General features: G+C 52.1%; 148 protein-coding genes, 3 tRNA genes, 9 pseudogenes and 1 riboswitch. Of the genes and pseudogenes, 79 read left to right on the plus strand and 81 right to left on the minus strand.

Annotated elements, in window-relative coordinates:
* Positions 1–104 precede the first annotated feature (104 nt).
* Positions 105–572 (plus strand): shufflon system plasmid conjugative transfer pilus tip adhesin PilV, encoded by a 468-nt coding sequence (gene pilV, locus ACKQAD_RS06070; protein WP_409159321.1) that lies wholly within the window; start codon positions 105–107, stop codon positions 570–572.
* A gap of 141 nt (positions 573–713) precedes the next feature.
* On the opposite strand, the gene ACKQAD_RS06075 is transcribed toward pilV, so the two are convergent.
* Positions 714–1451: a DUF2157 domain-containing protein gene (locus ACKQAD_RS06075; protein WP_409159322.1), complete on the minus strand. Its 738-nt coding sequence runs from the start codon at positions 1449–1451 to the stop codon at positions 714–716.
* Between the two features lie 707 nt (positions 1452–2158).
* Between ACKQAD_RS06075 and ACKQAD_RS06080 the strand changes: the two genes are divergently transcribed.
* Complete coding sequence (locus ACKQAD_RS06080) at positions 2159–2707, plus strand: type 4 pilus major pilin (protein ID WP_409159323.1); 549 nt, start codon at positions 2159–2161, stop codon at positions 2705–2707.
* 31 nt (positions 2708–2738) lie between these two features.
* On the opposite strand, the gene ACKQAD_RS06085 is transcribed toward ACKQAD_RS06080, so the two are convergent.
* The 11 genes from ACKQAD_RS06085 to ACKQAD_RS06135 form a co-directional block, all read right to left on the minus strand.
* Positions 2739–3989 carry a tyrosine-type recombinase/integrase gene (locus ACKQAD_RS06085; RefSeq protein ID WP_409159324.1) on the minus strand — a complete coding sequence of 417 codons (1251 nt, stop codon included), beginning with the start codon at positions 3987–3989 and terminating at the stop codon, positions 2739–2741.
* Between the two features lie 179 nt (positions 3990–4168).
* Positions 4169–4244 (minus strand) — tRNA-Asn (locus ACKQAD_RS06090).
* 142 nt (positions 4245–4386) lie between these two features.
* Positions 4387–5649, minus strand: a complete 1263-nt coding sequence (locus ACKQAD_RS06095) for an MFS transporter (RefSeq protein WP_409159325.1) — start codon at positions 5647–5649, stop codon at positions 4387–4389.
* Positions 5650–5927: 278 nt separating this feature from the next.
* Positions 5928–9050 carry a beta-galactosidase gene (locus ACKQAD_RS06100; protein ID WP_409159326.1) on the minus strand — a complete coding sequence of 1041 codons (3123 nt, stop codon included), beginning with the start codon at positions 9048–9050 and terminating at the stop codon, positions 5928–5930.
* Positions 9051–9343: 293 nt separating this feature from the next.
* The gene (locus ACKQAD_RS06105; RefSeq protein WP_409159327.1) at positions 9344–10420 is read right to left on the minus strand and encodes a LacI family DNA-binding transcriptional regulator; all 1077 of its coding nucleotides are present in this window, start codon (positions 10418–10420) and stop codon (positions 9344–9346) included.
* A 207-nt stretch (positions 10421–10627) separates the two neighbouring features.
* A complete protein-coding gene (gene fbpC, locus ACKQAD_RS06110) occupies positions 10628–11686 on the minus strand; it encodes a ferric ABC transporter ATP-binding protein (protein WP_409159328.1) in 1059 nt (352 codons plus the stop codon).
* 5 nt (positions 11687–11691) lie between these two features.
* The gene (locus ACKQAD_RS06115) at positions 11692–13770 is read right to left on the minus strand and encodes an ABC transporter permease (protein WP_409159329.1); all 2079 of its coding nucleotides are present in this window, start codon (positions 13768–13770) and stop codon (positions 11692–11694) included.
* Positions 13771–13977: 207 nt separating this feature from the next.
* A complete protein-coding gene (locus tag ACKQAD_RS06120) occupies positions 13978–15012 on the minus strand; it encodes an ABC transporter substrate-binding protein (protein ID WP_409159330.1) in 1035 nt (344 codons plus the stop codon).
* A gap of 39 nt (positions 15013–15051) precedes the next feature.
* Complete coding sequence (uhpC, locus tag ACKQAD_RS06125) at positions 15052–16392, minus strand: MFS transporter family glucose-6-phosphate receptor UhpC (RefSeq protein WP_409159331.1); 1341 nt, start codon at positions 16390–16392, stop codon at positions 15052–15054.
* 89 nt (positions 16393–16481) lie between these two features.
* Positions 16482–18059, minus strand: coding sequence for an MASE1 domain-containing sensor histidine kinase (locus ACKQAD_RS06130; RefSeq protein ID WP_409159332.1), 1578 nt, complete (start codon positions 18057–18059; stop codon positions 16482–16484).
* A gap of 3 nt (positions 18060–18062) precedes the next feature.
* A complete protein-coding gene (locus tag ACKQAD_RS06135) occupies positions 18063–18692 on the minus strand; it encodes a response regulator (protein WP_409159459.1) in 630 nt (209 codons plus the stop codon).
* 243 nt (positions 18693–18935) lie between these two features.
* On the opposite strand from ACKQAD_RS06135, the gene ACKQAD_RS06140 reads away from it, so the two are divergent.
* Positions 18936–19751, plus strand: coding sequence for a MetQ/NlpA family lipoprotein (locus ACKQAD_RS06140; RefSeq protein ID WP_409159333.1), 816 nt, complete (start codon positions 18936–18938; stop codon positions 19749–19751).
* Between the two features lie 226 nt (positions 19752–19977).
* Positions 19978–20865, plus strand: coding sequence for a pectate lyase family protein (locus ACKQAD_RS06145; RefSeq protein WP_409159460.1), 888 nt, complete (start codon positions 19978–19980; stop codon positions 20863–20865).
* Between the two features lie 183 nt (positions 20866–21048).
* Here the strand turns inward: ACKQAD_RS06145 and cuyB (ACKQAD_RS06150) are convergent, their stop codons facing one another.
* A complete protein-coding gene (gene cuyB, locus ACKQAD_RS06150) occupies positions 21049–21765 on the minus strand; it encodes a cysteate racemase (protein WP_409159334.1) in 717 nt (238 codons plus the stop codon).
* A 239-nt stretch (positions 21766–22004) separates the two neighbouring features.
* Between cuyB (ACKQAD_RS06150) and hypT the strand changes: the two genes are divergently transcribed.
* Positions 22005–22904 carry a hypochlorite stress DNA-binding transcriptional regulator HypT gene (gene hypT, locus ACKQAD_RS06155; RefSeq protein ID WP_409159335.1) on the plus strand — a complete coding sequence of 300 codons (900 nt, stop codon included), beginning with the start codon at positions 22005–22007 and terminating at the stop codon, positions 22902–22904.
* A gap of 120 nt (positions 22905–23024) precedes the next feature.
* On the opposite strand, the gene ACKQAD_RS06160 is transcribed toward hypT, so the two are convergent.
* The 4 genes from ACKQAD_RS06160 to fdhF all read right to left on the minus strand — a co-directional run bounded on the left by ACKQAD_RS06160 (position 23025) and on the right by fdhF (position 30171).
* Positions 23025–24329 carry a dicarboxylate/amino acid:cation symporter gene (locus ACKQAD_RS06160; RefSeq protein ID WP_409159336.1) on the minus strand — a complete coding sequence of 435 codons (1305 nt, stop codon included), beginning with the start codon at positions 24327–24329 and terminating at the stop codon, positions 23025–23027.
* A 660-nt stretch (positions 24330–24989) separates the two neighbouring features.
* Entirely contained in the window at positions 24990–25883 is an 894-nt protein-coding gene (locus ACKQAD_RS06165) for a GntR family transcriptional regulator (protein ID WP_409159337.1), read from the minus strand.
* Between the two features lie 90 nt (positions 25884–25973).
* Entirely contained in the window at positions 25974–27287 is a 1314-nt protein-coding gene (locus ACKQAD_RS06170; protein ID WP_409159338.1) for a CitMHS family transporter, read from the minus strand.
* A gap of 733 nt (positions 27288–28020) precedes the next feature.
* Positions 28021–30171, minus strand: a complete 2151-nt coding sequence (gene fdhF, locus ACKQAD_RS06175; RefSeq protein WP_409159339.1) for a formate dehydrogenase subunit alpha — start codon at positions 30169–30171, stop codon at positions 28021–28023.
* Positions 30172–30706: 535 nt separating this feature from the next.
* Here fdhF and ACKQAD_RS06180 point away from each other — a divergent pair.
* The 8 genes from ACKQAD_RS06180 (at position 30707) to ACKQAD_RS06215 (ending at position 40803) form a co-directional block, all read left to right on the plus strand.
* The gene (locus ACKQAD_RS06180; protein WP_409159340.1) at positions 30707–32386 is read left to right on the plus strand and encodes a methyl-accepting chemotaxis protein; all 1680 of its coding nucleotides are present in this window, start codon (positions 30707–30709) and stop codon (positions 32384–32386) included.
* Between the two features lie 559 nt (positions 32387–32945).
* The gene (locus ACKQAD_RS06185) at positions 32946–34850 is read left to right on the plus strand and encodes an FTR1 family iron permease (protein WP_409159341.1); all 1905 of its coding nucleotides are present in this window, start codon (positions 32946–32948) and stop codon (positions 34848–34850) included.
* Between the two features lie 130 nt (positions 34851–34980).
* The gene (locus ACKQAD_RS06190) at positions 34981–35508 is read left to right on the plus strand and encodes an iron transporter (RefSeq protein WP_409159342.1); all 528 of its coding nucleotides are present in this window, start codon (positions 34981–34983) and stop codon (positions 35506–35508) included.
* 271 nt (positions 35509–35779) lie between these two features.
* Positions 35780–37177 carry a Fe-S-containing protein gene (locus ACKQAD_RS06195; protein WP_409159343.1) on the plus strand — a complete coding sequence of 466 codons (1398 nt, stop codon included), beginning with the start codon at positions 35780–35782 and terminating at the stop codon, positions 37175–37177.
* Between the two features lie 2 nt (positions 37178–37179).
* A complete protein-coding gene (locus ACKQAD_RS06200; protein WP_409159344.1) occupies positions 37180–38469 on the plus strand; it encodes an ABC transporter permease in 1290 nt (429 codons plus the stop codon).
* Positions 38459–39598: an ABC transporter permease gene (locus tag ACKQAD_RS06205; RefSeq protein WP_409159345.1), complete on the plus strand. Its 1140-nt coding sequence runs from the start codon at positions 38459–38461 to the stop codon at positions 39596–39598. The genes ACKQAD_RS06200 and ACKQAD_RS06205 overlap by 11 nt, the downstream gene beginning before the upstream one ends.
* 4 nt (positions 39599–39602) lie before the next feature.
* On the plus strand, positions 39603–40319 hold the full coding sequence (locus ACKQAD_RS06210) for an ABC transporter ATP-binding protein (protein ID WP_409159346.1): 717 nt from the start codon (positions 39603–39605) through the stop codon (positions 40317–40319).
* Positions 40306–40803, plus strand: coding sequence for a TlpA family protein disulfide reductase (locus tag ACKQAD_RS06215; protein WP_409159347.1), 498 nt, complete (start codon positions 40306–40308; stop codon positions 40801–40803). Before ACKQAD_RS06210 ends, ACKQAD_RS06215 begins: the two co-directional genes overlap by 14 nt.
* 36 nt (positions 40804–40839) lie before the next feature.
* Here the strand turns inward: ACKQAD_RS06215 and ACKQAD_RS06220 are convergent, their stop codons facing one another.
* A complete protein-coding gene (locus ACKQAD_RS06220) occupies positions 40840–41817 on the minus strand; it encodes a DMT family transporter (RefSeq protein ID WP_409159349.1) in 978 nt (325 codons plus the stop codon).
* Positions 41818–41938: 121 nt separating this feature from the next.
* Positions 41939–42772, minus strand: a complete 834-nt coding sequence (locus tag ACKQAD_RS06225; RefSeq protein ID WP_409159350.1) for an AraC family transcriptional regulator — start codon at positions 42770–42772, stop codon at positions 41939–41941.
* Positions 42773–43133: 361 nt separating this feature from the next.
* On the opposite strand from ACKQAD_RS06225, the gene cbl reads away from it, so the two are divergent.
* Together cbl and gltP are read left to right on the plus strand one after the other, a co-directional pair.
* Entirely contained in the window at positions 43134–44087 is a 954-nt protein-coding gene (cbl, locus tag ACKQAD_RS06230; RefSeq protein WP_039357035.1) for an HTH-type transcriptional regulator Cbl, read from the plus strand.
* Between the two features lie 425 nt (positions 44088–44512).
* The gene (gene gltP, locus ACKQAD_RS06235; protein ID WP_409159352.1) at positions 44513–45829 is read left to right on the plus strand and encodes a glutamate/aspartate:proton symporter GltP; all 1317 of its coding nucleotides are present in this window, start codon (positions 44513–44515) and stop codon (positions 45827–45829) included.
* Between the two features lie 77 nt (positions 45830–45906).
* Here the strand turns inward: gltP and ACKQAD_RS06240 are convergent, their stop codons facing one another.
* The 4 genes from ACKQAD_RS06240 to ACKQAD_RS06255 form a co-directional block, all read right to left on the minus strand.
* Positions 45907–47010, minus strand: coding sequence for an iron-containing alcohol dehydrogenase family protein (locus tag ACKQAD_RS06240; protein WP_409159353.1), 1104 nt, complete (start codon positions 47008–47010; stop codon positions 45907–45909).
* Between the two features lie 117 nt (positions 47011–47127).
* Entirely contained in the window at positions 47128–47994 is an 867-nt protein-coding gene (locus ACKQAD_RS06245) for an ABC transporter permease (RefSeq protein WP_409159354.1), read from the minus strand.
* Entirely contained in the window at positions 47954–48820 is an 867-nt protein-coding gene (locus ACKQAD_RS06250) for an ABC transporter ATP-binding protein (RefSeq protein WP_409159355.1), read from the minus strand. Before ACKQAD_RS06250 ends, ACKQAD_RS06245 begins: the two co-directional genes overlap by 41 nt.
* Before the next feature lie 56 nt (positions 48821–48876).
* Entirely contained in the window at positions 48877–49899 is a 1023-nt protein-coding gene (locus ACKQAD_RS06255; RefSeq protein WP_275072219.1) for an ABC transporter substrate-binding protein, read from the minus strand.
* A 319-nt stretch (positions 49900–50218) separates the two neighbouring features.
* Here ACKQAD_RS06255 and ACKQAD_RS06260 point away from each other — a divergent pair, with 319 nt between their 5' ends.
* The 6 genes from ACKQAD_RS06260 to cuyB (ACKQAD_RS06285) all read left to right on the plus strand — a co-directional run bounded on the left by ACKQAD_RS06260 (position 50219) and on the right by cuyB (ACKQAD_RS06285) (position 55649).
* Positions 50219–51241 (plus strand): malate/lactate/ureidoglycolate dehydrogenase, encoded by a 1023-nt coding sequence (locus ACKQAD_RS06260; protein WP_409159356.1) that lies wholly within the window; start codon positions 50219–50221, stop codon positions 51239–51241.
* A gap of 66 nt (positions 51242–51307) precedes the next feature.
* A complete protein-coding gene (locus tag ACKQAD_RS06265) occupies positions 51308–52321 on the plus strand; it encodes a taurine ABC transporter substrate-binding protein (protein ID WP_409159357.1) in 1014 nt (337 codons plus the stop codon).
* 6 nt (positions 52322–52327) lie between these two features.
* Positions 52328–53101, plus strand: a complete 774-nt coding sequence (locus ACKQAD_RS06270; RefSeq protein WP_409159358.1) for an ABC transporter permease — start codon at positions 52328–52330, stop codon at positions 53099–53101.
* Positions 53098–53901, plus strand: a complete 804-nt coding sequence (locus ACKQAD_RS06275; protein ID WP_409159359.1) for an ABC transporter ATP-binding protein — start codon at positions 53098–53100, stop codon at positions 53899–53901. Before ACKQAD_RS06270 ends, ACKQAD_RS06275 begins: the two co-directional genes overlap by 4 nt.
* A gap of 21 nt (positions 53902–53922) precedes the next feature.
* A complete protein-coding gene (gene cuyA, locus ACKQAD_RS06280; RefSeq protein ID WP_409159360.1) occupies positions 53923–54936 on the plus strand; it encodes a D-cysteate sulfo-lyase in 1014 nt (337 codons plus the stop codon).
* Positions 54933–55649 (plus strand): cysteate racemase, encoded by a 717-nt coding sequence (gene cuyB / locus ACKQAD_RS06285; protein ID WP_409159361.1) that lies wholly within the window; start codon positions 54933–54935, stop codon positions 55647–55649. Before cuyA ends, cuyB (ACKQAD_RS06285) begins: the two co-directional genes overlap by 4 nt.
* Before the next feature lie 217 nt (positions 55650–55866).
* Here the strand turns inward: cuyB (ACKQAD_RS06285) and ACKQAD_RS06290 are convergent, their stop codons facing one another.
* The 8 genes from ACKQAD_RS06290 to ACKQAD_RS06325 all read right to left on the minus strand — a co-directional run bounded on the left by ACKQAD_RS06290 (position 55867) and on the right by ACKQAD_RS06325 (position 67937).
* Positions 55867–57207 carry an anaerobic C4-dicarboxylate transporter gene (locus ACKQAD_RS06290; RefSeq protein WP_409159362.1) on the minus strand — a complete coding sequence of 447 codons (1341 nt, stop codon included), beginning with the start codon at positions 57205–57207 and terminating at the stop codon, positions 55867–55869.
* A gap of 599 nt (positions 57208–57806) precedes the next feature.
* Entirely contained in the window at positions 57807–59153 is a 1347-nt protein-coding gene (locus ACKQAD_RS06295; RefSeq protein ID WP_409159363.1) for a TolC family outer membrane protein, read from the minus strand.
* A gap of 2 nt (positions 59154–59155) precedes the next feature.
* Positions 59156–60514, minus strand: a complete 1359-nt coding sequence (locus ACKQAD_RS06300) for an HlyD family type I secretion periplasmic adaptor subunit (protein WP_409159364.1) — start codon at positions 60512–60514, stop codon at positions 59156–59158.
* A 65-nt stretch (positions 60515–60579) separates the two neighbouring features.
* A complete protein-coding gene (locus ACKQAD_RS06305) occupies positions 60580–62439 on the minus strand; it encodes a type I secretion system permease/ATPase (RefSeq protein WP_409159365.1) in 1860 nt (619 codons plus the stop codon).
* A gap of 252 nt (positions 62440–62691) precedes the next feature.
* Positions 62692–63279 carry a heme acquisition protein HasA gene (locus ACKQAD_RS06310; protein WP_409159366.1) on the minus strand — a complete coding sequence of 196 codons (588 nt, stop codon included), beginning with the start codon at positions 63277–63279 and terminating at the stop codon, positions 62692–62694.
* Between the two features lie 120 nt (positions 63280–63399).
* A complete protein-coding gene (locus ACKQAD_RS06315) occupies positions 63400–66096 on the minus strand; it encodes a TonB-dependent receptor (protein WP_409159367.1) in 2697 nt (898 codons plus the stop codon).
* A gap of 261 nt (positions 66097–66357) precedes the next feature.
* Positions 66358–67311: a FecR family protein gene (locus tag ACKQAD_RS06320; RefSeq protein WP_409159368.1), complete on the minus strand. Its 954-nt coding sequence runs from the start codon at positions 67309–67311 to the stop codon at positions 66358–66360.
* A gap of 116 nt (positions 67312–67427) precedes the next feature.
* Positions 67428–67937, minus strand: a complete 510-nt coding sequence (locus ACKQAD_RS06325; RefSeq protein ID WP_409159369.1) for an RNA polymerase sigma factor — start codon at positions 67935–67937, stop codon at positions 67428–67430.
* Positions 67938–68201: 264 nt separating this feature from the next.
* On the opposite strand from ACKQAD_RS06325, the gene ACKQAD_RS06330 reads away from it, so the two are divergent.
* The 3 genes from ACKQAD_RS06330 (at position 68202) to ygjG (ending at position 71642) form a co-directional block, all read left to right on the plus strand.
* A complete protein-coding gene (locus ACKQAD_RS06330) occupies positions 68202–68363 on the plus strand; it encodes a hypothetical protein (protein WP_225087537.1) in 162 nt (53 codons plus the stop codon).
* A 120-nt stretch (positions 68364–68483) separates the two neighbouring features.
* Complete coding sequence (patD, locus tag ACKQAD_RS06335) at positions 68484–69908, plus strand: aminobutyraldehyde dehydrogenase (RefSeq protein WP_409159370.1); 1425 nt, start codon at positions 68484–68486, stop codon at positions 69906–69908.
* Between the two features lie 327 nt (positions 69909–70235).
* The gene (gene ygjG, locus ACKQAD_RS06340) at positions 70236–71642 is read left to right on the plus strand and encodes a putrescine aminotransferase (protein WP_409159371.1); all 1407 of its coding nucleotides are present in this window, start codon (positions 70236–70238) and stop codon (positions 71640–71642) included.
* Between the two features lie 126 nt (positions 71643–71768).
* Here the strand turns inward: ygjG and ACKQAD_RS06345 are convergent, their stop codons facing one another.
* On the minus strand, positions 71769–72755 hold the full coding sequence (locus tag ACKQAD_RS06345; RefSeq protein WP_409159372.1) for a class I SAM-dependent methyltransferase: 987 nt from the start codon (positions 72753–72755) through the stop codon (positions 71769–71771).
* 122 nt (positions 72756–72877) lie between these two features.
* On the opposite strand from ACKQAD_RS06345, the gene ACKQAD_RS06350 reads away from it, so the two are divergent.
* The 3 genes from ACKQAD_RS06350 (at position 72878) to ACKQAD_RS06360 (ending at position 77051) form a co-directional block, all read left to right on the plus strand.
* Positions 72878–73810, plus strand: coding sequence for a helix-turn-helix domain-containing protein (locus ACKQAD_RS06350; RefSeq protein WP_409159373.1), 933 nt, complete (start codon positions 72878–72880; stop codon positions 73808–73810).
* A 283-nt stretch (positions 73811–74093) separates the two neighbouring features.
* On the plus strand, positions 74094–75596 hold the full coding sequence (gene proP, locus ACKQAD_RS06355) for a glycine betaine/L-proline transporter ProP (RefSeq protein WP_409159374.1): 1503 nt from the start codon (positions 74094–74096) through the stop codon (positions 75594–75596).
* A 135-nt stretch (positions 75597–75731) separates the two neighbouring features.
* Positions 75732–77051: an SMP-30/gluconolactonase/LRE family protein gene (locus ACKQAD_RS06360; protein WP_409159375.1), complete on the plus strand. Its 1320-nt coding sequence runs from the start codon at positions 75732–75734 to the stop codon at positions 77049–77051.
* A 70-nt stretch (positions 77052–77121) separates the two neighbouring features.
* Here ACKQAD_RS06360 and ACKQAD_RS06365 read toward each other — a convergent pair whose 3' ends face one another.
* Complete coding sequence (locus tag ACKQAD_RS06365; RefSeq protein WP_409159376.1) at positions 77122–77361, minus strand: hypothetical protein; 240 nt, start codon at positions 77359–77361, stop codon at positions 77122–77124.
* A gap of 71 nt (positions 77362–77432) precedes the next feature.
* Between ACKQAD_RS06365 and dksA the strand changes: the two genes are divergently transcribed.
* Positions 77433–77852 (plus strand): RNA polymerase-binding protein DksA, encoded by a 420-nt coding sequence (gene dksA, locus ACKQAD_RS06370; RefSeq protein ID WP_409159377.1) that lies wholly within the window; start codon positions 77433–77435, stop codon positions 77850–77852.
* A gap of 81 nt (positions 77853–77933) precedes the next feature.
* Here dksA and ACKQAD_RS06375 read toward each other — a convergent pair whose 3' ends face one another.
* From ACKQAD_RS06375 to ACKQAD_RS06410, 8 genes are all read right to left on the minus strand, one after another.
* A complete protein-coding gene (locus tag ACKQAD_RS06375; RefSeq protein ID WP_409159378.1) occupies positions 77934–79394 on the minus strand; it encodes an AMP nucleosidase in 1461 nt (486 codons plus the stop codon).
* Positions 79395–79706: 312 nt separating this feature from the next.
* A complete protein-coding gene (locus ACKQAD_RS06380) occupies positions 79707–81485 on the minus strand; it encodes an ABC transporter permease subunit (protein WP_409159379.1) in 1779 nt (592 codons plus the stop codon).
* Between the two features lie 39 nt (positions 81486–81524).
* Complete coding sequence (locus ACKQAD_RS06385; protein WP_409159380.1) at positions 81525–83036, minus strand: ABC transporter substrate-binding protein; 1512 nt, start codon at positions 83034–83036, stop codon at positions 81525–81527.
* A 10-nt stretch (positions 83037–83046) separates the two neighbouring features.
* Complete coding sequence (locus tag ACKQAD_RS06390) at positions 83047–84294, minus strand: MDR family MFS transporter (protein ID WP_409159381.1); 1248 nt, start codon at positions 84292–84294, stop codon at positions 83047–83049.
* Positions 84295–84382: 88 nt separating this feature from the next.
* Positions 84383–85219 (minus strand): ABC transporter ATP-binding protein, encoded by an 837-nt coding sequence (locus ACKQAD_RS06395; RefSeq protein WP_409159382.1) that lies wholly within the window; start codon positions 85217–85219, stop codon positions 84383–84385.
* Complete coding sequence (locus ACKQAD_RS06400) at positions 85216–86049, minus strand: ATP-binding cassette domain-containing protein (protein WP_409159383.1); 834 nt, start codon at positions 86047–86049, stop codon at positions 85216–85218. The genes ACKQAD_RS06395 and ACKQAD_RS06400 overlap by 4 nt, the downstream gene beginning before the upstream one ends.
* 307 nt (positions 86050–86356) lie before the next feature.
* Positions 86357–87283, minus strand: coding sequence for a LysR family transcriptional regulator (locus ACKQAD_RS06405; protein WP_409159384.1), 927 nt, complete (start codon positions 87281–87283; stop codon positions 86357–86359).
* 138 nt (positions 87284–87421) lie between these two features.
* Positions 87422–88174 (minus strand): CDP-diacylglycerol diphosphatase, encoded by a 753-nt coding sequence (locus tag ACKQAD_RS06410; RefSeq protein WP_409159385.1) that lies wholly within the window; start codon positions 88172–88174, stop codon positions 87422–87424.
* 244 nt (positions 88175–88418) lie between these two features.
* Here ACKQAD_RS06410 and ACKQAD_RS06415 point away from each other — a divergent pair.
* Positions 88419–89228, plus strand: a pseudogene (locus ACKQAD_RS06415) (ATP-binding cassette domain-containing protein); the annotation flags it as partial.
* Between the two features lie 118 nt (positions 89229–89346).
* Here ACKQAD_RS06415 and ACKQAD_RS06420 read toward each other — a convergent pair.
* Positions 89347–90084, minus strand: a complete 738-nt coding sequence (locus ACKQAD_RS06420; RefSeq protein ID WP_409159386.1) for a helix-turn-helix transcriptional regulator — start codon at positions 90082–90084, stop codon at positions 89347–89349.
* Positions 90085–90576: 492 nt separating this feature from the next.
* Here ACKQAD_RS06420 and ACKQAD_RS06425 point away from each other — a divergent pair.
* The 4 genes and pseudogenes from ACKQAD_RS06425 to ACKQAD_RS06440 form a co-directional block, all read left to right on the plus strand.
* Positions 90577–90741 (plus strand): annotated as a pseudogene (locus tag ACKQAD_RS06425) (TetR/AcrR family transcriptional regulator); the annotation flags it as partial.
* A 491-nt stretch (positions 90742–91232) separates the two neighbouring features.
* Positions 91233–92198, plus strand: a complete 966-nt coding sequence (locus ACKQAD_RS06430; RefSeq protein ID WP_409159387.1) for a chemotaxis protein — start codon at positions 91233–91235, stop codon at positions 92196–92198.
* A gap of 366 nt (positions 92199–92564) precedes the next feature.
* Positions 92565–93047 carry a cold-shock protein gene (locus ACKQAD_RS06435; protein ID WP_409159388.1) on the plus strand — a complete coding sequence of 161 codons (483 nt, stop codon included), beginning with the start codon at positions 92565–92567 and terminating at the stop codon, positions 93045–93047.
* Between the two features lie 174 nt (positions 93048–93221).
* Complete coding sequence (locus ACKQAD_RS06440) at positions 93222–93761, plus strand: DUF2058 domain-containing protein (RefSeq protein WP_409159389.1); 540 nt, start codon at positions 93222–93224, stop codon at positions 93759–93761.
* A gap of 152 nt (positions 93762–93913) precedes the next feature.
* Here the strand turns inward: ACKQAD_RS06440 and ACKQAD_RS06445 are convergent, their stop codons facing one another.
* Positions 93914–94945 carry a methionine synthase gene (locus tag ACKQAD_RS06445; RefSeq protein WP_336859513.1) on the minus strand — a complete coding sequence of 344 codons (1032 nt, stop codon included), beginning with the start codon at positions 94943–94945 and terminating at the stop codon, positions 93914–93916.
* 30 nt (positions 94946–94975) lie between these two features.
* Entirely contained in the window at positions 94976–95953 is a 978-nt protein-coding gene (locus ACKQAD_RS06450) for a DUF1852 domain-containing protein (protein ID WP_409159390.1), read from the minus strand.
* A 442-nt stretch (positions 95954–96395) separates the two neighbouring features.
* On the opposite strand from ACKQAD_RS06450, the gene ACKQAD_RS06455 reads away from it, so the two are divergent.
* Entirely contained in the window at positions 96396–96641 is a 246-nt protein-coding gene (locus ACKQAD_RS06455) for a YmjA family protein (protein WP_409159391.1), read from the plus strand.
* A 196-nt stretch (positions 96642–96837) separates the two neighbouring features.
* On the opposite strand, the gene ACKQAD_RS06460 is transcribed toward ACKQAD_RS06455, so the two are convergent.
* The 3 genes from ACKQAD_RS06460 to ACKQAD_RS06470 form a co-directional block, all read right to left on the minus strand.
* Positions 96838–97161: a gamma-glutamylcyclotransferase family protein gene (locus ACKQAD_RS06460; protein WP_409159392.1), complete on the minus strand. Its 324-nt coding sequence runs from the start codon at positions 97159–97161 to the stop codon at positions 96838–96840.
* A gap of 456 nt (positions 97162–97617) precedes the next feature.
* Positions 97618–98019 carry an H-NS family histone-like protein gene (locus ACKQAD_RS06465; protein ID WP_409159393.1) on the minus strand — a complete coding sequence of 134 codons (402 nt, stop codon included), beginning with the start codon at positions 98017–98019 and terminating at the stop codon, positions 97618–97620.
* A gap of 449 nt (positions 98020–98468) precedes the next feature.
* Entirely contained in the window at positions 98469–98981 is a 513-nt protein-coding gene (locus tag ACKQAD_RS06470) for a GNAT family N-acetyltransferase (RefSeq protein ID WP_409159394.1), read from the minus strand.
* Between the two features lie 176 nt (positions 98982–99157).
* Here ACKQAD_RS06470 and ACKQAD_RS06475 point away from each other — a divergent pair.
* Positions 99158–99341, plus strand: a pseudogene (locus ACKQAD_RS06475) (shufflon system plasmid conjugative transfer pilus tip adhesin PilV); the annotation flags it as partial.
* Here the strand turns inward: ACKQAD_RS06475 and ACKQAD_RS06480 are convergent.
* From ACKQAD_RS06480 to mtfA, 3 genes and pseudogenes are all read right to left on the minus strand, one after another.
* Positions 99339–99587: pseudogene (locus ACKQAD_RS06480) on the minus strand (Arm DNA-binding domain-containing protein); the annotation flags it as partial. The pseudogenes ACKQAD_RS06475 and ACKQAD_RS06480 sit on opposite strands and share 3 nt — an antisense overlap.
* Positions 99588–99748: 161 nt before the next feature.
* Positions 99749–99824 (minus strand) — tRNA-Asn (locus tag ACKQAD_RS06485).
* Positions 99825–99934: 110 nt separating this feature from the next.
* The gene (gene mtfA / locus ACKQAD_RS06490) at positions 99935–100732 is read right to left on the minus strand and encodes a DgsA anti-repressor MtfA (protein WP_409159395.1); all 798 of its coding nucleotides are present in this window, start codon (positions 100730–100732) and stop codon (positions 99935–99937) included.
* Positions 100733–100842: 110 nt separating this feature from the next.
* On the opposite strand from mtfA, the gene ACKQAD_RS06495 reads away from it, so the two are divergent.
* Positions 100843–100930: transfer RNA gene (locus ACKQAD_RS06495), tRNA-Ser, on the plus strand.
* A gap of 57 nt (positions 100931–100987) precedes the next feature.
* Here the strand turns inward: ACKQAD_RS06495 and ACKQAD_RS06500 are convergent.
* Positions 100988–101377, minus strand: a complete 390-nt coding sequence (locus ACKQAD_RS06500; RefSeq protein ID WP_409159396.1) for a lysozyme inhibitor LprI family protein — start codon at positions 101375–101377, stop codon at positions 100988–100990.
* A 176-nt stretch (positions 101378–101553) separates the two neighbouring features.
* On the opposite strand from ACKQAD_RS06500, the gene ACKQAD_RS06505 reads away from it, so the two are divergent.
* A complete protein-coding gene (locus ACKQAD_RS06505; protein WP_409159397.1) occupies positions 101554–101721 on the plus strand; it encodes a YqaE/Pmp3 family membrane protein in 168 nt (55 codons plus the stop codon).
* 88 nt (positions 101722–101809) lie between these two features.
* Here ACKQAD_RS06505 and ACKQAD_RS06510 read toward each other — a convergent pair whose 3' ends face one another.
* Positions 101810–103282, minus strand: coding sequence for a sensor domain-containing diguanylate cyclase (locus ACKQAD_RS06510; RefSeq protein WP_409159398.1), 1473 nt, complete (start codon positions 103280–103282; stop codon positions 101810–101812).
* A 273-nt stretch (positions 103283–103555) separates the two neighbouring features.
* Between ACKQAD_RS06510 and ACKQAD_RS06515 the strand changes: the two genes are divergently transcribed.
* On the plus strand, positions 103556–104470 hold the full coding sequence (locus ACKQAD_RS06515; RefSeq protein WP_409159399.1) for a lipid kinase: 915 nt from the start codon (positions 103556–103558) through the stop codon (positions 104468–104470).
* Positions 104471–104540: 70 nt separating this feature from the next.
* On the opposite strand, the gene ACKQAD_RS06520 is transcribed toward ACKQAD_RS06515, so the two are convergent.
* From ACKQAD_RS06520 to moeA, 3 genes are all read right to left on the minus strand, one after another.
* Positions 104541–105140, minus strand: coding sequence for a nitroreductase family protein (locus tag ACKQAD_RS06520; protein ID WP_409159400.1), 600 nt, complete (start codon positions 105138–105140; stop codon positions 104541–104543).
* Between the two features lie 70 nt (positions 105141–105210).
* Entirely contained in the window at positions 105211–105999 is a 789-nt protein-coding gene (moeB, locus tag ACKQAD_RS06525; RefSeq protein WP_409159401.1) for a molybdopterin-synthase adenylyltransferase MoeB, read from the minus strand.
* 2 nt (positions 106000–106001) lie between these two features.
* Positions 106002–107237, minus strand: a complete 1236-nt coding sequence (gene moeA, locus ACKQAD_RS06530; RefSeq protein ID WP_409159402.1) for a molybdopterin molybdotransferase MoeA — start codon at positions 107235–107237, stop codon at positions 106002–106004.
* A 495-nt stretch (positions 107238–107732) separates the two neighbouring features.
* Here moeA and ACKQAD_RS06535 point away from each other — a divergent pair, with 495 nt between their 5' ends.
* The 4 genes from ACKQAD_RS06535 to gsiD all read left to right on the plus strand — a co-directional run bounded on the left by ACKQAD_RS06535 (position 107733) and on the right by gsiD (position 113148).
* Positions 107733–109634 carry a dipeptide ABC transporter ATP-binding protein gene (locus tag ACKQAD_RS06535; protein WP_409159403.1) on the plus strand — a complete coding sequence of 634 codons (1902 nt, stop codon included), beginning with the start codon at positions 107733–107735 and terminating at the stop codon, positions 109632–109634.
* Between the two features lie 25 nt (positions 109635–109659).
* The gene (gene gsiB / locus ACKQAD_RS06540; protein ID WP_409159404.1) at positions 109660–111204 is read left to right on the plus strand and encodes a glutathione ABC transporter substrate-binding protein GsiB; all 1545 of its coding nucleotides are present in this window, start codon (positions 109660–109662) and stop codon (positions 111202–111204) included.
* A gap of 108 nt (positions 111205–111312) precedes the next feature.
* A complete protein-coding gene (gene gsiC / locus ACKQAD_RS06545) occupies positions 111313–112233 on the plus strand; it encodes a glutathione ABC transporter permease GsiC (RefSeq protein ID WP_409159405.1) in 921 nt (306 codons plus the stop codon).
* Between the two features lie 9 nt (positions 112234–112242).
* Entirely contained in the window at positions 112243–113148 is a 906-nt protein-coding gene (gsiD, locus tag ACKQAD_RS06550; RefSeq protein WP_409159406.1) for a glutathione ABC transporter permease GsiD, read from the plus strand.
* 125 nt (positions 113149–113273) lie between these two features.
* Here the strand turns inward: gsiD and ACKQAD_RS06555 are convergent, their stop codons facing one another.
* The 6 genes from ACKQAD_RS06555 to bioA form a co-directional block, all read right to left on the minus strand.
* Positions 113274–114971: an NAD-dependent malic enzyme gene (locus tag ACKQAD_RS06555; protein WP_409159407.1), complete on the minus strand. Its 1698-nt coding sequence runs from the start codon at positions 114969–114971 to the stop codon at positions 113274–113276.
* Positions 114972–115180: 209 nt separating this feature from the next.
* On the minus strand, positions 115181–116071 hold the full coding sequence (cdd, locus tag ACKQAD_RS06560; protein WP_409159409.1) for a cytidine deaminase: 891 nt from the start codon (positions 116069–116071) through the stop codon (positions 115181–115183).
* A gap of 162 nt (positions 116072–116233) precedes the next feature.
* Positions 116234–116929, minus strand: a complete 696-nt coding sequence (locus tag ACKQAD_RS06565; protein WP_409159410.1) for a CidB/LrgB family autolysis modulator — start codon at positions 116927–116929, stop codon at positions 116234–116236.
* Positions 116929–117336, minus strand: coding sequence for a CidA/LrgA family protein (locus tag ACKQAD_RS06570; RefSeq protein WP_409159411.1), 408 nt, complete (start codon positions 117334–117336; stop codon positions 116929–116931). The genes ACKQAD_RS06565 and ACKQAD_RS06570 overlap by 1 nt, the downstream gene beginning before the upstream one ends.
* A gap of 224 nt (positions 117337–117560) precedes the next feature.
* The gene (locus ACKQAD_RS06575) at positions 117561–118355 is read right to left on the minus strand and encodes a GH12 family glycosyl hydrolase domain-containing protein (RefSeq protein ID WP_409159412.1); all 795 of its coding nucleotides are present in this window, start codon (positions 118353–118355) and stop codon (positions 117561–117563) included.
* 274 nt (positions 118356–118629) lie between these two features.
* Positions 118630–119934 carry an adenosylmethionine--8-amino-7-oxononanoate transaminase gene (gene bioA / locus ACKQAD_RS06580; RefSeq protein WP_409159413.1) on the minus strand — a complete coding sequence of 435 codons (1305 nt, stop codon included), beginning with the start codon at positions 119932–119934 and terminating at the stop codon, positions 118630–118632.
* Positions 119935–120029: 95 nt separating this feature from the next.
* Between bioA and bioB the strand changes: the two genes are divergently transcribed.
* The 6 genes from bioB to ACKQAD_RS06610 all read left to right on the plus strand — a co-directional run bounded on the left by bioB (position 120030) and on the right by ACKQAD_RS06610 (position 126912).
* Positions 120030–121067, plus strand: a complete 1038-nt coding sequence (gene bioB, locus ACKQAD_RS06585; RefSeq protein ID WP_409159414.1) for a biotin synthase BioB — start codon at positions 120030–120032, stop codon at positions 121065–121067.
* Between the two features lie 39 nt (positions 121068–121106).
* The gene (gene bioF, locus ACKQAD_RS06590) at positions 121107–122264 is read left to right on the plus strand and encodes an 8-amino-7-oxononanoate synthase (protein ID WP_409159415.1); all 1158 of its coding nucleotides are present in this window, start codon (positions 121107–121109) and stop codon (positions 122262–122264) included.
* Positions 122245–123006, plus strand: a complete 762-nt coding sequence (gene bioC / locus ACKQAD_RS06595; protein ID WP_409159416.1) for a malonyl-ACP O-methyltransferase BioC — start codon at positions 122245–122247, stop codon at positions 123004–123006. Before bioF ends, bioC begins: the two co-directional genes overlap by 20 nt.
* The gene (gene bioD, locus ACKQAD_RS06600; RefSeq protein WP_409159417.1) at positions 122999–123679 is read left to right on the plus strand and encodes a dethiobiotin synthase; all 681 of its coding nucleotides are present in this window, start codon (positions 122999–123001) and stop codon (positions 123677–123679) included. Before bioC ends, bioD begins: the two co-directional genes overlap by 8 nt.
* A gap of 760 nt (positions 123680–124439) precedes the next feature.
* Positions 124440–126452 carry an excinuclease ABC subunit UvrB gene (gene uvrB / locus ACKQAD_RS06605; RefSeq protein ID WP_409159418.1) on the plus strand — a complete coding sequence of 671 codons (2013 nt, stop codon included), beginning with the start codon at positions 124440–124442 and terminating at the stop codon, positions 126450–126452.
* 28 nt (positions 126453–126480) lie between these two features.
* Positions 126481–126912, plus strand: coding sequence for a VOC family protein (locus ACKQAD_RS06610; protein WP_409159461.1), 432 nt, complete (start codon positions 126481–126483; stop codon positions 126910–126912).
* On the opposite strand, the gene yvcK is transcribed toward ACKQAD_RS06610, so the two are convergent.
* Entirely contained in the window at positions 126909–127820 is a 912-nt protein-coding gene (yvcK, locus tag ACKQAD_RS06615) for a uridine diphosphate-N-acetylglucosamine-binding protein YvcK (protein ID WP_409159419.1), read from the minus strand. The genes ACKQAD_RS06610 and yvcK overlap by 4 nt on opposite strands.
* Before the next feature lie 286 nt (positions 127821–128106).
* Positions 128107–128255, plus strand: a riboswitch (molybdenum cofactor riboswitch).
* Here yvcK and moaA point away from each other — a divergent pair.
* From moaA to ACKQAD_RS06645, 6 genes are all read left to right on the plus strand, one after another.
* Positions 128243–129232, plus strand: a complete 990-nt coding sequence (moaA, locus tag ACKQAD_RS06620; protein WP_409159420.1) for a GTP 3',8-cyclase MoaA — start codon at positions 128243–128245, stop codon at positions 129230–129232. (Overlaps the previous riboswitch by 13 nt.)
* A 34-nt stretch (positions 129233–129266) precedes the next feature.
* On the plus strand, positions 129267–129785 hold the full coding sequence (moaB, locus tag ACKQAD_RS06625; RefSeq protein ID WP_409159421.1) for a molybdenum cofactor biosynthesis protein B: 519 nt from the start codon (positions 129267–129269) through the stop codon (positions 129783–129785).
* Positions 129786–129803: 18 nt separating this feature from the next.
* A complete protein-coding gene (gene moaC / locus ACKQAD_RS06630; RefSeq protein WP_261386449.1) occupies positions 129804–130319 on the plus strand; it encodes a cyclic pyranopterin monophosphate synthase MoaC in 516 nt (171 codons plus the stop codon).
* A complete protein-coding gene (gene moaD, locus ACKQAD_RS06635) occupies positions 130316–130561 on the plus strand; it encodes a molybdopterin synthase sulfur carrier subunit (protein ID WP_400464874.1) in 246 nt (81 codons plus the stop codon). The genes moaC and moaD overlap by 4 nt, the downstream gene beginning before the upstream one ends.
* Before the next feature lie 2 nt (positions 130562–130563).
* Positions 130564–131016, plus strand: coding sequence for a molybdopterin synthase catalytic subunit MoaE (gene moaE, locus ACKQAD_RS06640; RefSeq protein ID WP_010297660.1), 453 nt, complete (start codon positions 130564–130566; stop codon positions 131014–131016).
* A gap of 113 nt (positions 131017–131129) precedes the next feature.
* On the plus strand, positions 131130–131837 hold the full coding sequence (locus ACKQAD_RS06645; RefSeq protein ID WP_409159422.1) for a Bax inhibitor-1/YccA family protein: 708 nt from the start codon (positions 131130–131132) through the stop codon (positions 131835–131837).
* 65 nt (positions 131838–131902) lie between these two features.
* Here ACKQAD_RS06645 and ACKQAD_RS06650 read toward each other — a convergent pair.
* A pseudogene (locus ACKQAD_RS06650) lies at positions 131903–132247 on the minus strand (ABC transporter permease); the annotation flags it as partial.
* 370 nt (positions 132248–132617) lie between these two features.
* Here ACKQAD_RS06650 and rhlE point away from each other — a divergent pair.
* Positions 132618–134054 carry an ATP-dependent RNA helicase RhlE gene (rhlE, locus tag ACKQAD_RS06655; protein WP_409159423.1) on the plus strand — a complete coding sequence of 479 codons (1437 nt, stop codon included), beginning with the start codon at positions 132618–132620 and terminating at the stop codon, positions 134052–134054.
* A 38-nt stretch (positions 134055–134092) separates the two neighbouring features.
* Here rhlE and ACKQAD_RS06660 read toward each other — a convergent pair whose 3' ends face one another.
* A complete protein-coding gene (locus ACKQAD_RS06660) occupies positions 134093–134992 on the minus strand; it encodes a DMT family transporter (protein WP_409159424.1) in 900 nt (299 codons plus the stop codon).
* Between the two features lie 114 nt (positions 134993–135106).
* On the opposite strand from ACKQAD_RS06660, the gene ACKQAD_RS06665 reads away from it, so the two are divergent.
* Together ACKQAD_RS06665 and ACKQAD_RS06670 are read left to right on the plus strand one after the other, a co-directional pair.
* Positions 135107–135979, plus strand: a complete 873-nt coding sequence (locus ACKQAD_RS06665) for a helix-turn-helix domain-containing protein (protein WP_409159425.1) — start codon at positions 135107–135109, stop codon at positions 135977–135979.
* Between the two features lie 54 nt (positions 135980–136033).
* Positions 136034–136399: pseudogene (locus ACKQAD_RS06670) on the plus strand (ABC transporter substrate-binding protein); the annotation flags it as partial.
* Positions 136400–136445: 46 nt separating this feature from the next.
* On the opposite strand, the gene ACKQAD_RS06675 reads toward ACKQAD_RS06670, so the two are convergent.
* A complete protein-coding gene (locus ACKQAD_RS06675) occupies positions 136446–137153 on the minus strand; it encodes an epoxyqueuosine reductase QueH (RefSeq protein ID WP_409159426.1) in 708 nt (235 codons plus the stop codon).
* A 215-nt stretch (positions 137154–137368) separates the two neighbouring features.
* On the opposite strand from ACKQAD_RS06675, the gene dusC reads away from it, so the two are divergent.
* The 7 genes and pseudogenes from dusC to pbpG all read left to right on the plus strand — a co-directional run bounded on the left by dusC (position 137369) and on the right by pbpG (position 142289).
* Positions 137369–138301 carry a tRNA dihydrouridine(16) synthase DusC gene (dusC, locus tag ACKQAD_RS06680; RefSeq protein ID WP_409159427.1) on the plus strand — a complete coding sequence of 311 codons (933 nt, stop codon included), beginning with the start codon at positions 137369–137371 and terminating at the stop codon, positions 138299–138301.
* A 183-nt stretch (positions 138302–138484) separates the two neighbouring features.
* A pseudogene (locus ACKQAD_RS06685) lies at positions 138485–138745 on the plus strand (homocysteine S-methyltransferase family protein); the annotation flags it as partial.
* Positions 138735–139283, plus strand: a complete 549-nt coding sequence (locus ACKQAD_RS06690; protein ID WP_409159462.1) for a hypothetical protein — start codon at positions 138735–138737, stop codon at positions 139281–139283. The pseudogene ACKQAD_RS06685 and the gene ACKQAD_RS06690, both read left to right, overlap by 11 nt.
* 401 nt (positions 139284–139684) lie before the next feature.
* On the plus strand, positions 139685–140227 hold the full coding sequence (cyaB, locus tag ACKQAD_RS06695; protein WP_409159428.1) for a class IV adenylate cyclase: 543 nt from the start codon (positions 139685–139687) through the stop codon (positions 140225–140227).
* Between the two features lie 61 nt (positions 140228–140288).
* On the plus strand, positions 140289–140645 hold the full coding sequence (locus ACKQAD_RS06700; RefSeq protein ID WP_409159429.1) for an FMN-binding protein: 357 nt from the start codon (positions 140289–140291) through the stop codon (positions 140643–140645).
* Between the two features lie 36 nt (positions 140646–140681).
* Positions 140682–141191 carry a DUF6622 family protein gene (locus tag ACKQAD_RS06705; protein ID WP_409159430.1) on the plus strand — a complete coding sequence of 170 codons (510 nt, stop codon included), beginning with the start codon at positions 140682–140684 and terminating at the stop codon, positions 141189–141191.
* A gap of 150 nt (positions 141192–141341) precedes the next feature.
* Entirely contained in the window at positions 141342–142289 is a 948-nt protein-coding gene (gene pbpG, locus ACKQAD_RS06710; RefSeq protein WP_409159431.1) for a D-alanyl-D-alanine endopeptidase, read from the plus strand.
* A 71-nt stretch (positions 142290–142360) separates the two neighbouring features.
* On the opposite strand, the gene ACKQAD_RS06715 is transcribed toward pbpG, so the two are convergent.
* From ACKQAD_RS06715 to ACKQAD_RS06735, 5 genes are all read right to left on the minus strand, one after another.
* Complete coding sequence (locus ACKQAD_RS06715) at positions 142361–143047, minus strand: glutathione S-transferase family protein (protein WP_409159432.1); 687 nt, start codon at positions 143045–143047, stop codon at positions 142361–142363.
* Positions 143048–143203: 156 nt separating this feature from the next.
* Positions 143204–143974 (minus strand): DeoR/GlpR family DNA-binding transcription regulator, encoded by a 771-nt coding sequence (locus tag ACKQAD_RS06720; protein WP_409159433.1) that lies wholly within the window; start codon positions 143972–143974, stop codon positions 143204–143206.
* Positions 143975–144005: 31 nt separating this feature from the next.
* Positions 144006–145658 (minus strand): ABC transporter permease subunit, encoded by a 1653-nt coding sequence (locus ACKQAD_RS06725; RefSeq protein WP_409159434.1) that lies wholly within the window; start codon positions 145656–145658, stop codon positions 144006–144008.
* Positions 145655–146665, minus strand: a complete 1011-nt coding sequence (locus tag ACKQAD_RS06730; protein WP_409159435.1) for an ABC transporter ATP-binding protein — start codon at positions 146663–146665, stop codon at positions 145655–145657. The genes ACKQAD_RS06725 and ACKQAD_RS06730 overlap by 4 nt, the downstream gene beginning before the upstream one ends.
* A 76-nt stretch (positions 146666–146741) precedes the next feature.
* Positions 146742–147761 (minus strand): ABC transporter substrate-binding protein, encoded by a 1020-nt coding sequence (locus ACKQAD_RS06735; RefSeq protein WP_409159436.1) that lies wholly within the window; start codon positions 147759–147761, stop codon positions 146742–146744.
* A gap of 413 nt (positions 147762–148174) precedes the next feature.
* On the opposite strand from ACKQAD_RS06735, the gene ACKQAD_RS06740 reads away from it, so the two are divergent.
* From ACKQAD_RS06740 to idi, 3 genes are all read left to right on the plus strand, one after another.
* Positions 148175–149521: an aspartate aminotransferase family protein gene (locus ACKQAD_RS06740; RefSeq protein WP_409159437.1), complete on the plus strand. Its 1347-nt coding sequence runs from the start codon at positions 148175–148177 to the stop codon at positions 149519–149521.
* Between the two features lie 345 nt (positions 149522–149866).
* Positions 149867–152173 (plus strand): beta-glucosidase BglX, encoded by a 2307-nt coding sequence (gene bglX, locus ACKQAD_RS06745; protein ID WP_409159438.1) that lies wholly within the window; start codon positions 149867–149869, stop codon positions 152171–152173.
* A gap of 109 nt (positions 152174–152282) precedes the next feature.
* The gene (idi, locus tag ACKQAD_RS06750) at positions 152283–152822 is read left to right on the plus strand and encodes an isopentenyl-diphosphate Delta-isomerase (RefSeq protein ID WP_409159439.1); all 540 of its coding nucleotides are present in this window, start codon (positions 152283–152285) and stop codon (positions 152820–152822) included.
* 109 nt (positions 152823–152931) lie between these two features.
* On the opposite strand, the gene ACKQAD_RS20370 is transcribed toward idi, so the two are convergent.
* From ACKQAD_RS20370 to ACKQAD_RS06760, 3 genes are all read right to left on the minus strand, one after another.
* Positions 152932–153039, minus strand: coding sequence for a YohO family small membrane protein (locus ACKQAD_RS20370; RefSeq protein ID WP_039493465.1), 108 nt, complete (start codon positions 153037–153039; stop codon positions 152932–152934).
* A gap of 80 nt (positions 153040–153119) precedes the next feature.
* The gene (locus ACKQAD_RS06755; protein ID WP_409159440.1) at positions 153120–153782 is read right to left on the minus strand and encodes a LysE family translocator; all 663 of its coding nucleotides are present in this window, start codon (positions 153780–153782) and stop codon (positions 153120–153122) included.
* Positions 153783–153834: 52 nt separating this feature from the next.
* Positions 153835–154680, minus strand: coding sequence for a helix-turn-helix domain-containing protein (locus ACKQAD_RS06760; protein ID WP_409159441.1), 846 nt, complete (start codon positions 154678–154680; stop codon positions 153835–153837).
* A 208-nt stretch (positions 154681–154888) separates the two neighbouring features.
* On the opposite strand from ACKQAD_RS06760, the gene dinG reads away from it, so the two are divergent.
* From dinG to ACKQAD_RS06805, 9 genes and pseudogenes are all read left to right on the plus strand, one after another.
* Positions 154889–156988, plus strand: coding sequence for an ATP-dependent DNA helicase DinG (dinG, locus tag ACKQAD_RS06765; protein ID WP_409159442.1), 2100 nt, complete (start codon positions 154889–154891; stop codon positions 156986–156988).
* A gap of 519 nt (positions 156989–157507) precedes the next feature.
* Positions 157508–158950 (plus strand): serralysin family metalloprotease, encoded by a 1443-nt coding sequence (locus ACKQAD_RS06770; protein ID WP_409159443.1) that lies wholly within the window; start codon positions 157508–157510, stop codon positions 158948–158950.
* A 112-nt stretch (positions 158951–159062) separates the two neighbouring features.
* Positions 159063–159374: a protease inhibitor Inh/omp19 family protein gene (locus ACKQAD_RS06775; protein WP_409159444.1), complete on the plus strand. Its 312-nt coding sequence runs from the start codon at positions 159063–159065 to the stop codon at positions 159372–159374.
* Positions 159375–159391: 17 nt separating this feature from the next.
* On the plus strand, positions 159392–161119 hold the full coding sequence (locus tag ACKQAD_RS06780) for a type I secretion system permease/ATPase (protein ID WP_409159445.1): 1728 nt from the start codon (positions 159392–159394) through the stop codon (positions 161117–161119).
* 27 nt (positions 161120–161146) lie between these two features.
* Positions 161147–162475 (plus strand): HlyD family type I secretion periplasmic adaptor subunit, encoded by a 1329-nt coding sequence (locus tag ACKQAD_RS06785; protein WP_409159446.1) that lies wholly within the window; start codon positions 161147–161149, stop codon positions 162473–162475.
* Between the two features lie 2 nt (positions 162476–162477).
* Positions 162478–163845, plus strand: a complete 1368-nt coding sequence (locus ACKQAD_RS06790) for a TolC family outer membrane protein (protein WP_409159447.1) — start codon at positions 162478–162480, stop codon at positions 163843–163845.
* A gap of 80 nt (positions 163846–163925) precedes the next feature.
* A pseudogene (locus ACKQAD_RS06795) lies at positions 163926–164261 on the plus strand (recombinase family protein); the annotation flags it as partial.
* 132 nt (positions 164262–164393) lie between these two features.
* Positions 164394–165362 carry a DNA-binding protein YbiB gene (gene ybiB, locus ACKQAD_RS06800; protein ID WP_409159448.1) on the plus strand — a complete coding sequence of 323 codons (969 nt, stop codon included), beginning with the start codon at positions 164394–164396 and terminating at the stop codon, positions 165360–165362.
* An 82-nt stretch (positions 165363–165444) separates the two neighbouring features.
* Positions 165445–167313: a M3 family metallopeptidase gene (locus ACKQAD_RS06805; protein ID WP_409159449.1), complete on the plus strand. Its 1869-nt coding sequence runs from the start codon at positions 165445–165447 to the stop codon at positions 167311–167313.
* Positions 167314–167364: 51 nt separating this feature from the next.
* Here the strand turns inward: ACKQAD_RS06805 and glnQ are convergent, their stop codons facing one another.
* From glnQ to dps, 4 genes are all read right to left on the minus strand, one after another.
* Entirely contained in the window at positions 167365–168087 is a 723-nt protein-coding gene (gene glnQ / locus ACKQAD_RS06810) for a glutamine ABC transporter ATP-binding protein GlnQ (RefSeq protein ID WP_039351001.1), read from the minus strand.
* Entirely contained in the window at positions 168084–168743 is a 660-nt protein-coding gene (glnP, locus tag ACKQAD_RS06815; protein ID WP_409159450.1) for a glutamine ABC transporter permease GlnP, read from the minus strand. Before glnP ends, glnQ begins: the two co-directional genes overlap by 4 nt.
* Before the next feature lie 26 nt (positions 168744–168769).
* Positions 168770–169516: a glutamine ABC transporter substrate-binding protein GlnH gene (gene glnH / locus ACKQAD_RS06820; protein WP_409159451.1), complete on the minus strand. Its 747-nt coding sequence runs from the start codon at positions 169514–169516 to the stop codon at positions 168770–168772.
* Between the two features lie 387 nt (positions 169517–169903).
* Complete coding sequence (gene dps, locus ACKQAD_RS06825) at positions 169904–170407, minus strand: DNA starvation/stationary phase protection protein Dps (RefSeq protein WP_409159452.1); 504 nt, start codon at positions 170405–170407, stop codon at positions 169904–169906.
* A gap of 347 nt (positions 170408–170754) precedes the next feature.
* Here dps and ACKQAD_RS06830 point away from each other — a divergent pair.
* A pseudogene (locus ACKQAD_RS06830) lies at positions 170755–171325 on the plus strand (P-loop NTPase family protein).
* On the opposite strand, the gene rhtA reads toward ACKQAD_RS06830, so the two are convergent.
* A complete protein-coding gene (rhtA, locus tag ACKQAD_RS06835; RefSeq protein WP_409159453.1) occupies positions 171313–172197 on the minus strand; it encodes a threonine/homoserine exporter RhtA in 885 nt (294 codons plus the stop codon). The pseudogene ACKQAD_RS06830 and the gene rhtA sit on opposite strands and share 13 nt — an antisense overlap.
* A 378-nt stretch (positions 172198–172575) precedes the next feature.
* Between rhtA and ompX the strand changes: the two genes are divergently transcribed.
* Positions 172576–173091, plus strand: a complete 516-nt coding sequence (gene ompX / locus ACKQAD_RS06840; protein WP_409159454.1) for an outer membrane protein OmpX — start codon at positions 172576–172578, stop codon at positions 173089–173091.
* 38 nt (positions 173092–173129) lie between these two features.
* Here ompX and ACKQAD_RS06845 read toward each other — a convergent pair whose 3' ends face one another.
* Positions 173130–174572 (minus strand): EmmdR/YeeO family multidrug/toxin efflux MATE transporter, encoded by a 1443-nt coding sequence (locus tag ACKQAD_RS06845; RefSeq protein WP_409159455.1) that lies wholly within the window; start codon positions 174570–174572, stop codon positions 173130–173132.
* Positions 174573–174791: 219 nt separating this feature from the next.
* Between ACKQAD_RS06845 and ACKQAD_RS06850 the strand changes: the two genes are divergently transcribed.
* Entirely contained in the window at positions 174792–175025 is a 234-nt protein-coding gene (locus tag ACKQAD_RS06850) for a rhodanese-like domain-containing protein (RefSeq protein ID WP_409159456.1), read from the plus strand.
* Positions 175026–175726: 701 nt separating this feature from the next.
* On the opposite strand, the gene ACKQAD_RS06855 is transcribed toward ACKQAD_RS06850, so the two are convergent.
* Both ACKQAD_RS06855 and relB read right to left on the minus strand, forming a co-directional pair.
* Complete coding sequence (locus ACKQAD_RS06855; protein WP_409159457.1) at positions 175727–176011, minus strand: type II toxin-antitoxin system RelE/ParE family toxin; 285 nt, start codon at positions 176009–176011, stop codon at positions 175727–175729.
* Positions 176001–176246, minus strand: coding sequence for a type II toxin-antitoxin system RelB family antitoxin (relB, locus tag ACKQAD_RS06860; protein ID WP_409159458.1), 246 nt, complete (start codon positions 176244–176246; stop codon positions 176001–176003). Before relB ends, ACKQAD_RS06855 begins: the two co-directional genes overlap by 11 nt.
* Positions 176247–176444 lie beyond the last annotated feature (198 nt).

Here is a 176444-nt window from a genome sequence, read left to right on the forward strand (position 1 = left end):
AATGCGTGATCTGATCCTGAGATTGAGCAAAAGTTCGATTTATTCAACAAAGCCATGGAACCGTTCAGGTCAGAGGGGAGTTTAATATCGCTGATGGCACAGGGATGACTACAAAAAGATTATCTTTACAAAAAGATGGACAGCTTTGGGCATCTGGAAATATTACGAGTGATAAGACTGTTTCTGGTCAATACTTGCAGCCAACATCGACGGCAGTAGCTGGCGCGACTTGTACATCAAATGGATTAATCAGCAAAGATACAACAGGAAAAACATTGTCCTGCGTTAGCGGAAAATGGGCTGCGGGTTCTGGAATGGATGAAATTGCAAAGTCTTTAAGTTATGTTGATCAGAATAATAGCCATAATTATTGCCCTGACGGAACGGCAATTTTTGCTTATTATGGTACGGTGGGATATAAAGGCAGTTACAGAAGTGGGCGAAATTATTATAATGGTTGGGTGACGCCTGCACAGTTATCCCTCATCGATTCTGAGTCATGGGGCGATAGTGGAGGAGGAGAATGGCAGGTATATACAATCAGCAATGTTTCTAAAATAAAATGTGGTTGATTTTACGGCTACTGTTGACAGAATAAAAATTAAATTATACAACATGATCACGAAGTAAAGTTTCTCTCGCTTTATTAAATAAAGAGAGTCCTTGTTTTGGGGAGGCTGTAATGGCCTCCTTTTTATTTGGCGAAGAGAGGGTTAACTAAAGTTTAAGTTAAAAATGTATCCTTGCAATGCGAGTAGGCTAAAAATAGCAAAGGCTATTATTATTGTTCCCGATATCCTGATTCTGAAAAAACCAGTAAGCTTAAACATTGAAAACCAGAAGCCCGTCATAGCCGAGTTCGATAAAGAATATAAAAACTGCCTGATTGATATGAAATAATTAATTATTACGGACAGCGCAATTAAAATACTTGATACCAGCATTGATATGGATACGTTTTTCCCATGTTCGTTTAGCCCGCCCCAAAAATCCCACACAGATTTAGCTCTATATGAAAGATCTATAATGTCTTGAGGAGCCTGAACATTAAAAAATTCATTTAGAAGAAATATCGCACTACCTAATATCAACGACGATCCAGTCCGGAGAATGTCGTTTACTTCCATTTCATTGCGAAATACCAGTATTACTATAGATAAAATTGCCAGTAATGGAGATGTGATAGCACCGATTTTGAGTACTGAATAGATTTTTTCTAAGTTTGTAAACATGGTCCAGATGGCAAATAGTAGACCAAAAGAACCCGCTATTGCTATGGCACCAAGTCCAGATGGGTCTTGACCATTAGACGTATTATTATAGTTGTTATTGGTTGTTTTATTTACTATGGTTGTGTTCTGTACATTATTACCACCACTGTTTTTTTGATTTACATTGTTATTATTAGAATTATCACTACCTTTAACGTTAATATCTCTAAATTTACTCATTGTTGTATTCATCACCATTGCATAGTTATAGATGGTGAAAACTATCGCTGGGAGTGATTAAAAGTTCAATAAAAAAATCATGCTTGAGTTTGTTTCGGATTAATCATCTATTAATTGATGATGATTTGGTTTTTGTTTTCACTTTTTTTACTTAGTTTGATATGCGTTTCTTTAATAATGTGAAATATTCATAACAAAATAATAGCCTAAATATTAACAGTAAAGGTCATAGAGCACACAAATGTGTTGCAAGCACATATGGATTGAGCAGAGTGCTAACTATACACCCAAAACTCATCGTCAAGAAGAGACAGAAAACAATCATTATGCGTAATATGTATTTGCTCTTCATATGTGAAAATGACATATTTTCATCTACAGATTTCGTTAATTGCTTTGCTTTATTAATGTCATATTCCTCTCCATAAAACACTCTTGCCTTGTAGCACATGAGTAGAGCTATAACACCTGAAACAATACTTAATATATGAAAAATCGTGGCTAATACTGAATAAATGTTTATCATGCTTTCTCCTTTTTTAATAAACACTTAATCATCAAACATTTTCATTTTCAAATTTATTTTATTATTGCACATTAGGTATGCCGGTCATCAGGAATATAGAAGATATTTTCTGTTGTTCGTTGACTTGCTTTTCATTTGTTCTATCTCTTATTTAATTATTGAAATAAAAAGGAGATAATAAATGAAAACAACATTTTTAAGAAATAAAAATAAAAAAGGATTCTCACTTTTAGAGCTACTATTGGTGTTAGGTATTATTGCGGCATTGGTTGTCGGCGCTTTTATCGTTTATCCAAAAGTGCAGGCATCACAACGAGCCGAAGCGGAATCAAAAAATATTGCCACGATACAGGCAGGTGTTAAGGCGCTTTATACTTCGGCATCCAGTTATTCCGGTTTAACCAATACCGTGGCAACGAATGCGAAAATCTTCCCTGATAACATGTTGAATGGCACTTCTGTTATCAATGTGTTTAAAGGGAACGTAACGTTAGCTACGTCAACAGAAAGTCCCAGTGGTGTAGCTAACTCTGCATTTACCATTACCTATGCCAATATTCCTGCGGCTGAATGTACAAAAATAATCGCAGCGGCGGCAGGCAATTTCTATGTGGCGAAAGTCGGTACAACCACTGTTAAGGCAGCGGGAGCAACTCTTGATGTCGCTGCCACAACAACGGCTTGTGCCAGTGGTGCAAACAGTAACTCTTTGGTGCTGACTTCTTTATAATGAATAAGGGGCTGACAGCCCCTTTTGAATCTTATCCCTTCTGCGCAAACTCAAACGGCCTGACCATGCCTTCCCGGTTAGCATCCAGAAAATCAGCCCACCATTGCAGCATAAGCCTGCGCTCGTCCAGATGCTCGGCCTGATGGATATAGGCAGCACGAACATTATTGCGTTCCTGATGCCCCATCTGGCGTTCAACGGCGTCTTTTGACCATAAGCCAGACTCTATCAGGGCGCTACACGCCATTGTACGGAAGCCATGACCGCAGACGTCCTTCCGGGTGTCGTAGCCCATTGTGCGTAACGCCTTGTTGACCGTGTTTTCACTCATAGGCTTATCGGCATAGTGATCGCCAATGAAAACGAAGTCATGGTCGCCACTGATTTGCTGTATCTCTTTGAGAATGGCAACGGCCTGTTGACTGAGTGGCACCAAATGCCGGGTTTTCATTTTGGCTCCACGGTGTGAGTTTTTCACTCCTTTAACCGCTTCGCGCTCTTCCGGTATCGTCCATAACGATTTTTTAAAATCGATTTCTGACCAGCGGGCAAACCGAAGTTCGCTGGAACGGATAAAAATCAGCAGGGTAAGTTTCACCGCCAGTCGGGTGAGCAACCGGCCTTTATAACTGTCAACGCGTCCTAAAAACTCATGGTAGCGTTCAAACGGCAAAGCAGGACGATGTTGACGTTTACCCGTGTTAACGGCCCCTGACATTTCCTGTGCGGGGTTGTAGTCGATAATGCCCTGCTGAACGGCGTAACGCATGATAGCGGTAGTGCGTTGTTTCAGACGCATTGCCACTTCGTTATAACTCTTGTCTTCAACGGCCTTGATCGGCACCAGTAAATCACGAGTTTTCAGTTCAGCAACATGGCGTTTGCCAATAACAGGGAAGATATAGGTTTCAAAAGTGCGGAGAATTTTGGCCCCATAATCTGCTGACCACTTTTTATTGGTGCTGTGCCACTGTCGTGCGATGGTCTCAAAAGAGAACGCGCCACTGTTTTCCAGCTTGTCTTCCTGCTTTTTAGCAGAAGGGTCAATGCCAGCCGCTAACAGCTTTTTCGCTTCATCCCGGCGTTGCCTTGCATCAGCCAGTGAAACAGCAGGGTAGACACCAATGGAAAACACTTTCTGTTTCCCTTCAAAGCGATAGCCTAACTGCCAGTATTTTGAACCGTTGGGATGAACCAGCAGGTAGAGGCCGAACCCGTCAGTAAGCTTTACCGCCTTTTCTGACGGCTTAGCATTTTTTACTTTAGTATCAGTAAGTGACATGACGGCTCCCTCTGATTGCTGGTAAAAACGAAATCGAACCAGCTTTACCAGTATTTTTACCAGCAAAAGGGTATGGCTTCGAGTGTTTTTTGGTGAACGAGGGCGAACCTAAAGAAGGGGATAACCAATTGATAAAAAGCAAAAAAGCAGACGTCAGTGAACGTCTGCTTTCTCTAAATTGGCTCCTCTGACTGGACTCGAACCAGTGACATACGGATTAACAGTCCGCCGTTCTACCGACTGAACTACAGAGGAATCGTGTGAACGGGGCGCATGATAACGGCGTGTGCCGCGCATGTCAAAGGCGTAAACCACAAAATTGCACTGTTCGGTGAGAGAATGTGCAATCTGCCGATATTTTTGGCAAATACCGGCATTTTATCGTGTCCTGGCAGCGTTAGAGTGTATTCACCGGTGCTTTTTGTTTGTCGGAAAAGGCATATAACGATCCTTTTCCCGACAGCGTGAATAGGGATACCGCCGTGAAGGAGAGGGCAATGCCGCCTAAAATCAGGTAAGTGCCATGAAAACCGATGCTGTCATACATATTGCCAGCAAAGATGGACATGAAAATGATTGATATCTGTTTAAAGAAGCAGAAACACACCAGATAAATCGTCGCGGAAAAGCGGACTTCAAAGACCGTGGTGATGTATTTGAAGCAGCCGACAATCAGGAACGGCACTTCAAACATGTGCAGCGTTTTCAGCACAATGACTTCCAGTACGGAACTGGCAAAGGCGGAGCCAATGATGCGTACTGACATAATCGTCCCAGCGATGAGCAGGGCGTTTTTACCGCCGATACGGTTCACTATCAGCGGCGCAAAAAACATGATGGTGGCATTAAGCAATTCACCCAGCGTAGTGACGTAGCCAAATACTATTGTGCCTTCCTGCCGGGTTTCGAAAAACGAGGTGAAGAAGTTGGCAAACTGCTGATCGAACACATCATAGGTGCATGACACGCCGACGACATAGAGGGTCAGGAACCAGATCTTACGTTCTTTTAACAGCTCGGCTGCCATTTTCAGGCTAAAGGGTTTCTGGTTAGAGCCAACTTGATCGGCAACGAACGCGCTGGAAGAGACCTCCGGTTTCGCCAACAGTAGCAGGATGGCGAGGATGACGGCACACGCGGAACCAAGCCAGAAAACAAACTGGTTATTGATGGTAAACATAATCCCGACGATAGATGCGCAGAGCGCCCAACCGAGGCAGCCGAACAGACGTGCACGGCCAAATTCAAACTGGCTGCGGCGGCTGACTTTCTCGATATAGGCTTCAATGGCCGGTGCACCGCCGTTGTTGATAAAGCCCAGATAAATTCCGCCGACGATAGAACCTAACACGATATTGTATTTCAGTAATGGGCCAAAAACATAAATAAAGAACGGAGCAAAAAACACGAGCATAATGGTAATAATCCATAGCAGGTGTTTTCTCAATCCTAATTTATCGGATAGCAAGCCAAATATAGGTTGAAATAGCAGGGCAAAAAAGGAAATACAGGCGAAGATAATTCCCGTATCACTTTTACTTATTTGGTTGATATCGTGAAGCCAAATAGGAAAGAATGGAAAATAAGCCCCCATGATGAAGAAGTAGAAAAAGAAAAACAGGCCGAATATCCAGAAGTTCTTATTATGTAGGTAGTACATGATGCTATCCTCCGATAGGAATTATACCCGTCATACTTCAAGCCGCAGGTGTGTTGGCTACGCTCAAATACTCGGCCCGTCGTGGGCCTCGCCCTAAAGGGCCGCTGCTAGCAGCGTTCAAATCTGCTCCCGGCAGATTTGTCAGTCACCCGAATCACTTATTGATGTAAGCGCCTGAGAATGCGTTCGATTGTAGCCCGCATGTAACCTGGATTATTTAGGGTATATATCCGCGCTCTTTCGTTGTTTTTGAATACTGCTTGTTCATCTCAATATGGTTAGCTTTGCTGAAGTGCGATGCGATAGTGATAATGTGTCGCCGTGAGTAAGTCATCGCAATGAACGCTAGGGCTCCAGGAATCATCGCCGCCAATTCCCATATGGAAGCCATCCAGATTGAGCCAAACGCCTTTTTCCTTTTCTAATAAATGATGGTGAGTACACGTCATTAACTGCGTTAACCCATAGCGGCTTAACCCAAAGTGGAAATGTCCAGTGATTGTCCATTTGCCGTACGTCAGCGAGCGAGTGTTGCAACGCAGCCCGTTTTCTGACGGGAAAATGTAGGGCGTATGAAGGTCATCCAGCGGCAGGCTCCAGTGTCCATGCTGTGCAGCCAGCTGTCGGTCTGGGTAATTTTCATGTGGCCCAAGTCCGACCCAACTGACCTGAGGCGCTACGTCGGCTAACTGGCAGCTCAACCCCACTCTGGCTAATGACGGCAATACGGTGGCGGCATCCACGTTGACATCAACGGTCACGATGCCGTGAGAATCAATCCGCCAACGTTTTTTACTCTGTAGCAGGATCTGTCCGGCATGGCGGAATACGTGCTCGGTGACAATGTGCACGGCATCGGCGAGTTGGTCAGCCTGAATGGCGACACACTGCGTCTGTAATTGATAAAGCCCGGCGGATTTCCAGCGTTCGGCCCAGGCACGCGGGTCGATGCGATCCACTTCGCTGATGCCGATGTCGTTATCCAGCGGTGCCCGGACAAACTGATCTTGCAACGGGGTTAACAGTGCTGGCGTGTCGGCTGTCCACCACTGTTCCAGCCAGCCGCTCTGGCGGTTAAAGCGCCAGTGTTGTTCGCCCTGAACGATATCGAAGTACGCATCGGACGATCGCAGAACGGGGGCGTTCTTCTGCCCGGAACAGGAGGCATCGGGAAGATGAAGTGGTGCAGGAAGCTGCCATTGATCCCATGCGCAGCGGTGGTTTGCCTCTGACCAAGCGGTGGCTTTGGGCTGTACGATTTCAACATTGAGCCAAAGCTCCCCTGAACGTTCGACGGCGGGAAGCGCCTCCAGTAGCGTGAGAGTCTGGGTGGTCTGCGGCGCGAATGTCAGCGGTAGCGAACCTTCTGCGAGCGTTTTATCGCCCAGCGTGATGCTCCAGTTCAACTGCTCATTGTCCGTATGGCGAAACAGGTATTCGCTAGTGACGTGCAGCTCACACGGGGACTCTGCCTGCCAGGCGAATTGAATGGGCTGCTGTGCCCGTTGGGCTTCATACAGGCTGGGATGTGGAGTGCGATCGGGAAAAAGCAGGCCATTCAGGCAGAACTGGCGATCGTTAGGCGCGTCGCCAAAATCTCCGCCGTACGCCCAGTAGGGATCGCCTTGTTCGTCGTAGCGGGTCAATGCCTGATCGACCCAGTCCCAGATAAATCCGCCCTGCAACCGAGGATATTGACGGAATGCCTGCCAGTAGCGGGCGAACCCTCCCAGGCTGTTGCCCATCGCGTGCGCATATTCGCAGAGGATAAGTGGGCGATGTTCGTCCGGCAGGCTGATCCATTTGGTGATCGACCATTTGGGCACGCTGGGGAAGGGCTGATCTTCATCCACGCGGGCGTACATGGGGCACACAATATCGGTTGCACGACTGTTCGCGCCGCCGCCTTCGTAATGTACGGGACGCGTCGGATCGTGGTGTTTGATCCACTGATAGAGCGCATCATGGTTTGCGCCATAGCCGGATTCGTTACCCAATGACCAGATAATGATGCAGGGATGGTTGCGGTCGCGCTGTACCATTCTCGATACGCGTTCGCTGTAGGCTGGCAACCAGACAGGATCGTCAGACAGACGATTCATTGGCTGCATACCGTGTGTCTCAATGTTCGCTTCATCCATAACATACAGGCCGTAGCGATCGCACAACCGATACCAGAGCGGATGGTTGGGATAATGTGAGCAACGCACCGCATTAAAATTATGCTGCTTCATCAGCATAATATCGCGCCGCATCGTGTCTTCATCCATGACCTGACCGTGCTGCGGGTGATGTTCATGGCGGTTAACACCGCGGATCAGCAGCGGTTGACCGTTCAGCAACAGCAGACCGCTGCGGATTTCTACTTTTCTGAAACCGACATCATAGGCTTCCGCTTCGACTAGCCCGCCTTCCGATGTTTCCAATGAGATGACAGCACGATAGAGGTGCGGCAGTTCGGCGCTCCACAGGTCGGGTTGTGATACATCAATGCGGAGCGAAGCTTTGTCGTGGTAGACACCGCGTTCATCGATAATGTCATTGCCAAACGTCTGTCGCGTTTCGCCGATAAGGTGGTTGCCGCGCCAGAGTTGTGCGTGGACGCGATGGTTTTTGGCTTCAGCTTCGGGGAGTGTTGCCTTTACCTGAATATCCAGCGTACCGTGGCGGAAATCGGCACTGAGCGGCGTAGTCAGTTGGATATCGCTGAGGTGAACGGTCGGTTTATGGAGAAGCGTGACGCCGCGGAAAATACCGCTCATACGCCACATATCCTGATCTTCCAGGTAGCTGCCGTCAGACCAACGTAACACCATGACGGCCAGCCGATTCTCTCCGGTCGTCAGATAGCGGCCAATATCAAACTCCGCAGGCAGGCGGCTATCCTGTGAATACCCCACCCAGTGACCGTTACACCAGAGGTAAAACGCGGAGTTAACACCATCAAAGATAATCCGGATTTGCCCGCTGCTGATCCAGTCATGATTGACCTTGAAAGTGAGCGAGTAACAACCAGTGGGATTGTCTTTTGGCACATAAGGGGGATTGACAGGGATCGGATATTTTACGTTGGTATAAATCGGAGCGTCATAGCCCTGTAACTGCCAGTTCGAAGGAACCGGAATGGTAGCGGAACCAGGTAGATCCTGCTGTAGCCAGCTTTCCGGCACGGCTTCCGGGCGAGTGAAATAGCTAAACGTCCATTCGCCATTCAGGCGGCGAAGCCGCTGAGAAGGTTCATCCTGCTGTGCGGCAGCTACGCTGCGCCAGCTGTTAAACGGCGGATGCGCAGGAAGCCTCTGATAGTGAGTACAGGCTGGGTTTTCCCAATCGCGTCGGGCAAGGATGTCTTGCAGCGTGGCGCTATGGCGCACTGGATACGGTAAAACGGTATCGCTCATGATGGCTTGGCTCCTGAACGTTTTGAGTCTTTCACTGTGATGGTTTTTTTAATTGTTATTCGCTCACAATTTGTATTGCTCATAACATATCGACTCATCAAGGCGAGTAAAGTGGAACGTGGCAATAAAGTGGAAGCGATCACAAAGATCGTTTGTAAAAAGAATGAGAGAACATTGAGTTTGGAAAGCGCTACGCAATAAATCAACGAAGGATGATAAATAACTTATTGTTTATCATCTTATTTTGTTAGGGTTTGGCATCGACAGTGAAAAAGGAACTGTTGTGTAAAGGATTACAGCCTCTGGAGCTGGCGTGTAATGTCCAACAGATTTTTGGTGAGCTCTTGCAAGGAGGCATGTGTTGATGAATGCACCGCGGTGCTATGGCGTACGATCAGCTCGGTAGGCAACAGCAGTGACGTACCCTGAGTAGGATCGCGCAGCGTAGCGAGTAAGCGAGTGACGCCTTCTTTACCTAATTGTCTGAAATCCTGACGAATGGTTGTCAGTGGCGGGGTGTAATACGCGCTGTCCTGAGTATCGTCAAAGCCGATAACTGACATCTGCTCCGGCACGCGAAGGCCATATTCGTGCAGTGCGCGCAGAACGCCAAGCGCCATTTGATCGTTCGCCACAACAATGGCGGATACGCGCAAAGATTGCCCCAGCAGGGCCAGAGTCTGGTGGTAACCGGAAGCGGCGCTCCAATCTCCGTGCAGCACCGAAGCAGGGGCGAGTTGCTGTTTTTCCAGCTCAGCCAGCCAGCCTTCATAGCGCAGGCGAGCGGAAATCGAGGTCATTGGCCCTGTCAACAGGGCGATGTGCTGGTGCCCCAGTTGCACGAGATGCGAGATAGCCAAACGTGCGCCGTGATCGGGATCGAACATGACGTTGAGTATGTCGGTATGCGGATCGGCATCCATAAACAGGACGGGCGTATCGGCACAGGTCTGGCTAATATGGGCGACGTCATCCGATGAGAGCGGGACATTGACGATAACACCACTGACCCGCTGAGAAAGCAGGTCGTTAACGGCGTTATTGCAGGCGTTGACATCCGGGCAGCTCGGCATGGACATCACGATGTTAATACCTAACTGGCTGGCGGTACTTTTGATCGCTGCGGCAATTTGGGAAGGCGCGTGCAGTGAAAGATCGGAGGTAACGAGCCCCAGCGTGGTGATGGTTTTCCCTGCCAGTTGCTGTGCGACGCGGTTAGGCGTGTAGTTAAGCGCTGCCATCGCCTCTTCTACTTTACTGCGAGTGCGGGATGAAACATGAGGCGCCTGATTCAGCACGCGGGAAACCGTCTGATAGGAAACCCCTGCGTACTCGGCGACATCATTTAGTGTTATGGGTTTCTGTTTCATCGTGGCTATTCCGAGCGTGATTCCATGCGTGAAAGAGCATCATCATAACAAATCGCGTGGGTAATCCGTAACAGGCGTATGTATTCCGGCACAATCAAAAGCAGGCCGAAGAGAAGCTGACGTTTGTAGGCGTTTTTAGGTGTTTGTAAAAAGTAAAACCGGGAACAAGCGCTCCCGGTTTGTGGTGGATAATGAGTTATCCGATGTTTACTGCTCCGACAACACAAACATACCGTAAGGGTGGATTTGCAGATAGTAGCTGTCGCCCGGATTCGGCTGAAGCTGGGTCGCGTTAACCTGCAACAGCATCGACTGTCCGTGCCAGTCGACCTGTACTTCGTACTGCGGCCCCATGTAGGCGACCTGCGTGATCGTGCAGCGCTGGCTCTCTTCACCCTGATGGCTGAGCGTAATGGCTTCCGGGCGAATACCGACGGTCGATTCGCTTAATCCAGCTGCAAAGCCCTGCGGACGCGGAATGAGATAACCGTAGATGTTCACGCTGTCTGCCGTGAAGGTGGCAGGGAAGATATTGGCATCCCCCATAAAGCTGGCCATGAAGCGGGAAGCTGGGTGGCGGTAGAGCTCCTGCGGTGCGCCCAACTGCATGATTTTGCCTTTGTTCATGACCAGAACCATATCGGATACCGCAAAGGCTTCGCTCTGATCGTGCGTCACATACAGCGAAGTGATATTGAACTGCTGCTGAAGTTCGCGGATTTTCTCACGCATACTGCGGCGCAGGTTGGCGTCGAGGTTACTCAGTGGCTCATCGAACAGCAGGACTTTAGGTTTAAGGATCAGCGCACGTGCCAGCGCGACACGCTGTTGCTGTCCGCCGGAAATCTGGTCGACGTAGCGATCTTCAAACCCTTCCAGATCGACCAGTGCCAGTGCTTCTTTTACGCGCTGATTGATTTCTGCCTTTGGGCGACCGAGCATTTTCAGCCCGTAACCGATATTTTCCCCCAGCGACATGTGTGGGAAGAGGGCGTAAGACTGGAACACCATGCAGATATCGCGCTGCTGAATGGAGCGCTCGGTGACGTCTTCGCCATCGATAAAAATTTGTCCTTCTGTTGGTTTTTCCAAACCAGCAACCGCTCGGAGTACCGTGGTTTTACCGCAGCCAGACGGCCCCAGCAGCGTGACCATTTTTCCCTGTGGGATCGCCAGATTCAAATCATCAATGACGGTGTTGTTGCCGAAACGTTTAGTGACGTGCTTCAGTTCAACAAAGTTTTTTTCAGTATTCAAGGTAATCACTCCGCTTAGTCACTATTCTTGGCTTTTGAGCGGGAAACCCGCGCTTCACCGACCAGATAATCGAACAGGAAAATAATGGCCAGCATGACCACAATCAGGATGGAGCCGTAGGCAATCGCCATACCGTATTCACCGTCTTCCACGCGGTTAAGGATGTAAGACGTGGCGACGCGGGTGTCTGGCGTAACCAGGAAGATAATCGCGCTAACGGTGGTAATAGCGCGCACGAAGCTGTAAATCAGCGCGGACAAAATGGCCGGACGCAGCAGTGGAAGCAGAATATAGAACACCGTGCGCATCGAACCCGCGCGCAGACTGAGCGATGCCTCATCGAGCGATTTATCCAACTGCCCCAGCCCAGCAATACCCGCACGAATACCGACCGGCACGTTACGCATCACCATCGACATGATGACGATCACCGCCGTTCCCGTTAAGTAAACCGGCGCGCTGTTAAAGGCCAGAATATAAGACACACCAGCAACGGTGCCCGGTACCGCAAAGCACAGCATAGTGGTGAACTCGATAGCTTTCTTGCCGTAGAACTGTTGGCGTACCACGATGTAGGCGATAAGCAGCCCGAACAGTGCCGTAATCGGGGCGGCGATACCCGCGAACAGCAGCGTATCCAGCAGGGAAGGCCAGGCGCCGTCGCTAAAGCCTTGACCGAACAGCTTGCTGAAGTTGTCCAGCGTCAAGGTGTAATCCACACCCCAGTTAACGGTGAAGCTGCCGTAGAAAATGCTGCCGTACAGCAGAACGTTAAAGGCAATCCAGACATAGAGCAGAATGCTGACGATCCACACCAGCGAAACGGGCAGCGGCTGCACATCACCCCGGTAGGATTTACCGGAAATCGTGACGTAGGAGCGTTTACCGATCCACAGATACTGTACGCAGAACACGGCCAGTGAGAACAGCAGCAGGATAACGCCGAGCGTACTGGCTGACTGATAATCCAGCTGTGCACCGGTGATGTAGAAGTAAATCTGGGTGGCGAGTACGTCGAAGTTACCGCCCAGTACCAGCGGGTTACTGAAGTCGGCCAGCGATTGGACGATCACAATCAGGAACGAGTTGGCGAGCGCCGGTTTCAGTAACGGCAGGAAAACCCGCTGAAAGGTTTGATAACGGTTGGCACGCAGGGTGTATGAGGCTTCTTCCAGCGACGGATGAATCGTCTTCATCGCGCCTTCCAGAATCATAAACGACATGGGCGTGAAGGCGAGCACCTGCGCCAGCCAGATGCCGGTAAAACCGTACAGCCAGTTGGTGTTCGTCAGCCCGAACCAATCCACCATCAGCTCGGTGACATAACCGGAGCGACCCATCATCAGCGTTACACCTAACCCGACGACAAACGGCGGCGTAACGATAGGCAGAATGGAGAAAATACGGCCGATAATCGCGGAGCGGCGGGCGATGCGCGAGGTGTAGATCGCTAGCACCATACCGAAGAAAGTACAGCCGATACCCACGGCAACAGACAGCAGGAATGAGTTCCAGATCACCCGTAAAATGTGTGCCTGACCCAGAATCTGCATAAACGCCAGCGGCGCGAATTCACCGCTGTCGTTGGTGAACATCGGGATAAAGATGGCGATGCTGGGGTAAAGAATAAACACGCCAATCAGCGCGATGATGCTGATGAGCGAGCCGATGACGAAGCGATCGCCACCCAGCCAGTCAAGCCGCGACAGCGCCAGTGTAATAATCGCACTCAGCGCGACAAACAGGGCGATAGTGCCATAGCCCATTCCGCGTCCTTCCACCGTGGCACTGATGACCACGAAAAGCGCACAGAACAACGCGTAGGTGGCATCAAAACGGTGGCGACCACGCTGTTCCCGGCCGGGCGTAAGCAGTGGACGTGCCAGCAACCCTAACGGGAGCAGGAACCACAGCAGGCTGATATTCAGGCTCGACCAGCTGTAAGCTGCCAGCAGTTCATCGCGTGAGGCATCCAGCAGGCCGTAATCCAGGCTCCACGCTGGCAGCAGCAAAAAGGTTGCCGCAATCAGCGCCAGCCACAGGAAAACGGGATCCCGCTTAGGCGTCGGTGAAAGAGTGAGTGTGTGTGACATATGGTTCCCTGGTGCGTGCAAGTTTTATGAAGTTGTTTTATGAGATTGAATCGTCACAGGTATTGGTGGTGAATAATATTGAGTCATGGTCAATCAGCGATGCTGAGAACACGGCATTAAGTGACACGCAAATTAGCGTTGCTGCCGTGTTCCCGTCATTTTCTCAATGGATCAAGAACAAGGAATCAAGGGCAATAAATCGAGAGATTATTGGCCCATTTTGACTTCGTTAACCCACTTAGAAATCAGATCCTTACGCACATCTGCTGCGCCGTATTTGTCCATGTCGTAGTTGATCAGTTTCAGATCCTGCAATTTCAGCGACAGCGGAGACGCTTCGGCGGTAGTGTTGGTCAGAATCTGGTAGGACTGACCTTTCTTCCAGGAGAGTTCCTGAGCTTCTTTTGATAGCGCCCAGTCAACGAACAGCTTGGCGTTATCCATATTGCGCGCGCCTTTCAGGATGCTGACGCCGCCAATTTCATAGCCAGTGCCTTCACAGGGGGAGATCAGCGTCAGCGGCGCGCCTTTCTCTTTTTCCAGCGAGTAGTCATGCAGGAAGCCGATGCCGATAGCAGTTTCGCCACGTGCGGCGTTACGTGCTGGGGCAATACCGGATTTGGTGTACTGCGACACATTGGCATTCAGTTTCTTCAGGTAATCAAAGGCTTGATCCTGACCCCAAAGCTGGGAGAAGGTCGCCAGTGCGGTATAGGCCGTACCAGAGCTTTGTGGGTCGGCAATCTGAATTTCGCCTTTGTAAACCGGGTTGGTCAGATCTTTCCAGCACTGTGGAACGGGCAGGTTTTTCTCTTTCAGGCGATCGGTGTTGACGCCAAAGCCAAGAATGCCGACGTAAACAGCGGACGAGTAGTTGCCTTTACGTTTCGCGGGATCGCGGAATTGCGGCATGATCTGATCGAGGTTTTTAGACTGATAGGGCTCCAGCAGATCCATTTCGCCCGCTTGGGACTGCGGATCAAGTGTGCCGCCGTACCAGACGTCAGCCTGCGGGTTTTTCTTCTCCGCATCGACTTTCGCCAGCGTACTGCCGGAACCGTTGCGGATAAAGGAGGTTTTCACGTTGTGTTTTTCACCGAAGGCCTTGGCTTCTTCCTCGCAGAAGGCGTTGGTGGCGCTACAGTAAATGACTAGGCGTCCTTCGGCACGTGCTGTGGTGGTGGTAATGGCAGCAACGGTCAGTCCAGCGGCGATGAGGGTAGTTAAGGTACGCAGTTTCATGATGTTTTCCTTCTCTTATCTATTTATTGATTGTTATCGCTATTTTGATGTCATCAAACGTTCCCGGCGGCTGACACCTGCCATCAGCAGCGGTATCAGTAACAGTCCGATGCAGGCTGAAGCCAACGCCAGCAGAGTAAAAAATCCCGACCATCCGTAGTGTTGCAGAACCTGTGCCAGTGGCCAGCCCGCCAGCGCTGCCCCCAGATAGGCAAACAACGCCAGAAAACCCGTCACCGTACCTGCGGCATCCTTATGGCTGTATTCCGTCGCAGCCAGGCCGATCAACATCTGTGGTCCAAAAACAAAAAAACCGATACTGAAGAAACAGGCCGCGAGCAGTGAGTAGTGGTGAATCGGTGCCAGCCACAGCGCGGTCATGGTTAAAAACAGCCCGAGTGCAAACAGCAAAATCATCGGTGCGCGTTGACCACGAAACAGCAGGTCCGAACCCCAACCGGCAAACAGCGCCCCCAGCAATCCACCGAGTTCAAACAGCGACAGCGTGGCGTTCGCGCTCAGCAGGTTGAAACCGTGGCTCTCCGACAGCCAGATGTTCCCCCAGTCATTCAGTGCGATACGAATCAGGTACACCAGAATGTAGGAGAACCCGAGCAGCCAGATGGTACGGTTACGCAGAATCGCATCGCGCAGAATCTGGCGCATCGGCATCGGCGGACTCTGCTGCTCCTGACGAAGCTCCAGCGCATCGCGTCGCCACTGACCGACGCTCGGCAATCCCTGTTGCTGCGGCTTGTCGCACAGTTGCCAACACAGCCACAGCCCAATCACAATACCAATGATGCCCGGCACCAGCAGCGCGGCCTGCCATCCCCATTCGGAGGCCAGATAGCCTGCGAGCAGGGGAACCGCAGCGCCGCCAATATTGATCGACGTATTCCAGCATCCCCACCAGAGGCCGCGCTCATTGCGCGAATACCAACTGCTCAGCAGTCTGGCGCAAGGGGGCCAACCCCAGCCCTGAAAGAACCCGTTCAGCGCCCAGACAATCAGTAACCCCGTAAGCGACTGGCAGTACATGAACAGAATGTTCAGCACCCCGGTAATCATCAGCCCGACACCCATAAACCAGCGCACCTGACTGCGATCGCACACGATGCCGGAAATAAATTTGGACGCGCCGTAACAGAGATAAAACAGCGTCTCCAGCAGACCGATATCGCCTTTGCTTAACCCTAATTCCAACTGCATCACCGGCATGACGAAGTTGATGCTTTTGCGCGTCAGGTAAAACGTGGCGTACCCGATGACCATGGAAATCAGCAACCGCGTTCGCCAGTAGCGATAGCGCTGGCTGATCTGTGTGGGTGAAAGCTGTCCCGTTGAAACCTGTCCCGTAGAAAACATGGGTGCCTGCATGGGGTTCTCCGTCGCGTTGAGAGAAGAGTAGGGGGATGCGAATTAAAAAGGATGAGACAAGGTTTTAGGTGACTAGGAATAATTCCTAGCTAATCGTCTTTTTGTTTAAATTTTGTGGGCAGGTTAACAATTATGTGTGTGCCATTCGGCGTGGTGGATTCACCGCTGGTCGCGGTTTTCACCAGCCAGTGACCGCCCAGCGCCTGAACGCGTTCCTCGATACCCCGCAGGCCGAAGCCGCCGCTTGTGGGATTTGACCTGTCTTTTTGTGCAATGCCTACGCCATTATCAATGACGTCAAGCGTAATCAGGTTATCTTGCTGAGAAAGCCGAACCGTAATCTGCGTGGCACTGGCGTGTTTATTGATGTTATTCAGCAGTTCCTGCACCAGTCGATAGAGGGTGAAAACCACCACGTCATCGTGCGGAGGTGTGGGAAGCTGATAATCCAACTGAAACTGGATGCCGCGCGCGGCGAAGGCGAATTCATCCGCCAGATGATGCAGCGCTTTATCCAGCACCATCTCATCCAGCACCGGCGGGCGCAGTTGGCGCAAAAGCTGGCGCGTGGTGTGGTGGATGCGACGCGACAGCTCGCTGATTTGTGCGGCAGCATGCTGGGCGGCGTCAGCAGGCGCGCTGTGTTTTACCAGCATGGCCTGAATCTGAATGGCGGTGATATTTTGGCCGATGTCATCGTGCAGCTCGCGCGCGATATCTTTGCGCACGGCCTCTTCGGTATGGATGATGCGCTCCATGAGCCGCCGCCGGGTTTTCAGCTCCTGCTCCAACTGCTGACGATAGCGCAGGAGCCGCTGTGCCAGCTGTTGCTGGCGGCTGATGGCGATCCCCAGCCCAATACCGAGCAATGCCTGCGTGGACAGAAAGAGTTCCAGCTCGCGCAGATCGTCGAAGGCTCCGCTCAACTGCCGCGTGACGGCAATCATCAGGCTGCCGAGTACGGCGGAGAGCACGCCGCCTTGCCAGCCGAATTTATACGCCATCACCACGTTGGGCAGAAAAACGAAGATCAACAGCAGCCGTTCCATCTCAGGTGTGAACGCCATTTGCAGGCAAACGCCGATAGAAAAAAACAGCGAGCACCAAATCAGCAGCGAGGTACGCAGCGGCGGATCGGGGATCTCCTGCGCCAGCAGCGTCTGCAAGTGCTGCTGCTTGATGTATTCGTACAGCAGATAGATGAACGGAATCAGCAGGACGCCGCCGGTAAACGTGGCTAGCAGCGTCTGCGTCAGCTGCGAATGCAACCAGGGGCCAATGGCGATGCCGTGCAGAATCGTGTTGAGCGTCAGCGCTGACAGCAACAGCAGCAGGCGTTGCCAATAAAGCGTATAGCGATGCCAGATTTTATGCGTGATGATGGCCGGAATCAGGCTGAGGAACGGGGAAAGCAGTATCAGCGAACGCGTCATGAGCTGCTCGCTGATAAGCCAGCTCTGAATAGCGATTTCTGAGAGTAGCAAGGTCGGCCAGTATTTGCGCGGCAGCAAAATCATCAGCGCCAGCCGTAACCCTTGTGGTAACAGCAGCAGTGCCTGTTGGCCGTTGTTGCTCAAATAGAAACTGATGGTCCACAGCGCCAGCCAGGTCAGACTATAGAAAAAGGCCAGAAACAGCGTCATACCGATGACGTGCAGGCGACGCATAGTTTATTTCCCGGCCAGAAGTTGGTGCTGTAGTGCAAAGTGCACCAGTTCTACCGTAGATTCACATTGCAATTTGCTGAGAATATTGGCGCGGTGTACGTGGACGGTTTTATGGCTGAGTTCAAGCTGTTCAGCGATGCTTTTCACACTAATCCCGTTGATCAGCAGGCTGAATATCTCCCGCTCGCGTGGAGTCAGTGCCAGCAGCTCTTTCGGTGGCTGCTGCTGGTGGCGGATGGCGTGCAGGGCATCGGCACACAGATAAATACCGCCGCTGCTGACCACGCGAACTGCCTGTACTAACTCTTCCGGGCCGCAGCGCTTTGTGAGATAGCCGCCTGCGCCCGCGTCCAGCGCGCTTTGTACAAATGCGGTGGTATCGTAAATGCTCAGAATAATGGCGCGAAACTGAGGGCACTGCTGACGCAGGCGGGTTAATAACGATAGGCCGCTTTCATCCGGCATGGCGATATCAATCACGGCAACGTCAATCGGCTGTTTGAGTAGATGCGGCCACGCCTGTGCCGCCGAGGCATATTGTCCAACGACCTGAATGTCATTCTCTAATGCCAGAAGCTGTGCAAAGCCAGACCGTACAACGATGTGATCGTCAACCAAAGCCACATTAATCATGGTTTCGCCGTGTAAATCCAAAGTCATCAAAGCGTCATAATGCGGGGGAATCAAGAGGCGAGCAATAGCAGATAATTAAAATGGAATCGGCTTAACACATTCACCACACTCACTGACCGAATGATGAAAGGCATATTGATAGAACGCGGAGTTATTTGACTCGCGTAATCGAGAGACATACTGTTTTTTTCTTTAAATCAATATATTGAGAAATCAATGTATTTACGATATCAGGGAATCAGAGTGATGAAGACATGGCGTATAGCTTTGGTGGCGGGAATGGTCACGGCTGCGATGGTACTGACCGCATGCGATAACGCAAGCCATTCTGCCAACCACATTAAAGTGGGTGTGATTAATGGCGCGGAACAGGATGTTGCCGACGTTGCGAAGAAAGTGGCAAAAGAAAAATATGGCCTGGATGTCGAACTGGTTGGGTTTAGCGGTTCGCTATTGCCGAACGAAGCGACGGATAAAAGCGATCTGGACGCGAATGTCTTTCAACACCGCCCTTTTTTGGAACAGCAAAATCGCGAACACGGTTATAAGCTGGTGGCGGTAGGAAATACCTTCGTTTTCCCGATGGCGGGTTATTCGAAGAAAATTAAAAATATCAACGATCTGAAAGACGGTGACACCATCGCGATTCCTTTCGATCCGACTAATCTGGGGCGTGCGTTGCTATTACTGGATAAAACCGGATTAATTACCTTGAAACCTGATACAGGCTTATTGCCGACGGTGCTGGATATTACGACCAACACGCACAACCTACGTATTATGGAAGTAGAAGGGGCACAACTGCCACGTTTATTAGATGACCCGCAAGTGACGGTAGCCATCATTAGTACGACCTACATTCAGCAAACGGGCTTAACGCCAACGAAAGACGGTATTTTTATTGAGGATAAAGCGTCACCTTATGTGAATATTATTGTGACGCGTGAAAATAATAAAGATGCGGAAAACGTCAAAAAATTTATTCAGGCCTATCAGTCTGACGAGGTGGAACAGGCTGCTAACCGTATTTTTAATGGTGGCGCAGTAAAAGGCTGGTAATGATAATAATATGATGATGGCAGCGTATTAATTGGTTGTTGAATTATTCGCAAGGTTGATTTTTTATTAAACTCGATTAATAAGCTTAACGAAATTCTCTATATGCAATTTTTAATTGTCGGAGGCGCATTGTTTATTTCGATTAAATAATGCGACGAAAGACATCACTATTCACTAATTGTAAAGAGGGAAATTTACGGCTTATCCAACAACGAATCTTACTGGGATTATTGGTTTTGCAAAAGCGGCGAATGTTACCGGAGGAACGGGCGGTAAAGTTGTTACGGTAAATTCTCTGGCCGATTTTAAATCAGCCGTGAGCGGATCCGCAAAAACGATTGTGGTGCTGGGCGCATCGCTGAAAACATCCGCACTGACCAAAGTGGTATTTGGCAGCAATAACACCATCGTCGGTTCTTTCGGTGGGGCGGATGTGTTGACCAATATTCACCTGCGCGCTGATGCCAACTCTGCCAACGTCATTTTCCAGAGTCTGTTTTTTAAACATGATGTTGCGATCAAGGGCAATGATGATATTCAGCTGTATTTGAACTACGGTAAGGGGTATTGGGTCGATCACTGCTCATGGCCTGGGCATACGTGGAGCGATAACGATGGTAGCCTCGATAAACTGATTTATATCGGTGAAAAAGCGGATTACGTCACTATCAGTAACTGCGTATTCTCAAATCATAAATATGGCTGCATTTTCGGTCACCCGGCAGATGACAATAATAGCACTTACAATGGCTATCCGCGTTTGACTATCTGCCATAACTATTACGAAAATATTCAGGTTTGTGCACCTGGCCTGATGCGTTACGGTTATTTCCACGTATTCAATAACTACGTCAATAAATTCCAGTTGGTTTTTACGGTCGCGAAAAATGCCAATGTGCTTTCTGAGCGAAACGTATTTGGCACTGGTGCAGAAAAGAAAGGGATGGTTGATGATAAAGGCAATGGTTCAACCTTTACCGATAATGGCAGTTCACCGGCTGCGGTGGCAAGTAAATCACCTGCCGCTAAATGGACTACGTCATCTAACTATTCATACAGTTTGATGAGCACTTCAGCGGCGAAATCCTGGGGGGGTTCGAATGCGGGCGCGTAAAATAGCTCCCTGAAATTTCCATCATAATCACGGAGCATTTATTTACGTGTCTGTATAGGTCGTATTGGTGTTGATACTCATTACATAGTGGCTATATAACACTATGCCACTCGGCATGAATGTATCCGCCGAGTGGCATAATTATCGAAGCCTGTATATTGTATTAAATAGCATAAAATTGAATCAGGCGGCGATATCGTTTCTCGAACTGTGGGTAAAATACCACTCGACCGTTTTCTTAATTAACTCTTCCGTCGCATCGACATAATGCTGTGGTGATGTTCTGACTTCCTGCTCCAGAATCAGAGGAAGCTCGGTACAACCCAGAATAATTTTCTCGACGCCAGCCTGCAACAGGCGATCTTTTACCGGTGACAGCATGTTATAGGCGCCGACGATATCACCGGATTTATATGCGTAGATGCTTTCCATTACCTGGTGTTGCTCTGCATCATCCGGCGTGTAGCATTCAATATTACCGCTAATCAGGTTGTCCTGATAAATTCTCGCTTTGACCGTCGCCGTCGTCGCCAATAGGCCGACGCGTGTGGTGTTGGCGTTTTTAATCGCCTGGCAGGTCACATCAATAATGCTGATCATTTCCGCACGGCACTGCTGTTTTAATTCATTAAACCAATAGTGCGCGGTATTACATGGGATGATGATGCACTCAGCGCCTGCATTTTCGAGAATTTTCATATATTGCAGCATTTTTTCCAGCGGTGAGGCGCTGTGCTGAAGAATGCATTGTGTTCTGTCAGGGATATCAGGAATAGAAACCGCAATCATGGGGATATGATCCTGATCCCGATACGCTGGCGTGTTTTTGATCAGTTTTTGCATCGCATCGACGGTAGCACCCGGCCCCATACCGCCAAGAATTCCCACGAGACTGTTCATGCTGTTAACCCTGTAGCATTATGAAATTAAAAGGATAATCGCACACTGCCGGGCAATGTGAATTGCTAAATTCCCATCTGCTATGTATGATTTGCATAACTATTGGCATCCCTATGCTTTTATTGGTTTTAACGGCGTTCGGTGGGAAGCCGCTTTATTGGCGATGTAGGACGCTGGCAGAGACAGGACGTTGGCATAGGGAACGAAAACATGGCGCTGCGCGTTTTGAGTGAGGGGTGATGCTGAACAATATCGAAACCAAGTGGCTCTATGATTTTATCGTGCTGGAAGAGCACCGGAGTTTTACGCTGGCGGCTGAGAAGCGAAATATCTCTCAATCCTCATTTAGCCGGCGTATTCAGGCGTTGGAAGCGGCGGTTGGGTTTGATATTTTTGACCGTAGCGCGCTGCCGCTGCAACTCACCGAACAGGGCCGCGTGTTTCACGCCTATATCCGCAATACGCTGGATGATTTGGAGTATCAGCTCAATAAGCTGCACGGCGGGGATAATTACAAAAACAAGATCACCATTGCGGCGGCGCATTCGCTGTCGGTATTCATCATGCCGGAGCTGTTAAAAGACGTACCGGATCCGCAGGAAAAAATCTTCTATGTAGAGTCGATCGATGTGGATGAAGCGGTGCTGAATCTCAAAGAAGGGCGCAGCGACTTCATTTTCTCATTCTACAATGAGGATCTGATGGGGGAGCCCTTTATGCACGAGAAGATACTGGAATCCCGGCTTTATCCGGTCTGCGCGTGTGATAGCGCAGGGAGGCCACTGTTTGATGTAAGCGCCTCATCGGTGCCGTTACTCAACTATACCGAGACGAGCTATATGGGGCGTCAGGTCAGCCGTTATTTATCCAGCGTTGATAGCGATAAGTTTACGGTCAACTTCGTCTCTTCTATGAGTGACTTGCTTAAACGCATGACGAAAAAAGGCTACGGTATTGCCTGGCTGCCGGATTATTCCATTCAGGAAGAGCTGAAAAACAAAGAGCTGACAATTCTGAGCATGGAAAACGCGGTAATCCGCATGGGGGTTTATCTGTATCGCCTTGATGCACGGCTGAATGTAGCCTCTGAGAAATTCTGGCGCTACATGAAAGGGCTGTCATCGACGTCTGGGCTCTAAGCGTCGCGAGGCCATCGAGGTGCCGAGTCATGCAACCAACACACGGGTCGCTTGACGTATGACGATATAAAAAAATAGCGGCCCGAAAGCCGCTATGATGAAGCATTCACTCACTCAGTATTAGCTATTTTGCGTGGCTTGCTGAGGTTCCTGATAGGCGACGACTTCGTCGGTAGCCTCTTCCTCATCATCATGGACGTCTTTTTCCATACTGGCCACAACGGCAGTAGAGATACTGTTACCGATGACGTTAGTTGCAGTACGGCCCATATCCAGGAACTGGTCGATACCGATAATCAGCAGGATACCGGCTTCCGGCAGGCTGAACATTGGCAGCGTGGCTGCAACCACCACGATGGAAGCACGCGCTACACCGGCCATCCCTTTACTGGTGATCATCAGCGTCAGCAGAATCAGGATTTGCTGGGTAATGCTCAGATCGATGTTGTAAGCCTGTGCGATAAACAGAATCGCAAAGGACTGGTACATCATTGAACCGTCAAGGTTGAACGAATAACCGAGCGGCAGTACAAAGCTGGTGACTTTTTTCGGCACGCCGAATTTGGTCAGCGCTTCCATGGTTTTCGGGTAAGCAGATTCACTGCTCGCCGTGGCGAAAGCCAACATGGTCGGTTCACGAATCAGCTTCGCCAGCGTAACAATGGCTTTGCCCAGGAACAGGTAGCCAACCAGGAACAGAACGCCCCACAGCACGGCCAGGCCGAGGTAGAACTCACCGATCAGTTTACCGAAGTCGTAAAGCAGCCCCAGGCCTTGCGTGGTAATCGCGGAAGCGATTGCGGCAAAGACAGCAATAGGAGCCAGCGCCATCACGTAGTCGGTCACGCGGAACATCACTTTGGTCAGCTCTTCGATCATGGAAATGATCGTGGTCGCGTGCTTGTTTTTGCCTTTGACATAAGCCAGAGCAGAACCGAAGAACAGTGAGAACACCAGAATTTGCAGAATTTCATTGTTCGCCATCGCTTCTACGATACTTTTCGGGAAGATATGGCTGATGAAGCTCTTAAGCGTAAATCCGTCAGTGTTCAGACCCGTAGCAACCTGTTGTACAGGAATCGGCAGATTCATTCCTGCCCCCGGTTGGAACAGGTTTGCGAACACCATACCGATGAGCAGAGAGATGAACGATGCGCTGACAAACCAGATCATCGCTTTCATACCGATACGACCAACGGCAGAAGAATTTCCTCCCATGCTTGCCAGACCGGAAACCAGCGTAGCGAAGACCAGTGGCGCGATGATCATTTTAATCAGACGCAGGAAGATATCGGTAACCATGTTGAAATAAGACGCCACTTCTTTTGCTCGACTGCCGTCAAGATATTGATGGCAAGCCCAGCCGATTAATATTCCCAGGACGATAGCCAAGACTATCTGTACAAGTAACTTCTGCCTTTGCATATAAACCTCATGTTGATGAATTGATTCAGACAACACAATATTATTACCGCGTGGTGGCTGATGTTTCCCTGAATACACCAAACCCTCACCCGAATCTGTTATTGGGGTGTGTTGTGTCTGCCCGCCGATATTACAACGATTCTTGCTTTTTACATTTTTTTTCTGCGGATTGTTATGCAATTGTGATCTTTGTCATGCGAAAAATGCATGTCCATGCCGTATGTAATGATAAATGGGGATGTGGCACGCCGACCGCGTCAAACCAAGATATTTAATTAATTTTTATTAAACAATGGATTATGTTGTTTTATCGCGGGTGAGGGCAGGTGACATAAGGTGTTGAATTAGTGTTGCTAATGATATGTGGCTATACATCAATAAAACATATGGTGAATTACTTAAAGATTAAGTAAAAATAAAACAACAATTAACGAAAACTTTATATACCTGCCATTTACCTAAAAAATAATTTTTTAATTATTTAAATCGTGACTTTGTTTTCATGTCTCAGTCTTTATTTTTTTGTTGTTGATTGAAAGTTTAATGACTGCCCTACGTGTTTCTATTTGTAACCATTTGGGCGTTTAGGGTGTTTAAAATGGTGTTTTTTATTTTTTAAACATATGTTATCGATGATTTGGGACCTCGCTGTTGGTTATTTCAGCGGAAAAGTTCAATGCTTACTTTATCGTGGCAGGCTTTTTCCAAATGCTTCTTCATCGTGTCCGCTGCCGTTTCGCGTTCTCCCCGTTGCAAACAATCAAGAATTTCCAGATGCTCTGTAATCTGTTCCAGCCGCTTGGGGTTGAAGATTGGGCTGCTTTGTCGATATTCCACCAGACGTCGTAATTGGTTGACTCGTTGCAGACTATGGTGAGCGAAACGGTTGCCGCTACAAGCGAGCAACGTTTCATGAAAATGCGTATTGGCATCGAACATTTCATGGGGGGTGAGCGTTAGGTAGCCGCCATTGAGAATGTCTTCCTGCTGCTTACGGCACGCGTCCAGCGTTTGCTGATCGATATGAAACTGTGGCGACAATAGGCTGGCGGGCTCGACCAGCATCCGGAAGGTAAAACTTTCCTCATAGGCTGCGACGGAATCGATAATCGGCGTGGTTCGCCAGCCTTGTCCGGTGCGAAACTCCAGCCAGCCTTCCTGTTGAATCCGCATCAGAACGCTACGCAGCATAGTACGGGACACCTGAAATTCTCGCATCAGATCCACTTCTGAAAATTGATCCGGCAACCGACGAGTGAGGCGCATATCGACAATCTTCTGGTAGAGCGGATCTTCGCTACTAGTGGCTAATTCGGCGACCAGATGACCCAGTTCATGAGCAGGACGGTCAAGATAAAACCCCCGATTACGGTAGTAATGCAGCATGCCTTTTTCTGTCAGATACATCAGCGCAACCTTGACCGGCGTACGTGAGGCGTTCAAAACCTGTGCCAGCGACGATTCGATCAGATGTGCACCGGGAGGCAGTTGCTCACGGCGAATATAGGCGACAATTTGCCTGACAATCCTTGTCTGTAGGGGAGTTAAAGCCATTGCTATCCTGCTATGTCGTTTAGGGGGGACGGCGTCTCTTGATGCGTCTGTCAGCAGAACATGCTCCGGCTGAACCGGAGCAAGCCTGACTTACTGGTGATAGAACGGAAACGCGCCGAAAACAATACCACCGAGCAGCAGCGACAGGCTGACAAAAATCGCCCATTTAATGGCAAAGCGCTGGTGATCGCCGATGTCCACTTTTGCCAGACTGACCAACAGGTAGAGTGACGGCACCAGTGGGCTGAGCAGGTGGAATGGTTGACCGACAATCGACGCACGAGCGATCTCCTCTGGGGTGATACCATAGTTGACCGCCGTCTGAGCGATAACCGGTAAGATTCCGAAATAGAACGCGTCGTTGGACATCAAAAAAGTAAAGGGAAGACTAATAAGTGCGGTAAACACTGCAAGATACGGGCCGAAGCTCTCTGGTATCACCTGCAACAGGCTTTTCGCCATAGCATCCACCATTCCCGTACCGGATAAAATTCCAGTGAAAATCCCGGCGGCGAAAATGAGTGAGGTCACCGCTAACACATTAGCCGCGTGTGAGCCGATCCGCGCTTTCTGTTCCTCCAGTTTGGGATAGTTGAGCATGACAGCGATGGCGAAGCCGAGCATGAACAATACCTGAATCGGCAGAATGCCGATCACCAGAAACACCAGAAGCAGGGTGGTCAGGATAAAGTTAGGCCAGAACATCTTAGGACGGCGATTGGCGTCGCTTTCTTCGTCGCTACCGTTACCGAGGTTGATTGAGGTATTCTGGAAGTCGCTGATATCAATAATCCCCAACCGTTTACGCTCCTGTAGACCCAGAAATACCGCCACGCCGACCAGTGTCAGGCTGGCTAGAATAATCGCAGGCAGCATGGGGAGGAAAACGTCCAGCGCATCAACGCGCAATGCGGCAGCGGCGCGTGCCGTGGGGCCGCCCCAGGGGGAAAGGTTCATCACGCCGCTGGCGATGTTCACCAGGCAGGTTAGCCCAAGCACGCTCATACCCAACCGCTGATAGAGCGGCAAGAATGCAGCAATCGCGATCATGTAGGTCGTGGTACTGTCGCCATCCAACGCCACCATCAAGGTTAATACGGCAGTGCCGACCAACACCTTCAGCGGATCGCCTTTGACCAGGCGAAGGATAAAACGCACCAGCGGATCGAACAGCCCGGCATCGATCATGATACCAAAGTAGAGAATAGAGAACGTCAGCATAACGCCCGTCGGTGCCAGCGTTTTGATGCCATCCAGCATCATCGCTCCCAGCCCCTGATAAAAACCTGCCGCCAGCGCGAACAGCGTAGGGACAAGAATCAGCGCGATAAGGGCAGACATTCTTTTGGTCATGATCAGGTACATAAAACAGATGACCATAGAGAAACCGAGAATAGTGAGCACAGTGAATCTCCTGTTTTTTATTATTTTCCGAATAGCGTACTGCCTTTCTTTTCTGCGAATTTAGGATGAAAAAAGCCGGCAGTTTTTTATAAACGCATATCGAAAGGGAAAGAATTGGGTTATTTCCCGACGTCAGCGAGGCTCAGGGAAATACGGGTAAAGAAGGGTGTTAGCTTCCGGGGTCGATCCGAATAATAAACGACAGGTAATGATGGCGAGACAAGGGGACGGTAATCGGTAACATAAACGACCTCGATGCGAGCAATAATAATATTCCTTTTATCCCCACCAACTGATATCTAACCGATTGTTTAGTCTGGCGTTAAAGGACCAAGCACCACGGCTGACAGGGGGCTCTTTTTGTTAAAAACAAATTAAATCATTGTAAAATGAAACGCAAATTGCGCTAAATAGGAATAAAAAACAATTGAACGGAGGGAAGGACGGCGATGACCAACATAATTTTAAAAGATAAACAGCGGTGTAAAAATTTAATGGCCGTGTAGAAAATTATTATCGATTAACGGAAATTTATCCGCTTTCATTAATAAATTTTTACAAGATGGGGTAGGGAGTAAAGGTATTATCGGGATGGCAAGTTAAACGCGACCTAAACTGGCGTGTATTTTATGGAGTATATGCATTTTCTCAATTGTCCAGGTTCTGCGTATTTCCTAAACCGCCTACATTTGTACTCGACGGTTTAGGTGCGTGGTGGCTTAGGTAAAGGAAACTAGCTGACGTTTTCTGCGGTGGAACGTAGCCGATCTTTCAACTGGCTGTACTCCTGCTGTACGTAATTCTCCGCCGCATGCTGATCGTCAATGGCTTCCAGCTTAACGGCGCAGTGTTTGTATTCCGGCGTCTTAGAGACTGGATCGAGATGATCCAACGTCAGCTCATTGCAGGCGCCGATCCACCACTGGTAGGTCATGTAGACAGCTCCTTTATTGATGCGTTCGCTGACGGCAACGCGAGAGATAACCTTGCCACGTCGCGACGAGATCCAGACCAACTGCTGATCGCGAATGCCTAAACGTTCGGCGTCGTATGGGCTAACCTGCACGTAGCCGGGTTCATCCGCCAGCGTTTGTAGCGCTGTGCAGTTGCCTGTCATCGAACGGCAGGAATAGTGGCCGACTTCGCGCACGGTGCACAAGACCAGCGGGTAATCCTCATCCACCAGCTCCATAGGGGGGTGCCATTCTGCCGTCAGCAGCAGACCTTTCCCGCCGGGACGATCGAAGTGATTGCCTGCATACAACCACGGCGTTCCGGGGCTATCTTCTGTCGGGCATGGCCAGGGCACATAGCCCAACCCCGCCATTTTTTCGTAGGTTGCGCCGAAATACAGCGGGCAGAGTGCTCGCAGTTCATCCCAGATCTCTTGCGTGTTGTTATAGTGCATCGAATAACCGAGCGCGGTTGCCATCAGGCTGATAATCTCCCAGTCGGGTTTCACATCGCCTTGTGGTTCCACCGCTTTATAAAAACGCTGGAATCCCCGGTCAGCGGCGGTATACACGCCTTCGTGCTCGCCCCAGGAGGTCGCAGGTAAAATCACATCGGCAATCGCCGCGGTCTTGGTCATGAAGATGTCCTGCACGATCAGCAACTCCAGCTCGTTGAAAGCATCGCGCAGCATCGACAGGTCCGGCTCGGTTTGCAGCGGATCTTCGCCCATCACATAGTTGGCCCTGATTTTCCCTTCCTGAATTTTGTGCGGGAGATCGGTCAGCGAGTAGCCAACTTTGTCAGAGAGTTCGTGCACGCCCCAGGCGTCGGCAAATTTCGCCAGCACTGCTTTATCCGTGACTTTTTGATAACCGGGGAACATATTAGGCAGGGCACCCATATCGCACGCACCCTGCACATTGTTCTGTCCACGCACTGGCCCAACGCCGACATTCGGACGCCCCAGATTCCCCGTCAACAGCGCCAGACCGGACAGCCCTTTGACGACATCCACGCCTTGCCCCCATTGGGTCACGCCCATTCCCCATAGAATGGTGGCGGACGGCGCGGCGGCATACATCCGCATCGCATCTCGAATCAATTTCGGCGACAGGCCGGTGATGTCGGCAACATATTCTGGCGTATATTTCGCGACGGTCTGGCTGAATTCCTCGAAACCTTCAGTGTGGTGTGCGACGTAAGCCTTATCGTAGTAGCCTTCGTTAATCAGTACGTTGGCGAACGCGTTGACCAGCGCCATATTGGAGCCATTTTTCAACGGTAGCCACAGATCGGCGATGCGGGCGGTTTCAATATGGCGTGGATCGCACACGATAATTTTTGCCCCACGCGCTTTGGCTTTCAGGATCCGACGCGCCACGATGGGATGCGAGTCGGCGGCGTTGTAGCCGAAAATCAGGATGCAGTCGGTTTTTTCAATTTCGCAGATGGAATTACTCATTGCGCCGTTCCCCAGCGTAACCTGTAGTCCGGCGACCGACGGGCCGTGGCAGAGTCGGGCACAGCAGTCGACGTTATTATTCCCGGTGACAGCCCGGGCGAATTTCTGCATCACGTAATTGGTTTCATTGCCGGGGCCGCGTGACGATCCGGTGTGCATAATTGACTCGGCACCGTACTTCTCTTTAATGGCTTTTAGCCGCGAGCTGGCGAAGCTGATCGCTTCATCCCAGGATACGGCCTCAAAAGGGGCACCTTTCTGACGTCGAATCAGCGGTTGTTTTAAACGTGGCGTCAGAAGTTTCGTATCGTTGAGAAAATCCCAGCCGTAATAGCCTTTCAGACACAACTCACCTTCGTTGGTGACGCCGTTTGCCCCTTCTGCACCAACCACTTTGCCGTTCTCTACCAGCAGGTTAATTTTGCAGCCTGACCCGCAATATGGGCAGACGGTAAGCACTTTCTGCATGATTATTCTCCAAAGCCGAGTCTTGGATCGTAGGAACTGCATGCTTATGGCAGGCTGTTGATGCAGTCATCTAACCTTCGATAATCACCGATAAAGAAAATTAATTTACTGATCGTGGTCATGCTCAGCGCGATGAAAAAGCGGCCTAACACGTTGAGCGCCGCGACCTTTTTCCAGCGGGCATTTGTCTGGCAAATAACGTGATAGCGTATTCCTCCTCTTTATCCGTTAATGCCTATACTGTTTTTGACGATATAACATTTATATGCCACCGACAGGGCTGCGGTAGTGGCGTTTGTTGGCTGTTTAAAACAGTGGAGACGGGCATCTCAAGGAAGATAACGCATTCTATTTGTTAGCATTTAGCGTGACTTCCCATCTGATGGGTAATGAATCAGGGAATTCCAGAACGTCTGTTGGATCGCGTGGGATAAAGGGCGCGATACAACGGGCGGTACCGTCATGAGTAAAAAGTAAATACTTTTCCGGCAGGGTGTGCGGGCGGGAAATATTTGTTAATGTCGCGGAGTGCATTATGGAATTTCTAAAAAATGTCAGCATAAAAATAATGGTGCTGGCCATCGTGGCTTTCCTGCTAGTGGCGTGGGGAGTGGCATCAGGTTTTAGTCTTTACTCGCTTTATAAAGTCACTAATCTGCTTGATAAAAGTGAGATTCAGCGAAAAACGTATTCCCATCTGGTTTATGGTGCCGATCAATATTTTCGGGCTGTAACGCGTATGGAAAGAACCATGGACTATTTGCAGCGCAGTGAGCCAGAAAACGCCAGACAGACGTTGGAAATGGCACAGGTTGCAATCAAAAACACCAAGGATTCGCTGGAAAAATTCCAATCGGCGGAACACATTGGTGTCGATCCGACAACGGTTGAAGCAGTAAAACAGACTTGGAATACCCTGATATCCTCTTCTATCGATCCGATGAATTCAGCGTTGCAACGTAACGATCCTGATGCATTCCGGCAGATTTTCCGATCCGTTTACCCTCCCATCAGTCTGACATTTGGGGACGATATCAAACGTTATTCGGACGGCATTACCGCGTCATCATTGATTCCCAGTGTGAATGAACACAATGATAAAAACCGTAATGTACTCATTGTGGTTATGTTGATTGGGGTTATTGTGTTGATTTTCACTGAGTATTATCTGAGAAACTATCTGGTGATACCGATTGCCGTACTGAAATCTCACCTGTCGCAGCTGACCGCAGGTCGTTTAGGCTGTGAACTGGCGGAGTTCGGCAGGAACTGTGCGGGACGGTTGATTCCCGATATTAAGAATTTGCAGAAAAGTTTGCGCGACACGGTGACCGTCATCCGGCAAAGCACGACAGAAATCAATAACGGGACGTCGAACATTAAGGACGGCAATGATGATCTTTCCAGCCGCACGGAGCAGCAGGCTGCGGCATTGCAGCAGACGGCTGCGAGTATGGAAGAGATTAGTTCGACGGTGCGTCAAACCACCGATCACGTACATCAGGCACGTAAGCTGGCGCAGGATGCTGCCGACATGGCGAAAAAAGGCGGAGATATCAGCACCAACGTGATGACGACGATGGAAGGGATCAGTGCCAGTTCCCGGCAAATTTCTGATATCACCTCGGTGATTAATAGCATCGCGTTCCAGACCAATATTTTGGCGCTGAACGCGGCGGTTGAAGCCGCGCGTGCGGGTGAACAAGGACGAGGGTTTGCGGTGGTGGCGGGCGAGGTTCGCACCCTGGCGCAGCGCAGCGCGCAGGCGGCGAAAGAGATTGAAGCGCTGATTGCGGAATCGGTTTCGCGGGTAGAAACGGGCGCGGGACAGGTGAAACAATCCGGCGAAGCAATGACAGCAATTATCTCCGCGATTGCCCATGTGAACGATCTGATTAGCGAAATCGCTGCGGCAACGGATGAGCAAACGCGTGGTATTACGCAGATTAGCCAGGCCGTGCATGAAATGGATAGCGTCACGCAGCAAAATGCGCTGTTGGTGACCCAATCGGCGGAAGCGGCTGCCCGTCTGGATGAACAATCCAGCGAGTTGTCCGCCGTGGTGGATGTGTTCGATCTGGATTCAGAATGCGATCCGGGCATGACGTTTTCTCGTCCGGCGGCCGCTGCTCCGGTTCATCGTGCTGTCAGGCAGGGCACCACACCGCTGCTATCAACACAAGGGCGCAGCAGTGAAGGATGGGAAAAGTTCTGATCCTTGCGGGTTAAACACGACAATCGTGAGTATGCGGGCAGAAGCTGAAGACGCGATAAGCCATGAGGCTGGCGATGAACCGGGTGGAAAGGAGTCCGTCGGGTTCTGTTGGTCTCTGGCTATTGCCAGAATGCCACTGTGACTGAATGTGATGGTCAGTCGCCCAAAAAATGGCGGTGAAAAGCATTGCCAGTGACGCAGGTAATACCTTGGATTACTGAGGGAAAATGGCCTTCTTCTCTGTAAATTTGGCTGCGATACTGTAAAGAAATGCCATTTTAAGACGGTTATATCAGGGTTTTTTATGATGGTTTTTAATATTGGCATTATTTTTGCTATTCATTTTTTGAGGGGGTTTTGTGGTTATTTTGATCAAAAAATCCGCATTTTTTCAGAATTATAAAAATAAAATAGAAATGATAGGATTTAATTGATATTTGAAATTTTTATTTACAAATAAAAGTCTTTATTGCGAATGTTTTCGTGACCTAAATCAAGACAGATGGCGGCTTCAAAGTGATAATAAGAATAAATATCATTTGTGCTTCATCACACGCTTATGTCTATCTGGCAAAAAACGCTTCTGTTGTTGTGTTGGTTGTTTAGTTGTTCAGTGGCCGTTGCTGCGACCGATTACGCCTCATTCATTCAGGATATCGAAAACCGGCTGGATAAAACGGCTCAGCTCTATGAGCAGCAAAAGCCAGATGATGCCCGTACAGAAGTTCAAATGGCCTATTTTGAGGTGTTTGAAAACCTCGAAGGCCCCATTCGTATCAACATTTCCGCGCAAAAAAGCTATCAGCTAGAAGCGACCTTCGGTGAAATTCGCCGCATGATTGGCGAAGGTAAGCCGCAGGCCGAGGTACAGGCAAAAATTTCATGGCTGAAGGGCGAATTGGATGCCGTTCTGCCTGTGCTATCAGAAGGTCACAAGCTGGTTGCGCAGGAGCAGCATGGTGCCTATGACAACACGGATATTGCGCCGTATTGGCAGCAGAGTTTCAAAATCATCGATGACCAGCTCGCGCAGGCTGTGACGGAATATCAGGCTGGTGATTACAAAAAGGCCAGCCAGAGCGTGCAGCAGGCTCACTATCAGGGGTTTAAAAACTCTGAAATGGAGATGTCGGTCAGGCAGAATCGCTCGGCACAGCAGGCCGCTTCCATTAATCAACAATTTTCTGGCCTGATTACGCTAGCAAGCCAGCCCGACCAACTGACAGATGTCGCCTATCGGGTGACCACGCTGTTACAAGACATCGAGGATGTCTTACCGGGATTACCAACAACGCGCGACAGCCAACAGGCGACGGCGGCATCGGCTGTCAACGCGGATACCGATGCAGTACCAGATGCCAACTGGGCGAAAGTTGCCGACGGTATTAATCAGGCCATTGCTGCTGCGATTGCACAGTATCGTCAAGGTCAGGTTAAGCCTGCCATCATGGCGGTGCAGGACACCTATTTCGATCTGTTTGAAGCCACGGGCATGGAGAACAAAATTGGTTCTCGCGATGCGGCGTTCAAATCTACGCTGGAAGGCTATTTCACTCGTCTGGTGAGCCTCATGAATGCCAAACAGCCTGCGGAGCAACTGCAAGGGCAGGCTGAGGCGTTACAGCAGGAACTAGCGAAAGTGGTCACCATGCTGGGCGACGGCGGAGAAACGCACTGGAGTCTGTTGATCTACAGTCTGCTGATTATTGTGCGCGAAGGTTTGGAAGCCTTGCTGATTGTGGCGGCTATCGTGGCCTATCTGGTGAAAAATAATCAGCAGGACAAGCTGCCGCTGATTCGCCAGTCGGTTTACGTCGCGCTGTTGTGTAGCGTGATTACCGCTGTCCTCTTCCAGCTTCTATTCACCAATTCCGGTGCCAGCCGTGAGCTGCTGGAGGGCATTACGATGCTGATCGCCGTGGTGATGCTGTTCTTCATGAGCTACTGGTTGTTGTCCAAAGTCGAGGCGCGACACTGGAAGGCCTATCTGGAAGGCAAGCTGTCCCACTCGTTGAGCAGCGGTTCCATGATTGGCCTGTGGCTGACCAGCTTTCTGGCCGTATACCGCGAAGGTGCGGAGACGGTGTTGTTCTATTACGCACTGGTCGGCGATGCTAGCAACATGGCGGGGCATCTCTCTATTCTGGCTGGGTTTGCCATCGGTTGTGTGATCCTGCTGATCGCCTATCTCGTGATGCGCTACACCATTGTCAAACTGCCGCTTAAGCCGTTCTTCATGCTTACCGGCTGCTTTATGTACCTGATGGCGTTTGTCTTTGCGGGTAAGGGCGTGCTGGAACTGATCGAAGGCAAGCTGTTCGAGCCGACGTTGCTAACCGGCGTGCCGGAAATCAGCGGGCTGGGTATTTATCCGTATGTGGAAACGCTGATTCCGCAGGGTGTGCTGGTTGTTGCGGCATTCATCGCCCTGTGGGTAATGCAGCGCAGAGCGTCTGCTGTCTGATCAAGAAGGCCTCCGACGTTCACTGATACTGAAAGCAATAAGAGCAGCAAATAACCATAACAACCCCAACCGCTTCGTGAAGTATGACGGGGAGAGGTGAGGGGGAATGACTGAGATGAGGATGGGGTTGATGAATATGCAAAAAAGTCTGATTGCAGGTGCCATTATTGCCGGTATTTTCACCGCGCCAGCCGCGCTGGCGTTTAAAGAATATCCAGCGGGTGAGCCGGTTTCCATGAACGAAATGGAAATTGCCGCCGTTTATCTGCAACCTATCGATATGGAACCGCGCGGGATGGGTTTGCCAGCCGCGAAAGCGGATATCCATCTGGAAGCCGATATTCACGCCGCCGAAGGTAACAAAAATGGCTTTGGTGCTGGTGAGTGGATGCCGTTCCTGACCATTGCTTACACCCTAACCAACACGGATACCGGTGCGAAGCAGGAAGGCACCTTCATGCCGATGGTTGCCAGCGATGGTCCACACTACGGTGCGAACATCAAAATGATGGGCGTGGGTAACTACAAAGTGACGTACCACATCGAACCCCCATCAAAAGCCGGTATGCACCGTCACACCGATGCCGAAACGGGGGTCGGCCGCTGGTGGAAACCGTTTGATGTCAGCTTTGACTTCAAATACGTCGGCTTAGAATAAGGTCTTCTGTCCGCGATGCTCTGTCGCGGCCATGTTCACGCCTCTGCGGGTACATTATTGATCCTGTAGAGGCGTAGATTTTTCGGTCAGGGCACTGATGCCAGCAACCATCACGCTCAGCTAATGCACTTCTGGTCAGTGATTCGGGCGACTGACAAATCTGCCAGAGGCAGATTTGAACGCTGCTTGCAGCGGCCCCAAGGGGCGAGGCACACGTGAGTGCGCCGAGTAGCGCAACCAACGCACATGCAACTTGAAGTATGACGAGAATATGAGTTATTTCTTGATCACGACCCTTCAATCCTTCCTGCCGATAGCGCTATTGCTGGGGTTGAACTGGAGCCATCGTTCCACGCCGGAGATCAGACCACTGGTCTGGATCACGTTGCTGGCGTTCTTCATCGGTACGTTTATTGGCGTGCATTTTCCTAACGGACAGGCATTTCTGCTGGGGTTTACGGCGTTTCAGACGCTTGTCTTGATCCTGTTTCTGGTCTGTCAGTGTTTTTCCCACTCACGATTTGGCTATCTGTGGCAAGCGCTGCTGGTGGCAGGGGCGGCGGTGCATTGGAGCGGCGATCCCAATCTGACCGCGCTGACGACGACCCATGTGGTGAATACCGATCTACTGCTGAATTTCAGCGCCGTGGTGCTGGCGTTTGGCTGGCTGGTGTTTAGTGCTGTGCTGTGCGGCATGATTGTGCGCCGTATTCGTCTGTTTCGCTGGCCGTTACTGGCGCTGATGGTGGCACTTCTGCTATTGCCGATAAGCGGCAATTTTCTGCTGTTGTTGATGAAATTACAGGTACTGGGGCTGACCAAGCCGCGCCTGAGCTACGTGGCACACGTCACCAACAGCGCATATTTATTAAATTACCTCAGCGCGTTGTTCATGGTGGTGTTGGCCGCCGGGCTGGTTTGGCCGTTGCTGCGTGCGCGCCGTGAGATACATGCTGAACATAAAGCGATTGAAAAACGTAAAGCGACGGCGGCCTATCACACGGTGCGTCGCACGCTGCTGTCAACCGTCACGGCGCTGGTGGTAGTGGTGGTGGCACAACTCTATTGGGACAAGGTTGCGTCACAGCCGCCTCGTTTGTCGGAGGCACAGCCTGTGACGCTGGCAGCCGATGGCAACGTGCATATTCCGATTGAACCGGTGCGTGATGGCAAGTTGCACCGCTTCGTGTGGATTGCCGATGACGGTAAGGCCGTGCGCTTTTTCGTTATTAACCGCTATCCCGATCGTTTGCGCTTGGGTGTGGTGTTTGATGCCTGCCTGCTGTGCGGCGATCAGGGCTATGTGATGGAAGGCAATCAGGTGATTTGTGTCGCCTGCGGCGTGCATATTTTCATTCCTTCTATCGGGAAGGCGGGCGGCTGTAATCCGGTACCGATTGAAGGATGGAGTAACGATGATAATGAGTTAGTGATTGGAAGAGCTTCACTGGCGGCAGGCACGAATTACTTCTCGACGGTGGTGTCGATGGACGTTATCGATCCGGTTGATGGTTCCAAACTGACCAATGTGAACGCGGAACATAAATATCGCTACGGTGGTAAAACGTACTTCTTCTCGTCGGAGGTCAACTATAACCGCTTCCGTGAAAGTCCCGCGAAATTCGCCACCGCCAAAGCGGTGGCTGACGAGTGGGCTGAGGGGGAATAATCATGCTGTGGCGACTGTTACGTCAGTCCTGGCGCAGAAATATCCGGCGTAAATCGCTGGCGGTGCTGACCGTGTTTTTGGCGGCGGGGCTGATCTCCGCGCTGCTGGCGGTATCCATTGATATCGGCGACAAAATGGCGCGCGAACTGAAGTCCTACGGCGCGAATATTTTGATTGAGCCAGCAGGGCAAGCGGCGCTACCCGCGCTGTTTGGCGAACGTAGTAATCCACTGGAAGGGCAGGATTTCCTCGATGAGGCCGAATTGCCGAACATCAAAGATATCTTCTGGCGCAATAACATTGTCGGTTTTGCGCCGCTGTTGAGCGGTGATGTTGAAATCAATGGTCAGCCCGTTGCCGTGTTGGGTACCTTCTTTTCTCAGCCTGTTGCGGTGCCGGATGAAGAAGACTATCGCACGGGACAAATGACCGTTAGCCCATACTGGCAGGTGGCCGGGCAGTGGCCGCAGGAACCCGTAACGACGGAAAATGTGGCGCAGACTCTGGTGGGAAAACAGCTGGCGGCGCAAACGGGCTGGAGAGTGGGCGATAAACTCACGCTGCACGGCGCAAAAGGGGTCGCAACGGTAGAGGTGAGCGGCATGTTGAGCAGCGGTGGTGATGAAGAAAGCCGTCTGGTCATGCCGCTGGCAACGGTGCAATCGCTGCTGGGGCTGACGGGTAAAATTCAGGCCATTCGCGTGTCGGCGCTAACGGTACCGGAAAATGAGTTGTCACGTCGGGCACGGGAAAATCTGGAGGCGCTGAATGCCGAAGAGTATGACCTCTGGTACTGTACCGCGTATGTCTCTTCGATTGCGCACCAGTTGGAAGAAGCTATCTCCGGCTCGGTAGTGCGCCCTATCTGGCAGGTGGCCGCCTCGGAAGGGGTGGTGATCGATAAAATCCAACTGTTATTGGCGGTGGTGACCTTCGCGGCGCTGGTGGCTTCCGCGATGGGGATTGCCTCTCTGATGACCAGTACCATCATGGAACGCGCCAAAGAGATCGGGCTGATGAAAGCGTTGGGTGCCCGCCAATGGCAGATCATGCTGCTGTTTTATCTTGAAGCGGCGCTGAGTGGGTTGGCTGGTGGTATTGCGGGCTGTGTCGCTGGCTGGGGGCTGGCGAAAGCCATTGGCCTGATGCTGTTCGGCGTACCGTTGAGCTTCGCGTGGATCGTGATTCCCTGCGTACTGATGATCTCGGTGTTGATTGCCATCATCGGAACGTGGTTCCCGGCGCGGCGGATTGCCAAACTGTATCCGGTGGAGGTGCTGTATGGGCGCTAATGGCTGGATGAATAGTATGTTCTGGCGGCTGGTGTTCCGCGCGCTACGACTCCGTATGCAGCGCGTCAGCGTGGTGTTTGCGGCGCTGATGGTCGGGGCGGCGATTGTGACGGCGATGTCCGCCGTCTATTTCGATATCAACGCCAAGATGAGTCAGGAATTGCGCACCTTCGGCGCGAATTTTTACATTGGCCCGGCGCGGGGCAATACGATTCCACTGAGTACGTTTCAGCCGATTATCGACAACGCGCCATCTGGGTTAATCAATGCATCCAGCCCTTATCTGTACGGCATGGCACGTACAGAGCTGGAGAAAGTGGTGCTGATGGGCGTGTGGTTTGAATCACTGCGCCAGTTAGCACCTTATTGGCAGGTCACCGGTAACTGGATTGGCGTGAGCTTCGACGATCGTAATGCCATGATCGGGGTGAAACTGGCGGAGCGGTTGAACGTTAAAGTTGGCGACAACATCACGCTGGTAGACGACCGCGGGAAACAGCGCTTGCAGATTAAAGGTATCGTGGAATCCGGCGATGCGACGGACAACATGCTGCTCGTGAATCTGGAGCTTGCGCAAAAGTGGCTGGATAAAGAAGGCGCGATCAGTAATGCCTTGCTGAGTGTCAGTAACGATCTGGGGCAGGTCGATCGCTTTGCCGCACAGCTCCAGCAGCAGTATCCGCAACTGGAGATCCGCCCGATCCTGAAAGTGTCGGCGTCGGAAGGTCAGGTGCTGAATAAAATCAAAGGGCTGATGGGGTTAGTATCGGCGGTGATTCTGGTGCTGTCTTCGCTGTGTGTAAACACCACGCTGATGGCGATAGTCGGGGAACGCGCGCGCGAGTTTGCGCTACAGAAAGCGCTGGGCGCGAGTGGACGAGACATCATTCGGCAGATGCTGGCCGAAACCGGCATCATCGCGCTGGCGGCCGTGATGTGCGGTTCGCTGCTGGGCTATCTGCTGGCGCAGGTGCTGGGGATGGCAGTATTCAACGCGACGATTTCGCTGCGTTTGCCGGTGTTCCCGCTCACGCTGGGGCTATCGTTGCTGGTTGCTGCGGTAGCGGCGGTGGTTCCCACCCGGCGGGCGATTTATGTTGAACCGGCCAACGTCTTGAAAGGAGAGTAGGTCGATGTCTGTAGAGGTGAACGCGCAGGAAAAAGCGCAGGCAGCGGAGGCGGTGATTGAAACTCGCCAACTCTATAAACGCTTTGGTCAGGTTACCGCGCTGGAAAACATCAATATCCGTATTGCGCGCGGTGAGTTTGTTGCCATCATGGGGGCGTCGGGTTCCGGCAAAACCACGTTGATGAATATTCTCACCTGTCTGGATACGGTGAGCGAAGGGCAGGTATTACTGGATGGCGTGGACGCTGCGGCGCTCGACGAGGAAGGGCGACGCCGGTTCCGTGCCGATAAGATTGGGCTGGTATTTCAGCAGTTTCACCTGATTCCGTTTTTGACCGCGCTGGAGAATGTCATGCTGGCGCAGCATTACCACAGCGTGGTGGATGAAGCGGCGGCACAGCGTGTACTTGAGCAGGTTGGGCTGGCACATCGCGTGGATCACTTACCAAGCCAGCTTTCCGGCGGTGAGCAGCAGCGCGTGTGTATCGCCCGTGCATTGGTCAATGAACCTCCCGTGATTTTCGCCGATGAACCGACGGGAAATCTGGATGAAGAGAACGAACGGCGGGTGCTGGATCTGCTGCAAGATCTGCATCGGCAGGGGCGCACTATCGTGATGGTGACGCACAATCCTGAGCTGGGTCGGTTTGCTGACCGCATTATCCGCCTGCAACACGGTAAGTATTTTGGTGAAGAGGTGAATCATCATGAGATGGCGTAACGGTATTACCGCACTTTGCCTGCTGTGGGCACTGGCGCTGAGCGGTTGTAAGGAAGAGCAGGTGAGCGTCGGGGCGCAGGCGCCTGCGCTGGCAGCCTACGATCTGGCGGGTCAGCGGGTGGATTTGTCGCGCTGGCAGGGAAAAAGCGTGTACCTGAATTTCTGGTCGTCTGGCTGTGGCGGCTGCATGGTTGAAATGGGCGCGTTGGAAAAATTGAGCCAACAGTACGGCGATAAGGTCGTAGTCGTAGCCGTTAACACCGATCCTGACGGCGTGGATATCACCTCAATGCTGGCGCACCATAACGTGACCTATCCGGTGGTGCGTGACCAGTTGGGCATCACCAAAGAACGCTATGAGGTCAGCGGCACGCCGACCTCATTTATTATTGATGCCAACGGCAAGGTGACCGAACAGCATCAGGGGGCGAGGGATGAAGCGCAACTCACCGCGCTGTTTCAGAAGTTGGCAGGCCGGACATAAAGGCTGGCTTATTTCCACAGCATGTCAGGCGTGCGTTTACTCTATCCGTGAAATCGGCACCTGAACTTCCACCACGACAGGTTCTGGTTTCACCCGCATGGCGTAGATCACACCGACAATCAGGCAGGTGATACCGCAGAGCGTCAGCAGCGGTGGCCAGGATTGGCGGATAATGAAGGCATAGGTCAGCCCCGCCAGCGTTTCAAACACGATCAGCGGACCCACGAGTACCGTTGGCAGGCGCTGGCTGGCTTCATTCCAGAACAGTGTGCCGATCCACGAACAGAACAGCCCAATCGCAATCATCAGCGGAATAAAGACCTCGGGCCGTGGGCCGAACGGTTGCCTAAACGACGCCTCTGTCAGCGCCAAATGGCCGCACACCAGCATATAACCCAACAGCGCCAGCGGTAGCGTGACCAGACCTTGTGCTGTGGCCCAGGTGGTTGGCGTATTGCCTTTGTGGTCGCGCAGCCAGCGGGCGTTACGTAGTGGATACCAGGTCCAGCAAATGACCGCGCAAAACGCCATCGCAATGCCGCTAGCGTAACGCCATAAATCGAATTCAACGATGGTTCCTTTCAGCTCGGCAATATTGACGCAGACCAGTCCGGCGGCAATCAGCAATAGCGAGGGCAGCAGCCGGCGCCAGGCTATGCGGCCATCATGTTTGCTGTACAACACATTTGCGGTGACAGAAATCACCACGGGCAGGGTGCCGATAATCATCGTCGAGATTGGTGCGCCCGTGCGCTGAATCGCGCTGGCGAGCAGAAAATAGTACAGCAGATTACCGGTGATCGTGAGCTTCGTGGCTTCCAGCCAGTCGCTGCGGGTTAACTGGCGCAGGCGGCGGCGATCGAGCCACGCCAGCGGTAAGGCAATCAATCCAAAAGCCAGGTAACGTCCAGTAGATTGCAAAGCGGCAGAGTAGTCCGGTACAAGCAGCGGCCCAACAAAAATCAGCCCCCACATCAGTCCGGCGGCAAGTGCAAATAAAACACCAATCAGCATGATAGACCCGTTTGTTCACAATAATGCATCGCGCCAGTCTAGGGAGAGTTGGCGAGGAATTATTGTAGGATATTGCTGTTTATCATGAGCGTGGAAGATGAAAGGACTCATGCGGAAACCATTAGCGCTTAACGGGATACACCTGCTTTTGATAGCGAATCGGTGTGACGCCATAGCGCTGGGCGAAGGTGCGAGTCAGATGTGCCTGATCGGTCAACCCGACGGCGACGGCGACATGGGCGGCCGCCATACCGAGCGTCAGCCTCTGTTTAGCTTCATATAGCCGAATTGCCATCAGCATCTGGTGTGGCGTGACGTGAAATTGGGCTTTGAACTGGCGCAAAAAGTGATAGGGACTGAGGGAAACCAGCGCCGCCAGCTCTTTTAGGGTAATCGTATGGGCAAAGTTCTCCCGCAGATAGGCTTTCACCACATCAAAGCGATGCATCGGTTCAACCATCTGACGCTGCGCAATACGTGCATGCGGGCGGAAAAGTGCAATCAGCGACAGCAGCAGGCTCTCACTCGCTAAGGGATCGGTCGTCTGCCACATCGCAGCCAGCGTTGCAGCTAACTGGCGGGCCGTCGCGGGATCGTGGCGCACCACATCGGTAAACCACCAGCCTTTCTCACCAGAAACACTCTCCAGCACATCGGACGGGATGTAGATCATGCGATAACGCCAGCCGTCTTCCGTCGCGGATTCCCCGGTGTGCAGCTCATCCGGGTTCATTAACACTAACGAATCGACAGGCGCAATATGTTTGGCACCACGATAGCGGAATCGCTCCGCCCCAGCGTCGATGGTGCCGATGCCAAACGCCTCATGCGTGTGTGGCTCAAAGGCATAACGGCAGATGTGCGCATGGTAAAGCTCAATGCCGGGCAGCGTCGGCAGATGCCGGAACTGGGCATAGTCTCTCTCATCAGTAAAGTGTTCCGGTACGCCTTGCATGCTGCCATCTCGTCTCTGATCCTAACCGCCATCATAGCAGCGATAGCACGTCAGCTTGAAGTGGTGCGTCTTATTTAGCGAGTACGGAAAACGTGAAAGCAGGGAATAAAAACGCAGGGATAAATAGATCAGAAAGGTATAAATCATAGCGAAATGGTTGATTGATGGCATACGCGTGACAAAAACGATTTCATCTAACTATTTGATTTTGAAATTTATGTCTATTCTTTGTTAGGTAATATAGCGCGGCAGACATACCGTTAGTATAAAAAAATATAATCAACTCCATTTGCTTATTTGTTCTGGCTCTCATTACTTGCATCAATATTACTATCTGTAATAAAGGACAAGGGAGTGAAAGGTGAACTTTCAGCAACTGAAGATTATTCGTGAATCAGCACGGTGCAATTACAACCTGACCGAGGTGGCGAATACGCTGTTTACCTCTCAATCCGGCGTGAGCCGCCACATTCGCGAGCTGGAAGAAGAGCTGGGGATCGAAATTTTCATCCGGCGTGGCAAACGTCTGCTAGGCATGACTGAACCGGGGAAAGAGCTGCTGGTGGTGGCGGAGCGCATTCTGAATGACGCCAGCAATATCCGGCGACTGGCGAATGTTTTCACCAATAACGATACCGGGCAGTTGGTAATTGCGACCACGCATACGCAGGCGCGCTACAGTCTGCCGCCGGTGATTAAAGCCTTTCGTTCGCTGTATCCGCAGGTGCGTCTGGTGCTGAATCAGGGCACGCCGGATGAGATCGTGGCAATGCTCCATTCCGGTGAAGCCGATATCGGTATTGCCAGTGAGCAGTTGATTAACGATCCTTCGCTGGCGGCGTTCTCCTACTATCGCTGGCACCATTCCGTCATTGTGCCGGAGCACCACCCACTGACGCAGGAGCCGGTGATTACGTTGGAGATGCTGAATGCGGAGCCGCTGATTACCTATCGTCACGGCATTACCGGGCGTTCTCGCTTGGATCGTGCATTTCAGGCGGTGGGGATGTCGCCGGATATTACGCTGAGTGCACAGGATTCGGATGTGATTAAAACCTATGTCGAACTGGGGCTCGGAGTGGGGATTGTGGCCGATATGTCATACGATCCCGTGCGCGATAAAGGACTGGTGCGCTTGAATGCCGAGCACCTGTTTGAAGCTAACACGGTCTGGCTGGGGTTAAAAAAGGGACAGTTACAGCGTAACTATGCCTGGAAATTTATTCAGCTGTGTAACACTGAACTGTCATTAGATGACATTAAGGATAAGGTGTTCTCGGATAACGATGAAGCGGTAATTGATTACCAAATCTGATTAATGACACGTTTTCCTAACCCGATGCCCAGCCAGCATTTTTTCTGACTGGGCAGGGCTTTTCCCTTCGATGTCGTTGCGATTTCTTGTACCGCATCGCCCGTCTTCTTCTGTGCTCAATTAAGCATAAATATGGTTTATCGTGTCAACAATCTGCTTGATCTGATCGTTCTGCAATAGTAGCATCCCTGCCATAACAACAACTTATGCCTGAGTTTTTATTCGGTGATACAAATACTTGTGCGTTTTTATTGAATAATTATGTTCACGATTTTTGTGTCGCAGTAGAAAAATAACGGTAGTCATCCATCAGACATCCTTCTCACTAGTCAGTCACCTCCACGTTGATTTTTCGGTTCGCATTGCGCCGGAGTCGCGCTAGCGCCATGTTTGTGATGGCGGGGAGTTTAAAACGGAAAATGACGATGAAAACACAAAAAATCAGCCTTGCCTGGCAAATCCTTATCGCATTGGTTCTGGGTATTGCACTTGGTGCTGTGCTGCATGAACAGCAAGAAAGCCGTCAGTGGCTCATCAGCAATATTCTTAGCCCCGCGGGCGACATCTTTATCCGCCTGATTAAAATGATCGTTGTCCCGATCGTGATCGCCACGTTGATTGTCGGGATCGCAGGCGTAGGGGATGCCAAAAAGCTCGGACGCATCGGCTTCAAAACCATCCTCTATTTTGAAATCATCACGACAGTGGCGATTATCCTTGGCATCACGCTGGCTAATGTCTTCGAGCCGGGTCACGGCATTGATATGTCGACGCTGACCGCCGTTGATATTTCGCAGTATCAAAAGACCACCGAGCAGGTGCAGAGCGGTTCGCACAGTCTGGTAGGGACGGTGCTGTCGCTGATCCCGCCGAATATTTTTGCGGCGATGGCACACGGCGAAATGCTGCCGATTATCTTCTTCTCTGTGCTGTTTGGTCTGGGGCTCTCTTCATTGCCGAAAGATCATCGCGAGCCACTGCTGAACGTCTTCCGCGGCGTGTCGGAAACCATGTTCAAAGTGACGCACATGATCATGCGTTACGCACCCGTTGGGGTGTTTGCGCTGATTTCCGTCACGGTTGCTAACTTCGGTTTTGCGTCGCTGTGGCCGTTAGCCAAGCTGGTTATGCTGGTTTATGCCGCGATTTTCTTCTTTGGGCTGGTGGTGCTCGGTATTGTCGCGCGCCTGTGTAAGCTGCGTATCACCATCTTGATCCGTATCCTCAAAGATGAACTGATCCTCGCGTACTCCACCGCCAGTTCCGAAACCGTGCTGCCGCGTATCATCGAAAAAATGGAAGCCTATGGCGCACCGAAGTCGATTACCAGCTTCGTGGTACCGACCGGTTACTCCTTTAACCTCGATGGCTCTACGCTGTACCAGAGTATTGCGGCGATCTTCATCGCACAGCTCTACGGCATCGAACTGTCGATTGGGCAGGAAATCGTGCTGGTGTTAACGCTGATGCTGACGTCTAAAGGCATTGCCGGCGTACCCGGCGTGTCGTTTGTCGTGCTGCTGGCGACGCTAGGCAGCGTCGGTATTCCGCTGGAAGGTCTGGCGTTCATTGCGGGCGTCGACCGTATCCTCGACATGGCGCGCACGGCGTTGAACGTGGTGGGGAATGCGCTGGCAGTGCTGGTCATTGCCAAGTGGGAAAACCAGTTCGATGAACAGAAAGCGTTGGCCTATGAACGTGAACTGAAAGGGATAAGTACGCAACCTGCCCAGCAGGGATAATTCCCGCCATAGTAAAGTTCATAAGCAACGGGCGCGTCGAGTGATCGAGGCGCCCGTTTTTTCTTGCTCTGCTTTGACTAGGCTGCGTGGCTATTTATCACCTTGGTTTCTAACGTTTGTGTGCGCCACAGCGCCTGTTCAATACGTTCGGCATCCGTTGCAAAAGGCAGGCGGGCGGCAATTTTCGGTGCGATTTTGACGTTCTGCGCGATACTTTCAACCAGCTGTGGGCGTTCGTTCAGGCCGAGGGCACTTAGCGTGATCGGGCTTCCGTAGCGGCGCAACTGAGCGAACAGCTCTTCGCGGTCGGCGTCGTTATCGTGTTCCAGAAATGCCTGTGTCGCTAGCCCAAATCCCACTTTCTCGCCGTGTAGCCAGTCATGCAGTTCTGGCAGGCGCGTCATGCTGTTGTGAATCGCATGAGCGACGCCAATGCGTGGCACCTCATCCTTCATGCTGTTCGCCAGACCGGCTAATGCGATAACGGCGTCAATCACGCTGCGCAGAGCCGGCGTGACTAAACGTTGTTCATTATCTGCGATGGCCTGTTCGCCATAGGTATTGAATGTCTCTACGGCCAGCCGTGCGGCCTGCGCTTTAAGCGCCAATGCCAATCCGCTATCGCCGTGACGCAGATAGGGTTGAAATTCGTACCATTTCGCCAGGGCATCCACGATACCGGCTTTGAGATAGCGTGAAGGGCTGTGGGCGATGATCTCACTGTCTACCAGCACCCACACGGGTAAGCGCGTTAGCGGAAAAGCGCCGTTGTGTGCACCGCTCTCGCTGTATATCACGCTGATCGGTGACCACGCAGCGCAGGTTGCGGCAATGGTGGGAACGGCGATGACGGGTAACTGCCCCAGAATATCACCGACGGCTTTAGCGACATCCAGCACGCGCCCGCCGCCAATGCCTAAAATCAGTTCTGCGCCGAATGCTCGTGCCTGTGCCGTCAGCGCTTCTATTGCCGGTTTGGTGCAATCACCCGGCAAAAATTCGACCTGATACCGCAAGCCGTATTCACTGAGGCTGCGTTCGACGGCATCCGACGTCGTTTTCCACGCCTGTGGGCTGGTAATAATCAATACAGTGCTGGCGTAGGGCGCTGCATATTCGCCGACAGAACGAATGACGCCATCACGATTCAGATAGGTTTGTGGCGCTTGTATTGCAATCATGTTCGCGATCTCTCATCTCTGTGGGAAAAGATAAATCAGTTGTAGCAGCGATGCCGAACGCCGCAAAAGAACAATTCTGGCTATGAATGGGCAGATTTTGCATAACCAGAATGATGGCTAGCGCTGCATTCCCCAGCGTTTCACCGTGACCTTTTCGATGGTGGAAAACACCAGCCCTTCAACCAGCAGCCCGATGATGATGACGGAAGCCAGCCCGGCGAAAACGCGGTCGGTGTAAAGCTCATTACGGTTCTGGAAGATATACCAGCCCAAACCGCCGTTGCCGCTGGATGCGCCAAACACCAGTTCAGCGGCGATCAGGGTGCGCCAGGCAAACGCCCAGCCGATCTTCAGGCCGGAGATAATCGACGGTAGCGCGGCAGGAATTAGGATGGCATTGATGTAGCGAAAGCCAGTCAGGCCGTAGTTGCGGCCTGCCATACGCAGCGTTTCCGAAACGCCGAGAAAGCCGGAGTAGGTGTTCAGCGCCATCGGCCACATCACGGAATGGACGAGCACGAAGACCAGACTTTTCTCTCCCAGCCCAAACCACAGCAGCGCCAATGGCAATAACGCAATCGCGGGCAGTGGGTTGAACATGGACGTTAATGTGCCTAAGAGATCGCGTCCGAAACGGGTGGAAACCGCCAACGCGCTAAGGGCGAGTGCCAGCAGGCTGCCAATGACATAGCCTTTCAACAGCGTACCGAGTGAAACCACCATTTTCTGCGGCAGTTCGCCGCTGGCGAGATCGTCGCGAAAGGCCTGAAAGGTTTGCAAGAAGCTCGGCAGCATCAGGTCATTGTTTTGCCAGCGCGCGGCGAATTCCCACAGGATAAGTAGCCCAGCCAGCAGCACCAGCTTACGCAGCCAGGTCTGGTTCCACAGGCGCATCGTCAGCGGCAGAGGCTGGGTGAGGGTAAAATCTTTCAGCGGCGTGAGTTCACGCTGATACTCGGGCCGCACGGGGGGCTGAATGCTCATAGGGTTTACCTTGCGTGGATGTGACGGGTGAAGGTACGTCGACATCGGTTGGAAAAAGAAGATGGTGAATACGCTGTGCGGTGGTTTGAAAGGCTTCGCTGCCCTGATCGCTCAACGCAAATTGATGGCAGTTGATTTCTGCTCGCACGCGACCCGGATGCGGTGAGAGCAGCAAAATCCGGCTGCCGACGATCAGCGCTTCCTCAATCGAGTGGGTGACAAACAGCAGCGTGAAGCGAACTTCTTCCCACAGCGCCAGCAATTCTTCCTGCATTTTGCGGCGGGTCAGCGCATCCAGTGCGGCAAAAGGCTCATCCATCAGCAGCACTTTCGGCTGCATGGTCAGCGCCCGAGCGATGGCGACGCGTTGCTTCATCCCGCCAGATAACGTATGCGGATAGGCATCGGCAAATTTCGCCAGACCGACCTTATTGAGAAAATAGCGGGCGCGTTCTTCTGCTTCGGCTCGCGTTGCCTGACGGCTGGCCACCAGCGGAAACAGCGTATTCTCCAGCACGGTTTTCCACGGCGGCAACTGGTCAAATTCCTGAAAGACCATGATGCGATCCGGCCCCGGTTTGGTGACGCGCTGGCCGTCGAGGCGGATTTCACCGTCTACCGGCGACAGAAAGCCGCCGATGGATTTAAGCAAGCTGGATTTGCCACAGCCGGACGGCCCCAATAGCACAAAGCGCTCGGCGGGAAAGACGTCAAAACTCACATCATGGGTGGCGCGTACCAGACTGCGGCGCGTTCGGTATTCCAGCCCGACGCCGTCAACCTGCAACAGCGGCTGGTCAATCGTGTCGTGAGTGTGGTGTGTCATGCTTGTTCTCCTGCGTAGCGACGAGATTTTCGTCGAATGAGCGCGACGCTGAGCATTTAGCTGCCCGGCTGTTCGTGAATTTCTGCAAAGAAATAGTCTTTCCAGGAGGCGGCTTTGTTTTTCAGTACGCCAAGCTGGTGCAGTTTTTCGGCATAAACGTAGGTGCGTTCAGGGGTGATCGTGAAGTCGATCTCGGGATCGGCGACGATGCGTTTCACCAGTTCAGGATCCAGCTTCGATTTCTCTACCCGGATATAAGTGTCGGCCGCTGCGGCTTTATCTGCTTTGATGATCTGCGAGGCTTCCTTCAGTGCGTCGTAGAAGGCTCGGTAGGTTTTTGGGTTCTCATCATGGAATTTCTGCGTGGTATAGAGCACATTGAACGTTGCCTGACCGCCCAGCACGTCATAAGAACTCAGAATTTTGTGCACATTGGCATGTTCTAACGCCTGATATTGGAAAGGTGGGCTGGAAAAGTGGGCATTGATCTCGGAACCGCCGGCGATAAGTGCCGCGCTGGCATCAGGATGCGGCAGGCTGACGGAAATTTTGTCGAAGCGTTTGAAATTTTCCGCGCCGTAGAGCTTCGCGGTTTCGATTTGCAGCGTGCGTGACTGGAAGCCAACGCCAGCCGCAGGCACGGCGATACGATCTTTATCGCTCAGGTCACGGACAGATTTCACCGCCGGGTTATTGCTGAGCAAATAGTTGGGCATGGAGCCAAGTGAGGCGATGGCTTTCACATTTTGGCGACCCTGTGTGCGGTCCCACACGGTCAACATTGGTGGAACACCGGCGGAGGCCACATCCAGCGCACCGGACAGCAGCGCTTCATTGATTGCCGTCGCACCAGAAAGCGTGCGCCAGTCTACCTTGATATCCAGACCTTGCTGCTTACCGTGCTTCTCTATCAGATTCTGGTCGCGCACCACATCCAGAATCAGGTAGCCAATGCCAAACTGCTGCGCGATGCTGATGGTGCCTTCCGCATTCGCGCTAAATGCCGTTAACGTCAGGCCAATCATGGCGGCAAGGCGTGTAAAACGCGTCGATTTTTTCGTGGGTAGTGAGGGATTCATTATCGTTGTCTCATAATTAATAGTAATAGGGTTCGCAATAAAATTAGAAAAGAACCACAAGGTATTATTTCAATAAATTATTCGTCGTAAATAATGTATTAAAGAAGGCATCCTATTTTCTTAGCGCGTTGCAGCTAAAGTGTTTTTTGGAATAAGTTAGAATAAATGAGATTTTAAATAGCCATGCGTGCGATAAAACAAGTAAATAACCGCTTTAGCTAAATATTCGCTATGGATAGTCTTATTTGTCAGTTATGGATAAAGATCTGCGCGTTATAGTGGGTATATATAAATGTCTATTGTGGTATACAGAGAAAATATGCCTGTTTTTACTCATGATTATTTACGCGATTATTTACGCGATCGGCTGACAGAGAATGACGTGGACGCATCAATTGCAGAGATTGTGGCGGATAACCTCGTCGAATCCAGCCTGAAAGGGCATGACTCGCACGGTGTGAGCATGCTGCCGCGCTATATCGATGCGATTCGGGAAGGTGGACTTTCGCCCCACGCGCAGGCGGAAAAAACGCTGGATTTTGGCCCGCTGATTTCGTTCGACGGCCAGCAGGGCTTTGGTCAGGTGGTGGCAAAACAGGCAGTCGCAGAAGGTATTGCGCGTGCGCAAACGCATGGTCTGGCGGTGGTGAGTTTAGCGAATGCTCACCATCTGGGACGTATCGGCGCGTGGGCAGAACAGGCGGCGGAGGTTGGGCTGGTGTCACTGCATTTTGCCAACGTGTATACCAAACCGGTGGTGCTACCGTGGCAGGGCCAGCAGGCGCGTTTCGGGACGAATCCATTCTGCGCCGGTATTCCGGTTGAGCATGACGAGCCGGTAATTCTGGATTTTGCTACCAGCGTAATTGCCGGTAACAAAGCCCGTATTGCATGGAATGAGGGTAAACCGGTCGCACCCGGCTGTATCGTCGATAATCAGGGTAACCCAACGGTGGATCCCCGCTGGCTGATGGAACAACCTCTGGGGGCGCTACTGCCGTTTGGCGAACATAAGGGATCGGGACTGTCGTTGGTTTGTTCGTTGCTTGGCGCGGCGCTGACCGGTGGGAAAACCGAGCGCACGGCGAAAGGCGAGGGTAAGCAGATTATTAACAGTATGCTGTCGATTTTAATCGATCCGCAGAAATTAGGCGGTGCGGCAACCTATCAGCAGGAAATTCCGGCCTTATTAGAATGGGTGCGCCAATCCCGTGATGACGACGCGTTATTACTGCCCGGCGATAAAGAAAAGCAAACTTATCGTCAACGGCTGGAGAACGGTATTTTTGTCGATGATGTCAGTTGGGGGCAGCTATCTTATTTAAATAACAAAGTGGCTTGAAGGATTAATTAATAATTTATTAACTTATTTAACTGGTTTTTTTATTTATCACCATAGGGTAAAACGATGAGAAATATATTGAGTGCAGTGGGTGTCGGTGGGTTGTTATTAATGACGACATCCGTGCTGGCGGCGGAAAAACATCCTGATGAAGTTCGTGTGGCCTACAGCGGCGGCTCACAGGTATTGGTATTAGCTAAAGCCGACGGTTCGCTACAAAAAGCACTGGGCGCGCCGGTAAAGTGGGTGCAGTTTGCTTCCGGTGCTGATGCGCTGAATTATTTCGCCAGTAATGCGATAGATATCGCCAACTTTGGTTCCAGCCCGGCGACAGCTGGTATTGTCAGAAAACTTCCGGTGGAGATTGTTGGCGTATCTGGCGTGATCGCTACTTATGAGCGGCTGATTGCCAAATCTGGCATCACCACGCTAAAAGATATCGAAGGTAAGCGCGTCGCTTATCCGCCAAATTCAACGGCGCAGTACGCGCTGGAAGCGGCCATCGCGGTGAATAAACTCGACCGCAGCAAAATTACCCTCATTCCGCTACGTCCGGCTGAGATGGTGGCCGCATGGAAGCGCGGTGATATCGATGCAGGCTACGTTTGGGCACCGTTCGCACAAGAGCTGGAAGCTTCCGCTGGACACGCTATTTTTGCGACCAAAGATCTGCAAAAAGATGGCTACCTGATTTACAACAACTATGTGGTCAGAAAGGCCTTTGCCCAACAGTATCCAGAAACGGTGGCGCGCTTCCTGCGGGTACACCAGCAGAAAGTTGATGAGTTCCGTCAGAACCCGGAAAAAGCAGCGGCGATTGTGGCAAAAGAGGTGGGAGCGCCGGTCACAACAGCGACCAATACGCTGTCAGGGCTGGAATACCCGACGCTGGAACAGCAGGCGACGGCGCAATGGCTGGGTGATGGTAATCACACGGATCAGAGCGGCATCGGTCAGGCCGTCGCTAAAACGGCGTATTTCCTGGAGAGTATCGGCGAAGTTCGCCAGCGTGATATTCCCGCTTCGTTCGCCGACTCCATTAATTCCTCCTATTTGAAGCAGGCGGCGAAAGGGAATTAACGGGTCGTGAAAAGAACGTCTTATGTGTTATTGAGCATCACGTCCGTGGCGGTGGTGCTCGCCTTGTGGCAGTGGGCGGGGGCGCAGCAGTGGGTGGATCCGCTGCTGCTACCGCCGCTGTCGGATATCATCTTGACCGCCGGAGAGCTGGCGCAGGACGGCTATCGGCAGGTGTCGCTGTGGGAACATATTGCCGTCAGTGTCGCTCGGGCGCTGAGCGCCTTCAGCGTCGCGATTATCCTTGGTGTCCCGCTTGGCCTGTTGATGGGGTTATCGCCTCCGATTGCTGCCGTTTTTAATCCTTTCGTTCAGTTTCTACGGCCGTTGCCTAAAATCGCACTCATCCCGCTGGCGGTAGTCTGGCTGGGAATTGGTGAGGCATCCAAATTCTTCCTGATCTTTATCGCGACTTTTCTCAGCGTCGTGGTTGGTGCCTGTGCCGCCGTTGAGCGCGTGGAACGTTCCCGTATCCGTGTCGCACAAACGCTCGGAGCCAGCCGTCGACAGATTTTTTTCCATGTCGTGTTGCCCGATACGCTGCCGGAGCTGTTTACCACGGTGCGACTGGCTATTGGTATCGGTTGGACATCCCTGATTGCGGCGGAAATGGTCGCTGCCACCTCGGGCATCGGCTGGATGGTGATGAATGCCAGCGCCTACCTGCGTACCGATATTGTGATGTTGGGCATCTTATTATTAGGCGGCATTGGCTATGTGCTCGATCTGCTGTTGGTCGGCGCACAGCGAGTCTTCGTGCCGTGGGCGGGAAAATCATCATGACCGAACATTCTCAGCCTGATGCGCCACACATTGTCGTTGAGCGCGTGAGCCTCACATTTCCGTCAAAAACCGGTTCTCTAACGGTGCTGGATGACGTTTCTCTCCAGATTGCTAAAGGCGAATTTGTGGTGTTGCTGGGCCCTTCCGGCTGCGGCAAATCGACCATTCTCAACATGATTGCTGGTTTTGAATCCGCCGATAAGGGGCGCGTGCTGTGCGGTGGGGAGCCTGTTCGTCGTCCGGGGCCCTCGCGCGGCATGGTATTTCAGCAGGCCAATTTATTCCCGTGGCTCACCGTGCTGGAAAACGTGACGTTTGGCCCACGAATGCAGGGCGCGAATAAAGCCCAGCTTCAGCGTGACGCGGAAAACTATCTTGCCTTGGTTGGGCTGGAAGGGTTCCAGCAGCACTATCCCTGGCAGCTCTCTGGTGGGATGAAACAGCGGGTGGCACTGGCGCGCGCCTGGCTGCCGAACCCCGAGGTGCTGCTGATGGACGAACCGTTTGGTGCGTTGGATGCCCAAACCCGTTTGATGATGCAGGAACTGCTGCTATCTGCCTGGCAGAAAACCGGCACCACGCTGTTATTTGTCACGCATGACGTGGACGAAGCGCTGTTTTTAGCCGACCGGGTACTGGTGATGTCCGCACGTCCCGGTCGTATTGCGGAGACGATCCCGCTGCCGTTTGGTCGCGAGAGAGAAATTGAAACCTTGGCACAGCATCCTGACTACGCCGCACTGAAGCAGCGTATTTTACATCGCGTTCGTGAAGAAGCGCGTCGTCACCTCAATCTGTAATTCGTATTTCAGGAGAATATTATGCACCTTGCCCGATTCCCCCGTTTATCACTGGGCCATTTTCCCACGCCGCTGGAGGCGTTACCGAACCTGTCCGCCTATCTGGGTGGGCCGACGATTTACATCAAACGTGACGACGCCACAGGGTTGGCGACCGGCGGCAATAAAACCCGCAAGCTGGAGTTCCTGCTTGCGGATGCGCAGCAGCAGGGCGCGGATGTCATCATCACGCAGGGCGCGACGCAGTCTAACCATGTGCGACAAACTATTGCGGCGGCGGCAAAGCTGGGGCTGAAAACCAAGGTACTGCTGGAAAAGCGCGTGGAGGACTACGGTGAAGATTATCAGCGTTCCGGTAACGTGCTGCTGGATAACCTGCTTGGCGGTGAAATTATCGATCATCTGCCTGCGGGTACGGATATGCAGCAGGCGATGGAAACGTTAGCAGAATCACTGCGCAAAGAAGGATTGAAGCCTTATGTCATCCCCGGCGGCGGCTCCAGCCCGGTAGGCGCGTTGGGCTATGCTGCCTGTGCGGAAGAGCTGTTATTTCAGTCCAGCCAGCAGCGTCTGCGTATCGATCATATTGTCCACGCGACGGGCAGCACCGGCACGCAGGCTGGATTGGTGACCGGGCTGGTGGCGACGAACAGCCAGATCCCACTATTAGGCATCAGCGTCAGAGCACCGAAAGCGAAGCAGGAAGAGAATGTTTACGCGTTAGTACAGCGTACCTGGCAACTGCTGGGGATTCCGGGCGAACTGCTGCGCAGCGCGGTGCAGGTGAACAGCGACTATGTCGGCAAAGGGTACGGTATTCCAACCGAAGGAACGCTGGAGGCGCTCAGGCTATTGGCACAGTTGGAAGGAATTTTGCTCGATCCGGTCTATTCCGGCAAAGGAATGGCGGGGCTGATCGATCTGATTCGCCAAGGGCATTTTCGCGCCGATGAAAACATTGTTTTCATCCATACCGGCGGTTCGGCGGGGTTGTTTGGCTATCGTCAACTGTTCGAACAAACGGCCGCGCAATGAGTACACCGCTGATTGGCGTGCTGGGCGGGATGGGGCCGCTGGCGACGGTCGATCTGTTGCATAAAATTGTTGAAGAAACGCCCGCCAGTCGCGATCAGGATCATGTGCCGGTGGTGGCCTGGAACGTACCGCAGATTCCCGATCGCCAACAGGCGCTGGCAGGTACTGGTGAATCGCCGCTGCCGACGCTGTTGCATGCTATCCGGCAGCTTAATCGCCTGTCGGTCAGCCACATTGTGGTGCCATGCAATACGGCGCACCATTGGTTTGACGCGTTGACGGAAGCAAGTGATGCACCGCTGCTGCATATTGCCGATGCCACGCTGCACGCGCTGACACAGGCAGATAAGGCAAAGGCATCACCGCGTAAAATCGGGCTGATTGCGACTCACGGGACGCTCAATGCCGGATGGTACCAGCAGCGTTTTGCCACGCAGTTAGGTGCGGAAACCGTGGTGCCGAACGAACAGGAAATGACAACGCTCTTCGTGCCGGGGTGCTATGCGGTAAAACGTGGAGAATTACAGCACGGTGGACGGTTGCTGGATCAGTTAGCGGTACAGCTGGTGGAACGGGGAGCCGAACGTCTGGTGCTGGCCTGCACGGAAGTCCCGCCTGCACTGGACGCCGTGTCGTCACGCTGGCGGGGCATCAGTATCGATCCGACACGCGCGCTGGCGCAGGCCTGCGTTCGTATCTGGCAACAGAAATGAAAGCCGCCCATTGCTGGACGGCGATATTGTAGATAACTCTATTTACAGAATGAAAACGGTGATAATGGAATAGAAGAGTAAAGCGTTTGTGCCAGGGATGGCACAATCCGAGCGTACAGGGATGTATTTATAGCGTCTTTACGATCTATCCATTATCACCGCCCCACGGTTTTTGTCAGTCGCCTAGCCGCCCATTGCTGGGCGGTTTTTCGGAAGATTACAGGAAGCCGTACATGGCGGCGAACACCCAGCCAAAGATACAGGATGTGGTTACGCCAATGAGTCCTGGCAGGATGAAGCTGTGGTTGATAACGAAACGGCCAATCTTGGTGGTGCCGGAACGATCAAATTGGATGGCCGCCAGATCGCTTGGGTAGGTCGGCAGAATGTAGTAACCATAGCAGGCTGGTGCGGATGCCACGATGTACGCCGGATCCACGCCGATAGCCAGCGCGACGGGGACAATGGCCGCCAGCGCCGCTGCCTGCGAGTTTACGAACTTCGATACAATCAGCAGGATAATCGCGTAAGCCCAGGGATAAACTTTCACCCACGAACCCAGCGTCGCTTTGATCTCTTCCAGATGCGCGCCGAACATGGTTTCCGCCATCCAGGCGATACCGTATACCGCGACGATGGCAATCATCCCTGAACGGAACACTTCATTCTTCGAGATCGATGACGGATTGGTTTTGGTCGCAATGATGATGACGGCACCAGAAAGCAGCATAAACATCTGAATAACGAGCACCATCGACAGCGGCTTCCCGCCAAAGGCTGGACGTAGCCCTTCAACGGCACCCAGAATCGCTACCGCCGCGATGGTTGCCAGAAAGATCCACATGGCGACCCAGTTACTGCGTGGCAGTTTTCTGTCCAGCAATGTGGCGGTATCACCATACACATACTGCTTGTTTTCAGGTTCGGCGATGAATTTCTGGAAATCTTCATCCTTGTCCAGTTCCTTGCCGCGGAACCAACTGAAAATCCCAATCGCCAGAATACCCAACAGAGTCGAAGGAATGGTGATGGACAGCAGGTCGAGGAATCCCAAATGTTTGCCCTGGAAGGTGAAATTAGCCAGCATGGCGACCAGAGACACTACCGCAACAGAGACTGGACTGGCGATAATCCCCATCTGTGCACCGATGGAACTGGCTGCCATCGGTCTTTCAGGGCGGATATTATTCTTGATGGCGACATCATAAATAATCGGCAGAATGGTATATACCACATGGCCTGTACCGCACAGGATCGTCAGAATACAAGTGACGAACGGCGCAATAATCGAAACGTATTTCGGGTTACGCCGTAGCATACGTTCCGCGATTTGCAGCATGACATCCAGCCCGCCGGATGCCTGAAGCGTTGCCGATGCGGCCACCACGGCAATAATGACCAGCATGACATCAACAGGTGGTTTACCTGGTTGCAGTTTAAAAATAAAGACCAGAATAACAAGTCCAATCCCGCCTAATAAACCCAGCGCGATCCCGCCTTTTCTTGCCCCGTAAAAAAGGCAGATCAGGACAATGACTAATTGAATGATGAAATCCATAGTAGCCCCATTGCATTGCTTTATAAGATGAAATGATTAGTTAGAATTAAAATAAGTGAGTTTTTACTGTGGGTACTATATGGACGGGTTGTTATTTGTTTTCTTGATCTAAATCTAATAATTTTTATCTTTGTCTTCTTTCCTGAAAATAAAAGATCTCGCTCGCAATAATTATGTCTTTGTGATTTATTTAGTTATTTAAATGTAAATTTAATTTATTAATGTGGGGTGGTGCTGTTTTTTACTCTCTTTGTTATTAATTTGTTTGTTTTTATTGATGAGTGATTAACTGTGTGTTCTTGTCTTGTTGGTTTTTGTTTGTGTTATTTTTTATTTCTGGTTAATTTTATTGAGGTAATCATGCCTTATTAGAAATAAAAAATTAATTATAAAGTAATCATTCTCGGTATTGTGTTGTTTTTAAATGATTAGTTTGAAAACGAAAAAATTAACAGCGCATTCGTCGCAAAAGTCAATTGATGTCCACGAAATAGGGTTAGCGATGGTGCATATCTGAATACGCTATCAAATTTGTAGCGCAATTGGTTATTAATATAAATATTTTATAAATGATAAGAATATATCGTTATCGTTCACCTTTACGTATGCACGAAATAGGCCGCTAACTGACGTAGCGTTTGTTCGTCGAGCGTACCGGCGTAGTAACGCAACTGTAGCCAGGCTGTCAGCCAGGTATAACGCGCTTCGGTCAGATCGCGCCGTGCGCCGTAGAGCTGCTGTTCGGCATTTAGCACGTCAAGATTTACGCGCTCCCCGCCCTGAACGCTTTTCTGTGTGGCGGTGACGAGCGCCAGCGCCGACTTTTCTGCCAGTTCATAGGCGCGGATTTTCGCCTGACTGCTGGTGACCAAATTAAACTGACGGCGCAGTTCCGTCTGGATTGTCGCCGTCTGTTCATCTTTTTCTCGCGCGGTTTGCTGATAGCGCTCCTTTGCCTGACGCGTTGCCGCCGAGACGCCGCCGCCAGCAAAGATCGGCACGCTGACGCGGATACCAATCGATCGCGTGTCGTATTTCTGGTTGTAGCTATTTTCGGTGTCTGACTGCGTGTTGCGCGTGCTGGCGACCAGCGTGACCTGTGGCAGGTGACCCGCCCGGTTACGCTCAATACCGTATTTCGCCACGGCCAGCGATTGGTTTAGCGCCAATAGCTGCGCGTTGTGGCGGAGCGCCAGAGATTGCCAGTGCTGATAGCTCGCAGGCTGAAGCGGCTGCGGCGTAAAGCGTGGCGTTAACGCCGCGAGCTGCTCTACGCCAACGGGTATCCCCAACAGCGTTTCCAGTTCGCGCAGGCTGATATCAAGGTTGTCCTGTGCCTCAATAAGCTGTGCTTCCGTCAGGTTGACGCGCGCTTCGGTTTCCAGCATATCGGTGCGCGTGCCTTCTCCCTGCTGGAAGAGGCGTTGATTCAGCTGATATTGCTCGCGATATGCGCGCTGTTGTGCCTGAACCAAGGCGATCTGCTCACGGCTAAACAGTACATTGGTGTAGGCCTGGAACAGACGCACGAGCAGTTGCTGGCTGGCATCGCGCAGTTGTTCGTCTGCCAGCACGGCGCTAGCTTCGCCCTGCTGATAGCGTGACCATGCCGCGTAGTCGATCAGCGGTTGTTGTAGAGAAAAACTGGAGGCGTGGCTGGTGTAATCTCGATTCGTTTGTTGGCCACCTGCGGTCACTGTGGAATCGTTGCGGGACTGGCTATAGTCATAGGTGACTTTTGGCAGCAACCCCGCACGTCCGATGTTCTTCTCTTCGCTATCGGCGTTACGCGCGTGTACGGCGGCCTGAAAGGTCGGATCGTGCGTCAGCGCCTGCTGCCAGGCTTCCATTAAACCCAGAGCCTGGCCCGGTATGCTGTAGGCCAGCGCGAGAAAAAACGCGACGGCACAGGTCGCCGCGCGATAAACGGATGAAAGGCGCAGCATGCTTACTCCTCGGTCAGCGCCAGATGCAGGCGATCGGAAAGCGGTTTGAACAGGTAATTGAGCAGAGAGCGTTCACCGGTACGGATAAAGGCTTCCACCGGCATGCCGGGGCGGACGTCGAGCCCAGACAGCGGTTGTTTACCCTGTCCATCAACCTGAATACGCAGTGCGTAATAGGGTTTTCCTGTTTGTTGATCGACGAGTTGATCGGCGCCGATGAGTGCGACGACGCCGGAAATACGCGGTGTGGTGCTTTGGTTGAACGCAGAAAACAGCAGTTCGACCGGCAACCCGTTATTGACTCTGTCCACCAGTTCAATAGGCAGCTGTGCGTCAATTAATAACGGTTGCCCATCGGGAACGATCTCCATCAGTATCTGTCCGCTATTCACTACGCCGCCTTCGGTATGCAGCGCCAGCCCGACCACTGTGCCGCTGGCGGGTGCGCGAATATGCGTGTGCTGAAGCTCATATTCCGCCGTTTTCAGCCGCTGGGTGAGATCCTGAATGGAGCGCTGGATATCGGCGAGCTGGGCGCGTACCTCTTTTTGGTATTCGTTCTGGCGTTGCTGAATATTTTGCTCCAGCTCGGCGACCTGCTGCTGAAGCTGTACCTGATTATTCCGTTCCTGCGCAATTGCGCCCGCCAGTTGGGCAGCCTGCCGTTCGACGTCCAGCAGGCGGTTACGGGCGATATAGCCTTCCTGCGCCAGCGGACGCAGCCCGCGTAGTTGCTCATTAATAATCTGGAATTGCGTTTGGCTACTGGCAAGCAGCGCCTGTGAACCCTGAGACTGCGCTTTTACCCCGATAATGGCGGCCTGCATCGCGGCACGTTCCTGTTGCAGCGCCGCACGACGGCTGATGAAGAGCTGCTGGTGGGCTATCTGGATCTGCTGCGTGACGGTGCTGGGTGGCACGGTGGAGGCAGGGAAGGAGAGCGTACTGAGATCGTCGCGTTCCGCCAGCAGGCGCGCTTCGCCTGCGTGCGCTTCCTGAAGCTGCGTTGCCAGGTTATCACGCTGTGCCTGAGCAGGTGTTTGATCCAGCGTGGCAAGAATTTGTCCGGCCTGCACGCGGTCACCATCCCGCACGTTGAGGGAAGCGATGCGTCCACTGCTAACGGGCTGTACAACCTTTCGGTTATCCGCGACAACGACTCGACCGGACACCGCGACCCCTTTATCTAATGGCGCCATGCCCGCCCACAGCAGTAGACCACCAAAGCCGAACAGAATCAGCCAGAGTCCATGCTTCAAATAGCGACTAGCATCGGTATGTAACGGCATCGCCGCAACGTTATCCTCCACTCGAGGCAGAGGGGCGGTTGGCTGTGATGTGACCTCGCGTAACGCGGACATGATTATCCTCTTCTTTCCATGATGCTTTTCTGACGGCAGGCGTTCGTTATCAATGCGCTAACCCCTCATTTATCCAGTGCGGCACGAGGCGGCATCGGCGCGCTGTACACCATACTCAGCGCGGAGGAACCGGGCACTTTTGGGGTAAAGGCAATTGCGGCGTCAACTGTGTTAACCGGTACAGGTTTGGCGCTGGTGGGCTTCGTCATCGGTTTGGTCAGAGAAGCATTGGCGGGCTTGGCGCGCTGTAGTTCTTTCAGTACCTGTTCTGTTGCGCCGAAATACTGAATCTGCCCGGCGCACAGGACTAACAGCTTATTGGCGCAGGACAGCAGGGCGGGCTTATGTGTGATCAGTACCTGCGTACTTTTGGCTTCCTGCTGGGCGGCAATCGCGGCCAATAAGGCTTTCTCGCCGTCGTCATCCAGGCTGGCATTGGGCTCGTCCATCACAATCAGACGCGGCTGGTTATAAATGGCTCTGGCAAGTGCGACACGCTGTTTTTGACCACCGGACAGCCCGGCACCACCTTCACCCAGTTGTGTATCGTAGCCCTGCGGCAGTCGCAGAATCATTTCGTGTACGCCTGCCGTGACGGCGGCAGCAACGATCTTTTCTGCATCCGGCTGAGTGAAGCGGGCGATGTTTTCGGCAATCGTCCCGCTGAAAAGCTGAACATCCTGCGGCAGATAGCCGACGAAGCGGCCCAAATCGCCTTTGTCCCACTGGTGCATGTCTGCGCCGTCCAGCCTGACTTTGCCGCCGAGAGCGGGCATGGCGGCAACCAACAGACGGGCGAGGGTGGATTTACCTGAACCAGAAGGACCCAGCACGCCGAGCACATCGCCGGGAGCCAGTTCGAACGTGATGTTGGTGAGTATGGGAGTTCGCGTGTTAGGGGCGTTAGCGCTGAGCTGTTCCACCTGAAGTTTACCTTCTGGTGCAGGCAGCGCCATGCCAGCGGGACGTTCCGGGTGATTATCAAGCAAGAGATTGACCCGTTGCCAAGCGAGACGCGCCTGCATCCACTGTTTCCAGACGCCAATGATCTGATCGATCGGACTGAGCACGCGGCTCACCAGTATGGAACCTGCGATCATCATGCCGGGTGTAATATCCCCGTTGACGGCCAGCAACGCGCCCAGACCCAGCATCAGCGACTGAAGCGCCAGTCGGGTACTCTTTGTCAGCGAGGTAATGTTGGCACTTTTTTCGCTGGCTACGTTCTGATAATAGAGGAACGCTTTATGCTGCGTCAGCCAGCGTTCACGCATGGCGGGGAGCATACCCATGGCTTCGATCGCATCGGCGTTGCGCAGGTTAGCGTTAGCCTGCTGTGTCGCCTGAACGGTATTTTTTGCGGCTAAGGCCAAAGGCTCGCGTGTGAGTTTTTGATTCAGCAAGGCCAGCACAATCAGTATGATCGCCCCTACCAGCGCCATAACGCCCAGCCAGGGATGAAGTAAGAAGATCACCAGCAGATAAACCGGAAACCACGGCGCATCAAAGAAGGCGAACAGCGCATTCCCGGTGGCGAACTGGCGCAGGGCGGTCAGATCGTTTAAGGCTTGCCCGGCTCCCGCCGTGCCGTTTCTGAGATTGCTTTCAAATGCCGCATTGTAGATGCGCTGATTCAGGCGCATATCCATCTGCGTACCGAGGCGGATCACCACGGCGCTACGTATCCATTCCAGTAATCCCATCAATAAAAACAGGCCCAGCATAATGAGCGTCAGCATTGCCAGCGTCATGGTGCTGCTGGAAGGCAATACGCGGTCATAAACCTGGAGCATATAAATCGCCGGTGCCAGCATCAGCAGGTTGATGACGGCGCTGAACAGGCCAATTCCCCAAAATCCCTGACGGTAGGCGGCCAGCGCGTCGATAATTTCCCTGCCTGATGAAGCCGGATGGGATGCGGGCATGGGATGTTCCTTCTGCAATAAAGTGCCATCGTTCTCACCGTGGTGTACCCACAAGGTGGAAAAGCGGTTAGCCGTACCGCTATTGACGTGGTTTGCCAACGGTTATTACACTCAATAGACCGCCGCGGTGCCGTGCCCATCATGCTTCACGCTGCATCCCTGCAACGCGAAGGATGACGAGTATCACTACTCTCTCCGTACCGCGACGGTGTTCACTCAAACGGCTAAAAGCGTCATCTTTTAGCCGTTTTCTTATGCCGCCAGCAGATCGGCGGTTTCGGCGACGCCAACGACGTCAACTACCGTGTCGGCTGACAGCGCCGCATCGGACGTTGCTGTCGCGAAGCTCAGGCTATCCAGGCTCGCGTTGATGTCGATGCCGACATTGGTCAGCGCATCCAACAGCGGCTGAACCTCACCGCTCATCAGACCGTAAACCACTTCATGCACCACGCCTTCACTGCCGCTATCCACGGTGCTGGAGAGATCCAGACCGCTAAAGGTAACCTGGGGTTCTTGAATGGCGTATTCAGTGCTGGTGCCGCCGCTCAGACCGTCGCCAAAGGTCAGTGAATCCAGTTGGCCGTACAGAACGTGGTTAGAGAATTGATACGTCAGGTTGCCTTCGGCAACGAAGGCGGAGGTGTCGTTATTCGGGCTGACCAGAGAGTATTGTGTCCCGTTATTCCAAGAGGTGCCACCGTAGAAACCTCCTGAGTTGCTGTCGGTAACGTTACCGTTGGTGTGGTTAGCATCGCCGAATAAAGAGGACCACTCGGTCAGATACTGGGAGATAGAATAACTGGAAAACTCGGTGTCATACTGAATACTTAAACTCATGTTTTATTCCTCATTAATACTCTATCTGATAAACGGAGGTGTTTTGTACCTCCTCTGACAAACCGCGTATCGTGATGATTCTCGGTTGATTCACACGCAGGCAGTCCCTGCGAAGAATGTTTAAAAGCGATATTCAATTCCGCCCTGGATGGTTCTTCCTCTCCCCAGTGTGTATGAAATAGAATCGCCATAGCTAACGATGTACGCACGATTAGTGACGTTTTCTATCGCCCCGCTGACCTTTAAATTACTCGTGATTTGATAGCTGGCGTAGAGATCGAATAGGGTATATTTGGGCCAGTCGGCGACGTAGAAATTGCCAGTACCTCCCGCCTGATTCACCGCCGAGCGATCCTGATAGCCTCGGTTGTAGCGAATCACCGTGCCGACATCTAATTTACGATCAAATGCTCTGGCGCCAATCGTGAGACTGCCCCGATCGCTCGGCATATAGGATGACGAGCTAAAAACGGTGCTGTAGTTGCATTGCACGTAGTTGTTCACGTCATCATAGGGCGTGGCGTAGTAATTATTTCGTCCGCCTTCGCGTATGACAACGCCGCCAAGCCAGGCCGTGTTTGAGCAAAAGTCATTTTTGCCAATCATTCGGGTGTAGGTCAGATCGGCATAAAATCGGCCTGTGTCGTAATTCAATTGATATTCAATGCCGCGGAAACGGGTTTTTGCCAGATTATTGACATAGGCTGCGTTACCAGAACCTGCGCCAGTGTAGACACCGGGTTTAACTCGCCCGATCTCCATATTGATGTAGTTGCTTATCTTGGTATCGAAATATGCCACCTTGGCAACCAGACGATCGGATTCTGTAAGCAGCTCACTGGCCTTAATATTGAACCCTGTTTCCCACGCGGTTGACCGTTCCGACCCCAAATAGGGGTTGGGATATTGCGTTGATGAAGAGTGCGCACTGCCGGTGGTCAATGTTTCCGTAATGGCGGGGGGGCGCCATGATTTCCCATAATTGCTGAACAGTTCCAGCCAGTCTATTCCCGGCTTAACGGCAATAGCTGCGGTGGGAGAGAGCTTTCCGGTTTCGCTATCTACCTTCCAGAAGTGAGTGTTTCTGACGGTCGGGCAGAGTGTGAGACGATTTGCCGTACAGGGGCTATCCACCGTATACGGGAACTCGGTGATCTCCATGCCCGTTGTACCACGCAGCCGATAGCGGTCATAACGCAGGCCGCCTTGTAACGTGAGGAAATCATCATAGCCGTAGGTCAGGTTGGCAAACAGGCTGGCGAGGGAACGATTGCCATCTGGCGTGACGCCTGCCATAGATTCACGTGTGGATTCACTACTGGCCTTATCGTAGAAAACGTCAAGGCCATAGTTGGCGCTTAGCTCATGCCGTGCGGGTAAACTGAAGCGTGAGGTATTCTGTGCTTGCACGCCATAAGTGCGCATGCGGCTGCGCGTCCAATAGCTATTATCGATGACGCTGGTACTGTAAGTGTCTGATTTATCTGTCGTGTCGACATAATAGAGCTTGGCGCTAAAATCAAGCCAATCGCGATCGTCCGGGTTCAGGTGGTAATCCAGCGCGCTGCTACGCGACATGATGTTGCTAAACCCGCTTTTTTCCCAACCCAGTTCGGGAAACGTGGTGTTCGTTAACATGCTGGGATTGGGCGTGTCTGTCTGCGTCTGCAAATAACTGAACTGGATACGTTGGTTGGCGGGAAGATTCCAGCCTACTTTAGCCAGCCGGGAGCGCATCGTGTGGCCTGAGTCAGTCACTTTGCCATGTTTCAGCGAATCGCTGGCGCGAAGCGTGTTCTCATCGCTTCCCGATGCGGTGCGAATATCGCCGATTTTACCTTTGTTTCCCGGCCAGTAATCGCCCAGATGGCGCTCGCTGGCGGCGACCAGAATGTCGCCGCTTTCGTTACCCAGCGCGAGAATTCCGCTGCCGATAAAATGCGTTCCATTATCGCCCGTGCTGGCATGCAGTTTTCCTCCTAGCGCTTTCCCCGGAGCCAGAAAATCACTGGCGCTGACGGTGTGAAACGTGGCGATGCCACCAAATGCCCCGGCGCCGCCCATGCCGCTCGTGGCACCTTTCTCAATCGTGGCGCCAGAGAGCAGTTCTGAATCGATATACATCTGGCCATTGCGCTGCCCGTGACCGCTTTTCTGAAAATTCTGCCGCATACCATCAATGTTCATATTGACGCGGCCGTAATCCTGTATGCCACGAATATTCACCGAGAGTGCGGGGTCCTGCTGGCTCACGCTGGAGTAAACACCAGCGGATTGTTCGAGCATATCTGCGGCGTGGCGGGCAGGGCGATTGTCCATCTGCTCGCGTGAGATGACGCTGATGGCTCGCGGTTGTGCGTAGATCCAGTCACCTGGATTAGCGACGGTGAACGCGCGCACCGTCATCACATCGTCTATTTTTGCCATATCGACGTTGGTTGAACGAGGTCGCAAGGTAATCACGCCATTGCTGCCGATCTGGAAATCGATCGGGTTGGCACCGATCAACTGGCGCAGTCCTTGCTCTGGCGCGAAACGACCCTGAAGCGCGGTGGCCTGCATGTTTTCCAGTTTGATGTCAGTAAAAAAGACCTGTAACCCGGCTTGTTCAGCAAAGCGGAGCAACGCGCTGCTCAGCGGTTGCGAACGGATAGAAAAGGTGACGTTTTGTCGAGCCGCTTCCTGAACGCGGGTTATCTGGGTCTCTGCCTGCGCAGAATGGAATGCACCAGGCAGCGAAAGCGCGATGCCGACGGCAAGAGAAAGTGGATTAAGTTGTAACAAGCGGCTGTGTTGCTGTTGTGTTTTTTTAAACATTTTTCGCCTGATCTTCTATCCGTTAAATCATTAATAGGTATTAATAAACAAAGGGATACTTAGCTCTGTTTTTATTAATGAAAATGATAATAAAAATCATTACCTAAATATGAAGACGGCTGAGATGACAGAACCCGTAAAAAAATATTTAAAATTTTTTCTTCGATGCGTTGCACCCTTGTGAATGTAACGGGAATTGATGAGAAATTGCCACGCCTGGGCGGCATGGCAGGCGTGGAAAAGGGATGGGCGATAAGGGGATCAGTACAGAACGGTGACGCCGGGTAGTGAAACCGTTTTGGCACCCAGTTCGGTAGTGATGGTTTGCAACGCGCCATCCAGCTCATTCAACGAAAAAATGCCACTGACCTGACGCTGGCGCAACGTTGAACTGGGAATGACGATCGTACCCGTTCGATATTGATTGATACGGGCGATCACGCTCGCCAGCGGTTGTTGATCAAAAATTAGTAGGCCGCGTCGCCAGTCGCCGCGCGCGCGACTATTCCAGTCCAGAAGCCGAGTCATCCCTTGTTCTGTATAGCGTGCCGCCTGCTGCTCATCAAGCCGTAGCGTTTGCCCGTTTGCCGTCACCTGAACGCTGTGTTCCACCACGCCGACGGTTGTTGTCTGTGATGAATTCTGCACGATGAACTGCGTCCCCAGCGCCTGTGTTGTACCTGATGCGGCATCGACCAGAAAAGGCCGTTTTTCCTGTGTGTTTGTCGGTGCGACGGTAAACCAGACGGTGCCTTGCAGCAGCGTGACGCGCCGCTCTTGTGGTGAATAGTCGAGAGCAATGGCGCTACCCGCATCCATATCGACCTGGCTGCCGTCCGGTAATGTAACCTGTTTGACCTGATGGTCTGCACGATAATCCGAGTGCAGTATAAGGATACCGTCGGAAAGCCACGTTGTGCCGATACTGAAACCCAGCAGCAATAAGGCTGCAATTTTCCACTGCGTCGCACGATTGACGCGTCGGCTGGGCAATGTTGCTGGCGGCTGTGGTTGCAGTACCTGCCGCTGCTCGACGCTGAGCGATCCGAGCCCATGCCAGAGCCTCTCAGCCTGTTCCAATGCGTGGCGATGGCGCGGATCCTGTGCCAGCCAGCACTGGAATGTCAGCTCCTGTTCATCGTCCAGCGGCGCTTCGGCCAAACGTATGGCCCATCGTGCTGCCTGCTGATGGATTTCAGGGGGGTAGTCGTTCATGTTGTAGGCCTGGAGTAGGTAGGGTCTCTAAATAAGTAGACGTCTGACGGCAATAAACCCGTAAATAATTTGTGATTATTTCATGGTGGTCGATGTTTTTCATGATAATGATCGCTTCACGAGGAGCGACTCGTCATCATCGCATGCAGCGTCATGGCAAGGTGTTTCTCAACCGTGCTAAGAGAAACCTCCAACTGCTGAGCAATTTGCGCCTGCGTCATGCGTTCAAATCGGTGCAGATGAAATATCAGTTGCGTGCGTTCTGGCAGCGTCGCCAGTACGTTTGCCAGACGTTCCAGTTCCTGTTGAGCGATGGCTGTTTGATCGAGCTGAGGCGCGGCATCCGGCAGGTATTCCAGCGTCGCTTCCACGTCGTCGACAGACGTCGCCATCTGCCAGCGCTGCTGGTGGCGAACATGGTCGAGCAGCAAATTATTTGCTGTCTTATAGAGATACGCTTTTTTGTCGTCTACATCATCCTGCTGTTCCAGTCGTTGCGCCAACCGTAAAAAACTCTCTTGCACCAGATCTGCCGCTGCCTGAGGGTCACGCAGTTTATGATTGAGATAGCGTTCTAACCGTTCTGCATAATGGTTGAACAGCATTCTGAGTTCAGACTCTGACATGCCAACGTCCCGTCAGGTGACCTTCCCGCCGCCTTTGCGGCAACAGAACCCCTTTCCCTTGTCGCGGCGCGATCTCTCATAGTGCGCGGCACTGTCCGCTGACGTCGACGGGGCAAGGCCCTGAATAATAAATATGATGTAATTGATAATTATTATCACATATGACGAACGGGAAAGCAGAGTTAAATCTTCTTCAGATTGGCGGATTTTCGCCGTCGACTACACTTATCTTTGTTGACGTATTATTTTTTGAGAGGAATGACGATGGCGACGAAGGACGATCCTAAAGACGTGACGGTCAGCGAAGGACTGGCAAAGGTGCATGAGGCGTCAGATCAACTGACGGAAGAAGAAATTGAGGCGCTGGCGGAGGAGGCTCGACAGGCCGCGACGCAGACGAAGAAAGCGTCTGACAACAGGCCCTAGCGGGATATCGCCTGTGAGGGAACCTGTGGGTTATCAAACATAAAGTGGCAGGTTTTTTGCACAGACATTTTGCAGATAGCGATGATGAACACGATCGGTTTCTCTCTGTAAGGAAAATGTATGCATGACAAATTACTGATAGAAGGCAAGCTGGTAGCGGGGAAAGGCGAAGCGTTGCCAGTATTCAATCCCGCAACGGGAGAGCAAATCGCCGCCATTGCGCAGGCTGATCTGCACCAGGTTGATGCAGCCGTTCTGGCTGCGGAGTCTGCCTTTGCACACTGGAGACAGACTACGCCGAAAACGCGCGCGACGCTGCTGCTACAGATTGCCGATGCCATTGAAGAAAACGCCGAGACGTTCGCCGAGCTTGAATCGCTGAACTGCGGTAAACCCTATTATGCGGCGCTGAATGATGAAGTGCCAGCGGTCGCCGATGTGTTTCGTTTTTTTGCCGGTGCGGCGCGCTGCCTGAGTGGTTCAGCAGCAGGAGAGTATCTCGACGGGCACACGTCCATGATCCGGCGCGATCCAGTTGGGGTTGTAGCCTCTATCGCTCCGTGGAATTATCCACTGATGATGGCGTCGTGGAAGCTGGCTCCGGCGCTGGCCGCAGGAAACTGTGTGGTGCTGAAACCGGCGGAGCAAACCCCACTGACCACATTCTATCTCGCGCATTTGCTGGCGGAGATCCTGCCTGCGGGCGTGGTGAATATCCTGTTCGGGCGCGGGGCGGATATCGGCGATGCGCTGACAGGGCATGAGAAAGTGAACATGGTATCGCTGACCGGTTCGATTGCGACCGGCGCGCATATTCTGTCGCATACCGCCGCGAGCGTAAAACGGACGCATATGGAGCTGGGTGGCAAGGCTCCAGTGATTGTTTTCGATGATGCGGATATCGATCAGGTTGTTGATGGTATCCGCAGTTTCGGATTCTACAATGCGGGTCAGGACTGTACCGCAGCCTGTCGGCTGTATGTGCAGCGTGCGGTCTACGATGAGGTTGTGGAAGCATTAGGCAAAGCGGTAGCGACGCTGAAAATGGGCGATCCGCAGGATGAAACAACCGAACTGGGACCGTTGATCACCGAACCGCAGCTTGAGCGCGTTATCGGTTTTGTCGAACGCGCCAAAGCGCTGTCGCATATTACGGTGGTGACGGGTGGCGAGCGGGTGAAAGGGCAGGGATACTACTTCCAGCCTACGGTATTGGCGGGGGCGAAACAGGAAGATGAAATCGTACAGAAAGAGGTGTTTGGCCCGGTGATCTCTATTACACCATTCGACGATGAGGCGCAGGTGATTGGGTGGGCGAACGCCTCGAATTATGGATTGGCCTCGTCAGTCTGGACGCATGATATTGGTCGGGCGCACCGTCTGGCCGCCTGCCTACAATACGGCTGCACCTGGGTGAACACCCATTTCATGCTAGTCAGCGAAATGCCACACGGCGGGCAAAAGCTGTCCGGCTACGGCAAGGATATGTCGATGTACGGTCTGGAAGATTACACCATTGTGCGCCATATCATGATCCGCCACTGAGGTTACTCACATCGTCTCAGGGGCAGCTTGTCTTGAGAAAGACGTCAGGTGCTGAAATAGCGCGTTTGTCCAGCCTCGGCGTGCCCCAAAACAGGGCAGACTGGGCACTCGCGGGGCATCATGGGATTTCCCCCTTACCTTCACTCTGACATTCACTATTCGGGTTGGTCATTAATTTCGAATACTCGAAATTAGTTCAAATTATCTGCTTGTTTTTTGGTTTAGATCGCGTTTTTGTATTTTATTCGGATTTGAGGCGGGCGACTGGCGTGTTATGTGCATTAATTAAATTGGCATCACGTGATGTCCGTTTTCAAGGAGCGCATTTTGTCCAGATCACACGCCCACCTTACCCCGCTAGAGTGTACTCAGCAGGCGCTACATTGGATTCATAGTGACACGCTATCCCACGATGACATGGCGGCACTGAATCGAGAAGTTTTGAGTTGTTTTCGCGAATACGTCAACCCAGGTTTTCTGGAGTACAGAAAATCTGTCACTAGCGACGGCGATTACGGTGCAGTCGAATGGCGCGCCAGCGGCCCGAATACGCTGATTGATACCCAAGGGAATGAATATCTGGACTGCCTCGGCGGTTACGGTATTTTTAACGTCGGGCATCGCAATCCTAACGTTATTGCCGCCGTTGAACGCCAGCTTGCCAGACAACCGCTGCACAGTCAGGAGTTGCTCGATCCGCTACGGGGGCTGTTAGCGAAAACGCTGGCAGCGCTGACGCCGGGCAATTTGAAATACAGCTTCTTCTGCAATAGCGGAACGGAATCGGTTGAAGCGGCGTTGAAGCTGGCGAAAGCGTATCAGTCGCCGCGCGGCAAATATACCTTTATTGCGGCGACCGGCGCGTTCCACGGGAAGTCGCTAGGGGCGCTTTCTGCCACCGCCAAGTCTGCGTTTCGTCGTCCTTTCATGCCGCTGTTACCCGGCTTCCATCATGTTCCTTTTGGCGATATTAGCGCCATGCGCAAGCAGGTTCAGCAATGCCAGAAGACCGGCGATGACGTGGCAGCCATCATCCTTGAGCCTATTCAGGGGGAAGGTGGCGTGATTGTACCACCGGAAAATTACTTGCCTGCGGTCAGAGCATTATGCGATGAGGTTGGGGCATTGCTGATTCTGGATGAGGTACAAACCGGCATGGGGCGCACGGGCAAGATGTTTGCCTGTGAGCATTACGGTGTGCAGCCCGACATTCTGTGTCTGGCGAAGGCGTTGGGCGGTGGCGTAATGCCGATTGGCGCCACAGTGGCGACGGAAGAGGTGTTCTCTGTGCTGTTTGAAAACCCGTTCCTGCATACCACCACGTTCGGCGGCAATCCGCTGGCCTGTGCGGCGGCGCTGGCGACCATCAATGAATTGCTGACACAGCATCTGCCGGAACAGGCGGCGACACAAGGGGAATTTTTGTTACGGGGCTTACAACAGTTGGCGGCCGAGTATCCTCAACTGATTATCGAAGCACGAGGAATGGGGCTGTTGCAGGCTATCGAGTTCAGGAAAAACGAGCTCGGGTATGCCTTCGCAAAAGAGCTGTTCCAGCGTAATGTTCTGGTCGCGGGTACGTTAAATAATGCCAAATCGGTCAGGATAGAGCCACCGCTTACCATCACGCGCGAGCAATGTGCCCGCGTACTAAAGGAAGCGAAGGATGTACTCAAGAAGCTCAGTGGCACGATGCCTGACGAAAATAGAATGAAGGAATATGCGGTAGAGTGAAAAACGAGACGGAAACACGCAGCACCCTATTATGTTCATCCCGAAAGCCAGTCAGCTCTCACTGACTGGCTTTTTGCATTCAGGGGGCTGTTTACATTCAGGGAAGCATGCCCTACGAATGGGCGGTTATTGGTGTTTACGGGCGATCAGCACATTTAACGGTGCCATGGGAAACGCTTGATGACGCCGGGTTTCTACCGAGTTAAACCCTGCCTCCAGCAGCCACTGTGCCAGTTGGCCTTCCCGCGTAACGTGGCGTCCACTCATTTGCATGGGCAGATAGAACGGCAGTATGGGGGCTGCATCGTTGGCGTCTTCCGCGATTTCTGCCTGCGCCAGCACCAACGTTCCTTTTGACGTCAGGGCGTGGCGGAGCGTAACCAGCATGCCGGGAATGTCCTCGACAAAATGCAGGAAAGAAGAACTCCAAATCAGATCGTATTTTTCGTCAGGAAACGCGCCACTGTGTGCCGACAGTCGTGTTGATAATCCGGTGGCATCGATATTGCGCTGCGCCACGGCGGCGGTTTGCGGCAGGTCATAGACCGTGCCGGAGATCTGTGCGTGGCGCAGTGCCAGCGTAATCGCCACCCAGCCGGGGCCACCGCCCAGATCGAGAACATGTCTGATTTGTGGGAAATCTGGCAGGCTGGAGAGCAAGCGATTGGCAAGGTCTGCCGTTATCGAACGCTGCTCCTGAGCAATCTGTTGCTCTGCCGCATTGGCCCATGCTGTGTCACGCGGTAACTCGCTTAACTGTGTTGGCAGTGGCTGGTGCATTCCATCCCCGAGCCCTTGACCAAATTGGCGCAGGCTGGTGAGGCGAAAACGCCAGGCATCCCCCAAAAAACGTGAACGGCTGCGGCAGAGCACGGCAGCGCAGGCGGGGGCGGTGCGATAGCCATCATGATGGCGCGTCAAAAATTGCATACTCCACAGAATCTCGAGCAGAAATCCGGTTTTCTCCGGCTGCCAGCCCAGCATTTCCGCCAGTTTTTCCGGTGTGGTGATCGCCTCCAACCGGTCGAAAATCTGTTGCTCCAGCGCCAAATGTAAGGCATCGGCTTGCACGCTGCTGGCGGCAAGCTGCCATAACGTCCCTAATGGATTCATAAGCGGTCTGTCTCATTGATGGTCAGTCGATAGGGAATATGCTATCTATAAATGAGAATCGTTATTATGTTCATTGTTATGCGAGACGGCGTTTTTCCTATGCGAAACGGCGGGGGAAGAGGATGCAAAGGCTACAAGGGCAACGTGAAAAATCAGCAGGCGATCGGTGCGGTGCTAGCGAGGCGAGTATCTCAGGCTCTCGACGTTTCTTGCCGGACAATGTCGGTGAATGTTGGTCGGATTTCAGCCGTATTGATACCGATCTGTCGCTGGTCCGTTCGCAATACCGCCCGCGCCGCGCGTTAGTGGAAGAAACACAGAACCCACATTCACAGCCCATGCTGGTAATGACGTTTGCGCTGGCAGGGGAATCCGCCTATTGCGATGGCGGTGGTTCTCAGGTCTGGTTTCGTCAGCAGCATGTCACTATCACGACGTTTGCGGCCAGTATGGGCGAACGCCATTATCAGGCTCAGCAACAGGTCGATCAGCTACGACTGCTGGTGGGGAGAGCGGCGGCGGTGCGTTATTTTGGCGCAGACTGTGCGGAACCGTTGTTCAGTGGTTATGGGGTGCAGCAGCGCGCATTTACCTCTATCTCTGCGGCCAGCCAGATGCATGTAAATGCGCTGTGTGGCGACGCCGATCCGCTGAATCGCCATATTCACGCCTTAAGCCTGTTGTCGCAGTATCGACACCTCCTGCAACCGGAGGAGAGGCGCAGCGGTATTCATCCACAGGAACGACAGCAATTGGAACAGGTATGCCGGTGGATGCGGGAACATCTGGCTGAGCCGCTGACGCTGGCCTGCATTGCAGCTCAGGCGGGGATGAGCGAATCCAGACTCAAACTCGGGTTTCATCGCTGCTTTGTGACCACGCCAGGTCAGATGCTATTGCAGATGCGGATGGAACGGGCGTATCAGTTGCTGGAGCAGGGATTTCAGGTGGCGCAGACGGCCTGGCAAGTCGGCTATCGACACCCGACTAATTTCAGTCTGGCATTTACGCGCTATTTTAACCGTAATCCGAAAATGATTGCGGCACGTAAGTAACGTGTTCACTGAAGAGAATATGAGCACATTGTCATAACCTTTTACCGTTATTTTCCTTTCATTATATTCCCGTGCGTTATTTAGGCATCCGGTGTCATTCTCAGGCGTGAAGCCAAGCCTTTGTCTAAATTCTTCTATACTCCATTCAGCAGCATCAACCTGTGATGAATATTGCGACCAATAAGCTGTTTATTTTTCAGTATGCAGCCGTATGGTTCCCTGTGCATGAAAGAGGGAATTTTATTTTTAATAAATGGTCGTTTTTTAAGCAAAGGAAAAAAGGATGAGATTAAAAAAGCAAAAAATTGAACCGATGAAAATTCAGGACATTACCATTATTGATAATGCCAGACTCAAAAAGGCCATTACTGCCGCTGCATTGGGTAATGCGATGGAATGGTTTGATTTTGGCGTATACGGCTTTGTGGCGTATGCGCTCGGACAGGTTTTTTTCCCCGGAGCCGACCCCGGCGTACAAATGATTGCCGCGCTGGCAACGTTCTCGGTTCCCTTTTTAGTGCGACCACTCGGCGGGATATTCTTTGGGGCGATGGGCGATAAATTTGGTCGCCAGAAAGTCTTGTCGGTCACCATTATTATCATGTCGGTGAGCACATTCTGCATCGGCTTGATTCCGTCCTATGAGTCGATCGGTATTTGGGCACCGATATTACTGCTGTTGGCGAAACTGGCGCAGGGTTTCTCCGTTGGCGGGGAATATACCGGCGCGGCGATTTTCGTTGCCGAATATTCCCCGGACAGACGACGCGGATTTTTAGGGAGCTGGCTGGATTTCGGCTCTATCGCCGGGTTCGTGATGGGGGCGGGTGTTGTGGTGTTGATTTCCTCCATCGTGGGGGAAGAAAGTTTTCTCGACTGGGGATGGCGTATTCCGTTCTTTATTGCCGCGCCGCTCGGATTAATTGGGATTTATTTACGTCATGCGTTAGAAGAAACGCCAACATTCCAGCAGCACGTTGACAATATTGATAAAGAATCAAAAGACAGTATCCAATCCCCGCCGAAGATCTCGCTGCGTGAAATTGTGACCAAGCAATGGAAAGGCCTGCTGATCTGTATCGGGATGGTGATTACCACCAATGTCACCTATTACATGCTGTTGACTTATATGCCGAGCTACCTTTCACACAGCCTGAATTATTCGGAGGATCATGGGGTGATGATTATTATCGCTGTCATGATCGGGATGCTGTTTGTCCAGCCGGTTATGGGACTGATGAGTGACCGCTACGGGCGTAAACCGTTTATTATTTGCGGCAGTATTGGCCTGTTGTTACTGTCTGTGCCGAGTTTCATTTTGATCAATAGTGATGTGATTGGGCTGATCTTCTGTGGATTGCTGATGTTGGCGGTACTGCTGAATTCCTTCACGGGGGTGATGGCCTCAACGCTTCCCGCGCTGTTCCCCACGCATATCCGTTATAGCGCGTTAGCGACGTCATTTAACGTGTCCGTGTTGGTTGCAGGCTTTACGCCGACAGCAGCGGCCTGGCTGGTGGAGTCTAGCGGTAATCTGTATATGCCCGCATATTACCTGATGGTGATTGGGCTGATCGGCTTGATTACCGGGATGTCGATGCGAGAAACCGCTAACAAGCCGCTGAAAGGCGCGACGCCTGCGGCATCGGACCGGACGGAGGCCAAAGAGCTGTTGCAGGAGCAATACGACAATATTGAACAGAAAATAGAAGATATTGATGAGCAAATTGCCGAACTGGAGAAGAAAAGAAAACGGCTGACCGAACAGCATCCTGAAATTAACTAGCTTCAATTTTTTACTGTAGTCAGCGAGCGCCACAAATGTGGCGCTTTTGCTATGCGTCTTCCTGTGCGATTCTGGTATCTTTATTTGTTATGTTATAACATAACTTAAAATCACAATAACATCACGGAGAGAAAGATGCAGAAAACGACAATCGCAGCGGCTCTGGCGCTGTTGATGGGGACGGGAAGTGCGAGCGTTCAGGCGCACGAACACGAGGTATTACGCGGACGATTAATTTTTTCCGATCACCAGAAACCGACGCTCAGCGTGCTGGATCTGGATACCTTCAAGGTCACACATACCTTTGATGTGGGTCGAGCGAATGCCTCGCTGGTGCCTACCGAAGATGGCCGATTCACAATCGTTAATCTTTACGATGACGCAGGCACTATCGCTTTTCTTGATACCGGTCTGACCTATGAATCTCATGACGATCACATGGACGTGCATAAAGGTGAACCGCGCCTTCTGCCGTTACGGGTGACAGGCGACAAGCCGTCGCATATCACCTCGGAGAATGGCTGGGTCGCCTGGTCCTACGATGGCTTACGTCCGTGGGACGGCCCCAGCCAGCCGGAGTCGGTCATGATTCGTTTGTCGGCGCTGGATAGTGCGAATCCCGTGGTGGAGAAGCGTAAGAGCCCGGCACCGCAGCACGGTATTACCGCACCGCTGGGGAACAATCAGTGGCTGATTTCCATGCCGAAAGCCGCCTATGCCAAAGGTGATGATAAAACGGTGACCTCACGGCCTAACGGTTTCGTCGTTTATCAGCAGGATAAGAACTGGAAAGCGATAGCGAACTTTAATCAGGAGCAGGATCCCCAACGTTCTTGTAAAGAGTTTCATGGTCACAGCTCGCTGAACCACGTCCACGTTTTTGGCTGTAATGCGAAGCTAACGGAAGGGGATGCGAAAAGTGATGGCGGTGTATTAATCGTAAAACAGCATGGCGGGAAATGGGTATCGCACAAGCTGGCTTACCCTGACGATCGCCGCACCAGCACGCTGAAATCCGGCCTGCAAGGCCGCTATGTGATAGGTAATTACGGTGGACTAGGCGGGCAGCCGTTTAACGCACTGATTCGCATTGATCCTCAGGCTAAAAAGCTCACGGCGCAGGATACATTCTCGATCCCGGACGGTCAGGCGGTGTGCAAATTTGTGGTGTCTGCCGATGGTAAGCGGGTCGCCAATCTGACGCCGGATGGTAAGCTGCGTTTGTATGACGTCGCGCCAGACTGGAAGCCAATCGCCAGTTTTGATGCAGTTGAGGCGTTCGATTGTGCTTATGGTGCAAAAACGCCAACGCCGTCGCTCGCGATTGTCGGCGGCAGCGTGTACGTCAGCGATCCGGTCAACCAGCGCATTCGTGAGTTTTACCTGAACAGCGCGAAACAAGGGCTAGATATTAAAATTGATGGCGCACCTACCGAACTGGCGGGTAAGCGCTGAAACACCGATTGGGACAGAAGCACGACGCGTGCAGGGATGCCCGCACTATCTCGACCTGTGGCCGTGGCGTTTAGCGACCAATGAGCCGCAACTGCGTACAAAATGGGCAACCGCAGCCGTTAACGGAAGTCGCATCGCACTGACCGGGATGAATGGTCTGTAGCCCCATCGGCGTGAAGCCGGAAAAGGGGCGTCTGGCCTCATCGGTATTACGTAACCCAGCATCATCTGGCTGGGCTATTTTCGCCTGAAAGGCAGAAGCTTGCGTCGCGACCAGGGAAAGAAACAGAACCGACAGACCTTTTTTCATTGGGCACATCCTCTATGGTGTTTTTACTGTTATAACATAACAAATTTGGGCGTGCTATCGTGGAGGACGTTATGCCAACTCGGAAACCAAAAGAAGAAGTGAGAATCCTCGCTATGCCTGAAGCTGATTACATGAATCCGGCACAATTGGCCTTTTTCACGCAGCGCTTACAAACGGAGCGCCTGACGCTTCTGCAACATATTGAGGAACTGAAAGGCAGTATTCAACTGAGCGAGCAGAGTGGTGATGAAGGCGATAAGGCGATGCGCGAAGAAGAGCTGAGAATGCTGTTTCGGCAAATTGATCGAGAAAGCCGACTGTTACCTAAAATCGATGCCGCGTTACAGCGTATCCGCAGCGGTGAGTACGGTTATTGTCTGGAAACCGGCGAGCCGATAGGGCTTCGGCGGCTGTTACTAAGGCCAACGGCGGAATTAAGTATTGATGCCAAGCAAACGCAGGAAATTAAAGAGCAGCACCGTCGTCATTAGTGCCGGGGTGAAGACCGTGCGCTGGCGTTGCATCGGGCAACCGCATGTCTGTCGTTGCCCGTTTGAACACACGTTATTCAATCAGCGGAACGGTGGCTCATTAAAGGTACGGAGCTTGCGCGAATGTAGCTTGTCGCCTTCCGCCCGCAGCAGATCGATGGCGCAGATGCCAATCTGCAAATGCTCCGATATGGCCCCTTCATAGAAACGGTTAGCCTGTCCCGGCAGTTTGATCTCACCGTGTAGTGGTTTATCCGATACGCACAGCAGCGTGCCGTAAGGGACACGGAAACGATACCCCTGCGCGGCAATGGTTGCGCTTTCCATATCTACCGCAACGGCGCGACTGAGATTAAACCGCAGCGCGGAAGCCGCATAGCGCAATTCCCAGTTGCGATCATCGGTGGTCACCACCGTGCCGGTACGCAGGCGCTGTTTAACCTCTTCCCCAGGCATACCGCTGACCATTTTGGTCGCGTCGTACAGCGCGCGCTGGACTTCGGCGATGCTAGGGATCGGAATATCCGGTGGTAGAACGGCGTCCAGTACGTGATCGTCACGCAGGTACGCGTGTGCCAGCACATAATCGCCAATGGACTGACTCTCGCGCAAGCCGCCGCAGTGACCAATCATCAGCCAGGCGTGCGGGCGCATGACGGCGAGGTGATCGCAGATGGTTTTGGCGTTGGATGGCCCGACACCGATATTGACCATCGTAATCCCTTTCCCCTGATGAGGAATCAGATGATAGGCGGGCATCTGGTGGTTCTTCCATGCCAGATCGGACACCGTTTGCTCGGGGTTAGGCGTGTTGGCCGTGATGTAGATGCCGCCTGCGCAGGATAGCGCCTCATAAGGACTGTCAGGATCGGCGATCTGCGCACAGGCCCAGCGCACAAATTCATCGACATAGCGCGTGTAGTTAGTGAAGAGGATGAATGGTTGAATATGTTCCACCGGCGTGCCGGTATAGTGGCGAAGCCGTGCCAGCGAGAAATCGGTGCGCAGCGCGTCGAAGTGTGACAGCGGCGACGTGGCGGTGGCGTGGAACAGGCCATCTGCCGTCTCGTCCCCAATCTGCGACAGTTCCGTCGTGGGGAAATGCTTGGCGATGCCGGCACTCATGGAACGATCAAGAATCAGATCGGAGCCGTCGAGCACATAGGGAAACGGAATTTCCTGCTGAGACGGGCTGACCTCAATGGTGACATCATAATCCCCCTCCAACAGCGTGAGCTGTTCTGCCAGATAAGCGCGCAGAAAGGCCGGGCGGGTGACCGTGGTGGAGTAGCTGCCAGGATGGGTAAAACGTCCATAGGCGCGATGGCGGGGATGTCCGGTCGCATTGCCGCTCCAACTGACACGCAGAGCCGGGTAGGAAAACAATCCCGCCGCGCGCGCGTTGACATCAGGCAGGGTGCCATCATTGATGAAGTCTCCGATGGCGTCGCGCAGCGCTGAGACGGCGTCATCATACAGCGCTTCCAGTTTATCCAGAGTCTGAGTGACGGTAAGACTGACGTGGGATCCGCTGTTATGCATATTCTCTCCTTTAATCACGCTCTGCACTATACCCGTCATACTTCACGTTGCATGTGCGTTGGCTACGTTCAAATACTCGGCCCGTCGTGGGCCTCGCCTAAAGGGCTAACGCTTCACGTTGTTTAAAACGTTGACGTTTTGTCCTGAAACTCGAATTATTCAGGGTATATCAATTCTGTACTTCGGCAGAGATTAGCTCACAGCGTAACTGAAGATGCACAGACCCGCCATTGTGAAATCTGGCGGGGTAGCGATCGTGAAGAGAAGCGGGCGCGTAAGCGATGTGCCGAGATAGCGTTGTCCCGCGATAGATTAATGTTTGTGGCGACCGGAAAGGTTGGCCGCGCTTACCGCCAGTATCGACAGTACGCCGAGTGCGGCAGCCGGTACCAGCACGCCCCAGAAAGCGCGTTCGATGTACGGCATCCCTTCTGCCAGCACGCGTCCCCATTCCGGCGTCGGCGGTGACGCCCCCAGTCCTAAAAAGCCGAGTGATGCCAGCGCCAGCGCGATACCTGGCAATCGCAGCATCGCATGGCGAAAGAGTGGGCCAACCAGTGCAGGCAACACATAGAACAGGCTGCGGCGTATCGGTCCCACGCCGAGTATCGGCAGCATCCGAATATAAGGTCGTGCATTGATTTCGGCGACCAGTGCCGCTGTGTGGGCAGCTAATGGTGCCCAGCTCACTGCAATCACTGCAATCGCCGCGCCTGTTGCCGTTGGACCATTGGTTGCAGCAACCAGCAGCCCAGCAATCACTGGTGGCAGAGCGTTCGTCACTTCGATGGGGCCGGTGAGCAGACGCGGGAACAGGCCAACCAATAGGCCGATTGCCAGACAGGCCAGCGATACCACCAGCGCCAGCAGACAGGTATTTAGCGTGCCGTGTGCGACGCGCGCCAATAAATCACGCCCCATTGCGTCCGCGCCAAAAGGCAGCAGCAATGACGGCGGTTGCAGACGCAGAAAAGCGGAAGTATAGGGATCGCGTGGTAAACCCGCCAACAGCAATAGCGCTAACAACAGCATGCAGATAATCGGCAGCCACACAGCATGGCGAGACACCGGACTACCGCGTTCTTCCGGTACTGGCATTGCGCCGCTCCGCAATGCGCGGCCGAGAATGAGTAGCCGTACACCGCTGGCGGCCATGCCAGCCAGCGAGGCGATGAGTAATAAAATCAGTACACCGGCCTGCAACGCGGGGAGATCCTGCGCGGCGGCGGCACCCAGCGTGGCGCGACCCAGACCGGGAATTGCAAATACTTTTTCGACGGCAATGGCACCGCCGGTTAATGAGACCAGCACCAGCCCGACCAGCGGCATCACGCTAGGCAGTGTGCGTTTCAGCACCGCCAGGGCGATATGGCGGCGGCTGACGTCTGCCACGCTCCAGGTCGTTAGCCAGTTTTCGCTAAAAGTGGCGGAGAGTGCATCGGCGATAATCCGGCCAAGGTAACCGCCAGCCGGAATACCGAGCGCCAGCGACGGCAGCACTACGTAATGCAGCCCCAGCCAGCCATAGGGCGGGAACCACTGTAGCCAGACGGCACCGACGATCAGCAGAAATGACGCCAGCAGAAACTCGGGCAGTGCGGTAAATAAGGCGGCAAACAAGCCGCCTGAACGATGAACCTGACCGCGTAACCCCTGCCGAAAGGTCGGGGCGCACAGCACGGCAGCCAGCGTGAAGGCGACCATCGCCGAGGAAGCCATCAGTGTGAGCGAGACCCCCGCCGCCTGCAACATTCCTGGGAGCACTGGGCGACCTGAAACCCAGGAGTTGCCTGCATCGCCGTGCAGCAACCCCGTCAGCCAGTTCCACAGTAAACGCAGCGGCCCCTGATCCAATCCGAGAGAGTGGCGAATCGCGTTTAGCGTTTCCGCTGTCGCTTCCTGCTCGCCGGAGCGGGCGCGTAGCAGTGCCAGCGCTGGATCCTGACCGGATAGCCACGGCAGCATACCAATCAGTACCACAATCCCCGCCAGCGTCAGCAACCGTGAAAACAGTGGGATTAGTATGCCGTAGCGCGGGCGTGGCGTTTGGTTGATGGTTGCACAGGTGCGGCAATATAGCGATTCGCTCATAAACTCGTCATCTTTCTGGTTACTGGGGCGTGTTATCCGTTATTTTGCGCCAGTGGCAATATGTGTGGTGGCGTTAATCAGGGTGCGTTCACGCGGATCGCGTAGCGCATCTTTTACCTGTGCACTTTCCCCTTGAATCACGCGCTCATGCAGCATTGGGATCGCAGCATCGCTGGCAAGGATTAGATTTTCTGCCTGCATGATGGCCTGACGGCGTGTTTCACCAGCAGGGATCGCCGCCGCGTTTTGCAGCGCTTGATCGATTTCCGGACGGCATAGCTGAGCAATGTTGAATGACCCTTCGCAGGCAAAATCGCTGTACAGGTAAGCCACCGGATCGCCGGAATCCAGCACGGTGGCGCGGGATAAAATAAAGGCGTCAAACTTGCCGGCCAGCGCGTCGGACTCGATCTGCGCATATTCGCGCACAACCTGTTTCACCGTAAATCCGGCGGCGGTGAGTTGCTGTGCCAGATAGACCGCCACTTCAGGCAGCTCGGCGCGGTCGCTGAAGGTTGCCAGCGTGATCGTCGCACCCGCAGGCGTACCGGCCTTAACCGGATTCGACACGGGCTGGCGCAGTTCCGCGGCCCACGGCAGCGCCGGGCCTAACAGACCCTGCGCGACATCAGCACGTTTTTCATACACGTTATCCACCAGTTGTTGACGGTTGATCGCATCACGCACGGCGGCACGCATGGCGGGGTCTTGCATCACGCCGTGGCGCGTATTGAGATACAGCGTGTTGGTGCGCGGCATCGGGACCTCATGCACCAGCGATTGATCCAGCAGCGGTGCCTGAGAAACCGGAATGGCTTCAACAATGTCTGCCGTGCCGGTACGTAATGCCGCTGCACGCGCTGCGCCGTCGGACACAAAGCTGACGTCGATACCGCTGGCCTGGGCTTTCTCACCCCAGTAACCGTCGAAGCGATCTAATACCGCGCTGCTGGTGCCGGTGACGGTGCGTAGAACGAACGGCCCACTTCCCGTATTGATCGGATTGACGACGCCATTTTTACCGTATGCCGTGGTGGAGAGAATAGCCAACTGCGGACTGGATAAACGCTGAGGTAGCAGTGGATCCGCTTTAGCGGTGGAGACAATCACGGCGTTATCGCCATCGGCTTTTACCGTTAACTGCACGCCGTCCAGAATGCGCGGCTTGGGAGCCGCGGTGGACGCTACGGTGAGTGCGTTAACCACCGTGGCGGCGTTCAACGTGGTGTTATCGTGAAAATGGACGTTGGGGCGCAGTTCAAAACGCCAGGATTTATCATCGATCTGCTGCCATTTTGTCGCCAGCGCGGGCTGGGCCTCGCCGAGTTTGTCGAGCACCACCAGCGTTTCTGCCGTGCTCCAGCGTGAGAGCTTAAAGGCATCGTCGCTCAGCGGCGTCAGGCCGGAGCGTGGCGGTTGAAGCATTGCCAGTTTGATTCGACCGTCATGATGCGAGGTGTGCTTTTCCTCCGGTTCGTTGAAGCAGCCTGAAAGCAGCAGCGTGGCTGAGAGCAGGCCGGAAACGGGCCACTGGAAATTACGCATATTCATCAGTCTGTCCTTATTCATTCACGGTTGATGCGGATTTAAACGGGCGGCAGATGACCATCATCGCCAGCGAACTGCACAGCGGTACCGCGGCGAGCAACACCCACGGAATGGCGGCCTGTGGCGACGGCGTCAGTGCGCGATCGAGCTGGCTACCGAGCACAAAGTTGCCGACCAGCACAGTGATGCCGCCCATCGACGCCAGTGCACCATAGTGTGCCCCTAAATTCTTGTTGTTGGCAAAACGAGGAATGAGGTCCATGCCAACGGGGACGATCAACATTTGCCCCAGCGTCAGCAGAGTAATCAAGGAGATCGCCGGGAGCAGGCGCTGCCAGCCTTCTGGCGGTGTGCTGGAGGCAAACAACGCGACGCTCAGGAACGAGGCGGCCAGGAACGCAAAGCCCAACGGCAACATGCGTGCTGCTCCAATGCGGCGAGCAAAACGCGCCAGCGGAAGCTGTAACCCGATCACCAGCAGTGAAGCCAGGACAAACAGCGGACCGAGATCTTTCTCACTGCTGCCGGAGCGGTGCAGTTCAACCGGCAACGCCAGATAGAGCTGGTTGTAGCTGAACAGATAAGCGCTGTAGGCGATAATGAACGCGACGAAACGGCGCTGACGAAAAGTTTCCCACCAGGGGGCAATATGCAATTCCCCTTGCTTCCGCTGTGTCGGCGGCAGGCTGAAAAACAGGACGATGAGAGCGATAACAAAGACGGCTGCGCCCGCGAGCGCCACGCGCTGGAATCCGAACCCAGCCAGAACGGAACCGAGTAGTGGCCCCAGCACCGCGCCCAATTCGCCGCAAATCGCAAACAGGGCGAACCACTCAGAACGCGAGCGTTTTCCCTCTTTTTCACTTTGCGTACCGGCCTGTGCCATTAATGCCTCAATGGCAGGGGAGAACAGCGCACCGCCGACGCCGGTCAGGCAGGCGCCCAAAATAATCGGCCATAGCGAGTCGCCTAACGCGAGCAGTAAATAGCCGCTAATACGCACAACGCAGCCACATAGGATGATCACGCGAGCGCCGAAGCGGTCAGCTAGCGCTCCACCGACCAGAAACATTCCCTGTTGCGAGAAGGTGCGTAAACCGATCACCAGCCCGATGGCCCAGCCAGAAAGCAGCATGTCGTCGCGCAAGAAAATAGCGAGGAACGGTACGACGGCATAAAAACCAATATTGAAAACAAGCTGGCTGCCCAGAAGCAGTGGTGGGTAAGGTTGCGGAGTACGGTTGGCGGCAAGGTCTGACATTCAATCATCCGTTATAAAAAAGCCCGTTATGGGGGAATGGGTTATCAACGTGATATTTTATTGTAAAAAGCAGCGCCTTTTCGGCGAGCTAATAGCCGGAGGTCGATAGCGCGGGCACGGCCTGCAACAGACGGGCGGTGTGCGCCTGTTGTGGTGAGGCCAGCACGTCAACTGTAGGGCGATCTTCGATGATGCGACCGTTATCCATGACCAGCATTCTGTCGCACAGCCCGGCGAGCATGGAAATATCGTGCGAGACCATCAGCAATCCCATTTTGTTTTGTTCGGTGACCTGCTGAAGCAGGGCTTTAATCTGTTCACGCAGAGGCAGATCCAGACCGCTGACGGGCTCGTCCGCGAGTAAAAATTCGGGCCGAACCATCAGTGCTCGCGCCAGTGCGACGCGCTGCGCTTGCCCGCCAGAAAGTTGCCCGGCAACCTTGTCCAGAAGGACAGTACTTAGCCCCACCTGATCCATCACGTCACGCAGGCGAGCCGCGTTTTTCTCACTAGAATGTGTGTTCTCAGTAGGGCGTAGACGTTTCAGCGGTTCAATGAGGAGATCGGCGACGCGCTGGCGTGGCGCAAGGGAACCTGCCGGATCCTGCGGAATGTATTGAACGCGGCGGCGATACCACAGCAGCGAACGGACAGAGCCGGGCTTAATCAGGTTACCGTCGCAGTACACCGCGCCACTCTCAGGGGCTTCAAGCGCGAGCAGGGTTTTCAGCAGCGTGGATTTTCCACAGCCGGAAGCGCCAACCAGACCGACGCGTTCGTGCTGTTGCAGGTTCAGCGACAGGTCGTGAAAAATTGCGCTAGCAGGATTGGTTTTTTGCCAGGGTAAACGTGGTGTCTGACGATAGCGGCTGACGTGTTCAAGGCGTAAAAATGGTGAGGGCACCGCATGCAGGTGGTGATTCATCCGGCAAGCGCTCCGGCAACGGGTAACCGACTGTCGGATACAAAATGATCAGATAAAAGCGTGTCAGCGCGACGTGCGGCGGCGACCAGGCTGCGGGTATACGGCTGCTGGGGTGCATTCAGGAGCTGCTGCATGCTGCCCGATTCAATGACCCGACCGTTCTCCATCACCAGACCGCGCTGGCAGAGTTGCGCGGCAACGGCAATGTCGTGCGTAATAAACAGCAGGGCGGGCGCATTCGACTGCATGCTACGTTCCTGCAAGACTTGCAATACCTGCTGCTGGGTCATGACATCCAGTGCGGTAGTGGGCTCGTCCGCCACCAGCAGGCGCGTTTTGCCCAGCAGTGCAAGGGTAATACAAATGCGTTGACGCTGACCGCCGGACAACTCGGCAGGATAACGTTGAAACAGGTTGGGAATATCATCCAACTGCATGGCGCTAAGTAGGGCAGAAAGCTCAGTTGAAGAGGTGGTTTTCAACGCCAGTGACAGCTGTTTTCCTAACGGCATGAGGGGATTGAGCGCCGTTGCCGAATCCTGGAACACGGCAGAGACACGGCTGGACTGCGGACGTGCCAGCGCTTTTAACCGAGCGATCTCCTCACCATTGATTCGAATGCTGCCGCGAATCTGGCAACCCACCGGCGGTGTGCCGATGACCGCTTTGGCGGTGAGAGATTTACCGGAACCGGATGCGCCGATCAGACAGACTCGTTCGCCCGCAGACAGCGTAAAGCTGATATCGCTGACTTTGGTTTCGCCGCCAATAGACAGGCTAAGGTTCTCTACCTGAAGAATAGCGTCTGTGTGTCTGTCCCAATTGATCATGGCTACGTATACGGTTAGCGTGAATGGATATGTAATAACATAACAAATTGCAATGAAGTGATGCAAAGGAAATGTGATCTAACGCGTATAAATTCGCGTCGCAACGCAGTCTTAGCTGCCCGCGTCTGTATACTCTTCGCGATCACTCATTCGGTGAATCAGCGAGCGCAGCACAGTTCCTCTGTGCTCAATTGAGTAATCTGGCTGGTCCTGAGCAGGCTCCATGCCGCTACGCGGTGCCATCAGTGTTCATGACCGCTAATCGAGCTGGCCGGTGTATGACGCCAGTGGTAACCCGGTGAAATAATCATGCCGGCGCCAGTGCGCGCAGCTTGTCCTGCACCAGTATGGTTTCGATCATCAGTTCTGCCAGCGGCGGCAGCGTTCTCTGTAAACAGGTGACAATGCCGAAGCGGGTTTGCATGTTTCCCCATTCCGGCGGCGTACCCGTCAGCAGAATTTCTACCAGTTGATGGCTTAATCGCCCCAGCGCAAAGCCATCTTCGCTGGCGAAGCTGATCGCCTGCGTATGTCGCAGGAGGCTGAAGACGGAATAGATATGGTCACACTGGATTTGCGGCCGATAATCAGGCTGGTGTGTTAAGGTGGCCAGCACCTTGCGCATGCCGACGGGCATAAAAGGGGAGGCGAGCGGAAAGCGTAGCAGATCGTCTGGCGTCACGGTTGCCTGCTGTGCCAATGGGTGAGAGGAGTGGCAGATAAAGAAGCAGCGTTGCTGGCTTAAGGGTTGCACGTGGAGATGGGTTTCCATCTCGGCCTGCCAGGTATCTGCGACGATGAAAGGCCATTCGTCGGCCAACAGTCGCTCACGCAGGGATTGCCAGTTATCTACGCGGTAGGTCACTCTGGCGCGCGGGCGTAGCGCATGGAAATGCGCCACCGCTTTGGGGATTAGCGAGGTAGACGGCGCAGGGCCGCAGCCAAACGTGAGTTCACCTTCCTGCGCCTCGCTGATCTGCCGCATGTCTGCCATCAGTTCCCAGGATAGTTCCTGCATGCGCCGCGCAAAGGGCAGCAGCGTATTGCCCTGCCATGTTAGCGCGAAGCGGCGACTCTGACGATCGATAAGCGGATGCCCCATCGTTTGTTCCAGCGCCTGAATGCTGCGGCTGAATGCCGATTGCGACAGACAGACGGCTTCTGCGGCTTGCACAAAACTCCCATGTTCGGCCAATGCAAGAAAATTGCGTAATTGCCGTAAATCCAGATGCATATTGCAGCTACCTACCCTATCGATTTTTTCCCCACTTTTTAGGCGGAGGTCGACAGGCAACGCAATGAACAAAACGTTATAAGTTATAGCGAATTGATTGCTATCGACCTTCAGTCCTCCGTCTGGCGCGGTTAGCGGCTATTTTGCCAACGTACAGGAAAAATCCTGAATTTCTTCCACAGAACCGAGGCTCATATTGAACACGTCAAGGCTGCTGGCAAGCAGCACCTTTTCGCCCGTTGGCGTAGAGACCATCGCAAGGCCGTATTTACCGATCGATTCATTCCGCTGCTGGGCGTAACGATCTAACGTTTTAAACGGATCGCTGTGCGCCCATTCGTTTGGGGTGAGCGTTTTTGCCAGATAGACATGCCCGTTAATTTTCACGGGCAGCGGTTTCCAGTCAGCAGAAAGCGTCGGAAACTGTTGGTTCAACGTTTGATAAATCTCCGGGCGCAGACAGGCGATGTGGATATGCAGTTGGTTTTGCGTGCGGCCATAGCGTGAGTTAATCGCCAGCGAGAGGTAATCCTCTCTGATCGGTTTACCTGCTTCGTGTGATAGATGATCGCGGCGTGCCCATGCCTGTTCGAAGAAATTGGGCGTGCCTTGCTGCAAAAGTTCAGGACTTTCGATACCGCTGATTTTATCGGTTGGGAGCAACAGATCGTGATAGGGGCCGTTTCTGTCGTCAAAAAGGACATAGCCGTCCGCCAGATTGACTTCCAGGCAGGGTGCGGGATTACCGCTGTGCTGCTGATTAGGCACGCACTGTTCGCTGATGATTTCCCACAGAGCATCGCTGTTTCCTCGCCCGAATGACCACCATAGTACGGCGATCAGGAAGACAACAACGGGAATCAGAAGGAGGAAGCGTTTATTACGCGTCATGATGGATCTCCGGCAGAATGCAGCTGGCGCAAAACATCAGGATAATGGAGCATGAGAAAGTCACGACGGTCAGTATGGGGCAGGAGCGATGTCATTAATATGACCCAGCGGCAAAGGTAAAAGCGTAATCGGTAACGGATTGAGCCTATCGGTAACGGATTGTAAGAGGGATAAGCGGCAAGGGGAATATGTACAGGGGCTTGCCGTCCTGAGAACCCGCTGTCAGCAGGATAAGTGCACATCGGCGCTGCGTCAGCGTTTTCAGCATCTACAGCAGATACAGACGTCGGCTCACCGTCGCGGAGCCAAACCCGGCGCGGTGGCTGCCAGCGTTGTGGAGTTGGGCCTTCAGGGCGTGCTGATTCTGGGTATCAGCGGGTTCGAACAGGTTGGTGTCCGCTATGTGGATGAGGCTGCACTGGTGTTTGATGGGTGAACATCATACTGCCGGAGAAGGGGATGACGGCGTTGGTCGGGCCGTCTGGCTCGGGGAAAACGACGATAACGTGACTGCTGATGCGTCATGCGGATCCGCAATGTGGGCGCGCGCGTATCGGCGGTGTGGATATTCGCCACATTCCAACGCGTGAATTGAATCGGCTGATTTCCGTGGTGTTTCAGGATGTCTATCTGTTTGATGATTCTGTGCTGGCAAACATTCGGATGGCGCGCCCGGATGCCAGCGACGCAGAGGTTGAACGGGCTGCGGAAGCTGCCCAGTGTCTGGAATTTATTCAACGGCTGCTGAAGGGATGGCAAACGCGGCTGGGCGATATCGGCGGCCGATTATCCGGCGGTGAGCGGCAGCGTATTTCAATCGCACGGGCATTATTGAAGGATGCGCCATAGTGATTTTGGACGAACCAGTGATTTTGGACGAACCGACAGTGGCGTTGGATACCGAAAGCGAGCTAGCCGTACAGCGGGAGATTGACCGCTGGTGCAGGACAAGACGGTGATTGTCATCGCCCATCGGCTATCGACAATTGTGGGGGCACAGCGAATTTTGGTTGTGGAACTGGGCACCGTTGTCCAGCAGGGAACACACCACGAATGACGGCTTACTGAAGGACGATATCGCACGTTGTGGAATGCACAACAGAAAAGTAAACGCCTATCTCATCATGCCGATGTTTAAGGGGCAGGTTGTGGGGGAATCGATGTGATGACGATTATAACGGTTCAGGCTTGATGAGCTGTAATTCTACGCCGAGTCTTATTGCGTGTTTGGCATTCAGCACGCCGAGCTTTTTTACCACATTGCCAATATGGAATTTCACGGTGCTAATTTTGATATCCAGAATCAGCGCAATTTCCGGGTAGGTTTTGCCCATGCTGGCCCAGTACAGAATTTCGTTTTCGCGCTGGGAGAAAATCTCTTTATCGCCTTGTTTTCTGCTCTGGGGGCTTTGCATCACCTCGTTGTAAAGTATGGTGATTTTCTCATGGATGGTAATGAGCAGCATTTGCAGTTTGTCTTTGTTTTCCTCAACAATACTTTCTATATCCGTTGGCGAGTGCTCTTCAAACATAATCGATAGCGCCGCCAGATTATTATTGTTGTCATGCAAGACAAAGGTATAGCCATTAACAATATCGTACTCTTTTGACAGATTAAAAATCTTGGAGAACTTCAGCTTAGAGTTAATAACGATGTTGTCTTCCCAGGAGAAAGGCGAGACTTTATTTATCGCCGTCAAAATAACCGGGTCGATATGCTGATAGTTGTTTTCTTTATAGGTATTAACCCATTCCTGCGGGTAATTTGAGATGATCACGACCTGAGACGGATTTTTCTTGTTCATGATCATGTAAGCGTATTTCAGGTCGCCATACTGCTTTAACTTTCGGCCGAGATAGCTTTTTATCGTGTTATTGATAATTTCATTATCAGAGCAAAATACAGACATGTAACGGCCTCAATAAAAAGCGAGAAGGTACTCATGATATAGGTGATGTCATAAAAGTATAGTGCTGACCTATACCTAAGTCTAACTACTGTTACTCCATGATATCACTTATAATTTTTTCATGAACAGGGCTATTTATAAAAAAATTTAAGAAAATAGATTTTAAAAAATTGTTACAAATTGATTTGCCAACCTAGGGAATTACCCATAATGTTGCTCCTGTTCTGTCTACTGAATTTAGGGTGTGTGGCATCAAACCACACGCCCTAAATTCAGTTCTCCCGTCACGCGGGGGATAGTAAATAATCCGTTTTCGCTTATCAACCCCGATTGCCTCTTGCTGTTCATCGTCGTTCTTTTGTTGCCTTTCCCTCCGTTTTTGCTCGCGGTGATGTTGCCTTGCGTAAAGAGGCGTCAATGGGGCTAATGTTTTGATAATATTGCTATATCGAATCCTATTTTGCTCGTCAGCCTTGGCTGGCAGGAGTGGTGATGAAAGTCCGAACTAAGGCTCGTCGGGAAGCCAACGTTAAAACGGCGGCGCAGCTTTTTCAGGAAATGGGCTATGAACGGGCCACCATGAATGAGCTGGCGAAGCGGGTCGACGGCTCCAACGCGACGCTGTATGGCTATTTCTTAACCAAAGAAGCGCTGTTTTACGAGTCAGGCCCGAAAGAGAATGTCGATAAACTTTCTGACCTGCTGTTGAGCACGCAGCCTTAGCGACACAGCGTTAAATGATGGTCACCATGCGTACCTTTAAATCAAAACTCTACGGCATGGTTTTTTTCTTCTTGTGGTGTCAAGAGAAGCGTGAAGTTTTCTCCTCAGGCAACTGTTCTGTCACGATTTGGGATAAGGTGTTCGCAAATTCTGCCGATATTAATGGTTCAGGGAATGTTATCTGCACCCTAAGGATGCTAGCCGACTGTTATACTGAAGAGGGCTGATATCCGTCTGCTGATCCGATGATTGCCATCGTTGGATGAGGTTGACACACTTAAAAATATTTTACGTTTGACGCTAGATAAGATTGAAGAACACGACTATCACGTACAGTGGAGCGGTCGGATGTTGGTTCCTGTTTGCTCACATCTCGAATGTTGCCTGGTTACGGTATACCTATAATGACTCGCACTGAGGAAAGCATGGATAATTTTCAAAAAGAAATCGATGAGAGAACAAACCTCACCTCTGCTAATAAATTTGAACTCTTATTATTCCAACTGGGCAAATCACCTGAAGGTGGCAAATCTGAGCTGTTTGGCATCAACGTATTTAAGCTGCGTGAAATCGTGCCGATGCCTGCCTTGACCAAAGCGGCTGGCATGACATCGCCGATGCTGGGTATGGTTAACATTCGTGGGCAAATCATTCCTGTTATCGATCTTCCAGCCGTGGTGGGCAGCAAACCGGAAACCGGGCTGAACATTCTTCTTATCACTGAGTATGCACGAAGTACGCAGGCGTTTGCTGTGGAGTCGGTGGACGATATCGTTCGTCTGGAATGGAGCCAGGTTTTGGCTGCCGAAGCTGGCATCAGTAACACCTACATTACCAGCATCGCGCGTCTTGATACCGACAAAGACAGTAATCGTCTGGCACTGGTGCTGGATGTTGAACAGATTCTGTTTGATATCATTCCCGGCGAGCGTGAAACCAAGCTCAAGAACGCAGAAGAGAAAACCTACTCTTATACGTCTGGCGCGATTGCGATTGTGGCGGAAGACTCCAAAGTCGCTCGTTCCTTGCTTGAACAGGGGCTCACTCAGATGGGTATCCCATTTAGTATGCACATCACTGGGCAAGAGGCCTGGAATAAGATACGACAAATTGCGCAAGAAGCGCAGTCGGAAGGTCGGCCTATTTCAGACAAGATCTCGTTGGTTCTGACCGACTTGGAAATGCCGGAAATGGACGGCTTTACGCTGACCAGAAATATCAAACGTGAAGAATTCCTGAAGAATATCCCAGTGGTGATCCACTCTTCACTGTCCGGCAGTGCGAACGAAGATCACGTGCGTAATGTTGGTGCGGATGCCTATGTGGCGAAATTCGAGATCAACGAGTTGTCGTCTGCGATTCAGACCGTGCTGAATAAAGTGCACCGTTAATCGTTCTGGCGGTTAGCATATTCGGCTTTTGCCTCCTCTCCTTGTGGGAGAGGGCAGAAGCCGATTTTTTAGCTAGCGTTTGTTTTTTTACCGCTGACACTTATGCCGACAGGTACACTTTTCGCGAGGTCAACAGCGCTGCCCACTTCACGATCATGAGCCAGGGGCTGACAGTGCAAACCGGCGCGCTGGAGCCAGAGGACGAATTGCAGGCGTGGCATAGCCAGTTTGTCGCTATCGGGAATGTTTTTTCACAGACCAGACATTTATTATCAAAACTTAACCCAAAGACGTAGTTTGCGCAGGCATTGTGCTTTACACTGCGCGCTGAAAAAACTGAGTAGATGAACGATTGAGTAGGTGGTAATGGCGATGAACGGAACGATCACAACCTGGTTTAAAGATAAAGGTTTTGGATTTATCAAAGATGAAAACGGCGATAACCGTTATTTTCATGTGATTAAGGTCGCCAACCCCGATCTGATTAAGAAAGATGCAGCGGTCACTTTCGAACCCACTACGAATAACAAGGGGTTGTCAGCTTATTCTGTGAAAGTCTTACCGGAAAGCAAATATATCTATATTGCAGGCGAGCGTCTTAAGATCACGTCGATCAAGTCTTATGTGGTTTACCGCGAAGAAGTCCCTGCTGATACTCACATTGATAAAGAAAATGCGGTGCTGTCTGTAGGGATATTGATGAATAGCATCAAGCCGAGATCAGCGGTTAAGCCTGGTGAAATGCGTTCGCTGAAAAAACTGGCCATCACCACCTTCCATGGAACGACGCTCATCTTCTCGGAAGATGAGATAGACATAGACGCCACGGTAAAACTGCTCAAGGTCTGAAATCATTCGGACTGACCCTGTGTCGATGTTCCGCGCCATGTATAAGCAGAATGTCGGCATCGCTATAGACCCCCCCAAACTCAAGCCTCACCGCGATCGCGTCCTGCAATCTGGTACTGCCTCAAAAATTACAGGTATAATCCTGTAAATTATTCAACCGGTTTAGAAACGAAAATGACAAAACTCACCTTACAAGAGCAGATGTTAAAAGCTGGATTAGTGACCAGCAAGAAAATGGCCAAAGTCCAAAGGACGGCGAAAAAATCACGCGTTCAGGCTCGTGAGGCAAGAGAGGCAGTGGAAGAGAATAAGAAAGCACAGCTTGAGCGCGATAAACAGCTAAGTGAACAACAAAAACAAGCTGTGTTATCTAAAGAATATAAAGCTCAGGTGAAGCAGCTCATTGAAATGAACAGAATCACTATTGCAAAAGGCGATATTGGTTTTAACTTCACAGACAATAACGTCATTAAAAAAATAGACGTGGATAAGCTGACTCAGGCCCAACTGATCAATGGCCGTCTTGCGATTGCTCGTTTGGCGGTTAATAGCAATGGCGAGAGTGAATACGCGATTATCCCCGCGATCGTAGCCGATAAAATTGCGCAGCGAGATGCGAACAGTATTGTATTAAATAGTGCCTTGAGTCAGGAAGAGCAAGACGAAGACGATCCGTATGCTGATTTTAAAGTGCCTGATGATTTGATGTGGTGATTGCAGATGATTTTCAATAGAAAAGCCCTTACGGGCTTTTCATTTAGGATGATGTATTGCTCAGTCCAACTGGTGGGTTGGGACAGTTGGCGATTGATCAGATCGCCCAACCCGGACTGAATGCGCTTCATGTGGTCGACTCTGTGGCGACCTTATTTAGCCAGAAGTTCTCTGCGGACGATTTCCGCACCCGCACTTAACGCATTGAGTTTGCCTCTTGCAACTCGGCGAGATAAGGGAGTCATGCCACAGTTGGTCGAAGGGTAGAGCTTGTCGGCATCCACAAACTGAAGCGCTTTACGTAGCGTATCGGCGACGTCCTCTGGTGTCTCAATGGTATTGGTTGCCACGTCAATGGCACCTACCATCACTTTTTTACCGCGAATGAGTTCAATAAGATCCATTGGAACACGAGAGTTCTGACATTCCAGTGAAATGATATCGATAGCCGATTTTTGCAGCTTAGGAAAAATTTCTTCATATTGCCGCCACTCGGAGCCCAGCGTCTTTTTCCAATCGGTATTGGCTTTGATGCCATAGCCATAGCAAATATGCACCGCCGTTTCACACTTCAGCCCTTCAACGGCTCTTTCTAACGCGGCTATTCCCCAATCATTTACCTCATCAAAGAAAACATTAAATGCGGGCTCATCAAATTGGATAATATCGACACCCGCAGCTTCTAATTCTTTGGCTTCTTGATTGAGAATTTTGGCGAATTCCCAGGCGAGTTTTTCGCGGCTCTTATAGTGGCTATCATAGAGCGTATCGATCATCGTCATTGGACCCGGTAAGGCCCATTTAATGGGTTGCGTGGTTTGCTGACGTAAAAATTTGGCATCCTCAACAAAAACCGGCTTTTGGCGAACCACGGCACCAATGACTGTCGGTACACTCGCATCATAGCGATTGCGGATTTTAACGATCTCACGTTTCTCAAAATCAACGCCGCTGAGGTGCTCAATAAACGTTGTGACAAAATGTTGGCGCGTTTGCTCGCCATCACTGACAATATCAATCCCTGCCTGTTGTTGATCTGCCAGGCTCAAACGTAGCGCATCTTGTTTGCCCTCAATCAATTCATCGCCTTGCAATTTCCAGGGCGACCACAGTGTCTCAGGCTGCGCCAGCCAGGAAGGTTTGGGTAAACTGCCAGCCGTTGAGGTGGGTAACAATATTTTCATAATAATCGGTGACCTTTTGTTTTTGGTTAATCAAAGAACGTAATTAGCAGACCATTGCTCAAGAATAGCGTGGTATGGCTTGATGAAGTTTTTCTCCGTAAACTTTCCCTGCTCGATAGCCAACAGGCTACGTTCTTCTCGATCATAAACAATTTGAGTGAATGAATGATCCTGATGATTCAGGCTTGGCTGATAGCATTGGCCTGCTGGAGAGTTTGCATTGTAAATCTCAGGTCGGTAAATCTTTTGAAAAGTCTCCATCGTACTGATGGTACTGATCAGCTCAAGGTTCGTATAATCACTCAGTAAGTCACCAGAAAAATAGAAGGCCAAAGGCGCAACGCTATTTGGCGGCATAAAATAGCGAGCCTGTAACCCCATTTTATGGAAGTATTGGTCGGTCAGTGAATACTCATCTTGCCGGTACTCAATGCCTAATACGGGATGCTGATTTCCAGTCCTGTGATAGGTGTTTTTACTTGAAACACTGAGGCATATCACTGGCGCTTTACTAAAATTCTCTTTATAGCTCTTCGAGTTCACGAAACATTTAAAGATATTTCCATGCAGCTCGCCAAAGTTATCTGGGGTGCTAAATCCGGGGTGGCTCTTATTATGATCTGACAGCAATACGCTAAAATCATAATCTCGCACGTAGGAGGAGAAGTTATTACCTACAATACCGTCAATGCGCTCGTTTGTTTTTTTATCAACAACATTCGTTTTCAATATTTCAATGACAGGGAAGGTGTCGCCATTGCCTTCAATATCAATCTCAACGGAAATGATATCAAGTTCGACAGAGTAACGATCGCTTTTAGGGTTATCCCAATGCGCCAGAGAATTGAAACGATTGTCAATCATTTTTAAGGCGTTGCGCAAGTTCTCCTGGCGGTTCTTTCCTCTCGCCAGATTCGCAAAGTTGGTCGTGATACGCGTATTTTCGGAGGGGTTATAATTCTCATCGAAACGCGTGTTCTTAATCGTAAACGTAAAATTCTTATTCATCGCGATCTAACATCCTAATTATTGATATCAACCTGATTGTATGTCTTTCTTTTCGAAGATTTTCAGATCTCATCATTCAGCAGATTTCATATTATCGTTACTTCATGCGCACAATTTATGCCAGAGTCATTGAGTGAGTAAAAGTGATTTAATTTCAATAGACATGAGCCATCTTCATGACTTGGTGTTTGGTTTGGAATGTTTTTTATAATTATTTGATTTAAAAGTAATTTTCATTTTAATTTATGGGTTGGGGACATCGCCTTATGGTAAGGCTAAAGCAGAAAAGCATGCCCTGATTTTCGCATCTAAGAGACTGAACCGACCTCTTTTAGTCTCTTTCCCTTACATGGATGACGGGAAAACGTAGTAAGAATGATATGATCCCGGCCAGACGATGCCAGCATTAACAGACATAGACCTTAATCCCTGAGGATGACTTATGAATAATGAATTACCGCTTAAATTTTATGACATCACGGATGAGTATGCGACGGAATCTGAAAAGCCGGTAAGTGAGTCAGAACGTGACGCTCTGGCGCGCTATTTCCAACTGTTGATCACCCGCTTAATGAATAACGAAGAAATCAGTGAAGATGCGCAGAAGGAGATGGCCAGTGAAGCGGGTATCGACGAGCATCGTATCGATGAGATCGCGACGTTCCTGAACCAATGGGGCAATGAGTAGCGCTCGTTGAGAGCATGTTGAAAAGGATGCAAAGTGAGTGTGGTTGTGTCCGCTTCCCATCTTAGCCAACGGTCATAAGAGGCTAAAAACAAACATCCCGCCTGTGTTTCCTGACGCGGGATTTTCAAATTGGGTTTCCTTACCGGGACAGGTCTGGGTATAGAACGCTTTGAGCTATATCGCGTACTGAGCCTATTTATGGCTGTAGCTGATAAACCCACGCCGTAATCTGCTGGCCTTCCGCCGTGGTAACGACAACTTCAACGCGATCGTAGCCCTCTTCAAATTCATCTAACATTGACCAGTGTGCTTCAAGGTTAGTGGACAAAAACAGATAACCGCTGATGAGTGGCCCATTTTCATCCAGGACTATCCCTGGAAAATCTGCGGCAGCGCCCCAGCCACGCTCATAAAATGTGCCTGTTACGTAACCCGGCAGCCACTCTCCACCGATGTTTTCCAGAATATAGGCATTCGTGTGACCTGGACGCAGCGTTCCGTAGACAAATAAGCGTTCCATTTTCCCTCGTCAATCAAAACAGTGAATACCCAAAGAGCGAAAAGTAATACTCACGTTAAGGGTTAATAAAGCCGCTCGCAACAAGTTCTTCAGCGCCGCTATTGTCCTGTTGTATTGACCCCAACAATCCTTTAAAGACATATTTCCGAAAATATCGTATTGGCTTACTAAGTGAGCGGATGTGGCGGCGTTGACCATCGCGGTGGAGAACTAGCGCACCAGTGTAGTCAGAGCATCGCCCAACCGGTTAAGTGCGCAAGAAGAGCAGCAGATACTGTCGGTGTGCCATCAGCCAGATTTGCCAGTCTGTCACCGTCACAAACCGTACCGGCGCTGGCCGATAAGGGAATATCTCTGACGAATGAATCAACCTTCTACCGGGTGCTGCGTCGTCATGGAGAGGCGCACCGTCGGGGACGGCAAAGAGCGGCCCAGAAGGTCGCCCGAGCAATTTTATTAGATCTCAAAATCTTCCAAGCTCTTACCGTTATCAAGCGCTTCCTTGATAGCTTTCGGAGTACGGCCCTGACCTGTCCACGTCTGTTCATTGCCATTCTCATCGGTGTATTTGTATTTCGCCGGACGAGGAGTACGTTTAGATTTTGCTGACTTGGTAGCAGAAACAGAACCAAGCAGTTCAGCCGGATCGATACCGTCTTCTAACAGTTTGGCACGAAGGGCTTCAATTTTTGCCAGACGCTCAGCCTGTTCTTGTTGGGTTTTGGCTTCTTCTTCGCGGCGCTCTTCAACAATAACGGTGAACTTTTCCAGCATTTCTTCCAGTGTTGCCAGATCGGTTTCTCGTGCCTGAGCACGGAGAGAACGAATATTGTTTAATAATTTAAGTGCTTCACTCATTGCTTATTATCCTGATGGTGATAAAGAATCATCGATGGAGTATATCCAAATTTGACACATGTTAGCAAAAAATTATATATCAGTATAGATACGGAGGAAATAATGAAAAAGGAAAAATCAAAGAAAAATCCACTTGAAGATACAGCGGTGTTAAGTTGAATTGCTCAAAGGGCATCACAGAAAACGATTAAATAGGTGTTCAGGGCTGGAATGGCTATCCACTATATTTCAAAGGGGAAACTGATAACAGTGTATCCTGATGGAAGAAAAGAGTGTGTTAACGATCTGAATATAGAGCCTATTTCTCTGTTTCTCAAGACAGTTATGAATTTTCTTCAAGGCGATGTAGTTCAACGACAAGCAACAGGATAACATTCATTTCATTATAAATGAAGTGTTATACTCTTATCGATAAGGTATTAATTGAATTTCCTGAACTAATGAGGTTGTTATATATCATAGCGCATAAAAATTTCATCATAATACGTGCCCCCAATTTTTAATGCATCGACGTCAACGGCCCATGCCTTAAAACCTACTGATTCATAGAGTCTGATTGCTGTTGTATTTGTGGCTACGACACTTAACCGGATGGAATGACAATGTGCTTGTGCTTTCATCTTCGTGATTACAAAATTAAGTAGGGATTTAGATAAACCTAACCCTCTGGCGTTGGGGCGAACATACATCCCCCAGAGCGAAATAATATGTTGCATTTTTATTAGATGTGGCTTTGATATACCAATGATACCGAGTAGTTCATTTTTATCAAAGCATCCAATAATAATGTTGTTTCTTATTTTTTCGAGAAAATATTCCTCTGAATGGTTTTTTTTCTCATCAAATGAAGAACCAAAATTCTCAGGGGTGTTTTTAAGTGATTCAAGTCTGATTTTTATAAAACTTAATACATCAGTATCGATGAGAGGACGAATGTTTACGTTTTGCATTTGGTTTTTCATGGTGCTCCCTGTTTTTATAAAAATCACACCTTACACGCTGCTTAATTTAAAGTAAATGTCTAACTGTGTTTTTTATTGAAGGCTTGATCACTTTTTTATTTTTGCTAATTAAAGCATGCGTGAAAATAAAAAGGACGGTGAGAAATGAAAAAAGAAAATAAAAAGGGTTTTTCCTATTGGAAGTTGCATTGGTTTTAGGTATCGGCACAGCAATGGCTTTCATGAAGTTTTAGGATATGAAAAGCGACCAAGAGAAAGTAATAGCGAATACAGTAGGTTCACAGATGAAACAGATAGGTGAGGCGGTAACCACTATATCAGCACTATATCAATATTCGTTTTGACAAGCTTTCCACACTGTGCCGGGTTGATATTCTGCACCAGTAGTTTACGGAGTTCATCACGCTTCTGGCGTGCTTCTGACAGACTGATTAACGGATAAGCGCCCAACGCTATGCGGGTCTCTTTGCCACAAAAATAGTATCTGAAGTACCAGAGACGTGAACCAGTAGGTTTAACGTGAAGATACAGGCCGTGTGAATCGGATAGTTTTATGGGGGGAGCAGGTGGTTTTAAGTTGCGGATTTTTGAGTCGTTAAGGGACATATGCGGGTCACTCCATTATCGAACCGGAAAGACCCCAAATCTGACCACCAAATTCTCCCGATGCGGAGGGTAAACTGAAAATGCATCGGGAAAACTTTTCACGCTAACCTATTGAATCTGAATCACATAGGGATTCGCAAAGCGGCATGAAAACAAGAATTTGGCTCCTCTGACTGGACTCGAACCAGTGACATACGGATTAACAGTCCGCCGTTCTACCGACTGAACTACAGAGGAATCGCTTGAACGGGGCGCATAATATCTGCCACCTGCGGTACTGTCAACGCCAAAATCAGCTTTATCATCTGACTGTCTAGGCTATGTACAATTCGCTGTTTTTTTATGGGTTAGTAGATGGATGGTGCGCGGCAGTTGATGCTGCTTTGCCAGTTTTTTAGACGGACGAGCGGATCTTGTCGATAGAATTTTTGGAAGCAGCGGTATAGGCCGGGGAAACGATCGTCGAGCAGTTCGGGCGCGCTGAAGAAGTATTCCGACAGCACCGCAAAACACTCTGCCGGATCGTGGGCGGCGTAGGGATCCATGCTGGTGGCTTCTTCACCGACCAGATCGATCTCTTCCTGCAAGGCATTCATCGCGCCGTGCAGATGCTGTTCCCAGACAGCAATATGCCGCAAGGGAATCAAGGGAACGCCAGTTGCTTCGCCGCTGCTGCGAATATCCAGCTTGTGTGCGACTTCATGAATGATAAGGTTGAAACCGGAAAGATCGAAGGAGTCTTGCACTTCTTGCCAGTTGAGGACAATCGGCCCCTGATCCCAGCTTTGCCCGGACTGTACCATTTTCCCCGTATGCACGAGTCCGATGTCGTCCTGCCATTCTTCTTCTACAATAAATGGACCGGGATAAACCAGAACTTCGTGGAAGCCATCCAGCGCATCCATTCCCAGCGATAACACCGGCAGGGAAAACAGCAAGGCGATACGTTGCTGCATGATTTCCGTTAACATCAGATCCTGCAACGGAATCAGGCGTTTTTGCTTCAGAAACTGATCGGCAAGAGCGACCAACTGCTGAAGTTCTTCATCGCTCAAGGGCGCGAGAAGCGGGATGGAAACCGCAGCTTGCCAGTGTTCAAGCGTCTGCACCTGAGGTTGAGTGTTTTTCCACGGCCATTTAATCATTGTTATTGCTCGTTAAGTCGTCACTTGAATTTAAAGGCTAGGGCGTGTGTTGTTAAAATAACATAGCTGTTAAAATGCCGTAAAAACGGGCATCATGGCAATTGCTAAACGGAGAGATGCTGGGCGGCTGAACGGATCAGTCTCGAAAACTGGAGTAGGGGCAACTCTACCGGGGGGCAAGATCCCCTCTCTCCGCCACTATTTAAACACTTACCGCGCATTTAGTCTGTGACGCTTTCCACACTTGGCAGTGGCTTAAAGTGGGCAGCCCAAATCCCCTTCTTTACAACTTAGCATGCTTTTGAATTCTTTTACGCGCTCGGCGGTTTTCTGCGTCAGGCACTGGGAATACAGCATGCCATGAACCGATCCCCCCGTTGTCGGAAAGGTCTGAAACTTACAGTCAGTATCGCGATAGGCAATCCATTTTCTCTGGGCTGACTTGAGCAACACCTTGTGTTCTTCAATCACCAGCCGTTTGACGACATCCTGGTAGAGTCGATTAAGTTCGCCATCCACTTTTTTATAGTTATCAGCCGCACACTGGCTCATTTCAAGCTGTGTGACGGCGCTGTCACAGTTTGCTGCTGCGGCTTGAGTTAAGGGCAGCAGTAGAGCACAGAGGGTAATAGCGAATTTTTTCATTCTTTATCCTTTGTAAACAGTCGCTACGTATGAACATTTATTATACTTGGCATTATACATCTGCTGCGCACTTTTCCGTCTTCTGCAAAGATTAATCCCAATTGTTTCAGTGAATACTGACAAATCACAAACGCTGCACTATTTTCAAAAGTAATTATCACGTTACGGAGGTTAATATGGGATTTTGGCGCATCGTTTTTACTATTCTTCTGCCACCGCTGGGCGTGTTATTGGGGAAAGGCATCGGTGGGGCATTTATTCTGAATATTATTCTAACGCTGTTAGGCTATTTTCCTGGGTTGGTGCATGCGTTTTGGGTTCAGACGAAAGATGATGGTATTTAATGACCGAAAACTCTGACGAGTGTGATGAAATAACGGGGAGGCAACGAGCCTCCCCGTTATTTTTTAATGTGTGCATCCAAATTCGATATTACTGTGCGCGTACCACCCGATTGCGTCCCTGCTGTTTGGCTTGATAGAGCGCGATATCGGCGCGGTTAATCAGCATACTGAGCGTTTCGCCTGCCCGATATTCAGCGACACCGCAGCTGACTGTCACTCGAATGGTTCCTTCGCGGTAGGGAATCAGGGCTATTTCGATACTTTGCCGTAGCGCTTCGGCGCGCTGAAGCGCCGTGTTGATATCACAATCGTCGAGCAGAATCACGAACTCTTCTCCTCCCCAACGGCAGGATTGATCGCTGGCGCGAGTGTTGGCTGACAAGAGGGCAGAAATCCCTTGCAGGACGAAATCGCCGACGTTGTGGCCGTACTGGTCATTGATTCTCTTGAAGTGGTCAATATCAATGAGAAGGATGGAGAGCGATTTGTGCTGTAAGGCATTTTTCGTCCCGAGGCGACGGAATAGATAATCAAATGCCTGACGGTTCATGAGGCCTGTTAATTTATCGGTCGTTGCCATTTGTTCCAGACGACGTTGGTAGCCGCCAATAGTCAACCATAGCAGGAAGAGGAAGAGAACGCTGACGAACGTGCTGATGCACAGATTTTTAAGCAACGTGGCGAATAGCCGTTTTTCACTGGGATGACTGGTTTGCTCAACCATCAAATACCAGCCGAATTCAGGGATGAGCCGAGTGTTAAGGAAAATATGTTCCCCGTTTGACTGATATTCATAAGCCCCGCCGGGAGAGGTCAAAATCGTAGTTGCGATCCGGTTTAGCCCCAACTGTTGCTGAATTTGCTGCGGGCGGATGTAGGTTTCCCCGTGTAGCGTAATGTTGCCTTCTTTATCAATGAAATAGATTGTCCGGTTATAGCGTTGTTCATATTTTTTAATGAGGTGTTTAACGCGCTCAACCGGAATGCCTACGCCGGTAATGCCAATAAAATTGTCTTCATAATCCATGACCTTATGGTTGATGAAAATATCGAGGTGTGTGCGGTCTTCAGGGTCGATGCGGAGGTCGATGGCATAAGGCATCGTGTCGGATAAGGTTTTATACTGGAAATACCATTGGTCGTCTGGGGAATCTTCCGAGACGGTTTTGAGAATGCGCTGAGGATCGTAGTAGCGTTTGGTTTTATCAGAAATAAAAAACGAAAACACGGTATCGAAACGGCGGTCGATCTCTCTTAGATAACGGAACATAGCCTGTGGATCGCTTTCGTCTTTCAGTACCCAATCGCGTAAAAACGTATCGTGCGCCATCAGCGAAGAAATAAAAATAGGCTTTAACAAATCCTGCTGGATTTCAGAATAGACATTATCACTGGTCAGCGGCAGGGTATTTTCTTCGATTTCTTCTTCCAGAGATTCTTTAGCCACTTCATAGCTAGTCCAGCTAATCACCAGAAATGCGGCGAGTAGCATGGAGCCAAATATGATGATTGCGCGCGTCTTATCCAGCCAGCGTGAGCTATTGATGAATCCAATTTGCAAAATAATCTCCCCAGAGAAGCAATGATAGGATGGGTGAAGAAATGGCTGTTTTTAAATAAAAATGGTGATGCAGGTGCTACTGGAATAACAGTGTAACAAAGTGGTAAAGGAATCGCTGACTCGTAGGGTTCAGTATAGTGGTTTCAGTGTGGAAGTATTAGTGGTAGCGTGCCGAAACGTAATGTTTTGTATTTTATTGTGGGCTTGTTAAAGCCCTCTTGTCGGTTTGATTATCCCTATGGTTAGATTTAATCAAACATTGAGGTTGGGTAGATGACAATGAGCCATTATTCAGCAGTGAAAGAATCAGGCCCAACTGCGCTTTTATTGATTAATAAGCGGGCGCGGAATGGCGATTCTTCTGCGCGCTATGTGAAACGGCTATTACAGGAAAGCCGGATTAACTTCGTCGAACCGGACGAAAATGCGTCGGGTTCATGCAGTGATATGATACGCGCGTATGCGGATCGGGTGGATTTTGTCATTATCGGCGGTGGCGATGGGACATTAAATTCAGCCGCCCCTGGTCTGGTGGATACCGGCTTGCCACTGGGCGTGCTGCCGTTAGGGACGGCGAATGACTTTGCCCGTACGGTGAGGATCCCCAGAGAGATTCGGCAGGCGGTTCAGGTTATTGTCAACGGACAGCGGCGCGCCGTTGATTTAGGCGAGGTCAATGGGCATCTGTTTTTTAACGTTTCCAGTATTGGGTTTTCTGCGGCATTGGCACGCGGGCTGTCGGCGAAATCCAAGAAACGCTGGGGAACATTAGGCTATGCACTGGCGGCCTTTAAGCTCTTGAAGCAAAGCCGTCCTTTCCGCGTCGAGATCGAGCATGACGGCATTAAAGAACGGGTGAGAACCGTGCAGGTGTCGGTGGGGAACGGCCGTTTCTACGGCGGTGGCATGGCGGTAGCAGACAGCGCCGCGCCCGATGATGGCCGGCTGGATGTCTATAGCCTGGAGGTTTCCCACTGGTGGGAAATGGTGGCGCTGATTCCCTTTATCCGTAGGGGAACGCACGGGCGCTGGCGTAAAGTCCGCGCCTTTTCCGCCAGACAGCTAACGTTGAGTACCCCGAAGCCGCACGATATCAATGCGGATGGTGAGCTGATTGGTAAAACGCCAGCGGTGTTCGGGATCAGAGAAAAAGCGATTCAGGTTTTTGCACCGCCGGTGCCTGATTAGCGCCTGAATCTAAAACAAACAGGGACATCGCGTGGTGTCCCTGTTTGTTGATAAATAATACGTCAGCGGATTATTTAAATACGCGGAAGCGCTCTTCAAAGGAAATATAGGTTTTCTCACCGGCCGGTTGCTCGATTGAGCCAAATGGCATTTGAGCGCGCAATTTCCAACTGGCTGGAAGATTCCATTGTGCTTTCACATCATCATCAATCAGCGGATTATAGTGCTGGAGAGAGGCGCCAATTTTTTCCTGCGCCAGCGTAGACCACACGGCAAACTGTGCAATACCGGTTGAATGTTCAGACCAAATTGGGAAATTGTCGGCATAAAGCGCGAATTTTTCCTGTAGCGCTTCAATCACGCTGGTGTCTTCAAAGAACAGAACGGTGCCCGCGCCGGCGGCGAAAGAGGCCAGTTTGTTTTCTGTTGGGGCGAAAGCGTCCGCAGGCACAATTTTCTTCAACTGCTGCTTAACAATATCCCACAGCTTGTGGTGTTGCTCACCGAACAGAATCACAACGCGGGAACTTTGCGAATTAAAAGAGGAGGGGCTTTCATTAACGGCTTCGGTAATGAGGGTGGTAACCTGGTCTTCTGATATCGGTAACTTATTGCCGATGGCATAGATTGAACGGCGGGCCTTGATTGACTGCAAAAAAGCATTACTCATGGTGTGTTCCTCAGTTTACGTGATGACTTACTTTAATACTGTGTCACCGATTTTTCCGGTGTTCAATGGTTTATCGTGCCTGAGTGGTGTCTTTTCCTTCTGCGCCTCGCTCGCCGCAGACGCCGCAGCGCGGGTTTTTCGGCAACATGATTTCACGAAATTGCAGCGTCATCGCATCGAACATTAGCAATCGCCCAGTGGCCAGTTTGCCGTAGCCTGTCAGCAATTTAATCGCTTCCATCGCCTGTAAACTCCCAATGGTGCCCACCAGGGGGGACATCACACCGGCTTCGACGCAGGTTAGCGCATTGGCGCCGAACAGACCGCTGAGACACTGATAGCAAGGTTCATCAGGCTGATAGGTAAAGGCGCTGATTTGACCTTCCATTCGAATCGCCGCCCCGGAGATCAGCGGCTTCTTAAGCTGAAAGCCAATGCGATTGAGGCGATTGCGAATGGCGACATTGTCGGTGCAGTCCAGCACTGCATCGTGCCTGCTGACTAATTCGCTCAAGGCGTCATCATCAAGCTCGCCATCCACCGTATTGAGCGAGAGGTGTGGATTCATATCGGATAGCGTCAGACGCGCTGACTCGACCTTTGCCATACCGATACGGGCGTCGCGATGCAGCACCTGACGTTGCAGGTTAGACAGAGAGACAGTATCAAAATCCAGCAGCGTCAAATGGCCGACGCCGGCTGCGGCCAAATACTGCGCGGCGGAACAGCCTAGTCCACCCAGTCCGACAATCAGCAGGCGTGACGCCTTTAGCTTTTCCTGTCCGTCAAAATCAAAGCCGCGCAGTACAATCTGTCGATTGTAGCGCAGCATCTCCTTATCGCTCAGTTCCGGCAACATATTCAGTGTTCCAGCAACACGTTGAAGAGCTCGATGTCGACCCATTCTCCTGCGGCGACATGGCCGCGCTCCTGCTCAAGCACGATGAAGCAGTTACCGAGGCTGAAGGAACTGAAAACGTGCGACCCCTGATGTCCGGTGGTTCTTACTTCCAGCTCACCTAGCGCGTTACGGCTGAAAATGCCGCGTTGGAAATCGGTGCGTCCCGGTGTCTTTTTCAGAGCGCTGGTGGTTTTGACGCGAATGCGAGGCGGCTGGTGCCACTGCGTATAGCCAGACAGGCGCGCCAGCAGCGGTTGAACCAACTGATAGAACGTCAGCGCAGCGGAAACCGGATTTCCCGGCAGGCCGCAGAACCAGGCGTGTTGCAATTTGCCGAAGGCGAAGGGTCTACCGGGTTTGATTGCCAGCTTCCAGAAATGGATATCGCCCAACTCATCCATCATTTGCTTGGTGTAATCCGCTTCGCCAACGGAGACGCCGCCGCTGCTGATCACCAGATCGGCAAGCCGATCAGCCTCATGGAACGCGGCACGCAGGGCAGCCGGATCGTCGCGAATAATCCCCAGGTCATGCACGTCGCAGCCCAACTGTTCCAGCATCAGGCGGACGACGAAACGGTTAGTGTCATAAATCTGGCCGTCTTCCAACGGTTTGCCAACGGGTTGCAACTCATCACCGGTAGAAAACACCGCGACTTTCAGACGGCGTACCACGTCAACCTGCGCAATCCCTAGCGAAGCCAGCAGCGGCAGCGCCGCCACGCCCAGTTTGCAGCCCGCAGGCAGTACGCTGGCACCAGCCTGAATATCTTCTCCCGCCAGACGAATATTCTGACCGGGTTTGACCTTATGGGGGAAATGGATGCCATCCTCGCTGACGTCAACCTCTTCCTGCATAATGACGGCGTCAGCACCTGCGGGAATCGGCGCGCCGGTCATAATACGAATGCAGGTTCCGACAGGCCACTCACCAGTGAATGGGGTGCCTGCGAACGCTTTTCCTGCCAGCGGTAGCGTCGGGGAAACGGACAAATCCGCGCAGCGTACGGCATAGCCATCCATCGCGGAATTGGCGAAAGGTGGGACGTTAATCGGGGAGGTGATGGCTTGGGCGGTGATCCGTCCTGTGGCGTCGAACAGGGATATACGTTCTGTCTCGGTGAGGGACGTAACCTGAGAAAACATGTTTTCCAGGGCTTGTTCAAGAGTCAATAAACCTGCGTTAACGCTTTCCATCTATACTCCACCGTTTTTTCATCAATACAGTTTGTTTTATCAATAAGGCCGATTTCATTAATGCGTCTGGTTTCATTAATAAACAGTCTTCCGCCAAGACGTCGTTCATGGGCGAAAACATGTTTTCTATGCCAGTATTAATTATGTCAGAGTTCGTAACGTGGGTGAATGTATGCAGGTCAAGGAATAGGGCTTGTGGTGCGTGAACCCCTCTCAGGCAGTAAACGACAGGGCCATGATGCCACACCGCCGTCTTTTGCTTACAACGCGAACTATTTCAGGCAAAAATGGGGAGGAGTTTGCATGGGATATCATGCCGGATTGCACGTCTTTATTTTGGTTAACTTTATGTTATAAAAGGATTTTATTGCTTTTCTGATTTCAGTTTCCGCTTTACATCATACTTTGCGCTAAATATAGTCAAAAATCGCTGATAATTTGTCCCTGACCGCGTTGCGCTGATTCCAGCCGCATTTATATGGAGATTTGCCGTTCATGTCGCCCACACAGGATCATTATGCCTCACTGTCTTCCCCTGTTCCGGGGCTTGTTTTGCCTGAAAAACGGGTGGTGGAAGTACGCAACCTGAGTGTGTCCTTCGAACAGCAGGGGCAGCGGACGGACGCGGTGCGTAATTTGACGTTCTCTGTCGATCGGGGTGAAACGCTGGCCATCGTCGGGGAGTCAGGATCGGGTAAGTCAGTGACGTCACTGGCGCTGATGCGGTTGGTTGAGCATGCGGGAGGCGTGATTCATCAGGGAGATATGCTATTCCGCCGCCGCGATGGACAAGTGCTGGATCTCCGCGGAGCACGTCAGCGGATGATGCGCTCATTGCGTGGCGCGGATTTGGCGATGATTTTTCAGGAACCGATGACGTCGCTGAACCCAGTTTTCCCCGTCGGTGAACAGATAGCCGAGTCGATTCGTTTGCATCAGGGGATGGACAGACGGGCTGCGCGTGCAGAAACGTTACGCATGCTTGATCTGGTCAGAATACCGGAAGCTCGCAACGTGCTGGATCGCTACCCGCACCAGTTGTCCGGCGGTATGCGCCAGCGGGTGATGATTGCGATGGCGCTCTCCTGTAAGCCGTCGCTGCTGATTGCCGATGAACCGACGACCGCGCTGGATGTCACCATTCAGGCGCAAATTCTGCAACTGATTCGCGTGCTACAGCGTGAAATGGAAATGGCCGTGATTTTCATTACCCATGATATGGGCGTGGTGGCGGAAGTAGCCGAACGCGTACTGGTGATGCACCGTGGGGAAAGTGTCGAGGCGGGAAGCGTTGGGCCGATTTTTACTGCACCGCAGCACCCGTATACGCAGGGGCTTCTGGCTGCTGTTCCGACATTAGGGTCTATGCGTGGTCAGCCGTTCCCGGAAAAATTTCCGCTGCTGGATCAAAACGCCGTACGCATTGTGGACAACCTACCGCAGGATACCGTGCCTGCGGATGCGGCTCCGATCTTACAGGTTAGTCATCTGGTGACGCGTTTTCCGATTCGTAGCGGTGTATTGAATCGCGTGACGCGGCAGGTACATGCGGTGCAGAACATCAGCTTCGATCTCTGGCCGGGCGAAACGCTGTCGCTGGTTGGTGAATCGGGATGCGGCAAGTCCACTACTGGCCGTGCGCTGCTCAAGCTGGTTGAAAGCCAGCGTGGCGACATCACGTTTAATGGTCAACCTATCCATCAGTTGAAAGGCGCGGCGCTACAGCATCTGCGGCGTGATATTCAACTGATTTTTCAGGACCCGTATGCGTCACTCGATCCCCGACTAACAGTGGGGTTCTCGATTATGGAGCCGCTGCTGGTGCACAACATTTGCCGTCGGCAGGAGGCGGAGAAGCGTGTGGAATGGCTGTTATCGCGCGTAGGGTTAGCGCCGGAACACGCTCGCCGCTATCCGCATGAATTTTCCGGTGGCCAGCGTCAGCGCATTTGCATTGCCCGAGCGCTGGCGTTGAACCCGAAAGTGGTGATTGCGGATGAGGCGGTATCCGCGCTGGACGTGTCGATTCAGGCACAAATCATCAATCTGATGCTGGAACTGCAACGTGAGTTCGGCATCGCGTTTTTGTTTATTTCACATGATATGGCGGTGGTCGAGCGTATCAGCCATCGCGTGGCGGTGATGTACATGGGGCAGATTGTCGAGATTGGCTCACGGCAAGACGTCTTCGAGCGGCCTCGCCATCCTTATACCCGCAAGCTGATGTCGGCAGTCCCGATTGCCGATCCCTCATGCCGCCAGCGTGAGCAGGTGCTGCTGGTTGATGAAATACCTAGCCCGATTCGGGCGCTTGGCGATGAGCCAATCACGGCGCCTCTGGTGCAGGTGGGGGAGCGACACTTTGTTGCGCACCATCCGATAGCCGGCGCTTACTGACAGGGATTCACAAGGAGAACGTAGCATGAGCGTAATGACGATAAAACGGCGCTGGTTAGTCGCCGCAGGGGTAACCGCTGCTATGGCGGCTTCACCCGCTTGGGCAGCCAAAGATGCAGTGATCGCTGTGGGTTCCACTTTTACCAGCCTGGATCCGTACGATGCCAACGATTCGCTATCGCAGACGGTCGCGAAGTCCTTCTATCAGGGGCTATTTGGCTTCGATAAAGACATGAAGCTGGTGAACGTGCTGGCGGACAGCTATGACGTGAGTCCGGACGGCCTGACATATACCGTTAAGCTGCATCCTGGCGTCAAATTTCACGATGGATCGACGTTTAACGCCGCCGCAGTGAAAGTGAATCTGGATCGCGCCAGTAATCCAGACAACCGCCTGAAGCGATACAACCTGTTCAAGATGATCGAAAAAACCGACGTGGTTGACGATTTGACGGTGAAAATCACACTGAAGACACCATTCTCGGCGTTCGTTAACAATTTGGCGCACCCGGCGGCGGTGATGATCTCTCCGGCGGCATTAACGCAGTACGGCAAGGATATTGGCTTCCATCCGGTAGGCACTGGCCCATACCGCTTTGTGGCCTGGAATCAGACCGATTTTGTCAAAGTCGAGAAATTCAGCGGCTACTGGAAGGCGGGTTTGCCGAAGCTGGACAGCATTACCTGGCGTCCGGTCGTGGATAACAACACGCGTGCGGCACTGCTGCAAACCGGCGAAGCACAGTTTGCTTATCCTATACCGTTCGAGCAGGCCAAGGTGTTGGAGAAAAATGACAAGCTGGCGCTGGTGGCGTCGCCGTCGATTCTGCACCGTTACATCAGCATGAACGTGACGCAGAAACCGTTTGATAACCCGAAGGTTCGACAGGCGTTGAACTACGCGATCAACAAAGAGGCGCTGATTAAAGTCGCGTTCTCCGGCTATGCGACGCCAGCCGAAGGGCCACTGCCAGACAGCATTGATTATTCAGTAAAATACCAACCGTGGCCTTACGATCCGGCGAAGGCGCGCGAACTGCTGAAAGAAGCAGGCTACCCTGGCGGTTTTACCACCACGCTCTGGTCGTCGCATAACCACAGTACGGCGCAGAAAGTCTTGCAGTTTACACAGCAACAGCTGGCGCAGGTCGGCGTGAAAGTGCAGGTGACCGCCATGGATGCGGGGCAGCGTGCTGCGGAGGTGGAAGGTAAAGGCGTGAAAGAAACGGGCGTTCGCCTGTTCTACACCGGCTGGTCAGCCTCGACGGGTGAGGCGGATTGGGCGTTGTCGCCGCTGTTTGCGACGGCTTCCTGGCCACCCGCACAGTTCAACACGGCGTTTTACAGCAACCCGCAGGTTGATGCGGATCTGGCGAATGCCCTGAAAACCACGGATCGGACGGAAAAGCAGAAACTGTATCAGGATGCACAGGACAAAATCTGGGCGGATGCGCCGTGGATTTTCCTGGCGACAGAGCGTTTAGTCTCGGCCAATAGCAAAAAACTGACCGGATTTTACGTGATGCCAGATACGTTGTTCAGTTTTGAAGAGGCCGACCTCAAGGAATAATTCGCCGCAAAAGAATGACTAGGGAATTGGGGGGCCGTAAGGCTGCCCGCAGTGGTCAACACACCTCTACGTATAGGGAGTCTGACGCATGTCTGTGGAAAACCGTTCATGCTGAATTATTTTATTAAACGGCTACTGGGACTAATTCCCACGCTCCTGATTGTTATGGTGCTGGTGTTCCTGTTCGTTCATCTGTTACCCGGCGATCCGGCGCGTTTAGCCGCCGGGCGGGAAGCGGATGCCGCCGTCATCGAGATGGTACGGCAGGACTTGGGATTGGATAAACCGCTGCCGCACCAGTTCTGGCATTTCTTCACCAATATCCTGCAAGGGGACTTGGGGACGTCAATGGTGTCGAAGCGCCCGGTCACGGAAGAGATCGCCATGCGCTTTATGCCGACCTTTTGGCTGACGGTGTGCAGCATGGTGTGGGCGGTGATTTTTGGCATGGCGATCGGCATCGTATCGGCCGTGTGGCGCAACGGCTGGCCGGACAGGATCGGAATGACGCTGGCGGTATCCGGCCTCTCTTTCCCTGCCTTTGCGCTCGGTATGCTGTTAATGCAGATTTTTTCTGTCGAACTGGGGTGGCTGCCGACGGTGGGAGCGGATACCTGGCTGCACTACATCTTACCCTCGCTGACGCTGGGCGCGGCGGTGGCGGCGGTGATGGCGCGTTTTACCCGCGCGTCATTTGTCGATGTTTTACAGGAAGATTATATACGCACGGCGCGGGCAAAAGGCGTGCGTGAATCGCTGGTTGTGGTGAAGCACGGGCTGCGTAATGCGCTGATTCCCGTGGTGACGATGATGGGGCTGCAATTTGGTTTCTTGCTCGGTGGATCCATCGTTGTGGAGAAGGTCTTCAACTGGCCGGGGCTGGGACGGCTACTGGTCGATGCGGTGGAGATGCGCGACTATCCGGTGATTCAGGCCGAGGTGCTGCTGTTTTCGCTGGAGTTTATTCTGATCAATCTGCTGGTGGATATGCTGTATGCCGCGATTAATCCAGCCATTCGTTACAAATAAGGAAAGGGAATGAGACACTGGCGACGTAAAGCGATGCTGGCGACGCTCCCTGTCATGAGGGATAAACCTGTGCGTACGCCGTGGCGGGAATTCTGGCGACGCTTTCTTCGGCAGCACGTTGCGGTCACCGCGGGCGTGTTTGTGCTGCTGCTGGTTGCGATCGCGTTTCTGGCACCGTATCTGATGCCCTATGATGCTGAGAATTATTTCGATTATGATCGCCTGAATGAAGGCCCGTCGGCGGCACACTGGCTGGGGGTGGATTCATTAGGGCGTGATATTTTCAGCCGGATCCTGATGGGAACACGTATTTCGCTGGCGGCGGGCATTCTCTCGGTACTGGTGGGGATGATTATCGGTACGACGCTGGGTCTGCTGGCAGGTTACTACGAAGGGTGGACAGACCTTATCATCATGCGCATTTGCGATGTGTTGTTTGCGTTTCCCGGTATTCTGCTGGCGATTGCCGTTGTGGCGATTATGGGGAGTGGGATGGCGAATGTGGTTGTCGCCGTCGCGATTTTCAGCATTCCGGCGTTCGCCCGTCTGGTGCGAGGCAACACGCTGGTGCTGAAACAACTGACCTACATCGAGTCTGCTCGCAGCATTGGTGCCAGCGACGGAGCGATCCTCTTTCGGCATATTCTGCCCGGCTCGGTGTCTTCCATCGTGGTGTTTTTCTCGATGCGCATTGGGATGTCGATCATCACGGCAGCCAGCCTGTCATTTTTAGGGCTTGGCGCACAGCCGCCGATGCCGGAATGGGGAGCGATGCTGAATGAAGCGCGGTCGGATATGGTGATCGCGCCACACGTTGCGATATTCCCCAGTTTGGCGATCTTTCTGACGGTACTGGCGTTTAATTTATTGGGTGACGGCCTGCGCGATGCGCTTGACCCAAAGCTGAAAAGTTAAGTCAAACCCACGCCTTGCGGACGTACTTTTGTGATGAATAAAAAGCCGTGATAAATAAAAAGGAGTGAGGAATAAGAAAGCGCGACAACCAGTGTCGCGCTTTTTAGCAGTCAGCGAGTGACCGCTTAGAACGAAGTGCGTTTGTAGCTGCGGTACTGCGGCTGCCAGAAGTTGTGCTCAATGGCTTTTTGCAGTGCATCCGACGAGGTCACTACGGCGGTGCCTTGCAGTTGTGCGGCTTTACCGACTTCCAGTGCAATACGCTTGGACACCTGCTGGATATCAGCCAGATCCGGCAGCAGTGCGCCTTCACCGTTATTTGCCAGCGGCGAGCAGTCGGCCAGTGCGCGGCTGGCGGCCATCAGCATACCGTCAGTGATACGCTTGGCACCTGACGCTAGTACCCCTAGCCCGATACCTGGGAAAATATAGGAGTTGTTGCACTGCGCGATAGGGAATACCTTATCCTGATAGTTAACTGGGGAGAACGGGCTACCGGTTGCGACCAGCGCTGCACCTTCTGTCCAGCGAATGATGTCTTCTGGACGTGCTTCTACACGGGATGTCGGGTTAGACAGCGGCATCACGATAGGACGCGCACAGTGTTTGTGCATTTCACGGATGATTTCTTCTGTGAACAGGCCCGGCTGACCGGATACCCCGATCAGGATGGTTGGCTTGGCATTGCGTACCACTTCCAGCAGGGAAATGGCGTCGCTATTGCAATCCCAGCCTGCCAGCAGCTCGCTTTTTTGCACCAGCTTGCTTTGGAAATCGAGCAGGTTCGGCAGTTTGTCCGTCAGCAGACCAAAGCGGTCAACCATGAAGACACGTGCGCGCGCTTCTTGATCGCTCAGCCCTTCGGATTTCATCTGTGCAATGATTTGTTCAGCGATACCGCAGCCTGCGGAACCGGCACCCAGGAAGGCCACGGTCTGATCGCGTAACTGTGTGCCTGCCGCACGGCTGGCTGCAATCAGGCTGCCCAGCGCAACCGCCGCGGTACCCTGAATGTCATCGTTAAAGCTACAGATTTCATCGCGATAGCGGTTCAGCAGCGGTGTCGCGTTTTTCTGTGCGAAGTCTTCAAACTGCAACAGCACGTTCGGCCAGCGACGCTTAACAGCCTGGATGAATTCATCAACAAACGCATAGTATTCGTCATCGGTGATACGTGGGTGACGCCATCCCATGTACAGCGGATCGTTCAGGCGCTGCGGGTTGTTGGTGCCGACATCCAGAACCACTGGCAGGGTATAGGCTGGGCTGATACCGCCACACGCGGTGTACAGAGAAAGTTTACCGATTGGAATCCCCATGCCGCCGATACCCTGGTCACCCAGACCTAGAATACGTTCACCGTCGGTCACAACGATGACTTTCACGTTCTGTTTGGTGGCGTTTTGCAGCATATCGTCGATATAGGCGCGGTTAGGATAGGAGATAAACAGGCCACGGGCGCGGCGATAGATATCGGAGAAGTGTTCACAGGCTTCGCCAACGGTTGGGGTGTAGATGATGGGCATCATCTCACTGAGGTGACCGTCCAGCAGGCGGTAGAACAGGGTTTCATTGGTATCCTGGATGTTGCGCAGATAAACGTGTTTTTCAATATCGTGTTTGAATTCCTGATACTGACGCCAGGCGCGTTCTGCCTGTTCTTCGATGGTTTCGACGGCTTCCGGCAGCAGACCATGCAGGTTAAAGTTAGCGCGTTCTTCTTCGGTAAACGCGCTGCCTTTATTTAGCAGGGGGAATTCAAGCAAGATTGGACCAGCGTAGGGAATATGGAGAGGACGTTTACTTTCGTATTCTAATTCCATGGCTTTTTACTCTTCGGATAGCAAAAAAAAACTCAGGTGTTGTCGATAAGAAACTGCTGCGAATCTTAAATTACCCAGAGAATATGTACAGAAATTGTTAATTAAAATAGTTACAGATGGCTTGCATCTTAGTCAGAATTCAAGCTTTATCGATTCACCTCTCGTTTTTCACCCCTCACTTTGCTGAAATCCTGCGCTTACCTCCGCTGCTATTCTTCAATAAAGTGGTGTTCAACGTCGGTGCAGCCCAATTCAGCCAGCATAATTTGCGAAATGGCCCAATGGCTGACAACAGCATTGCGGCGTTCAACGACAGCGGCGTGTTTAATTGTGCACAGTTCTTCGCCAGCAAGATTCATCATATTTAACGCAGATTGCAAAGGCGGCAGGCTAGGGTTGAACGCTGCATTTTCTGCGTAGCGCCCCGTGTAGATGTTGCCACTTGACGTCTCCAGCGCAATACCGCTGATAGCCCTGCTGTACGGCGCATGGCTACGGTTGGCGGTATCCAGAGCCAAACGTGCAAGCACGCCAACATTATGTAAGGTTGCTCCGTGGTTGACGTCATCCATCAGTAAGGTATCAATTTGCAGATCGATGGGGCCAAAGGAATCTGGCAGATAGTGGCTGAGCGCGGCAGGTTGGCGACCCGGTAGATGGATACGCAGCGACGCCGCATTGCGCAATTCGTTCATAAACTGGCGGCAGTGGCCGCATGGCGTGTAGTTCACGGTTACGGCCCGCAATCCACACTCATTGCGCAGCCAGGCATGGCTAACGGCGCTTTGCTCGGCATGCACTGTTTGCTGAAGCTGAATCGCGCTGAACTCCATGTTGGCGCCAAAGTAGAAATTGCCGCTAAGCCCTTGTGCAATCGCGCCAACCTGAAAATTAGAGATAGGCGCTTGTGCGCAGGCGGCTGCCAGCGGCAATAACGCAAAGGCCAGCGCATCGGCGTCTAGCTGGCTGGCTTCACAGACGGTATTCACCTCGTCTACGGTTAGCATGGCGAAGAAATCCGATTTATCGATCACGGGGTGGATCGCGGCTTGCAGATTGGCAGGTAATTGCTGAAAGGCGTTTTCAAATCGTGGATGCATAGTGGCTTACTCTTTTTACCCGTCAATGACGTCATGTTAGGTAGCAGAGTAGCAACAAATTGTGATAAAAATCTCTTTGCTGAATGAAATGTCTGCAAATTAAATGCTAAATGCGAGATGTATCTCAATTTTATAGTGGACGATGCGAGATACATTCTGTGCTCAACTAACGACGTGCAGGAGTACGGGGAAGACAAACGGCGCGATCAGCGACGTGATGATCCCGCAGATGACCAGTGCCAGTGAACTAAATGCCCCTTCCTGATAATCAACCTCCGCGCAGCGCGCCGTGCCGAGGGCGTGCGAAGCGGTACCCATCGACAAGCCCCGTGCAGCTTTGGTTTTGATTCCCACGCGGTTGAATAAACAGTGACCTAATACGGCACCGAGAATGCCGACAAAAATTACGCAGACGGCGCTGATAGCGGGGATACCGCCAATAGAACTGGCGACGGCCATCGCAATGGGGGTAGTGACCGACTTCGGTAACACGGAGGCTGCGATTTCGGGCGAAGCCCCCATCCACAACGCTACCAGCGTGCCGGAGATAATGGCGGTCAGGCTACCAATGAAACACACACTGATAATGGACTTCCAGCGGGCGCGAATTTGGTGCAACTGTTCATAAAGCGGGAACGCCAGCGCCACCACCGCGGGTTGCAGCAGGTCGTTAAGGACTTTACTGCCCTGAAAATAGTGCTCGTAGGGAATCTTCAACACCAGCAGCAGAGGAATAATCATCGCCATCGACACCAGCAGCGGGTTCAACAGAGAGAGCTTGGTCTGCAAGGCCAGTTTACGTGCGGCAAAAAAGACAATCAGGGTGAGGGGGAGAGACCACCACACATAGCTGAACATTATTCGTTATCCTTCGGCGGTGTGCGAACGCTAGTCATGGCACGTTCACGCTGCATTATCTGGGTACTGAAACCCACAACCAACATCACAATAAAGGTACTGATCAGGCAGGAAACCACGATGGGGCCAAACTGCTGGCTGACCAGGTCGTAATAATTCATCACACCGACGCCAATGGGGACGAACAGCAGCGCCATATGGCGAATAAGGAGGTGGCAACCCGGTTTTACCCACTGCGCGGGCAGGATCTGCGAAGCGAGAAGGGTGAACAGAACCAGCATACCGATGATACTGCCGGGAATAGTGAACGGAAGTAACGCGGATAGCGCATTGCCTGCCAGCAGGCAGAGATAAATCAATGCGAAAGCGCGTAAATACTGCCAGCAAACGATGAACGTATTACGCATGAGAATTTCCTGATTAGCTGAAGGGATTATCATAACGCTAATGGAATTGACGTGCCACAGCTCACGAATTTTGTTGGGTAAGGGAAGCAGAGCCTGCTTAAAGGATAAGCAAGGTCGGCCTGTATGAAAATGAAAAAGTGTGTTGGGTGAGAGTAGTGCGGTTCAGACTCGCGCCAGTGTGGGCCGCGAGGCTGAAACCGTGAAGGACAAAGATTATAGGGATGTTACTTGATGTCTACGCTCCACTTGGTGATATCGATTTGTCCGTCACCGCCAAAGATCTCGGTGCCAAACTCAACGCTACTGATATATTTTGTATTGCTCATCCAGTTCTTGGTTCCCACCAGGTAGTTGGTGAAATGGCGGATATTGAGCGAGGCGTTATTGGTATTGGAAGTGCGAACAAAAGAAAAGACATTCCAGCCCTTACCATTCCCCGCATTAATCCACCCTTTGAATACGTTCCAGCTACTGCCGCCGAGGAAAACCGTTTCAATATAATCACCCGCAGGGCCGGCATTGGTATTATTTAGCCAGATCATCAATTCATCGGTAGGGGCCGTGTCCCAATTGGCTTTATCGGTAGTGTGGAACCAAATATCATAAGCTGCGTTGTAAGTCCCCGTGGATTTGATGGAATAGGTAACGTTGCTGGTGATGCTTTTATTGCTGGATAACTTTATTGGCAGTCCGCTATTTGCCGTATAGCCCGCCGTCCAGTGCCAGCCGCTCACCAGTGACGGATAGGCTTTAACGCTGGAGGAGTTACTTGGCCAATGCCAGCTCCATCCCATACTGGTTGGGTTATTATAAAAAATGGTTTGCTGCCATCCTTTGACTTCATCTTTTCCCCAGACATTATTGAAAACATAATATTTATTATTCTCAAAATAGAGTTTATCCGCGTCCTTTGAGGAACTGGCGGCAGAAACCGTTAATGGTGAGAGTAATAAGGCAGATAATAGAACAGGTAACAATGTGCGGAAAGTACGTGTTGGATGGGTGTTCATAATAAGCATAATAAATCTCCTTTTAATATATGCTCGGGATGTTTCAATCTGAAATTTAGCACGTATTACGTCAGTGTCTATGGTTTTATAAGTATAAATTGTGTCGTGCTTAACAGTTTGTCGTTATTTCATTGAGCGACAGAGTAATTCAAGTCATTACTCATGAATAAAATGAAAATCTTATTCATGGTAATAATTATAAGAGCGTTAATAAATAGTGATGATACGAAGTGAAATCAAGTATAGGGAGAGGCGCACGAGAGCGTGCGCCTGGCGTTGCCGATTATTTAAATAGTAGTTCGTCACGAATCGCGGCACAGACGGCGTCGGTCAGCTTATGCAGTTCATCAGGCTGAATGATAAACGGTGGCATCAGGTAAATGAGCCGACCAAAGGGGCGAATCCAGACGCCGCGCTCGACAAAGAAACGCTGTAGCCGCGCCATATCAACCGGACGCTGTGTTTCCACCACGCCGATAGCGCCCAGCACGCGAACGTTCGCCACCAGCGAAGAATCCGCACAGGGTTGCAGTGCTTCTCGCAACTGCCGCTCAATCTGCTGTACCTGCTGCTGCCAGCGATTCTCCGCCAGCAGTGACAGGCTGGCGTTGGCTGCTGCGCAGGCCAGCGGATTACCCATAAATGTGGGGCCATGCATAAAGCAGCCTGCCGCGCCATTGCTGATAGTTTCAGCAACCAACCGAGTGGTCAGCGTGGCTGAGAGTGTCATATAACCGCCGGTAAGCGCTTTTCCCAGGCACATAATATCGGGCGAAATGCCTGCATGTTCGCAGGCAAACAGCTTGCCAGTACGGCCAAACCCGGTGGCGATCTCATCGGCAATCAGCAAAACATCCCATTGGTCGCACAGTTCCCGCACCCGGCGCAGATAGGCTGGATGGTAAAAGCGCATTCCGCCAGCCCCTTGCACGATGGGCTCCAAAATCACGGCGGCGATTTCATGAGCATGCGCTGATAGCATCGCCTGGAGCGGTGCGATATCGGTTTCCTGCCACTCGTCGGCAAAACCGTCTTTGTTCAGAGCATCGCAGGACGGCGCATCGACAAACAACTGGGTAGGCAGATAACCCTGATACAAACTGTGCATTGAATTTTGTGGATCGCACACGGACATCGCACCGAAGGTATCACCGTGATAGCCATGACGCAGGGTGAGAAAGCACTGGCGGGTTTCACTGCGTGCCTGCCAATATTGCAGCGCCATTTTCATCGCTACTTCGACGGCCACCGAGCCGGAATCCGCTAGGAAAACGCATTCCAGACCATCAGGAGTCATATCCACCAGCTTACGGCACAGTGCCACCGCTGCCGGATGGGTCATCCCACCGAACATCACGTGCGACATCTGGCTGAGTTGAGTCTGCACTGCCTGATTGATCGCCGGATGGTTGTATCCGTGAATTGCTGCCCACCATGATGACATGCCATCGATTAGGCGACGTCCGTCATCCAGATGAAGCTCGACACCGCTGGCCGAGATTACCGGATAGCAGGGCAGCGGTTTGGTCATTGAGGTGTAGGGATGCCAGATGTGGCGCTGGTCAAAAGTGATGTCTTCTGGGCTCATGATGATCTCTCGTAAACTAAAATAGATTCTATTTGGTTGACAGTGTATCGGGTTAATTTACACTGGCGAAACGTTTTTAGTTTGGAGATGCTGAGATGGCTGACCGCATTTACTGGACGCTTGAGCAAGCGCAAGATTTATTTAATAAACCTTTTCTGGAACTGATGTTTGAAGCGCAGCAGGTCCACCGCCAGCATTTTGATCGCCGTCAGGTGCAGGTGAGCACGTTACTGTCGATAAAAACGGGTGCCTGTCCAGAAGACTGTAAGTATTGCCCGCAGAGTTCCCGCTATCGTACCGGGATTGATACCGAACGTCTGATGCAGGTTGAACAGGTGCTGGAATCGGCTCGTCAGGCGAAAGCGGCAGGATCGACGCGCTTTTGTATGGGAGCCGCGTGGAAAAACCCCCACGAGCGTGACATGCCCTATCTGGAGCAGATGGTAAAAGGTGTCAAAGCGATGGGGATGGAAACCTGCATGACGCTGGGGACGCTGCACAACGATCAGGCCGAGCGTTTGGCCTCCGCTGGACTGGATTTCTATAACCATAACCTCGATACTTCGCCGGAATTTTACGGCAGCATCATCACCACTCGCACGTATCAGGAACGTCTGGATACGCTGGATAAAGTGCGCGGGGCGGGCATTAAAGTTTGCTCAGGCGGCATTGTTGGACTGGGTGAAACGGTGCGCGATCGCGCCGGGCTGTTGGTGCAGTTGGCTAACTTACCGACGCCGCCGGAAAGCGTGCCGATCAACATGCTGGTTAAGGTGAAGGGAACGCCGTTGGCGGAGAATGAGGACGTCGATCCGTTTGATTTCATTCGTACTATTGCCGTTGCACGCATCATGATGCCTGCTTCCTATGTGCGCTTGTCCGCCGGACGCGAGCAGATGAGTGAACAAACGCAGGCGATGTGCTTTATGGCCGGTGCGAATTCCATTTTCTACGGCTGCAAACTGTTAACGACGCCAAATCCGAAGGAAGACAAAGATCTGGCGCTGTTCCTCAAATTAGGTCTGAATCCGCAGCAGACGGCGACCGAATACGGGGATAACCAACAGCAACAGCGACTGGCAGAACAGTTGATTAATGCCGATAGCGAGCAGTTTTATAATGCTGCGGTATAACACATTGTGCACACACTGTCAGGTAAGGTGTGTTGCATCATGAGCTGGCAGCAACGTATTGAAGCTGCGCTGGCGCAGCGACAGCGTGATGATGCGTACCGCGTGAGATTGGCTAATCAAGGTGGCAGCGGACGCTGGCTGATACAGAGCGATCGCTGTTATCTGAATTTTTCCAGCAATGACTATTTGGGGTTGAGTCATCACCCGGAAATTGTGCACGCCTGGCAGCAAGGTGCCGAGCAATACGGTATTGGCAGCGGTGGTTCTGGACATGTGACAGGGTACACCGATGCCCATGCCGCGCTGGAAAGTCAGCTTGCCGACTGGCTGGGTTACCCGCGTGCGCTGCTGTTTATTTCCGGCTATGCCGCGAATCAGGCCGTGGTGGCCGCGTTGGCACAGGCGGAAGACCGTATTTTGGCCGATAAGCTTAGCCACGCGTCGTTGCTGGAAGCGGCTGCACAGTCACCCGCGATCCTGCGGCGTTTTAAACATAATCATCTCGATAACTTGCAAACGCTGCTGGAGAAACCTACAGACGGCCAGACGTTGGTCGTGACCGAAGGGGTTTTCAGCATGGATGGCGACACCGCGCCGCTGTGGGCGTTGCAGGCACAGTGCAGAGCGCACGATGCCTGCCTGATGGTGGATGATGCACACGGAATTGGCGTGCTAGGTGAGGAAGGTCGCGGGAGCTGCTGGCAGCAGGGCGTCAAGCCGGAACTGCTGATTGTCACGTTTGGTAAAGCGTTTGGCGTGTGCGGCGCGGCGGTGCTGTGTGCTGAGCCGCTGGCCGAGTATTTCCTGCAATTCGCCCGTCATTTGATTTACAGCACGTCGATGCCAGCAGCACAGGCCTGTGCGCTGAGCGCAGCACTCAACTGTGTCCGGCAGGGCGATGCGCGGCGTGATGCGTTACAACGCAACATTGCGCAGTTCCGTTCGGGCTTTTCCAATTCGTCCTATCAACTGATGGATTCGCAGAGCGCGATTCAGCCGCTGATTGTTGGCGAGAACGCACGGGCGCTGGCGTTGATGAACCATCTGCGTGAGCAGGGCGTGTGGGTCAGCGCCATGCGACCGCCGACGGTGCCGCCCGGCAGCGCACGCCTGCGGATTACGCTGACAGCGGAACATCAGCCGGAAGATATCAGCCGCTTGCTTACGGTATTACACCATGCTGACAGAAAACTATAACAAGCAGGCGATTGCGCAGGCGTTTGGACGTGCAGCAAGGGGCTATGACCGCTTTTCTGAGCTGCAACGCACCAGCGGGGAACGCCTGCTGGCGCTGATGCCGCCGCACAGCGGTTTACAGTTATTGGATGCGGGGTGCGGAACCGGGCACTTTAGCCGCCGCTGGCGTCAGTGCGGTAAATCGGTGACCGCGCTGGATTTGTCGGTGGAGATGCTGGCGTATGCCCGTGAGCAGCACGTTGCCGATCGTTATCAGGAAGGGGATATCGAAAACCTACCGCTGGCAGATTGCTGTGTAGACATCAGCTATAGCAATCTGGCCATACAATGGTGCGACTCGTTACCGCGTGCGCTGGCGGAGCTGTATCGGGTCACGCGACCGGGGGGCGTGATTGCCTTTTCGACGCTGGCGGACGGTTCTTTAAGCGAACTGTCGCGGGCGTGGCAGCGGCTGGATGGCACGCAGCGGACGAATCGCTTTCTGTCGTTCTCCGCTATCGACGCGGCCTGTCAACCATATCGCTATCATCTGGTGCAGGAACGCGAGGTCTGCTTGTTCCCTGATGTATTGGCGTTAATGAAATCGCTGAAGGGGATTGGGGCGACCTGGCTGCATGAAGGGCGTACACCGGGGCTATTGAGCCGTACGCGACTATCGGCGTTGTCTGCCTGCTATCCGCAAGAGCAGGGCGGCTACCCGCTTAGCTATCAACTGGTTTATGGGGTGATTTATCGTGATTGAGCGCTGGTTTGTGACAGGCACGGATACCGAAGTCGGGAAAACGGTCGCGAGTACGGCGCTGCTTCAGGCTGCGAGTCAGGCCGGATACCGTACCGCAGGCTATAAACCTGTGGCGTCCGGCTGTGAAATGACGGCCGATGGCATTCGTAACAGCGATGCGCTGGCGCTTCAGGCGAATAGTAGCGTCCGGTTGGATTATCAGGCGGTGAACCCGTTGGCGTTTATGGAGCCGACCTCGCCGCATATTATCAGTGCGGTGGAGCAGCGGCCTATTTCCCTCTCTACGCTATCTACAGGACTGCGGGCATTAGAAACGCAGGCGGATTGGCTGTTAGTCGAAGGGGCGGGCGGGTGGTTTACACCGCTGTCGGTGCAGAATACCTTTGCCGATTGGGTGGTTCAGGAACAACTTCCTGTGATTTTGGTGGTTGGCATCAAGCTAGGATGCATCAACCACGCGATGCTCACTGCCCACGCGATTGAACACGCTGGCCTGCGTGTTGTAGGTTGGATCGCAAACGACATCACGCCTCCAGGAAAATGGCACCAGCCGTATCTGCAAACGCTGCAACAGCGCCTGCCCGCGCCAATGCTGGGTGAAATTCCTTATTTATCCGATCTTCAACAGCACAATCTGGGGCAGTATATTGATATTGGGTTATTAGCGGAGTAGTCATTTTTCTAACCCTCGACTGTCTTTAATAATCGCAGTGGGTTTTATTGTTTTTTACCAGCCTCTGTTTTATGAGTGTAAAACCTACATTTTCATCCTTATCAATAGTTAAAACCTTCTTGAGTTTTCCTCTGAATCCCCGTCATGCCTGAATTGTTGCGATGTCGTCCTCTTCTTTTTTAGTCTTTTTCCGTCTAATACTTATGTGATAAATCACAGAAAAAGTGTGAAGAAAATCCATATCAGGGTGGAACATAAATGAAGCGGGTATTTCTCTAACTCAGTACTGATGCGGGGTTGTGGGAGTTATCCACCATTTCTGTGGATAACTATGTGTATTATGGATAGACAACGCGCCCTAACCGAGAGCTGGCGCGGGTTTTCGCCAGGTTGGCGCTATTCTCCACTTTTTTTCTAATCTATTTATTATCATATGCTTAAGTAAAATCAAGCGTCTTAAACATCAACGGTGCGTAGTTGCATAAATTAACGTCACTGCGCATCCCCGCATGTTACGTTTTTACCAAGTCTGGGGATAAATCATGATGATTTTATCTGGTAGATTGAACATAGATGTGCTAGCAAATTCATTTGTCGATTAATCATCCAATCCAGCGATAATTTTCTTGATGCTGTTTTTATATCCAGTATTATTGCGGTGGCGCATTTCGCCATTGGCATTCAGAATAAAATTCCGAGCGTCCACCCACGACCATCGTCTTGAGCGATGCGTAATAACGAATAAGTAGCGTGCTTAACGATGAGTAAAGTATTTACACTGAATTCTGACTTTAAACCGGCAGGCGATCAGCCTGAGGCCATTCGTCGTTTAAAAGAGGGGCTGGAAGATGGGCTGGCGCACCAAACGCTGCTCGGGGTAACCGGCTCAGGTAAGACGTTCACTATCGCCAACGTGATTGCCGACCTCAATCGGCCGACGATGATGTTGGCGCCGAATAAAACGCTGGCCGCTCAGTTGTACGGTGAAATGAAAGAATTCTTCCCCGATAATGCTGTGGAGTACTTCGTCTCGTACTACGACTATTATCAACCGGAAGCTTATGTCCCCAGTTCAGACACCTTCATCGAAAAGGATGCATCGGTTAACGAACATATCGAACAGATGCGTCTCTCCGCGACAAAAGCGCTGCTGGAAAGGCGTGATGTGATCGTCGTGGCTTCAGTCTCCGCTATCTATGGTCTGGGCGATCCCGATCTCTATCTGAAAATGATGTTGCACCTGACGCGGGGGATGCTGATCGACCAGCGTGCTATTTTGCGGCGTTTGGCCGAGTTGCAATATTCCCGTAACGATCAGGCATTCCAGCGCGGTACGTTCCGCGTGCGCGGTGAAGTGATCGATATTTTCCCTGCGGAATCTGACGAAATTGCGCTGCGTGTTGAACTGTTCGATGAAGAAGTGGAACGGCTGTCGCTGTTTGACCCACTGACGGGGCACGTGCTCCAGACGGTGCCACGCTACACCATCTACCCGAAAACGCACTATGTCACGCCGCGTGAGCGTATTTTACAGGCGATGGAAGAGATCAAGGTGGAACTGGCCGATCGCAGAAAGGTGCTGCTGGCGAATGATAAGCTGGTGGAAGAGCAGCGACTAAGCCAGCGCACGCAGTTTGACCTGGAGATGATGAACGAGCTGGGCTATTGCTCCGGTATCGAAAACTACTCGCGATTCCTGTCTGGTCGTGGCCCCGGCGAACCGCCACCGACGCTGTTTGACTATTTGCCAGCGGACGGGCTACTGGTCATTGATGAATCCCACGTTACCGTGCCGCAGATTGGCGGTATGTATCGCGGCGACCGCGCGCGTAAAGAGACACTGGTCGAATACGGTTTCCGGCTACCTTCGGCGTTGGATAACCGTCCGATGAAATTTGAAGAGTTTGAGGCACTGGCTCCGCAGACGATCTACGTGTCTGCGACGCCGGGTAACTATGAGCTGGAAAAATCGGGCGGTGAAGTGATTGATCAGGTGGTGCGTCCCACTGGGTTACTCGATCCCCTTATTGAAGTGCGGCCTGTTGCGACACAGGTGGACGATCTGCTTTCCGAGATTCGCCAGCGCGTGGCGGTCAACGAACGTGTGCTGGTCACGACGCTGACCAAGCGAATGGCGGAAGACCTGACGGAATATCTGGAAGAACACGGCGAGCGGGTGCGTTATCTGCACTCGGATATTGATACCGTCGAACGTGTGGAAATCATCCGTGATTTACGCCTTGGTGAGTTCGACGTGCTGGTGGGGATCAACCTGTTGCGTGAAGGGCTGGATATGCCAGAAGTGTCGCTGGTAGCGATTCTGGATGCGGATAAAGAGGGCTTCCTGCGTTCCGAACGCTCCCTGATCCAGACGATCGGTCGTGCGGCACGTAACCTGCGTGGCAAGGCGATTCTCTATGGCGACAAGATTACGCCATCCATGGCGAAAGCGATTGGCGAAACGGAACGCCGTCGTGAGAAGCAGGAAGCCTACAACACCGAGCACGGAATTGTGCCACAGGGGCTCAATAAGAAAATTTCCGATATTCTGCAACTGGGTCAACCGACAAACAAAGGCAAAGGACGAGGCAACCGTAAAGCGGCAGAGCCGGCCGCACGCTATGAGTTGATGACGCCGAAGGCGCTGGAGCTGAAAATTCGCGAGTTGGAAAGCAAGATGCTGATGCATGCGCAGAATCTGGAATTCGAAGAGGCTGCGGCTTTGCGCGATGAGGTGCAGGCACTGCGCGCGCAATTTATCGCTGCATCCTAACGATGCCAGCGCTCACTGAGGATCAATGATGGACCCTATTATACCAGGTGTTGAAGTGCTGTTTGTGGCGGGTTTCGGGCCGATCGTGAAATCGCTGTCTGACAGCCATGCGCTCTATGTCGATACGCTGAAATTACCGCTGAAGCCTGTTGCGGAAGGGAGCGACTATCTGGTGAGCGATGAAATGGATGGCGTGAAACATTTTGCCCTGTGGCCGCTGTCACAGGCCAGCGAATCCTGTTTCGGGCACGGGAACTGGCCTGTGGATCTTCCTGAACCGCAAAGCTGGCTGGAATTTGAAGTGGCGGACATGGTGGAAGCGACCAGTACGCTAAAAGCGCAAGGCTATGCGCTGCTGGTCGAGAATCGCCTTGAACCCTGGGGACAGCAGGTCACGCGTTTCCTGAGTCCCGAAGGGATGTTGATTGGCGTGACTTATACGCCGTGGCTACGGGATTAAGAGCCCAGCAACTGTAGCGCACGGTCGATAGCCTGGCGCAGTAGCTCACGATCATGATGGTGAGGCACATCTGCTGCGGCCAGCTCTCGCTGCACGATCAGGCGGTCGCCGATCTGACTGGTATCGACTTTCGGACCGACGATTGCCACATCCACCACCGATTTACCGACTTTGCGTTCAATCCAGGTGAGTTTCTCCCCCAGCGTCATGTGGGCGGCAGGGCTGCTTTGCTCATTGCCAAGATTGTCGATGTAGACCATCGGTGCGGGCGTGCGGCGGAGCGCCTGTGTCAGATCGTCCAGCAGCAGTAGCGGCATCAGGCTGGTCAGAAAACTGCCGGGACCAATCAAAATCAGATCGGCTTTGGCGATAGCATCAGGAGCCTCACGTGTAGCCAGTACGGTGGGGTACAGCATGAGATCTTGCGGTAAGGTGGCCAACTGATCGATCTCGACTTCGCCATAAACAGGATTGCCCTGTTCATCAATCGCCATCAAATCGACCGGATGCTCGGACATCGGAATTAAGAAGGCATCCACTTTGAGCAAATTGCGAATCAGATTGATGGCTTCCAGCGGACGCACGCTCAGGTGGTCGAGTGCTTTTAGCATCAGGTTACCCAGATTGTGTCCGGCAAGTTCACCGTTACCGTTAAACCGATACTCAAACATCGCAGATGCCACGCTGGGCGTGGTAATCAGTTGATTCAGACAGTTGCGGGTATCGCCCCAGGCAATGCCGCCTTCAGAACGACGGATGCGGCCAGTTGAACCGCCGTTATCTGTCGTTGTGACAATGCCGGTTAGCCGTGAACCCAGGGAAGAGAGTGAAGACATCACACGACCTAAACCGTGCCCGCCTCCGAGTGCGACAACCCTGTCGAGGTCGGCCAACGTGCGATTGCGCATAGAAAACCTTATGAATGAGCCAGAGTAAGATGAATAACGTGTGACAATCGCCGCTAAGGTAGCTGATTTCCGCTTAAAAGGCGAAAAATCCTCGCGCCAGCATGACCTGAGACAATTTCTGTCGTGTATTTTTCCGTATGCTGTGCATCATAAGGTATTGAAAATTCTTTATATATTTATTTACACACCGACTTTGAGAGTGGTTGACTGCGCTTTTTCGCAGTAGACTGTTCAATGAAATCACGATTCTTTATCGGCGGTTTTGTCGTTGTTTAACGGATAACCGATAGGAATCAAACTCCTAGCCTTGGTGCCTAAGTGATGCGCGTCGTGCGCGTGATACGGTGCCCTGGCCGTGGCCTTCGTGGTCACCAGGGTGCGAGGCAGAAATGCCTGCATCTCCCGTATTTGGAAAGGTGTTTATGGTGAGTCAACTGACTGATGCGTTTGCGCGCAAGTTCTACTATTTGCGTCTGTCTATCACAGACGTCTGCAATTTTCGCTGTACCTACTGTCTGCCGGATGGCTATCAGGCCAATGGTAAGAATCCACATCGCTTTTTATCGCTCGATGAAATTCGTCGCGTCAGCCGCGCCTTTGCCGAATTAGGGACGGAAAAAGTCCGCCTCACCGGTGGTGAACCGTCTTTGCGCCGTGACTTTGTCGATATCATCGCGGCGATCCGTGAAAACCCTGCTATCCGCACGCTGGCGGTAACCACTAACGGCTACCGTTTGGCGCGCGACGTTGCTCAATGGCGAGATGCTGGCCTGACGGCGCTGAATGTCAGCGTCGACAGCCTGGATGCACGCCAGTTTCACGCGATTACCGGGCAGGACAAATTCCGCCAGGTGATGGACGGCATTGATGCGGCCTTTGACTGTGGCTTTGCCAAGGTCAAAGTCAACACGGTGCTGATGCGTGATGTAAACGCAGGCAGTCTGCAAACTTTCCTCGACTGGATTAAACACCGCCCGATTCAACTGCGCTTTATTGAATTGATGGAAACCGGGGAAGGGGGCGACGTGTTCCGCCGTCACCATGTCTCCGGCGAGGTGATCCGCAAGCAACTGCTGCAACAAGGCTGGCAGCAACAACAACGCGCACGCAGCGACGGCCCTGCTCAGGTGTTTAGCCACCCTGACTATCAGGGAGAAATCGGGCTGATTATGCCGTATGAAAAAGATTTCTGCCTGAGCTGTAACCGTCTGCGCGTATCCGCTGTAGGGAATCTTCATCTGTGCCTCTTTGGCGAACAGGGCATTCCACTGCGTGATTTGCTGGCCGACGATGATCATCTTGATGATTTGAAAATGCGTATCTCGGGTGGATTGTCGACGAAGAAGCAGACGCACTTTCTGCATGAAGGCAACAGCGGTATCACGCAAAATCTGTCATTTATCGGCGGTTAATCCGCGACATCACTGATTCTTAAAGGAGCCTGACATGAGCAAAGTCAGCAGCGAATTCGTTTCTCTCAATCTTGCGGTTTTGACCGTTTCCGAACGTCGTAGCGCGGAAGATGACACGTCCGGCGACTATCTGCGCGAAGCGGCACAGTCCTCAGGGCATCGCATTGTCGACAGCGCTATTGTGAAAGAGAATCTGTACCAGATTCGGGCACAGGTTTCGGCGTGGATTGCCAGCGATGAGGTGCAGGGCATTTTGATTAATGGCGGCACGGGCTTTACCGCAGGGGATGTGGTGCCGGAAGCCATTGGCGTCTTGTTCGATCGGGGAATTGAAGGTTTCGGCGAGCTGTTTCGTATGGTGTCGTACGAAGATATAGGGACGGCGACGCTGCAATCCCGTGCGCTTGCCGGTCTGGCTAACCAGACGGTGATTTTTGCCATGCCGGGTTCGACTCGCGCCTGTCGAACCGCATGGGAACGCATCATTCAGGAGCAGTTGGATGCGCGCCAGAAGCCGTGCAATTTTTACCCGCACTTGAAAAAATCCTCTTAACGGTAAGCCTTATTCACTATGTCATCATCTAAATCCATGGCGTCATCACTGAAGCCACAATTGACCCACATTAACGCCGCTGGCGAAGCCGCAATGGTGGATGTTTCCGCCAAAGTTGAAACCGTGCGTGAAGCCCGCGCGGAAGCGTTTGTTGAAATGGCACCGCAGACGCTGGCGATGATTATTGCTGGCAGCCACCACAAGGGCGACGTGTTCGCCACTGCACGCATCGCCGGGATTCAGGCGGCGAAACGCACCTGGGAACTGATTCCGCTTTGTCATCCTCTGCTGCTGAGCAAAGTTGCTGTCGAGCTGGAGGCGCAGCCGGAGCACAATCGGGTTCGTATCGAATCCGTGTGTCGCCTGACGGGGAAAACGGGCGTGGAGATGGAGGCGCTGACGGCGGCTTCCGTCGCCGCCCTGACCATCTATGACATGTGCAAGGCCGTGCAGAAAGACATGGTGATTGGTCCCGTGCGCCTGCTGGCGAAAAGCGGCGGCAAATCCGGCGACTTTACGGCGGAGGGCGCATGATTACGATTCTGTTTTTTGCACAAGTCCGTGAACTGATCGAGACAGACAGCCTGTCGCTGCCTGCTGAGTATGCCACCGTAGAGGATGTCCGACAGGCGCTTTGCCAACGCGGCACGCGCTGGGCGCTGGCACTGGAATCCGGCAAGCTGCTGGCCGCGGTGAATCAGTCGCTGGTTGAGCTCACGCACCCGTTACAGGATGGCGATGAAGTGGCGTTTTTCCCTCCGGTAACAGGAGGTTAATCGTGGCAGATACGCGTATTCTGGTCGGCGAAGAGAACTTCAATGTAGGTGATGAATATCAGTGGCTGGCGCAGTGTGATGAAGACGGCGCGGTGGTGACGTTTACCGGCAAGGTGCGTAACCACAATCTGGCGAAAAATGTTAGCGCATTGACGCTGGAACATTACCCCGGCATGACGGAAAAGGCGCTGGCGGAGATTGTCGAGCTGGCACGCGAGCGCTGGGAACTGCCGCGCGTCAGTGTGATTCATCGGGTGGGTGCACTCTATCCAGGAGATGAAATTGTGTTCGTTGGCGTCAGTGCCGCTCACCGTAGCGCGGCGTTCGATGCTGCCCAGTTCATCATGGATTACCTGAAAACCCGCGCGCCGTTCTGGAAGCGAGAAGCGACGCCGGAGGGTGAACGCTGGGTAGAATCACGCGACAGTGATAAACAGGCCGCGCAGCGCTGGTAGTCCATTTCTGTGTTAGGATAAAAGGATGGCGGGGAGAGAATATTCAGTCTCGATCCCCCAAACGGGCGGTTTGCGCCGCGTTAATCAGATAACTTTAATGCAAAGGTAACATCATGGACAGATATCCACGCTCGGGTTCAATTGTTGAGCGTTCGCAGTCTGGTCTTCAGGCCTATATGGCACAGGTTTATGGCTGGATGACCTGCGGCCTGCTGCTGACGGCGTTCGTTTCCTGGTACGCGGCGAATACGCCTGCCGTACTGAATTTTGTTTTCTCCAGTCAGATCACTTTCTTCGGATTGATCATTGCCCAACTGGGGCTGGTCTTTGTGATTTCAGGTATGGTACAGCGTCTGAGCGGTGCGGTCGCCACATCGCTGTTTATGCTTTATTCCGCGCTGACAGGGCTGACGCTCTCCAGCATTTTCATCATGTACTCCGGTGAATCCATCGCCAGTACTTTCGTGATTACGGCGGGGATGTTTGGGGCGATGAGCCTGTACGGTTACACCACGAAGCGTGATTTGAGCGGCTTTGGCAGCATGCTGTTTATGGCGCTGATCGGGATTGTGCTGGCTTCGTTGGTGAACCTGTGGCTGAAAAGCGAAGCGCTGATGTGGGCAGTAACCTATATCGGTGTGGTGGTGTTTGTCGGTCTGACCGCGTATGACACCCAGAAGCTGAAAAACATCGGCGAGCAACTGTCCGTTGATGACAAAGACAGCTTCCGTAAATACGCCATCGTCGGCGCGTTGACACTGTACCTCGACTTCATCAACCTGTTCCTGATGCTGCTGCGTATTTTCGGTAACCGTCGTTAATTTATTTCCTCTGTCTGGCGCGGTTCCCGCGCCAGACATCTTCCCACCTATATTCTTCTTACCTTCTACGCAATATTCCGTCGGAAAATGACGTAAGCTGCCGAACCGGTGGTTAGCGTGATGATGAACAGCGGCCACAGACTACCCCAAATAATGCTGCAATCTGCATCTTTGAGGTAAATCTATTTGGTGATGTCGGTAAAGTGGCGGATCGGGTTAATCCAGGTGAGGTTCTACAACCAGACTGGCATGCTCTCAACCGATGAAACATAGCCGGAAAGCAAAATCCCGGGCATCAGGAAAACGAATACGCCGATAAACGCCTGCGGCTGCGTGGCGCACAACGAGGAAATCAGCAGGCCGAAACCGACCAGCGACAGGCCATAGATCCGCATCGTGGTGTAAATCAGCATTTGTCTACCGACGTGGCCGAAAGCTTTCTCGCTCACGTAGGCGCGTACCCAAACCGGTCGCGTCAGGGATAGGGTGAAAACGGTACTGCCCGCCGCCAGCGCTGCCTATGCGGCGACGGACTACCGATAGCGAAAAAGCGCACTATCGTAGATAAAAATCCCTTAGTGCTCATAATCTCTGCTACAATCGGCGGCAGTCATGCACCGTAGTTGTGCCCGTTCATCGTGGTTGTTGCGTATGTCGTTGTTACGTGAAGTGTTACGTAAATTGTTGCGTTAATAGTGGCCCGCCAAACCCGTCTTACTGACCCTCTGAAAACTACACCGGCTGCTGTCCGGTCAGAGCGGATCTGGAGTTATTCTTTTTATGTCATTTGATTCTCTCGGCCTGAGTGCCGATATTCTGCGCGCGATTGAAGAGCAGGGTTATCGCGATCCTACCCCTGTACAGCGTCAGGCGATTCCTGTCGTGCTGGAAGGGCGCGATTTGATGGCCAGTGCCCAAACGGGTACGGGTAAAACGGCGGGCTTTACGCTGCCATTATTGCAACTGCTGAACAGTCGTGAAGCGCAGCATAAAGGGAAAGGCCGCCGTCCAGTTCGGGCATTGATTCTGACGCCAACCCGCGAGCTGGCCGCACAGATTGATGAGAATGTGAAGGCGTACAGCAAATATCTGCGCCTGCGTTCGCTGGTCGTATTCGGTGGGGTGAGCATTAACCCACAGATGATGAAACTGCGCGGCGGCGTGGATATTCTGGTGGCGACGCCGGGACGTCTGCTCGATCTGGAACACCAGAACGCCGTTGACCTGTCACAGATTGAAATTCTGGTGCTCGATGAAGCGGACCGTATGCTGGATATGGGCTTCATTCACGATATTCGTCGTGTACTGGCGAAGCTGCCTGCTAAACGCCAAAACCTGCTGTTCTCTGCGACTTTCTCCGATGAGATCAAGGCGCTGGCGAACAAACTGCTGACCAATCCTGCTTCTGTTGAAGTGGTGCGTCGTAATACACCGTCTGAACTGGTAACGCAGCACGTGCATTTTGTCGATAAGCGCCGCAAGCGTGAACTGTTGTCGCAACTGATTGGCGAAAATAACTGGCAGCAGGTGTTGGTCTTTACCCGTACCAAGCACGGCGCTAACCATCTGGCTGAACTGCTGGAAAAAGACGGCATTACCGCCGCGGCTATTCACGGCAATAAAAGTCAGGGCGCGCGTACACGTGCGTTGGCGAACTTCAAAGACGGCAGTATTCGCGTGCTGGTTGCAACGGATATCGCCGCGCGCGGTCTGGATATCGACCAGCTGCCGCACGTGGTGAACTATGAGCTGCCAAATGTGCCGGAAGATTACGTCCACCGTATCGGCCGTACTGGTCGTGCCGAAGCGACGGGTGAAGCGCTGTCGCTGGTGTGTGTGGATGAGCACAAACTGCTGCGTGATATCGAACGCCTGCTGAAGCGCGAAATTCCACGTATCGCTATAGAAGGCTTTGAGCCGGATCCGTCCATCAAGGCTGAACCGATTGTGAATGGCCGTCAGGGCAATCGTGGTGGTGGCGGGGGGCGTAACGGGTCTCCTCGTGCACATTCAGGTACGCCGCGCGGTCAGTCTGAGCGTAGTCAAGGTCAGGGTGAACGCCGCTCGGCCGATGGCAATCGTCAGTCGCGTAAAGCAGGCGGCAATAGCGATAGCCCCTGGGGGGGTAATAGCGGCAATAAAAGTAATAAGGGCAATGGCGAAGGACAACGCCGCGCGCCGCGTCCGCAAAACCGCAGTAAGCCAGCGGACAAGTAAAAACGATAGGGAGCCAGACGGCTCCCTTTTTTATCGCGTTATTTTGCCGTGGCCGGCTGTGCGGTCGGGCGATGTGGGCGGTAGAACATTACCGCGTTGCCCGCCAGAATCAGCAGCAGGCCGATGAGCGCGTTGGGTCGCCACTGGTAATCTTCAAATAGCGTTGAAATCGACAGCGCCACCAGAGGAAAGAGCAGCGTGGTGTACGCCGCCTGGCTGGCACCGATGCGGCCGATCAAACTGAAGTAGGCACCAAAGCCGACCACCGAACCAAAGATCGCCAGATAGAACAGTGAACCCAGATAGCTGGTGCTGTATTCCGGTGCGAAGTGATATCCCTGAATCAGGCTGAACAACCCCATCCAGAGTGCCCCATATCCCATGCCCCAGCCGTTGGTCGTCAGGACGTCACGACCCTGTCGCTGGTGCTGCGCGCTAATCATATTGCCGAGTGAGAAGCAGTAGGTGCCCAGAACGCTCAATCCCACGCCCCACAGCAGATAAGGCTGCGCGTTGATTTGCGTCAGATCGTGCCAGAATAGCGCGATGATACCGATAAGCCCGAGTGGTGTGGCGATCGCCACGTTGCGTGTTAACGGCTGTCCGAAGAACAAACGGCTGTTAAAAGCGTTAAACAGCACTGCCATCGAGAAAATGATGGATTCCAATCCGCTCGAAATCCAGGCGATGGCGTGGTAAAAACAGAGAAAGTTGACGCCGAATACGCATAGCCCTTGTACCATACACAGCAAGTGAGCGCGTGGTGAAAGCGGGCGCAGGCGGCGCGTCACGGCCAGAAATACCAGTAAGACGACCGATGCTAACGCAAAGCGCCAGAAAACGGACACTTCGGCGGGGACTTCCCCCTGTTGCAGGCTGATGGCGATCCAGGTTGTGCCCCAGATCAGGACAACAGAAAAGTAGAGTAAGCTATTCATTAAATGATTCCGCATGAGTTCATATCGGCAGTATGGCGCGTGCGGTTGCCGCTGGCTTTCAGCCCCTTGCGGTGAATAACAGAATCTTGCGGTTAAGTGAAAACGGAGGCAGCAATGCATCGTTATAAAGCGTTCGATACCATGCTGCATCATAAAACCGAGCTGCGTGACACCGTTGAACTGACGTCCGGCGTACGGCTGGCCTCCTGGTTTAACCGCCACGATCGCGTCACGATGGAAAACACCGAGCACCATACGCTTAGCCTTTATATCGCGGATGGCTATGAGAGCTACCATAAAACGGCGGACGGCTGGCATAACGGCGGCGGGCCGGATCGTTTCTGCCTGATGCCGAAACAAAGCCTCTCGACCTGGGATATCCGTGGCGACCTCAGTTTTGTTCACCTGTATTTTGACGATACGCACCTACGACAACTGGCAGAGCAAACCTGGGATCGCAGCCCGGCGTCGATTTGTACAGAAGAGCGGATATTTGGCAGCGATCCTCAGATTACGTCGCTGTACCGACAGTTCTTACTCAGTAACCGCTGGGACGATCCGGCGAATCAGCTTGTTCTTGGCAGCGCCGCGACGCTGTTGATGATTCAGGTGCTGCGTAGTTACACCCAATTGCAATGGGAGCTGCCGACGGTGCGCGGCGGGCTGGCGCCAGCGGTGCTGCGGCGCAGCAAAATGCAAATTGACGCGAATCTCGATCAGCCTCTGACGCTACAGATGCTGGCGGCGGAAGCGGGGCTTAGCGAGTTTCACTTTGCGCGCATGTTTCGCCAGAGTGTGGGAATAGCGCCGCATCAGTATGTCCTGAAACAGCGGCTGGCTCGCGCCGACACGCTCGTGCGACAGGGTACGCTGTCGATGACGGACATCGCGCTGGCCTGTGGGTTCAGCTCCGCCAGCCACCTCAGCCATCAATTCAAAAAGGAATACGGTCTGACGCCGTCGGCGCTGCGGTCGGCGCAAAAGTAGAGAGCGTAAGAAAGCGGTTAAACCTTGCAGAGGCGGGCTGTTGTCCGCCTCGTCGTGAAAGTACGACAGGCGTTAACGATGGCGATTAATAAACCCGCGATTATCGACACCGTTTTTCAGGGTATGGATACGGCCGCGAAAAACCTTCTGCCGACGGGTATCTGGAGTGAGGATAGTGAGTTGAAGGATTATGACTACGATCCCGAGAAGGCCAGAGCATTACTGAAAGAAGCCGGTTTGATGGAGGGCGCCACGATCAAAGTTCTGTACAAGCAGGCGCAGCAGGTGATGCACGATCAGGCTCAGGCCGTCATGATTGCGCATTCCATTCTCTCTATTCCGGTACGCAAGGAAGTGACAGGATATGAGGTTGACCTATTTGATAAGCATATTTTTTATCAGGTCGGTGTGAAGAAATAAGACGCTGGGAGTCCGGCACTGCGTGCCGGACTCTGGTGTGACGCGGTTACTCAGTTTCGTCGCCGTAATACAGCTTACCGATGCGGATAATATCGCGCCCCTGTGATTTGCGATGCTTGTTGGAGTCGCGCAAGGAGTAAATGCAGCCGCAATACTCCTGTTGATAGAAACGTTCGCGCTTGCTGATTTCTATCATGCGCGATGAACCGCCGCCTTTGCGCCAGTTGTAATCCCAGTAGGTGATGCCGGGATATTTCTGCGCGGCGTTATGTCCGCATTCGTTAATCTGCTGCATGTTTTTCCAGCGGGAAATCCCCAGAGAACTGGAAATGACGCTAAAGCCGTTTTCTGCGGCGTACAGCGCGGTGCGCTCGAAACGCATGTCAAAACACATGGTGCAGCGGATGCCGCGTTCGGGCTCCCACTCCATGCCTTTGGCGCGTTCAAACCAGTTATCCGTGTCGTAGTCGGCATCGATGAACGGCACGTTATGCTGTTCGGCGAAACGGATATTTTCCTCTTTACGGATCAGGTATTCACGCTGCGGGTGGATGTTGGGATTATAAAAGAAAATGGTGTAGTCAATGCCAGAAGCGGTGATGGCTTCCATGACTTCACCGGAGCAGGGCGCACAGCAGGAGTGCAGCAGCAGCTTGTCTGCGTTATTCGGCAGAGCAAGCTGTGGGCGTTGCAGCGCGGCGGTTTTGATGTTCGACGTGGTTTTGACGTTCGACATAGTTTTGACATTCGACATAAATAAATCGCCACTTCGTTGTGGTCCGTTAGGACGGTATTTGCACAAATCCGTAACGAATTATTGATGATATGCTCACAAGAGGCAACCTCTGTGACCGTCCTGCATTATCTTTCCCGTTGCGTTCCCCGTACAATACCTCCTAACATTGCCAGCTTTTTTGGCCCTATTGATCATGGCTGTGATTAACGATCGAATGGTTACCGAGTGACGTTATGCGTGTTTTGCTTGCCCCTATGGAAGGGGTTCTCGACTCATTAGTGCGGGAACTGCTGACTGAAGTAAATGATTATGACCTGTGTATCACCGAGTTTCTACGCGTGGTGGATCAGTGTCTGCCAGTTAAGTCCTTTTATCGCCTTTGCCCGGAGTTACATCATGCCAGCCGCACGCCGTCCGGTACGCTGGTGCGTGTACAATTGCTGGGGCAGTATCCGCAGTGGCTGGCGGAAAACGCGGCGCGGGCAGTTGAGCTAGGTTCGTATGGCGTCGATCTCAACTGCGGTTGCCCGTCGAAGCTGGTGAACGGCAGCGGTGGCGGTGCGACGTTGTTGAAAGATCCTGAGCTGATTTATCAGGGCGCGAAAGCCATGCGTGAGGCGGTGCCAGCTCATCTGCCGGTCACCGTGAAAATACGGCTGGGTTGGGATTCCGGCGATCGCCAGTTTGAAATTGCCGATGCGGTGCAGCAGGCGGGCGCAAGCGAGCTGGCCGTGCATGGCCGTACCAAAGAGGACGGGTACAAGGCGGAATGCATCAATTGGCAGGCGATAGGAGAAATCCGCCAGCGGCTGCGGATTCCGGTCATCGCCAACGGCGAAATCTGGGACTGGCAGAGTGCGCAGGATTGCATGGCGACAACCGGCTGCGATGCTATCATGCTGGGGCGAGGTGCGCTGAATGTGCCGAACCTGAGCCGTGTGATTAAGTATAACGAACCGCGTATGCCGTGGGCGGAGGTTATGCTGCTACTACAAAAATATGTGCGGTTGGAAAAACAGGGCGACACAGGAATGTATCACGTCGCGCGCATCAAACAGTGGCTCGGCTATTTGCGTAAAGAATATGACGATGCCACCGAGTTATTCAGCGAAATCCGTACCTTGAAAACCTCGGCGGACATCGCACGTGTGATTGGTGAGCCGTAAGGGTTCACCGTTTTCTCATGTTCTGCCTTTCCACTCTGCGTGTTTTCATCACGCTATTCAGATTTAACGCACTGCCTCGTTCTCTCTCTGGCCTGCACTTTACTTTACGAATTGGTTGACGGTATAACACTTTATCTGTCTGGAAGTTTAGACGGCTATAATGAAAGGCCATCATTGAACAAGACGCACCCGTCTTCGCTGACGGATTTGCCGTTGGTGGTTTATCCCAATTCCGGTGAGCAGTATGATGCGATAACGAAAACCTAGAGCAGCGCTCGCGATGCTGCCTGCTCGCTGACGGCGTGTCTGCCTGAGTGGCAAGCGGCAGGGGCGTGCCTGATTGGCGGCGGCTGCCGAACTACGCCCGCTGATATTGCCGGTATTGCACGCTGCCGCCAGCATGAGAGTCAGCACTTAATAAGGGGATGCCGTGATGGAAAATGATGTGAAACTGAAACATGCGTACTCGCTTGCCAGACAGCGCGTCGCGCCGGAGGTGCCGGTAACGGTGCTGTGCATTGGCGAACAGCAGACGACGGTTGTCTGCGGGACGGCATCACAACCGTCGGTAACCCTGCAATTGACCATCGGTTTTGATAAAACGGCGGCGACGTTTTTCAAGCATCTTCCCCCAACGCCAGACGAAATGGAACTGGCGATCATGGCGGTAGAGGATGAAGTGACGCGGATTCGCCACGACATCCCTGCGGACTCAGTTCTGTTTGCTTTCGATCCTGCTTTGGTCACTATTGCACAGATTTCGGGAGCAGAAGAAGAGGAGGCTGGCTGGTGCCTGCCGCAAGATGATTTGGAGCGGACATTTAAACGTCTGGAGCGCGTGATGCTGGGGAGTCCTGCTGCCTGGGAGGGCATTCCGCTTGAGAACGCTTTCTCCGCTCGATTACTGATTTTGCGTGAGTTTATGCACCATCATGGCTTCGATTCTGCACTGATTTTGCTATTACCTGCGGTTGTTGCGTGAAGAACTAGCGGTTTTTGCCTTCTCAGCTACTATTAACGGCGGTCAGCGTCCAGTAAGGGCACTGACCGCATTTTTTGTTGGGAAATATCCGAAGGTATTCGTCAATGTGCATGCTCTGACAGAAAATTGCGCTCAGGATATCTGACGTTGTAAGGTAATAATGCGGTTTTATTATCAAGGTCGGCATTGCTATCGCGGTGACAGCCTGTGACAGGACGTAAGGTGTGAATCAAGGAGGATAAGAGGACGGCCACTGAGCCATATTATGTAACCTGTATGATCTATTTTGCGGATGACTGAATCATTATTATCTTGAATTTCCGTATGGCAGCGTAATGAAACGCTGTTTTATATGGCGGATATTCAATGCTATTTCAGGGAGTCCAGTGAGGGGAAAGAACATGGTTGAACATTTCACAGGGAAATATGAAGTTGAACTTAAATTCCGCATTGACGATATAGCCGTTTTCAGGAATACACTTTTTAGCCTTCATCCTGAGGCCTTTGTCTTTGAAAATAAAGAGCACGATGTTTATTACGATGATGCAGAAAATCGTCTGCGGCAGCAAAATATCAAAATGCGGGTGCGCCGCATGGAGCCATCGGGGATTAAGCTCTGGATCGTGAAAGGGCCGGGCGTCGATCGCTGCGAAGCGGTTAATGTCGAAGATTTTGAAAAAACCGACAGCATGCTACAAACGTTAGGGTATCAGCCCCTTTTTGAAATTCATAAAATTCGCAGCATCTACTTTTTAGACGCCTTCCATATTACGCTCGATTATATTGAGTCCTTGGGTTATTTCGTAGAAATATCGGTAATGACCGATGATGAAACCCAGTTGAAAGCACTCAGGGATAGGTGTATAGAGTGTGCGATACGACTTCAATTATCATTGGATAATATTGAAACGAAATCCTATTATCAATTATTAGGTTTTAACTAACTGTTATTTTCTGGTTGTTGAATTGTTGTTTTTAGTGTTCGGATTTACACATGGGGAAATGATGAAAAAATCTATTTTGGCGGCGTTGGCCACGGTAGTGATGGCTTTTTCTCTGTCCGTTCATGGCAGCCATGTGGCGCAATATAAAGACGGCAACTATATCGGAAAAGCGCAGGGTAAGGCGGCAGAGGTTGAGGTCACGGTCAGCATTAAAGACGGGAAGATCGCTAATGCTGAAGTGCTGAAGCACGGCGATACCGAAGCAATGATGCTGAGCGCGACGGATCAAATTGTGCCGGAGCTTATTGAGAAGCAGGACATTAACCAGGTGGATGCGGTAACGGGGGCAACGTTATCGAGTCAGGGTGTGATTAACGCGGTGAAGCAGGCGCTGGAACAGGCGAAAGTCACGCCGTAATCGTCACTGTCACCGTTGAGGAAGGAATCTACTGCCGTGGAAGACCTGCTGATTATTCTGCGTCACACGCCTTATTGGGTGTGGGCCGTTTTGGGTTACCTGATTTATGCCGGTATAAAAGCCAACCAGCCGAGGCGGCAATCGCTGGTACGGATGTTGGTTGTGCCAATCATTTTCATGGTGTGGGGGATTAGTGCCATTTTTCATACGTCGCTGCTCCCGCTTGCAGCGGCAGGGGGATTTTTGCTGACGTTGATCGTTGGGCTGGGCATCGGATGGGCGTGGGGGAAGACGTCAGGCGCTTATCTGCCCGAATCACGCGTTTTTCAGCGCACCGGTTCGTGGTTGCCTCTGGGTTTAATGCTGCTGACGTTTTGTTTTCGTTTCTCTTTTTCCGTCCAGTTGGCTCGGTTTCCTGCATTGGCGCATGACTTCACGTTCTGCCTGTTGTCCGGTGCGGCAAGTGGGATGACTGCGGGGATATTTAGCGGCGTCAGCCTGCGTTTGATCAACCAGATGCGCAAAATAAGACCGTATCCGGAATAAAGATATAAAAAACAGAAGGTTGCTTAAACTGTTTGTCAAAATTTGTCACAAAGATTTTTCTGCTGCATGAGTGCGTGGGGAAGAGCGGTAAATTATAATGCCGATGCCTATCCCTTTCATTTAACAGAATACTGTTTAAGTTATTGAAGAATGACGAAAAATTTTAAGCTTTCTCTTTGTGGCCTGTTGATGCTGTCAACCCATGCTGTGATGTTGCCTCAGGCTGTGGCGAAAGCGCCGACGTATTCCGCCGGCACTGCGCATCAGGAAATTGCTTCCGGTAGCGCGATGGTGGTGGATTTGCGCGATAATCACATACTGTATTCCAGTAATCCAGATGTGGTGGTGCCGATTGCTTCGGTGACAAAATTGATGACGGCGCTGGTGGTGCTGGATGCCAATCAACCGCTGGATGAAATCATCTCTGTCGATATCAGCCAGACGAAAGAAATGAAAGGGGTGTACTCGCGCGTTCGTCTGAATAGTCAGATCAGCCGCCATGACATGCTGCTGCTGGCACTGATGTCATCAGAAAACCGGGCGGCAGCTAGTCTGGCGCACTATTATCCGGGTGGCTATCAGGCGTTTATCCATGCGATGAATGCCAAAGCTCGTGCGCTAGGTATGGCCCACACGCGCTATGTCGAGCCGACTGGGTTGTCCATCAATAACGTCTCGACTGCCCGCGATCTCACTAAACTCCTGATCGCCAGCAAACAATATCCGCTGCTGAGCCAACTGAGTACGACACAGGAGAAAACGGCGACGTTCTCTAATCCGACTTACAGTCTGCCGTTCAGAAACACGAATCATCTGGTTTATAAAGCGGACTGGAGCATCCAATTGACCAAAACGGGCTTCACGAATCAGGCAGGACACTGTCTGGTGATGCGGACGGTCATTAATCAGCGGCCTGTCGCGCTGGTGGTGCTGGACGCATTCGGTAAATACACGCACTTTGCCGATGCTAACCGCCTGCGTAAGTGGATGGAAACCGGCAAGGTCAGCGAGGTGCCTGCCGCCGCGCTGAGCTATAAGAAACAAAAATCGCTGGCTTCTCGCCAACCGCAGAGCATGGCGAGTATCGAAACCGAATAACCCTTCCTTCTTTCTGATGCTTTAGAAGAGGCTATCAACGGTGGCCGAACGAGCCGCCGGGTGCGACGGTGTTACGCGCGAGCGCGCAGATCTTCTATCACTTCCCCCGCTTTTTTCACGTCTTCCTCATGCTCGTCTTCACGCCAGATTTCCGCTAAGGCGTCCTGTAGCCAACGCTGCATGGCCGGCTCGGCTAATAGGTGGTTGCAATAGGCAGCGGCTTCTGGTGAAACGGGAAGCTGATAGGTTTTGATGCGAAAGACAACCGGTGCAAAGAACGCATCCACGGCAGAAAACTGTTTTCCTGCCAGAAACGGCCCGCCAAAGCGTGTTAGCCCTTCCTGCCAGAGTTCACAGATGCGGTTGATGTCGTTGCGGAGGGCGGGAGATATTTCGTTCATTTTGACGAGAACGCCACAGCTCATGGAACAGATGTTGCGTAGGGCGGTAAAACCAGAATGCATTTCGGCCGCGGCACAGCGTGCCCAGGCACGGGTTTTGGCATCGGCAGGCCAGACGTCAGGATGCTGTTCAGCCAGATATTCGGTAATCGCCAATGAATCCCAGACGGTGGTCTCGCCGTCGATCAGGCAGGGGACTTTTGCCGTCGGCGAAAAGGCTCTAAACGCCGGCTGTGCCATGCCAGGGGCAAAAGCAACCAGCTTCTCTTCGAAAGGAATCGACAGTGTTTTCAACAGCACCCAGGGGCGCAGTGACCAAGACGAATAGTTCTTATTGGCGATATACAACTGATACATGTCTGATGCTCCTTGTGCTGAAGAAGCCTTAGCATTAGCACGAAAAGCGATGGAAATCATCCTCCTTCTACTCTACTTACGTGTTGTGAGTGAGCCCGCTATGGGGCTAAAAAAACGCGGCAATGAACCGTCGGCGAGACGATTCATCGTGCGTGGTCAGGCGATGATCACCTGTTGGCAATGCATCTGTAGCACCGCCAGCTCGGGGTTGTCCGCACTGGCGACGTCGGTCACGATCATATCGATTTCCGGCATGGTGGCATAGACCACGCGGCTGGTGGTGCCAATCTTGCTATGATCCGCGAGGATAATTCGCGTTCGGGCATATTGCACCATGGCTTTGGCAATAGCCGCTTCATGGTGAGCAAAACTGCTGGCGCCAGAAGTGGCCTCCACCCCCACCGGAGAGAGGAGGGCGACATCGGCGCGATAGCGCTGTAGTTCATTGATGGTGATGTCACCGCTGGTTGCCTGTGCCGAGGCACCCATGTATCCACCGAGCAATATCACGCTATGCTGTGCGACCGATTCTGTCGCGGTGAGTTTCTGTGCCACGGTCAGGCTATTGGTAATGACCGTCATGCCCGGCATGGAGAGCAACTCATCGGCTAACAGCGACGTCGTGCTGCCCGCATCGATAAACAGGGTTTGCCCGGCTTTTAACTGCTGTACGGCCGTGCGGGCAATGGCCTGCTTTTCTTTTTCGCGCACGGTATTACGAACGGACAGCGGCAGTTCCGGTTCTTGTGTCGGTGCCACAATCCCGCCGTGAACGCGGCGTAACGCGCCTGCGGCTTCCAGCTTCACGATATCGCGTCGTACGGTTTCGCGTGACACACCAAGATGCTGAATGATTTTCTCGGTGCTCACCCGGTTTAATGTCGAGAGCAGCGCCTGTATACGATGTAACCGTGTTTCTTCTAACATAGCTTTCCATTCTTTGAGGTTCTGACACCGGCTACACCGTTTGCCGTTTCTCTGTCACAAGATGCAGAAGCAGGGCTGTCATGGCGACAATGCCCATAATACACGTTGAAAAGGCGGCAGCCTGTGAGGTAAAGCCTGCTTCATCCAGTCGCATCACGGTAACGGCACCTAACGGCAACGACGGCGTGACCAAAAAAATCACGGCCGATAGTGTAACCATTGAACGCATGAATAAAAACATGGCGACCGAAATCAGTGTGACGCGCATAGCTGGCAGATAAACATCACGTAAAATACGCATCACACCGCCGCCTAACACCGTGGTGGCGTCTTCCATCGCGTGTGGAACGTTACGGATTCCCATCATCATCGTGGTGTAGCCTTGCGTGTGGTAGTGATAATAATTGCATAGTGCCACCAGCAGTGCCGAACCATACAGCATTCCCCAGGGAAGATCGGCCGTATTGAACGTAAACACGTAAGACAACCCTAATACCAGACCGGGAACGGCAACGGGTAACGCGCTGAGCAGTGCGGCGGCGTTGGCGACTTTGCCCGGTTGCCGATGAATGCCGAAAGTGAGCAGGAATAGCAACACGGTGCCAACAATGGCCGCCAGCGCCGAAATCCACACCGACGTCCACAGCGGAGTGTAGCCACCTGCGAGATCGATATCATAATGTTTAAGCGTTAGATCCAGACGGTACGGCCATAGGCGTATCATGCTGGCGATAATGACGGTGCCAATGACGGCGATAATGGCAAAGGCGATCGTCATGGTGGCCAGATAGAACGACATATCGCGAGTGCGCAATGGCTGTGGCACATGCGGGATAGTCGCATGTGTGCCAATCGCTTTTTGCCGTCTTGCGGCGTCGCGCTCTATCCAGATTGAGGCAGCCGCAGGCAGCAGGAGTAAAATCCCCACCACCGCACCCATGCCGAATTTCATCTGGCCGCTGACCTGGCTGTAAATCTCGGTGGCGAGTACGGAGAAATTGCCGCCGATCACAATCGCGTTGCCAAAATCTGTGATTGTGATGGTAAAGACGACAAAGGTGGCGCTCAGCAGACCGTATCGCAGGCCGGGGAGGGTAATATCCAGAAACTGTCGCCAGTCGGACGCACCCAGCACATTGGCGGCTTCATACTGGCGGGTATCGCTATGGCGCAGGGTGGTGCGAATGATCAGAATGGCCTGCGGCAGCGCGTACAGGACGTTGGCGATCAACAATCCCCAAAAGCCGTAAATATCCAATCGTACACCTAGCAGATTGCCGATGATGCCATTTCTTCCCAGCAGAAAAATCAACCCCAATCCCAACACCAGCGAAGGGGCGAGTATAGGAAGCGTGGTCGCAAAAGCGATAAAACGCTTTGCGGGCATCGCCGTACACTCCAAACCATAGGCAACAATGAATCCCAGTAACAGTGTGACCAATGTGGTGACGATGCCTAATAACAAACTGTTTGCCGTTGCCCGCCAGATGCCGGGTGAATCCATCAGCACCAGATAGTTGGATAAGCCAACGGTACCGTTTTGATCGTCCAGCAGACTGTGCCAGGCGATACTCAGCATCGGTATGCCGAAAAACATCAGCAGCGCCAGCAAAGGAAGCCACAGACACAGGCGTGAAAGCCAGCGGTCACTGGCCGTTTGCGGAGGGAGAAGTGAATGGTTCATGCTTGTACCCAGGTGCAGTCTTCTGCGCGAATTGAGAGATGAACGGGGTCTCCTGAGGACCAGTTGACGGCGCTGCTGGTTTCGACCAGGAGCGGCTGCGATTTCCATATCACCTGAACACGTTGAATGCTGCCGAGGAAACTGGTGTTGATAACCCGGCCTTCCGCGCCTTCTGCTTTATGTAATGCGATGCGTTCCGGGCGGATAAACAGCTCTGCGTCTTCTGGTAGCACAGTATTTTGCGCTGAGGGAAGCAGTTCGGGCATACACGCAGTGACGACATCACGTGACAGCAAATTGCTGTGCCCCATGAATTCGGCAACGAAGCGTGTGCGTGGACTGGTATAGAGTTCATGTGGTGTGCCTTCCTGGACAATACGTCCACCGTGCATGCAGATGATTTTATCCGCCATGCTCATTGCCTCTTCCTGATCGTGCGTGACCATCAGTGTAGGAATGCCAAGATGTTGTTGCACGTCACGCAGTTCCTGACGCAGTCCGGCACGCACGCGTGCATCCAGTGCCGAAAGCGGTTCATCCAGCAAGAGCAAGGAGGGGTTGACCGCCAGTGCGCGGGCAATCGCAACACGCTGCTGTTGCCCTCCCGAAAGCTGATTCGGGTAGCGATCGCCGAACCCGCTCAGGCGCACGGTGTCCAGTAGATCGCTGACGCGTGCGGCAATTTCCTCTGTCGGGGTCTGGCGAATTTTGAGACCGTAGCCAATATTTTGTGCAATCGTCATGTGGGGAAAGAGTGAATAAGACTGAAATACGATGCCAAAACCTCGTTCTTTCGCGGGCACGTTGACCAGATCGCGGTCGTCCAGCGTGATTTTCCCCCCATCACAGCTTAGCAATCCGGCAATGATGCGTAGCAATGTCGTTTTACCACAGCCACTTGGCCCAAGAAGGCAGACAAATTCGGCATTTTCAATCGACAAATTGATACGGTCGAGAGCGACATAACCCTCAAAGCTTTTATAAAGATTTTGAATAACCAATGCCATGAATGCGACCTCTTAATGACGGCTTCCGCGCAGTTGGAATGCGCTGTGCGGAAGCCTCTACAGCGAATACAGACCACTAGCGGCCGATGGTTTTTTGCCAGGTTGCCAGTGTGGCGTCACGATCGTTGGCGCTTTTGGTGAAGTCCACGGGATAGAGTACGTGTGTGAGATCGGCGGGCAGGCCAGCCACTTGCGCGGCTTTTGACTGTTCAACACCAGGTATTGTCACGATCTCTTTATATTTGGTGTAGAGCGTGGCGGCATGGCTGGAGAGCGTCCAGTCAAGAAAGCGTTTCGCATCGGGCTTGTTTTTGGCTGCCGCCATCAGGGCGGAGGCTTCTAATTCATAGCCGGCACCATCGTTTGGGATCACCATCTTGACGGGGTAGCCTTCTTCAATTGACTGCATGGCGGCGAAAGCCAGCGATACGCCAATCGCATATTCCCCCGTACGCGCCGCTTTGCACGGACGTGAACCTGACTTGGTGTATTGGGCGATGTTGCCATCCAGAGACTTCAGGAATGCCCAGCCATTTTGCGCCCCTTTAGATTGCAGCAGCGCGGCGATTTGCAAGTAGCCGGTGCCGGAGGAAACCGGATTGGGCATCACGATTTCCCCTTTATAGATCGGGTTGGTCAGATCCTGCCAGGATGCGGGAACAGGGAGATTTTTCGCTTTTAACGCTTCGGTATTGACGCAAAAGGCGGCCATATAGCCGGTTGCCGCAAACCATTTGTGATCTGGGGCGCGGTAGGTGGCTGCAAGGCTATCGCTCCCTTTGGCATCGTAGGGCTCCAATAATGCAGACAAGCGTGGATCCATCACGCTGGTAACGGCCCATCCCCAAATGACGTCATGTTGCGGATTCTTGGATTCCGCCAGAATCCGTGGGCCGAGATCGCCAGTGGACAAGCGCAGTACGTTGATTGTCAGGTCGGGTAAGTCTTTTTTGGCCTGTGCGACGTAATCTTTGATCTCATCTTCTTCCAGTGAGGTATAGACCGTGATGGTGCCTGCTTGTGCGACAGCGCTAGCCAATGTGGCACAGGTGAGGGTGGCGATCAGACTGGTGCGGCGCAATGAAAATCGGTTCATAAACGTTCCCCTACGGTTGTGGAAAAGGTTGGCATCAGTACTCCTCTCGCGTTGAACGGTGCGTAACGCATTCTGTGTATTTTTGTGTTTGTTGCGAGTGGTCTGGGGTTTTAGCATTAATCGTGCCATTTCCTGATTTGAGCGAAATGCTTGTTAAAATATTTATATAAATAAATAGGTTAGATATTTTCCCTACACGTGTGTCAATCCCATAGCGGCTGCGTGGCGTCGTGCATGATTTTATGTGACAGATTTATTGCACTTTTTTGGCATTTCTGTGCATCAAAAAAGTGCATTTTTTTGTATTTGTGTATTTTGTTGCTTTTGGTGTAGGGTGAGTGTCATCTGAACCTGCACGATGCGTTTTATCCCTGTGTGACGCAGTCGTGCCACCACCTTATGTAGGAGTGATTATGGCGACACGCTCAACCATCATGGATACCAATAGCTTTCGCGCTGAACATGCGGATGCGCTGGATGAGGACACACGCAGGCTGACGAATAAGCGTACTCAGGTGTTAGGGGATTCCTATCGGTTGTTCTACCGCAATCCGGTACATCTGGTTCGTGGTGAAGGGCAATACCTGTGGGATGCCAGCGGGCATAAGTATTTGGATGTCTACAACAATGTCGCCAGTATTGGACACTGTCACCCTGCGGTCATTGAAGCCGTTAACGAACAAATGCGCCTGCTCAACACGCATACCCGTTATTTGCACGAGCGTATTCTGGATTACTCTACGGATATCCTCAGCACGGTACCTGCGGCTATTAACAAGGCGATGTATATGTGTACCGGGTCGGAGGCCAACGATCTGGCGATTCGCGTAGCGCGCGCCTACAGCGGTGGGACAGGGATTATTGTGAGCCGCGAGGCCTATCACGGGACCAGTGAACTCACCTCCGGTGCATCACCGGCTCTCGGGAGCGGACAGCCTCTGGCTGCGACAACCCGTCTTGTGCCCGCGCCTGACCGCTATCGGGTCAATGCGCCGGATCTGGGGGGGTGGTTTGCACAGCAAATTCAAGGGCAAATTGATGACATGGCCGCGAACGGTATCAAATTTGCCGGCTTTCTGGCTGATTCCATTTTTTCCTCGGATGGTGTCTTACCGGGACCGGCTGGCTACCTGAAACCGGCCATTGATGTGGTGCACGCGAATGGGGGAATTTTCATTGCCGATGAGGTACAGCCTGGGTTTGCCCGCACGGGCGAGCATTTTTGGGGATTTGGTCGGCATGGCATTGTGCCGGATGTCGTCACGTTGGGTAAACCCATGGGCAACGGCATACCGGTGTCGGCGCTGTTGGCAAAAGCCGATGTGTTGGCGGCATTCAGCGATGAAATTCCTTATTTTAATACCTTTGGTGGGAATCCGGTATCGATCGCCGCCGCGCAGGCGGTATTACGCGTTATTCGTGAGGAAGGTTTGCAAGAACATAGCCGCCGTGTCGGGGAAAAATTGCAGCGTGAGCTGGCGCGGCTTTCCGATCGCCATGCGTGTATCGGTGATGTGCGCGGCGCGGGGCTATTTATCGGCTTTGAGCTAGTCAGCGATCGAGAAACAAAAATGCCGGATAAAGCACTGGCGCTGGACGTGGTTGAACTACTTCGAGCCGAACGCGTGCTCACATCGGTTGCCGGGCCACATGGGAATGTGCTGAAGCTGCGTCCGCCGCTGGCGTTTCAGGAGCACGATATTGACTGGCTGGTTGGGGCGCTCGATCGGGCTTTGCGTTTGCAATCACCGCGGCGTTAATCTTCCTACAGGCTCATGTGGCGATTGTTGTTCGCTTCATGCGCCTTCATGCTGTCCACATTTCCCCATCGATGCTCAGGCAAAATGTTCGTTTTGCGTATCGTCTGGCATTATTCTTGCAGTTTTTATTAAATGAAATCTCAATAAATGCACTATATTACGCGCTGTGCATTTGAGTGCGTCGGTGCGGCAACCATTATCGGGAAGCCTTATTTGCTTAAGGCAGGAGAAGGTGTCTTTACGCCTTGTCAGAGAAGGGATGTGACCGTCGGAATCTTCAACCTGTCTTGTGCTTCAGAGTCTTATTCTATTCTGATGCCTGGATTGACTGGGTCTTTATAACGAATGAAATGGCTTACTTCACTGACTATAGCAATTGGACTTGCTTGTAATCCGGCGTTTGCGCAAGAGTTGACGTCTGCGCCGGCATCAATATCACCTTCATATCAGCAACGCGATGCGTTTGTCACGGACCTGCTGAAGAAAATGACGTTGGAAGAGAAGATCGGTCAGCTCCGACTGATCAGCGTCGGGACGGATAACCCCAAAGAAGCCATTCAGGAAATGATCAGAAACGGCCAGGTTGGCGCGATTTTTAATACGGTAACTCGTCCAGACATTCGTGCGATGCAGGATCAGGTCATGCAGCTCAGCCGCCTGAAGATTCCGCTATTTTTTGCCTACGATGTCGTACACGGTCAGCGGACCATTTTCCCTATTGCATTAGGTCTGGCTTCCAGTTGGGATATGGCTGCGATTGAGAAAAGCGCACGCGTGGCGGCTTATGAAGCGACGGAAGATGGCCTGAACATGACCTGGGCGCCGATGGTGGATATCACTCGCGATCCGCGCTGGGGCCGCGTCTCGGAAGGTTTCGGCGAGGATACCTGGTTGACCAGCAAGATTGCTGGTGTGGTGGTGAAAGCCTTTCAGGGCGATGACGTCACCGGACGCCACTCGCTGATGACCAGCGTAAAACACTACGCGCTCTATGGTGCGGTAGAAGGTGGGCGCGACTATAATACGGTGGACATGAGTCCTCAGCGCATGTTTCAGGACTATATGCCGCCTTACAAAGCGGCAATCGACGCGGGCAGCAGCGGCGTGATGGTGGCGCTGAACTCCATCAACGGTACACCAGCGACGTCAAACAGTTGGCTGCTGAAAGAGGTTCTGCGCGATCAGTGGAATTTCAAAGGCATCACGATTACCGATCACGGTGCGATTAAAGAGCTGATTAAGCATGGCGTGGCCAGCGATCCGCGTGATGCATCGCGCCTGGCGGTGAAATCCGGTATTGGCATGAGCATGAGCGACGAATATTTCGTGCGTTACCTGCCTGAGCTGGTGAAAAGCGGAGCGGTGAGTGTGCAGGAGATCGATGATGCCTGCCGTCAGGTGCTGAACGTAAAATATGATATGGGGCTGTTTGAAGATCCCTATCGTCATTTGGGACCCGTAGGCTCCGACCCGGTGGATACCAATGCAGAAAGCCGTTTACACCGTGTTGATGCGCGTGATGTGGCGCGTAAAAGTCTGGTGCTGTTGAAAAACCGTCTGCAAACGCTGCCGCTTAAAAAGCAAGGCACGATTGCCGTCGTTGGGCCACTGGCTGACAGCCAGCGCGATACGATGGGAAGCTGGTCTGCTGCGGGCGTAACGAAACAGACGATTACCGTTTATCAGGGGCTGAAGAATGCTGTCGGCGATAAGGCCACCATTCTCTATGCCAAAGGGGCTAACGTCAGTAATCACAATGGCATTATCGACTTCCTGAATCAATATGAAGATGTGGTGCAGGTCGATAAACGTCCGCCGCAGGTGATGATCGACGAAGCCGTTGATGCGGCGAAGAAGGCGGATGTCGTGGTTGCTGTCGTCGGCGAGGCCGCCGGGATGGCGCATGAAGCCTCCAGCCGCTCGAACATCGATCTGCCGCAAAGCCAGCGTGACCTGATCGCCGCGCTGAAAGCCACGGGTAAACCGTTGGTTCTGGTGCTGATGAACGGACGTCCTCTGGCGCTGGTGCGTGAAGATCAGCAGGCCGATGCGTTACTGGAAACCTGGTTCAGCGGCACGGAAGGCGGCAATGCGATCGCTGATGTGCTGTTTGGCGATTATAACCCGTCTGGCAAGCTGCCGATGTCCTTCCCGCGTTCCGTCGGCCAAATCCCGATTTATTACAATCACCTGCCGTCAGGCCGTCCTTACACGCCGGAAAATCCAGGCAAGTATACGTCTCACTACTACGATGAAGCCAATGGGCCGCTCTATCCGTTCGGTTACGGACTGAGCTATACCACGTTTAGCGTGTCGGACGTGCGTTTGTCCAGCCAGACCATGAAGCGTAACGGGACGATCAACGCCAGCGTGACGGTGAAAAATACCGGCAGCCGTGCAGGGGAAACGGTTGTGCAACTGTACGTGCACGATGTGGTGGCTTCCATCAGCCGTCCGGTGAAAGAGCTGCGTGGTTTTGAGAAAGTGATGCTCCAGCCTGGAGAGTCCCGCACGGCCACCTTCACGCTCGATAAGGATGCGCTGAAGTTCTACAATGCCCGCATGCAGCAGGTGGTGGAACCCGGCAAGTTCGACGTGATGATTGGTCTGGATTCACAGCGTGTGAAGAGCGAGAGCTTTACCCTGCTATAATGATGTTTGTCTCGCTGCCGGGAGCAGGTGCCGGCGGCGAGTTAACACGAATTGTGATTATCGTAATACAGAGTGATTGCGGGAGAGTATGGTATTGCAGGAGAAAGGTATGCCGTTGACTGAGGTGGTTCTTGTTGATGAAAGTGACAAGCCAACGGGGGTAATGGAAAAGCAGGAAGCGCATGTACAGGGCGTATTACATCGTGCGATCACCGTCTATATTTTCAACTCTCGCCAGCAACTGTTATTGCAGCAGCGGGCGAAAGAGAAATACCACAGCGGCGGTTTATGGAGCAATACCTGTTGTAGCCATCCTGCGCCCGGTGAAGAGACATTACAGGCGGCACACCGCCGTTTGTATGAAGAAATGGGATTACGCTGTGCGCTAACGCCGATGTTCACGTTGACCTATCGCCTGCCGCTGGATAACGGGCTGATTGAGCATGAACTGGGGCATGTGTATTTTGGCGTGACAGATGACCTTCCGCAGATAAATCCTGATGAAGTATCGAGCTATGAATACCAAGCAATGGACGACATTGCACAGCGGATGACGGCGACGCCCGAACAGTTTACAGCCTGGTTCCAACTGACCTTCGCGCGTATTCCTGAGTACTGGCAGACGTTTCAGTCTGAGCAATCACGTTAGTCAGAACGGTCGTGTTAGCTAAACCACCGCGTTAATTGCCGCCTTTCCGTGTGACACTGTTTGGGCCTTCGTGCCGTAGGGATAGAGGTAACTCTGGGAGTCGAATGCTTCAGCCTGAGTGCACGATAATAATGTAACCCACCAGCATCATGCCGGAGATGCCACCTAAGGCAAGCAGGGCGAAGAGACCGATAATACCGATTTTTTGAAGAGTCATCAGGTTATCCTTTTGTTAATTGCTCCGAATTATAAAGCCTTCCCCCCGTGAAACAAGGTCGAAACGCCCCTTACTTCTGATTAGCGAAATAAAAGTAGCAGACCGAAACACAGCAGAATGACGCCAGCGCCGCGTTCAATCGGGTTAAGCCAGCGAGTTAAACGTTGCTGAATCAACGGATGAGCGATCAGCGCGGCGATCAGCAGATCCCACACCAGAACGACAGAAAACATCCAGCTACCGCTGACGAATTGCTGCGTGGGTGTCACATTTTTCCCAAGAATACTGGTCATCAGACTGATGTAGAACAGCATGTTTTTGGGATTCAAGAGCGCCGAGCCGAGCCCCAACTGAATTTGTTTACGCAGCGTCGGGCAGCGGTCGGACTGTTGTTCTGCCTGTAGCGATGGCACAGAACGGCTTTTTAGTAACTGATAGCCAACCCAGAGCAGATAAACCGCACCCCCTAACTCAATGAGCGTAAACAGTGTGGGCGAATGTTGAATGCCTGCCCAGCCGATCGCCGCCAGCAGAATGTAGATGCCGTTACCCAGCGCGATCCCCAGACAAATTCCCGCGCTGCCACGCAGCCGGTGACGAATGGCGTAAGCTGTCAGCAGAAAGAAGTCTGGGCCCGGACTCAGTAGCGCCACAAAATGCGCCAGCGCCAGAGCGGGAAAGTGAGTAGGAAAGAGAGCCTCAGCAGAAAAAAGAGTATTGATAAACGTGGCATTGGTGAACATGGTATATCTGACCTCAATAAATAATCGAGGCCAGTCTAGACAAGGCATCCCGCTATTTATTGTCAAATATTGATCGCGCGTACTGACCCGGCGTCGCGGCGGTGTATTGCACAAATATTTTGTGGAAATGGCTTTGATCGCAGAAGCCGCTTTGATAGCTGGCATCAACCAGCGGGGTGCCTTGTTTCAGCAGCGATTTGGCATACTCAATACGGGCATTATTCAGGAACGCCATCGGCGTAATGCCGGTATCGTGACGAAACTGTCGCACGATGGTTTCACGTCTCAGGCTTAGCTCCTCCGCCAGCGTTTCCAGTGAGGGCGCTTCTTGCAAATTATTCAGCAGACGTTCGCGTACATGGCGTGTCGTGGTTTGCGACGCCTGATGCGGTAATGCTGGCAAACAGGATGGCGCGGGCAGGCAATATTGTTGCCAGATGGGCGCCAGCATCGCTTTGAGCTGGTTATCTGCCGCCGTGATGTCTCCACGATACAGCAGGGCAATGATGTGCTGATAATGTATAAACCATTCGGGATCGCGTAAGACGACGCAGTTGCAACGCAGGGTATCCACCTGATAACCACACTGATCAGCGATTTGATTGAGGCACCAGTCGGTATCCAGATACAGCATGTGATAACTACGCGTTTTGCCCGATAGTGGATTACAACTGTGCGGCTGTTGGGGATCGATAAAGATCAGATCGCCAATCTGTAAGTGGTGAGTGTCGTTGCGGTAATGACACAGCGTTTCGCCGTGTTCTATTGCCCCAATCGAAAATTGCGTATGGCTGTGTGTTTTATAGGTATGACTGCTGTTGCGCGTGCTGCGGCTTTCAACATGCGGTAATTGTGGTGAAAACCAGTACGATTGGTCAATGGCATGGACTGAGGACATAATTTACCGAAGCTATTGTTTACGAAAATAGCGTTTACCGCTCGCGATAAAGGTCGTGTTTGATAAACATATGTGTCTGGTAAAAAGAATAACTTACCCTAATCGTTAGGCGGAAGATTGTCGAGGTTGGAATGGGCGGTGATATCGGCTGACGTCGCCGGGCGTCTGTGGGACAATGGCGGCCAGATTACACAGATACAGAGTATGCATGACGCTGTCCCCCGCAATAAAATTGCAGATTGGTCAATGGTATAAGGCCCTGCAAGCGCAAATCCCGGATTTTATTTCCCGCGTTCCCCAGCGACAGATGATTGCCGAAGTGGCGAAAACGCTGGCGGGCGATTACCCGCGCCATCTGGTTATTGAAGCGCCGACCGGCGTCGGGAAAACGCTTTCTTATCTGATCCCGGGTATTGCGGTGGGGCGTGCGGAGGATAAAACGCTGGTGGTCAGCACGGCGAATGTGGCATTGCAGGATCAGATTTACAGCAAAGATTTGCCACTATTGCAGAAGTTTATTCCCGAACTGAAATTTACCGCCGCATTTGGCCGTCGTCGTTATATTTGCCCGCGCAATCTGGCGATGCTGGCAACCGATCCCGATGCGCAGGGGGATTTACCGCTCTTTCTGGATGATGAACTGATGTCCGCCAGCAAGGAGGAAAAGCGTACCTGTGTACGGCTCGAAAAGGCGTTGCAAGGTTACGCCTGGGACGGACTGCGCGACCATTATCAGGATACGATTGACGATAGCCTGTGGCAGAAGCTGAGTACCGACAAAGCGAACTGTCTCGCGCACAACTGCCATTACTATCGTGAGTGCCCGTTCTTCATCGCACGGCGTGAGATCGAACAGGCCGATGTGGTTGTCACCAACCATGCACTGGTGATGGCGGCGATGGAAAGCGAGTCGGTGCTTCCTCCTCCTAAAAATCTCCTGCTGGTGCTTGATGAAGGACACCATATTCCCGACGTTGCCCGTGATACGCTGGAGATGTCCGGCGATATTCATCCCGCTTATATGATGGCGCAGTTGGAACAACTGGTGCAGCTTATCGGGCAATGTATGGCGCAGTTTGCCCCTAAATCGCCGCCTCGACTCGCTAACAGCGAACGGTTAACCAGCCACTGCGAGGAGATTCGCGAGTGCGCGCTGTCTTTTTCACAAATGTGCGGGCTGTTTCTTTCGCATGACGGGCAGGAAACCGAGTACCGCTTTACGATGGGCAAAATGCCGGATGAAATGCGTGAACTCTGTGTGCGGTTATTCAAGCTGACAGATACGCTGCGGGCGCTGGCGGAGTATATGCTTAACGATCTCAGTGAGAAAACCGGGAAGCATGACGTCGCGCGGGTCTATCACGCTTTGCTGAAAATGAGCCGCCAGCAGGGCTACCTTGAGTCTATGAGTAAACTGTGGCGGCTGGCGGCGATGGAAACATCCTCAAATGCGCCAGTTTCCAAATGGATCACGCGGGAAATGCGTGATAACCAGCCGCATCTTCACCTGCACTGCGCGGGGATTCGCGTCTGCGATCAGCTCGAAAGGCTGCTGTGGAGTAAGGTATCGCACGTCGTGGTGACCTCGGCGACGCTACGTTCGCTGAACAGCTTTGCGCGCATTCAGGAACTGTCTGGTCTCGTTGAGGAAGAGGGAGACACGTTTATCGCGCTGGATTCGCCGTTCAACCACCGTGAGCAGGGGCGGTTGGTCATTCCCAAAATGCGTCATGAACCGCTGATGGAGTCTGAAGCGCAGCATATTGCTGAAATGGCGAAGTTTTTCCGAGCGGAGCTAAAGCAGGAGAAGCATAAAGGCATGCTGATGCTGTTTACCAGCCAGCGCGCCATGCAGCTTTTTCTGACGCAGGTTACCGATTTACGCCTGATGCTGCTGGTTCAGGGAGATAAGCCACGCTACAGGCTGGTTGAACTGCATCGTCAGCGGGTACAGGAAGGCCAGACTAGCGTGCTGATTGGTTTACAGTCCTTTGCTGAGGGATTAGATCTCAAAGGGGAACTCCTGTCTCAGGTGCATATCCACAAAATCGCGTTTCCGCCCATCGATAGCCCGGTGATTCTGACAGAAGGTGAGTGGCTAAAAAGCCTCAAACGGCATCCGTTTATCGTACAGAGTTTGCCCAGCGCCTCGTTTAACCTCATCCAGCAGGTTGGACGTCTTATTCGCAGCCATGACTGCTTTGGTGAAATCGTTATTTACGATCGTCGTCTGTTGACCAAAGGCTATGGTGCACAGCTGTTGGCAGCGCTACCCGTCTTTCCGATCGAACAGCGGGATATGCCATAACAAACGCCTGTCTATCCGTTCGCTGAACAAAGGCGTAATTAATCCCTATTTAACGCTATATTTTTTTATTCTGATTTGTTAGATTTGTCGCCGGGCAGCAAGGATGCCGTTAATACGTATGACAAAGAGTGTCATTGCTCGGCGCAATTTTTATCAACCATGGATAGGTATCACGATGAGAATTAACGCAGTTAATAAAAACGCCTTCCTTTTCAAAAACGAATGCCGTTTGGCATCCATCCTTCTTACTGTTCATATCTGTACCAACAATAAAAAATAGTCACCACTGTCTTATTATTTATCATTTGATAATAACGAAAATAATTGGCTTTCTTTCTTAATTATTTCCTTATAGAGATAATTTTTATTTATATGAATTTTTATATAAATATTTTTTCGTGAGCGTTATCTATCCAGGAGACGATTAGTCCGCGACCACACGCGGTACATGCAATATAGCCATTGCATGAAGGGATTTAGGATTCTGATCATCCCGATCAGACTTATGGAGAAGAAAAGATGGCTTTACGAGATTTACAAGATGAAGACACCGTAACCTCCGCATTGGATGCGACGGGTACGGGATTAAGCGATGTTGCCCCGCTGTTTTACAACCATGTTCGTGGCGGTGACGTGGTATTGAAGGGTAAACCTTCTTTCACCAGCGAAGAGGCTGGCTGGCAAATTGTTCGCGACGGTCTGACGTGGAACGGCACCAATGTATTTGGTAAATCTGCGGATTTGACCTACTCATTCTTACAGAACGTGAGTTCTATCCCTTCAGGCGATCAGGGGTTTGTGAAATTTAACGATGCTCAGATTCAGCAGGCTAAACTGTCTCTGCAATCGTGGGCCGACGTTGCTAACCTGACGTTCACCGAGGTGAATCCCGACAGCCAGAAAGCCACCATCACGTTTGGTAACTATACCCGTGATTCAAGCGGTCGGATTGATAACGATACTCAAGCCTATGGCTATATGCCGGGTAACTACTCTGCGGCAGGTAGCACTTGGTATAACTACAACGTTGATAACATTCGTAGCCCGGATACCATGGAATACGGTCGCCAGACGCTGACACATGAAATCGGCCATGCGCTGGGCCTGAATCACCCAGGTGATTACAATGCAGGCGAAGGTAATCCGAGCTACCGCGATGTGACCTATGCGGAAGATACGCGCCAATATAGCCTGATGAGCTACTGGAGCGAGCAAAATACCGGAGGCGATTTCCAGGGGCATTATGCTGCTGGCCCACTGATCGATGATATTTCTGCGATTCAACTGCTTTACGGCGCGAATATGACCACCCGTACCGGTGACTCGGTATACGGTTTTAATTCCAACACGGGGCGTGATTTCTATACAACCAACAGCAATAGCCAAAAACTGATCTTCTCCGTCTGGGATGCGGGCGGTAACGATACGTTTGATTTCTCTGGCTACAGAGATAATCAAATTATCGATCTGAACGAAGGTCGTTTTTCTGATGTCGGCGGCCTGAAAGGTAACGTTTCCGTTGCTCACGGCGTGACCATCGAAAACGCCATCGGCGGTTCCGGCAACGATACGATCATGGGTAACGATGCAAATAATATTTTGCAGGGTGGTGCAGGGAATGATGTCATTTACGGCGACGGCGGGGCAGACACACTGACCGGTGGGGCGGGCAGAGATACTTTCGCCTACACCAGCGCAAGCGATTCTTCCTTTACGTCAGGCTTTGACACGATCACGGATTTCCAGCGTGGCATCGACAAAATCGATCTGTCGGCGCTGAATCCAAAAGGTGATTTGCAGTTTGTTGATGCTTTCACCGGAGGTGGCAGTGAAGCCCTGCTTAACTGGGATGCGGATAGCAATATCACAAATCTGTGGCTGAATTTTGCGGGTCAGACCACACCAGACTTTGTTGTACAGATTGTTGGTCAGCCTTCTACGGCAACTGATTTTATCGTGTGATGTAGTGTAGCAAGGACGGGGGAAACCCCCCGTCCTTTTCTGTTAGCAACCAGAGGCCACTATGAAAAAATTAATCATCGCGGCGTTGTTAAGTGCAATAAGCGGAGGATGTATGGCAAGTAGTCTGAAATTGCCTTCAGCAAGTGAGCTAAGCGGCGTATGGCAATTGCGTGGCGGCGAACAGCAGTGCGAGGTGGTGCTGCACAATGCGTCGTTAGTGGATAACACCTGGCGCCTTGAGGGTGATGTACAGTGTTTAAAAGCGCTGCTGCCGGATGTGCCCGCCGGATGGCGGCCGACGCCGGACGGTATCACGCTGACGAAAGAGCAGGGTCAGTCCGTCGCATTGTTTAGCAAGGAAAAAGAGGGCTATACGCTGACATTGCCTGATGGCAGTACACGAACGTTGCATAAACAGCCCTGACAGGAGAGGCAAACGCAGTGAGTCAGCTAGCAAATAAGGAACGTTCGTTGTTGAGTATACTGCGTCCTTTCCGGCGCAGCTTTTGGAGCATTGGGATTTTCAGCGCCATCGTTAATCTACTGATGCTGTCGCCTTCTATTTATATGCTTCAGGTTTATGATCGCGTACTGGCGTCGGGGAATGGCACCACGCTGCTGATGCTCACCCTGCTGATTGCTGGGCTGGGGGTATTCATGGCGGCACTCGAATGGGTGCGCAGCCTGGTTGTGGTCAGACTTGGGACCCGGATCGATCTACAACTGAATCAACAGGTGTTCAACGCCGCGTTTGAACGCAATCTGGAAGCTGGTGAGGCCAAAGCGGGTCAGGCGCTGAACGACCTCACGCTCTTGCGGCAGTTTATTACGGGCAACTCACTGTTTGCCTTTTTCGATATTCCCTGGTTTCCTTTCTTTTTATTAGTGTTGTTCCTGATTCATCCGGTTCTCGGTCTGTTGGCAGTTGGGGGAACGGTGGTGCTGGTGCTGTTGGCGTGGCTGAATCAATATCTCACCACGTCGCCTTTGGAAGAGGCTAACCGTGAAGCGCTACAGGCGACCCATCTTGCGGATACGCAACTGCGCAATGCGGAAGTTATCGAATCGATGGGCATGCTGCCGAATTTACGACGGCGCTGGCTGGGGCAACACTACCGCTTTATTACGCTGCAAAACCTGGCGAGTGAACGGGCTGCGGTTGTCGGCGCGGCATCAAAACATGCACGCGTTTTTCTGCAATCTCTGATGCTTGGCATGGGTGCCATGCTCGCGATTAAGGGCGAAATTACGCCGGGAATGATGATTGCTGGGTCAATTCTTGTCGGGCGGGTGCTGAGCCCTATTGATCAATTTATTGGTATCTGGAAACCGTTAAGCAGCGCCCGTCAGGCCTGGCACCGGCTGAGTCGTATCATGGCAGCTTATCCGCCCAAAGCGGCACCGATGGCGTTGCCCGCACCCGTTGGTCAGCTCAGCGTCGAAAATATATTGTTGCAGACGCCGCAAGGGGCGAACAGATTGCAAGACATCCATTTCTCGCTTCAAGCGGGGGAAACGCTGGCGATTTTGGGCGCATCCGGTTCGGGGAAATCGACACTGGCACGTCTGCTGGTGGCAACGCAAATCCCGACACGTGGCAAGATTCGACTGGATGGCGCCGATCTCAGCCAGGTAGATAAAACAGCGTTTGGTCCAGCAATGGGCTATCTGCCGCAGGATGTGCAGCTCTTTAAGGGCACGCTGGCGGAGAATATTTCCCGCTTTGGCGAGCCCGATGCGGAAAAAATTGTGGCGGCGGCGAAGCTGGCTGGCGTTCACGACATGATTCTTAGCCAACCGCAGGGATATGACACCCCGCTCGGCGCTGACGGCAACGGGCTGTCGGGCGGGCAACGGCAACGTATCGCTCTGGCGCGTGCGGTGTATGGCACCCCCTGCCTGCTGGTGCTCGATGAGCCGAACGCCAGCCTCGATAACGAAGGTGAAATGGCACTGGCACAGGCGATCTCGCATCTGCAGAATCGGGGGACGACAGTGGTACTGATTACGCATCGTCCTGCATTAACCACGTTGGCGCATAAGATTCTGGTGCTTAACCAGGGGAGACAGCAACGCTTTGGGCCTGCACGCGATATTCTGAGCGAGCTACAGCCACGTCGTGCCGCCAATCAGGCACAAATGACACCTTCTGCCGCTGTCCAGCGGTAACATGGAATGATGACAACAGGGAAAGACATGTCCGCATCAGAAATAAGCGAAGAGAGGATGATCCAGACGGCGCAGCGCGATGAAAAACGCGCGGTGCGTCTGGGATGGTTGCTGGTGCTTGCCGGGTTTGGTGGTTTTCTTCTGTGGGCACTGTTTGCACCATTGGATAAGGGCGTGACTGTGAATGGCAGCGTGGTGATTTCTGGTAATCGCAAGGTTGTGCAGCACAATCAGGGCGGCATTGTCGATAAAATCCAGGTGAAAGAGGGAGACAGGGTTGAGGCCGGTCAAATTCTGCTCACGCTGAATGAGGTCGATGCGCGTTCGGCGAGTGAAGGGCTGGATGGTCAGTATTTACAACTGGTGGCTCGGGAGGGCCGACTGCTGGCCGAGCAGCAGCGCCTGAGCGATATGGTGATGACGCCCCGTCTACAACCTCTGGCGGAAAAGCCGGATATGAGCGTGATTACGGCATTGCAGCGTGATTTATTGCGCAGCCGTCAGCAGTCGCTCAGGCTTGAAGCCGAAGGGATGCGCTCCAGTATTGCCGGTATGGAGGCGTCACTCAGCGCCCAACGTCAGGTGATGTCCAGCAAGCAGAAGCAACGAGAAACTCTGGAGCAACAGTTGCAAGGGCTGCGTTCACTGGCCGCGGAAAACTATGTACCGCGTAATAAGATGCTGGAGAACGAACGCTTGCTGGCGCAGCTTAACGGCGATATCGCCCAATTGGCGGGGGATATCAATCGTAGCCGCCGTGATATTGAGCAACAAACGCTGTTGATTGCCCAGCGTCAGCAGGAATACGACAAAGAGGTGAACAGCGAGCTGGCTGAGGTACAGGCGCTGCTGAGCGATGTGGGCAGTAAGAAGGAAAAAGCCGATTTCAATTTGGCGAATATCCAGATGCGCGCGCCTGTTTCCGGTACGGTGGTCGGGTTGAAAGTATTTACGGAAGGCGGTGTGATTGCTCCGGGGCAGACGCTTCTGGAGATCGTGCCGGACGATCAGCCGTTGTTGGTGGACGCGCGTCTTCCTGTTGAACTGGTGGATAAGGTTTGGCCGGGGCTACCCGTCGAGCTGCAATTCGTTGCGTTTAACCAAAGCACGACGCCGCGTGTAGCGGGAACGGTCGAGCTGTTGTCCGCCGACCGCCTGCTGGATGAGCGAGACGGTTCTCCTTATTACAGCCTGCGCGTTATGGTGGATGACGCAGGCAAACGTGCGCTGGAAGGGTTGGAGATTAAACCCGGTATGCCAGTACAAGGGTTTGTGCGTACTGGGGAGCGCTCGTTCGTCAATTATCTATTTAAGCCTTTAATGGATCGCCTGCATCTGGCCTTAACGGAAGAGTAATCATGCAAAGGATCGCGATAATCGTGCTGTTTGGGCTGATTTCTTCGGGCGCCAACGCATTAGGACTGCTTGATGCCTGGGAGTTGGCGCTGCGTAACGATGCTCAGTTTCGTGCGGCGGGATTTGAGCGGGTAGCGGGTCAGGAAGAAGAAAACATTGGGCGCGCCAATTTGCTTCCCAATCTCCAGTATGGCTATAGCACTAATCGCAGTCATTCCAAAGTCACCCAAACGGATAGCTTCACCGATAACACGCTAAAACGTGATTACAACAGCTACACATCCACGTTATCACTGCGCCAACCGCTGCTGGACTATGCGGCCTGGGCGCGTTATCAGCAGGGCGTTGCTCGCACGTTGATGGCCAATCAGCGTTTTCGCGATCGCAGTCAGGATCTGATGGTGCGATTATATCAAGCGTGGAGTAGTGCGCTGCTGGCGCAGGAAAAGCTGCAATTGCTGGATGCGCAACAGCGTGCGTATCAGGAGCAGTTGGCGCTGAATAAACGTCTCTTGCTGGCGGGCGAAGGGACGCTAACGGATGTGCGAGAAACGGAAGCGCGCTTTACGCTAGTGGAAGCACAGCGGATTGAGCAGCAGGACAATCTGGATGCCGCGATTACCGATCTGGAAAATATGACGGGTACCGCGCTGGATATTACCGCGCTGTATCCTCTGACGCTGACTCAACTACCGTCTGCGGAGTCAGGCAAGCAGACGCTGGCGCAGTGGCGCGATCTGGCTGTGCAGCATAATGCCAAACTGGCGACGCAGCGCGAGGGGCTGGCAGTCAGTCGTTATGAAATTGAACGCAGCCGGGCCGGGCATTTACCCACGCTGTCGCTGGTGGCATCGTCGCGCAATAGCCGTTCGGAAAGTGAATACAACTACAACCAGAAATACGACACGCAGAGCATCGGTTTACAACTGAACGTACCGCTTTATTCTGGCGGCTCCGTCTCGGCATCGATGCGGCAAGCCGCAGCGGAGTATCAGCAGAGTCAGGCGGAGCTGGACGACCAAACCAAGCAAACGCTGGCGGAATTGAAAAAGTACTACAACTTATACAACAACGGGGCGGCGAAAATTAAGGCGTGGCAAATGACCGCTGTGTCGGCGCAAGAAGCGGTCAATGCCACGCGATTAAGCGTGGCGGGCGGCGAACGTATCAATCTGGATATTCTGCTGGCCGAACAGGACTGGTATAACGCCCGGCGAGAACTGGCGGAAGCGAAATACAGCTGGCTCCAGGCGTGGCTCTTACTGCGCTATACCGCAGGGACGCTGAACGAAAAAGATATTCTGGAACTGGCGGCTTGGTTTCAGCCAGCAACGAATCCATTGGGCAACAGCAAGACCATCAAAAACTAAAACAGATGGCAAAAATCATCTGTGGATAATCGGATATGGTTTTTGTCAGCAGCGATGTCTACGCCTGTGCAACGTGCGCGGTTTGGCTGGTATCCACATTACAAGCAAAGAGTATTCACTTTCATCGGCTGACGGACAGTATTGATACTTCCACGCCAGCAGGCCGATTTTTCTTTCATGTGATGAGTGCGTTGGCTGAGATGGAGCGTGAGCTGATCGTTGAACGCACGCGGGCTGGCCTTGATGCTGAACGGTTGCAAGGACGCATCGGTGTGCGCAAGCGGCTCATGACGCCCGATATGATCTGCCAGGCTGAGGCGATATTGGCGACAGGGGCTACGTGTCTTCAGATAGCGAATGTGATCGGTGTATTAGAAAAAACCATCTATAAATACTTTCCCTACAGTACAGAGTAAGGATAGCGTTCCTGTCTCTGGCTAAAGCGGCGCGATAGCAATTTCCTCTGCGCCAGAGTGACCAGAACCCCGTCAAACATGTTATTTTCATTGATAAGTTCTTTACTGTGTCGCCGCAAATAAGAGGCCAACATGGATTACACAAAAATTATCAAAGAAGTGGGGCGCGGGAAGAATCATGCGCGTGATATCGATCAGGCCACGGCTTATGAACTGTATAGTGCGATGCTGCGCGGTGATGTGCCGGATCTGGAGCTCGGTGGGCTGCTGATTGCGTTCCGTATTAAAGGCGAATCCGAATCTGAGATGTTGGGTTTTTATCAGGCGATGGACGAGCATGTATTGCGCCTGATTCCTCCCTCGGGCTTTCCCATGCCAATTGTGCTTCCAAGCTATAATGGGGCTCGCAAGCAGGCGAACCTGACCCCTCTCTTAGCGCTGCTGCTGTCAAAACTGGGTTTTCCGGTCGTGGTGCATGGCGTGAGCGAGGATCCAACTCGTGTCACCAGCGCGGAAATTTTGCGCAACCTCGGTGTGACGATTGCAGAGAATGCCGAACAGGCTCAGCAGGAGCTTGATAACGGTAGTCCAGTATTTATCCCTGTCTCGACGTTATGCCCGGCCATCGATCGCCAGCTACAGTTACGTTGGCGTATGGGCGTGCGTAACAGCAGCCATACGCTTGCCAAAGTGGCGACGCCGTTTGGTGAAAGCGAAGCGCTACGTATCGCTAGCGTTTCCCACCCTGAATATGTTTCCCGTGTAGGAACATTTTTTAACGATATCAGCGGACGTGCGCTTCTCATGCACGGTACGGAGGGGGAGGTTTATGCCAACCCGCAGCGCTGCCCAGAGATTCATTTTATTCATCAGCAAAATACCAACGTGCTGCAATTGCGGCAGGAGATCAGCGTTGCACCTGCTGCCCTGCCTATTGCAAAGGATGCTACCACCACCGCGCGCTGGACGGTACAGTGTCTGACGGGGGAAATTGCCATACCGCAGGCGATTCGTCTGCAACTGGCGTGCTGTCTGGTGGCTGCTGGCGAAGCAATGACAATGGAACAGGCTGTCGCAACGATTAAGAAACGTCTTGGCTGATTAGCCGGAGCGGATTTGGGCGCGCTTTATCGCGCCACTTCACACAGCCAGATGGCTGTCATTGGAAGAGAGAAGGAAGAGCATGCAACAGGTAGCGGACTATTTTAATGCCTTGAATCGCGACTATCTTGCGGTTCATCAGGCGAAAGAAGAGCTGTTTTGGCAACTGTATATGGGCACGGGAAATGATGACGTGTCCGAGCGTTTCTCCGCCGCAGAGAGTGCGTATAAGCGCTTTATTTCTCAACCGCAGCGTTTAGCTGAGCTGAGAACCTATCTTGCAACACTGGAAAACAGTCCGCGTGATGAACAACAGCAGGCGCTGTTACACGGTTTGCAAGGCTGGTATCGGTTTTTCGACTGCAATGTGATTGAAGATCCGCAGGCTCAGGCGTTGATGGATGAGATTATTGCCGCTGAAAGTGCGCTATACGCCAAGCGTAAAGCGTATGAAATGACGCATCTGGATGCTAAGGGGGAACGTGTTTCCGCTTCGCTCGGAGAGCTGCTGACCAATCAGGCGACCAATGATACGGAAGCCTATCGTCAGAGTTCTCAGCAGGCGTTGCGCGATCTGGAGCAGTGGTTGTTGCAGAACGGCTTCCCCGAGCTGATTTCACTGCGTAACCGCTTTGCTCGTCAGATGGGTTACCGGAACTATTTTGACTATAAGGTTAATAAAACGGAGCGGATGACACCGGAGCAGCTTTTTGCCATCCTCGATCCTTTCGAAGAACAGACCCGTGAGGCGAATGCCAGAAGTCTGAAAAATCTGGTGAATGAAAAGGGCGAAGGGGCTTTGCAGCCGTGGAATATTCGTTATGCCAGCGCGGGGGATGTGACGCGCCAGCTCGATCCTTATTTTCCTTTCTCGGCGTCGTTGGAACGTTGGGTCAACAGCTTCAAACGTTTACGTATCGGGTTTAACGGTGCAGAAATGCAGCTCGATTTGCTGGTGCGCAAAGGTAAATACGAGAATGGCTTTATGCACGGCCCAGTGCCGCCATTTGTTCAGGAAGGAAAATGGGTGCCAGCACGGATTAATTTCACCAGTCTGGCAAAGCCAGATCAAATTGGCAGCGGTTCCAGCGGCATTAATACGCTGTTTCATGAAGGCGGACACGCGGCCCATTTCGCCAATATCAGGCAGAACGCGCCCTGTTTTTCACAGGAATTCCCGCCAACTTCAATGGCGTATGCGGAAACGCAGTCCATGTTCTGCGATAGCCTGTTAGGCGACGCCGATTGGTTAAAGCGCTATGCAAAAAATACGCAGGGAGAAACGATTCCTGATGAGTTGATCCGTGCGGATATCAGCACGCAGCAGCCGATGCGCGCTTTTAATGAGCGACACATCCTTTTGGTGCCTTACTTCGAATGGCAACTCTATTCGTGGGATGACGAAGCACGTACGCCAGAAGCAATGACAAAACTGGCACGCGATACTGAACAGCGTATTTTGGGCATCAGCGGTAGCCCCCGCCCGACGTTGGCAATCCCCCATTTGCTGTCTATGGAGTCGGCGTGTTCTTATCAGGGCTATCTGCTGGCGCTGATGGCGGTGGAACAGACGCGAAGCTACTTCCTGCAACGCGACGGCTATCTGACGGATAACCTGGCTATTGGCCCCGATTTGGCGCTGCACTATTGGCAACCGGGTAATAGCGTTAGCCATGATGATACGCTGCGTAGCCTGACCGGTGAGGGTTTCAACCCGGCTTATCTGGCCCAGGCCTGCAATCTGACGGTTGATGAAGCCTGGCAACGGGCGCAGGACATGATGGCGCAGTCCGCTACGCGGCCTCAGCCTGCCGCAGATTTCGATTTGGGTGCTCACATTCGCGTGGTCGACGGCAGCCGCGTGCTGGCGGATAATGCGCAAGGGGATGAGAAGATGTGCCAGGATTTTGCGGCGTTTATTGAGCGAGAGTATCCACGCCCGCAGGCATGATGTCCGCTAACATAGCGAGTAAGAAAAAGGGGGCGAAAGCCCCCTTGTTGATCAGGAGACGTGTTGCAGGAATTCGCGCAGGCGGTCGCTGGGCGGATTCGTAATCAGCGTTTCCGGATCGCCATCTTCTGCGATGCGACCTTTATCAATAAAGATCAGACGTGAAGCCACTTTATGGGCAAAGCCCACTTCGTGGGTAACGATAACCATTGTCATGCCTTCCTCGGCCAGATCTTTCATTACGGTCAGCACTTCGTGACGCAGTTCTGGATCAAGTGCCGATGTCGGCTCATCAAACAGCATCAGTTTGGGTTTAACCGCAAGGGCGCGGGCGATCGCGACGCGCTGCTGCTGGCCACCGGAAAGTTCGGAAGGGTAGTGATGCGCCCGTTCTGACAGACCCACTTTCGCCAGCAATTCCAGCGCCAGTTTCTCGGCATCGGCTTTGTTCGCGCCGCGTACCCGAATGGGACCGAAGGCAACGTTTTCCAGCGCGGTGAGGTGCGGGAACAGGTAGAACTGTTGGAATACCATCCCGGCTTCCTGACGGATCAAACGCTCGTCAACGCGAGGATCGTTCACTTTAAGACCGTCAACAATCAATTCGCCGCTGGTAATTTCTTCCAGCTTATTGATGCAGCGCAGCAGCGTGGATTTCCCCGAGCCGGAAGGCCCGATAATGACCACCACTTCACCCTGGCCGATGGTGAGATCGATATTGTGTAAGACCTGTGTCTTGCCAAAGTGTTTGGATACGTTTTTAAATTCAATCATATAATCTTAAGTCTTCTTTCCAGACGACGAAGAATAAAGCTGAGGATCAGTGTGATGCACAGGTAAATAACGGCAACCGCAGTCCAGATTTCCAGCGCACGGAAGTTACCTGCGATGATTTCTTGCCCGGAGCGTGTCAGCTCAGCCACGCCGATAACAATAAATAGTGATGTATCTTTGATGCTGATAATCCACTGGTTACCCAGCGGCGGCAGCATGCGGCGTAGGGCAAGCGGGGCAATCACATGGCGTAGCGTCGCACGACGAGACAGTCCAAGCGCCAGACCCGCTTCGCGGAAGCCGTTGTGAATTGACAATACCGAACCACGCGTAATTTCCGCGATGTAAGCACCGGAGTTAATCATGATGGTCACCACGGCGGCGGCAAAAGGGTCAATTCGTACGGACGTGAAAATCATCGGCAGGGCGAAGTAAATAAACATGACCTGCACAACAATCGGGGTACCGCGAATAATTTCAATAAAAACGAGCGAGATGCGGCTGGAAAACCAGCCGCCGTAGGCGCGGGCAAAACCCGCGACCACGCCAATCACCAGGCCACCAAGCAGGCCCAGAACAGAAATCAACAACGTCATTTTTGCCCCTTCCATCAGGAGGGGCAGAGAAGGCCAAATGGCATTCCAGTCAAACTGCATGGAATATCTCCAGATTAAATCGGCAATTACTTAGGTTCTACGCCAAACCACTTCTTGTAGATCTCAGCATAAGTGCCGTTTTCACGCAGTGTTTTCAGGGCGCCATTCACTTTTTCACGCAGTTCGTTGCTGCCTTTCGGGAATGCGATGCCATATTGCTGGGCTTTGATGGAATCACCTACTGCTTTAAATTGGCCGTTGCCTGCGGTTTTGATGAAGTAGAGAATATTTGGCGTGTCGTGTAGCACGGCGTCAGCACGGTTGGTGCCCAGTTCCATATAGGCGTTGTCGATGTTAGGGAACTGGCGTAGATCTTTGGTTTTGATATTGGCTTTCGCGTAATCAACGGAACCGGTGCCGCTCTTCACAGCAAGCACTTTACCCGCTAAATCCTGCTCGCCTTTAATATCATTGTTGTCCGCTTTGACCATAACCAGCAGGCCGCTGTTGTAATAGCCGTCAGAGAAATCGATTGCTTTTTGGCGCTCTTCGGTAATGGTAATACCTGCAAGCGCCAGATCGATATTACGCGTTTGCAGCGCAGGAATAATGCCGCCGAAGTCCATTGGTTTCAGGGTGTACTTCAGGTTGAGTTGTTTAGCGATAGCATCCCAGAGGTCGATGTCAAAACCGACATATTTGTCGCCTTGTTTGAACTCAAAAGGGACGAAAGCGGTGTCTGTGGCGACAATGAGTTCTTTCTCTGCGGCATAGCTAGATACGCTTATCATCAGCGTCAGTGCAGCCAAAGAGGCCTTAAGTAGTGATTTCATTAAATCCTTCCTATTAGCAATTGTGGGAGCTTTTTGTTTTACAGGCGTTTTAAGCATAGTACATCGTATTAAAGCGAAGCCTGAGCCAGTTATCCTGCGTTGTGCTTAACCTGTTGCTTTTATTGCCCTGCCCGCGGTGAAATTTTCACCTACGATTCGCTCTGGCAAGGCGCTGCTATGATTAACTGATTTACACGAGGGAAACAACCGTTGATTCGCGTTATGGTCAATTAATACGGAAAAAAGCTAATTTTTTGAGCGTCTTAATGGATAAAATGCGTAGTTTGTGCGGATTAAGTCAGGAAAGCGGGTGGTTTGAGTCGGAAGGCGGGCAGCAAAAAGGCTGCCTAAGCAGCCTTGGAAGCGTTCGCGGGACGATAGCGCCAATTATTCGATGTTTGATTCAATAAACCACAGGAACTGATCCAGATCGCGTGATGCGGCGGTCAGGATGTCCGCAGAAGCCTCATCTTCTGTTTTACCAATGGCCTGGCGTACGTTGTTGGCGACAATCGCATAACGTTCTGCCAGCGCTTTCAGATGATCCTGAACGCTATGGATGTTGGTTGGATAGCTTTTCAGCGAGGTCTGTTTGCCCACTATTTGCACGGTACCCAGCGCTATACCACCTATCTGCACCACGCGCTCGGCGATGGTGTCCTGATGGTCAATAATCGAAGTGCGGAAGCCATCCAGCATTTCATGAACGGCGATAAAGTTTGCACCGCGCATGTTCCAGTGCGCCTGTTTGGTAATTAACGATAGGTCGATGAAATCAACAACCAGTTGGTTTAACAGCGCGATCGTCGAGGTCTTAACGCTATCATCCAAATCATTGCGAGTGTAAAGCAGTGCGGACGGTGCTGGTTTCACGAGTTTGGCGGTAGACATAATAGTTATCCTCTCTTTAATTATTCATAGTCTTACTGTTTAACGTGATTAATTATAGCAGTGATAAAAATTAATATTGAAAAGAATTACCTATTAAATGAATAGTTTTAGCATAACGATATTGTGGGTATATGTAGTCAGGATTTATCTGATATCAATCATGTGGTAAGCCGTCATGTAAGTGCAATACTTCATTACATATGAAATATAATTTTATATGTTGATAAATATCATCATGGCTTAGATGAAAGTAGTTATTATTCGCCCGCTACCCGCATTGAAATAGGGTTGTCGCGCTATTTTTCCCTGTTAAAGCATAGTGTGTGCGATAATAGGAGTCGTGCAGAATGAGAGTGAATATTATTGGCACCAGTGGAAGTGGTAAATCTACACTCGCTCGCCGCTTGTCTGGAAAGCTGGCTTCTCCGTATATTGAAATGGATGCATTGTTTTTAAATGAATGTATAGCTTTGGCTAAAGGACTGGCAGGGGCGGGCGGATACCGATTTTTTTCAACGGCTTGAAAGTGTGCTGGAGCCTGAAAGCTGGGTATTGGATGGTAACTATAATCGAACTCGTGAGATCAAATGGCGCAATGTTGATGTTGTGATTTGGGACGATTACTGTTTTATCCGCACGCTTTTTCAGGCGATACGGCGTTCCTGCGTTCGGGCATGGAGCAAATAGGAGCTCTGGAGCGGCACGGGAAATAAAGAATCTTTTCTCCTCAGTTTCTTTAGTAGAGACTCAATTATCCACTGGACAATAAAACCTATTCAAAAAAACCGGAAACGGTATTTAGCGGATTTAGCCGATCCTCGCTATCACCATATCCGTTTTATGACTTTGCGGTCTCCTCGGGAATGTGACACTTTTCTGCAACACTTTCCCGCGGAAATACGCATTCATTCTGTTTGAGTCGTCACTTTTGCCACACTCGCGGGTTTTATTGTCAATGTTGCACCTATTGATGCGATGATAATAAAGATAAGTGCCATCCACTGTATGAACGAGAGATGTTCGCCGAGAAAAAGGATCCCGGAGAGGGCGGCAATAGCGGGTTCCATACTCATCAGCGTGCTGAACGTTCTGGCAGGCAGGCGAGTTAATGCCACCATTTCCAGAGAATAGGGGAGCGCGGTGGACAGAATCGCGACGGCAATACCGAGCGGGAGAATTGATAACGAAAATAGCGTGCTCTCCGCGTAATACGCACCGATAGGGCAGAAAATCAGCGCGGCAATGAAGGAGCCGATGGCGACGGTTCCCGGTCCATGATTCGCCCCCGCTTTTTGCCCAAACAGAATATAGAGCGCCCAGCAGGCACCTGCACCCACGGCGCAAGCCGCCCCCGTTAAATCAATATTGCCGATATTGTGGCCCAGCGGTAATAAGAACCACAGTCCGGCAACAGCAAGAAAAATCCATAGAAAATCAATAGGTCTGCGTGAGGCTAGCATCGCAACGGCAAGTGGGCCAGTGAATTCTAGTGCGACAGCAATACCGAGCGGCACCGTCTGCAATGAGAGATAGAATAGACAGTTCATCCCGCCCAGCGTAATGCCATAAACCAGCAGCGGCAGGCGGTTACTGCTAAAGCGCATACGCCACGGCTTGAAGATGATGCACAGAATGATCGTACCAATTCCCAGGCGCAATGCGGTTACTCCGGTCGCTCCTATGAGTGGAAACAGGCTCTTGGCTAAAGCCGCGCCGCTCTGGATAGAAAGCATGGAGATGATGATGAGCAATACCGGTATGAATGATGAGCGGGGGGAAAATAAGGTCATTCTTTTGGCCTTAAAGCAGGTATAACATTCCGCCGCTACTATATCCAATTGTAAACAATTTGTCTGGTATGAATTGACTTTTATTGACCTTTATTTACGCATTATTTGATTGATTGATTTTCGCTCAATTCAGTTAGCATACAAACTGAGCGGAAAATTAAGAATTATCTGTTTTGCTGAGTTGTGGTGAATTTATTTTTAATCTAATTGTCACAATAAAAAATACAATTAAATTAATGTGATAGGTTGTTTTTGACAATTTCTGTTACATCTAAAGGCTAATTGATAAATATTTATAGGGCGGCAAGTTTCGAACTTCTTTGTTATATTTACAGCGTTAGTTAGTCATTTCATAACATGAATTTGAGGCTGTAAATTATGAAAAAAATCGCGTGTCTTTCCGCTCTGGCTTGTGTATTAGCCGTTGGCGCAGGTTCTGCATTTGCAGGTCAAAGTACTGTAAGTGCAGGTTATGCTCAAGGTGATGCTCAGGGCGTACAAAATAAAGTTAAAGGCTTTAACCTGAAATATCGTTATGAGCAAGATAATAACCCACTGGGCGTTATTAGCTCTTTCACCTACCTTGAAAAAAATGGTAGCGATACTGGTACTTATAGCAAAGGCCAGTACATGGGCTTCACTGCTGGTCCAGCTTACCGTTTGAATGACTGGGCAAGCGTGTATGGTGTTGTTGGTTTCAGCCACGGTAAGGTCACAAACAACGCGACCAACGGCCTGAACAATAGCAGCAACGATGACTACGGCTTCACCTACGGTGCTGGTCTTCAGTTCAATCCAATCCAGGACGTTGCTCTGGATGTCGGTTACGAACAAAGCCGTATCCGCAGTGTTGACGTAGGTTCCTGGGCTGTTGGTGTAGGTTACCGTTTCTAATCTAACCCTGTAGGGTGTATTACCCTCAGCGTTGGTTGTTAGATGTGTCGAAAAAATCCGCTCTTTTCAGAGCGGATTTTTTGGTCTGTGGGTGGACGATAGCGCCATAGCCAGCGCCCGCTCATCAGGCGGCGGTAATAGAAGAAGCCGCGTACAATCCAGTCAAAGAACATCCCCATCCACACGCCTATCACGCCAAACCCGAGCATCACGCCGAGGATATATCCCGCGATCACGCGACATCCCCACATGCCTGCCATTGCTACCCACATGGTGTAGCTGGCGTCTTTCGCACCTTTCAGACCGGCGGGGAGTACCCAGGACGCCGCCCAGATTGGCATGAATAGTGCGTTGAGCCACAGGAGATGTTTTGCCACTTCGATCACTTCCGGCTCATTGGTATAAAACGATGCCAAAAAGCTGGCGCTGGGAACTGATAGCACGGCAAGTACGCACAGCCCAATATTGGACAGCCAGAAGATGTATTTTAGCTGGCGGGTAGATTGCATTATCTGACCTTTCCCCAGCCGTGTGCCAACGATGATCGTAGCCGCTGCGCCGAGTGAATTGCCAGGAAGATTGATCAGCGTTGAGATGGAGAAAGCGATAAAATTTCCGGCAATGACCTCGGTTCCCATATCTGCGACAAAACGCTGGGTGATCAGTTTACCGATGTTAAACATCACGGATTCTATGCTGGCGGGAATACCGATACTGAGTACTTCATAGAGGGTCGACAAGGTAAAAGGTGCAAAGTAAGACTTAAAAGGAATACGCAACGCGCCGTTAAAACCGTGCATCAGCGTCACAATCACGAATACCGCACCAATATAGCGTGAAATAGTGATCCCGATGCCGGCACCAATAAAGCCGAGGCCATTCCAGGAGAAGACGCCGTAAATCAGCAGGCTACTGATGGCAATGTTGAGGATATTCATCCCAATGTTGATGACCATGGGTAATTTTGTATTGCCCGCACCCCGCAACACCCCGCAACCGACCAGCGCGATGGCGACAGCCGGATATCCCCACACCGTCCATTGAAGGAATGTCAGAGCCAGTGCTTTAACCTGTTCGTCGGCCTGTCCTGCGAGCAGATCGATAATCGCGGAACCGTAAAATTCAACCAGCGCGACTAACAGAAACGATGATAAAACCAGTAATGACATCGACTGGCGGGCGGCAGATCGCGCCTGCTTTCTATTGCGCTGACCCAGGCTGAACGCGACAACCACGGCAGTCCCCAAGGCGACGGCAGTAAAAAATGCGATGATAACCATGTTGAAACTGTCCGCCAGACCGACAGCCGCCATGGCTTCTTTCCCCAGCCAACTGACCAGGAAGGTGCTGAAAACCCCCATCAGCACGACGCAGAGGCCTTCTATAAAGATAGGGAAGGCGAGCGGTGAGATTTCTCTCCAGAAGAGAACGCGGTTGGAGTAACGCTTTTTATACCAGTCAGTATCTTTTAATTTTTTCATGAAACGGTCTTGGAGGTATCTCAAGTTTCCCTGTCGGTACGGTAAACAGCGCCACAAGGTGACTCATAAATAGCATTATTTTTGCACAGTATCGTGATATCCATTTTGTGCTATCGCGACAGCATGGCTGTTTTTTAAAATAGCGTTCCTATTTACAGAGTATCAGCCGCCAGATCGATGTCCAGTCTGGATTGCTGTCCCTGCATGGAAAGTTGTTGCATGTTCCCATTTATTTCTAAATTAATGGTGAGACGCATACACCCAGCGGTATCACCTTCCTTGCTGACTAAATACGGCTGCATTATGGCGAGTTTCAGCGGCTTAAAAGAGGATCACGATCATGCCAATGTCACTTGCTATCTCACCCGTTCAGGCCCGCACATTGTAGATGACGGTGCGATACTCATTGATATCCGTCAACCAGAAGAGTACGCCCGTGAGCACATTGCATAGGCAAGGTTGCATCCGCTAAATTCTTCTGTTGGCTATGTCCTTCCTTGTGATGACAGGGAAGGAAAGACGGTGATTTTCCACTGTTTATCCGGCATGCGCACGGAAAAGAAGGCTGGCTTGTTGGCACAGTCGGCTGTGTCACGAGAGAAATTGAATTTATGTTATAAAAATTTGTTTTTATTGATTATGTTGTGATTGAATTTTTATTCATATAACTAAAACGAAAGGTCATCATGAGAAATAGCCTGCGCATGACAGTAAGGTTTTTTTGATACGCCGATTTTTTAGCGCTGGGTGCGCTGTACATTTCATTTTGCTTTACGACGCTCCAACACCATCATTTTTTTAGTATGTTGCCGCAGAATCCCATCGAGCAACATAAACTCACGCCATTCTGCTGTACCCAAAGAAAGAGATCTGTGCATCAACTCGCTCACACGTTCGGCAAGTAGCAGGTTTCTTACTCGTAGCAATTGCAACCGCGTGAATCGCCCATTACACCCGCCAAAGGAAAGAGTGCCTGACGTCTGCGCTCTCTATGTTTTACTGCATTGGTGTTACCAATGGGAGCGCCTGCACCGGTACGTTTTCCTCCCCAACCGGACGATCTTGATTGTTGGTTGTGTTTTTTGTTGTCTTTCATGGCTGCGTGGCGATTAGTTAGTGGATATATGTTCGTCAAAATTCAGAAAGGCAGTTGTTTACCATTTCGCGGGTAAACGCCTGTGCGTATGAAAGACGCGCAGAATCTGGATCATATTATCTTTCACGCGGTAGGGGATGATGTAGGGATAGTGTGTTAACACCAGCTCACGCGTTCCTGGCACACGGCCAGGCCTTCCCATTGCTGGCTGCTGCGGTAGTAATTCCGTTAACCTTTGGACTTCATCTACGAACTGGCTGGCAGCTTGTGGATCGTCCTGCGCGATGTAGAGGTACTCGGCTTCCAAATTGGCTGCGGCTTTACGCAGCCATTTAATTTTCATGTTTTGCCGTACCTAATTTTTTAAAGAGATTGTTCATCTCATCCGATGAGACAAAATCGCCCGCATCGGCTTCTTTAATGGCTTGTTCAATCTCTGCTATCTGCCAGGCTTCCCGCGCAAGATAGTCTTCAATAGCTTGTCCAGCCAGAAAAGAGCGGGTACGTCCCGTAGCTTTAGCCAACGCATCAAGCTGCGCGGTTGTTTCATCATTCAATCGAACGGACATGACACCCATGCTGCCACCTCACTACATTGTGTGTTTTGTATACATTGTAGTGAGGTGAGAAGAGAGAGGCAAGTGGCTACTCAATGGTAGGTGGGATGTCGTTCTCTGGGCTGGTATGGATTAGTTGCTGACTGTCTGAGTTAGACGCAACATACTTCTACTTCTACTTCTACTTCTACTTCTACTTCTACTTCTACTTCTACTTCT

Origin of the sequence: Pectobacterium artocarpous, from assembly GCF_046159765.1 — a bacterium.
GTDB lineage: Bacteria > Pseudomonadota > Gammaproteobacteria > Enterobacterales > Enterobacteriaceae > Pectobacterium.

Bases quoted from the DNA above. Each gene is read 5' to 3' on its own strand.
- pilV (WP_409159321.1), top strand. From the start codon at position 105: ATGACTACAAAAAGATTATCTTTACAAAAAGATGGACAGCTTTGGGCA.
- ACKQAD_RS06075 (WP_409159322.1), bottom strand. From the start codon at position 1,451: ATGAGTAAATTTAGAGATATTAACGTTAAAGGTAGTGATAATTCTAAT.
- ACKQAD_RS06080 (WP_409159323.1), top strand. From the start codon at position 2,159: ATGAAAACAACATTTTTAAGAAATAAAAATAAAAAAGGATTCTCACTT.
- ACKQAD_RS06085 (WP_409159324.1), bottom strand. From the start codon at position 3,989: ATGTCACTTACTGATACTAAAGTAAAAAATGCTAAGCCGTCAGAAAAG.
- ACKQAD_RS06095 (WP_409159325.1), bottom strand. From the start codon at position 5,649: ATGTACTACCTACATAATAAGAACTTCTGGATATTCGGCCTGTTTTTC.
- ACKQAD_RS06100 (WP_409159326.1), bottom strand. From the start codon at position 9,050: ATGAGCGATACCGTTTTACCGTATCCAGTGCGCCATAGCGCCACGCTG.
- ACKQAD_RS06105 (WP_409159327.1), bottom strand. From the start codon at position 10,420: ATGAAACAGAAACCCATAACACTAAATGATGTCGCCGAGTACGCAGGG.
- ACKQAD_RS06115 (WP_409159329.1), bottom strand. From the start codon at position 13,770: ATGTCACACACACTCACTCTTTCACCGACGCCTAAGCGGGATCCCGTT.
- ACKQAD_RS06120 (WP_409159330.1), bottom strand. From the start codon at position 15,012: ATGAAACTGCGTACCTTAACTACCCTCATCGCCGCTGGACTGACCGTT.
- uhpC (WP_409159331.1), bottom strand. From the start codon at position 16,392: ATGCAGGCACCCATGTTTTCTACGGGACAGGTTTCAACGGGACAGCTT.
- ACKQAD_RS06130 (WP_409159332.1), bottom strand. From the start codon at position 18,059: ATGCGTCGCCTGCACGTCATCGGTATGACGCTGTTTCTGGCCTTTTTC.
- ACKQAD_RS06135 (WP_409159459.1), bottom strand. From the start codon at position 18,692: ATGATTAATGTGGCTTTGGTTGACGATCACATCGTTGTACGGTCTGGC.
- cuyB (WP_409159334.1), bottom strand. From the start codon at position 21,765: ATGAACAGTCTCGTGGGAATTCTTGGCGGTATGGGGCCGGGTGCTACC.
- hypT (WP_409159335.1), top strand. From the start codon at position 22,005: ATGCTGAACAATATCGAAACCAAGTGGCTCTATGATTTTATCGTGCTG.
- ACKQAD_RS06160 (WP_409159336.1), bottom strand. From the start codon at position 24,329: ATGCAAAGGCAGAAGTTACTTGTACAGATAGTCTTGGCTATCGTCCTG.
- ACKQAD_RS06165 (WP_409159337.1), bottom strand. From the start codon at position 25,883: ATGGCTTTAACTCCCCTACAGACAAGGATTGTCAGGCAAATTGTCGCC.
- fdhF (WP_409159339.1), bottom strand. From the start codon at position 30,171: ATGCAGAAAGTGCTTACCGTCTGCCCATATTGCGGGTCAGGCTGCAAA.
- ACKQAD_RS06180 (WP_409159340.1), top strand. From the start codon at position 30,707: ATGGAATTTCTAAAAAATGTCAGCATAAAAATAATGGTGCTGGCCATC.
- ACKQAD_RS06185 (WP_409159341.1), top strand. From the start codon at position 32,946: ATGTCTATCTGGCAAAAAACGCTTCTGTTGTTGTGTTGGTTGTTTAGT.
- ACKQAD_RS06190 (WP_409159342.1), top strand. From the start codon at position 34,981: ATGAATATGCAAAAAAGTCTGATTGCAGGTGCCATTATTGCCGGTATT.
- ACKQAD_RS06195 (WP_409159343.1), top strand. From the start codon at position 35,780: ATGAGTTATTTCTTGATCACGACCCTTCAATCCTTCCTGCCGATAGCG.
- ACKQAD_RS06200 (WP_409159344.1), top strand. From the start codon at position 37,180: ATGCTGTGGCGACTGTTACGTCAGTCCTGGCGCAGAAATATCCGGCGT.
- ACKQAD_RS06205 (WP_409159345.1), top strand. From the start codon at position 38,459: ATGGGCGCTAATGGCTGGATGAATAGTATGTTCTGGCGGCTGGTGTTC.
- ACKQAD_RS06210 (WP_409159346.1), top strand. From the start codon at position 39,603: ATGTCTGTAGAGGTGAACGCGCAGGAAAAAGCGCAGGCAGCGGAGGCG.
- ACKQAD_RS06215 (WP_409159347.1), top strand. From the start codon at position 40,306: ATGAGATGGCGTAACGGTATTACCGCACTTTGCCTGCTGTGGGCACTG.
- ACKQAD_RS06220 (WP_409159349.1), bottom strand. From the start codon at position 41,817: ATGCTGATTGGTGTTTTATTTGCACTTGCCGCCGGACTGATGTGGGGG.
- ACKQAD_RS06225 (WP_409159350.1), bottom strand. From the start codon at position 42,772: ATGCAAGGCGTACCGGAACACTTTACTGATGAGAGAGACTATGCCCAG.
- gltP (WP_409159352.1), top strand. From the start codon at position 44,513: ATGAAAACACAAAAAATCAGCCTTGCCTGGCAAATCCTTATCGCATTG.
- ACKQAD_RS06240 (WP_409159353.1), bottom strand. From the start codon at position 47,010: ATGATTGCAATACAAGCGCCACAAACCTATCTGAATCGTGATGGCGTC.
- ACKQAD_RS06245 (WP_409159354.1), bottom strand. From the start codon at position 47,994: ATGAGCATTCAGCCCCCCGTGCGGCCCGAGTATCAGCGTGAACTCACG.
- ACKQAD_RS06250 (WP_409159355.1), bottom strand. From the start codon at position 48,820: ATGACACACCACACTCACGACACGATTGACCAGCCGCTGTTGCAGGTT.
- ACKQAD_RS06255 (WP_275072219.1), bottom strand. From the start codon at position 49,899: ATGAATCCCTCACTACCCACGAAAAAATCGACGCGTTTTACACGCCTT.
- ACKQAD_RS06260 (WP_409159356.1), top strand. From the start codon at position 50,219: ATGCCTGTTTTTACTCATGATTATTTACGCGATTATTTACGCGATCGG.
- ACKQAD_RS06265 (WP_409159357.1), top strand. From the start codon at position 51,308: ATGAGAAATATATTGAGTGCAGTGGGTGTCGGTGGGTTGTTATTAATG.
- ACKQAD_RS06275 (WP_409159359.1), top strand. From the start codon at position 53,098: ATGACCGAACATTCTCAGCCTGATGCGCCACACATTGTCGTTGAGCGC.
- cuyA (WP_409159360.1), top strand. From the start codon at position 53,923: ATGCACCTTGCCCGATTCCCCCGTTTATCACTGGGCCATTTTCCCACG.
- cuyB (WP_409159361.1), top strand. From the start codon at position 54,933: ATGAGTACACCGCTGATTGGCGTGCTGGGCGGGATGGGGCCGCTGGCG.
- ACKQAD_RS06290 (WP_409159362.1), bottom strand. From the start codon at position 57,207: ATGGATTTCATCATTCAATTAGTCATTGTCCTGATCTGCCTTTTTTAC.
- ACKQAD_RS06295 (WP_409159363.1), bottom strand. From the start codon at position 59,153: ATGCTGCGCCTTTCATCCGTTTATCGCGCGGCGACCTGTGCCGTCGCG.
- ACKQAD_RS06300 (WP_409159364.1), bottom strand. From the start codon at position 60,514: ATGTCCGCGTTACGCGAGGTCACATCACAGCCAACCGCCCCTCTGCCT.
- ACKQAD_RS06305 (WP_409159365.1), bottom strand. From the start codon at position 62,439: ATGCCCGCATCCCATCCGGCTTCATCAGGCAGGGAAATTATCGACGCG.
- ACKQAD_RS06310 (WP_409159366.1), bottom strand. From the start codon at position 63,279: ATGAGTTTAAGTATTCAGTATGACACCGAGTTTTCCAGTTATTCTATC.
- ACKQAD_RS06315 (WP_409159367.1), bottom strand. From the start codon at position 66,096: ATGTTTAAAAAAACACAACAGCAACACAGCCGCTTGTTACAACTTAAT.
- ACKQAD_RS06320 (WP_409159368.1), bottom strand. From the start codon at position 67,311: ATGAACGACTACCCCCCTGAAATCCATCAGCAGGCAGCACGATGGGCC.
- ACKQAD_RS06325 (WP_409159369.1), bottom strand. From the start codon at position 67,937: ATGTCAGAGTCTGAACTCAGAATGCTGTTCAACCATTATGCAGAACGG.
- ACKQAD_RS06330 (WP_225087537.1), top strand. From the start codon at position 68,202: ATGGCGACGAAGGACGATCCTAAAGACGTGACGGTCAGCGAAGGACTG.
- patD (WP_409159370.1), top strand. From the start codon at position 68,484: ATGCATGACAAATTACTGATAGAAGGCAAGCTGGTAGCGGGGAAAGGC.
- ACKQAD_RS06345 (WP_409159372.1), bottom strand. From the start codon at position 72,755: ATGAATCCATTAGGGACGTTATGGCAGCTTGCCGCCAGCAGCGTGCAA.
- ACKQAD_RS06350 (WP_409159373.1), top strand. From the start codon at position 72,878: ATGCAAAGGCTACAAGGGCAACGTGAAAAATCAGCAGGCGATCGGTGC.
- proP (WP_409159374.1), top strand. From the start codon at position 74,094: ATGAGATTAAAAAAGCAAAAAATTGAACCGATGAAAATTCAGGACATT.
- ACKQAD_RS06360 (WP_409159375.1), top strand. From the start codon at position 75,732: ATGCAGAAAACGACAATCGCAGCGGCTCTGGCGCTGTTGATGGGGACG.
- ACKQAD_RS06365 (WP_409159376.1), bottom strand. From the start codon at position 77,361: ATGAAAAAAGGTCTGTCGGTTCTGTTTCTTTCCCTGGTCGCGACGCAA.
- dksA (WP_409159377.1), top strand. From the start codon at position 77,433: ATGCCAACTCGGAAACCAAAAGAAGAAGTGAGAATCCTCGCTATGCCT.
- ACKQAD_RS06375 (WP_409159378.1), bottom strand. From the start codon at position 79,394: ATGCATAACAGCGGATCCCACGTCAGTCTTACCGTCACTCAGACTCTG.
- ACKQAD_RS06380 (WP_409159379.1), bottom strand. From the start codon at position 81,485: ATGAGCGAATCGCTATATTGCCGCACCTGTGCAACCATCAACCAAACG.
- ACKQAD_RS06385 (WP_409159380.1), bottom strand. From the start codon at position 83,036: ATGAATATGCGTAATTTCCAGTGGCCCGTTTCCGGCCTGCTCTCAGCC.
- ACKQAD_RS06390 (WP_409159381.1), bottom strand. From the start codon at position 84,294: ATGTCAGACCTTGCCGCCAACCGTACTCCGCAACCTTACCCACCACTG.
- ACKQAD_RS06395 (WP_409159382.1), bottom strand. From the start codon at position 85,219: ATGAATCACCACCTGCATGCGGTGCCCTCACCATTTTTACGCCTTGAA.
- ACKQAD_RS06400 (WP_409159383.1), bottom strand. From the start codon at position 86,049: ATGATCAATTGGGACAGACACACAGACGCTATTCTTCAGGTAGAGAAC.
- ACKQAD_RS06405 (WP_409159384.1), bottom strand. From the start codon at position 87,283: ATGCATCTGGATTTACGGCAATTACGCAATTTTCTTGCATTGGCCGAA.
- ACKQAD_RS06410 (WP_409159385.1), bottom strand. From the start codon at position 88,174: ATGACGCGTAATAAACGCTTCCTCCTTCTGATTCCCGTTGTTGTCTTC.
- ACKQAD_RS06420 (WP_409159386.1), bottom strand. From the start codon at position 90,084: ATGTCTGTATTTTGCTCTGATAATGAAATTATCAATAACACGATAAAA.
- ACKQAD_RS06430 (WP_409159387.1), top strand. From the start codon at position 91,233: ATGGATAATTTTCAAAAAGAAATCGATGAGAGAACAAACCTCACCTCT.
- ACKQAD_RS06435 (WP_409159388.1), top strand. From the start codon at position 92,565: ATGGCGATGAACGGAACGATCACAACCTGGTTTAAAGATAAAGGTTTT.
- ACKQAD_RS06440 (WP_409159389.1), top strand. From the start codon at position 93,222: ATGACAAAACTCACCTTACAAGAGCAGATGTTAAAAGCTGGATTAGTG.
- ACKQAD_RS06445 (WP_336859513.1), bottom strand. From the start codon at position 94,945: ATGAAAATATTGTTACCCACCTCAACGGCTGGCAGTTTACCCAAACCT.
- ACKQAD_RS06450 (WP_409159390.1), bottom strand. From the start codon at position 95,953: ATGAATAAGAATTTTACGTTTACGATTAAGAACACGCGTTTCGATGAG.
- ACKQAD_RS06455 (WP_409159391.1), top strand. From the start codon at position 96,396: ATGAATAATGAATTACCGCTTAAATTTTATGACATCACGGATGAGTAT.
- ACKQAD_RS06460 (WP_409159392.1), bottom strand. From the start codon at position 97,161: ATGGAACGCTTATTTGTCTACGGAACGCTGCGTCCAGGTCACACGAAT.
- ACKQAD_RS06465 (WP_409159393.1), bottom strand. From the start codon at position 98,019: ATGAGTGAAGCACTTAAATTATTAAACAATATTCGTTCTCTCCGTGCT.
- ACKQAD_RS06470 (WP_409159394.1), bottom strand. From the start codon at position 98,981: ATGAAAAACCAAATGCAAAACGTAAACATTCGTCCTCTCATCGATACT.
- mtfA (WP_409159395.1), bottom strand. From the start codon at position 100,732: ATGATTAAATGGCCGTGGAAAAACACTCAACCTCAGGTGCAGACGCTT.
- ACKQAD_RS06500 (WP_409159396.1), bottom strand. From the start codon at position 101,377: ATGAAAAAATTCGCTATTACCCTCTGTGCTCTACTGCTGCCCTTAACT.
- ACKQAD_RS06505 (WP_409159397.1), top strand. From the start codon at position 101,554: ATGGGATTTTGGCGCATCGTTTTTACTATTCTTCTGCCACCGCTGGGC.
- ACKQAD_RS06515 (WP_409159399.1), top strand. From the start codon at position 103,556: ATGACAATGAGCCATTATTCAGCAGTGAAAGAATCAGGCCCAACTGCG.
- ACKQAD_RS06520 (WP_409159400.1), bottom strand. From the start codon at position 105,140: ATGAGTAATGCTTTTTTGCAGTCAATCAAGGCCCGCCGTTCAATCTAT.
- moeB (WP_409159401.1), bottom strand. From the start codon at position 105,999: ATGTTGCCGGAACTGAGCGATAAGGAGATGCTGCGCTACAATCGACAG.
- moeA (WP_409159402.1), bottom strand. From the start codon at position 107,237: ATGGAAAGCGTTAACGCAGGTTTATTGACTCTTGAACAAGCCCTGGAA.
- ACKQAD_RS06535 (WP_409159403.1), top strand. From the start codon at position 107,733: ATGTCGCCCACACAGGATCATTATGCCTCACTGTCTTCCCCTGTTCCG.
- gsiB (WP_409159404.1), top strand. From the start codon at position 109,660: ATGAGCGTAATGACGATAAAACGGCGCTGGTTAGTCGCCGCAGGGGTA.
- gsiC (WP_409159405.1), top strand. From the start codon at position 111,313: ATGCTGAATTATTTTATTAAACGGCTACTGGGACTAATTCCCACGCTC.
- gsiD (WP_409159406.1), top strand. From the start codon at position 112,243: ATGAGACACTGGCGACGTAAAGCGATGCTGGCGACGCTCCCTGTCATG.
- ACKQAD_RS06555 (WP_409159407.1), bottom strand. From the start codon at position 114,971: ATGGAATTAGAATACGAAAGTAAACGTCCTCTCCATATTCCCTACGCT.
- cdd (WP_409159409.1), bottom strand. From the start codon at position 116,071: ATGCATCCACGATTTGAAAACGCCTTTCAGCAATTACCTGCCAATCTG.
- ACKQAD_RS06565 (WP_409159410.1), bottom strand. From the start codon at position 116,929: ATGTTCAGCTATGTGTGGTGGTCTCTCCCCCTCACCCTGATTGTCTTT.
- ACKQAD_RS06570 (WP_409159411.1), bottom strand. From the start codon at position 117,336: ATGCGTAATACGTTCATCGTTTGCTGGCAGTATTTACGCGCTTTCGCA.
- ACKQAD_RS06575 (WP_409159412.1), bottom strand. From the start codon at position 118,355: ATGCTTATTATGAACACCCATCCAACACGTACTTTCCGCACATTGTTA.
- bioA (WP_409159413.1), bottom strand. From the start codon at position 119,934: ATGAGCCCAGAAGACATCACTTTTGACCAGCGCCACATCTGGCATCCC.
- bioB (WP_409159414.1), top strand. From the start codon at position 120,030: ATGGCTGACCGCATTTACTGGACGCTTGAGCAAGCGCAAGATTTATTT.
- bioF (WP_409159415.1), top strand. From the start codon at position 121,107: ATGAGCTGGCAGCAACGTATTGAAGCTGCGCTGGCGCAGCGACAGCGT.
- bioC (WP_409159416.1), top strand. From the start codon at position 122,245: ATGCTGACAGAAAACTATAACAAGCAGGCGATTGCGCAGGCGTTTGGA.
- uvrB (WP_409159418.1), top strand. From the start codon at position 124,440: ATGAGTAAAGTATTTACACTGAATTCTGACTTTAAACCGGCAGGCGAT.
- ACKQAD_RS06610 (WP_409159461.1), top strand. From the start codon at position 126,481: ATGGACCCTATTATACCAGGTGTTGAAGTGCTGTTTGTGGCGGGTTTC.
- yvcK (WP_409159419.1), bottom strand. From the start codon at position 127,820: ATGCGCAATCGCACGTTGGCCGACCTCGACAGGGTTGTCGCACTCGGA.
- moaA (WP_409159420.1), top strand. From the start codon at position 128,243: ATGGTGAGTCAACTGACTGATGCGTTTGCGCGCAAGTTCTACTATTTG.
- moaB (WP_409159421.1), top strand. From the start codon at position 129,267: ATGAGCAAAGTCAGCAGCGAATTCGTTTCTCTCAATCTTGCGGTTTTG.
- moaC (WP_261386449.1), top strand. From the start codon at position 129,804: ATGTCATCATCTAAATCCATGGCGTCATCACTGAAGCCACAATTGACC.
- moaD (WP_400464874.1), top strand. From the start codon at position 130,316: ATGATTACGATTCTGTTTTTTGCACAAGTCCGTGAACTGATCGAGACA.
- ACKQAD_RS06645 (WP_409159422.1), top strand. From the start codon at position 131,130: ATGGACAGATATCCACGCTCGGGTTCAATTGTTGAGCGTTCGCAGTCT.
- rhlE (WP_409159423.1), top strand. From the start codon at position 132,618: ATGTCATTTGATTCTCTCGGCCTGAGTGCCGATATTCTGCGCGCGATT.
- ACKQAD_RS06660 (WP_409159424.1), bottom strand. From the start codon at position 134,992: ATGAATAGCTTACTCTACTTTTCTGTTGTCCTGATCTGGGGCACAACC.
- ACKQAD_RS06665 (WP_409159425.1), top strand. From the start codon at position 135,107: ATGCATCGTTATAAAGCGTTCGATACCATGCTGCATCATAAAACCGAG.
- ACKQAD_RS06675 (WP_409159426.1), bottom strand. From the start codon at position 137,153: ATGTCGAATGTCAAAACTATGTCGAACGTCAAAACCACGTCGAACATC.
- dusC (WP_409159427.1), top strand. From the start codon at position 137,369: ATGCGTGTTTTGCTTGCCCCTATGGAAGGGGTTCTCGACTCATTAGTG.
- ACKQAD_RS06690 (WP_409159462.1), top strand. From the start codon at position 138,735: ATGGAAAATGATGTGAAACTGAAACATGCGTACTCGCTTGCCAGACAG.
- cyaB (WP_409159428.1), top strand. From the start codon at position 139,685: ATGGTTGAACATTTCACAGGGAAATATGAAGTTGAACTTAAATTCCGC.
- ACKQAD_RS06700 (WP_409159429.1), top strand. From the start codon at position 140,289: ATGAAAAAATCTATTTTGGCGGCGTTGGCCACGGTAGTGATGGCTTTT.
- pbpG (WP_409159431.1), top strand. From the start codon at position 141,342: ATGACGAAAAATTTTAAGCTTTCTCTTTGTGGCCTGTTGATGCTGTCA.
- ACKQAD_RS06715 (WP_409159432.1), bottom strand. From the start codon at position 143,047: ATGTATCAGTTGTATATCGCCAATAAGAACTATTCGTCTTGGTCACTG.
- ACKQAD_RS06720 (WP_409159433.1), bottom strand. From the start codon at position 143,974: ATGTTAGAAGAAACACGGTTACATCGTATACAGGCGCTGCTCTCGACA.
- ACKQAD_RS06725 (WP_409159434.1), bottom strand. From the start codon at position 145,658: ATGAACCATTCACTTCTCCCTCCGCAAACGGCCAGTGACCGCTGGCTT.
- ACKQAD_RS06730 (WP_409159435.1), bottom strand. From the start codon at position 146,665: ATGGCATTGGTTATTCAAAATCTTTATAAAAGCTTTGAGGGTTATGTC.
- ACKQAD_RS06735 (WP_409159436.1), bottom strand. From the start codon at position 147,761: ATGAACCGATTTTCATTGCGCCGCACCAGTCTGATCGCCACCCTCACC.
- ACKQAD_RS06740 (WP_409159437.1), top strand. From the start codon at position 148,175: ATGGCGACACGCTCAACCATCATGGATACCAATAGCTTTCGCGCTGAA.
- bglX (WP_409159438.1), top strand. From the start codon at position 149,867: ATGAAATGGCTTACTTCACTGACTATAGCAATTGGACTTGCTTGTAAT.
- idi (WP_409159439.1), top strand. From the start codon at position 152,283: ATGCCGTTGACTGAGGTGGTTCTTGTTGATGAAAGTGACAAGCCAACG.
- ACKQAD_RS20370 (WP_039493465.1), bottom strand. From the start codon at position 153,039: ATGACTCTTCAAAAAATCGGTATTATCGGTCTCTTCGCCCTGCTTGCC.
- ACKQAD_RS06755 (WP_409159440.1), bottom strand. From the start codon at position 153,782: ATGTTCACCAATGCCACGTTTATCAATACTCTTTTTTCTGCTGAGGCT.
- ACKQAD_RS06760 (WP_409159441.1), bottom strand. From the start codon at position 154,680: ATGTCCTCAGTCCATGCCATTGACCAATCGTACTGGTTTTCACCACAA.
- dinG (WP_409159442.1), top strand. From the start codon at position 154,889: ATGACGCTGTCCCCCGCAATAAAATTGCAGATTGGTCAATGGTATAAG.
- ACKQAD_RS06770 (WP_409159443.1), top strand. From the start codon at position 157,508: ATGGCTTTACGAGATTTACAAGATGAAGACACCGTAACCTCCGCATTG.
- ACKQAD_RS06775 (WP_409159444.1), top strand. From the start codon at position 159,063: ATGGCAAGTAGTCTGAAATTGCCTTCAGCAAGTGAGCTAAGCGGCGTA.
- ACKQAD_RS06785 (WP_409159446.1), top strand. From the start codon at position 161,147: ATGTCCGCATCAGAAATAAGCGAAGAGAGGATGATCCAGACGGCGCAG.
- ACKQAD_RS06790 (WP_409159447.1), top strand. From the start codon at position 162,478: ATGCAAAGGATCGCGATAATCGTGCTGTTTGGGCTGATTTCTTCGGGC.
- ybiB (WP_409159448.1), top strand. From the start codon at position 164,394: ATGGATTACACAAAAATTATCAAAGAAGTGGGGCGCGGGAAGAATCAT.
- ACKQAD_RS06805 (WP_409159449.1), top strand. From the start codon at position 165,445: ATGCAACAGGTAGCGGACTATTTTAATGCCTTGAATCGCGACTATCTT.
- glnQ (WP_039351001.1), bottom strand. From the start codon at position 168,087: ATGATTGAATTTAAAAACGTATCCAAACACTTTGGCAAGACACAGGTC.
- glnP (WP_409159450.1), bottom strand. From the start codon at position 168,743: ATGCAGTTTGACTGGAATGCCATTTGGCCTTCTCTGCCCCTCCTGATG.
- glnH (WP_409159451.1), bottom strand. From the start codon at position 169,516: ATGAAATCACTACTTAAGGCCTCTTTGGCTGCACTGACGCTGATGATA.
- dps (WP_409159452.1), bottom strand. From the start codon at position 170,407: ATGTCTACCGCCAAACTCGTGAAACCAGCACCGTCCGCACTGCTTTAC.
- rhtA (WP_409159453.1), bottom strand. From the start codon at position 172,197: ATGACCTTATTTTCCCCCCGCTCATCATTCATACCGGTATTGCTCATC.
- ompX (WP_409159454.1), top strand. From the start codon at position 172,576: ATGAAAAAAATCGCGTGTCTTTCCGCTCTGGCTTGTGTATTAGCCGTT.
- ACKQAD_RS06845 (WP_409159455.1), bottom strand. From the start codon at position 174,572: ATGAAAAAATTAAAAGATACTGACTGGTATAAAAAGCGTTACTCCAAC.
- ACKQAD_RS06850 (WP_409159456.1), top strand. From the start codon at position 174,792: ATGTTCCCATTTATTTCTAAATTAATGGTGAGACGCATACACCCAGCG.
- ACKQAD_RS06855 (WP_409159457.1), bottom strand. From the start codon at position 176,011: ATGAAAATTAAATGGCTGCGTAAAGCCGCAGCCAATTTGGAAGCCGAG.
- relB (WP_409159458.1), bottom strand. From the start codon at position 176,246: ATGGGTGTCATGTCCGTTCGATTGAATGATGAAACAACCGCGCAGCTT.